General features: G+C 60.2%; 162 protein-coding genes, 4 tRNA genes and 2 pseudogenes (1 of these 168 only partly in view). 86 read left to right on the forward strand and 82 right to left on the reverse strand.

The genetic code is table 11. The features are described 5' to 3' along the window. The 7 genes from proS to recO all read left to right on the forward strand — a co-directional run. Positions 1–369 carry the 3' end of a proline--tRNA ligase gene (proS, locus tag KP701_RS02320; RefSeq protein ID WP_215745548.1) on the forward strand. Its footprint begins 948 nt before the window's first position, so only the last 369 of its 1,317 coding nucleotides appear in the window; its start codon lies off the left edge, out of view; it ends in the stop codon at positions 367–369. After that, the gene (locus KP701_RS02325) at positions 369–1,619 is read left to right on the forward strand and encodes a lipoprotein-releasing ABC transporter permease subunit (protein ID WP_215745549.1); all 1,251 of its coding nucleotides are present in this window, start codon (positions 369–371) and stop codon (positions 1,617–1,619) included. The genes proS and KP701_RS02325 overlap by 1 nt, the downstream gene beginning before the upstream one ends. Continuing rightward, entirely contained in the window at positions 1,612–2,307 is a 696-nt protein-coding gene (locus KP701_RS02330) for an ABC transporter ATP-binding protein (RefSeq protein WP_215745550.1), read from the forward strand. Before KP701_RS02325 ends, KP701_RS02330 begins: the two co-directional genes overlap by 8 nt. A gap of 68 nt (positions 2,308–2,375) precedes the next feature. Then, complete coding sequence (dnaE, locus tag KP701_RS02335) at positions 2,376–5,798, forward strand: DNA polymerase III subunit alpha (RefSeq protein ID WP_215745551.1); 3,423 nt, start codon at positions 2,376–2,378, stop codon at positions 5,796–5,798. A 192-nt stretch (positions 5,799–5,990) separates the two neighbouring features. Further along, complete coding sequence (gene rpsB / locus KP701_RS02340; RefSeq protein WP_011251676.1) at positions 5,991–6,788, forward strand: 30S ribosomal protein S2; 798 nt, start codon at positions 5,991–5,993, stop codon at positions 6,786–6,788. Positions 6,789–6,889: 101 nt separating this feature from the next. Next, entirely contained in the window at positions 6,890–7,798 is a 909-nt protein-coding gene (tsf, locus tag KP701_RS02345; protein ID WP_011251675.1) for a translation elongation factor Ts, read from the forward strand. Positions 7,799–7,930: 132 nt separating this feature from the next. Beyond that, entirely contained in the window at positions 7,931–8,695 is a 765-nt protein-coding gene (recO, locus tag KP701_RS02350; RefSeq protein WP_215745552.1) for a DNA repair protein RecO, read from the forward strand. On the opposite strand, the gene KP701_RS02355 is transcribed toward recO, so the two are convergent. Further along, positions 8,689–9,165 (reverse strand): hypothetical protein, encoded by a 477-nt coding sequence (locus KP701_RS02355; protein WP_215745553.1) that lies wholly within the window; start codon positions 9,163–9,165, stop codon positions 8,689–8,691. The genes recO and KP701_RS02355 overlap by 7 nt on opposite strands. On the opposite strand from KP701_RS02355, the gene parC reads away from it, so the two are divergent. Further along, complete coding sequence (parC, locus tag KP701_RS02360; protein ID WP_215745554.1) at positions 9,142–11,349, forward strand: DNA topoisomerase IV subunit A; 2,208 nt, start codon at positions 9,142–9,144, stop codon at positions 11,347–11,349. The genes KP701_RS02355 and parC overlap by 24 nt on opposite strands. 18 nt (positions 11,350–11,367) lie before the next feature. On the opposite strand, the gene KP701_RS02365 is transcribed toward parC, so the two are convergent. Continuing rightward, on the reverse strand, positions 11,368–12,090 hold the full coding sequence (locus KP701_RS02365) for an arginyltransferase (RefSeq protein WP_215745555.1): 723 nt from the start codon (positions 12,088–12,090) through the stop codon (positions 11,368–11,370). 154 nt (positions 12,091–12,244) lie between these two features. Here KP701_RS02365 and cls point away from each other — a divergent pair, with 154 nt between their 5' ends. Continuing rightward, positions 12,245–13,657, forward strand: coding sequence for a cardiolipin synthase (gene cls, locus KP701_RS02370; protein WP_215745556.1), 1,413 nt, complete (start codon positions 12,245–12,247; stop codon positions 13,655–13,657). Between the two features lie 5 nt (positions 13,658–13,662). On the opposite strand, the gene KP701_RS02375 is transcribed toward cls, so the two are convergent. Both KP701_RS02375 and KP701_RS02380 read right to left on the reverse strand, forming a co-directional pair. Then, positions 13,663–14,289 carry an endonuclease/exonuclease/phosphatase family protein gene (locus KP701_RS02375; protein WP_215745557.1) on the reverse strand — a complete coding sequence of 209 codons (627 nt, stop codon included), beginning with the start codon at positions 14,287–14,289 and terminating at the stop codon, positions 13,663–13,665. After that, the gene (locus tag KP701_RS02380; RefSeq protein ID WP_215745558.1) at positions 14,286–15,365 is read right to left on the reverse strand and encodes an AI-2E family transporter; all 1,080 of its coding nucleotides are present in this window, start codon (positions 15,363–15,365) and stop codon (positions 14,286–14,288) included. Before KP701_RS02380 ends, KP701_RS02375 begins: the two co-directional genes overlap by 4 nt. A 129-nt stretch (positions 15,366–15,494) precedes the next feature. Here KP701_RS02380 and KP701_RS02385 point away from each other — a divergent pair, with 129 nt between their 5' ends. Together KP701_RS02385 and metC are read left to right on the forward strand one after the other, a co-directional pair. Next, the gene (locus KP701_RS02385) at positions 15,495–16,337 is read left to right on the forward strand and encodes a sulfurtransferase (protein ID WP_215745559.1); all 843 of its coding nucleotides are present in this window, start codon (positions 15,495–15,497) and stop codon (positions 16,335–16,337) included. Further along, positions 16,334–17,545: a cystathionine beta-lyase gene (gene metC, locus KP701_RS02390; RefSeq protein WP_215745560.1), complete on the forward strand. Its 1,212-nt coding sequence runs from the start codon at positions 16,334–16,336 to the stop codon at positions 17,543–17,545. The genes KP701_RS02385 and metC overlap by 4 nt, the downstream gene beginning before the upstream one ends. 3 nt (positions 17,546–17,548) lie before the next feature. Here the strand turns inward: metC and KP701_RS02395 are convergent, their stop codons facing one another. The 3 genes from KP701_RS02395 to KP701_RS02405 form a co-directional block, all read right to left on the reverse strand. Further along, the gene (locus tag KP701_RS02395) at positions 17,549–19,051 is read right to left on the reverse strand and encodes a YifB family Mg chelatase-like AAA ATPase (protein WP_215745561.1); all 1,503 of its coding nucleotides are present in this window, start codon (positions 19,049–19,051) and stop codon (positions 17,549–17,551) included. A 50-nt stretch (positions 19,052–19,101) separates the two neighbouring features. After that, positions 19,102–20,352 carry a phosphoglycerate dehydrogenase gene (gene serA, locus KP701_RS02400; RefSeq protein WP_215745562.1) on the reverse strand — a complete coding sequence of 417 codons (1,251 nt, stop codon included), beginning with the start codon at positions 20,350–20,352 and terminating at the stop codon, positions 19,102–19,104. A gap of 140 nt (positions 20,353–20,492) precedes the next feature. After that, positions 20,493–21,281 carry an inositol monophosphatase family protein gene (locus KP701_RS02405; protein WP_215745563.1) on the reverse strand — a complete coding sequence of 263 codons (789 nt, stop codon included), beginning with the start codon at positions 21,279–21,281 and terminating at the stop codon, positions 20,493–20,495. 75 nt (positions 21,282–21,356) lie between these two features. On the opposite strand from KP701_RS02405, the gene KP701_RS02410 reads away from it, so the two are divergent. Genes KP701_RS02410 through smpB form a run of 4 tightly spaced genes read left to right on the forward strand, consistent with a single transcriptional unit; the run spans position 21,357 to position 24,350 of the window. Beyond that, the gene (locus KP701_RS02410) at positions 21,357–22,082 is read left to right on the forward strand and encodes a 3-deoxy-manno-octulosonate cytidylyltransferase (protein WP_215745672.1); all 726 of its coding nucleotides are present in this window, start codon (positions 21,357–21,359) and stop codon (positions 22,080–22,082) included. Next, on the forward strand, positions 22,082–22,915 hold the full coding sequence (locus tag KP701_RS02415; protein WP_215745564.1) for a prephenate dehydratase: 834 nt from the start codon (positions 22,082–22,084) through the stop codon (positions 22,913–22,915). The genes KP701_RS02410 and KP701_RS02415 overlap by 1 nt, the downstream gene beginning before the upstream one ends. 38 nt (positions 22,916–22,953) lie before the next feature. Further along, a complete protein-coding gene (gene dapA, locus KP701_RS02420) occupies positions 22,954–23,847 on the forward strand; it encodes a 4-hydroxy-tetrahydrodipicolinate synthase (protein ID WP_215745565.1) in 894 nt (297 codons plus the stop codon). A gap of 8 nt (positions 23,848–23,855) precedes the next feature. Further along, positions 23,856–24,350 (forward strand): SsrA-binding protein SmpB, encoded by a 495-nt coding sequence (gene smpB, locus KP701_RS02425; RefSeq protein WP_011251661.1) that lies wholly within the window; start codon positions 23,856–23,858, stop codon positions 24,348–24,350. 145 nt (positions 24,351–24,495) lie between these two features. Here the strand turns inward: smpB and KP701_RS16525 are convergent, their stop codons facing one another. Beyond that, positions 24,496–25,182 (reverse strand): cold-shock protein, encoded by a 687-nt coding sequence (locus KP701_RS16525; RefSeq protein WP_011251660.1) that lies wholly within the window; start codon positions 25,180–25,182, stop codon positions 24,496–24,498. A 277-nt stretch (positions 25,183–25,459) separates the two neighbouring features. On the opposite strand from KP701_RS16525, the gene KP701_RS02435 reads away from it, so the two are divergent. Next, a complete protein-coding gene (locus KP701_RS02435; protein ID WP_024717299.1) occupies positions 25,460–26,461 on the forward strand; it encodes a lipid A deacylase LpxR family protein in 1,002 nt (333 codons plus the stop codon). A 55-nt stretch (positions 26,462–26,516) separates the two neighbouring features. Here the strand turns inward: KP701_RS02435 and KP701_RS02440 are convergent, their stop codons facing one another. After that, complete coding sequence (locus KP701_RS02440) at positions 26,517–28,217, reverse strand: bifunctional diguanylate cyclase/phosphodiesterase (protein ID WP_215745566.1); 1,701 nt, start codon at positions 28,215–28,217, stop codon at positions 26,517–26,519. Positions 28,218–28,295: 78 nt separating this feature from the next. Continuing rightward, positions 28,296–30,446, reverse strand: coding sequence for an ATP-dependent DNA helicase RecG (gene recG, locus KP701_RS02445; protein ID WP_215745567.1), 2,151 nt, complete (start codon positions 30,444–30,446; stop codon positions 28,296–28,298). Between the two features lie 72 nt (positions 30,447–30,518). On the opposite strand from recG, the gene mfd reads away from it, so the two are divergent. Further along, on the forward strand, positions 30,519–34,040 hold the full coding sequence (gene mfd / locus KP701_RS02450) for a transcription-repair coupling factor (protein ID WP_215745568.1): 3,522 nt from the start codon (positions 30,519–30,521) through the stop codon (positions 34,038–34,040). Here mfd and KP701_RS02455 read toward each other — a convergent pair. Beyond that, positions 34,029–34,892 (reverse strand): DUF2125 domain-containing protein, encoded by an 864-nt coding sequence (locus KP701_RS02455; RefSeq protein ID WP_215745569.1) that lies wholly within the window; start codon positions 34,890–34,892, stop codon positions 34,029–34,031. The two genes, mfd and KP701_RS02455, sit on opposite strands and share 12 nt — an antisense overlap. 101 nt (positions 34,893–34,993) lie before the next feature. On the opposite strand from KP701_RS02455, the gene KP701_RS02460 reads away from it, so the two are divergent. After that, positions 34,994–35,815 (forward strand): DUF1217 domain-containing protein, encoded by an 822-nt coding sequence (locus tag KP701_RS02460; RefSeq protein WP_215745570.1) that lies wholly within the window; start codon positions 34,994–34,996, stop codon positions 35,813–35,815. A 77-nt stretch (positions 35,816–35,892) separates the two neighbouring features. After that, the gene (locus tag KP701_RS02465) at positions 35,893–37,320 is read left to right on the forward strand and encodes a pyridoxal-dependent decarboxylase (RefSeq protein WP_215745571.1); all 1,428 of its coding nucleotides are present in this window, start codon (positions 35,893–35,895) and stop codon (positions 37,318–37,320) included. Here KP701_RS02465 and KP701_RS02470 read toward each other — a convergent pair. The 3 genes from KP701_RS02470 to KP701_RS02480 form a co-directional block, all read right to left on the reverse strand. Beyond that, the gene (locus KP701_RS02470; RefSeq protein ID WP_215745572.1) at positions 37,274–39,148 is read right to left on the reverse strand and encodes a cobaltochelatase CobT-related protein; all 1,875 of its coding nucleotides are present in this window, start codon (positions 39,146–39,148) and stop codon (positions 37,274–37,276) included. The genes KP701_RS02465 and KP701_RS02470 overlap by 47 nt on opposite strands. Before the next feature lie 4 nt (positions 39,149–39,152). Then, the gene (cobS, locus tag KP701_RS02475; protein WP_215745573.1) at positions 39,153–40,169 is read right to left on the reverse strand and encodes a cobaltochelatase subunit CobS; all 1,017 of its coding nucleotides are present in this window, start codon (positions 40,167–40,169) and stop codon (positions 39,153–39,155) included. 87 nt (positions 40,170–40,256) lie between these two features. After that, positions 40,257–40,877 carry a DnaJ domain-containing protein gene (locus tag KP701_RS02480; RefSeq protein ID WP_215745574.1) on the reverse strand — a complete coding sequence of 207 codons (621 nt, stop codon included), beginning with the start codon at positions 40,875–40,877 and terminating at the stop codon, positions 40,257–40,259. A gap of 69 nt (positions 40,878–40,946) precedes the next feature. Here KP701_RS02480 and KP701_RS02485 point away from each other — a divergent pair, with 69 nt between their 5' ends. Then, the gene (locus tag KP701_RS02485) at positions 40,947–41,261 is read left to right on the forward strand and encodes a BolA family transcriptional regulator (RefSeq protein ID WP_215745575.1); all 315 of its coding nucleotides are present in this window, start codon (positions 40,947–40,949) and stop codon (positions 41,259–41,261) included. Then, positions 41,258–41,851, forward strand: coding sequence for an outer membrane lipoprotein carrier protein LolA (locus KP701_RS02490; protein WP_215745576.1), 594 nt, complete (start codon positions 41,258–41,260; stop codon positions 41,849–41,851). Before KP701_RS02485 ends, KP701_RS02490 begins: the two co-directional genes overlap by 4 nt. Here KP701_RS02490 and lipB read toward each other — a convergent pair. After that, positions 41,832–42,515, reverse strand: coding sequence for a lipoyl(octanoyl) transferase LipB (gene lipB / locus KP701_RS02495; RefSeq protein WP_252345346.1), 684 nt, complete (start codon positions 42,513–42,515; stop codon positions 41,832–41,834). The genes KP701_RS02490 and lipB overlap by 20 nt on opposite strands. A 77-nt stretch (positions 42,516–42,592) precedes the next feature. Between lipB and KP701_RS02500 the strand changes: the two genes are divergently transcribed. The 8 genes from KP701_RS02500 (at position 42,593) to KP701_RS02535 (ending at position 48,292) form a co-directional block, all read left to right on the forward strand. Continuing rightward, positions 42,593–42,678, forward strand: a tRNA-Leu gene (locus KP701_RS02500). 210 nt (positions 42,679–42,888) lie between these two features. Next, complete coding sequence (gene galU, locus KP701_RS02505; protein WP_215745578.1) at positions 42,889–43,773, forward strand: UTP--glucose-1-phosphate uridylyltransferase GalU; 885 nt, start codon at positions 42,889–42,891, stop codon at positions 43,771–43,773. Beyond that, complete coding sequence (pgmG, locus tag KP701_RS02510) at positions 43,773–45,179, forward strand: phosphoglucomutase/phosphomannomutase PgmG (RefSeq protein ID WP_215745579.1); 1,407 nt, start codon at positions 43,773–43,775, stop codon at positions 45,177–45,179. Before galU ends, pgmG begins: the two co-directional genes overlap by 1 nt. Positions 45,180–45,209: 30 nt before the next feature. Further along, positions 45,210–45,404, forward strand: a complete 195-nt coding sequence (locus KP701_RS02515) for a DUF3553 domain-containing protein (protein WP_062457079.1) — start codon at positions 45,210–45,212, stop codon at positions 45,402–45,404. Continuing rightward, positions 45,401–46,171, forward strand: a complete 771-nt coding sequence (locus tag KP701_RS02520) for a double zinc ribbon domain-containing protein (protein WP_371818871.1) — start codon at positions 45,401–45,403, stop codon at positions 46,169–46,171. Before KP701_RS02515 ends, KP701_RS02520 begins: the two co-directional genes overlap by 4 nt. 7 nt (positions 46,172–46,178) lie before the next feature. Then, on the forward strand, positions 46,179–46,436 hold the full coding sequence (gene grxC, locus KP701_RS02525; protein WP_215745580.1) for a glutaredoxin 3: 258 nt from the start codon (positions 46,179–46,181) through the stop codon (positions 46,434–46,436). Next, a complete protein-coding gene (locus tag KP701_RS02530; RefSeq protein ID WP_215745581.1) occupies positions 46,437–46,925 on the forward strand; it encodes a DUF2147 domain-containing protein in 489 nt (162 codons plus the stop codon). It abuts the gene before it with no gap. Positions 46,926–47,020: 95 nt separating this feature from the next. Beyond that, positions 47,021–48,292: a lactonase family protein gene (locus KP701_RS02535; RefSeq protein ID WP_215745582.1), complete on the forward strand. Its 1,272-nt coding sequence runs from the start codon at positions 47,021–47,023 to the stop codon at positions 48,290–48,292. A gap of 63 nt (positions 48,293–48,355) precedes the next feature. Here KP701_RS02535 and ubiG read toward each other — a convergent pair whose 3' ends face one another. Continuing rightward, positions 48,356–49,111 carry a bifunctional 2-polyprenyl-6-hydroxyphenol methylase/3-demethylubiquinol 3-O-methyltransferase UbiG gene (gene ubiG, locus KP701_RS02540; protein ID WP_215745583.1) on the reverse strand — a complete coding sequence of 252 codons (756 nt, stop codon included), beginning with the start codon at positions 49,109–49,111 and terminating at the stop codon, positions 48,356–48,358. A gap of 174 nt (positions 49,112–49,285) precedes the next feature. Between ubiG and KP701_RS02545 the strand changes: the two genes are divergently transcribed. The 6 genes from KP701_RS02545 to prfA all read left to right on the forward strand — a co-directional run bounded on the left by KP701_RS02545 (position 49,286) and on the right by prfA (position 56,485). Continuing rightward, entirely contained in the window at positions 49,286–50,611 is a 1,326-nt protein-coding gene (locus KP701_RS02545) for an aspartate kinase (protein ID WP_215745584.1), read from the forward strand. Further along, positions 50,608–51,651 (forward strand): nitronate monooxygenase, encoded by a 1,044-nt coding sequence (locus KP701_RS02550; protein WP_215745585.1) that lies wholly within the window; start codon positions 50,608–50,610, stop codon positions 51,649–51,651. Before KP701_RS02545 ends, KP701_RS02550 begins: the two co-directional genes overlap by 4 nt. Before the next feature lie 14 nt (positions 51,652–51,665). Continuing rightward, a complete protein-coding gene (locus tag KP701_RS02555) occupies positions 51,666–52,949 on the forward strand; it encodes a RodZ domain-containing protein (RefSeq protein WP_215745586.1) in 1,284 nt (427 codons plus the stop codon). Positions 52,950–53,026: 77 nt separating this feature from the next. Further along, complete coding sequence (ispG, locus tag KP701_RS02560) at positions 53,027–54,172, forward strand: flavodoxin-dependent (E)-4-hydroxy-3-methylbut-2-enyl-diphosphate synthase (RefSeq protein ID WP_215745587.1); 1,146 nt, start codon at positions 53,027–53,029, stop codon at positions 54,170–54,172. Continuing rightward, complete coding sequence (gene hisS, locus KP701_RS02565) at positions 54,172–55,419, forward strand: histidine--tRNA ligase (RefSeq protein WP_215745588.1); 1,248 nt, start codon at positions 54,172–54,174, stop codon at positions 55,417–55,419. Before ispG ends, hisS begins: the two co-directional genes overlap by 1 nt. 4 nt (positions 55,420–55,423) lie before the next feature. Then, positions 55,424–56,485 carry a peptide chain release factor 1 gene (gene prfA, locus KP701_RS02570; RefSeq protein ID WP_215745589.1) on the forward strand — a complete coding sequence of 354 codons (1,062 nt, stop codon included), beginning with the start codon at positions 55,424–55,426 and terminating at the stop codon, positions 56,483–56,485. A 17-nt stretch (positions 56,486–56,502) separates the two neighbouring features. Here the strand turns inward: prfA and KP701_RS02575 are convergent, their stop codons facing one another. Then, entirely contained in the window at positions 56,503–56,973 is a 471-nt protein-coding gene (locus tag KP701_RS02575) for a hypothetical protein (protein WP_011251633.1), read from the reverse strand. Positions 56,974–57,003: 30 nt separating this feature from the next. Between KP701_RS02575 and prmC the strand changes: the two genes are divergently transcribed. Further along, on the forward strand, positions 57,004–57,849 hold the full coding sequence (gene prmC / locus KP701_RS02580; RefSeq protein ID WP_215745674.1) for a peptide chain release factor N(5)-glutamine methyltransferase: 846 nt from the start codon (positions 57,004–57,006) through the stop codon (positions 57,847–57,849). A 263-nt stretch (positions 57,850–58,112) separates the two neighbouring features. Further along, the gene (locus KP701_RS02585; protein ID WP_225198089.1) at positions 58,113–58,571 is read left to right on the forward strand and encodes a DUF4167 domain-containing protein; all 459 of its coding nucleotides are present in this window, start codon (positions 58,113–58,115) and stop codon (positions 58,569–58,571) included. Between the two features lie 60 nt (positions 58,572–58,631). On the opposite strand, the gene KP701_RS02590 is transcribed toward KP701_RS02585, so the two are convergent. Beyond that, a complete protein-coding gene (locus KP701_RS02590; protein ID WP_215745591.1) occupies positions 58,632–59,501 on the reverse strand; it encodes a glycosyltransferase family 2 protein in 870 nt (289 codons plus the stop codon). A 76-nt stretch (positions 59,502–59,577) separates the two neighbouring features. Beyond that, positions 59,578–59,652, reverse strand: a tRNA-Met gene (locus KP701_RS02595). Positions 59,653–59,855: 203 nt separating this feature from the next. On the opposite strand from KP701_RS02595, the gene KP701_RS02600 reads away from it, so the two are divergent. Next, entirely contained in the window at positions 59,856–61,061 is a 1,206-nt protein-coding gene (locus KP701_RS02600; RefSeq protein ID WP_041110415.1) for a mechanosensitive ion channel family protein, read from the forward strand. Between the two features lie 6 nt (positions 61,062–61,067). Here KP701_RS02600 and KP701_RS02605 read toward each other — a convergent pair whose 3' ends face one another. Both KP701_RS02605 and KP701_RS02610 read right to left on the reverse strand, forming a co-directional pair. Further along, positions 61,068–62,609, reverse strand: coding sequence for an amino acid permease (locus KP701_RS02605; protein WP_215745592.1), 1,542 nt, complete (start codon positions 62,607–62,609; stop codon positions 61,068–61,070). 38 nt (positions 62,610–62,647) lie between these two features. Further along, positions 62,648–63,490, reverse strand: a complete 843-nt coding sequence (locus KP701_RS02610) for an undecaprenyl-diphosphate phosphatase (protein WP_215745593.1) — start codon at positions 63,488–63,490, stop codon at positions 62,648–62,650. Positions 63,491–63,673: 183 nt separating this feature from the next. Between KP701_RS02610 and KP701_RS02615 the strand changes: the two genes are divergently transcribed. Then, positions 63,674–64,138 (forward strand): MlaD family protein, encoded by a 465-nt coding sequence (locus tag KP701_RS02615; protein WP_215745594.1) that lies wholly within the window; start codon positions 63,674–63,676, stop codon positions 64,136–64,138. Between the two features lie 21 nt (positions 64,139–64,159). On the opposite strand, the gene KP701_RS02620 is transcribed toward KP701_RS02615, so the two are convergent. Both KP701_RS02620 and KP701_RS02625 read right to left on the reverse strand, forming a co-directional pair. Continuing rightward, positions 64,160–65,224: a D-alanine--D-alanine ligase gene (locus KP701_RS02620; RefSeq protein WP_215745595.1), complete on the reverse strand. Its 1,065-nt coding sequence runs from the start codon at positions 65,222–65,224 to the stop codon at positions 64,160–64,162. 5 nt (positions 65,225–65,229) lie between these two features. Continuing rightward, the gene (locus tag KP701_RS02625) at positions 65,230–65,796 is read right to left on the reverse strand and encodes a DedA family protein (RefSeq protein WP_041110405.1); all 567 of its coding nucleotides are present in this window, start codon (positions 65,794–65,796) and stop codon (positions 65,230–65,232) included. Positions 65,797–65,978: 182 nt separating this feature from the next. Here KP701_RS02625 and KP701_RS02630 point away from each other — a divergent pair, with 182 nt between their 5' ends. The 8 genes from KP701_RS02630 to KP701_RS02665 are packed head-to-tail and all read left to right on the forward strand — an operon-like array spanning position 65,979 to position 73,791. After that, positions 65,979–66,974, forward strand: coding sequence for a lytic murein transglycosylase (locus KP701_RS02630; RefSeq protein WP_215745596.1), 996 nt, complete (start codon positions 65,979–65,981; stop codon positions 66,972–66,974). Beyond that, positions 66,961–67,809, forward strand: a complete 849-nt coding sequence (locus tag KP701_RS02635) for an RlpA-like double-psi beta-barrel domain-containing protein (protein ID WP_252345347.1) — start codon at positions 66,961–66,963, stop codon at positions 67,807–67,809. Before KP701_RS02630 ends, KP701_RS02635 begins: the two co-directional genes overlap by 14 nt. Next, positions 67,806–69,080 (forward strand): D-alanyl-D-alanine carboxypeptidase family protein, encoded by a 1,275-nt coding sequence (locus tag KP701_RS02640; protein ID WP_215745598.1) that lies wholly within the window; start codon positions 67,806–67,808, stop codon positions 69,078–69,080. Before KP701_RS02635 ends, KP701_RS02640 begins: the two co-directional genes overlap by 4 nt. 4 nt (positions 69,081–69,084) lie before the next feature. Continuing rightward, positions 69,085–69,729 (forward strand): dTMP kinase, encoded by a 645-nt coding sequence (gene tmk, locus KP701_RS02645; protein WP_215745675.1) that lies wholly within the window; start codon positions 69,085–69,087, stop codon positions 69,727–69,729. Next, positions 69,726–70,649: a DNA polymerase III subunit delta' gene (locus tag KP701_RS02650; protein WP_215745599.1), complete on the forward strand. Its 924-nt coding sequence runs from the start codon at positions 69,726–69,728 to the stop codon at positions 70,647–70,649. The genes tmk and KP701_RS02650 overlap by 4 nt, the downstream gene beginning before the upstream one ends. 30 nt (positions 70,650–70,679) lie before the next feature. Beyond that, positions 70,680–72,215 (forward strand): methionine--tRNA ligase, encoded by a 1,536-nt coding sequence (gene metG / locus KP701_RS02655; protein ID WP_215745600.1) that lies wholly within the window; start codon positions 70,680–70,682, stop codon positions 72,213–72,215. Continuing rightward, complete coding sequence (locus tag KP701_RS02660; protein ID WP_215745601.1) at positions 72,212–72,997, forward strand: TatD family hydrolase; 786 nt, start codon at positions 72,212–72,214, stop codon at positions 72,995–72,997. Before metG ends, KP701_RS02660 begins: the two co-directional genes overlap by 4 nt. Next, positions 72,994–73,791, forward strand: a complete 798-nt coding sequence (locus KP701_RS02665; RefSeq protein WP_215745602.1) for an MBL fold metallo-hydrolase — start codon at positions 72,994–72,996, stop codon at positions 73,789–73,791. The genes KP701_RS02660 and KP701_RS02665 overlap by 4 nt, the downstream gene beginning before the upstream one ends. 119 nt (positions 73,792–73,910) lie before the next feature. Here the strand turns inward: KP701_RS02665 and KP701_RS02670 are convergent, their stop codons facing one another. Continuing rightward, positions 73,911–75,536, reverse strand: coding sequence for a porin (locus KP701_RS02670; RefSeq protein ID WP_215745676.1), 1,626 nt, complete (start codon positions 75,534–75,536; stop codon positions 73,911–73,913). Between the two features lie 575 nt (positions 75,537–76,111). Between KP701_RS02670 and KP701_RS02675 the strand changes: the two genes are divergently transcribed. Then, positions 76,112–77,554: a peptide MFS transporter gene (locus KP701_RS02675; RefSeq protein ID WP_215745603.1), complete on the forward strand. Its 1,443-nt coding sequence runs from the start codon at positions 76,112–76,114 to the stop codon at positions 77,552–77,554. Here the strand turns inward: KP701_RS02675 and KP701_RS02680 are convergent. From KP701_RS02680 to mutM, 12 genes are all read right to left on the reverse strand, one after another. Then, positions 77,551–80,127 carry a cation:proton antiporter gene (locus tag KP701_RS02680; RefSeq protein ID WP_215745604.1) on the reverse strand — a complete coding sequence of 859 codons (2,577 nt, stop codon included), beginning with the start codon at positions 80,125–80,127 and terminating at the stop codon, positions 77,551–77,553. The genes KP701_RS02675 and KP701_RS02680 overlap by 4 nt on opposite strands. 49 nt (positions 80,128–80,176) lie before the next feature. After that, complete coding sequence (locus tag KP701_RS02685; RefSeq protein ID WP_215745677.1) at positions 80,177–80,797, reverse strand: thiamine phosphate synthase; 621 nt, start codon at positions 80,795–80,797, stop codon at positions 80,177–80,179. Positions 80,798–80,913: 116 nt separating this feature from the next. Then, entirely contained in the window at positions 80,914–83,880 is a 2,967-nt protein-coding gene (locus tag KP701_RS02690; protein ID WP_215745605.1) for an FAD-binding and (Fe-S)-binding domain-containing protein, read from the reverse strand. A gap of 77 nt (positions 83,881–83,957) precedes the next feature. After that, the gene (gene glmS, locus KP701_RS02695) at positions 83,958–85,784 is read right to left on the reverse strand and encodes a glutamine--fructose-6-phosphate transaminase (isomerizing) (RefSeq protein WP_215745606.1); all 1,827 of its coding nucleotides are present in this window, start codon (positions 85,782–85,784) and stop codon (positions 83,958–83,960) included. After that, positions 85,784–87,118, reverse strand: coding sequence for a bifunctional UDP-N-acetylglucosamine diphosphorylase/glucosamine-1-phosphate N-acetyltransferase GlmU (gene glmU / locus KP701_RS02700; protein ID WP_215745607.1), 1,335 nt, complete (start codon positions 87,116–87,118; stop codon positions 85,784–85,786). The genes glmS and glmU overlap by 1 nt, the downstream gene beginning before the upstream one ends. 104 nt (positions 87,119–87,222) lie before the next feature. Further along, positions 87,223–88,014, reverse strand: a complete 792-nt coding sequence (locus KP701_RS02705; RefSeq protein ID WP_215745608.1) for a DUF3108 domain-containing protein — start codon at positions 88,012–88,014, stop codon at positions 87,223–87,225. Next, positions 88,004–90,448 (reverse strand): DNA topoisomerase (ATP-hydrolyzing) subunit B, encoded by a 2,445-nt coding sequence (gene gyrB / locus KP701_RS02710; protein ID WP_215745609.1) that lies wholly within the window; start codon positions 90,446–90,448, stop codon positions 88,004–88,006. Before gyrB ends, KP701_RS02705 begins: the two co-directional genes overlap by 11 nt. Positions 90,449–90,533: 85 nt before the next feature. After that, a complete protein-coding gene (recF, locus tag KP701_RS02715) occupies positions 90,534–91,637 on the reverse strand; it encodes a DNA replication/repair protein RecF (RefSeq protein WP_215745610.1) in 1,104 nt (367 codons plus the stop codon). Between the two features lie 27 nt (positions 91,638–91,664). Further along, on the reverse strand, positions 91,665–92,789 hold the full coding sequence (gene dnaN / locus KP701_RS02720) for a DNA polymerase III subunit beta (RefSeq protein ID WP_215745611.1): 1,125 nt from the start codon (positions 92,787–92,789) through the stop codon (positions 91,665–91,667). Positions 92,790–92,879: 90 nt separating this feature from the next. Further along, complete coding sequence (gene dnaA / locus KP701_RS02725) at positions 92,880–94,319, reverse strand: chromosomal replication initiator protein DnaA (RefSeq protein ID WP_252345349.1); 1,440 nt, start codon at positions 94,317–94,319, stop codon at positions 92,880–92,882. Positions 94,320–94,643: 324 nt separating this feature from the next. Continuing rightward, entirely contained in the window at positions 94,644–94,913 is a 270-nt protein-coding gene (rpsT, locus tag KP701_RS02730) for a 30S ribosomal protein S20 (protein WP_011253998.1), read from the reverse strand. 138 nt (positions 94,914–95,051) lie between these two features. After that, positions 95,052–95,885, reverse strand: a complete 834-nt coding sequence (gene mutM, locus KP701_RS02735) for a bifunctional DNA-formamidopyrimidine glycosylase/DNA-(apurinic or apyrimidinic site) lyase (RefSeq protein ID WP_215745612.1) — start codon at positions 95,883–95,885, stop codon at positions 95,052–95,054. A 30-nt stretch (positions 95,886–95,915) separates the two neighbouring features. Between mutM and KP701_RS02740 the strand changes: the two genes are divergently transcribed. From KP701_RS02740 to KP701_RS02760, 5 genes are all read left to right on the forward strand, one after another. Beyond that, positions 95,916–96,704 (forward strand): class I SAM-dependent methyltransferase, encoded by a 789-nt coding sequence (locus tag KP701_RS02740; protein WP_153429170.1) that lies wholly within the window; start codon positions 95,916–95,918, stop codon positions 96,702–96,704. 4 nt (positions 96,705–96,708) lie between these two features. Beyond that, positions 96,709–97,899 (forward strand): bifunctional phosphopantothenoylcysteine decarboxylase/phosphopantothenate--cysteine ligase CoaBC, encoded by a 1,191-nt coding sequence (coaBC, locus tag KP701_RS02745; protein WP_215745679.1) that lies wholly within the window; start codon positions 96,709–96,711, stop codon positions 97,897–97,899. Positions 97,900–97,928: 29 nt separating this feature from the next. Next, a complete protein-coding gene (gene dut / locus KP701_RS02750; RefSeq protein WP_215745613.1) occupies positions 97,929–98,384 on the forward strand; it encodes a dUTP diphosphatase in 456 nt (151 codons plus the stop codon). Positions 98,385–98,474: 90 nt separating this feature from the next. Beyond that, on the forward strand, positions 98,475–100,118 hold the full coding sequence (locus KP701_RS02755) for an ABC transporter permease subunit (protein WP_215745614.1): 1,644 nt from the start codon (positions 98,475–98,477) through the stop codon (positions 100,116–100,118). 25 nt (positions 100,119–100,143) lie between these two features. Next, entirely contained in the window at positions 100,144–101,457 is a 1,314-nt protein-coding gene (locus KP701_RS02760) for an AAA-associated domain-containing protein (RefSeq protein ID WP_215745615.1), read from the forward strand. Between the two features lie 10 nt (positions 101,458–101,467). Here the strand turns inward: KP701_RS02760 and KP701_RS02765 are convergent, their stop codons facing one another. The 3 genes from KP701_RS02765 to KP701_RS02775 all read right to left on the reverse strand — a co-directional run bounded on the left by KP701_RS02765 (position 101,468) and on the right by KP701_RS02775 (position 105,481). Continuing rightward, positions 101,468–102,850, reverse strand: coding sequence for a DUF2252 domain-containing protein (locus KP701_RS02765; protein WP_215745616.1), 1,383 nt, complete (start codon positions 102,848–102,850; stop codon positions 101,468–101,470). A gap of 53 nt (positions 102,851–102,903) precedes the next feature. After that, the gene (msrA, locus tag KP701_RS02770; RefSeq protein WP_215745617.1) at positions 102,904–103,449 is read right to left on the reverse strand and encodes a peptide-methionine (S)-S-oxide reductase MsrA; all 546 of its coding nucleotides are present in this window, start codon (positions 103,447–103,449) and stop codon (positions 102,904–102,906) included. 85 nt (positions 103,450–103,534) lie between these two features. Then, on the reverse strand, positions 103,535–105,481 hold the full coding sequence (locus KP701_RS02775) for a CocE/NonD family hydrolase (RefSeq protein WP_215745618.1): 1,947 nt from the start codon (positions 105,479–105,481) through the stop codon (positions 103,535–103,537). Between the two features lie 152 nt (positions 105,482–105,633). Here KP701_RS02775 and ilvD point away from each other — a divergent pair, with 152 nt between their 5' ends. Beyond that, positions 105,634–107,490: a dihydroxy-acid dehydratase gene (gene ilvD, locus KP701_RS02780; RefSeq protein WP_215745680.1), complete on the forward strand. Its 1,857-nt coding sequence runs from the start codon at positions 105,634–105,636 to the stop codon at positions 107,488–107,490. Here ilvD and KP701_RS02785 read toward each other — a convergent pair. From KP701_RS02785 to KP701_RS02800, 4 genes are read right to left on the reverse strand one after another with little or no spacing between them, the layout of a single operon-like run. Then, positions 107,468–108,346 (reverse strand): hypothetical protein, encoded by an 879-nt coding sequence (locus KP701_RS02785; RefSeq protein ID WP_215745619.1) that lies wholly within the window; start codon positions 108,344–108,346, stop codon positions 107,468–107,470. The genes ilvD and KP701_RS02785 overlap by 23 nt on opposite strands. Next, a complete protein-coding gene (locus tag KP701_RS02790; protein ID WP_215745620.1) occupies positions 108,339–111,005 on the reverse strand; it encodes a valine--tRNA ligase in 2,667 nt (888 codons plus the stop codon). Before KP701_RS02790 ends, KP701_RS02785 begins: the two co-directional genes overlap by 8 nt. A gap of 55 nt (positions 111,006–111,060) precedes the next feature. Next, entirely contained in the window at positions 111,061–111,582 is a 522-nt protein-coding gene (locus KP701_RS02795) for a DUF2497 domain-containing protein (RefSeq protein WP_215745621.1), read from the reverse strand. 32 nt (positions 111,583–111,614) lie between these two features. Further along, complete coding sequence (locus tag KP701_RS02800) at positions 111,615–113,048, reverse strand: TolC family outer membrane protein (RefSeq protein WP_215745622.1); 1,434 nt, start codon at positions 113,046–113,048, stop codon at positions 111,615–111,617. 180 nt (positions 113,049–113,228) lie between these two features. Between KP701_RS02800 and KP701_RS02805 the strand changes: the two genes are divergently transcribed. Next, positions 113,229–113,302, forward strand: a tRNA-Cys gene (locus KP701_RS02805). Positions 113,303–113,340: 38 nt separating this feature from the next. On the opposite strand, the gene glk is transcribed toward KP701_RS02805, so the two are convergent. Next, positions 113,341–114,309 carry a glucokinase gene (gene glk / locus KP701_RS02810; protein WP_011253919.1) on the reverse strand — a complete coding sequence of 323 codons (969 nt, stop codon included), beginning with the start codon at positions 114,307–114,309 and terminating at the stop codon, positions 113,341–113,343. A gap of 112 nt (positions 114,310–114,421) precedes the next feature. Continuing rightward, complete coding sequence (locus tag KP701_RS02815; RefSeq protein ID WP_215745623.1) at positions 114,422–115,225, reverse strand: SDR family oxidoreductase; 804 nt, start codon at positions 115,223–115,225, stop codon at positions 114,422–114,424. Positions 115,226–115,364: 139 nt separating this feature from the next. Here KP701_RS02815 and KP701_RS02820 point away from each other — a divergent pair, with 139 nt between their 5' ends. Continuing rightward, positions 115,365–116,558, forward strand: a complete 1,194-nt coding sequence (locus KP701_RS02820) for a hypothetical protein (RefSeq protein WP_215745624.1) — start codon at positions 115,365–115,367, stop codon at positions 116,556–116,558. A gap of 24 nt (positions 116,559–116,582) precedes the next feature. Here the strand turns inward: KP701_RS02820 and thiL are convergent, their stop codons facing one another. The 3 genes from thiL to nrdR are packed head-to-tail and all read right to left on the reverse strand — an operon-like array spanning position 116,583 to position 118,543. After that, positions 116,583–117,560 carry a thiamine-phosphate kinase gene (gene thiL, locus KP701_RS02825; RefSeq protein WP_215745625.1) on the reverse strand — a complete coding sequence of 326 codons (978 nt, stop codon included), beginning with the start codon at positions 117,558–117,560 and terminating at the stop codon, positions 116,583–116,585. Between the two features lie 3 nt (positions 117,561–117,563). Next, complete coding sequence (gene nusB / locus KP701_RS02830) at positions 117,564–118,046, reverse strand: transcription antitermination factor NusB (protein WP_041112503.1); 483 nt, start codon at positions 118,044–118,046, stop codon at positions 117,564–117,566. Continuing rightward, complete coding sequence (gene nrdR / locus KP701_RS02835) at positions 118,043–118,543, reverse strand: transcriptional regulator NrdR (RefSeq protein ID WP_215745626.1); 501 nt, start codon at positions 118,541–118,543, stop codon at positions 118,043–118,045. Before nrdR ends, nusB begins: the two co-directional genes overlap by 4 nt. 129 nt (positions 118,544–118,672) lie before the next feature. Between nrdR and KP701_RS02840 the strand changes: the two genes are divergently transcribed. After that, positions 118,673–119,164: a copper chaperone PCu(A)C gene (locus KP701_RS02840; RefSeq protein ID WP_225197986.1), complete on the forward strand. Its 492-nt coding sequence runs from the start codon at positions 118,673–118,675 to the stop codon at positions 119,162–119,164. Between the two features lie 6 nt (positions 119,165–119,170). On the opposite strand, the gene recQ is transcribed toward KP701_RS02840, so the two are convergent. The 8 genes from recQ to KP701_RS02880 all read right to left on the reverse strand — a co-directional run bounded on the left by recQ (position 119,171) and on the right by KP701_RS02880 (position 128,453). Then, on the reverse strand, positions 119,171–121,039 hold the full coding sequence (recQ, locus tag KP701_RS02845; protein WP_215745627.1) for a DNA helicase RecQ: 1,869 nt from the start codon (positions 121,037–121,039) through the stop codon (positions 119,171–119,173). 13 nt (positions 121,040–121,052) lie between these two features. After that, positions 121,053–121,460, reverse strand: coding sequence for an OmpA family protein (locus KP701_RS02850; RefSeq protein WP_011253911.1), 408 nt, complete (start codon positions 121,458–121,460; stop codon positions 121,053–121,055). Positions 121,461–121,514: 54 nt separating this feature from the next. Next, positions 121,515–123,197, reverse strand: a complete 1,683-nt coding sequence (cydC, locus tag KP701_RS02855) for a thiol reductant ABC exporter subunit CydC (RefSeq protein WP_215745628.1) — start codon at positions 123,195–123,197, stop codon at positions 121,515–121,517. Then, a complete protein-coding gene (cydD, locus tag KP701_RS02860) occupies positions 123,194–124,879 on the reverse strand; it encodes a thiol reductant ABC exporter subunit CydD (RefSeq protein WP_215745629.1) in 1,686 nt (561 codons plus the stop codon). Before cydD ends, cydC begins: the two co-directional genes overlap by 4 nt. Positions 124,880–124,991: 112 nt before the next feature. Beyond that, on the reverse strand, positions 124,992–126,866 hold the full coding sequence (locus tag KP701_RS02865; protein ID WP_371818873.1) for a sensor histidine kinase: 1,875 nt from the start codon (positions 126,864–126,866) through the stop codon (positions 124,992–124,994). Then, positions 126,863–127,036, reverse strand: a complete 174-nt coding sequence (locus tag KP701_RS02870) for a NepR family anti-sigma factor (protein WP_215745630.1) — start codon at positions 127,034–127,036, stop codon at positions 126,863–126,865. The genes KP701_RS02865 and KP701_RS02870 overlap by 4 nt, the downstream gene beginning before the upstream one ends. Before the next feature lie 201 nt (positions 127,037–127,237). Next, a complete protein-coding gene (locus KP701_RS02875; protein ID WP_011253907.1) occupies positions 127,238–127,813 on the reverse strand; it encodes a sigma-70 family RNA polymerase sigma factor in 576 nt (191 codons plus the stop codon). A gap of 121 nt (positions 127,814–127,934) precedes the next feature. Further along, positions 127,935–128,453 carry a sigma-70 family RNA polymerase sigma factor gene (locus KP701_RS02880; RefSeq protein WP_252345363.1) on the reverse strand — a complete coding sequence of 173 codons (519 nt, stop codon included), beginning with the start codon at positions 128,451–128,453 and terminating at the stop codon, positions 127,935–127,937. Positions 128,454–128,675: 222 nt separating this feature from the next. Here KP701_RS02880 and KP701_RS02885 point away from each other — a divergent pair, with 222 nt between their 5' ends. Next, positions 128,676–129,416: a response regulator gene (locus KP701_RS02885; protein ID WP_215745632.1), complete on the forward strand. Its 741-nt coding sequence runs from the start codon at positions 128,676–128,678 to the stop codon at positions 129,414–129,416. A 61-nt stretch (positions 129,417–129,477) separates the two neighbouring features. Beyond that, positions 129,478–131,286: an ABC-F family ATP-binding cassette domain-containing protein gene (locus KP701_RS02890; RefSeq protein WP_215745633.1), complete on the forward strand. Its 1,809-nt coding sequence runs from the start codon at positions 129,478–129,480 to the stop codon at positions 131,284–131,286. A 15-nt stretch (positions 131,287–131,301) separates the two neighbouring features. On the opposite strand, the gene KP701_RS02895 is transcribed toward KP701_RS02890, so the two are convergent. Beyond that, positions 131,302–132,297, reverse strand: coding sequence for a Gfo/Idh/MocA family protein (locus KP701_RS02895; RefSeq protein ID WP_215745634.1), 996 nt, complete (start codon positions 132,295–132,297; stop codon positions 131,302–131,304). 159 nt (positions 132,298–132,456) lie between these two features. On the opposite strand from KP701_RS02895, the gene secD reads away from it, so the two are divergent. Both secD and secF read left to right on the forward strand, forming a co-directional pair. Next, positions 132,457–133,998: a protein translocase subunit SecD gene (secD, locus tag KP701_RS02900; RefSeq protein WP_215745683.1), complete on the forward strand. Its 1,542-nt coding sequence runs from the start codon at positions 132,457–132,459 to the stop codon at positions 133,996–133,998. 5 nt (positions 133,999–134,003) lie between these two features. After that, entirely contained in the window at positions 134,004–134,942 is a 939-nt protein-coding gene (gene secF, locus KP701_RS02905; RefSeq protein ID WP_215745635.1) for a protein translocase subunit SecF, read from the forward strand. A 36-nt stretch (positions 134,943–134,978) separates the two neighbouring features. On the opposite strand, the gene KP701_RS02910 is transcribed toward secF, so the two are convergent. Both KP701_RS02910 and mscL read right to left on the reverse strand, forming a co-directional pair. Continuing rightward, positions 134,979–135,371, reverse strand: coding sequence for a hypothetical protein (locus KP701_RS02910; protein ID WP_215745636.1), 393 nt, complete (start codon positions 135,369–135,371; stop codon positions 134,979–134,981). Continuing rightward, the gene (gene mscL / locus KP701_RS02915; RefSeq protein WP_215745637.1) at positions 135,371–135,829 is read right to left on the reverse strand and encodes a large-conductance mechanosensitive channel protein MscL; all 459 of its coding nucleotides are present in this window, start codon (positions 135,827–135,829) and stop codon (positions 135,371–135,373) included. The genes KP701_RS02910 and mscL overlap by 1 nt, the downstream gene beginning before the upstream one ends. 189 nt (positions 135,830–136,018) lie before the next feature. On the opposite strand from mscL, the gene rpmE reads away from it, so the two are divergent. From rpmE to KP701_RS02945, 6 genes are all read left to right on the forward strand, one after another. Further along, the gene (gene rpmE, locus KP701_RS02920; RefSeq protein ID WP_062028708.1) at positions 136,019–136,246 is read left to right on the forward strand and encodes a 50S ribosomal protein L31; all 228 of its coding nucleotides are present in this window, start codon (positions 136,019–136,021) and stop codon (positions 136,244–136,246) included. A 157-nt stretch (positions 136,247–136,403) separates the two neighbouring features. Beyond that, entirely contained in the window at positions 136,404–136,862 is a 459-nt protein-coding gene (locus KP701_RS02925) for an Hsp20 family protein (RefSeq protein WP_371818875.1), read from the forward strand. A 212-nt stretch (positions 136,863–137,074) separates the two neighbouring features. After that, a complete protein-coding gene (locus tag KP701_RS02930) occupies positions 137,075–137,659 on the forward strand; it encodes a DUF1013 domain-containing protein (RefSeq protein WP_011253896.1) in 585 nt (194 codons plus the stop codon). A gap of 151 nt (positions 137,660–137,810) precedes the next feature. After that, positions 137,811–138,011 carry a YdcH family protein gene (locus KP701_RS02935; RefSeq protein ID WP_011253895.1) on the forward strand — a complete coding sequence of 67 codons (201 nt, stop codon included), beginning with the start codon at positions 137,811–137,813 and terminating at the stop codon, positions 138,009–138,011. Next, positions 138,012–138,536, forward strand: coding sequence for a 5-(carboxyamino)imidazole ribonucleotide mutase (gene purE / locus KP701_RS02940; protein ID WP_215745638.1), 525 nt, complete (start codon positions 138,012–138,014; stop codon positions 138,534–138,536). Then, entirely contained in the window at positions 138,533–139,708 is a 1,176-nt protein-coding gene (locus tag KP701_RS02945; RefSeq protein WP_215745639.1) for a 5-(carboxyamino)imidazole ribonucleotide synthase, read from the forward strand. Before purE ends, KP701_RS02945 begins: the two co-directional genes overlap by 4 nt. Here KP701_RS02945 and radC read toward each other — a convergent pair. Further along, a complete protein-coding gene (radC, locus tag KP701_RS02950) occupies positions 139,659–140,414 on the reverse strand; it encodes a RadC family protein (protein WP_252345350.1) in 756 nt (251 codons plus the stop codon). The two genes, KP701_RS02945 and radC, sit on opposite strands and share 50 nt — an antisense overlap. A gap of 1 nt (position 140,415) precedes the next feature. Beyond that, positions 140,416–141,105 (reverse strand): RadC family protein, encoded by a 690-nt coding sequence (locus tag KP701_RS02955; protein WP_215745640.1) that lies wholly within the window; start codon positions 141,103–141,105, stop codon positions 140,416–140,418. A gap of 27 nt (positions 141,106–141,132) precedes the next feature. Here KP701_RS02955 and KP701_RS02960 point away from each other — a divergent pair, with 27 nt between their 5' ends. From KP701_RS02960 to KP701_RS02980, 5 genes are read left to right on the forward strand one after another with little or no spacing between them, the layout of a single operon-like run. Beyond that, positions 141,133–143,355, forward strand: a complete 2,223-nt coding sequence (locus KP701_RS02960; protein WP_215745641.1) for a UvrD-helicase domain-containing protein — start codon at positions 141,133–141,135, stop codon at positions 143,353–143,355. Beyond that, a complete protein-coding gene (locus KP701_RS02965; protein WP_194260602.1) occupies positions 143,355–144,260 on the forward strand; it encodes a 50S ribosomal protein L11 methyltransferase in 906 nt (301 codons plus the stop codon). Before KP701_RS02960 ends, KP701_RS02965 begins: the two co-directional genes overlap by 1 nt. After that, positions 144,260–144,805 (forward strand): GNAT family N-acetyltransferase, encoded by a 546-nt coding sequence (locus tag KP701_RS02970; protein WP_215745686.1) that lies wholly within the window; start codon positions 144,260–144,262, stop codon positions 144,803–144,805. Before KP701_RS02965 ends, KP701_RS02970 begins: the two co-directional genes overlap by 1 nt. Further along, positions 144,802–146,583 (forward strand): aminopeptidase P family protein, encoded by a 1,782-nt coding sequence (locus tag KP701_RS02975; RefSeq protein WP_215745642.1) that lies wholly within the window; start codon positions 144,802–144,804, stop codon positions 146,581–146,583. Before KP701_RS02970 ends, KP701_RS02975 begins: the two co-directional genes overlap by 4 nt. Positions 146,584–146,632: 49 nt before the next feature. Further along, positions 146,633–147,469 (forward strand): transglycosylase SLT domain-containing protein, encoded by an 837-nt coding sequence (locus tag KP701_RS02980; RefSeq protein WP_215745643.1) that lies wholly within the window; start codon positions 146,633–146,635, stop codon positions 147,467–147,469. Positions 147,470–147,835: 366 nt separating this feature from the next. On the opposite strand, the gene ruvX is transcribed toward KP701_RS02980, so the two are convergent. Beyond that, positions 147,836–148,318: a Holliday junction resolvase RuvX gene (gene ruvX, locus KP701_RS02985; protein WP_215745644.1), complete on the reverse strand. Its 483-nt coding sequence runs from the start codon at positions 148,316–148,318 to the stop codon at positions 147,836–147,838. Positions 148,319–148,387: 69 nt separating this feature from the next. Between ruvX and gatC the strand changes: the two genes are divergently transcribed. The 4 genes from gatC to KP701_RS03005 all read left to right on the forward strand — a co-directional run bounded on the left by gatC (position 148,388) and on the right by KP701_RS03005 (position 151,800). Then, positions 148,388–148,675 carry an Asp-tRNA(Asn)/Glu-tRNA(Gln) amidotransferase subunit GatC gene (gene gatC, locus KP701_RS02990; RefSeq protein ID WP_041112482.1) on the forward strand — a complete coding sequence of 96 codons (288 nt, stop codon included), beginning with the start codon at positions 148,388–148,390 and terminating at the stop codon, positions 148,673–148,675. Further along, the gene (gene gatA, locus KP701_RS02995; RefSeq protein ID WP_215745645.1) at positions 148,675–150,162 is read left to right on the forward strand and encodes an Asp-tRNA(Asn)/Glu-tRNA(Gln) amidotransferase subunit GatA; all 1,488 of its coding nucleotides are present in this window, start codon (positions 148,675–148,677) and stop codon (positions 150,160–150,162) included. The genes gatC and gatA overlap by 1 nt, the downstream gene beginning before the upstream one ends. Next, on the forward strand, positions 150,159–151,616 hold the full coding sequence (gene gatB, locus KP701_RS03000; protein ID WP_215745646.1) for an Asp-tRNA(Asn)/Glu-tRNA(Gln) amidotransferase subunit GatB: 1,458 nt from the start codon (positions 150,159–150,161) through the stop codon (positions 151,614–151,616). Before gatA ends, gatB begins: the two co-directional genes overlap by 4 nt. 91 nt (positions 151,617–151,707) lie before the next feature. Continuing rightward, a tRNA-Ser gene (locus tag KP701_RS03005) sits at positions 151,708–151,800 on the forward strand. Between the two features lie 440 nt (positions 151,801–152,240). Here KP701_RS03005 and KP701_RS03010 read toward each other — a convergent pair. The 5 genes from KP701_RS03010 to KP701_RS03030 all read right to left on the reverse strand — a co-directional run bounded on the left by KP701_RS03010 (position 152,241) and on the right by KP701_RS03030 (position 156,893). Continuing rightward, on the reverse strand, positions 152,241–154,562 hold the full coding sequence (locus KP701_RS03010; RefSeq protein ID WP_215745647.1) for a DUF927 domain-containing protein: 2,322 nt from the start codon (positions 154,560–154,562) through the stop codon (positions 152,241–152,243). Between the two features lie 56 nt (positions 154,563–154,618). Beyond that, the gene (locus KP701_RS03015) at positions 154,619–154,906 is read right to left on the reverse strand and encodes a hypothetical protein (protein WP_062501800.1); all 288 of its coding nucleotides are present in this window, start codon (positions 154,904–154,906) and stop codon (positions 154,619–154,621) included. Positions 154,907–155,414: 508 nt separating this feature from the next. Beyond that, positions 155,415–155,693 carry a hypothetical protein gene (locus KP701_RS03020; protein WP_062501801.1) on the reverse strand — a complete coding sequence of 93 codons (279 nt, stop codon included), beginning with the start codon at positions 155,691–155,693 and terminating at the stop codon, positions 155,415–155,417. Continuing rightward, positions 155,693–155,884, reverse strand: a complete 192-nt coding sequence (locus KP701_RS03025; RefSeq protein WP_062501802.1) for an AlpA family transcriptional regulator — start codon at positions 155,882–155,884, stop codon at positions 155,693–155,695. Before KP701_RS03025 ends, KP701_RS03020 begins: the two co-directional genes overlap by 1 nt. Positions 155,885–156,590: 706 nt before the next feature. Next, complete coding sequence (locus KP701_RS03030) at positions 156,591–156,893, reverse strand: hypothetical protein (RefSeq protein WP_062501803.1); 303 nt, start codon at positions 156,891–156,893, stop codon at positions 156,591–156,593. Between the two features lie 415 nt (positions 156,894–157,308). Here KP701_RS03030 and KP701_RS03035 point away from each other — a divergent pair, with 415 nt between their 5' ends. Further along, positions 157,309–158,085: an HNH endonuclease gene (locus KP701_RS03035; RefSeq protein ID WP_062501805.1), complete on the forward strand. Its 777-nt coding sequence runs from the start codon at positions 157,309–157,311 to the stop codon at positions 158,083–158,085. Positions 158,086–158,324: 239 nt separating this feature from the next. On the opposite strand, the gene KP701_RS03040 is transcribed toward KP701_RS03035, so the two are convergent. Continuing rightward, on the reverse strand, positions 158,325–159,530 hold the full coding sequence (locus tag KP701_RS03040; protein WP_062501806.1) for a phage integrase central domain-containing protein: 1,206 nt from the start codon (positions 159,528–159,530) through the stop codon (positions 158,325–158,327). 281 nt (positions 159,531–159,811) lie between these two features. On the opposite strand from KP701_RS03040, the gene KP701_RS03045 reads away from it, so the two are divergent. Then, positions 159,812–160,417 carry a nucleoside 2-deoxyribosyltransferase gene (locus KP701_RS03045; protein WP_215745648.1) on the forward strand — a complete coding sequence of 202 codons (606 nt, stop codon included), beginning with the start codon at positions 159,812–159,814 and terminating at the stop codon, positions 160,415–160,417. Between the two features lie 8 nt (positions 160,418–160,425). On the opposite strand, the gene KP701_RS03050 is transcribed toward KP701_RS03045, so the two are convergent. From KP701_RS03050 to KP701_RS03060, 3 genes are all read right to left on the reverse strand, one after another. Next, positions 160,426–160,701 (reverse strand): hypothetical protein, encoded by a 276-nt coding sequence (locus KP701_RS03050; RefSeq protein ID WP_225198013.1) that lies wholly within the window; start codon positions 160,699–160,701, stop codon positions 160,426–160,428. Between the two features lie 263 nt (positions 160,702–160,964). Beyond that, positions 160,965–161,789: an SDR family NAD(P)-dependent oxidoreductase gene (locus KP701_RS03055; protein WP_371818876.1), complete on the reverse strand. Its 825-nt coding sequence runs from the start codon at positions 161,787–161,789 to the stop codon at positions 160,965–160,967. A 244-nt stretch (positions 161,790–162,033) separates the two neighbouring features. Beyond that, positions 162,034–162,639, reverse strand: coding sequence for a TetR/AcrR family transcriptional regulator (locus KP701_RS03060; protein WP_215745650.1), 606 nt, complete (start codon positions 162,637–162,639; stop codon positions 162,034–162,036). Between the two features lie 100 nt (positions 162,640–162,739). Between KP701_RS03060 and KP701_RS03065 the strand changes: the two genes are divergently transcribed. Both KP701_RS03065 and KP701_RS03070 read left to right on the forward strand, forming a co-directional pair. Further along, entirely contained in the window at positions 162,740–164,149 is a 1,410-nt protein-coding gene (locus tag KP701_RS03065; protein WP_371818877.1) for a coniferyl aldehyde dehydrogenase, read from the forward strand. Between the two features lie 95 nt (positions 164,150–164,244). Further along, on the forward strand, positions 164,245–164,643 hold the full coding sequence (locus tag KP701_RS03070; RefSeq protein ID WP_215745652.1) for a VOC family protein: 399 nt from the start codon (positions 164,245–164,247) through the stop codon (positions 164,641–164,643). A gap of 44 nt (positions 164,644–164,687) precedes the next feature. Here KP701_RS03070 and KP701_RS03075 read toward each other — a convergent pair whose 3' ends face one another. The 4 genes and pseudogenes from KP701_RS03075 to KP701_RS16235 all read right to left on the reverse strand — a co-directional run. After that, positions 164,688–165,053, reverse strand: a complete 366-nt coding sequence (locus tag KP701_RS03075; RefSeq protein WP_215745653.1) for an energy transducer TonB — start codon at positions 165,051–165,053, stop codon at positions 164,688–164,690. Between the two features lie 498 nt (positions 165,054–165,551). Further along, the gene (locus KP701_RS03080; RefSeq protein WP_215745687.1) at positions 165,552–165,818 is read right to left on the reverse strand and encodes a hypothetical protein; all 267 of its coding nucleotides are present in this window, start codon (positions 165,816–165,818) and stop codon (positions 165,552–165,554) included. 87 nt (positions 165,819–165,905) lie between these two features. Further along, positions 165,906–166,688, reverse strand: a complete 783-nt coding sequence (locus KP701_RS03085) for an aromatic ring-hydroxylating dioxygenase subunit alpha (RefSeq protein WP_252345367.1) — start codon at positions 166,686–166,688, stop codon at positions 165,906–165,908. 18 nt (positions 166,689–166,706) lie between these two features. Next, positions 166,707–166,997 (reverse strand): annotated as a pseudogene (locus KP701_RS16235) (Rieske 2Fe-2S domain-containing protein); the annotation flags it as partial. 291 nt (positions 166,998–167,288) lie between these two features. Between KP701_RS16235 and KP701_RS03090 the strand changes: the two are divergent. Continuing rightward, positions 167,289–167,477: a hypothetical protein gene (locus tag KP701_RS03090; RefSeq protein WP_215745655.1), complete on the forward strand. Its 189-nt coding sequence runs from the start codon at positions 167,289–167,291 to the stop codon at positions 167,475–167,477. Between the two features lie 61 nt (positions 167,478–167,538). On the opposite strand, the gene KP701_RS03095 is transcribed toward KP701_RS03090, so the two are convergent. Next, positions 167,539–168,450 (reverse strand): LysR family transcriptional regulator, encoded by a 912-nt coding sequence (locus KP701_RS03095; RefSeq protein WP_215745656.1) that lies wholly within the window; start codon positions 168,448–168,450, stop codon positions 167,539–167,541. Between the two features lie 98 nt (positions 168,451–168,548). Between KP701_RS03095 and KP701_RS03100 the strand changes: the two genes are divergently transcribed. Then, on the forward strand, positions 168,549–169,415 hold the full coding sequence (locus KP701_RS03100) for an aldo/keto reductase family oxidoreductase (protein ID WP_215745657.1): 867 nt from the start codon (positions 168,549–168,551) through the stop codon (positions 169,413–169,415). Here KP701_RS03100 and nhaA read toward each other — a convergent pair. Next, a complete protein-coding gene (gene nhaA / locus KP701_RS03105; RefSeq protein WP_215745658.1) occupies positions 169,412–170,623 on the reverse strand; it encodes a Na+/H+ antiporter NhaA in 1,212 nt (403 codons plus the stop codon). The genes KP701_RS03100 and nhaA overlap by 4 nt on opposite strands. A gap of 527 nt (positions 170,624–171,150) precedes the next feature. On the opposite strand from nhaA, the gene KP701_RS03110 reads away from it, so the two are divergent. Beyond that, the gene (locus KP701_RS03110; protein WP_215745659.1) at positions 171,151–171,531 is read left to right on the forward strand and encodes a LexA family transcriptional regulator; all 381 of its coding nucleotides are present in this window, start codon (positions 171,151–171,153) and stop codon (positions 171,529–171,531) included. Then, the gene (locus KP701_RS03115; RefSeq protein ID WP_215745660.1) at positions 171,531–172,790 is read left to right on the forward strand and encodes a Y-family DNA polymerase; all 1,260 of its coding nucleotides are present in this window, start codon (positions 171,531–171,533) and stop codon (positions 172,788–172,790) included. Before KP701_RS03110 ends, KP701_RS03115 begins: the two co-directional genes overlap by 1 nt. Before the next feature lie 79 nt (positions 172,791–172,869). Here the strand turns inward: KP701_RS03115 and KP701_RS03120 are convergent, their stop codons facing one another. Beyond that, entirely contained in the window at positions 172,870–174,852 is a 1,983-nt protein-coding gene (locus tag KP701_RS03120; protein WP_215745661.1) for an ATP-binding protein, read from the reverse strand. Positions 174,853–175,133: 281 nt separating this feature from the next. Here KP701_RS03120 and KP701_RS03125 point away from each other — a divergent pair, with 281 nt between their 5' ends. Beyond that, positions 175,134–175,292: a hypothetical protein gene (locus KP701_RS03125; RefSeq protein ID WP_215745662.1), complete on the forward strand. Its 159-nt coding sequence runs from the start codon at positions 175,134–175,136 to the stop codon at positions 175,290–175,292. On the opposite strand, the gene KP701_RS03130 is transcribed toward KP701_RS03125, so the two are convergent. The 4 genes from KP701_RS03130 to KP701_RS03145 form a co-directional block, all read right to left on the reverse strand. Further along, positions 175,273–175,716 carry a hypothetical protein gene (locus tag KP701_RS03130; protein ID WP_215745663.1) on the reverse strand — a complete coding sequence of 148 codons (444 nt, stop codon included), beginning with the start codon at positions 175,714–175,716 and terminating at the stop codon, positions 175,273–175,275. The two genes, KP701_RS03125 and KP701_RS03130, sit on opposite strands and share 20 nt — an antisense overlap. Positions 175,717–175,978: 262 nt before the next feature. Next, complete coding sequence (locus KP701_RS03135; protein WP_215745664.1) at positions 175,979–176,320, reverse strand: hypothetical protein; 342 nt, start codon at positions 176,318–176,320, stop codon at positions 175,979–175,981. A gap of 48 nt (positions 176,321–176,368) precedes the next feature. After that, on the reverse strand, positions 176,369–176,872 hold the full coding sequence (locus tag KP701_RS03140; RefSeq protein ID WP_215745665.1) for a lysozyme: 504 nt from the start codon (positions 176,870–176,872) through the stop codon (positions 176,369–176,371). A gap of 84 nt (positions 176,873–176,956) precedes the next feature. Continuing rightward, a complete protein-coding gene (locus tag KP701_RS03145; protein ID WP_215745666.1) occupies positions 176,957–177,931 on the reverse strand; it encodes a lipopolysaccharide assembly protein LapB in 975 nt (324 codons plus the stop codon). A 137-nt stretch (positions 177,932–178,068) separates the two neighbouring features. Here KP701_RS03145 and KP701_RS03150 point away from each other — a divergent pair. Continuing rightward, positions 178,069–178,236, forward strand: a pseudogene (locus KP701_RS03150) (IS5/IS1182 family transposase); the annotation flags it as partial.

The following is a 178,236-nucleotide window of genomic DNA, read 5'->3' on the forward strand; positions in this document are numbered from 1 at the left end:
TATGGTGTGGGCGTGTCGCGTCTGGTCGGTGCGATCATCGAAGCGTCGCATGACGATGCGGGCATCATCTGGCCAGCTTCCGTGGCGCCTTATCGCGCTGCGATCCTGAACCTGCGTCAGGGTGATGAGGCATGCGATGCGATCTGTGACCGCATCTACGGCACCGATCCCGAGAACCTGCTGTATGACGACCGCTCCGAGCGGGCCGGCGTGAAGTTCAACGACGCGGATCTGATGGGCCATCCCTGGCAGATCATCGTCGGACCGCGCGGCGCCAAGGAAGGCAAGGTCGAGCTCAAGCAGCGCGCCACGGGCGAGCGGTTCGAGCTGTCGGTCGAGGACGCTCTGGCGAAAATCGGAGCAGCCTGATGTTCGGCCGCTTTGAGCGCATGGTGGCGGGGCGGTATCTCCGCGCCCGCCGTGGCGAACGTTTCGCCTCGATCATTGCGATCTTTTCCCTGATCGGGATTGCGCTTGGAGTGGCGACGCTCATCATCGTCATGTCGGTGATGAACGGGTTCAAGGCCGATCTGATGGGACGGATCCTGGGGCTGCACGGCGATCTGACCGTGTATGGCTACGGGCGTCCCATCGAGGCTTACGAAAACGATGTTGCGGCAATCCGGCAGGTTCCGGGTGTAAAATCCGTCATCCCCATGGCGCAGGGCACTGTGCTTGTAGAGGCAGGACGCTTCTCTTCGGGGGCGGAAATGCAGGGCGTGTCCCAGCAGTCGCTGCGGGATTGGACAGCGCTGAGCAGCGGGATCGTCGCGGGAAGTCTGAATGACTTTACCGGCGATAATGCCGTTGCGATCGGCACGACGATGGCAGACCGGGCCGGCCTGACGATCGGCTCTCCGATCACGCTTCTCTCTCCGGACGGGCAGGCGACGCCGTTCGGGACGATGCCGCGGGTCAAGACTTATCATGTTGCGGTCATTTTCGACGCCAACTGGAACGACTACAATTCCAGTATTGTCCTGATGCCGCTGCCTGCGGCGCAGAAGTTCCTGATGCTGGGTCCGTCTGCTGTTTCACTCATTCAGGTTTCGACAGCTGATCCGTCAAATGTGCAGCCGACGCGTAAGGCGATTGCGGCACGTCTGGAAGATCCGCGCCTGCGCGTGCTGGACTGGACTCAGAGCGCGAACGGTTTTCTGGATGCGGTGACGGTCGAGCAGAACGTGATGTTCCTGATCCTGACGCTGATCATTCTTGTGGCGGCGTTCAACGTCATTTCGTCGCTCATCATGATGGTCAAGGACAAGACGCGCGACATCGCCGTGCTGCGAACGCTTGGTGCGAGCCGCGGCGCAATCATGCGGATTTTCCTCATGTGCGGCGCGTCTGTCGGGATTGTCGGAACGGTGGCGGGTTCAGCGCTGGGGATCGCCTTTGCGCTGAATATCGAACGGATCCGGCAGTGGCTCCAGTCGCTCACGGGAACGAACCTCTTCAATCCGGAAGTCTATTTTCTGGAGCGCCTGCCAGCGAAGCTCGTGTGGTCGCAGGTGTGGGAAGTGATCGGGATGTCACTGGTCCTGTCGCTGCTGGCGACGCTGTATCCGTCCTGGCGGGCGGCGAGAACCGATCCGATCGAGGCGCTGCGTCATGAATGAAGTTTCAACGGGCGCGAGCGCCCTGCGTCTTGAAGGTCTGACACGCCGTTTCCGGTCGGGTGAAGAAACGCTTGAAATCCTGAGCGGTGCGGAATTTGAGCTCCGGTCCGGAGAGATCGTTGCGCTGGTGGCGCCGAGTGGAACCGGGAAGTCCACGCTTCTGCATCTGGCGGGTCTACTGGAAGCGCCATCGGCAGGTACGGTCTTCGTGGCGGACCGTCCGGCCAGTGGACTGAGTGATACGGTCCGAACAGCGATCCGGCGCGATCAGATCGGCTTCGTGTACCAGTTCCATCATCTGCTCGGTGAATTCACGGCCTGCGAGAACGTCATGCTGCCCCAGCTGATCGCAGGTATGGCGCCGCGCAGGGCGCGGGAGCGTGCACGGGATCTGCTGGGCCGCTTCGGGCTGTCACACCGTCTTGATTCGTTGCCGGGGCGGCTGTCGGGTGGCGAGCAGCAGCGGACAGCGATTGCACGTGCGCTGGCCAATCAGCCAAAGCTGCTTCTGGCGGATGAGCCAACAGGTAATCTGGATATCGGCACGGCTGATCACGTGTTTGGTGAGCTTTTGCGTGTGGTGCGGGAAGAGGGCGCGGCGGCCCTGATTGCCACGCATAATGACGAACTGGCTTCCCGTATGGACCGGACCGTGACGCTGCGGGATGGAAGGCTCGTGCCGTTCTGAAGCATGATGTGGAGCAGGGGATATCAAAATCTCCTGTATCCGCTGCCTGTCCCTGATAGAATGACGGCATGTCTCATGCCGATTTTGTTCATCTCAGAAATCATTCCGCGTACTCCCTGAGCCAGGGCGCTATCCGGATTCCAGAGCTTATGAGTCTGGCGGCCAAGAATGGCATGCCGGCCGTCGCTCTGACGGATAGCGGCAATCTGTTCGGTGCGCTTGAGTTCTCGCTGTACTGTCGCAGCAATGGTGTCCAGCCGATTGTCGGTTGCCAGATTTCACTTCCCCCCCGCAGCACAAAACCCGGAGCGATGTCCGAGCCGCTGGTAGTTCTGGCACGGAATGAGGAAGGGCTGGCAAATCTCCAGATCCTGTCATCTGAAGGCTTTCTGAATGGAGATCCAGCCGATCCTTCGGTTGCGATCGACTTTCTGTGTCAGCATGCGGCAGGGCTGTTTCTGCTGACAGGTGGTAATCGCGGGCCGATCAACAAGCTGATCCTTGAAGAACAGAAATCTGAGGCGCAGGCGCTTCTGAGCCGTCTGGAAGAGGCTTTTCGGGGGAATATCGCAGTCGAGCTGAACCGGCTTGGAGAGGCGGGTGAGCAGGAAGTCGAAAGTGTCCTGATCCCGATGGCGGACCAGATGGACATTCCGCTGGTGGCAACCAATGAATGCTTCTTTCCGAAGCCGGAAATGCATGAAGCCCATGATGCGCTGCTGTGCATTGCGCAGGGTCGAACCATTGCGGAAGAAGATCGGTGGCATGTGTCTTCGCAGGCCTGGTTCAAGACGCCTGCGGAGATGCGGGCTGTCTTTCATGATCTTCCGGAAGCCTGTGACAATACGCTGATCATTGCCCAGAAATGTGCGGTGGCGGCCTGCACGCGCAAGCCGCTTCTACCGATCTGCCCCAAGGTTCGCGAAGGCTCGACGGAAGAGGAAACGCTGCGGGCAATGGCTTGGGAAGGGCTGGAAAAGCGCCTTGAAGCGATTAATGCGGATGAGGAGAAGCGCAAGCTTTACTCCGAACGCCTTCAGGTTGAGCTCGATATCATCGCGCGGATGGGCTTCCCGGGCTACTTCCTGATCGTTGCCGACTTTATTCAGTGGGCCAAGGCGCATGATATCCCGGTCGGGCCCGGTCGTGGGTCGGGCGCAGGGTCGCTGGTGGCGTATGCGCTGACGATTACGGATATCGATCCCATTCCATTCGGACTGCTGTTCGAACGCTTTCTAAATCCCGAGCGTGTCTCCATGCCGGATTTCGATATCGATTTCTGTCAGGACCGCCGCGATGAGGTCATCCGATATGTGCGCGAGGAATATGGCGGCAGCCGTGTGGCGCAGATCATCACCTTCGGAAAGCTTCAGGCCAAGGCGGCCGTGCGGGACGTCGGCCGTGTTCTGGGGCTGCCTTATGGCATGGTCAATCGCGTTGCGGAGCTAATCCCGAACAATCCCGCCAAGCCCGTTTCACTGTCGGATGCGATTGAGGGCGAGCCCCGACTTCAGGAAATGCGTGACAGCGATGAGTCTCTCAAGAGGCTCATGGAAATCGCGTTACAGCTTGAAGGGCTGTATCGCCATGCCTCCACCCACGCTGCGGGTGTGGTGATTGGTGATCGCGAACTGGTGGAGTTGGTGCCGCTTTATCGCGATCCGAAGAGCGACATGCTCGTGACGCAGTACAATATGAAATATGTCGAGCAGGCCGGTCTGGTGAAGTTCGACTTCCTTGGCCTGACAACGCTCACCATTCTCAAGCGCGGTCTGGATTTCCTTAAAGAACAGGGAATTACGGTCGATCTCTCACGTATTCCTCTGGATGACGCGAAGACGTTTGAAATGCTGGCCAGGGGCGATACGGCTGGTGTGTTCCAGTTCGAAGGCGCAGGCATGCGGGACATGCTCAAGCAGATGGCGGCCAGTCGGCTGGAGGATCTGATTGCGGGCGTGTCGCTGTATCGTCCGGGGCCGATGGCAAACATCCCGGATTACTGCCGACGCAAGCATGGCGAACCGTGGGAGCCGCCGCACGAGGAAATCCGCGATATTCTTGAAGAGACCTATGGGATCATGGTCTATCAGGAGCAGGTCATGCAGATCGCCCAGAAGATGGCGGGCTACAGTCTGGGTGGCGCGGATCTGCTGCGGCGTGCGATGGGCAAGAAGATCGCCGCGGAAATGGAGAAGCAGCGTGCGATCTTCACCGAGGGTGCGACGGCGCGTGGCATTCCTCAGGAAAAAGCGGTTGAAGTCTTTGATCTTATGGCCCGTTTTGCGGATTACGGCTTTAACAAGTCGCATGCCGCAGCCTATGCACTGGTGTCCTATCAGACGGCCTGGATGAAGGCGAACCATCCGGTTGCGTTCCTTGCCGGTTGTATGTCTCTGGCACGGGAAAAGACGGACAAGCTGGCAGCTTTGTGTCAGGAAGCACGCCGCATGAAAATTCCTGTATTACCCGTTGATATTAATAAATCTTTTGCAGATTTTTCCATTGAAATTCTGGAAGACGGGCGTCAGGGGATCCGTTACGCGCTGTCGGCCATCAAGCGTGTGGGAGCAGCCGCGATGCAGAGTGTCGTAGCGTCCCGTGGCGACAGGCCGTTTCAGGACCTCACGGATTTTGCGGAGCGCTGCGATCCAAAGAGCCTGAACAAAATCCAGCTGGAAAGTCTTGCAAAAGCAGGGGCTTTCGACAGTCTTCTCAAAGATCGGCATATCGTTTTTTCGAATGCCGATATCCTGTTGCGTCGGGCTCAGGCGCGGGCGCAGGAGCAGCAGATGGGTCAGGCCGGACTTTTCGGGGGCGTGGGTCAGGAACGTGAGATCCTGCGCCTGAACGAAGGTCGGCCCTGGCCCGACTTTGAACGTCTCTCTCTGGAAGCTTCGGCTATCGGGTTTCACATGAGCGCCCATCCTCTGGATGCGTATCGCAGTGTCCTGAGACGGTTGGGTGTAACGCCATCCAATGCTCTGGAAAATGCTGCAAAAACAGGAACAACGCGCGTCAAGATCGCAGGCTGTGTCGTGGATCGCAAGGAGCGGCCGACACGCACCGGTAAGAAAATGGCCTGGGTCAATCTGTCGGATAGCGGTGGCGGGTGTGAGGTCACGCTGTTTTCCGAGACGCTGACGTCCTGCCGGGATCTGCTGGTGGCGGGACAGGCCATTCTGGTGACGGCGGAGCTCAAGGTGGATGGCGATGCGCTGCGGATTACGGCGCAGAATGTCATGGATCTGGAGGTCGCCGCTGCTGCCGAACGTTCGGAAATCCGCGTCTGGCTGAAGGAGGATGCGTCCCTGCCGGATCTGGCCTCTCTGCTGGAAGAGGTTCAGGGGGGCTTCGGGCGTGTGAAACTGCTGCCTTCTGTCGAGGAGACGCAGGATGTCGAAATCTCCATTCCGGGACATTACCGGGTGACGCCACGTCTTGCGGAGCGGCTGCGGACATTGCGGGGGGTTGAGAAGGCCTTACAGGTCTGATCGGGGCAGTATTGTGTGAAACTCTGCTGACAGGTCTTGCGTCAGCGGGGATTTTCCGCCATATCGCGACCGTTCTTCTTCGGGGATTTCCCCGGATGAGAACAATCCGCACGCATGGCTCTAGGGTTTTCTGGTGTCCCTTCCGGGACGTTGCCATGCGGAGGTTCAACCAGACGCAAGGAATTCTGAATCATGGCAATGCCTGATTTCACCATGCGCCAGCTCCTTGAAGCCGGCGTTCATTTCGGTCACCACACCCGTCGCTGGAACCCGGCCATGGCGCCGTACCTGTTCGGTGTGCGTAACCAGGTTCACATAATCGACCTGCAGCAGACGGTTCCGATGCTGGACCGCGCCCTGAAGGTTGTCCGTGACACGGTTGCCAATGGTGGCCGCGTTCTGTTCGTCGGCACCAAGCGCGCCGCGGCTGACCACGTTGCTGAAGCTGCCCAGCGTTGCGGCCAGTACTACGTCAACCACCGCTGGCTCGGCGGCATGCTGACCAACTGGAAGACCATCACGGGTTCCATCAAGCGTCTGCGCCAGATCGACGAGATGCTGTCCGGTGACACGGCCGGTCTGACGAAGAAGGAAGTTCTCGACATCACGCGTGATCGCGAGAAGCTCGAGCGTTCCCTCGGCGGCATCAAGGAAATGGGTGGCCTGCCCGACCTGCTGTTCGTGATCGACACGAACAAGGAAAAGCTGGCGATCGAAGAAGCCACGAAGCTTGGCATTCCGGTCATCGGCGTCCTCGACAGCAACTCCAACCCTGCTGGCGTGACCTATCCGATCCCGGGCAACGATGATGCCATCCGCGCCATCACCCTGTATTGCGATCTGGTTTCCGGTGCAGTGCTTGACGGCATTTCCGCCGAGCTGGCTGCTTCGGGCCAGGACATTGGTGCGGCTGAAGAACTGCCGGCTGAGACGGCTGTTCTGGAAGCTGCCGCTGCTGAAGGCGCAGAAGCTCCCGCTTCCGCCGGCTGAACAGACTGCCGGGGTCCGGTCATGGAAAACGGCAACTGAAACATGGCATGCGGCCGGGCGAGTTCGTCCGGCCGCATGATCTTTTTTGAGGGATGAGATAAATGGCAGAAATCACAGCAGCCCTGGTCCGCGAACTGCGCGAAGCCACTGGCGCCGGCATGATGGATTGCAAGAAGGCCCTGACGGAAGCTGCCGGCGACATGGAAGCCGCCATCGACTGGCTGCGTACGAAGGGTCTGTCCCAGGCTGCGAAGAAGTCCGGCCGTACGACGGCTGAAGGTCTGGTCGGTGTTGCGTCCGCCAAGAACCGCGCTGCGATGGTCGAAGTGAACGCCGAGACGGACTTCGTGGGCCGTAACGAGGCATTCCAGGCGTTCGTCGAGCAGGTCGCTCACGTGGCTCTGGAAGTCGGCGACGATCTGGACGCCATCAAGGCTGGCAAGGTTCCGTCGGGCCGTACGGTCGCTGACGAACTGACGCATCTGATCGCCACGATCGGCGAGAACATGGCCATTCGTCGCGCCAAGGTCCTGTCGGTCGAGTCCGGCGTTGTCGCTAGCTATGTTCACAGCGCACTGCGTCCGGGCATTGGCAAGATTGGCGTTCTGGCCGCTCTGGAAGCTCCGTCCGAGTCCGACGCCCTGCTGACGCTGGGTCGTCAGATTGGCATGCATGTTGCGGCAACCCGTCCGGCTGCCCTGGATGTTGCCAGCGTTGATCCGGAAGCTCTGGAGCGCGAGCGCGCCGTTCTGATCGAGCAGGCCCGTGAGTCCGGCAAGCCGGAAGCCATCATCGAGAAGATGGTCGAAGGCCGTATCCGCAAGTTCTACGAAGAAGTCGTTCTTCTGGAGCAGGTCTGGGTTCTGGATGGCGAAAGCCGCGTGGCCAAGGTTGTCGAGAAGGCTGGCGCGAAGCTGGTCGGTTTCGAGCGCTTCCAGCTCGGTGAAGGCATCGAGAAGGAAGAGAGCGACTTCGCTGCTGAAGTCGCTGCTGCTGCCGGCACCAAGTAAGGTTTTCCGTTCCTGTCCTGATCCGGGTCTCCCCGGTTCAGGTCGGGCTCGAAAGTCTGTAGAAAGGCCCCTGTGTGCTCCGGCGCGCGGGGGCTTTTTGCGTTTTGGCGTACGGATCGGGGAGGATGGACAATGGAATGGGAAGCGGCGGCGCTGGTTCTGTCAGTCCGGCCTTACGGTGAAGGAAGTGCGCTTGTCCATCTGTTCAGCGAGGAGCACGGGGTCTCGCATGGCATGGCGCGCGGGGGCGCTTCCCGGCGTCAGGCCTCCCTGTGGCAAACCGGTAATCTGGTCATGGCGCGCTGGCGGGCACGGCTGGCGGATCAGCTCGGGACTTTGACGGCCGAGCCGGTTCAGTGTGTGGCGGGGCGCATTCTGGATGCGCCGTTGCAGCTTGAGATGGTGAGCAGTGCCTGCGCGCTGGTCGATGGGGCGCTCCCACAGGGCGAGCCGCATCCAGAGCTTTTCATGCGGCTGGTCCGTCTTCTGACGCTGATCAGCGTGGCGCCCGAGCCTGCGCCGATGGGGGCCTATCTGCGCTGGGAAGCCCAGCTTCTGGCTGGGCTCGGTTATGGGCTGGATCTGTCGGAATGTGCGGTGACGGGCGCGCGGGAAGATCTGATCTACGTGTCGCCGCGGTCGGGACGGGCGGTAAGCCGGGAAGGGGCTGGTGAATGGCGGGACAGGCTCCTTCCGCTCGCCGCCCTGATGAGAGACGAGACACAGGATGGAACGCCTGAAGACTGGAGGGATGGTCTGGCGCTGACGGGACATTTCCTGTCGCGCTGGGTCTTTGGCGTGCGGCACCAGCCGCTGCCGGCGGCGCGGGAACGGCTGGTGGAGTATGTGCAGCGGCTTCAGCCCGCACCGGACGTTGCGGTGGAGCCCGATCAGTAAAAAACGTGGCTGGGACCGGGGCGCAGGCCGTTGACGACGTCCACATCGGCCGTGCTTTCCCACACGGACCAGTCCCAGCCGGGATGCTGGTTGATCTCGGCCGTCATGCGCTGTTCCTGTGAGGCATTGACGGAATGGTTGGCCCTGTAGGCAGCATAGGCCGTCTTGTCCCCCATATAGACGCAGCCGCAGGCAATGGGGTCGGCATAGAGCAGGACCGGCTGCCCGTTCTGCATGCGGTAGGTCAGGGTGTTGGGGGGCAGGAGGTTCATCATTGCCCAGCGTGCGGTCGTATCGGCAGGATGTGCCCTGAAGCCAGCCAGTGCGAAGGACACTTCCGCCTTCTGGACAGGGCGATAGGGTGAGCAGGCGGTCGCGCCGATGAGGAGAGCGCTGGACAGAAAGGTACGCCAGTGTCTAAGTCCTGCACGAAAGAGGGGAGATGCATGGGAACGGATCTGGCTGGTCATATCGAGGATACCAAGCTCGCTGAGGCTCTGAGCGAGCGATATATTGCGTATGCGATGTCGACAATCATGTCGCGGTCCCTTCCGGACGTGCGTGATGGCCTGAAGCCGGTACACCGCCGCCTCCTTTATGCGATGCAGCAGCTTCGCCTTGATCCCACATCAGGGTTTAAAAAGTGTGCACGTGTCGTCGGTGATGTGATCGGTAAGTTCCATCCGCATGGCGATGCCTCCGTGTACGAGGCGCTGGTACGTCTGGCGCAGGATTTTGCCGTCCGTTATCCGCTGGTCGAGGGGCAGGGCAATTTCGGCTCCATCGACGGTGATGGCGCGGCCGCCATGCGGTATACCGAAAGCCGCCTGACGGAAGTGGCGCAGGCGCTGCTGGACGGAATTCAGGACGACGCCGTCGATTTCCGCGCGACCTACGACAATGAAGATCACGAGCCCATCGTGCTGCCCGGCACGTTCCCGAATCTGCTGGCGAACGGCGCGGCAGGTATTGCCGTGGGCATGGCGACGAGCATCCCGCCGCATAATGCTGCTGAAATCTGCCGGGCCGCGAAGCTTCTGATCGAAAAGCCGGATGTGACGATCGCCGAACTGGTGGATCTGATGCCCGGGCCGGATTTCCCGACGGGCGGCATTCTGGTGGAAGAGCGCGACTCCATCATCCGCTCCTACGAAACCGGCCGTGGCAGTTTCCGGACGAGGGCGCGTTGGGAAGTCGAGCAGGGGCGGTTTGGGACCTGGGTAATCATCGTCACCGAGATCCCGTATCAGGTGCAGAAGTCACGTCTGATCGAGCAGATTGCGGACCTGATGGAACAGCGCAAGCTGCCGCTTCTGGGCGATGTGCGCGACGAGAGTACGACCGATATCCGCCTTGTGCTGGAGCCCAAGACCAAGGGCGTCGAGCCCGAAGTCCTGATGGAGACACTGTTCCGCAATACGGCGCTTGAGAACCGTTTCAGCCTGAACATGAATGTTCTGGGCGGAGACCGCGTTCCGGGTGTGCTGTCGCTGAAGCAGGTTCTGCGGGCCTGGCTGGATCACGTGCATGAAGTGCTGGTGCGGCGCTCAAACCACCGTCTTGCAGCGGTCCTGCGGCGGCTTGAGATCCTTGAAGGCTTCCTTGCGGTCTATCTGAACCTCGATGAAGTAATCCGGATCATCCGTGAGGAAGACGAGCCCAAGGTCAGCCTGATGGCAACGTTCAGCCTGACGGATGTTCAGGCCGAAGCCGTGCTGAACATGCGGCTGCGCTCGCTGCGGCGGCTTGAGGAAATGGAAATCCGGCGTGAGCGGGACAAGCTTGCGGATGAGCAGAAAGCCCTTGAGACGCTGCTCGGTTCGGAGCGGCGCCGCTGGACCCGGATTGGCAAGGATCTGGATGGCACGATCAAGAAATTCGGTTCAGGTCCGCTGGGAGACCGACGCACGCTGATCGCTGCCGCGCCTGAGCCCGTCGATATTTCTGCGGCGCTGGAAATCGATCGGGAGCCGCTGACGGTACTGCTGTCCCGCGAAGGATGGATCCGGGCCATGAAAGGTCATGGGCTCGATCCGCAGGGACATCGCTTCAAGGAAGGCGACGAGGGCTGGCTTTCCGTGGAGTGTCAGAGCACGGACCGTCTGTGCCTGATTTCCAGCAGCGGCAAGGCTTATACGATCAAGGCGGCTGATCTGCCGCGTGGACGTGGGTTTGGTCAGCCGTTCCGGACTGTGGTGGATGTGCCCCAGGAAGACCGTGTGGTGACGCTGTTCCCGGTTTCGGATGAGGGGCGGCGCCTGATCGCTTCGGCAGCCGGGCGTGGCATGATCGTGTCGGAAGCAGGGCTTGTGGCCGAGAAGCGGACGGGAAAGCAGGTCTTCAACGTCAAGGACGGTGACGAGGTCTTTGCCTGCATTCCTGTTGGGGGCACCCATGTTCTGACGCTGGGGCAGAACAAGCGGGCGCTGATCTTCCCGCTGGAGCAGGTGCCGGAAATGACGCGTGGCGGCGGTGTGGCGTTCCAGAAGCTGGGTGACAGTACGCTGCGGGATATCCGCACGCTCACCCTGTCCGAAGGGCTGTTGTGGCAGGAAGGACAGCGTGTCCGCGCGACGGCGGATCTGGTCCCGCTTGAGGGGCGCCGCGGTGCCGTGGGGCGTGCGGCGCCGCAGTGGATGCTTCGCAAGAACTGAAGCGGCATTATCCCCCATTCAGGCGGGGGATAATGCCGCCAGCAGGCTCCAGTGGCCGTCGCGGAAGACTTCGGCGGGACCGAAGGCGGCCTTGTAGGCCATCTTCGGGCTGCCCGGGACGTAATAGCCCAGATAGAGATGTTCCAGTCCCATCCGGGCGGTCTCTTCAATCAGCCACAGGATCGAGAACGTCCCCCATGAGGCCGTCAGGTCGTTGACGTCATAGAACGTGTAGACGGCCGACAGGCCATCCGACAGGCGGTCGATCAGGCTGACGCATACGAGCGTGCCATCGGGGTGGCGGAATTCGGCCAGAAAGGTCTCGACCGGCGTGTTGGCGATCAGCTCCGCGTAATCGCGCCAGCACATGTGGGCCATGTCGCCATCGGGATGGCGGACGGCCTGATACATCTCGAACAGGCGGAACTGCTCGTCGGTGGGGATCGGCGGTACGATGTTCACCACGAGGTCGGCGTGGCGGCTGCGGATTTTCTTCTGGGTGCGGGTGGGGGCGAAGGTCGCGGCCGGAATGCGCATGGGTGTGCAGGCGCGGCAGCCGACGCAGACGGGGGCGTAGGCAATCGCATGGCTGCGACGGAAGCCCGCCTGGGACAGGCGGTTGTGCAGGGCTACGGCATCAGGGCCCGCGAGTTCGGTCAGGACCTTGCGTTCGGTCCGGTCGGGCAGGTAGGGGCACGGGGCCGGAGCCGTTGTGTAGAAGAGCTGTGGGCGATGCTGCATGGAACGCTCTCCTTTTTCGAAAGACGGGCCGGAAGATGATCCTATCGCAAGGACGGGGGCTGGCGCATCCTTCATCTTTGCGAAAGGATGACGGAAGAAGATCCGGGGGCTGATGTGCTGTTTGCAGCACAGGATGTCCGCCGCAGGGAGATTTATGACGCACTGGACCGTTTTCCACATTCTCATGCAGATCCTGCGGTGGACGCTGCCCCTGCTCGTCACGGTCCATGCGCTGGTGCACAAGCGCGATACGGCGTCCTGCACGGGCTGGATCGGCATCTGCTGGATTGCGCCCGTTCTGGGGACGGTGCTGTATCTGATGTTCGGGATCAACCGTGTCCGGCGCCGGGCGCAGAAAATGGTCAACCGGCATCTGTGGGAAGGGCGCGACCCATTGGCGCAGTACCGCCAGACCGTGGATGGCAATCTGGCGCCGCTTTCAAGGATGCTGGGGCGTCTGACGGAACGGCCCCTGATGCGGGGCAATTCGATCACCTGCCTGCATGACGGGGACAATGCCTATCCGGTGATGCTGGAGGCAATCGGGCAGGCCAAAAAATCGCTCATCCTGTGTTCCTACATTTTCCGCGATGATGAGGTCGGGCAGCGTTTTGCCGAGGCACTGGTGGAGGCGAAGCGGCGCGGGGTCGAGGTCCGGGTTCTGGTGGACGGGATTGGGAGCGGATATTTCCGCTGTGGGATCGAGCGTCGGCTCCGGCGTGAGGGGGTGCCCTGCGCGAGGTTCATGCATTCGGTCTGGCCCTGGCGCATGCCATTCATCAATCTGCGCAATCACCGCAAGATCCTCGTGGTGGACGGGACCATCGGTTTCATGGGCGGCCTGAACATCGGCGAGGAGAACATGCTCCGGCTTCGGACGAAGCTGCCTGTGGCGGATACGCATTTCCGCCTTCAGGGGCCGATCGTGCATCAGCTTGCCGTGGCGTTTGCCTGGGACTGGTCGTTCACGACGGGTGAGGAACTCGAAGGCGAGCGTTACCTGCCCGAGCCGTCCCCGGTGGGTGATGTGCCGATGCGCATCGTGACGTCAGGGCCGGATACGGATCTGGAAAAGATCGAATACGGGATGTTGCAGGCCTTCGCGCTGGCCCGGCGCCATATCTGGGTCATGACGCCATATTTCCTGCCGGATGACCGCTTCTCGACAGAGCTTATTCTTGCGGCCCTGCGCGGTGTGGTGATTGATATCGTCGTGCCTAAAAGCAGCAATCATGCCCTGATCGACCATGCGCGGGATGCCAATCTTCGGCCGTTTCTGGATGCGGGCTGCCGGGTGTGGATGGCCGATCCTCCGTTCAATCATTCCAAGCTGATGGTCGTGGATGACGAATGGAGCTTCGTGGGAAGTGCGAATATCGACATGCGCTCCCTACGGCTGAACTTCGAAATCAATCTGGAAATCTATGACCGGGGTGTGGCCAAAGACCTGTCCACGTTCATGGAGACGCATCGGCGCAACCGGCTGACGCACCATGATCTGGACAGCATGCCGTTCCCGATCCGGATGAGGAATTCCGCCATCAGGCTCCTGCTGCCGTATCTGTAAGGCTGTTACGCACCCAGTCTGAGGGTGACGCAGATAGGGCGGTGATCGGAGCCGAAGCGTGGCAGAGCGCGGGCTTCGAGACGGGACAGGCCCCGTACGAGGCAGCGGTCAAGCCTCAGCGGAACATGGTTCAGCATCCGGTGGGTCTTCTCTTTGGGGCCAACATCCAGAAAGCCCGGGAGCAGGACGGGACCGACAAGGTTGAAATCGCCCATGATGACGGCGCGGTGGCGCATGTTGGTGCTGATGCTGCGAAGCTGGCGCCGGTTGAGGATCTGGCCATGCGACAGATGCACGTTGGCGAGCGAGAAGCTGCCGAAATCGATAAGCTGGGCCGTGCGCTTGACCAGAAGACCACGTGGCAGGCGGCAGAATGAGGGAGGGCGCGTAAACGGCAGGCGACTCCAGCAGGCTGTTCCATGTGGTCTGCCGGGAAGCGGGATGCGGTCGTAATAGCCGCCGAGGATTTCAGGAAGTTCGTCTACCGCTGTCTGCGCTTCCTGCATGACGACGATATCGGGATCTTCCGCACGGATGACTGTCAGAACGTCTTCGAGTGAGGCGCCTTCCCACCGGTAGAGGTTCCAGCTCAGGATCTTGAAAGAGGCTCCGGACAGAAGGGATGTCGTCATTTCGGAGGCTCCGGCAGATAGAGGGGGTTGCGTTCGCGATGATGGGGGCCGGCGGCGAACTCGCTGGTCAGGGTATAGCCGACAGCCAGCAGGACGGGGCCGAGGAAGATGCCCACGCCGCCAAAGGTCACGATGCCGCCGAGAACGCCCAGGACGGTCAGCAGATAGGGCAACTGGGCACCGCGGGCGATGAAGGCCGGGCGGATGACATGATCGGCACCCGAGATGATGAGAATGCCGTAGATGGCCAGGAACAGCCCGTGTCCGAAATGGTGCGTCATGCCGAGCCAGATGGCGGCCGGGACCCAGACAAGCGGTGCGCCGATGGGAAAGACGGCGACGAAGGCGGTAATACCAGCCAGCAGGACGGGAGAGGGAACGCCAGCGAGCATGAGGCCGATCCCCGTAAGGACGCCCTGGATCAGGGCGGTGCCAAGGATGCCGTAAACCGTGCCACGGACCGTGCGGCCAATAATGTTGATGAGGCGCGGCGTGGTGTGGGGGCCGGCGATGCGGTCGATCAGGGCCGTGATGGTATTCCCCAGTGTGTCGCCGTTGAGCCACAGGAAGAAGGCCACGAACAGCGCCATGACCAGCTCGGCGAGGCCGCCGGCGAGGCGGAGCAGAACTGTCAGCGTAAGATGGGCGATCTGACCGGCATAGGGACGCAGCACCTCGGTCGCGAAGGCGCCGACGTCATGGCTGAAATGATGCCACGCACTCACAAGATGGGGACCGGCCATCGGAATACGGTTCAGCCAGGCGGGTGGTGGGTTCGCGCTGGTGACATGCAGGATCAGGGCGTCGATTTCTGAAATCGTGCCGGGAATGTCACTTATTCCCGCGCTCGTCAGCACGGCCAGCGGAACAACGATGAAGAGCGCGCTCAATGCCATCATGGCGAGAGCGGCCAGCGCAGGGCGGACATGTCGGCGCATGCGGCGATAGATCGGCCAGGTCGTGAAGGCGAGGATCGCGGCCCACAGGATGGCCGAGAGGAAAGGCCACAGGATGATGCCGCATCCATAGGCAATACCGGCCAGGATGAGGCCAAGGAGAATCCGCTCGGTCGTCATGCGGTGCCATTCTCCTGACTGGAGCCGGACGGGCGCCCGGACCGGCATGACTCTGTGGGCTGCGTGTTCATGGAGTGATACATTGGCACGCTCTGGCGTCGGACGCATCCCTCGACCTATGGTGTGGGTATGACGATCTCGCCACTTGTTGATGCCGCGACCCTGATCTCCGAGGTTGGCCGGTTCATTCCCCTTGATGCCAGCGTGCTTTTGCCGGGGCAGAAAGGCGACCTCGACGCCGCGTTCGCCCAGCGCCATCTGCCCGGCGCCCAGCGATTCGATATTGATGTCTTTGCGGACCCGGACAGCCCGCTTCCGCATACGGTGCCGGGGGCCGCGCGCTTCGCCCGGCTGATGGGTGCGCTCGGAGTGAGCGAAGATGTGCCGGTCGTGTTTTATGATGGTCGCGGAAGTGTCGGTGCCTGCCGGGGCTGGTGGCTTGCACGGCTGTTCGGGCACCGCAATGCGCGGATACTGGATGGTGGGCTGGAAGCCTGGCTGAAGGCAGGCGGCCCGGTGGAAGAGGGCGCAGCGCCCGCAAAGGAGCCAGTCCTTTTCCGTCCCTGTCCCCGCTACGGGCTTCTGGCGGGTTCGGGGGATGTTCGGCTTGCGCTGGAGCGGGAGGGCAGTCTCGTTCTCGATGCCCGGAGCGCAGGGCGGTTTGCTGCGACAGTTCCGGAGTCACGTCCCGGTGTACGGAGCGGCCACATGCCGGGGGCGAGGAGTATGGACTGGACTCGTCTTGTGGATGAAAGCGGCTGTTTTCTGCCTGCACCAGAATTGAAGCAGATTCTCGCCGCTGCGCAAGGGCAATCGGTGATCGCGACCTGCGGCTCCGGGCTGACAGCCGCGACAATCGTAGCGGCTTTGGCGATCGCGGGATATGGCGATGCGACTTTATATGATGGATCCTGGGCGGAATGGGGCAGCGACCCTGACGCCCCGGTTGTGACGGGAGAAGCGGAAGCATGAGCGATCTGGACAAGCAGGTCAGTGCGGGATGGAGCCGGATGGCCTCCATGCTGGTGCGTGAGGGACGTTCGCATGATCTGCCGGAGACGGGAGTGTTCGTGAACCCGCCGGTCACTCGTGGCTCGACGGTTCTGTTTCCAACGCTGGAAGCCATGAACCGGACGGATGGGCGCAGTCACGCGCACAAGATGGTTTATGGAGCGATGGGATCGCCGATCCAGCACCAGCTTGAGGAAATGCTCAGCCTGATCGAAGGCGGCACGCATACGCAGGTCGTCAATTCAGGTCTTGCGGCCTGCACGATGCCGCTTCTGGCGTTTCTGGGATGTGGGGATCATCTGCTGCTGCCCGACTCGGTTTACGGACCCACACGGCGGTTTGCGGGTACAATGCTGCAACGGCTGGGCGTGGCGACAACCTATTATCCGCCCATGGCGTCACGTGCCGAGATCACGGCCCTTGTGCGGCCGGAGACAAAGGTCCTGTTCGCCGAAAGTCCGGGCAGTCATACGTTTGAAGTTCAGGATGTGCCGATGCTGGCTGAGGTGGCGCACGAGGCTGGTGCGCTGCTGATGCTCGATAATACCTGGGGGATCGGGGTGTTCCAGCCCTTCGTGCATGGGGTGGATGTGTCGATCCAGGCGCTGACGAAATATCCCGCCGGGCATTCGGACGTCATCATGGGATCCATCACGGTCAATGACGAAACGCACTGGAAAACGCTGCGCGATGCGGCGATCCAGCTCGGGCAATGCGCCGGGCCAGATGACTGCTGGCTGACATTGCGCGGACTGCGGACGATGGGTGTGCGGCTGGCGCATCAGTCGCGCTCGGCACTGGAAATCGCGCAGTGGCTGAAAACACGGCCTGAGGTGGCGCGGGTTCTGCATCCTGCACTGGAAGATTGCCCCGGGCACGAGTTCTGGAAACGCGACTTTACGGGAGCGTGTGGGCTTTTCGGAGTGGAGCTTCAGCCGGAAATTTCCGTTGAGGCCGCTGAACGCATGATCGACGGACTGAGTCTGTTCGGGATCGGCGCCTCCTGGGGCGGCTACGAAAGTCTGGTCCTGCCGACCACAGGGCATATCCGGCGCGTGACGGGTGAGTGTGGCCCGACATCTGCGACATTCCGTCTGCATATCGGGCTGGAAGATGTGGAGGACCTGAAGACCGATCTGGCCCGCGGGCTGGACAGCCTTCAGTTCTGAACCTTAACGGCGACGGAAGGTGAGGGCTTCGGCGACGTGATGGCGCTGGATGCTCTGGGTGCCTTCCAGATCGGCGATGGTGCGGGAGACCCGGATCAGACGTGTGATACCCCGATTGGACAGGCGCAATTTTTCGGCGGCCTGTTCGGCAAGGGAACGGGCGTCATCATCCATATCGAGCTGGTCGGGAGAAACCTGCGAATTGGGGACGCCCTGACGGTCGATCTGTCTCTGGCGCGCCAGTTCGACACGCGCCCGAACCGTGGCGCTGCTCTCGCCCTTCGGCGCACGGCTGATTTCGATGGGAGATAAAGGCTCGATCTGCACGCACAGATCCATGCGATCGAGCATCGGGCCGGAAATCTTGGCCGTGTAATCCTCGCCGCAACGGGGAGCCTTGCGACAGCTCCGCTCAGGGTCACCCAGATAGCCACAGCGGCAGGGATTCATGGCGGCAATGAACTGGAAACGTGCCGGATAGGTCGTGTGATGCGCCGCGCGGGCGATGGAAATGCTGCCGGTCTCGATCGGCTGACGCAGGGATTCCAGACAGGATCGTGAAAATTCGGGCACTTCGTCAAGGAACAGCACGCCATTATTGGCAAGGCTGACCTCGCCGGGCCGGGCTTTTGCTCCGCCACCCACAATGGCAGGAAGGCTCGCACTGTGATGTGGCGCGCGATAGGGCGGTCGGACAACCAGCCTTCCATTCTGCAGAATGCCTGAAACGCTATGAATCCGGCTTGTTTCCAAGGCTTCTTCCCGTGTCAGGTTGGGCAAAATGCCGGGCAGACGGCTGGCGAGCATGGATTTTCCCGCACCCGGTGGTCCGCTCATGAGCATCGAATGAGCGCCTGCGGCAGCAATTTCCAGAGCGCGCCGCCCGATTGCCATCCCTTTGACGTCCGCAAGATCGGGCCCGTACTCCATGACATGTTCGGTCGGGAGCGGGGCCGGGGACAGGATCTGCTGTCCCTGAAAATGGGAGACGAGGGCCGCAAGTGTAGGCGCCCCGAGAACGTCCGTGCTGCCATTGCCCCAGCGTGCTTCAATGGCCTGTGCGGCCGGACAGATCAGTCCGAGCTTATCCTCGACGGCGCCGATGGCAGCGGACAGAACGCCTGCGACGGGATTGATGCGTCCGTCCAGTGACAGTTCGCCGACAGCCGCATAGGCCGAGACGGCCTCAAAGGAGAGGATACCCATCGCACACAGCAGTCCGAGTGCGATGGGCAGATCGAAATGCGCGCCTTCCTTGAGAAGATCGGCCGGGACGAGATTGACCAGAATGCGTTTCGGGGGAAGCGCCAGCCCCATGGCTGTCAGGGCAGCACGGACACGTTCGCGAGCTTCGCCGACGGATTTGTCCGCCAGCCCCACGACGAGAAACGCCGGTAGGCCGCTGGAAACCTGGACCTCGACCGTGACTGGAACGGCTTCGATACCCGAGAAGGCGAAGCTCTGGATGCGGGCGAGGGCAGGTGTATGCGGGCTGGGACTCGTCATGAGACAAATCCTAGCCCGAAATTATTTACCGTTGGTTAACGACAAGGGTGTCAGGCGCGCTGGTACAGCAGACGGGCACGCAGTGTGCCATCGAGGGCCTTGAGACCGTCCAGCAGCTTCGTGTCCATGTCAGGGCCTTCCGACTCGGCTTCGACAACGACGTACCCGACTTCACCGTCCGTCTGGAGGTACTGGGCCGTTACGTTGCAGTTCTGCGAGGCGAACAGATCATTGATCTGGCGCATGATGCCGGGACGGTTGGCATGGACATGCATGAAGCGCGTGCCACGGGGGCGTTCGGGAAGCTGGACGCTGGGGAAGTTGACGGATCCGATCGTGGAGCCGACGTCGGAATAATCGACCAGCTTGCGGGCGACTTCGACGCCGATGCGCTCCTGAGCTTCCATCGTGGAGCCGCCGATATGCGGCGTGAGGATGACGTTCTCGAGGCCCTGAAGCGGTGTTTTGAACTCTTCGCCGGCTTTCTTGGGTTCGACCGGGAACACGTCCACGCCCGCGCCCATCAGGTGTCCGTTCTTCAGCGCAGCCGCGAGGGCCTCAAGGTCCACGACGTTACCGCGCGCGTTGTTGAGCAGGATGGAATTGGGCTTCATGGCCCGGATTTCCGTCTCTCCGATCAGCAGATCGGTCTCCGGCGTCTGCGGAACATGGAGGCTGACGATGTCGGACTGTGCGAGCAGGTCATGCAGGGTGGACACGGCGATGGCGTTGCCATGCGGCAGGCGCGGCATCACGTCGAAATACAGAACGCGCATGCCAAACGCTTCGGCCAGAACCGAAAGCTGCGAGCCGATGGAGCCGTAACCGACGATGCCGAGCGTCTTGCCACGGACTTCCCACGCATTGGTGGCGGATTTGTCCCAGCCGCCCCTGTGGCAGGCTTCCGAGCGCGACGGGATGCGGCGCAGCAGCATGACAACTTCACCCATGACCAGCTCGGCCACGGACCGGGTGTTGCTGAACGGCGCGTTGAAGACGGGAATGCCGAGCATACGGGCTGCGTTCAGATCGACCTGGTTCGTGCCGATGCAGAAGCAGCCAATGGCCATGAGGCGGTCTGCGCCTTCCAGGACTTCGCGTGTCAACTGCGTCCGGCTGCGGATGCCGACCATGTGCACACCCTGAAGGGCTTCCTTCAGCGCGTCGCCTTCGAGTGCACCCTTGACGCGCGTCACTTCGGTGTAGCCTTCGGCTGCGAAATGGGCTGCGGCGCTTTCGTGAATGCCTTCCAGAAGAAGAATGCGGATCTTGTTCTTGGGGAGAGAGAACTGCGTTTCCATAAATCCGTCCCGGTCATGAACCGGAAGGCTCCGGTTTCAATTCAAACTGCTTCCATCAGGTCTGGCCGTGACCAGACCGGTCCCGGCTCATGTCTGCCGCCACGTTCGCCGGGGTCCTCTCCCTAGCCGATTGGCGGGATTCAGGAAAGGTGGCGGACGAGTTCGGGAAGCAGGGTTGCGTCTCCGCAGGCCAGAACGGTGCCGTCGCTTTCGAGTGTGAGGGGATTCCCCTGCCAGTCCGTGATGCGGCCGCCCGCGCCTTCCACCACGGGAACAAGCGCCCCCCAGTCCCAGGGTTTCATGGTGCACTCGGCAATGACATCGATCTGGCCCAGGGCAAGGAGGCCGTATGCATAGCAGTCTCCGCCCCATGACGTGCGGCGGGTATGTTTTTGCAGGTTGGCAAAGCGGGGAGCATGCGCGTCAGTCATGATTTCGGGTGCCGTGCAGGACAGTTCTGCTGCCGCCGCTTCCGGGCAGGGGCGCGTACCGATGGTGCCGGGCAGGCGGTCGGACAGGAAGGTGGTCGACCGCCCCGTAATTCCGAGCCAGCGCTCGCCTGTAACGGGTTGGTCGATCAGCCCGAGGACAGGGCGGCCTTTGTGAAAGAGCGCAATGAGGGTGCCGAAAGTGGGGCGGCCGGTCAGGAAAGCACGGGTGCCATCAATAGGATCGAGAACCCAGAGCCAGTCGCTGCTGGCGCCACTGATGCCGTTTTCCTCGCCAAGGATGGCGTGCTCTGGAAGGCGTTCCTCAAGAATGCTGCGCATGGCCTGTTCGGCCTGACGGTCCGCGATGGTGACGGGGCTGTCGTCAGATTTGGTGTCGGGGCGAAGGGACGTCCGGAAATGGGGCAGGACGGTCCTGCGGGCGATGTCCGCGCAGGCTGTCGCAGCGTCGATGGCAGTCTGCAGAACCGTTTCACTCATGATTTTCGTCTATTCCCGTCCCAGGAGCGTGGCGTGAGATTGACGCCCGTTCTGGGGGGCGGCATCAGAGGGGCCATGCATCCGATCATCGTTATCCCCTCCAGACTTGCTTCGACCCGCCTGCCGCGCAAGCCCCTCGCTGATATTGGCGGCGTGCCGATGATCGTCCGGGTGGTCCGGCGTGCGCTGGCCGCGAAGGCCGGACCGGTTGTTGTTGCGGCGGGAGATCCTGAAATCCTTGATGTCATCAGGGATATTCCCGATGTACAGGGGGTGCTCACCGACTCGGGACTGGCGAGCGGGTCCGACCGTGTGCAGGCCGCACTTGCCGAGGTGGACCCTGAGGGCAGGCACGATGTGGTGATCAACCTTCAGGGTGATCTGCCCCTGATCGAACCGTCCAGCCTGACTGCTGTTCTGAAGCCACTGGAAGATCCCACGTTCGATATCGGAACACTGGCGGCTCCCGTGACCAGCGATGCCGAGCGCGATGCCTCGCAGGTCGTGAAGATTGCCTGCGCGTTTGGCGAGGGCGACGTGGCGCGCGCGCTGTATTTCTCCCGCCTGCCCATTCCATGGGGCGAGGGGACACACTGGCATCACGTCGGGATCTATGCCTGGCGTCGTGCGGCGCTGGAGCGTTTCGTGACGCTTCCGCCCTCCGCGCTGGAGCGTCGGGAAAGTCTGGAACAGCTGCGGGCCCTGGAAGCCGGCATGACGATCGGCTGTGCGAGGATTGACCACGCGCCTCAGGGCGTGGATACGCCTGCTGATCTTGAGCATGTGAGAGGATTGGTCTGATGCCGGTCATTGCATTTCAGGGCCGCCCCGGCGCCTATTCTGATCTGGCCTGCCGTCAGGCGCGTCCGGGCTGGACAACGCTGCCCTGTCCGACATTTGCCGATGCGATCGACGCCGTGCATGACGGCCGGGCGGACGAAGCGCTTCTGGCGTGTGAGAATACACTGGCCGGGCGTGTGCCGGACATTCATTCACTTCTGCCGGACGCCGGGCTTCACATCGTTGGGGAATATTTCCAGCGCGTCGAACACTGCCTGCTGGGCGTACCGGGTGCGAAGATCGAAGATGTCCGCCGGATTCACACACATCCCGTTGCTTTGGGACAGGTTCGCAGACTGATCAGCGAACTGGGTGTGGAGCCGGTGGCGCAGTTCGATACGGCGGGTGCGGCCGAGATGGTGGCACAGTGGGGACGTAAGGAAGATGCTGCGATTGCGTCTTCTCTGGCGGCCGAGCTGAACGGTCTGACGGTGCTTCGGAGCAATGTCGAGGACGCTTCGCACAACACGACGCGCTTTTATCGCGTGGCCCGCATGCCTTGTATTCCCTCGCCCGAGCGCACAGATGTGCTGACGACGCTGCTGATGCGGGTCGGGAACTGTCCGGGTGCGCTCTATGCGGCATTGGGTGGATTTTCCCGGCATGGTATCAACATGACGCGGATCGAAAGCTACATGCTGGACGGCTCGTTTGCGGCGACGCAGTTCCTGATGGATGTCGAGGGACATCCGGAACAGGCCTCTCTGGCGGCGGCGCTCGCGGAACTGGAGCAGGTCAGCGACGATCTGAGAATTCTGGGTGTTTACCCAAGCAGTCTCTCACGCCGGGCGTGAGGGCAGGACAGGCAGAGCCCATGACAGAAGGCGGAACAATGGCTGACACGAGCATGTATCAGGGGTCGCTGACGGCTCTGGTCACTCCGATGCATACGGACGGACGGATTGATTTCGACGTTTCGACAAAGCTGATCGAGCGTCAGATCGAAGCCGGGACCACGGCACTGATCCCGGCCGGCACGACGGGCGAAAGCCCGACACTGTCGCATGAGGAGCATGGTCGCGTCGTGGCGCATTGCGTTGAGACCGCGAATGGTCGTGTCCGCGTCATGGCGGGTGCGGGTTCCAACAGCACGTCTGAAGCCGTTCTTATGGCAAAGCATGCCCATTCCGTCGGAGCGGACAGTCTGCTGGTGGTTGTGCCGTATTACAACAAGCCGTCACAGGAAGGGCTGTACCGCCATTTCATGACGATTGCCGATGCGACGCCTCTGCCGATGTTCCTGTACTGCATCCCTGGCCGCTCGGTTGTGGACATCTCGGTGACGACCATGGCGCGTCTGGGCGAACATCCCAATATCGTCGGTACCAAGGACGCGACCGCCAATATGGCCCGGCCCATCGCGGTTCGTCGTGCCGTGGACAAGCCGTTCAACCAGCTTTCCGGCGACGATAACAGTGTCCTGTCATTCCTTGCCGCAGGTGGCGACGGATGTATCGGCGTGACGTCCAATGTTGTGCCGCATCTATGCGCGGACATGCATCTGGCTTGGCAGGAAGGGCGGATCGAGGATGCAATCGCCATTCAGGATCATCTGACACCGCTGCATGATGCCATGTTCATGGAAAGTAATCCCGGTCCGGTGAAATATGCGCTGTCCAGACTCGGACTGTGCAATCCGACTCTGCGCCTGCCCCTCGTAGAGCCGCAGGAAGAGACGCGTCGGGCCATCGATGCGGCCCTGCGCTCGCTTGAGCTTCTGGACTGATCACAGGTATGGCCGGAAAGAAAACCAAGAGCGGCATGATTTCCCATGGCATGGCCGCACAGAACCGCAAGGGGCGGTTTGACTATACGATTCTGGAAACGACTGAAGCTGGAATCGTTCTGAAGGGGCCGGAGGTGAAAAGCCTGCGTCTTGGCCGGGCGACGATTACGGAAGCCTATGCTGCCGAGCGGGACGGCGAGATCTGGCTCTTCAACTCCTATATTCCGGAATATCAGGGCGGCGTTCTCTCCCGGTTTGAGCCGCGTGCTCCGCGCAAGCTGCTGATGCACCGCAAGCAAATTGCGCATTTCCTGGGCGCTGTCAGCCGCGCGGGCGCCAGTCTGGTGCCGCTTGATATTCATTTCAATGCCCGTGGTATGGCTAAAGTGACGCTGGGCCTCGGTCAGGGACGCCGCAAGGAAGACAAGCGGCATGCCATTGCCGAGCGTGACTGGAAGCGGGACAAGGCGCGACTGGTCCGGAGCAGTGGCAAGGACTACTGAGCCGGTTTGCTCTGGCAATGAGGATTGGAAAAGGTCGGATTCTTCCGGCCTTTTTTATTGTCTGGCGGGAAATGCCGGCATGAAAAAAACCGCTGCAGCAGAAGCTGGCAGCGGCTTTTTCTACTCAGACCGAAGTCCGGGTCGTTCAGTCAGCGCTGATTTCAGCAGCTTCCGGACCCTTCTGGCCCTGAACAACCTTGACGTTGATCGTCTGGCCTTCGTCAAGCGTCGGCAGGCCCGAACGCTCGAGAGCGGAGGCGTGGACGAAGATGTCCTTGCCGCCGGATTCCGGCGTGATGAAGCCGAAGCCCTTCGTGGCGTTGTACCACTTGACCGTGCCACGCATGTCTTCAGCGCGGGACAGGTCCGGAGCCGGACGGCCCGGGCGTGCACCACCGAAGCGGGGCTGATCACCGAAAGCGGCGCGGGGACGCGGTGCTTCTGCCGTGCTCTCGTCAACGGAGAGGACTTCAGCGACCTGACGGCCCTTCGGACCCTGGCCGATGCGGACCACAACGGTCGCGCCCGGGTTCACGTTGCTGACACCAGCATTGGTGAGGGCGTTGGCGTGCAGGAAGATGTCGCCCGAGCCATCGGACAGTTCAACGAAACCGAAACCCTTCTCGGTGTTGAACCACTTCACGCGGGAGCTGATTTCCGGGCCTGAAGCTGCGACGAAGCTGTTACGACGGGGCGCGCCGTAGCCGCCACCACCATTTCCACCACCAAAGCCTCCACGATCGCCATAGGACGGCTGGGACGAGTATGTGTCGTCAAACCCGCCGCGGCGAGGTGAGTTGAAGCTGCTGCGGTCGGTTCTGTTGTTTCTCAACGGTCTAATCCCGAGACTGGGGTGTCATGATAGGGCGGACCCTGCCGTGACGTAATTTCAAAAATTTGGAAAAAAACGACGCTGTTTCTCTCCTGCAGCAATTCCTAGCACGCTTTTTTCCTTCTCTGCCACAGGGAATATGGGGCTGAAACATAACTCGCGCTAATTTTAAGATTGGGATGAGACCCGTCGACACTTTGATTCCGGTCGTGAAAATGACATACACACGTTTCCCAGTACTTGGTGGTTCCCGATCCCGCGCGTAACAGAGGTGCCCATGCGAAGCCGACTGACTTTTTCCATTGGAGCCACTGCCGTGCTGGCGCTGTCTTCCACCGCCATGGCCACGCCGTTGCAGGATCCGTACGGAACCTGGACCGTCCAGGGTGAGAATGACGCGATTTCCACGCTGAAAGGGACGTCGGATCAGTATTATACGTCCGGTCTGCGCATCAACTGGACATCAGGAACGGACAATCTTCCGCGGCCTATCGCAAAGCTGAACCATATCCTGATGGGCGATGGCGTACAGCGTATCAGCATTGGTCTGCAGCAGATTATCGACACGCCGCGCGACACCCAGGCGGACAATCCGCCGCAGGGTGACCGCCCTTATGCCGGCCTGCTGCTGGGAACCGTGAACCTCATCAACGATACGGATCTTTCCCGGACCGTAATGGGAATCCAGTTCGGCATGCTTGGTCCGTCGGGACTCGGGCGTCAGGTTCAGAACGGCTTTCACAAGGCCATCAGCGATACGCCGAGCACGGGCTGGTCGCACCAGCTCGCGAATCAGCCGATCTTTCAGGTTCAGGCCGGCCGGATCTGGCGCGTGCCTGTCCTGAATGTCTATGGCATTCATGCTGACGTGCTGCCGGCGATTTCGGGTGCGGCGGGTGATTACCGGACCTATGCGGATGTGGCGACGACGTTCCGCATCGGGCAGGGTCTGGACAGTGACTTCGGCAATGCGACGATCGGACCGGGACTCGACGGCACGGATGCGTTCCGTGCGACCCGTCCTTTTGCCTGGTATTTCTACGGCGGTGTTGAAGGCCAGGCCGTGGGTTATGACGTGACGCTTCAGGGCAGCACGGTCCGCCCCAATGCGCCTCACGTCGAGAAGGTCTGGGATGTGGGTGAAATCCATGCCGGTGTGGCCGTGATGTGGCACGGCGTGCGTCTGTCCTACAGCCAGAACTGGCAGACGGCACAGTTCGAGACGCAGAAGGCGGGTCTGTTCAACTACGGATCGCTCAAGCTTTCGGTCAAGTTCTGACGTTTCCGGACCGGGGACTGAAAAGGCCGCTTCCCGTAAGGAAAGCGGCCTTTTTTCATGCCTGGGCGAGATGCGGGACGTGGCTGTCCCGGACTGGAGCTCCCAGCAGGTAACCCTGGACTTCCTCGCAGCCATTGGCGTCGAGCAGCGCCATCTGGTGTTCCGTTTCAACACCCTTCGCGCAGCAGGTGATGTTCAGGGAGCGGGCAAGGGAGAGAATGGCGTACATGATCTCGTCGGCGCGCATGTCCTCCCCCAGATACTGGACGAAGGCGCGGTCGAGCTTGATCTGGTCCAGCGGGTAGATCCGCAGCCTCTCCAGTGAGGAATAGCCGGCCCCGAAATCGTCAATGGCAAGGCGCACACCCAGCGCGCGGACGCGGGAGAGTTCGCGAAAGGCGATGTCGGAGGGACCGAAGGGGCGGCATTCGGACAGTTCGACCTGCAGTCGTCCGGGCGGAAGGCCTGTTTCGGTCAGGACGGTATCGACGAGCGGGGCAAGTCGTTCGTTGACCAGCCAGACCGGCGAGACATTCACACAGACCCGCAGCGGAGTCGGCCAGCGGAGGGCAGCCAGACAGGCATTGCGCAGGCTCCAGCTGTCGAGTGCCTCGATCATGCCGACTTCCTCGGCATAGCGGATGAAGAGATTGGGGGCGACTTCGCCATGACCCGGCCGGGTCCAGCGCAGAAGCGCCTCATGCCCGACGATCTTCTGGGAGGCCGTATCGACGATGGGCATCCATTTCAGGAAGAGGGCATCGTCTTCGACCGCCTTGAGCAGATCCTTCTCAAGGTTCGACGTGATGGCATAGGTGTTCGTGAGTTCTGCATTGGCGCGACGCTCATGGCCCCCACCCGTGCGATTGGCTTCGGTCAGGGCTGCGCGGGCAGCGAGGATCAACTGGTTTGCGTCTCCTGCGTCCTGTGGATAAACGCTCCATCCTGCTGAGATCGAGAAAGGAATGGCGCCCATATCCAGCGACACGGGTGTGCTCGAGATCTGCAGGATCGCATTGACCAGGGAACGGGTTGTGACGGCCGTAGTGCCTGGCGGTGTCAGAACCATGAAATGGCCGCCGCCGATCGAACTCAGGAAACAGCCTTCCGGCAGAACCGCTCTGAGACGGCGGATCATTTCCGCGAGGATCAGATCAGCCGTGTCCCATCCATAGCGGTCGTTGATCAGCGAGAGATGATCCAGGTTGAGATGGATCAGGCTGAACACGGCACGGCGTGAAAGCTTGCCTGTCCGTTCAATGAACTGATGAAGGATGCGGAGGCTTTCCTCGCGGTCCGGCAGCGAGGATTTCCCCGGATGTTCCGCAGTCTCGTTGGCAAGCTCGCCTGCGACGTCCTGCAGGGCGCGGCCAGCCGTGGCCGAGAAACTTCCGTCCGGCGGAGAGAGGGCAACCAGAAACAGTCCGGACTGGCCGTCACCCGAACTGGTGGAGACGGGGTATCCTATAAGAGAAAAGTCATCGGGCAACGGGCAGGAAAACGGGGTGTCGCCATCCCGATTCTGTTCCGATGAAAGAATAATCTTCCGTGTGGCTGCTTTCTGCAGTCCGGGCGGAAGGGGGCCGATGGCATGAAGAATATCCGGGGTGCTGCTTGCGGAGAGGTCCAGCAACGCGACTGCTGACCCGCCGGTCGCGGGCAGAAGCAGACGAAAGAGCAGGGATCGGCGATCCGAAGAGGTGCCAGAGTATTGGTGTGAAGTCTCTTTCTGAGCGTCTCTGGCAGGACTGCTCATCACTCGTGTACTCCATGAAATTCAGTTGAATGCATTACTGATCAAGTAGCAGCATTATATCCGCGTGAATTTTTCTGTCTAACCGGAAATCAGAAGTCTGTCCGGATCATTTCGGTCAAATATTTCCAGAAGAAGTCTGAGTGCGTGACCGCGGGGACCTTCCAGATGTGGATTGCGGGCGATTTCACGCTCGCTGTCCTGCTGCATGGTGGTCAGGAGCAGGCTGAGGCGCGCGCCCTGCGCCAGCCGGAAGCCGGGAAGTCCGGACTGCCTGTCCCCCGCGATGTCGCCACCGCCCCGGATCCTGTAATCTTCGTCGGCGATCAGGAAGCCGTCATTCGTGTCGCGCAGCAGGCTGAGCCGCCGGACGGCGGTGGGTGTGGCGGCCCTGTCGTGGAGCAGCAGGCAGAAGGACTGTTTCGAGCCACGCCCGACGCGCCCGCGAAGCTGGTGAAGCTGGGCCAGACCGAAGCGTTCGGCCTGTTCGATGACCATGACCGAAGCCGCCGGGATGTCCACGCCCACTTCAATGACGGTGGTGGCGACGAGAAGGCGCGTTTTGCCCAGACGGAACGTATCCAGCGCGTCCTGACGGACGGTAATGTCCTGCTTGCCGTGGGCGAGGCCGACCAGCCCTTCAAAACGCTGCTCCAGCGAGGCCCAGCGTTCTTCTGCCGCCGCTGCGGCCTGTGTCTCGCTGTTTTCGATGAGCGGGCAGACCCAGAAGACCTGCACACCATCGCCCAGGGCGCGGCTGATGCCGGCAAGCACGCTGTCGAGCGAGTCCATGCTGTGCAGGGTCGTGCGGATTGGCTGGCGGCCCGGCGGCTTTGAGTCCAGACGGCTGACGCTCATTTCGCCCCATTCCATGAGCTGGAGCGTGCGGGGGATGGGCGTTGCGGTCATGACGAGGATATCGGTCGCTTCCCCCTTGGCGCTCAGATTCATGCGCTGGCGAACGCCGAATCGATGCTGCTCGTCGATGACGGCGAGGCCGAGATCATGGAAGATCACGCCGTCCTGAAACAGGGCATGGGTGCCGACGACAATCTTTGCAGTCCCATCCGCGATGGCAGTGAGGGTCTTGCGCCGGGCTGCGCCCTTGATGGTGCCGCTCAGATAAACGCATTCGGTCGGACAGAGACGGGAAAGCGTTTCGAAATGCTGGCGTGCAAGGATTTCTGTGGGCGCCATCAGAGCGGCCTGCGCACCAGACTCGACGGTCTGGAGCATGGCGTTCATGGCGACGAAGGTCTTGCCTGCACCGACATCACCCTGAAGCAGACGCATCATGGGCGTTGAGGCCGAAAGATCGGCAGCGATTTCGGCAATGGCGATGGTCTGCGCGTGGGTCGGTTTGTGGCCGAAGCGTCGCAGCATTTCGGCCTGAAGTTCGCCGGTGCCAGGGAAACTGCGTCCGTGCCGCGCGCGGGCCTTGAGGCGGGCGAGACCGAAACAGAGCTGATCGGCCAGCAGTTCGTCGGCGGCGAGGCGGGACAGGGCGCGGTTGCGGACAGGCTCCCAGGCGATTTCCGGCGGAATGATCTCGGGGGACTGCATCAGGCGCAGGGCGTGTGTGAAGGACGGCCATTTGCGCTGAGTGACGAGGGCCGGGTCCAGCCATTCCGGTAAGTCGGGCAGCAGGGCCAGAGCGGCACGCATGGCTTTGCGGACCGTATAGGGAAACAGGCCCGCGGTCAGGGGCCAGACGGGTTCGAGCGAGGGGAAGCTGTCACGCTTGGCCCAGCTTACGACATGGTCGGGCTGGGGCATCGTCAGTTCGCCCTGAAACGTACCGGTCTTGCCGGAGACGAGGAGTTCGGTGCCCACGGTCGGGCTGGGCATGTTGCGCGTCTGGAAGAAAACCAGATCGAGCTTTCCGGTGTCGTCCTCAGTGCGGATGATGGAGGGCTGTCCGGGACGGCCGGCCTTGCGTAGGGCAAGGACGCGGACATGGGCTGTCAGGATTTCGCCGGGGGCGAGATTGTGTCCGTCTGCGACTGTGCGCAGAATGCGCCGGTCAACAACCCGTTCTGGCAGGGTGAACAGCAGATCCAGCACGCGTCGGCCGCCTGCGATTTTCTCCAGCAGGGTAGCGTGCCGGGGGCCGATGCCGGGCAGGCTCGTCAGCGGTGCGAAGAGAGGAGCGAGACGGTCGTCCCAGGCTTCGTTGCGCTGTTCTTTGTCGGAATGGGATGGAAGAGACTGCGGGAACTGTTCGGACGGCATCGTGACAACGGGCGCTTCCCGTGCTCCTCGGGCTGACAGGCGATGGAACGGCAGGTATAGGGCATTAGCAGGATGGAACAAAACGAAACCATGACCCGTGAAATGTCCACAGCGTCCTTCGGCAGGTCTTTCGGGCCGACCGTCTGGGGCGTGCCGGATGGCAGTGTGGCCTTTCTTCTCCGCCAGCGCCTTGCCGAGCATGACGGGCCTCTGCTCCACGTTGCGCGCGATGATGCCGCCGTGGCCGCGCTGGCCGACATGCTGGTCTGGCTCATGCCGGAAGTGGAAGTCCTGCGTCTGCCGGCCTGGGACTGTCTGCCTTATGACCGCGTCTCGCCCAATCCGGTTCTGATTGCCGAACGGGCCGGGACGCTGTGCCGTCTGCTGGAACCCACGAAGGCGCGGCGGATCGTTCTGACGACCGTGCACAGTCTGATCCAGCGCGTGCCCCCGCGCTCGGCGTTCCGCGGGCAGTCCATCAGCGTGAAGACCGGTGAGAGCCTCGATCAGGCGATGCTGATCGAACTGCTGATCGCCAACGGTTACACCCGGACTGATACGGTCATGGAAGCGGGCGAGTTCGCCACACGGGGCGGCATTTTCGATCTTTTCCCGGCGGGCGAGAGCGATCCGATCCGTCTGGACCTGTTCGGGGACGAAGTGGAGAACATCCGCGCCTTCGATGTTGGCACGCAACGTTCCACCGAGACCCTGAAGCGTTTCGAACTGCGTCCGGTCTCCGAGTTCTCGCTGGGCCCGGACAGCATCAGCCGGTTCCGGACAGGCTGGCGCGACTCGTTCGGTCCCGCTGCCACATCCGACACGATTTACGAAAATGTCTCCGACGGGCGACGTTATCCGGGACTGGAGCACTACCTGCCGCTTTTCCATGACGGTGACGGGCACCAGATGGAGACGCTGCTGGATTATCTGCCGGGCGGGGCGGTCAGCTTCGATCATCATGCGCCGGAAATCCTCAAGGCGCGGCTGGACATGATCGCCGATCATTATCAGGCCCGCCGTGTGCCGACCCGCGAGGGCGAAATCCCGTACCGTCCGCTGCCGCCGCACAGACTGTATCTGGATGCTCACGGCTGGGAATCGATGCTGGCGGATGTCCCGTCCGTTATTCTCAACGCGTTTGCCATGCCGGATACGGCGCAGGGCGTCGATGCAGGCTATCGCCCCGGACCGCTGTTTGCCAGAGCCAAGGACGGAAGCCGGGCAGGGATGTTCGAAGCCTTCGGACAGCAGGTGAAGACTTGGGCCGAGGCAGGACGGCGCACCTATGTCACGGCCTGGAGCCGTGGCTCACGAGAGCGGATTTCGCACCTTCTGGCCGAGCATGGTGTCACGGCGACGTCCTATGAGGACTGGCCGGATGCAGCAGGAATGCCGAAGGGCACGACCGGCCTGCTGACGCTGGGGCTGGAACGCGGGTTTGTTTCGGACCGCCTGTGTTTCGTCTCCGAGCAGGATCTGCTGGGCGAGCGGATTTCCCGACCGCCGCGTCGCCGCAAGCGTGGGGAGCAGTTCATCTCGCAGGTGGGCGAGATCGCGGAAGGGGATCTGGTCGTTCATTCTGATTATGGGATCGGGCGCTATGTCGGGCTTGAGACGGTTATCGAAGGCCGCGTTGCGCATGACTACCTGTCGATCCTCTATGACGGGGAACAACGGCTGCTTCTGCCGGTCGAGAATATCGAGCTTCTGAGCCGCTTTGGCTCCGAACAGGCAGGCGTTCAGCTTGACAAGCTGGGCGGGACCGCCTGGCAGGCGCGCAAGGCTAAGATGAAGTCCCGCATCCGCGTGATGGCGGGTGAACTGATCAAGACGGCAGCCGCCCGTGCGCTGAAGGATGCGCCGATGCTCGCACCGGCTGAAGGGCTGTGGGACGAGTTCTGCGCCCGCTTCCCGTTCGTGGAGACCGAAGACCAGTCCCGCGCGATTGCGGATGTGCTGGAAGACATGAGCGCCGGGCGGCCGATGGATCGGCTGGTCTGTGGCGATGTGGGTTTCGGCAAGACGGAAGTGGCGCTGCGGGCGGCGTTCGTGGCGGCACTTTCGGGGATGCAGGTCGCGGTCGTGGTGCCGACAACGCTGCTGGCCCGTCAGCATTTCCGCAGCTTCTCGACGCGCTTTGAGGGCTTTCCGGTCAACGTGGCGCAGCTTTCACGCCTTATCACGCCGAAAGAAGCCACGAAGGTCCGCGAGGGCATGGCGGATGGCACGGTGGATATCGTGGTCGGCACCCATGCGCTGCTGGCTAAAACCGTGTCCTTCGAGCGCCTGGGGCTGCTGATCATCGACGAGGAGCAGCATTTCGGTGTGGCGCACAAGGAGCGTCTGAAGGCGCTGCGTGAGGACGTGCATGTCCTGACCCTGTCCGCCACGCCGCTACCCAGAACGCTTCAGCTTTCGCTGTCCGGCGTGCGGGAAATGAGCCTGATCGCAACGCCGCCGACGGACCGTCTGGCGGTGCGCACGTTCATCACGCCGTTCGACAGCGTCATGATCCGTGAAGCCATCCAGCGTGAACGCTTCCGCGGTGGCCAGATCTTCTGCGTCGTGCCGCGTCTGGCAGACATGGACCGCATGGCCGAGCGCCTGACGGAAATCGTCCCGGATGCCAAGACCGTGCAGGCCCATGGACGTTTGACGCCCACGGAGCTCGAACGTGTCATGACGGAGTTCGCGGACGGAAAATACGATATCCTGCTCTCTACAAATATCGTGGAAAGCGGGCTGGACATGCCCAGCGTGAACACGATCATCATCCACCGCGCGGACATGTTCGGTCTGGGGCAGCTCTATCAGCTTCGCGGCCGTGTCGGCCGTGGCAAGCAGCGTGGTTACGCCTATCTGACCTGGCCGCAGACGCGTCCGCTGTCTCCGTCATCGGAAAAGCGGCTTGAGGTCATGCAGACGCTGGATTCGCTTGGTGCGGGCTTCACGCTGGCCTCCCATGATCTGGACCTGCGTGGTGCTGGCAATCTGCTGGGGGACGAGCAGTCCGGGCATATCAAGGAAGTCGGTATCGAGCTGTATCAGCAGATGCTCGAAGACGCCGTGATCGACATGCGTCGTGAGCGCGGCAAGCGTCAGGACGACGAGGATAGCTGGACCCCGACGATCATTCTCGGCCTGCCTGTGCTGATCCCCGAGGCCTATGTGCCGGATCTGCCGGTGCGTCTGGGGCTGTACCGACGCATTGCGTCGCTGACGAACGAGGCCGAGGTCGAGGCCATGCGCGCCGAACTCGTGGACCGGTTCGGTTCACTGCCGCCGGAAGTGGGCAATCTGCTCGATGTGGTTCTGATCAAGCGTCTGTGCCGTGAGGCTGGCGTGGAACGTCTGGAGACGGGACCGAAGGGCATGGTGATCCAGTTCCGCCGCAACCGTTTCGCAAATCCGGCCGCGCTGATCGACTGGGTGGCACGCAAGAAGGAATCGGGCGTGAAGATCCGCCCCGATCACAAGCTTGCGGTCATCCGCGAAATGACGAATGCGACCCGCATTGGCTATGCCAAGAAGGTCACGACTGTTCTGTGCAAGATGATCCGCAAACTTGAGGCGGCGAAATCAGGGGACTGAGAACGGCAGCGGGATGCGGTTGACGGTTACGACGCCGCCGCTCAGCCCGATGTCCCACAATGTCGCATCCCCGCTCTGACGGCCCATCAGCCGGGCGATCGTCAGGGCGGCTACCACCTTCTTCGGGGCGGTGTCGCGGATCTGGCCGATCAGGGTGTCAACATTCGTGACGCTGACATGCAGGTCTGCGGCCGAGGTGGATGCTGTTGCGCCGGGTTCGATGCTGCCCTTGCCGTCGATGGCGCTGCTGCCGGAGACGGCATGCAGGGCGTTGATCGTGATCTGCTGGCGTGCGGTATCAAGGCCCTGGACCGTCAGATCTGCCGAAAGCTGCGTGGGCATGAGCGGCTGCTTGGTGTCGTGGATGCCCGTTCCCTCGACCTTCAGTCGCAGGTCCGGCGTGGTCTGGACAGCCTGGATCGACGCTTTGCGGATCGTCATGTCGTGACCGGGGCGTGCGAGGGTCACATTCGTCCATGTAGCCTGCGGAGTGCCGCTGCGGATGTCACTGCTGTTGATCGTCCGGCTCTGGTCTTTGCAGGCGGGACTGATGCCGCCGCGAAAGGCGCTGAGTGCGGCATAGGCGGCGACGGCGTTGAAACGCTCCAGGGTGGCGCTTTCAACGTGACCGGACGGATCGGACAGGTTCACGCCGCGGATGTCGAGCGTGATGTCGGTTCCAGTCAGGGTCGCATGCAGTGTTTTGGCCGTCAGGCCATGCGCGGCGGTCTTCGTGCCGGCAAGTTCGTATGTGAAGCAGGATTCCGGCAGACCGGACAGGGTGGAGGCGCTGGCCATAACCGGCATCAGAAGCGCGGCAGTGGCGGCGAGCAGGGACAGGCGAATGGACATGAGTGGGTTCCGGACTGTGGAGAAGGACAAGAGACGTTAAGACTGTATTAGGGAATGGGGAGATAGAGTGACGGACCTACTCCTTTTTCGGAGAAACGCGCGTGTCTTCCTCCATTTCCGCCATGCCCGCCATTCCGCAGTATGTCTCCATCATCAAGGATGAAGACTCTTCGGCGAACAAGTGGGAAAAAACAAGCGTCTCCACCCAGCAGGCCGTTGCGGCTTTCAAGCAGGATGCGGCTTCGATCAAGACACCGGAGCAGCTTCTGAAAAACTACAAGGCGCTCAAGGTTGTGCTTGGGGCATATGGTATGTCCTCGGTCATTGGTCAGACGGCGGTCATCAAGGATCTCATGACGCAGGATCCGACCTCGTCCAAATCCCTTGCCCAGACCAGCGGGAATTCGGCGTGGAAGGCTTTTGCAAATGCCTTTTCCGACTGGTCGACCTCGCCCTTGGCGTCTTCCGACACCGTGCAGAGCATCACGCAAAGTTACCTGACCAACAGTTACGAAGACAGTCTGCAGACAGAGACGCCGGGCCTGGGGGATGCGTTGTATTTTACCCGTACGGCGACAACGGACATGACTCTTGCCAATGTGATGGCAGACCCGAAGCTCCTGAAAGTGGCTGAGGTTGTTTCCGGTTTTGACACGACGCAGTTCGGCGCGCTGGATTATGATCAGCAGGTCCGTCTGCTTGGATCGAAGCTGGATATGTCCAAACTCAGTACGAAGCAGGGAATCCAGCAGTTCGCGCAGCAATATCTTGCCCTGCTGCAGATCCACCCCGTTACGAGCACGACCCCAGCAAGCATGCTGACCCTCTATGGCGGGAGCGGCTCCAGCACGGGCATTCTTTCCCTCTTTACCGGAAATTCGAGCAGCGACAGCAGTTCGTCCCTGTATTCTGCCCTGTTCTGAGCGCCTTTCCTGACGTGACATCGACCGGGCGGGCCTGTATCGCAGACACCTGACGGATTTCAGGTGAAGGGATAATCATGGCCGGACTGGACCCCGCCGACTGGCGTGGCATTCGTGACATCGGGCACCGGATGCTGGACGAGGTCTTTGACCGCATGGAGCATGTGGGAGAGGGACCCGTCTGGAGACCCATGCCATCTTCTGCCCGACAGGCCCTGAAGGAAGGACTCCCGGAGAAGGGACATTCCCTCGACGATCTGTACGGGCGTTATCTTGATCTGGTTGTGCCTTATGGTGTGGGGAATACCCATCCCGGTTTTATGGGATGGGTGCATGGTGCGGGAACGCCGGTCGGGATGCTGGCGGAAATGCTGGCTGGTGGCCTGAATGCGAATTGTGGTGGACGCGATCACGCACCGATCGAGGTCGAGCGCGAGGTCATTCGCTGGGCCCTGCAGATGGTCGGCATGCCACAGGATGGCTCAGGCTGTCTGGTAACGGGCTCGTCCATGGCCAACTTCATCAGTGTGATTACGGCGAGCCGTGCGCAGGACCTGTCCATCCGGAAGGAAGGAATCGGCGCACGCAGGCTTGTGGGCTATGCTGCGACGACGGCTCATGGATGTCTGCCGCGGGCTTTTGATCTGGCGGGGCTGGGAAGTGAGGCGCTCAGGCGTGTTCCTGTTCTGGCGGATCATCGCATGGATGTCAGCGTCTTGCGGGATATGATCGCCGAGGACCGGAAGGCGGGTTTCGTGCCGTTCATGGTTGCGGGCACGGCCGGAACCGTTGACTGCGGGGCGATTGACGATCTGGTGGCGATCGAGGCGGTCGCCCGTGAGGCCGGGCTCTGGTTCCATGTCGATGCGGCATTCGGGGCGCTGGCCTGTCTTTCACCGCGCTTTCAGCCGCAGCTTGCCGGGATCGGGAAAGCAGACAGTCTGGCTTTCGATTTCCATAAATGGGCGCAGGTTCCCTATGACGCGGGCTGCGTGCTGGTGCGCGACAGTCGCAAGCATGCGGCAGCTTTTGCGCAGTCCCTGGATTACCTTGTGCGCGAAGAGCGCGGGCTGGCTGCCGGAGCGCCGTGGTTCTGTGACTTCGGGCCGGATCTGTCACGCGGGTTCCGGGCGCTCAAGGTCTGGATGACGCTGGGCCACTACGGAGCCGGGCGCATGGGAGAAATGGTCGAGACATGCTGTGACGTGGCCGGAGATCTGGCGCGGCGCGTGGAGCGGACGGACGGGCTGGTTCTGCTGGCGCCGGTGACGCTCAATATCGTCTGCTTCGGGATCGAGGGTCTTGAAGATGCCGAAGTCTCGGAACTGGTGCAGGATCTGCATGAAAGCGGGATCGCCGCGCCGTCCACGACCAGGATCAATGGTCGGCTGGCGGTGCGGGCGGCGATCGTCAATCACCGGACCACGACCGTCCATACCGACCGGATGCTGGATGCTGTTATTGCGCTGCGCGACGGGCGCCTGAAGGTGCGAACAGGGCGCTGAGCTGGGCCATCATGGTTCCGCCGAGGTCTTCGGCGGAACTGATGGTGACGCTGTTGCGATAATAGCGCGTGACGTCATGGCCAATGCCGATGGCAAGCAGTTCCGTCCCGCGATCCGCCTCGATCCGGGCGATCACCTTGCGCAGATGGTCTTCCAGGTAGTTATGCGGATTGGCGGAGAACGTGCTGTCATCCACCGGCGCGCCATCGGAAATCACCATCAGGATATGGCGGTGTTCCGGGCGGCGGCGCAGCCGTTTCCAGGCCCAGAGCAGGGCTTCGCCATCGATGTTTTCCTTGAGCAGCCCATCGCGCAGCATCAGGCCCAGATTGCGCCGGGCGCGCCGCAGGGGCGTGTCCGCATCCTTGTAGATGATGTGGCGCAGATCATTCAGGCGTCCTGGCTGGGGCGTGCGCCCGTTTCTGAGCCAGCGTTCACGGCTCTGGCCACCTTTCCACTGACGGGTCGTGAAGCCCAGAACCTCGACCTTCACGCCGCAGCGTTCGAGCGTGCGGGCGAGAATGTCGCCGCAAATGGCCGCCGTGCCGATCGGGCGGCCACGCATGGAGCCTGAGTTGTCGATCAGAAGGGTGACGACCGTGTCGCGGAACTCCGTCTCGCATTCATGCTTGCATGACAGCGGAAGGGTCGGATTGGTTACGACGCGAGACAGGCGCCCGGCGTCGAGAATGCCTTCTTCCTGTTCGAACTCCCAGCGGCGCTGCTGCTGCGCCATGAGGCGGCGTTGCAGCCGGTGCGCAAGGCGTGAGACCAGGCCATGGAGCTGGGACATCTGTTGGTCGAGTTTCTGGCGCAGACGGTCCAGTTCGTCGGCGTCACACAGATCGGAGGCGTTCACTTCCTCGTCGAAATCGGTGGTGTACGCTTTGTAGGTATTGGGGGCTTCGGAAGGTCCGGTGTCGGCCTGCTGGTCAGAAGGTCCGGCAGCTTCTTCGGTGCCGTCTTCCGACATCTCGGCGGCTTCCGTGGCTTCGCTTTCGCCGGAAAGGCCGGTCTCTCCGCTCTCGGGCTGGTAGCCGTCTTCTTCCTCTTCGGTGGCGGCAGGGGCCTGCTGGTCCTGACCTTCTGCCTCAGGCGCGTCGCTGTCCGTGGTTTCCTCTTCGTCCGACGGCAGATCAGACGGGGCCATCTGCTCTTCGTCCTCATCGGGGACGGTTGTGAGCTTGCAGGCTCCGAGGAAACGGGTCGTGGCACGGGCGAAGGCCGTCTGATCGCTCTGGGTGCGGGCCATGTCGGCAAGTGCGGCTTTTGCTGCGGGCGTCAGGGACGCCCGCCATTCGTCCAGAGCCGCTCCGGCCTGAACAGGCATGGGGTGGCCGCTCATGGCCTCCCGGGCAAGGAGATCCAGCGCGACGGGAGCCGGCATGTCCTCGCGTGTTTTCATCCGGTTGCAGCCCAGTTCGGCGCAATGCTGGGCCACACGCTGTTCCAGATTGGCCCGCACGCCTGCCATGTGGCGTGAGCCGTAGACCTCGCAACGCGCCTGTTCCAGCGCATCAAAGGCCTGGCGGGCTACAGGTTCAGCTGGTGCGCCTGAGTCTTTCTGGGCATGGTACCGCATCCGCAGGGCAGCGGAATCCGCGGCCCCCCGGATCTTGCGGATTTCCCAGTCGTGCATGTGGCGCGACAGATAGGGCAGTTCCACATTGCCGGCAGCGACGGCGTTCTGACGGCTTCCGTTGACGGCACCCTGAAAATCCACGCCCTGCTCCGGCGCTCCACCCATGGCGCGCAGGGTGGCGATGGTGGCCTGACGGAAGCGTTCCTGCCGTTCTTCGTCGGTGAGGGAAGTCTTGGGAGCAGACAAGGGATCAGGCCAGCGGTGAGGCGTTGAAGCAGCGCTGGTAGTATTCCGCCACGATTCCGCGCTCGGCCTCATCGCATTTGTTGAGGAAGGTCAGGCGGAAGGAGAACGCCACGTCGTTGAAGATGCGGTTGTTCTCGGCCCAGGCGATGACGGCGCGCGGGGACATGACCGTGGAGATGTCTCCGGCCATGAAACCGGACCGCGTGAGGTTCGCCAGGGCGACCATGCGCTCGACCAGCGTTGTGGCGTCCTTGTCTTTTGCGGGGATCTTCAGCTTGGAGGTGACGATGCCGACTTCCTGCTCCAGCGGCAGGTAGTTCAGGGTCGCGACGATATTCCAGCGGTCCATCTGGCCCTGATTGATCTGCTGGGTGCCGTGATACAGGCCGGTCGTATCACCCAGACCCACCGTGTTGGCCGTGGCAAAAAGACGGAAAGCCGGATTGGGACGGATAACGCGGTTCTGGTCCAGAAGCGTCAGATGCCCTTCGGCTTCCAGCACGCGCTGGATAACGAACATCACGTCCGGGCGACCGGCGTCGTATTCGTCGAAGATCAGGGCGCAGGGATGCTGGAGGCACCAGGGCAGCAGGCCTTCGCGGAATTCCGTGATCTGCTTGCCGTCCTTGAGCACGATCGCGTCCTTGCCGATCAGGTCGATCCGCGAGACATGGCTGTCGAGATTGATCCGGACGCAGGGCCAGTTCAGGCGCGCGGCGATCTGCTCGATATGGGACGACTTGCCGGTGCCGTGGAAGCCCTGGACCATGACGCGCCGGTTGAAGGCAAATCCCGCGAGAATGGCGCGGGTGGTGTCCTCGTCGAACTTGTAGGACGGGTCGATGTCGGGAACATGTTCCGTGCGTATGGAATAGGCCGGAACCTGCATGTCCGTGCGGATGCCGAAGACTTCCGCCGAGGACACCATGAGATCGGGGGCGCCGAGAACGCTGGTCGGGACCGCAGCATTTTCAGCGGTGGTCACGGCTTCCGGGGTGTCAATCGTCGCGAAATCACTCATGGGTCTCTGGGGCTTTCGTTGGATCTTTGGATACAGGACGTTCTGGAGAAGATGGAGCCTCGGCGTCCTCTGTTCCAGTCTAAAAATTCAGGAAACGAAATCGTCCTGACGCGTGAAATGGACTTTGAGCGCGGCATAGGCCGAACCGATGGCTTTGAACCGCTCTTCGGATTTCTCATCGCCGATATTGGCGTCGGGATGATGCTGGCGGGCGAGGGCACGGTAGCGGGTTTTCACGTCATCGAAAGAGACCGGCCATGTCAGATCCAGGGTCGCAAGGGGCTGGCGCAGGGGCTCGGGGATTCCGGCGGCCTGGGCGGACGCGCGCTGGCGGGCCGCGTCTTTTGCACGCTCTGCGCGGCTGTGACGGGTCGCGCCGAGAATGTCGAGCGGGTCGAGGATGTCGTCCTCGTTGAACTCCGCCTTGTTCGCTGTTCCGGTCCCGAGCTTCCAGGACGGGCGCTGCCATGAGACGTCGGCCCGCAGATGTGCCTCGATCTGGCCCGGCGTCATGCCGCGATAGAAATCCCAGCGGGAATTGTATTCACGGACATGCTCCAGGCAGAACCAGAAATACGAGCGCAGGGCATCACGCCCGCGCGGCGCACGGTAGCCCGCAGGTTCGCTGCAGCCCGGATGGTCGCAGACCTGTTCCGGCGCGTCAGGATCGGGATCGAAGGCCCGGTGTCTGGTGGATTTGCGCTGCATGGTGTCTGATATGGGCAATCACAGCCGCACGATGCAAGCGGCCATTCCTCCAGCTGGACGATTTTCATCATGTCTGAAACAGCTTCACGCTCTTCCACGCCGCACTCCACCCGACGGGAGCGGATCGAGGCGATCCTTCGAAGCGAACTGTCGCCCACGACGCTCGAGATCCAGGATGACAGCGCCCGTCATGCCCATCATGCCGGGGCGAAGGCTCTTGGGAGTGATGGGGAGACGCATTTCAATGTCGCCATCACAAGTGCGCAGTTTGACGGACTGAACCGGGTGGCGCGCCATCGGCTGGTCAATGGTCTGCTGGCCGAGGAGTTCAGCTCCGGGCTGCATGCGCTGTCCCTGGTCCTGCATGGAGAGAAAACCCCATGAAACGTGCTCTGCTGGCCCTCCTTCTGCTTTCAGGCTGTGCGACAGGTGGCTATGGCCACCTGCCTGCGGTCGAGCAGAACGACGTGCATCGTATCGAGGCCTATCTGAATGGTCTTCAGGGATTGCAGGCCGCCTTTCTGCAACAGGGGCCGGATGCCGGGGAGAGCGCGGGGCGTTTTTCCTACATTCCGGGGCATCTGAGGCTGGATTATGTAGCGCCGCATCCGATGGAGCTCGTTGCGGGTGACGGGCACCTCGTGCTCGACGATCGGGCGACGGGCGCCGTCACGCATCTGTCGCTGCGACACAATCCGCTCGGTCTGTTGCTGAAATATCCGATCCGGTTCGACGGCGACGTGCAGGTTACGGATGTGCGGCATGGGGACGGATCGCTGCAGATTTCGGTCGCGCAGGCGGATAATCCCTCCCAGGGGCTGCTGACGATCCAGTTTTCAGATGTGAAGGGTCAGCTCGGTTTGATCGGGTTGCAGGGCGTGGATGCCCGACAGCATCATTTTGGCGTGGAGCTATCCGCTGTGCAGCAGGGCGTGGCAATCACCCCGTCCGTTTTCACGCCGCCCGCGGGATAGAACCGAACCGTCCTGGCCATGCGGCAGCGAGAGCGTCATCGAGATCCGCCATCGTCAGGCTGCTGTCGAATCGCCGGAGACTGGTGACGCCGAACTCGCGGATGCCGCAGGGCACGATTCCATCGAAATCGGTCAGATCGGGACTGACATTGATCGAAACGCCATGCCAACTGACCCAGCGGCTGACGCGGATGCCCAGCGCCCCGATCTTGGCTTCCAGGCCCGTGAGGGGATCGATCGTCCAGACGCCGATCCGGCCCTCGCGGGTAAAGGCCGTGACGCCGAGCCGGGCGAGGGCGTCGGTCATCCAGCCTTCCAGTCCCGCGACAAAGGCGCGCAGGTCGCGGGGCGGAACGGTGCCGTTCGGCTTCGTCAGATCCATCATGACATAACCAAGCCTCTGTCCCGGTCCATGATAGGTCCACTGGCCGCCGCGTCCGGCGGAATAGGTCGGATAACCGTGAGGATTATAGAGGTCCGTGTCTCTGGCAGAGGTGCCCGCCGTAAAGACGGGAGGGTGCTCGACAAGCCAGACCAGCGGTTCTGCTGTCCCCCGATGAATGGCTCGCGCACGCTCCTCCATGAAGGTCAGGGCTTCGGGGTAGGCGGTCAGTCCCGGAGAGGATTTCCACAAAATTTCTTCATAAATCTCATTTCGGGTCATTGCCCTCGTTTTCGGCATCAGCTATAGCCCCTTCCACACCGGACGGTCATGCACGAAGCAGGGTCGTTTGTCACGGGGCGGCCGTGGCGGAATGGTAGACGCGCAAGCTTGAGGTGCTTGTGGGGGCAACCCCGTGGAAGTTCGAGTCTTCTCGGCCGCACCACTGACATTCAGATGTCGGTGTATCCCAGTAAAAATCAGACATCACGAAAATAAACCCCGCAGGGGAGCGAAGCGTTTCCTTGCCGTTCTCTGGTCTGTGCCATTTTGTTGCCAGACTGCTGAGACAGGTTTATTCCTTGTTGCGTCCTTGAGAGCGTCTGGACCTGTGGTTCGGCGGTCGGGCGTTATTTCGGCTGATGTGTGAGGTTTCGTGATCAAGCCACTGAAAAAAGCTGTCCTTCCTGTTGCCGGTCTTGGAACGCGGTTCCTGCCTGCGACCAAGGCCATGCCGAAGGAAATGCTTCCTGTCGTCGATAAGCCGCTGATCCAGTACGCGATCGATGAAGCCCGCGAAGCCGGGATTGAAGAATTCTGTCTGGTGACCGGTCGTGGCAAAGACAGCCTGATCGATTATTTCGATATTGCCTATGAACTTGAAGCAACGCTCAAGGAACGCGGCAAGAAGAGCGCGCTTGAAGCGCTTGCACCCAGCAGCGTGCAGGCGGGCTCCCTCGTGGCCGTGCGTCAGCAGGAGCCGCTGGGCCTGGGCCATGCCATCTGGTGTGCACGTTCGTTTATTGGTGACGATCCGTTCGCCATCCTGCTGCCGGACGATATCGTCAAGGGACGCAGCTGCATTGGTCAGCTGGTCGAGGCCTACAACCAGACCGGCGGCAATGTCGTGGCAGTTACGGAAGTTCCGCCTGAGCATACGAACCGCTACGGCATTCTTGATGTTGGCAGCGACGACGGCAAGCTGGTCGAGGTCAAAGGGCTGGTCGAAAAGCCGGCTCCAGAAGATGCTCCTTCGAACCTGTCCATCATCGGTCGCTACGTGTTGACGCCGGACGTCATGAAGTATCTGGCGAAGCTGGAGCGTGGCGCGGGCAATGAAGTCCAGTTGACGGATGCGATGGCCAAGACGATCGGTGAAGTGCCGTTCCATGGTCTGCGTTACGAAGGGACGCGCTATGACTGCGGTGACAAAGCCGGATTCCTCGAAGCGCAGATCGCCTTCTCGATTGACCGTGAGGATCTTGGTGCGTCCGTGAAGGCGTTCCTCAAGAAGTACAAGCAGTATGTGGACGCGCCCTGATGCCATTCCGGCATGATTTTGATCCGACGAGCCTGCGGGAATACGATATCCGCGGGATCGTCGGAAAGACGCTGCATCCGGCCGATGCCTTCGCCATTGGTCGTACATTTGCGAGTATGGTGATCCGCGCCGGTGGGAAGCGGATTGTGGTTGGATATGATGGCCGTCTGTCTTCGCCAGCGCTGGAAGAGGCGCTGGTTCGGGGAGCCGTCGAATCCGGAGCTGAGGTGACACGGATCGGATGTGGTCCGACGCCCATGCTCTATTTCGCCTCCGTGGCGGATGGCGCTGATGGTGCCGTCATGGTCACGGGAAGCCATAATCCGCCCGATTATAACGGCTTCAAGATGATGATGGGCGGCAAGCCGTTTTACGGTGACCAGATCCGCGAACTGGGCCGTCTGTCCGCATCCGGCGACGTTCTTCCCGCGACGAACGGGACTGCGGTCAGGATTGATATTTCCGGCCGTTATATTGACCGGCTTGTACAGGATTACGATGGGATCCGGCCACTGCGGGTCGTTTGGGACAATGGCAACTCTGCAGCCGGTGCCGTGCTCAGCCGTCTGGTCGAGCGCCTTCCGGGTGAACATACGGTTTTGTTCGGAGAGATAGACGGGCATTTCCCGAACCATCATCCCGATCCGACGGTCGAGAAAAACCTTCAGGACCTGATCCGGGTCGTTGATGAAAAGCAGGTAGATCTGGGGATTGCCTTTGATGGTGATGCGGACCGGATCGGTATTGTCGACAATCGCGGACAGATCTTCTGGGGCGACCAGATGCTGGTTCTGCTGGCGCAGGACGTTCTGAGCCGTCACCCGGGTGCCACGATCATCGCGGATGTGAAAGCCAGCCAGATCCTCTTCGATGAGATCGCAAAAGCCGGTGGGCAGCCGCTGATGTGGAAGACAGGCCATTCGCTCATCAAGACCAAGATGGCCGAAACCGCCTCTCCGCTGGCGGGCGAGATGTCCGGGCATATCTTTTTTGCCGACAAATGGTACGGTTTTGATGATGCGCTTTATGCCGCCGTGCGGGTTCTGGGAATTGTGTCGCGTCTGCCAGGGCCGCTTTCGGATTTCCGCGACAGCCTGCCGGTGACGGTTACGACGCCGGAACTGCGCTTCAACTGCGATGACAAACGCAAGTTCGAGGTCATCACGGAAGTGGCCGAACGTCTGCGGAAAGAGGGGGCGGACGTGTCCGAAATTGACGGTGTCCGCGTCAATACGCCGGATGGCTGGTGGCTGCTTCGGGCTTCCAACACCCAGGCCGTTCTGGTGGCCCGGGCGGAGGCGCGTGACGAAGCTGGGCTGGACCGTCTGAAGGCGGCGTTGGCCGCACAGCTTGAGGCCTCGGGTCTCGATGCGCCTGATTTTTCCGGCGAGAATGCAGGGCACTGACATGGAACGGCTTCCGGTCTTCTGGCAGGTCTGTCAGTGACCGGGCCCTTTCAGTCCTTTCTTGAGCCTGGACAGATTGTCCAGCATCCCGATCACCCCGAATGGGGCTGGGGCCAGGTCCAGTCGGCTGTGGGAGAGCGGGTGACCGTCAATTTCCAGCATCAGGGCAAGGTCCTGATCGATGCCTCCCGAATCACGCTTAAACTGGTACCGCGCACAGGGTGAAACGGCTTCTGACCCGCAGCGCGCGCGTTGTTCTGGATACGCTTCTGCCTCCGACCTGTGCGGCCTGCGGGACGGAAGTCATGACAGAAGGCGCGTTCTGCGGCACGTGTTTCCAGGCCGCTCACCGGATTGTTTCTCCCAGCTGTGACCGATGCGGTGTTCCACTGGAAAATGAGGGCTTGGGCGGTCCTCAGAACTGCTGTGCAGCCTGTCAGGCCCATCCGCCGGTCTGGCGTTCGGCGCGGGCGGCTTTCGTTTACGACACATGGTCGCGGCGCCTGATCCTCCCGTTGAAATATTCCGATCATACTGAAAATGCAGCTGTTCTGGCCCGCCAGATGACATCGGCCGCTGAGGACGTGCTGCAGAACGTCACGCTCGTCGTGCCCGTTCCGCTGTATCGCACCCGTCTGTGGAAACGGCGTTACAATCAGGCTGCGCTGATGGCGCAGGGCGTTTCACGGCTTGCGGGTCTGCCCTGTGTGGTGGATGCTCTTCAGCGTGTCCGCTCCACGCGCTCGCTGGCCCGACTGTCTGCCGGGGAGCGCGAGCGTGAGATGGAACATGCGGTTCGGGTGAGGAAAGGACGTGGAGCGCGGATAGAGGGACAGGCCGTCCTGCTTGTGGATGACGTGCTGACGACAGGGTCTACGGCATCGGCCTGCACGACGTCTCTGATGAAGGCCGGTGCGGTAAGCGTGGATATTTTGGTTGCAGCGCGGACCGGGAGAGTGGATGAACAGAACCCGCGCTTTGTCCAGGAATGAGGATCCTATGTCGAAAATCGAGATTTATACCCAGCCTGGATGTCCTTACTGCGTGCATGCCGTCAGCCTGCTGCGCTCCAAGGGAATAGAGTTTCAGGAAATCAACGCGCCTCGCGGATCGACCGAGCGCGAGGAGTCCATCCGTCGATCCGGCAGCCGGACCGTGCCGCAGACATTTGTGGACGGTAAGGGGCTGGGGGGCTGTGATGACCTGATGGCGCTTGATCGTGCGGGGCGTCTCGATGCCCTGCTGGGCAAGGTCTGAATGCGGGGAGCAGGCTTTTTCGCGGCTGTCCTGCTGGCTGTGTCATCACTTTCCTGTGCCCCGGCACAGGCCCAGACATCTGCTCCAGCAGGTGCGGCTCCTTCGGATATTCCCGAAGAGGGGCTGTGGTTGTCCGAGGAGCATGACGGGCTGTTTTCCATTGAACCCTGCGGTCACATGCTCTGTGGGCAGCTGATTGGCATGGCTTATGACGGGGCTGTTCCCAAGGATGTCTGGGGGCGGTCGCAGTGTGGAATCCGTATGCTGACAGACTTTGTTCCAATTGAGGACCGCAAGTGGCAGGGGCATATTCTTGATCCGCGGACCGGACGGGTCTATCAGGCGCGGATATGGGTGTCTGAGCCCAATGTCCTGAAACTGCGCGGATTCGTTCTGGGAATGCCCCTTCTGGGGGAGACCCAGACCTGGACCCGCTATGCCGGTCCACCTGTAGGGCCGCAATGTAAACTGCCAAAGGACGCCCACTGAACTGGTGGCCGGGAAACTGGTGTCGGGGTCGGGAATGCGTCTTTTCCTGGTAACGGGCGTTATCTCTACCATATCGAAAGGAATGCAGATCCATCATGTCCCACCCTGTTTCCCGCCGTGATTTTGCGGTCGGACTGGTTGCCGGTGTCGCTGCGGCCGGCACCGGTGTCGCCGGGGCCGCTGACCCTGAAAAGGCAGTTCCGACACCTCCGCCACCGCCGAAGCCGGTTGCAAAAACGATCTGTTTCGTCGGCGGATATACGAAACATGGGCCGCCGGGAGGTGGTACCGGGAACGGACAGGGGATCTCCGTTTTCGATATGGATCGCGATACGGGCGTTCTGACGCCGATCACGACCTTCACGGATATCGCCAGCCCGTCTTTCCTTGCGATTTCGAAGGATCAGCGCTTTCTGTACGCGCTGAGCGAGATTGACGATTTCAACAAGGATGGAGACGGTTCCGTCACGGCATTTGCGATCGATCCCAAGACCGGTTCGCTGCGCAAGCTGAATGTTGTCAGCTCGAAAGGTGCCGTTCCGGCCCATCTGAGCATCCACCATTCAGGTCGCTACGTGTTGGTCGCCAACTATGTCGGTGGCTGCGTTGCCGTTCTGCCGATCCGCTCGGACGGATCGCTGGGTGAGGCATCGGATGTTGTCCACAACACGGGGCCGCGTCAGCCGGAACGGGCTTCGGACAATCCGCAGGGCAATTTCGCCGTGTCCGACCATTCGGGGTCGCACCCGCACATGATCCATTCAGACCCGAGTGGCAAGTTCGTGCTGGCGGATGATGCGGGTCTGGACCGGGTCTATGTCTGGACGCTGAACATCGACACCGGAAAGCTGATCCCGGCCAAGACACCCTATTACGATATGGAACCGGGCTCGGCGCCGCGCCATTTCCAGTTCAATCATTCCGGCCGCATCCTGTACAATCTGTGTGAGCAGGATTCGAAGGTCGTCGTTTCCAATTTTGACCCGGCAACGGGCGCGATCAATGACATCCAGACAGTCAGCACCGTGACATCGCATTTCCGCGGCTCGACGTTGGCTGCGGAAATCCTGATCTCGGCCAGTGGCAAGTTCGTCTACGTCTCCAACCGTCTGGGTGATTCGCTGGCCGTCTTCGCCATCGGGGCGGACGGAACGCTGACGCTGCAGGATGAAGTCTGGATGCATGCGGATTACGGTCGCGCGCTGATGTTCGATCCGTCCGGAGCGTTCCTGTTCTGCGCCAACCAGCGTTCGGATGCGGTCACGTCCTTCAAGGTGGACAAGAAGACGGGCGAGATTGCGTTTACGAACAATTTCACGCCCGTTGGCAGTCCGACGACCTTTGCGTTCATGAATACACAGGTCTGATCGAGCGCTGATCCGAAAAGGGCGGTTGCAGCAGAATAATGAACTGCAACCGCCTTTTTTTGCTCAGTCCTTGCGGAAGATCGCGATGTAATTGATGCCGGTATCGCGGCTTTCGCGCCACTGGAACGGGACGTAGCTCATCCCGGCGATGTCCAGCATGCGCAGGCCTGCGCGGCGGCCCATGGCGGCGAGTTCGTCGGGCTTGATGAACTTTTTCCAGTCATGCGTGCCCACGGGCAGCATTCGCAGCAGATATTCCGCGCCGAGCTTGGCGACGGCAAAGGAACGCGGTGTCCGGTTCAGGGTGGACACCGCGACCATTCCGCCCGGCTTCGTCAGCGTGGCCAGCATGATCAGGAAGTCCTGCGGATCGTTGACGTGTTCGATGACCTCAAGGGCGTTGACGACATCAAAGCGCGCGCCTTCCTCAACGAGATCTTCCGCGCTGCCGTTGCGATAGGACAGGGACGCTCCCTCTGGTGGCAGGGGATGGGCGGCCAGATGCGCCTGTGCCGCGCGGATACCGGCGGCACTCGCGTCGATTCCAACTGTCTCAAAACCGAGTTTGGCGTAAGCCTCGCTGGCCAGACCCGCGCCGCAGCCAATATCGAGCAGGCTCAGAGGGCCGGAAGATTCCCTGCGCAGGGGCGCAACATGGCGGCTGACCCATTCGGTGCGGAGCGGGTTCATGGCGTGCAGCGGGGCCATGGGGCCACGGGGATTCCACCAGTCTTCGGCCAGAGCGCTGAAATGGGCGATCTCGGATTCCGATACGGATGCGCGTCTGGAATCCTGTCCCGGGGATGTTTCTGTGGGCATCAGAATTCTCCTTCTGTGTGCCTGTCTGCCGCACGTCATCTGGACGTGGCGGAGCGAGACGAGTATGTGGACCGGCAGAGTCTGTCCAGGTGCCGGGTGGTTTGCATGTCTTTGCCGTACCCGATGCCAGACCCGAGCGCGCAACGCCAGACACGTACTGGAGCCTTATCCGCGATGTCCATGCCCGATACTCCCGTCCACGACCAGGTTTCCGGTCGTGCCGATCCCCATGCCGCCATCAAGGGCGAAAGCGGGAAACGGAAGACGGTTGTCATGAAATTCGGCGGCACGTCCGTCGGGAATATCGAGCGCATCCGGAACGTTGCCAAACGCGTGAAAGCTGAACATGACCGCGGCCGCCGTGTTGCCGTCGTGGTCTCCGCCATGGCTGGTGTCACGAACCGGATGGTCGGCTACTGCGCCGAGCTGGACCCGCTGGCAGACCCGAAGGAATACGATGCCGTTGTTGCCGCCGGTGAGCAGGTGACGAGCGGGCTCGTGTCCATCGCGCTGCAGGCGCTTGGTGTGAAGGCGCGGTCCTTTCAGGGCTGGCAGATCCCGCTCGTAACGGACGATGCGCATGGTAAGGCCGCCATCGAGAGTGTGGACGGTACGGCGCTGCTGGCCTGTCTGGATGATGATGTGGTGCCCGTTGTGGCCGGCTTCCAGGGCGTCGGCCCCGATGGCCGCATCGCGACGCTGGGACGCGGCGGATCGGATACGTCCGCCGTGGCCGTCGCTGCTGCCATCAATGCCGACCAGTGTGATATTTATACCGATGTGGACGGGATCTACACGACCGATCCGCGCATCGTGAAACGCGCCAAGAAGCTGGATCGCATCACCTATGAAGAGATGCTTGAACTGGCTTCGGTAGGCGCCAAGGTACTTCAGACCCGCAGCGTCGCTCTCGCCATGCGCGAGGGTGTCCGGGTGCGGGTGCTGTCATCGTTCGCCGAGACGGATGATGACAGCGGTTCGATTGTGGTTGATGAGGACGAGATCATGGAGAAGGAACTGGTTGCGGGGATTGCCAACTCGCATGACGAAGCGAAAATCTCCGTGCGGAACGTTCCGGACCGTCCGGGCATCGCCGCTGCGATTTTCGACCCGCTGGCAGCCGCGAACATCAATGTTGACATGATCGTCCAGAGCGTCGGCGTGGACAACATGACGAACATGACCTTCACGGTCAGCAAGTCCGACGAGGCCGCTGCCCGCGCCGTGCTGGAGAAGGCCCGCGAATACGTCCAGTATGGCGAACTGATCACGTCCCATAACGTGGTGAAGATTAGCGTCGTGGGTATCGGCATGCGCTCGAATGCCGGTCTGGCCGCGCGGATGTTCCGCACGCTGGCCGATCGCGGCATCAACGTGCAGGTCATCTCCACGAGCGAGATTAAGATCTCCGTCCTGATCGATTCCGAATATACCGAACTGGCCATGCGTGCGCTGCACACGGCTTATGGCCTTGATGCCAAAGAGGGAGCCGAGGCGTGAGCGAAACCCTGAATGCCCGCGCGACGCTGGACCGGCTGTGGAAGCCGGGCTGTGACTTCCTCGGGAGCGAAGTCGCCATCCTTGGTGGCGCCATGTCCTGGGTCAGCGAGCGGCATCTGGTTTCCGCGATTTCCAATGCGGGCGGATTCGGCGTTATTGCCTGTGGTGCAATGTCGCCCGAGCGTCTGGAAGAGGAAATCGTCGCCACGCAGGCGATGACGAAGCGCCCGTTCGGCGTGAACCTCATCACCATGCATCCCGAACTCGACCGGCTCGTGGATGTGTGTCTGGCGCATAATGTCTCGCATATCGTGCTCGCGGGCGGCGTGCCGAACAGCACCACGATCCGCAAGGTGCGTGATGGCGGGGCGCGGGCGATCGGCTTTGCCCCGGCGCTGGCTCTGGGCAAGCGTCTGGTACGCATGGGCATTGAAGCTCTTGTGATCGAAGGCTCGGAAGCCGGCGGCCATGTCGGTCCGGTGTCGCTGACCGTTCTGGCGCAGGAAATCCTGCCGCATATCCGTGATGTGCCTGTCTTTGTTGCCGGTGGTCTGGGCCGTGGTGACGCGATCCTGTCCTATCTGGAGCAAGGGGCGTCTGGTGCGCAGCTTGGAACGCTGTTTGCAGCGTCCGAAGAGAGCATCGCGCATGAAAACTTCAAGAAGGCCTTCCTGCGCGCCAATGCCCGCGATGCGGTGACGACCGTGCAGCTCGACGAGCTGTTCCCGGTCATCCCGGTGCGGGGGCTTTCGAACGAAGGTGGCCGGAATTTCGCACGTCTTCAGGGCGAAGCGCTCCGGAAGTTCCAGAGCGGCGAGCTGACCAAGGAAGAAGCCCAGCTCTCGATCGAGCATTACTGGGCGGGTGCCCTGCGCCGCGCCGTCATCGAGGGCGATGTAGAGACGGGTTCGGTCATGGCTGGTCAGTCTGTCGGCATGGTCAAGGAAGTCCGTTCGGTGGCTGAAATTATCGCGACGCTGGTTGAGCAGGCCGTGGATGCCATCAAGCAGCGCGAAACCCGCATCCACGCGCCAAGCTAACGGATTGTCCGGTCATGTCCCCACCGTCCTCGAACCGCCCGTTTTCGCAACCTTCCGACCAGCCAAGTGTCGGAACGGTGCTGCGTGCGCGTCGCGAGGAACTCGGCTGGCGGCTTGAAGATGTGGCGGAATGGTTGAGAATCCGCCCGAAACTGCTGGCAGCGCTCGAGGCAGACGATCTGTCAAAGCTGCCTGGGGTCGCGTATGCTGTGGGATTTCTCCGCACCTATGCCCATGCCATGCAACTGGATGCGGATGCGCTGGTCGAGCGGTTCCGCCGTGACACGCGCGGCGCCGTAACCCGCAAGCCAGAGCTGGTTTTTCCGCAGCCTGAGGGTGATCGCGGGTTGCCGGTCGGTGTACTCGTCGGGGCAGGGCTTGTGGTTGTGGTCGCGGCCTATGTGGGCTGGTATCGCTTTACAGAACATGACAATCCGGCCCAGAGGCAGGTCCCGGCCGTGGCGGAACTGATGCCAGGGGCTGCAACGCCGGCCATGACCTCTCCGCAGGTCGCCTCAGTGATGCCCGGACGCGCTCCGACGCCGGAGCCTCATGCTCCCGTGACACCGTCCTCTGTTCCTGCGACGTCTGCACCCGTTCTGACGCAGAATGCTCCGGCTCCGGAGGTTCCTGCAGCCCCTGCGGGTGCACAATCCACGCCCCCGAGTGCCGCGCCTTCTGTGGCTCCGCCGGCTTCGGATGACGATTCAGAGACGACGCCCCCGGCAGGCGAGGCAGCGCCTACACAGCAGACTGATACACAGCAGACGGGGGCGATCGGCCGGCCCGCCACGGATCTGCCGCCGGCTGTACCTGAGGGAGCCGTTGTGCTCCGGGCGCTGGCTCCCGTCTGGACACAGGTCAGGGACCGGGACGGACATGTTCTCATGTCGCGTGTGATGCAGCCGGGTGAAAGCTGGCAGGGTGATCCGGCGGGGGCTCCGTTCCGGATGTCATTCGGCAATGCTGGCGGTATTGTCCTGACCACGGCCGGGGCAACCAGTGCGCCGCTGGGGAAAGAAGGGCAGGTCCGCCGGAATGTCGAGGTGACGGCCGATGCCATCCGTTCCGGAGCATTCGGATCGGGGATCGCGCTGCCGGTGCAGCCCAATGCGCCGCTTCCCGTACCAGGAGCAGCCTCTGCGCCGCTGGCTGTTGCGCCTGCGCCCGTGCCACCCAGAGCACCGCCTGTTTCCGTTCCCCGGAAGGCACCGACAGCACCTGAAGTCTCGGCCGACGACCTCAATGCCCGACAGCTTGAACATCAGCCGCTGGAACAATCGTCGCCACCGCATTAAACCCATAGATCCATCAGGGGGGCTCAATGCCCCTGAGACAGAGCTCCCGGTCCTTTCCGGGCACGAAGAGGTAAATCATGAGCAGCTACCGTCCCTATCAGCACATCGAGCGTCGCAAGTCGCGCCAGATCCATGTCGGCAAGGTTGCGGTCGGTGGTGATGCCCCGATCTCCGTGCAGACCATGACCAACACCCTGACATCCGATGCGCAGGCCACGATCGACCAGATCCGCCTGGCCGAGCTGGCAGGTGTGGACATCGTGCGCGTGTCCTGTCCGGATGAGGCCAGCACGGCCGCCCTGGCGGAGATCGTGCATGAAGTGAACGTCCCCATCGTTGCGGACATCCACTTTCACTACAAGCGCGCCATCGAAGCCGCCAAGGCCGGTGCGGCCTGCCTGCGAATCAATCCGGGCAATATCGGCAGCGCCGAGCGCGTGCGTGAAGTCGTCAACGCCGCCAAGGATTATGGTTGCTCCATCCGCATCGGCGTGAACGCCGGTTCGCTCGAAAAGCACCTGCTTGAGAAATACGGTGAGCCCAACCCCGAAGCTCTGGTCGAGAGCGCTCTGGAACACGCGAAGATCCTCGAGGATCACGACTTCCACGAGTTTAAGATCAGCGTGAAAGCCTCGGACGTGTTCATGGCGGTCGCGGCCTATCAGCAGCTTGCGGATTGCTGTGACCACCCGCTGCATATCGGCATCACCGAAGCCGGCTCCAAGCGTGCTGGCACTGTGAAATCCTCCATCGGTCTGGGCAATCTGCTCTGGGCCGGCGTGGGTGACACGATGCGCGTGTCGCTTTCCGCTGCTCCGGAAGAAGAAGTACTGGTCGGCTGGGATATCCTGAAGTCCCTCGGCCTGCGTCATCGCGGCGTGAAGATCATTTCCTGCCCGTCCTGCGCGCGTCAGGGCTTCAACGTCGTCGAGACGGTGCAGACGCTGGAAGACCGCCTGCAGCACATCAAGACGCCGCTGACGCTGTCCATCATCGGCTGCGTGGTGAATGGCCCGGGTGAGGCTCTGATGACCGATATCGGCGTGACCGGTGGTGGCAATGGCCGTCACATGGTCTATGCCGCAGGACGTCAGGACCACACGATGCCGGCTGGCGACATGATCGAGCATATCGTTGAACTGGTGGAAAAGAAGGTTTCGGACATCGAGGCCGGCAAGGTCGAGGCGTCCACGGCCAAGCAGATGGACCCGGCAGCCAGCTGATGTCAGGACTTCAGCCCCCACGCGGCACCCATGACCTCATCGGCGAGACCATGCGCCGTCACCACCATGTCGTGGAGACGGCCCGCAGGGTGCTGCGGACCTATGGTTTCGAGGAATGGAGCACACCCATTTTCGAAGACACGCGCGTTTTTTCGCGCACGCTCGGCGAGACATCCGATGTCGTGTCCAAGGAGATGTACACGTTCGAGGATCGTGGCGGTGAGAGCATCACCCTGCGTCCCGAAGGCACGGCGGCGATCTGCCGGGCACTGGTCACGAACGGTCTGACGCAGTCCCTGCCGCAGAAGGTGTTCTATCACGGGCCGATGTTCCGTTATGAGCGTCCCCAGAAGGGGCGTTACCGTCAGTTCCACCAGATCGGTGCGGAACTGATCGGGGCGGAAAGCCCGCTTCGGGATGCCGAGACGATTGCCATGGCGCAGGACATCCTGCGCGAACTCGGTCTGGGTGATCACGTCACGCTGGAGCTCAACACGCTTGGTGATCTGGCCAGCCGTCAGGCCTGGCGGGAGGCGCTGGTGGCATATTTCCGCGATCATGCAGATGCGCTGTCGGAAGAAAGCCGCGTCCGTCTTGAAGCCAATCCGCTGCGAATTCTGGACAGCAAGTCCGAACAGGACCGCAAACTGCTCGACGATGCTCCGGCATTTGCGGACTATCTGAACGATGAATCCCGGCAGTTCTGGGACGGATTGTGCTCCAGCCTTCAGGCCTTTGGCGTCGATTTCGTTGAAAATCCGCGCATCGTCCGGGGCCTCGATTATTACAGTCACACGGCATTCGAGTTCGTGACTTCCAAGCTTGGCGCCCAAGGTACGGTGCTCGCCGGTGGGCGGTATGAAGGGCTTGTGGAGCAGATGGGCGGCCCGGCCATTCCGGCGATCGGCTGGGCTGGTGGGATCGAGCGTCTGGCGATGCTGCTGGACTCTGTCCCTGAGCTTCCGGCCGGTATTGCGCTGGTACCGATGGGAGACGAGGCTGTTCTGCGGGCGGCATCCATCGCGCGCAGTCTCCGTTCTGCGGGTCTTCGGGCCGAGATTGAGACCCGTGGCAACATGAAGAAGCGGATGGAGCGTGTGGTGAAGTCCGGCGCGTCCCATGCGATTGTTCTGGGCGATGAGGAAATCGCCCGCAATGTCGTGCAGCTTCGCGATCTGTCCAGCCGCGAGCAGCAGGAAGTGCCTGTGGCGGATGTTGCACGGGTCCTGAGCGCAGGACGCGCCTGAACAGATGGCATTTGACGACAGGCTTGAGCGGATTGTCGCGCGTTCGGAGGAAGTTCAGGCCCTGATGTCTTCCGGCGAACTGACGGGTGAGGACTTCACCCGTCTGTCGCAGGAATATGCCGAACTGGAGCCGGTGGTGGCCTCCATTCAGGCCTGGAAAAGTGCCGAGGAACAGAAAGCCGGGGCGCAGGCCCTGCTTGATGATCCGGAAATGCGTGAGCTGGCCCAGATGGAGCTTGTGGAGATCGAGGCGACGTTACCCGATCTTCAGCATGCCCTGCGTCTGGCGCTTCTGCCGAAAGATGCGGCGGATGAACGCAGTGCCATCCTTGAAATCCGTCCCGCAGCGGGCGGTGATGAGGCGGGACTGTTCGCCGCGGAACTGTTTGATGCCTACCGTCGCTTTTCCGAACAGAATGGCTGGCGTTTCGAAGTCATGGAATATGCCGAGAACGAGGTGGCGGGCCTCAAGGAAGGCATGGCGACCATTTCAGGCCGTTCGGTTTTCGCACGGCTGAAATATGAATCCGGCGTGCACCGGGTCCAGCGTGTTCCGGCCACGGAAAGTCAGGGACGGATCCATACGTCGACAGTGACTGTCGCCGTACTGCCTGAAGCCGAAGAAGTCGACGTCACGATCAATGACGACGACCTGCGAATCGACGTTTATCGGGCTTCGGGGGCAGGTGGCCAGCACGTCAACAAGACCGAGAGTGCGGTTCGCATCACGCATATGCCCAGCGGTATCGTGGTGGCGATGCAGGAAGAGAAAAGCCAGCACAAGAACAAGGCCAAGGCCATGAAAATCCTGCGCGCCCGGCTCTATGAGCGGGAACGCGCGCAGCTTCATGCCACTCGTGCCGCGGACCGGAAGTCACAGGTCGGAACGGGCGATCGTTCCGAGCGCATCCGGACCTATAATTTCCCGCAGGGGCGCGTGACGGACCACCGGATCAATCTGACGCTCTACAAAATTGACCGGATCATGGGCGGTGAGTTCGATGAGATCATCGACGCACTCACCCGTGAAGAGCAGACGGAACTGCTCGCCGCCGAAGGGTTCTGAGTTTCAGGTATTGGGCCTCAGGTATTCGGTGTCGCGCAGACGGCAGCGCGACCGTGCCGATGGGTTGCGACAGCGGCATCGTCGTAGTCGACCAGAAAGAAATCGGTGAAGTTGTTGGTCCCCACAGCGTCGAGCGAATGGCCTTCGGGGTGGTGGAGCTGGCCTTCGCTGCTGACCTGATGGGTTTCCTGATGGCCGTTATGGACGATGGTGATTTCGCCACACAGCGCATAATCGACATCGAAGCGGCCAACCGGAAGCGGGATCGTCTGCGTCTCATGGGCCTTGGACAGTCCCAGTCTGAAGGTCGCAACCAGATTGCCGTCCAGATACAGGCGCGAGACTTCCGAAATTTCTTCGGGCGCGCGCTCGTCCGTCACGGTAAAGGACGGGGGCAGTTCCGTGGACAGTTCCGACTGGGCGTGAACGGGATTGAGCGTGCAGCCAAGCAGCAGGGCGGAATAGAGGAAGGCGCGTTTGGACTTCATGACACCAACTATAACAGGTTCGCTTCGATGATGATGGCCAAAGATGATCTTTTGCGCGAGGCCTCGCAGGCGCTGGAGCAGGCCGGGATCGAGGATGCGCGCCGTGAAGCCCGGCTCCTGCTGTGCTGGGCGACAGGGCGGGATCTGGGGGGGCTGCTCTCTCTGGATGGTGTGGAGCCTGCGCAGAAATCGCGATTCGCAGAGGCCTTGAAGCGGCGTCTGAACCGGGAACCTCTTGCGTTCATTACCGGCGAAACAGGATTCTGGACGCTGGATCTGGAGACGGGGCGTGACACGCTGATCCCCCGGGCCGACAGTGAAGCCCTGATCGAAGCCCTGCTGGATGTCTGTCCGGATCGCAACGCGCCGCTCTCAATTCTGGATCTTGGAACCGGAACAGGCTGCCTGCTGCTGGCGGCCCTGTCCGAATATCCGCAGGCCACGGGTGTGGGCGTGGATCTGTCTCTTCAGGCTGCGGCCTTGGCACGGCGGAATTCCGTTCGTACCGGACTGGAAAAGCGCACTGCCTTCTTGGCCGGAAGCTGGGCGGATGCACTGAACGCCCGCTTTGACGTGGTTCTGTCCAATCCGCCTTACATCGAGACCGGGGATCTGGCGGGGCTGATGCCCGAAGTCCTGCAGTATGAGCCAGCGCGGGCTCTGGATGGCGGGACAGATGGGCTGGACGCCTATCGCATCCTGTGCGCTGCGTTGCCTGCGCTTCTGGTGCCGGGGGGATACGCGATCCTGGAGATGGGGATCGGGCAGATCGATGCGGTCTCCGCGCTGGGAGTGGCGAGCGGACTGCGGGACGTGGCGCATAAGGCTGATCTGGGCGGCATCGAAAGAGCTCTCGTCCTGCAATCAGACGGGTGAGGGCGGATCGTGACGAAAAACCGTTGGCTTGACTGACGGAACTTGGTATTGCTAATGCCAATGCATGCGAATTGAGGGTGTTTTGCCAGCACTGTCAGGCGCATCTTTGCCCATCGTTCATGTCATCATGCACTGACGATGGAAGACTGGCTGAGCTGGGTTCAGCCATAGCGGAACAGACAGACGTCTTTTTCGACAGCGGCGGTCGGACTTTCTGCAGTTGCAGAACGGTCCACGTCATCATGAAAGTGCATCACGGGTCGATGAATATGAAGCGCATAAGAGGCCGGCATCATCGTGCGGGTAGTGGGCCATCACGCAGCAGCAATGCCCAGACACCTCTGAACCGCAACCATGTGTTTGACAGTAACGGACCTGATCTCCGGGTCCGTGGTACGGCGCAGCAGCTGTTCGAGAAGTATCTCCAGCTGGGCCGCGACGCGACCGGAACTGGCGACCGCATTCTTGCAGAAGCCTATTTCCAGCACGCGGAGCATTATTTCCGTATTCTCAACGCCATGAATCAGGCTGCCGAGAAGAGCCAGCAGGAGCGCACCGAGCGTCAGCAGCAGCGCCAGCGCGCTTATGAAGACCGCCGGGAGCCGCGTGGCGAGCGTTCTGAAGAGGAGCAGTCCTCGCAGGAACAGGATGCCGAACACAACGCCGAGCGTCCCTCGGAAGATGATCAGTATCATCGCACGGCTGAGGTCGAGGCAGACTGAAGCCTTGGCTCAGACACAAAAAAAAGCCGGTCCCGCAAAGGGCCGGCTTTTTTTTGTGTCTCAGACCCGCCCTATGAATCTCTCGGGAACGCGCCACAGTTCCGTACCGCTCAGATGGAGATCAAGGCGGTAGCGGTCGTGCAGACGTGTCTGCGTGCTGTCTTCGACCTGCTGGCGCCATTCGCTCAGACGCCCGTCACGATTATCGAGAGTGCTGTCAGTTCGTGGCAGCCCTGCCATGCTGCGCAGCATGTTTTCCCAGTCCGTGTTTTCCAGACGCTGGTGACGCCCGACGTCCTCGGAAATCCAGGGCTGTCTGCGGGTGCGTTCCAGCCGCTCCAGTCCCGATGCCAGATCCGCGTAGCGCAGATGGAACAGGAAAAGTGGCGCTGCAAGACTGGGGACGGTCTCCTCGCAGCAGTGAAAGCCGGGGGCCCACGTAATGGGGATACGGGTCAGGACCGGTTTGCACATCGCGCTGGAGAAGCGGAGATGGCGACGCTGCAGGGAGAAGGGGCGGCTGTAGTCGAACGGCGCTTCCTCGTCCGGGATATGAATGACGTCAAACCCCGTGGCGGTGACGACAGGGCTTCGGTTCAGGAGCGCGAATTCCGTCAGGGAAGGGACGAAAGCCGGGTCCGCGAGCAGGATTTCGTCCACGTCCGTATAAATGATGCTGTCATACCATTCGAGCAGACTGTCGCAGAATTTTCCGATGGATCGGGTGCGGCGTTCATCGTCCTGCGGGGAGCGGGGGATCCGGACGACGTTGACCTGCCCCAGATGGGCGGTCGAGCCATCGTCCGATCCGTGATCGATCACGTAGCAGGCGGATTCTCCAACCTGGGTAGCATAATGACGCCGCCAGATCTGAAGATGTTCCGGCTCGTTATAGACCATCGTCACGACGGCGAGGGGTTTCTTGATCATGCCGGGCAGAATACAGGAAACCGCCCCGCACAGCAGGGCATCGCCGGAATGAATTTTCTGTTTTCGGGAAAAGGGATGGTAGCGGTGGACGGATTTGAACCGCCGACCAAGGGATTATGATTCCCCTGCTCTACCACTGAGCTACACCGCCATCCGGCCGGGGTTAACCGGCGTTGTCGCGGGGTTTTAAGGGGGATCTTTCAGGGTGTCAACACGTTAGTCCCGGGAAAATAAGATGTTTTTACGGGTCGCATTGTCCGGGGTGCCCGTGGCATTTGAGGTATCACGGTTTTCCAATCCATTCGGCCTTTTCCAGGCCCGCAATTCCTTTTGATGCAAGGAGTCCTTCATCTGGTGACGCAACATTTCGTCAGCACCCTGTTTGCCATACGGTCCTATTTCACCTGGCTCCCTGCTTCCGTCGTTTCGGTGCTGATGCTGGTGGTGGTGGGGGTGCTGGCGTTCTATTGCGGCAATCTGGTCACGACACAGCTCCTGCGGATCCCGGGATCGCGCAAGGCCGCGCTGATCCGGCGGATCGTCTCGTCCCTGCGCAGGCCCACGCGGCTGATGGTGGCGCTCCTGGCCATGCTGTCCGCGCTGCCGGCAGCAACGGGATTTACGGCGGCGCAGGAAGACGATCTTCAGCTCTTTTTCCTGTTCCTGCTGATCCTGACCTTCGGTTTCTCGGCGATCATGGTCTTCCGGATCATGACGGAGGTTTATCTCAACCGTCTGGCGGCGCGTGAGGAGACGGACGATATCATGATCCGCTCGCACCAGACGCAGATCCGCGTCCTGCGGCGGCTGACGGAAATTCTGGTGGGGATCGTGACGGTGGCCTCGGCGCTCATGCTGTTTCCGTCGGTCAAGCAGTACGGTCTGTCGCTGTTCGCATCTGCGGGAGCAGCATCGCTGATCGTCGGTCTGTCGGCGCGAGGGCTGCTGACGAACCTGATCGCGGGCGTCCAGATCGCGCTGACCCAGCCGATCCGGATGGAAGACCTGATCATCATCAATGGTGACTGGTGCTGGGTGGAGGAAATCAACGCGACCTATGTGGTGCTGCGGGTCTGGGACTGGCGGCGACATATTGTGCCGATCTCGTATTTCCTGGAGAACCAGTTCGAGAACTGGACGCATAATTCCGCGGCCATCATCGGTGTCGTGTTTCTCTGGGTCGATTATCAGGCGCCGATGGACAAGATCCGCGAGATGCTGAACGAGATCGTGCGCGGCTGTCCGCTGTGGGACGGGCGCGTGTTCGACGTGCAGGTGGCGGATTGCGATGCGCACGTCATGTCCATCCGCATCATCGCCAGCGCGCGCACCGCGCTTCAGAGCTGGGATCTGCGGTGCGATATCCGCGAGAAGATTATCGCCCGGATCCGCGATGAATGTCCCGAAGCACTGCCTCGTTCGCGTTTCTCCATGATGCCTCCCGCAGCCGGGGCTCAGGAGCCCTGGGAGCGGATGGCGCCCCCGATCAGCCGGCCGCCGCCGGGAAGCTATATGGGCCCGGGCATGGGGCCTGGCAGCTCGTCGATGTCGTCAGACTGAGGAATGCTAGGCTGAGGGGTGCTCCGGGCGCATTTTTGAATGACGCCGTCCGTAGAAGGCGTAAGTCGCAATGCCCAGTGCCAGATAGGTTACCAGAAGGATCAGCGGGACCGGGTTGCCGCTGGTAACGGCGTGAACCATGTCCGAGACCAGCGGAATGGTCATGACGAGGCAGAACACGATGCCGAGCGCGGGTGTTGTGCCGATCCAGATCCCGCGGATGCGGATACCGCCCAGCGGGACGCTGAAGGGACGCACGATGTCAGGCCGCGTGTTGCGCTGCCAGATGACCGTAAAGCAGACAATCCCGAACGCTGCGGCCGTCCCGATGGAAACGAGATCGCTGATGATGTCGATCGGCAGGGTTGCCGTGATGAGGGCGACCACGAGGCCCAGAACGATGGTCCCGATCCACGGCGTACGGAATTTCGGATGGATGACGCTGAAGATCTGCGGGATCAGCCCGTCGCGGCTGATGGTCAGCAGGACGCGGGACTGCGCGTACATCAGGCCCATCAGGACCGAGCACAGGCCGATTGTCGCCCCGATATTGACCAGCAGGGACAGCCAGGGCGTGTGCATGATCTTCACGGCAATGGCGAGCGGATCGGGCACATCCAGCTCACGATAAGGCACGATGCCGAGCAGGACGGTCGCGACGATCATGTAGACGATAGTGCAGATCAGCAGGCTGCCGATGATGCCAATCGGCACGTCGCGGGTGGGGTTGCGGGCCTCGGCCGAGGCGGTGGAAACGGCCTCGAACCCGACATAGGCAAAGAAAATCACCGATGCAGCGCGGAAAATGCCACGGACCCCATAATGGAATCCGCCTTCGCTGGGGGGAATGAACGGGTGCCAGTTCGCCGGATTGACGGCCCCGATGCCCAACGCCACGAATACGAACAGTACCCCGACTTTAAGCGCCACGATCATGGTGTTGATGCGGGCGGATTCCTCGACGCCCCGGACCAGCAGGGCCGTTACCAGCAGCGTCGCGGTAAAGCCGATGAGATCGAACCGCCAGTCGGCGCTGATCTGTGCTCCGGCCGTGCCGGGCACCGGCTGGAGCGTTGCGTGGATCAGTGCGGATGGCAGGTGAAAGCCTGTGACGCCCAGCAGGGAGCTTGCATAGCCCGACAGGCCCGCCGCGACGGCGGAGCATGAAATTCCGTACTCCAGAAGCAGGAGCCAGCCGACCATCCAGGCTGCTTTCTCGCCCATCGAGATATAGGCGTAGGAATAGGCCGAGCCCGATACGGGAAGGGTCGAGGACAGTTCGCCGTACGAAAAGGCTGTGAACAGGCAGGCGAGGGCAGCGATGACGAAGGAAATCAGGACCGAGGGGCCGGCATATTCGGCAGCGGCCGTACCCGTCATGACATAGATGCCAGCGCCGATCGTGGACCCGACCCCGAGGATGATCAGCTGTGTCGCCGTCAGGCTGCGCTTGAGGCCGTTCGTGTCGTTCTCGAAAAGGACCTGTTCAAGGGTCTTTCGGCGGCCTGGTCCGGGGAGATCGGGAGGAGATTGTATCGAAGCTGGCATGATCCGCAATGTGCCGCGAAAAACGGCGGCTGGAAAGGTCAGAGAAGAATGACGGCACCGGCGAAAAGGCCAGCCAGAACGCAGTAGACACCAAATGGTGTCAGGGCCCAACCATCATGGTTGCGAAAGAAGCGCAGCATCACGAGCGAGCAGATCAGCGCGGTCAGCCCGGCAACGACGGCACCGGCGACGCACTGCACCATGATGTCGTGTGAGATTGTCATGTGACGCATCTGCCAGGCTTCACGGACCGTGGCCGCAAGCACGATGGGCTGGGCCATCAGGAGCGAAAACCGCGCGGCCGTTTCGTGATCCAGCCCGCGCAGAAGGCCACCATTCATGGTTGCACCCGACCGTGACAGACCCGGCAGAAGAGCCAGGCACTGCCAGATGCCGATGATCACGGCATCCTTTGGAGCAAGTGTGGCGATGGGCTTGTGGTCGCGGTGGCCCTTCTGGCGCCGGAGCCATTCCGTCGCCATGAGCAGGAAACCGTTGAGGATCAGGAACCCCGCAACGGCGAGGGGCGTGCCGAATACGGCGCGCAGGCGGTGCTCCAGAAGCCATCCGACGAGAACGGCGGGAATGGTGGCAATGACCAGAAGCCCGAAGATCCGAATCGCTTCCATCTGCCGGTAACTGCCGTAGCGGCCGAACATACCGCCCAGAATGGCCATCCAGTCCCGCCAGAACACACCGGCCAGCGCGACCAGCGTGCCGACATGCAGCATGGTCAGGAACGGCAGAAACATCGGGGCGTGTTCGTCCAGGTCCCAGTGCAGGAGAGCGGGCAGGAGCACGGCATGACCGAGGCTGCTGACCGGGAAGGGTTCGGTAATTCCCTGAACGATGGCGAGGATGAGGGCCTGAAGAAGCGTCATGGAGCCTGTTTCGGGTGGAAGCCTTCTTCACAAAGGCAGGAAAGCAGATCACTTGCCTGATGGTGGCAGGGGACGCAACCTTGGAGGTAACGTTGCTGGCAACGTTGGTCTTCACCTTGACCGGGCGGTCAAGGGAGGACTAACTCCCGTTCTGTTCAAGATTTTCCGGAAGGCGAGGCTGGCATGCAGTCAACATTGAGCGGCCGTGGGGGCGCCATCCTGGCCAGCGGTCTCGTTCTGGCGATTGCCGGAACATTCCTCGTCTACGGCAATGCCCTGCGCAAGGGACCTGATTTTCAGGGCGAGATCCTGCACGCGGCCTTTAATTCCGCGAATGGCCTTCACACGGGGGCGAATGTCGATCTTGCAGGCGTGCCTGTCGGGCGTGTCGTCTCCATCACGCTCGATCCCCGGACGCAGATGGCCGACGTGGCCTTTACGGTGGACCAGCGCCTGCACCTTCCCGTGGATACGGCCGTAGGCATCGGTGCGCCGACCATGACGGCGGACAATGCGTTGCAGATCCAGCCCGGCCATTCCCGCACGACACTGTCCGGCGAAGGCAAGATCACCGATACGCGGGATCAGCTTTCGCTGGAACAGCAGGTCAGCAATTACATCTTTGGTGGTGGCAAGCTGGATCAGTAAGGTCCGGCCGCCACGCCGGGTTCAGTCGTTCAGCGGATAGGACGCCAGCAGCCGGCGCTGCTTGCGCCAGGAGTGGAGCATCGAGAACGCCCCCGATGTCTTCCATCCGCGCGCCCTGTTGGCGGCACCGATCAGGAACGTCTGACGGTAATGTGAGAACTGGGCGCGATAGGCTTCCCACAGCGTCGTGCGGCGGTCCCAGATATGGGTCGCTTCGGAGCCGACACCATTGATCTCGATGATCCGGAAGTTCTCGCCCCGGCGCAGATCCTCAATGGAAGCGGCTTTCACGTCCACCCGACCGAAATGGAAATCCGGGATGTCCTTCATGATGGCGTCGAGGCGTGCGGTCAGCGCGTCCGTGGTGTCGGCGCGGCCGTCCCGGAAAACGGAACCCTTGCAGTGGTTGCCCGCGAAGACCAGCGGCATTTCCTCACCTTTGGCGAGGACGTTCTTTTCCTTGCCTGCCAGACGCGGCAGATAGATCTGCGGGACAAGACCCATGCGCGGATCACGCAGGATCAATTCCTCGACCGTGGAGACACCATCACCCGTCAGGACCGGCGCTTCCTTGTAGGTAATCGAGGTGATGCGACCCCGGGGCTCATCGGGATGGCGGATATAAAACAGGCCGGCCTCGACGGGATAGGTGATGAGTTCCTGCGCCAGCATGTCCACGTCATCAGGGAACTGCGGCAGGACGGCTTCGAGCTGTTCGCGGTTATGGACGAGCTTCACACCCGTGCCATTGCAGCCGATATCGGGCTTGATGACGACGGGGAAAGACAGGCCCTTGCGCTCCATGGCGTCCAGTGCCCGGCGGTCCGAGCCCTTACCACTGCGGAAGACGACGTAAGGGGCAATATAGGACTGTGCCGTGGAGCCCCCCATGTCGAGGATGGAGGACTTGCTCTCGCCGCACAGGCCGCCGGTTTCGATACGCGGGTTGGCGGCGGTCGAGATGCTGAGGTCGCGGTATTTGATCCCCATGGCGATCCAGTACAGGACGATGGGGGTGTAGAAGATGGATCCGGGCCAGAATTCGAAAAGGGAGAGTGGGTTCTGGTCGGCTTCTGACTTGGACATTGCTGTTACTGGCTCACGGTCTGGAGACGGGCGATCAGGCGCCCGACGACAACGATACACAGGACAAACCCCGCCAGCCCGGCCCAGCGCCAGCCGCCCTGATGGGCGAGCAGCCAGCCCCCGACTCTCATGGCGAGCAGGAAAAGACATGTCGTCCAGACCAGCGTAGCCAGAACTGCGGTCATGGCAAAGGGAAGGAACGGCGCGCGGAAGAAACCGCAGGCCGTATAGAGCGGCAGCCTGGCGCCGGGCACGAAACGGGAGATGGCCACGACGCGGATGACGTTCGTGCTGAACCAGTCCTGTGTGCGTTCGCGTTTGGGAAGGGTCAGGAACCGCTTGAGATAGGGCCAGCGGGCACCGGCGGCGCCAAGCCCGTACAGGCCCATGTCCCCGACCGCCACTCCGAAATAGAGTGCCCCGAGCGCCAGCGGAATGCTGACTTCTCCAGCGCGGGCGGCAATGGCGGAAAGCACGGTTGCCACGTCTTCGAGAATGAAGGTGCCGACAATGATGGTGGCTGCCTTCAGCCAGGCTGGCTGCGAGGCCATGGCGGGGCCGATGGCGATCACGAGTGGGGAGGTTCCATGAACATTGAGGCGCCGGTTTCGCACGCCAGCGCGCCAACGACAATCTTGCCCTGCCATATTTCGGTGAGAATGACCTGCCACACTCCTGCGGAGGCTGGTGATCCGTGCTGCGGATTGCTAGCGTATGTCCTATCATTTCTACCCGTAAGGGACTGGTCCTGACCGTGCTTCAAAGACGCCATCTGCTTGCCGCCCTGACTTCCGTTGCCGGTTCGGCGGTAGCCGGGATTTCATCCGCCAATGCGCAGGGCCGCGTGCAGAGTTATGGCGCTTTTCTCGAGAGTGTCCGGGCACAGGCACTGGCGCAGGGCCTTTCGCCTTCGATCGTCTCGCAAGCCCTCAGCCTGACGACGCAGCCTAACGCCTCCGTGCTCAAGCTGGACCGTCACCAGCCGGAGTTCACCCTGACCTGGGCGCAGTATCGTGATCGCGTTCTGCCGGAGTCGCGGTTTGCGAAAGGGCGGACCGTTTACGCCGCTCAGCAGTCTGTGATGTCTCCCGTCAGCGCGCGCTTCGGATGCGATGACCGCGCCGTCATGGGGATCTGGGGCCTCGAGTCGGGGTTTGGCGCGCATGACGGGACGTATTCCGTCATCGATGCGCTGGCGACGCTGGCCTTTGACGGACGCCGTTCTGCCTTCTTTCGCAACGAGCTCATGAAGGCGCTTCAGATCCTCAATGACGGCGATATCGCTCCGGCGGCCATGATCGGCAGCTATGCGGGCGCCATGGGGCAGGCGCAGTTCATGCCCAGCGCCTATCTGCGCTACGCAGCGGACGGAGACGGAGACGGCAAGCGCAATATCTGGACGTCGGAGGCGGATGTATTTGCCTCCATCGCCAATTATCTCGGCAAATGCGGCTGGCAGGTCAACGAGCCTTGGGGGCAGGAAGTCACCCTGACCAGGGTACTCGACAAGGCGGAAATCGGCCGGACCCGGCAGCGGACGCTGGGCGAGTGGATGGCGCTGGGCGTGCGTCGCGTGGATGGGACGGCATTCTCGCAGTCAAACGTTCAGGGCGCCGTCGTGCAGCCTGACGGTCCCAACACGCAGGCTTTCATGGTCTATCACAACTTCAACGTGATCCGCCGCTATAACCCCTCGGATTATTATGCTCTCGGCGTCGGGCTTCTGGGGACGGGCATTGTCTCTGCGTAAATACGGGGCCGCTCTGGCCCTTCTGCCGCTTCTTGCGGCCTGTCACCGTGAAGAACCGACGCCTGCCGCGCACCCGCATTACGAACTGGGACGTGCCTGGCGCGGAACGCACGGATGGTTCTATCCCAATGAGCAGTTCGACTATCACGTGACAGGTCTGGCAACGCGGCAGCACGCACCGGCTGGCGGACTGATGGCGGATGGTGAGGCCTGGTCCGCGAACGGCATGACGGGCGCGCATCAGACGCTTCAGCTTCCGGCGATCGTCAGTGTCCGCAATCTGCTGAACGGGCGGATCGTCCGCATCCGGCTGACCGATCGTGGCCCGGCGGATCCGGGGCGCATCATTGCGCTTTCTCCGAAGGCTGCGGATCTGCTGGGCATGACCGCGGATACGCCCGTTGAGGTCACGGAAGACGAAGCCGCCAGCCGCTCCCTGGCGGAAGGGCTGGGCAAGGCGCCTGCCCAGAACATTTCCGCGGCTCCTGTCGGGGAAGTCCGCGAGACATCCCTGAGTGACGGGTCTTCGCGGGTCTATGGGAACGACTCGTCCGCGGCGGCGTCCTCCGTTGCCGTGGGGCCGCTGCCCGCAACCTGGATGCAGGGCAGTCCGGGGCCATCGGAGTTGTATGTTCTGATGGGAATATTTTCCGGCCATGCGACGGCGGCGAGTGTTGCCATGCGGTGTGGCGGTACGGTTCTGCACGCCTCTGAAGGCGCAGGACTGGAATGGCGTGTTCTTGGCGGGCCCTATGCCGATATCGCACAGGCGGATGCGGCACTGGACCGCACCCGCCTGTGCGGGGTAGAGGGCGCGCGGATCATTGTGGAATGACGGCCGGTTGTGTGAAGGCCGTGGAACTGGGGACGAACGTGCGGACTAGACGCTCTCTTTTCGGTGGGGTGGCAGGCATTGCGGCCTGTGCTTCTTTTGCGGGACCCCTGAAGGCGTTTGCCCGCCCGCACCACCATGCGGCCCACGCCGCGAAAGCCGCGGCCGCCGCTGCGGCAGACGCTCCGGTCGGAACCCCTGCGAACACGCCCATCGGTCCGTTCGATACCGTGGCACGCTGGGCCTATGTCGTGGATTATGACACCGGCGCGGTCCTGCTCGACAAGGCGTCCGACGAGCGCATGGCGCCATCTTCGCTGACGAAGATGATGACGGCCTATATCGTGTTCGGCATGCTTGCGACGGGGCGCATCCGTCTGGAACAGAGCCTGCCGGTCAGCGAAAAGGCCTGGCGCACGCAGGGCTCCAAGATGTTCGTGCCGCTGGGCCAGAGCGTTCTGGTGTCCGACCTGATCCAGGGCATGCTGATCCAGTCCGGCAATGATGCCTGCATCGTTCTGGCTGAAGGTATTGCAGGTTCGGAAGAGCGCTTCGTTGCGATGATGAACGAGGAAGCGCCGAAGCTCGGCATGATGAACTCGCATTTCGTCAATGTGACGGGTCTGCCGGCAGACGGGCACTACATGACGGCGCGCGATGTCGCGACGATCGCTTCGCATCTGATTCGCGATTTCCCGCAGTATTACCATTATTTCGGTGAGCTTGAGTTCACCTACAACCACATCCGTCAGGGTAACCGGAACGTGCTGGTCGACAAGGGCCTCGCTGATGGCCTGAAGACCGGCCATACCGATGCGGGCGGTTTCGGCCTCTGCGCCAGTTCCAAGCGCAACGGCAACCGCGTCATCGTCGTGATCAATGGCACGTCGTCGAGCAATGAGCGCGCCCATGAGGGCGAGCGTCTGATGTCCTGGGCATTCGCCAATTTCGAGAACGCCACCCTGTTCCGTCGTGGGCAGGTCGTGGACTCCGCGCCGGTCTGGATGGGTGAACACCGTCAGGTCTCGCTGGTCGCAGGGGCCGATATCGTCATGACGCTCCCGGTGGGCTGGCAGCAGCGCTCCCATATCGGGGTGGATTATGCCTCTCCGGTGATTGCGCCGGTGACGAAGGGTCAGGTCTGCGGGGCGCTGGTGATTTCCGCGCCCAACATGGCCGATATCCGCGTGCCGCTGGAAGCTGGCGAATCGGTTGCGAAGCTTGGACTGGTCGCCCGCGCCATGACGCGTCTGGGCCATGGTCCCGCGCAGTAAGGGCATGGCTGGAAAAGGACTGTTCATTACGCTTGAAGGCGGCGAGGGTGCCGGGAAATCCACCCAGGCCCGCCTTCTGGCCGAGGCCCTGCGCGCGGAAAGGCATAAGGTTCTGCTGACGCGGGAGCCCGGTGGCACGCCGGGCGCGGAGGAAATCCGCAACCTGCTGCTGTTCGGGAAGGTTGATCTGTCCTGGCGGGCGGAAATCCTGATGCATATGGCCGCCCGGTCGGACCATCTCGACAACGCCATTCTGCCGGCGCTGGAGCGGGGCGAGATCGTGGTGTGTGACCGCTTCCATGATTCGACGCTGGCCTATCAGGGCTATGGCATCGGGCAGGGTGCGCCGGAGGTTCTGGCGTTCCTGAACGGTGCACGCAAACTCGTGGACTTCGAGCCGGATCTGACGCTGATGCTGGAGCTTCCCCGAACGCAGGCGCTCGCGCGTCTGAAAGCCCGGGGCGGCCAGACGGACCGTTACGAGGCTCAGGCGGAAGCGTTTCACGAACGCGTTCTGGCCGGGTTCGATGCGATTGCGTCCGCTGATCCGGCGCGTGTGAAACGTGTCGATGCAGGCCAGACGCCAGAGACCGTCAGCGCCGCGCTCCTGCAGGCCGTGCATGATATCCTGACGGTTCAGGGCGTGTGAGCGATCCGCGGCATACTCTGCATCTGTATGGCCATGCCGAGGCGGAAGCGACGTTCCGGCAGGCGCTGGCCGGTGGCAAGCTGCATCATGCCTGGCTGATCTGCGGTCCGGCAGGGATCGGCAAGGCAACGCTGGCCTTCCGTCTGGCGCGACTGCTTCTGAACGCGGAAAATCCGGACTCGTCGCAGGCACGGCGCATTGCAGCCGGAACACACGGCGATCTGCTGGAAATCTCGCGGGCCGTGGACGAGAAAAAAGGCCGTCTGCGCGGTGAAATTACCGCCGCGGATGTGCGCCCGGTCCAGACGTTCCTGCACCATACGGCGACCGAAGGTGGCTGGCGCGTGGTGATCGTGGACGGGGCGGAATATCTGAACCGGTTCGCGGCCAACGCGCTGCTCAAGATCCTCGAAGAGCCACCTCCGCGCTGTGTCCTGCTGCTGACCACGTCCTCTCCGGGCGCACTCCTGCCCACGATCCGCAGCCGCTGCCGGATGCTCACACTGTCCGCGCTTTCGGACGCGGATATGCGCGCCGCACTCCCCGGCATTTCTGCGGATGTGTTGGCACGGGCGCATGGATCGCCAGGTCGGGCACTCTTTCTGTCGCACGACCGGGACGGGGCGATTGCGTCATTTGTGGCGGAAATCCTCGGCGGACAGGTGCGTGCTTCGGAAACCATGGCCCTGAGTGAACGTATTGCAAGAGAGGCTGAAGGTTTCGCATTGCTCTGCGATTTGCTAGGCGAAGGACTGGCAGACCGTGCGCGCTCGGCAGCGCGGCGCGGGGATCTTGCAAAGGCCGATCTGGCGGCGCGGCAGTGTTCCGAACTGGACACGCTAAGGCGTCAGACCGAAGGCTTCAATCTGGACAAGGCCCAGGCCATCCGTCAGGCAGCGGAACTCGCTTCCGGCAGCTGAGATGGTCCGGGCGTTATGAAACGAGTGGACATGACGCGGCGCTTCACCATCACGACCCCGATCTTCTATGTGAACGGCGCTCCGCATATCGGGCATGCCTATACCTCCATCGCGGCCGACGTTCTGGCCCGCTTCCATCGCCTGAATGGCGAAGATGTGCTGTTCGTCAGCGGCACCGACGAGCATGGCCAGAAGGTCGAGCAGACGGCCGTGGCCAAAGGCATGGACCCGCAGGCCTATGCCGATGAGGTTTCGGCTTCCTTCCGCCAGATGCAGAAGGACATGGCGATCTCGACCGACGAATTCATCCGCACGACCGAAGAGCGCCACAAGGGCGCGGCCAAGGCGCTGTGGGAGAAGGTTGCGGCGAACGGTCATATCTATCTGGGCGCCTATGAAGGCTGGTACTCCACGCGCGATGAAGCTTTCATCGGCGAGGACGAACTGGTCAAGAAGCCTGACGGGACGTTCGTGGCGCCCTCCGGTGCACCGGTCGAGCGCGTCAAGGAGCCGTCCTATTTCTTCCGTCTGTCCGATTTTCAGGACCGGCTTCTGAAACTGTACGAAGACAACCCCGACTTCATCGGCCCTGTTGGTCCGCGTCGTGAAATCGAGAGCTTCGTCCGTCAGGGTCTGCGCGACCTGTCCGTCAGCCGCACGAGCTTCAGATGGGGCGTTCCGGTTCCCAACGATCCGGACCATGTCATGTATGTCTGGTTCGACGCGCTGGCGAACTATCTGACGGCCGTGGGCTATCCCGACCTCGATGATCCGCGGGCGAAATTCTGGCCGGCGGATGTGCATGTGGTCGGCAAGGAAATCGCGCGTTTCCACTGCGTGTACTGGCCGGCCTTCCTGATGGCAGCGGGTATTGATCTACCGAAGAGCGTCTTCGCCCATGGCTGGTGGACGGTCGAGGGCGAGAAGATGAGCAAGTCTCTCGGCAATGTCCTCGACCCGAAAGCGCTCGCTGACGAGTTCGGACTGGATGCGCTGCGCTTCTTCCTGATGCGCGAAGTACCGTTCGGCGGTGATTCCAACTTCAGCCGCCGCTCCATGATCACGCGCACGAATGTCGAACTGGCGAACGATCTCGGCAATCTGTGCCAGCGTACGCTGAGCCAGGTGGCTCGGAATCTGAATGGCGTTCTGCCCGAACGCGGCACGCTGACCGAAGACGATCAGGCCATGCTGGCGATGGTGACGCTTCTACCCACGATCATGTCCGAACAGATCGAGCGCAAGGCGATTACGGATGCGCTGGAGGAAGTCTGGAAAGTCATCCGCGCCGCCAACTCCTATATCGACCGTCAGGCGCCTTGGGCTCTGAAAAAGACCGATCCGGAGCGTATGGCGGATGTGCTGCGGGTTCTCGTGGACATGATCCGCGGAATCGCAACCATGCTTCAGCCTTTCATGCCGGACACGATGGCTAAGATGCTGACACAGCTCGGCGTGCAGGACGACGAACGGACATTCGCGGCTCTCGAAACGCCGCTGCCGGCGGGTCGCACGCTTCCCAAGCCGGAAGGTCTGTTCCCGCGCTTCGTCGAGGAAGAGGCATGACGGGACTGATCGACACCCATTGTCATCTGGACAAGCTCGACGATCTCGCGCCCGCTTTCGAGCTGGCGCGGGAGTCCGGCCTGTCCGGCATGATCACAATCGGCACGCGCTTTTCACAGGCTGATACACAGATTGCGCTGACGCAGCATGGCACACCGGATCTGCGGATCTGGTGCGCGATCGGCATTCATCCGGATTATGCGGGCGAGGAGCGTCTGCCGTCCGTCGAGGAGCTTGTTGCCAAGACTGAAGCTCCCTGTGTCGTGGCGATCGGAGAAACGGGGCTGGATTATTTCCATAGCGGAGATGAAGCCAGGCCAGCCCAGCACGCTGCCTTCCGCACCCATATCGCGGCCGCGCGTCAGACGGGACTGCCGGTCGTCATCCACACCCGCAATGCCGATGACGACATGATCGCCATCCTGCGTGACGAACACGCCAAGGGCGCATTTCCGTTCCTGATCCACTGCTTTGCGTCGGGCCCGAAACTGGCGGAAGCGGCGCTGGAACTCGGCGGCTATATCAGCTTCTCCGGCCTGCTGACGTTCCCGAAATGCGAGGAAATCCGCGAAGTGGCGCGCATGGTTCCGGAAGACCGCATTCTGGTCGAAACGGACAGTCCATTCCTCGCTCCCGTCCCGAAACGGGGAAAGCCGAATACCCCGGGTTACGTCGCCCATACGGCTGCCCGGCTGGCCGAAGAGCGGGGTGTGTCGCTGGATGAGATCGCCCGGATCACGACTGAAAACTCCCGTCGTCTGTTCACGAGGATCGCTGCGTGAAAGTGACAATCCTTGGATGTGGCGGCTCTGCCGGCGTTCCCATGATCGGGGGCGAGGAGGGACCACGGACGGGGATCTGGGGGGCGTGCGATCCAGCGGAGCCGCGTAACCGGCGCACACGCTCTTCAGTCGTGATCGAAGGCGAGGGCGGTTTCCGGCTTCTGGTGGATTCCGGGCCGGATTTTCGCAATCAGATGCTGAGCTGTGGCCTGAGCCACGTGCATGCGGTTCTCTACACGCATCCCCATAGTGACCATATCGGTGGTCTCGACGAATTGCGGGCCATCAACCGCGTGATCGAAACGCCTCTGCCGCTGCTGGCCACACCGGATGTTCTGGAAGAACTGCGCCTGCGTTACGCCTATGCGTTCGCGCCCTGGAAAGGCCCAGAATTCTACCGGCCGGTTTTTGACGAGCATGTCGTGCAGCCCGGAGAAACAGTTACGTTCCCCGGACTGACCGCTCGGATTTTCGAGCAGCGACACGGTCGGATCATGTCTCTTGGCGTACGCTGCGGAAACTTTGCCTACAGCACGGATGTCGAGACGCTTTCGGATGAGGCCCTGTCTCAGCTCGAAGGCGTGCAGACCTGGATCGTGGACTGCTTCCAGTACGAGCCGCATCCGGCTCATGCCTGGCTCGAACGCGTGCTGGAGTGGCGTGAGCGCCTTGGCGTAGGGCACGTCATCCTGACCCATATGGGGCCAGAGATGGATTACCAGACGCTGCGCCAGACACTGCCTGCTGGCGTCGAGCCTGCCTATGACGGAATGGTGCTAGACCTTCAGGATTAATATAGGATTCTGGTCTGCATCAGCCTGTCGATGAAGCGCGAACAGGCCGTACAGGCAGGAGCAAGAGGCGTTCTCATGAACTGAAAGACCGGGCAGGGAGGGGCCCGGTCCTTACAGGATCAGAAGGTCATCATGGCACCTGCGGACATCGTGTGGTCGCTCTCATGCGCGAAGCTGTGGGCGTCCGATTCCGTATGGGCATATTCGCCGACGATCGTGAACCAGTCCGTCAGTTTGTAATAGATCGCTCCGACTTCCGACTGGTTTCGGCGGACCAGCGAGGGATTGTCCTCACCAGGCGCCTGATAAAGGTTGCTGACGCCGTAGCTCCCAACAAGCTTGAGCTTGGGCAGGATCTTGTAGGCTGCCTGGACGTAGTAGCCTTCGGAATCACGCTTGCGCCCATCCGCCGATACGCCATCGAAGAAGATGCCGGTCGTTCCAAGACCACTGCCATAGTAGTAATAGGCCACACCTTCAAACGGTCCGCGCGTGACCTTCACACCAACGTCGCCGGCCTCGACCGTCGTGCCTTTCCGGCTGCTGCTGCCCAGTGTTGAACTGGTCAGGTTCTGCTGATGCTGAACGAGGAAGCTGCTCCAGAAGCGGGTCGTGAAGCCGAAGATGTTGCCGTCATAGGTGACTTTACCCTGAAGCATGGGCGAACTGTGCTGGGTCGTGGTCGCAGACAGGCCACCACCGGCGTAGTTGTATTCATCCAGTGGTGTCATGACGCCGACGGAAGCCTGAAAACCCTTCCATTTCGGCGAGATATAGGTGATCTGCGGCAACCAGTCCGTATAGACATAACCCACGCCGATACGGCCGAGTGACGTGTTGGCAGGATTGGCGTTGCTGCCGGTACTGCCGACGCTGAGGAGTGTGGCATCGTTCAGGATGGCGTCAGACGCAAAGAGTGCGATATCGCGACCCAGCTTGACCGTACCGAACTTGTCTGTGCCGGCGGTCATATAAACCTGACGGAAATCGAGGCCTGCCGTTCCGAGGCCCACCGGACTGCCACCCGAGTTGGCGTTGAAGGTGCTGGGATTGTTGTTGTTGATGCCGGGATACATGCCGAAGACGGCGCCGAGCTTGATCCCGTCCTGAACCGTGTTCAGCTTGAGGATCAGGCCGCCCGGCAGCAGGCCGTTACGAACGGACGAGGAATCAAAGCCGCTACTGCCGGTCGAGACGCCACCAGCAACAGCGCGACCACCGGCAGGGCTGTTATAGGTGTAGTAAGCGTTGACGAAGCCCGAGATGTTGATGTCGATCTGGCCGGCCTGGATCGTAACGCCTTTGCCCGCGACATAGGGCTTCACGCGCACGATGCTGTCCGGATTGTAGGTGCGGCGCGCTTCCAGAAGCGAATTGCGGGCATCCTGCGCACTGGCAGACGCTTCCATGGCGGCACGGCGCGCTGCGGAAACGGCCGCGATGGTCGTCACATCCGGCGGAGCGTCCAGGCTGCTGCCTTCATTCTGGGGGCCATAGCGCATGTAGCGGTTGCGATGACGCGACGGAGCGGCAGGGGGGCTGTCATCGTCGCGCTGTAGGGAAGGATGCGAGTGATGCTGGTGATGGGCCAGCAGAACATTGTATTCCGAGCGGGTCAGGCTGCCCTTGGCCCGGAGAATGTCGAGCAGCTCCGTATAATCATCTGCCCGTGCGACATTCGGAAGGACGGAGAGTGCAGCAATGCAGAATGTGCTTCCCAGGAGACTCAGGCGGCACAGTGACATAGATGGCATATAACAGCCGCTCCCGCGGATACACCGGTACTCGCAATGCGGGCGTGCACCGGTAGAATGGACTACAATGCTTTTCCTAGCGCGAATGAAGACATTCTTCGCAACAATAGGACGTGTTCTCACAAAAACGTCAGCAGATCAGGATTTTTGGACACAATAGTTGGCATAATATATCTTATACGACATTCGTGTATGTACGATCCCGGCCCTAGCATACGTCCGGATTTTTCTCCGTCAGATTGATCTGTAAGCAATAACATCAGCAGTTTTCAGCCGTTTTCCATGTATGGCAAAATGCCATTTCTGGTTTTCCGGCTTCCAGCGGCTGCTTTCGGATGGATGCAAGGCTTTCCCGTAACGGCAAACATGACACCTATGGCAAAATGCCAATTTTAGGAATTAGGCCATTTTGCCATAGGCTGGATGCTGGCTTGTCGAGTTATGGTTCTATGGCAAAAAGCCACAAATATAATCTATGGCATTTCGCCATTGCCCTCTCTCCCCCTTTACCTCAGCGGCTTTCTCCCTTTACGCAGGTTATCCCGCCCCTGTGCGAATGAGGCCGCATGACCGAGATCCTTCCTGCTTCCCCTGTTGTCGAACAGTCTTCCGCCGGAAAACAGCGGGAACCAGAACAGCGGGAACTCTGGGGGCATCCCATCGGATTGTGGGTGCTGACGCTGACCGAAGGCTGGGTCGGGTTCTCGCTCTACGGGATGCAGGCCATTCTGGCCCTGTATTTGACGGACCATCTGCTGCAGCCGGCTCATTCAGGAGCCGTTGTGGGTCTCGGGCCGCTTGAGGCGTTTGTTTCGGCCCTTTATGCGCCTGTCGGACCGCGCGCCATGAGCGCAGCCATTACAGGCCTGTTCCTGGCGCTGGTTTATGCCACCCCTCTCCTGGGCGGTTTTCTGGCGGACCGCGTCCTCGGCCAGACACGGACCATCCTGCTGGGCGCTATCCTGATGACAGCGGGCCATTTCCTGATGTCATTTGACTGGAGCTTTGTGTTGGCTCTCGGTTTTCTGCTGGCCGGGCTTGGCATGGCAGGTGGTCTGCGGGCACAGGTCGGCGCGCTGTATGAACTGGGTGACCGGCGGCGTTCAGATGCCTATCAGATATACATGATGGGGCTTCAGATCGCGGTCATCGTGTCCCCGGTCCTGTGTGCGAGCCTTGCACAGATTGAATGGCACTGGGGCTTTCTGGCAGCGGGCCTGGGCATGCTGATCGGGCTGGTGGTCTATCTCGTGGGGCGGCGCTGGCTCCCCGCTCCTGCTGTTGCGGTGCTTCGGTCTGAGGCTCCGGCTCCGGACATAAAGCACGCACGCCTTGCCCTGACGTCGCAGGAAAAAAAGACGACCTGGCTGCTTCTGGCGCTTGTTCCTGTTCTGGCCGTGGGGGCCGTTCCGAACTCGGAAATCTTCGACGGCTACCTGCTCTGGGGGCGCGAGCATTTCCAGCTTCACCTTCTGGGATACGAGATGCCGGTGAGTGATCTCATTTCCTTGGACGGATTTATCAGCACCCTGTGCGCCGTACTGGTCCTCTGGTTCTGGAAGGCCTATGCACGTCGCAGGCCTGATCTGTCAGAGATCTCCAAGGTCACGCTTGGGACGTTCATTGGGGCTTTCGGGCCGCTGATGCTGGCTTTGGGATCATGGATCAGTCCGGGTCCCCATGAGGTCAGCCTGCTCTGGGGACTGGCCTTTCACATCATCAACGACATCGGGTTTTCGATGAGTTATGCGATCGGAATGGCGCTTTTCTCACGCGCTGCCCCGGTGAGCCTCAACACTATTCTCGTCGCCTGCTTCTCGCTTCATCTGTTCCTGTCCAATCTGCTGATCGGAAAGCTGGCGACGCTGCTGGGACGGATTTCCGATGTTTCGTTCTGGCTGCTGCATTCAGGAGCCGCCTTTGTGGCAGCGGCAATCCTTGGCTTCTGTGCCGTGCGCTTCCGTGCCCTTCTGGCCCCCGGCAAAGAGACCGCGCCACCCGTCCCTTAAGACGGCGGCGCAACCAGTCGGCGCATTTCCGGGGCCGATGCCGTTGAGACAGCATCGCCATCCAGCGTACGGACCGTGACGGGCGTCAGTAGCCCATCCGCCCTTTTCTTGCTGCGCTGGATAATGAGGCGCTGAACGATGGGATATTCCTTCAGCAGCTTCTCGAACACCGGACGCGGAATGGCAAGCAGATGGCTGAACTGCAGGGAGCGGACGGTCCCGGGCATGGTCTCATTGCGGATGACGGAGGCCGCACCGATCAGGTCTCCGCTTCCGAACAGCAGGTCCCGTTCCGCCAGATTGACTTCCGCCAGTCCTGCCACCTGCGCATAGACGACGCGCACGCGCTGTCCGCGTTTGAACAGGATTTCTCCAGGCGAGACAAAATGCATGGAGACCTTGCCCGAAAGTTTCTGAAGCACACTGTCGGGAACGCCGTTGAAGGCCGGGAAGGCCCTGAGACGCTGCTCGATGCCGCTCTTGAGATTGAAGCGCAGCGGCGCATCCAACCGGGCGCGCTGGCGCTCGATCTCACGGTGTAGTTCGCGGTGCAGCTCCTCGGAAATCAGATTGTCCGCTTCGAGCGCGTCATATTCCTCATCCTCCAGACGCAGGGCAATCTGGCGCAGGATGCGGCTTTCCAGCGCTTCGGAATAACCGGAATAATGCAGACGCAGCGTCTCCAGAGCATCGTCCAGCAGCTTGCGCTGGCGGCCGAGGACTTCAGACACGATTTCCGTGATACGCGGGCCAAGTGTCGGCTCCATGCGCTGGCGGATGAAGCGCTGGAGCGAAAGCGAGACGAGATGCGCGATGATGAGCATCTCGAAACGCTCCATCATGCAGTTCGTCAGCGGCTCGTCGATATGCAGGCGGCTGTGGAGTTCCTGCGCGATCCGGAAGCGCCACGAGGGCTGAAGACGGCGCTTGAGCGCACGGACATAGCCATACCGTCCTTCGAGACGTGCGCCATCGGCCATGGATTCAGCCGTGCGCAGCAATGTCTCCATCACGCGCCGGGATAGTCCCTGAATGCGGAACAGGTCCAGCAGCAGGGAGCGCTCCTGGTTGGCGATGGTAATCAGGGCGATATTGACGCGATTGCGGTCGCTCAGGGCAGATTCAAAATTGTTGGCCGCCCTCTCCTTTTCCGCACGCCGTTCAAGACGACTGATGACGCCGGCGCGGGTCTGCTCGCTGAAACCGAGCTCTTCGGAAAGCTCCCGTGTCCGTTCCGCAACCTCACCAAGGCCGATGCCGACGATCTGCTGGCGGATGGCCTGATCGATGGGCGACAGCTGATCCAGCTTGAAGAACAGGACGAGCGCCCGCAGCGTGGTCCCGTTGACCAGAAGCGTGATGAGAACGAAGCCGGTGGCGATGATGCCGACGAAATGGGCAACGGGGCTCGAGACGCTCTGGTTCTCGGTCACGGCCAGCGCCAGCGCCAGCGTAATGGCGCCACGGATGCCCCCCCAGGCCATCGTGGCCTTGAAGGGATTGGGAACGGGCGGCGAGAGCTTCGTGATGGCCAGAAGCGGCAGCATTCCGAAAATCACGGCCGAACGTGCGATCAGACCAGCGACGCTGGCGATCAGGATCAGCACGAAATCCCATTTCGTCATGCCGATCAGCAGTCGCGGCACCAGCATGGCGGCCAGAAGGAACACGAGAGAGCCGGCCCAGAAAACGAGCTGCTCCCACATCTCGTTCAGGAAACGCCAGACCTGTGGCCGGAAGGTCGACGGCCCATAAGCGGAGACCGTCAGCCCCGCGGCTGCCGTTGCGACCACTCCGGAAAAACCGAGCATCTCATCGCACAGGATGTAAACGGCATAAGGCAGCGCCAGCGTCAGCGTGACTTCCGAAGCTGACGATCCTCCCAGTCCCGCAATCAGCAGCAATGTGAGACGCGCCAGGCAGACGCCAACCACGATCGCCCCGATGAAGGCGGTCAGGAAGTCCATCAGCGCGTCGGCCAGATGGATCTGATGATGTGACGTGACGGCCGCCAGAAGGATCGAGAAGATCGAAATGGCCGCGGCGTCGTTCAGGAGCGCCTCACCTTCGACAAGGCGCGTCAGACGCGAGGCCGCCCCGATTTCACGGAAGATCCCGGCCACGGCAGACGGATCGGTCGTCGCGACGATCGATCCCAGAAGCAGGCAGACGACGAGGCTCTGTTTGGCAAACGGATAGAGCGCAAATCCAATGGTGGCTGTCGAGACAATAACGGCCACGACGGCCAGCAGAAGCACCGTTGCCGTTTCATGGGCCAGACGCCGTACGTCGATGGCCATGGCCCCCTGGAACACCAGAACGGGCAGAAAGATCAGCAGGAAGGCTTCGCTGTTGACCGGGAAATAGATCAGCGCCTCGGCCGCCCCGTCCAGCAGATCCGTGGCCGAGGAACGCACGATCAGGGACGCGACAAGACCCAGCCCGATCCCGGTCAGGGCCAACAGGACAGCTTCGGAAATCTCGAGACGTTTCGCGAGAGGCTGGATGATGCTGACAAGCGTGAGCAGGAACGCAAGCGCTAGGAGTACGGCTGCCAGTCCTGTCACCATCATCGTTGTCTCGGCTCCTTCATGTGGTCGTTCTCAGACGACTTGACGTGTTTCAAGTTGGTGCTGTCTCCCGGGAGACAGCGTCGAGCCAGCGTCGGACCTGCCCTTCCGGGTCCTGATGGCCGATGAAGTCGCTCATGACGGCAACCGTATCGGCGCCTGCCTCAAGGCATTCCGCCAGCCGGGGCACGGTAATGCCGCCAATGGCAACCAGCGGAACATTGCCGCACAGCCCGCGCCATTCTGCCAGTTTCTCCAGGCCCCGGCCCGTCAGAGGAACGCCCCGGAGCTGCGTGGACCAGACCGGGCCGAAGGACACATAATCCGGCTTGCAGGCGAGCGCTGTCTGCAGCTCTTCATGCGTATGGGTCGAGATGCCAAATTTGATGCCAGCGGTCCGGATCGCGTCGAGATCCGCCGTCTCCAGATCTTCCGGGCCAAGATGCAGCCATTCATAGCCCAGTTCGATGGCCGTCTGCCAGTAGCGGTTCAGCGCCAGAGAAACATTGAAACGTGCGGCCAGTTCCTGTGCCAGCAGGGCCTGCGCCCTGATCTCTTCTTCCGGCAGATCACGCAGATAGAGTTCGATGAAACGCAGACCCGCTCCACCAAGCCGTTCCACCCAGCGCGGATGGTCGACGACAGCGTAAATCCTTGATGGAAGGGAAGACATCACATTCGTACTCCACAGGGCCTGCACGAAAAGCCGCGCATCATCGGACAGGTAACAGTGTTACAGCTTGGACGGGGTGCGTCCAGAGGCGCTTCATCGTTATGAACGTCCTGTTTTCAGGACCGTTCCTGCAACGCGGAGATCAATGCTTCCGCCGGATGGGACGGACGATAACCGGCCATGCGCTCGGTCTGGCAGCGGCAGGAAAATCCGGTCGTCAGGACCGGCTGCTTCACTTTTCCTGCCCAGTTCTGATCAAAGATCTGGCGGGAGAGGCTCGCCTGTTCTTTCTGGTGCCCGAACAGCCCGGCCATGCCACAGCATCCGGCCTTTCCTGCCTGAACAGACACGCCGAAATGTCGAAGGATGAAGGCCCAGTCTCCCGCGCTTTCCGGACGGGCAGCCTGTTCCGTGCAGTGCGAGATGACCGTCAGGGATTTGGCGTTGCTTCCGCTCGGCACCTGCGCGAACGCCCCCTGCTCTATTTGCTCGCGCAGATAGGTTTCCAGCGGAAGAACGGCCGGGATGGGGGTGTTCCCTGAGACTTCCCTGTATTCCTGCGTGAACATGAGCCCGGTAGCGGCATCCAGAGAAACGACCGGAATATCAAAAGCCGCCAGGCCTCGCAGCTTCCGCAATGTCTGACGGGCCGTAACGCCAAAGCCCCTGCGGAATCCCAGAACGTGGCGGGCCTTGCCGTTGTCCCAGACGGGCGTGACTTTCACGTCCAGCCCAAGAGATGTCAGGAGCGCATGAACTTTCTCGATGAGGCCACCGTCAAAGCTGCCGGTAAAGGAATCCTGGATCAGGATTACCGCCCGCGGGTTATGACGGTTACGACGCAGCCAGGAGCGGCAGACCCGACTGTCGGCTCCCAGTCGGGCAGGCTTCAGATGCGGAAGATCCACCAGCCCGATCCGCGACAGAACAGCCTGCGAGACCGGATTGTGCATCAGGAGATTGGCCAGCGCCGGAGCTTCTCTTCCGACCGCCAGCAGGGGCTCCAGCCAATAGACAAGATAGTCGCGAACCGGCCTGCGGTTGTCGCGGAAGTAGGTTGCAAGGAACTTCGAGCGCATGGACGGAATATCCACGCGGATCGGACACTGCGTCGCGCAGGCCTTGCACGACAGGCAGGTGTCCAGTGACGCCTTGAGTTCTTCCGTCAGAACCGGGAGCATCTCCCGGTCGGGCGCGTTGTCCGGCAGGGAGCGCATCCTGGCCCAGCTTCTGAGCAGAAGGGCACGCCCTTTCGGGGATTGTGACCGGTCTTTCGTGGCCTTGTAGGATGGACACATGGCCATGTCCGGCTCACGGTTGAAACAGGCACCATTACCGTTGCAACTGACGGACAGGGCGTAAGGCTCGCGGAGTGCGGGAGCAATATCTTCGTCGAAGCTGCCCTTGAACGGGATGCCGTCAATGCGGTCCACGGGATAGCCTGCCCCACCTGGCGCCAGCTTGCCACGGTTGAAAATATCTTTGGGATCAAAGATATCCTTGATCCGGCAGAGTTCCGCGAACAGCGTTTCTCCAAAAAACAGGGGCGAGAACTCGCCGCGAAAGCCCCGCCCATGCTCGCCCCAGAGCAGACCACCATGTCGTTTCGTCAGAGCAGCCACCGCGTCTGAAATCGGCCGGATCAGAGCCCGGTCCTGCGGCGTGAGCATGTCCAGAAATGGGCGGACATGCAGGCAGCCGACATCGGCATGTCCAAACATGCCATAGGACAGTCCGTACCCGTCCAGAATGTCGCGGAATTCGCTGACATATTCAGGCAGGACTACCGGGGGAACGGCAGTATCTTCGACGAACGGAACGCCCTGTTTGTGACCGTCCGGACGCCCGAGAAGACCAACGGATTTTTCTCGTAGCGTCCAGAGGTTCGCGATAATGTCAGGGTCAGAAACTGCTTTATGATCAATGGGTTTGTGGGGAGAGTTCTCAAGCAGGGTGACGGCATGGGCCATCTGTTCCTGCAGGAGGTCCAGATCGTCCCCGACGAACTCGACGAAGCTCATACCCTTGACCGGGAGCGCAGACCTGGTGCCAAGGACGCGTTCCAGCGCGTGCCATGTCACGTCCTGCTGGGCCTTGGCAAGAACGCGGTCATCCAGCACTTCTACCGCAGACGGGTTGGCGGGCAGAAGCGTCTGAACATCGCGCAGGGTATCGTTGAAGCTGGCATAGCGAACGACGATGAGTTGCCGGTATTTTGGCAGACGTCTGACCCGCAGGACGACCTTCTTGGTCAGGGCAAGCGTGCCTTCCGACCCGGCCAGGAGGCGTGCGATATGGAAGCTTCCGTCCTCAAGGAGGACGTTCTGAAGGTTGTATCCCGTCAGACCACGGTTCATGTCAGGGAAGACGCGTCGGATCTCGTCTGCCTGTTCCGTAACGACCCGATGGACTTCGCGATAAGCGCGGGCGGCAAGCCCTTTCCTGCTCATCGCATCTTTCAACTGTGGGGCTGTCAGTCGGCCGACCTGCAGATCGGTTCCGTCCGAGAGCACGACGTCCATCGTTTCTATGTAGTCGGAAGTCCGACCGTAAATGCGCGATCCCTTGCCTGACGCATCGGTCGCAATCATGCCACCGATCGTGGCTCGGGTGGCGGTCGAGACCGTAGGGGGGAAGAAAAATCCGTGAGGTTTAAGGAACGCATTGAGGCGCGCGAGAATGACGCCCGGTTCCACCGTGACCGTCCCTGCCTCGGCATCGAAATCCAGGATCCGGTCCAGATGGCGGGAGACATCAAGGACGATACCATCTGTCAGCGACTGTCCGTTGGTGCCTGTCCCGCCGCCACGGATCGCAAGGGTCAGGTCTCCATCTGCTGCAGCGCGGACGGCCCGGTTGAGATCTTCCTGCGTGCGTGGATGAATAACGGCGGCCGGAAGGCGCTGATAGATGCTGTTATCGGTGGAAGAAACCAGCCGAGACGAGACCTGCAGGTTGATATCGCCTTCAAATCCCTGCTCATCCAGCCGCCTGACAAAGGCTTCGCGCAGGGTGATTTCGGAGGCGCTGGGAGAGAGCCCTGAATTCCCGGTTGGTCTTCCGGATACTACGTCTCCGCCCATTTCTGCCTCTCCTTCAGCCTGCCATGCGTAATGTCATGATAATGTTTGCAAAAAATCCCCTCCGAAAGGGAAATTTTTCATTCTACCGTAACGGATTTGGCGAGATTACGCGGTTGGTCCACATCCGTCCCTTTGAGAAGGGCCACTTCATAAGCCAGCATCTGAACGGGAATGGCATACAGGATCGGGGCCACGAAAGCGTCCACATCCGGCATGATGACAACCTGTTCCGCCACGCCCTCAAGACGTTTCGCACCTTCTGCATCGGTGAAGGCGAGAATGCGTCCGCCACGCGCCTTCGCTTCCTGCAGATTGGACAGCGTCTTGTCGAACAGGATCGTGGACGGTGCTATGGCGACGACCGGGACGGTCTGGTCGATCAGGCTGATGGGGCCATGCTTCAGTTCACCCGCCGCATAAGCTTCGGCGTGGATGTAACTGATTTCCTTTAATTTTAATGCACCTTCAAAGGCGATCGGCGTGCAGATGCCGCGCCCCAGATAAAGGACGTCCCGGGCCTGTGCGACAACAGCCGCCATCGCCTGGATATCCCTGGTGCGGGTAAAGACTTCCGCAGCGCGGGACGGTAGATCCAGCAGGCTGGCCGTCAGACGTTCTTCACGGGCCTGATCCATGGTGCCGCGGGCCCGCGCGAAGTCAATCGCCAAAGCAGCCAGAACGGAAAGCTGGGCCGTGAAAGCCTTGGTAGAGGCTACGGAGATTTCTGGCCCAGCATCCATACCCAGCACGAGATCGCTTTCACGTCCCATGGTCGAATGCTCAACATTGAGCACGGAAACAATGCTCTGCCCGGCTTTTTTGAGGCTCCGCAGAACTCCCAATGTGTCGGCCGTCTCGCCAGACTGGGAAATCAGCAGCGCCACGCCCTTGTCTGGCTGCGGCGGCTCGCGATAGCGCATTTCGGATGCGACATCGATTTCCACCGGGATACGCGCAAGGGATTCCAGCCAGTACCGCCCCACCATGCCGGCATAATAGGCGGACCCGCAGGCTGTGATGGTGATGCGGGGAACCTGCGCCGGATCAAACGGCATTTTCGGAAGGGCGATGCGCTTTGAAGCCGGGTCGGTAATGCGCTTCAGCGTCTGTCCGATGGCGACGGGGTGTTCATGGAGTTCCTTCTCCATGTAATGCCGGTAGCCGTCCTTGCCGACCTGTCCCGCCATGAAGGCCAGGTCCTGAACCGGACGGCTGACTTCCGATCCGGTCATATCAAAAATCGCGACATGACCGGGGGTCAGCTCACACCAGTCCCCATCTTCCAGATAGGTCATTTTCCGGGCCATCGGAGCCAGCGCAATGCTGTCGGACCCCAGGAACATCTCGCCGTTGCCGTAACCTACGGCCAGGGGAGCGCCATGGCGGGCCCCGATCAGCAGGCCCTCATGATCCTTGAAGATCATGGCAATGGCATAGGCACCTTCCAGCCGCTTGATTGCGGCAAAAGCTGCTTCCCGAGGTTCCAGCCCCTGCCCTAGATAGTCATCGACCAGATGGGCGACCGTCTCTGAATCCGTTTCCGTCCGGAACACGCGTCCTTTCGCCTCAAGCTCTTTCTTGAGCTCGGCGAAGTTCTCGATGATGCCGTTATGGACGATGGCCACACGACCGGCTTCATGCGGGTGAGCGTTGTTTTCCGTGGGCGCGCCATGTGTGGCCCAACGCGTATGCCCAATGCCAGTCGTGCCAGGCAGCGGGTGTTCTTTCAGGACATGCTCGAGATTGTCGAGCTTGCCAGCCGCACGACGGCGCTCGATGTTTCCCGATGCCGTCAGTGTGGCGATGCCGGCGGAATCATATCCGCGATATTCAAGACGGCGGAGCGCTTCGAACGCGATCGGACTGGCAGGCTGGTGTCCAACAATACCGCAGATACCGCACATCAGCCCTGTTCCTTCCGAGCTTTGAGAGACTGTTTGATCTGAAGGCCCTGCCCGCTTTTCAGCGTCTGCCGTGCCCGGCCCAGAGCCAGATCGCCGGGCGGGACATCACTGGTGATGACGCTGCCGGCCGCAATAAGGGCATCGTCGCCGACGGTTACGGGAGCCACGAGGATGGAATCCGAGCCGACGAACACGCGCTCGCCAATTGTGGTCCGGTGTTTGAACACGCCATCGTAGTTGCAGGTGATGGTCCCTGCTCCAACATTCGTGCCCCTCCCGATCGAGGCATCGCCAAGATAGGTCAGGTGATTGGCCTTCACACCCTCACCCAGCTCTACATTCTTGAGTTCGACGAAATTTCCGACATGCGTCTCCGCGGCACAGAGCGTGCCGGGACGCAGCCGGGCATAGGGACCGATCATCGCATTTTCCCCGACCTCACAGCCTTCCAGATGGGAAAAGGCACGAATGAGGGCACCGGTACGGACCCTGACGCCGGGGCCAAAGAAAACGTTTGGCTCGACCGTCACATCCGCCTCAATGACGGTGTCGGTGCTGAAGAAAACGGTTTCAGGAGCAACAAGCGTAACACCAGCATCCATAGCCGCATTTCGCAGGCGGGTCTGGAGCGTCGCCTCGGCGCGAGCCAGTTCCGAGCGGGAATTAACGCCCGCCAGTTCGGCTTCCGGTGCTTCCACGCAAACGACCGGTCCGGCTTTGGCAGCCATTTCAACCACGTCTGTCAGGTAATACTCGCCCTGGGCGTTGTCGTTGCCGACATTCGCAAGCCAGGTCCGGAAGTCGTCAGCTCTGGCACACATGACGCCCGCATTGCACAGCGTGATACGGCGTTCATCTTCCGTGGCATCCTTGAATTCGACGATCTTCACGACCCTGCCGTGGTCTTCGACAATCCGGCCATAACGCCCCGGTTTGGCTGGCCGCATTCCAAGAAGTGCCAGACTGGCGCCTTCCCTGCGTGCGGCCAGCAGGTGTTGCATCGTCTCTGCCGTAATCAGCGGATTATCGGCATAGAGAACGGCCACGTCGCCAGTGCCGAACAGGTCCCGCGCCGTGTTGGCGGCATGTGCTGTGCCAAGCCTCTCGATCTGTGTGACGGTTTTGAAAGGTCGGACGGCCTTTTCAAGGTCCGGCATGTCCGGTCCCGTGACGACAACCACATCATCGAAGACCTGTCGGGCAGTTGTGATGAGATGGTTAATCATCGGCTGGTTGCCCAGACGATGCAGCGCCTTAGGCAGATGGGATTTCATGCGCGTGCCGAGGCCCGCGGCAAGGATGATGGCAGTGGTGCAATGGGTGCTGTCGGTCATATCCCGCCCGGGGTATCCAAACCACGGGTCCGCGTCAAACGGAGCCCGCAGACTGTGTCATCACTTCGAATTGCCGATTATTGCAAGACGTTCGAGTGCTCTGTTCAGGGAGCTACGGCGTGTTGCATGACAACCATGACACGCCCGAGTTTGGGGTGGTTGAACTCGATCCGGATCGGGACCAGTCCCAGACCGTCGATCTTTTTGAACCAGACGGATCCCGGCTGGGGAGAGGCCAGCTTTGCCCTGTTCGGAGAGTCCTTCACAAAGCCGGCAAGCTGGCGCCCTATGAAGTCACAGCGCAGGGCCTGTCCGGAATAGGCCTCGTCCTGTCCCTGCGGGATGTCTGCCGCAGTCGGACCATGGACCACCATTTCACTCAGCCGAATTCCATCGAAGATGATCTGGGTTCCGTCGCATTTCCCGGTCGTGGCAAGAGCATGCAGCAGATGCGCCATACCGCTCAGAGTATCGACCGTATGCGGCAGGGAGCTGTCGGGGATCGGTTCGCGGTCGGTTTCCGCGGGCTGGAGATCCGTCACTTTTGGAGTGTCGTTCGAGAACTCCAGCCGGACATGGCGGTGCTTGCCGCGGGAAATGCCACCACTGTCAAACAGCACCGGCTGCACGTTGCCATCGGGCGTAAACTTCCCCTCAACGCGGGATGTCACGTCCATGGTCACGAACCAGCTGATCAGACCCGCAGGTTTGATCTGCGTACTGCCACCATAGCCCCAGGGCTGGAGCTGATAGGAGGCCTGCGCATTCAGGACGTGAAAGCCCTTGAGATAAACGGCATAGGCGGCATTGACCTGCCCCTCGGCCCGGGCCGGGCTACAGCCCAGCCCGGCCATCAGGGCAAGTGCGGTCCCTGCGACAAGAGCCTTAAACGTCAAGATTGGCCACTTTCAGGGCATTGCCGACAATGAAGTCCCTGCGGGGCTCCACGACGTCACCCATCAGCGTCGAGAACACCTGTCCGGCATCTTCCACGTCCCCGACCCGGACCTGCAGCAGAGTGCGGGTCGAAGGATCGAGTGTGGTGTGCCACAGCTGCTCGTCGTTCATTTCGCCCAGACCCTTGAACCGGTTGATGGTCAGGCCGCGACGGCCCTGAAGCAGGATGCGCTCCATGACGGCTGCGGGGCCAAACAGTTCGTAAGCCGTGGGGTCGAGCGTGAGCGTGACGGGTTTTGCGAAATCGCGGGCCAGACGTTCCCATTCCGACACCAGCCAGCGGGCTTCCGCAGAGCGCAGGAGCGAAGGCTCGATCCGGTAAACCTCGCCTACGCCACGGACGGAACGTGCGCATTCCAGACCGGTTTCCGAAATGGAGACTTTCCAGCCGCGCTCGTTGGGCAGCGAAGCCCCATCCAGACGCTGCTGGAACTCGGACATCCGTGAGGTTGCGACAGCAATATCGCTGTCGAGCACACCCGAGATGGCGGCCTGCTCCATGACCCAGACGGGAACCTTGGACGCAATGCTCTGAAGGCGACGGGCGGCAGCCGAAAGGAAGGCGATTTCCTCGGCCAGAGGCTCTCCCGTCAGTTCACGACCATCCGCAAAGCGCAGGGAGGCATTCGCCAGCGCCTTATCCAGCAGATACTGTTCAAGAGCGGCATCATCCTTGAGATAACGCTCTTCCTGACCGCGCTTGGCGCGATAAAGCGGCGGCTGGGCGATATAGAGATAGCCCTGCTCGATCAGTTCCGGCATCTGACGGAAGAAGAAGGTCAGCAGCAGCGTGCGAATATGCGAACCGTCGACGTCAGCATCGGTCATGATGACGATTTTGTGGTAGCGCAGCTTTTCGGCCGAGAAACCGCCCTGATCGACTTCACCCCGACCGATGCCGGTGCCAAGCGCCGTAATCAGCGTTCCGATTTCTGCTGATCCCAGCATCCGGTCGAACCGGGCGCGCTCGACGTTCAGGATCTTGCCACGCAGCGGCAGGATGGCCTGAAAACGACGGTCCCGTCCCTGCTTGGCCGTGCCACCTGCGGAGTCACCCTCGACAATAAAAATTTCAGCTTTGGACGCATCGCGTTCCTGACAGTCCGCGAGCTTGCCTGGAAGCGAGGACACATCCAGCACCCCCTTGCGGCGCGTCAGTTCACGCGCGCGACGCGCAGCTTCACGTGCGCTGGCGGCGTCGATGATCTTGGCGACGATGGCCTTCGCTTCCTTGGGATGCGTCTCGAACCAGTGGGAGATCGCATCGGACGCAGCAGCATGGACGACCGGCTGGACTTCGGACGAGACGAGCTTGTCCTTTGTCTGCGAGGAGAACTTGGGATCAGGGACCTTCACGGACAGGACGGCGGTCATGCCTTCGCGCATGTCCTCGCCCGTCAGTGATCCTGCCTCACGCTTAGCCACACCTTCGGCATACTTGCCCACGACGCGCGTCAGGGCCTGACGGAAACCGGCCAGATGCGTGCCGCCATCGCGCTGCGGGATGTTGTTGGTGAAGCACAGCATCGTCTCGTGATAGCTGTCGTTCCAGGTCAGCGCGAACTCGACGCGGATGCCGCTTTCAGGATTGTCGATCTCGCCCGTAATGGGGGGTGTGACGATGGAAGTTTTTGAAGAATCAAGCCATTCCGCGAACGCGCTCAGACCACCATCATAGTGGAAGCGCAGTTCCTTCGGTTCGGCATGACGCTCGTCGCGCAGGATGATCAGCATGCCCGAATTCAGGAATGCGAGCTCGCGGACACGGCGTTCAAGAATGGAAATATCGAAATCGACCTTCGTGAAGGTCTGCTTGCTGGGCTTGAACGTGACCAGTGTGCCCCGGTCTTCGGAGGACGGCCCGATGATATGCAGGGCCTCGTCGCGCTCGCCATGCTGGAAGCGGATCTTGTGCTCCAGCCCGTTGCGCCAGATCCGCACTTCCATCCATTCGGACAGGGCGTTCACCACGGCCGCACCCACGCCGTGCAGACCACCGGAAACCTTATAGGAATTCTGGTTGAACTTGCCGCCGGCATGAAGCTTGGTCAGCACGACTTCGGCGGCGCTGATACCTTCTTCGGGGTGCAGATCGGTTGGAATGCCACGGCCGTCGTCGCGCACCGAAACGGAACCATCCCCGTTCAGAGTCAGGATACAGTAGGTTGCATGGCCGGCCTGAGCTTCGTCCACCGCATTGTCGATGATTTCGAAGACCATGTGATGCAGGCCCGAGCCGTCATCGGTATCGCCGATATACATGCCCGGACGCTTGCGGACGGCGTCCAGCCCCTTCAGGACCGAGATGGAGGAAGCGCCGTAATCTTCACCGTCTGCGCCAGGAATCTCGGGCTGGTTCTGGGTCTCTGACATGCGCGTGACGGTCTCCGTGGTACTCTGAATAACTGATGGATCAGTATAGCCCCTGCCGTTCATTTAGGCCAGCGGCGGCGGGGTGTCAGGAAGGGGATATGGTGCCGTTCCTGACGGAAAAAAACTGGGCGCGGCCTGCGATCGGCGTGAATGCCTCGGCATCCGTGCCGGTAATCAGGACAGGCGCCCGCAGTTCCTCAAGGCTGTCGAGAAGCGCGTGCCGGCGCATCTCATCCAGATGAAGAAGGGGTTCATCAAGCAGGATGGCCGGAGCTTGCCCGCGTTCCTGTGTCATCAGCCGCGCATGGGACAGGATCGTGCCGGTCAGCATGACCTTCTGCTGACCGCTGCTCGAAAGCTCGGCCGGACGTCCCGTGGCGGTGTCCGAAAGCGTGAAATCGGCCCGATGGGCGCCAACGGATGTCGTGGAGCGCTGCTGGTCTTCTGTGCGGGCCAATCGCAGGCTGTTCCTGATCCAGTCTTCGACTTCGAGGGCCGGCTGGGTTGTCAGGCGGCTTGAGATGGCACAGTCCAGATGCAGCGTACTGGAAGAAAATCCATCATTTTCAAAAGGATGGGCGTTCATGCTCTCGATGAGTGCCAGCCGAGCGGCAGACGCTGCGACGGCATGACGAGCGATGGAGTCTTCTATGGAAGTAAGCCATTCCGCCTCGTTCGGACGTTCAGACAGAACCCGGTTCCGGCTGACAACTGAGCGGTCATGCGCTGCGATCTGGCGGCCATGATCGGGAGACAGCGCCATCACCAGCCTGTCCAGAAACCGCCGCCGACCACTTGATCCTTCCTGAAAAAGCCGGTCCATCTGAGGCGTCAGCCAGACACAGGAAAACCTCTGGCCGATCAGAGCCTGGGAGCGGATGTTTTCCCCATCGAGCCGGAATGTCCGGCGCTGTTTTTCGCTCAGATCGCTTCCCGTTCCAATCTGAAATTCGTCCAGTCCCGACTGGAGCGTGGCCGCGACCCCCCATCGTTTTGCGCCTTGACGGCACAAAGCGGGAAGTGCGGCTCCCCGCAGGCCGCGACCGGGTGCCAGCAGGGAAACGGCTTCGAGCAGGTTGGTTTTCCCGGAACCGTTCTCTCCTGTCAGAACCAGGATGGAAGCATCCGGGGTCCAGACGGTATGGGTGTAATTCCGGAAATCCGTCAGCGCGAGCCGGGTCAGTTTCACCGGGTCAGTTTCAAACGCGGTTCGTGCTCAGACCCGCATGGGCATCAGGACATACAGCGCCGAAGGCGATGCCGTGTCACGGACGATGGTGGGAGCAGAGCTGTCGGAAAATGCGAATTCCACTTCCACGTCGATCTGATCGGTGATGTCCGTCAGATAACGGGCCTGAAAACCGATTTCGATCGGCGTAGCGTCGTAGGAAACGGCGTTTTCGTCCAGTTCCTCATGTGCCACGCCCTGATCAGGGCTGGTGGCCGACAGGTTCAGCATGTTCTGCGTGACGGACAGCTTGACCGGACGCGAACGCTCCTGGCTGATGGCTGCGACGCGACCAACGGCTGCTGCAAAGTCGCGCTTTCCAACGCGCAGGATGCGGTCATTACCCTTGGGAATGACACGCTCATATTCCGGAAAGGTACCGTCGATCAGCTTGGAGGTCAGCAGGACCGGACCAGCCTGGAACTGGATGCGGGTGTCGGACAGCGATACTTCCAGATCGGCAGCGCCTTCGTCGAGCAGCTTGCGCAGTTCGTTGATGGTCTTGCGCGGGATGATGACCCCCGGCATGCCGCGTGCGCCCTCCGGAAGATCCGTCTCGACGCGGGCAAGACGGTGGCCGTCCGTAGCCACTGCACGCAGCATCGGAACCGTGCCATTTTCTGCCACGTGCAAATAGATGCCGTTCAGATAATAACGGGTTTCTTCGTTGGAAATGGCGAATTTAGTACGATCGATCAGGCCGCGCAGTGTTGCTGCCGGGATCGTGAAACGATGCGGCAGATCGCCTGCAACCATCGCCGGGAAATCATCGACCGGAAGCACGTTCAGGCTGGTGGCATAACGGCCGGCCCGCAAGGCGAGCGGTGCCTCACTGTCCTGATGATCGAACTCCAGAGCAACGCCATCAGGCAGCTTGCGGACGATCTCAAAGAGCACCGCCGCCGGAACGGTCGTGGAGCCGGAGCGCTCGCCGCTCGCCGGAACGTCTTCCACGACGGCGATTTCCATGTCCGTTGCCGTCAGGCGCAGAACATCATCCTGATAGCTCATCAGAACGTTGGCCAGGATGGGAATGGTATTCCGCTTTTCCGCAACGCCGTGAATATGCGCCAGAGCCCGTTGCAGCAGGGTACGGTCAACCTTGAATTTCATTCCGAGCCTCGGCGAAGATCTTGAATTAATTGAGAGAACCTAGCAGACCCCCGCCCCTCGGGAAAGAGAGGGATCGGAGGTCCGGACAGGTCAGCCTTCCAGCATCCGGCGCAGCAGTTCCACGTCCTCGGCGAAGGATGTGTCCTGATCCATCAGCTCGGTGACGCGGTTGACGGCGTGCATGACGGTCGTGTGGTCGCGGTTGCCAAATTTGCGTCCGATTTCCGGAAGAGACCGGCTTGTCAGTTGCTTGGCCAGATACATGGCCACCTGACGCGGACGTGCTACGGCACGGGCACGGCGTGCCGAGGACATGTCCGTGAGGCGGATGTTCCAGTGCTCGGAGACCTTGCGCTGGATTTCCTCGATCGTGACGCGACGGTCATGAGCCTTCAGCATGTCTTTAAGAACATCCTGCGTCGTATCGAGCGTCACAGGACGTCCGACCAGATCAGCATGGGCGATCAGGCGGTTGAGCGCGCCTTCCAGCTCGCGGACATTGGTCGTAATCTTGTGGGCAAGATATTCCAGAACCTTGGACGGAACATGCGTGCCCGAGGCCTTGGCCTTGGCTTCCAGAATGGAAATGCGCAGCTCGAAGGTCGTGGCATGGATGTCTGCGACCATGCCACAGCCCAGACGGGTCCGCAGGCGGTCTTCAAGACCTGACAGATCGGACGGGCTCTTGTCGGCACTGACGATGATCTGGCGACCAGCATCGACGAGGGCATTGAACGTATGGAAGAACTCTTCCTGCGTGTTGTCCTTGCCGATCAGGAACTGGAGATCATCGATCATCAGCACGTCAACGGAACGGAGCTGTTCCTTGAACTCCATCGTGGACTGCGAACGGATCGCCGCGATGAAGCGGTACATGAACTTTTCCGCGGACATGTAAGCCACGGAGACCTTGCCGGTCCGGGTCAGCTCCGTTCCGATGGCGTGCATCAGATGGGTCTTGCCGAGGCCGACTCCGCCATACAGGAACAGTGGATTGAAGCCCGGGCTCGACGGTTTTTCCGCCACACGGCGGGCGCAGGCATAGGCAAACTCGTTGGGCTTGCCGACGATGAAGGTATCGAACGTGAAACGCGGATCGAGCGGAACGGCCAGATCGCTGCGATTTTCGGGGGCAGCAGCCTGCGGAGCGAGTTCATGCCCCTCGACCGGGCCGTCTTCCCCGTCCTCTGTGTCACTCATGGAGACTTCAGGCAGCCCACGCTTGACCTGAAGCTCAACCCCTTTGATATCCTCGCGCTCGGTACGCCAGAGCGTCTGAAGGCGCTCCTCATACTGGCTACGGACCCAGTCACGCAGGAAACGCGTGGGCAGGTAGAGGGTCAGTTCATCTTCTTCGAGTGGTCCCAGAACGATCTGCCGGAGCCATGTCCGGTATTCGACCTCGCCAACCTCACTCTTCAGTTTCTCACGAACGCGGATCCAGGCGGTTTCCAGCGGTGTCGTCGAACCGGGGGCGGAGGCGCTGGCGTCCAGATACTGAGCGTTTTCCACCATTGTACCCCCTTTCATATCCATTCCCGCACGGGGCGGGTATCAGTTGTGGTTCCCTGCGCGCAGGGCGATTGTGCTCTCGACAGAAACCTGCAGCAGAAAAGCTGGCGAATTTCCGGAGAAGCCAGAGCATCCGATACTTTTTTGTCGAACCCCCAGAATAGGCGTCCGTTCAGCCCGAAGCAAGCTGGAACACGAAGGGTTCAGCGGGATGTCATGAGGGTGTTCCCCATCGGCAACCCGGGGTCAGATGCTTGGGAAAAAGATGTCAGGAGCTGCAGTCAAAAAAGAACGCGCTCCTGGTGGGGAGCGCGTTCTTCAGTTCCGACCCGAAGGTGAAGCTCAGGCGGTTGCCAGAGCCTTCACGCGGGCGGACAGACGGGACAGCTTGCGGCTGATCGTGTTCTTGGCAATCACGCCCTTGCCTGCTGCGCGCTGCATTTCCGGCTGTGCAACCTTGAAGGCCTCGGCAGCAGCGGACTTGTCACCGGCCTGGATGGCGAGTTCAACCTTCTTGATGAACGTACGCATGCGGGACATGCGGGCAACGTTGCGCTCACGGCGACGTTCGTTCTGACGGATACGCTTGCGGGCAGAAGCTGTGTTTGCCATGGATCTTTCGGTTCAGTTTGCGTTTTGGTCGCGTAAATGGTTGGCGCCGTCTACTCTGTCCGGACGGGTCCCGTCAAGCGTTTTGCACATTTTACACAGGATGGGGGCATCTTCCTGTCACGCCGCCTGTCTCTGGGTCTATTTCTGGCAGGTCGGACAGAAGAACGTCGAACGGCCTGACTGCGTCATGCGCAGGATCGGGCTCCCCGCGCCGCAGTTGGGGCATGGAGCGCCTTCACGTCCATAGACGAGGTGCAGGTCCTGAAACCCGCCTTTCGTGCCGTCAGCCTGCACATAGTCGCGCAGGGACGATCCTCCGGACGCGATGGCCTGCTCCAGGATCTGCGGAATGGCCTCTGCAAGGGCGGCATTCTCCTCTTTCGTCAGGGTACAGGCCTGCCGCTCGGGGTGAATGCCGCAGCGGAACAGCGCCTCACATACATAGATATTGCCAAGACCTGCGATCAGCTTCTGGTCCAGCAGCGCAGACTTGATCGGCGAGCGCCTGCCCCGGAACAGGTCCGCCAGTGCCGGACCGGTCATGGCGTCCGAGAGAGGCTCCATCCCCAGATGGGCCAAGAGGCGGTGCCTGTCCTCTTCAGATGTCCGAACCAGATCGACCATGCCAAAGCGCCGGGGATCGACCAGCCCTGCCCTCGCGCCGCTGTCCGTTTCAAGGACCAGATGCTCGTGTGCTGGCGGAGTCGCGTTTGTCCCTGCCCGGCCAATCGTGAGTCGGCCCGACATGCCCAGATGCAGCAGCATGCTCCACCCGCCTTCAAGACGCATGAGAATATACTTCGCGCGCCTGTGGAATGAGAAAACGTGACGGCCTTCCAGCTTTTCCCGCAGATCAGCGGGAAACGGCCAACGAAGGTCTGGACGATTGACGGAAACATGGCTGATTCGGTGCCCTTCAAAGGCATCACGAAATCCGCGCATGACGGTTTCGACTTCTGGAAGCTCTGGCATGGCTGGCCTCAACGATATATCGATTGCCCCATGACCGATAGCGCAGAACACAACGCCTCGCCCTTCCAGTCCTCCGCACACGCCGAGGACACCACCGATTTCGGCTACCGGAGTGTTCCGCGCGGCCAGAAAAAGACGATGGTCCGGGAGGTGTTCGAGAGCGTCGCCGGGAAATACGACATTATGAATGACGTGATGTCGCTGGGGATTCACCGCGTCTGGAAGCGCATTTTCGTAGGCATGCTCAATCCGCGCCCGAACATGAAGCTGCTGGATCTGGCTGGTGGTACGGGGGACATCACCTTTGGCTGGCTCCGTGCCGGCGGTGGCCCGGCCATCCTGTCCGACATCAATGCCGCCATGCTTTCCGTGGGGCGTGACCGCGCCATCAAGGCCGGGCTGATCGGCAAGATCGAGGTCTGCGTGGTGGATGCGGAAGCCATTCCCCTGCCCGACTGCTCCGTCGATCGCGTAACCATCGCCTTTGGCCTGCGCAACTGCACGGACAAGTCGGCCGTGCTGCGTGAGGCGCGTCGTGTGCTCAAGCCGGGCGGCCGCTTCTTCTGCCTGGAGTTCTCGCAGGTCGAGATTGCAGCCCTCGCCCCGATCTATGACATGTGGTCCTTCCAGGTTCTTCCCAAGATGGGTCAGATCATCGCCAAGGATTCCGAGAGCTACCAGTATCTCGCCGAAAGCATCCGCATGTTCCCCGATCAGGAAACGCTGGCGCAGATGATGCGCGACGCCGGACTGGAGCAGGTCCAGTATCGCAATCTCTCGGGTGGCATCGCTGCCATCCATTCCGGCTGGCGTCTGTAAGACCATGCGCCGCGTCCTGCTGATCGTCTCGGGCGGCATCGCGGCGTTCCGGGCGCTTGAACTGGTGCGCCTGCTGCGGGCTGAGGGCATTGCCGGCACGCCCGTCATGACCGAGGCCGCCAAAGCCTTCGTCACCCCGCTCAGCCTTGAGACGCTGGCAGGAGAGCGCGTGCATGACGCTCTGTTCGAGCCGACGCAGGAAAGCGAGATCGGCCATATCGCCTTGGCCCGAAGCGCGGATCTCGTGGTCGTCTGCCCCGCCTCGGCCAATATCATGGCGCGCATGGCCCATGGCCTCGCGGACGATCTGGCGACCACACTTCTGCTCGCGGCCACATCCCCCATCCTGCTGGCCCCCGCCATGAATGTGCGGATGTGGGAACATCCTGCGACCCAGGCCAACCTGAAAATCCTCAAAGCGCGGGGCGTTTCCATCGTCGGGCCGGACGTGGGAAGCATGGCCTGCGGAGAAGTCGGCGCGGGCCGCCTCAGCGAGCCCTCCGTTATCCGCGACGCCATTCTGAAGATCCTGACGCCGGATTGCTCGCTGGCCGGACGCCGTATTCTCGTGACGGCTGGCCCGACTGTCGAACCGCTCGATCCCGTACGGTTTCTGTCCAATCATTCTTCCGGTCGACAGGGCTATGCCATCGCGGCGGCTCTGGCAGCACGGGGGGCGGAGGTCACGCTGGTCAGCGGACCGGTCTCGATCCCCGCGCCAAAAGGCGTCCACCGTATTTCCGTTCAGACCGCCCGCGAGATGCTGGCAGCCTGTGAAGCGGCGTTGCCGGTCGATGCTGCGGTCTGTACCGCCGCTGTCAGTGACTGGCGTGCAAAGGAACTGGCGCCGGGCAAGATCAAGAAGACCGGTGACGGGCCGCCCAGCCTCGAACTGGTGGAAAACCCGGACATTCTGGCGACGCTCTGCCATGCGCCACAACGCCCGCGCCTCGTCGTGGGATTTGCGGCCGAAACGGATGATGTTCTGGAAAATGCCCAGACTAAACGTTTGCGCAAGGGATGCGACTGGCTGGTGGCCAATGATGTGCGTCAGGGCGTGTTCGGTGCCATGCGCAATACCGTCAGCCTGATCGACGACAACGGCGTTCAGAGCTGGCCGGAAATGGACAAGACGGACGTTGCGGAGCAGCTCGTCCAGCGGATCGCAGCCTTCTTTGCCGATCCGTCTTCATAGGGATCACAATCCGCGATAAGACAGGGGCCATGACGACAGACCTGATTGATGTGCGCATCACGCGCCTGCCTCATTCCGAAGGCCTTCCCCTTCCCGCCTATGCCACTGCCGGTGCTGCAGGATTTGATTTCCTGGCCGCTGTGGACGCCCCCATGACGATCGCTCCGGGTGAGCGCGTTCTGGTGCCGACCGGGCTGTGCATTGCCCTGCCACCTGCTTACGAGCTTCAGGTGCGCCCCCGCTCGGGTCTGGCCCTCAAGCATGGCATCACGCTGCCCAACTCTCCCGGCACCATCGACGAGGACTATCGCGGCGAGCTTCGCATCATCGTCATGAATGCAGGCACCGAGCCTTTCACCGTCGAGCGTGGCACCCGGATCGCGCAGGGCGTACTGGCCCCGGTCTCCCGCCTGCGCTGGACGGAAGTCGAGACGCTGGACGAGACGGTGCGTGGTGAGGGCGGCTTTGGCAGCACCGGCCACTGATCCGGCCGGTGACATGCAGAAAACACTTGAGCCTTCCAGACGTCTCTTTCTAACCTCTGGTTTCCATCAAGAGGAAGGATCGCGCGCATCATGACGGGCAGCCCAATGGCCATGCCCATGCGGATCATGCATCGCTGGCGCCAGCGCATGAGCGGCGTCGAGCTTTCGATCCTGTTCTGTGCGACCGCTTTTGCGCTCCTGATGCTGCCCCGCGCTTCTGTAGCGCCTGTCCTGTCTGCCATGCCACCCGGTGCTCCCCTGCCGTTGTGGGACATGGCGGGGCTGACCTTCCTGCATGTGATCCTGTCCTTGCTGATTGTCGTGGCGGCATCGCTGCTTCTCTCTGGGGCGGCGTGTCAGTGGCCCCGTTTCAGGGCATTTCTCATCCCCGCCCTCTCTGTCGCCCGTGCCGTTCCGGGTCTTGGGCTGATCGGGATCCTGGCGGCGCTCTTCCCCCCGGCCCTGACCATCATGCTGGTTGCCGCGTCTAGCATGATCTGGCGGATCGTGACGGCTGTGCTCGATGCGGAAGACACGCTTCCCCCCGCGCTTGATGAAGTTGCGATCGGCCTCCGCATGACGGGCTGGCAGCGTTTCTGGCGCCTTCAGATGCCAATCGCTGTACCGCTGACGACCTTCAGGGCCATGCAGGCCATGCCGGCTTTCTGGGTTCGGCTGCTGTCCGCCGAAGGTTTGATGATGCTGATGAGCCATCAGGCGACGGGCGGATGCGGTGCGGCTGCCCTGCAGGCCATGCTGGACCATCATCCGCTCCGGATCGTCGAAGTTTCCGGGATCATTCTTCTGCTGATCCTTGTGATCGATCAGGCTCTCATGCGCCCCATGGTGGGCTGGGCGCAGCGTTACCGGCCTGAAGGCCCGTTCGAGGAACGCTCGCGTCCGCAATCCTGGCTGCTGACGATCTGGAGGCGCACAAAGCTCATGCTCTGGCTCAGTGGGGGCGTGAGTGATGCCCTCGTCTGGATCGGGAACTGGCGGCTGGGCCGACCGCGCAGCATCCTCCCCGAGCGCGACAGGACAATCCGGGAGCTTCCAGAAGCACTCCTGCCTGTCGTCTCTCTGTTTCTTCTGGTTTATGCGGTCTATCACGTTGGCCTTCTGCGGCAGGTTCCCGCGGATCTGGCCGAGAGCATGCTCACGCTTTCGCATGTGTGTGGGACGCTGCTTCTGTGTATGCTGGTCTGGGTTCCGCTGGGCCTTGTGATCAGCGAGCACGGATCTTCCCTGCGCAATGTCTGCCGGATGGCCGTGATGGCCTGCGGTCTTTTCCCGGCCGTGCTCCTCTATCCGCTCTGCCGGGAACTGGGGCTCGATTCCCCGGTCATTCTGCTCTTTCTGGGCGCGCACTGGCTGGTCGGGGTCGTTGTGCTCGACGCGGCGAAAGCCATTCCCTCAGGCCTCAGACAGGTTGCGGCGGGCCTGCGTCTGCGGGGTGTCCTGCTGTGGCGGCGCCTTCTGCTGCCGGCCATCGCGCCGGAACTGTGCGGCGGCCTGCTGACGGCGGTGGTGCCGGTCTGGAATGCGGTGATGGTGGCGGAGGCTTTCGTGCCGTCCGATAGCGGTCTTGGGGCCGCCCTGCTCTCAGAGGCCCTGAGCGGGGCCGTGGCAGCGCAGACGTTCGCGCTGATGCTGCTGACGCTTCTTTCCATGCTGCTGGATCGACTGGTCCTGCAACCTCTCGCCGTGAATGCGGCACAAAAATATACGATCTGAACCTCAGGCTGAAATCCACAGACCCATGAAATCTCTCCTGTCCCTTCGCGAATGTCGCCAGACCTATCTCAAGGAGAGCAGCACGGATCTGGTCGTGCTCGATCATGTCAGCTTCGATGTGCGGACGGGTGAAATCCTGGGGCTTCTCGGGCGATCCGGCTCCGGAAAATCCTCCCTGCTGCGGATCATGGCCGGACTGACGCCCCCGATGTCAGGACAGGTGTTCTGGCAGGGAGAGCCCGTGACGGGGCCTTTGGATGGTGTGGCGACGGTCTTTCAGTCCGGCGCGCTCTTTCCCTGGCTGACCCTGCGGCAGAATGTGGCGCTGGGTCTGGAAATGCGCCGTCTGCCCCGTGCCGAGCGCGAAGCCATGACCGATGCCGCCATCGGGGTCATGGGGCTTGAAGGCTACGAGAACGCCTATCCGAAAGAGCTTTCCGACGCCCTCAGTCAACGCGTTTCCTTTGCCCGCGCGCTTGCGCTTCAGCCGTCCCTGCTTCTGCTGGATGAACCGTTCTCGGCGCTGGATGTCCTGAGTGCCGAGAACCTGCGGACCGATCTGATCGAATTGTGGGACGAGAAACGTCTGCCGCTCAAAGCCATGCTTCTTGCGACGCACGGGATCGAGGAAGCGGTCCTGATGTGTGATCGCATCCTTATTTTCTCTTCCAGTCCCGGCCGCGTAACGCATGAGATTGCGGTCCCCTTCTCCCATCCGCGCAACCGCGATGACGAGGATTTCCGGCGCTTCGTGGACCAGATCTACGCGCTCATGACCCGTCGCGCCCCCATCGTCTCCGAGGCAGACCCTGTCCAGCCACCTGTCGCCTCGGCCACCGCCCTTCCGCCCTTCTCCATTGTGCTGCCGGATCTGGCGGTGGAGGTTCTGGTCGGACTGATGGAAGTGCTTGAAAGTGAACCGCTCTCAGGACGGGCCGATCTGCCGGAACTGGCGCAGCGTCTCCAGATGACGCTGGATGACCTTCTGCCGCTGGGTGAGTCGCTTCAGCTTCTGGATCTGGCGGAGCTGGAGGATGGCGACATTCTGCTGACACCCGATGGTCAGGCTTTTGTCGAAGGAGATTCAGACACCCGCAAGGACCTGATGCGCAAAGCGCTTCTGCATCACCTGCCTCTGCTTCGCTCCATCCGCAGCACACTGGACGAGCGTTCGAGCCACACTGTGGATGCGGCCCGGTTCCGCAAGGCCATGGAAGAGAGCATGTCACCCGATTATGCGCGGCAGACCCTCACCACGGCCATCGGCTGGGCCCGTTATGCCGAGCTGTTCGACTATGATGAGGAATCCGACCGCTTCCATCTGGAGAACGAGGAATAAGCCTCGCGCCTCAGGCGCAGCAGACGCGCTTGTCCGCGATGGCCTGGGTGAAGGCTTTCCAGTCCTTCTCGCTCTGATTGGCATAGAGCACTGCAAAATCGGCAATGGCGCGGGCAAAGGAATGTCCCTTCCCCAGATAGCCGGCCAGCAGGGGCAGATCGGCGGAACGACCATGTGAACGGCCCAGAGTGCGCCCACAGAGTGCGGCATATTCCGGCAGAAGCGCGTCCTCGATCTTCTCGCCGATCATGGCCAGACGGACATCCTTGGTCTGACGCACATAGAAATCCCGGCCCCCACCGGCCTTGCGTCCGGTCTGGTCGGTCGTGCGTTTGCCGGTGGTGTGCGTCCAGCCCAGGAATGTATCCGAACTGGCCTGCATGATGCGCTGCCCGGTGACAACCCGCTCCCCATGGTTGGGCAGGTCCACAGCGCCCTGGAAAGGTTCGAGAACGGAGGTCTGGGCTTCCTTGATCTGGAGGATCAGAGGCTCGTTATCGGCGGTCGTGAACAGTCCGAGCGCACAGAACGTCCCGACACTGCCAATGCCGACGACCTTGAACAGCACGTCCTGTAGGGCGTAGCGCTCCAGAACGATCCTGCGTTCCGGCGGCAGGTCGCTGACATAGCGTGCGAAGGCGCCGCGAACGATGTCGTTGTGCTGAGGCAGGCGCGTGACAAAAGGCGGATGTTCCTTCAGACGTCCCGAAGATTTCGGATCGATCATGCCGAAATGCCCGGAAATGGCCCCCAGCTCGGACTGGATCTTCTCCATCATGCCTGTGCGGATCCTGTCGTCCACGATCCCGTCGATGACCGCCCGCAGATCGATCCGCTCGTTCCAGGCCTGAAGCGGCGGAAGCTTTGACAGACGGATAATTTCATCGACGTAATGCTGAACGGCCGAGACAGCCAGATGACGGCAGTGCTTCCCGGACAGTGAAGCCTCGCGTCCCGCCAGCACAAGGCTGGTCGCCAGACGCTTGAGGTCCCACTCGAACGTCGCGGGAGCGGTTTCATCGAAATCGTTGATATCGAAGACCGGAAGCCCTTCCGGAGACGGATAGCATCCGAAATTGTCCAGATGACAGTCTCCGCAGGACTGCACCCGCAGTCCGGTTTTCGGCGTGAAGGACAGGTCAGACGCCATGACTGCCGCTGCTCCGCGCAGGAAAGCGAAGGGCGAGGCCTTCATGCGCTGATGGCGGATCGGCAGCAGGTCCGCGATCCGGCTCTTCCCCTGCTCTAGCAGAATCCCGATCGGATCAGGGCGCTTTGCGGGCGGAACCCACAGGGCGTGGCTGCTGCGCTTGACGGTCTTGCGCAGGACCACGCCGGCTTCATAGCGGGCCTGGCGGGTACGGAGCGGCGGGAAAGAAGGTGTCTTTGTCATGGTTTGTCACGGTATCCGAAAAACGCTCCACGACAAAGCACCCATCCTCCGCTTCAGTCAGGCTGCTTGAGGCGATCGCGGTAAAGCTTGCGGGCCTTGGCGACCTTGGGAGCCACCACGGCTGCACAATACGCCGTCTGTGGGTTGCGGGCGAAATAATCGTGATGTTTCTCCTCGGCCGGCCAGAAACGGGCGGCCCCTTCGATGGAGGTCACGATCGGGTCAGGCCAGATGCCTTCGGACGCAATTTCATCCCGCACCCTGCGAGCTGTTTCCTGCTGGGCGGCATCCCCGAAAATAACGGAGCGGTACTGCGTGCCGACATCGTTGCCCTGACGGTTGAGCTGTGTGGGATCATGCGTCGTGAAAAACACGCGCAGGACGTCTTCCAGGCCGATTTCGGCCGGATCAAACACGACCTTCACGACTTCTGCATGGCCCGTCCGTCCGGTACAGACGTCTTCATAGCTTGGATTGTCGACGGAGCCGCCGGCATAGCCCGGTTCGGCCGAAATGATGCCGCGCAGACCGGTAAAGACGGCCTCGACGCACCAGAAGCAGCCTGCGCCAAGAAGGATGGAAGACTGTTGGGTCGTCATGATGATGCTCCGCTAAAAGGATCAGCCCCCTATATGGGAAGGCTGATCCTGTCTGACGAGTTACCGGATGGCGTGATGCGCGGGATTACTGTGCGGGTGCGACGGTCGGGAGCCAGACGGCGCTGGCATGATCGCCACCGCGATGGATGGTCTGGGTCGCGACGTGATAATCCGAAGCCTTGGCGTCGAAAATGTTCGGCACGAAGGTCTGCGGGTTGCGGTCATAGAGCGGGAACCAGCTCGACTGGATCTGGATCATGATCCGGTGCCCCTTCTGGAACACATGGTTCATGGCCGGAAGCGTAAAGCGGTATTCCTGCACCTGTCCCGCCGGAATCGCGGAGGGATGCGTGAAGCTCTGCCGGTAACGTCCACGGAAAATATCCATCGACATCGGCAGTTCATAGCCACCCATCTGCGGATTATCCGGCGTCAGGCCAGGCTGGACATCGATGATCTTCACCACAAAATCCGCATCCGTCCCGGTGGTGCTGGCGAAAATATCGGCTGTCGGCACACCCGATACCGTGACCGGAGCATCAAGTACGGGCGTTTCGTAGGTCAGGACGTCCGGGCGGCTTTCGGCGAACCGCTGGTCGGTCACGAGCCAAGCCTTCCAGCGTGGATCCTCGCCCATCATGTACGGACGCTGAACGAAAGGCACCGGATGGGCCGGGTCGGAGACATAACTGTCCGTGCCGGGCAGCGTGCGTTTGAAGGCCAGTCCATGATCCGGCTGCAGATACAGGCGTTCGCCCTTCTGCATGCAGGTCGCGGTGCAGTCACTCAGCCAGTTGCGGAAGTGATCCCAGTGGTTCTCGCCCGTATTGTAGATGATGGCTTCGTCCAGATGCGGATCGGGCGCGTTCTTCAGATAGTGATCGAAGAAGGGACGCATGACATTGGCACGATACCATAATGCGGTGTCGCCGTTGAAATGCAGCGGGCCAAGCGTGGAGCCATCATAGTTCACGCCGCTATGACGCCATGGCCCCATGACGAGGATATTCGGAACCTGCGTGTGATGTGCCTTCAGATTTATCCACGAATGGATCGCACCCCACATGTCCTCCTGGTCCCACAGACCCTGTTCCCAGATCGTCGGAACCTTGAGCGGCTTCTTCACGATCAGCTGGTCCAGCGCCTGATCCTGCCAGAAGGCATCATAGGCCGGATGGGCCTTCATGCGGCGCCACCAGGGGAACTGGTCCAGCCCCGCCTTTGTCGCGAAATTGCCGGTGGAGACATCGGCAAGGAAGGTCGTGTAGTCGTCCGCATCCGGGCGGGGAATGGACGGACCGGATCCGGCTTCCGTCATCTGGGCCGTGAAATAGTCCAGTCCCGGCTGGCGGAACGCACCGTAATGGAACCAGTCGTCGCCCATCCAGCCATCGACCATCGGACTTTCCGGAGCCGCAACCTTCAGGGCCGGATGCGGATCGAGCAGCGCCATGACCACGGTCCAGCCCTCATAGGACGATCCCGTCATGCCCACGCGGCCGTTGCTCTCGGTCAGGTTCTTCACCAGCCAGTCGATCGTGTCCCAGGCGTCGGTCGTATCGTCCGTCTTGGTCGGGTTCAGCGGGCCGATCGGCGGCCGCGTCATGACATAGTCGCCCTGTGAGCCATACTTGCCGCGGACGTCCTGAAAGACGCGGATATAGCCTTCATCCACGAAGACGCCATCACCCTGCGGCAGGATGGCACGCATGGTTGATGCGTCCGGAACACGGTTTGCGCGTTCGCTGGCATGATAGGGCGTGCGGGTCAGCAGGATCGGGGCGTTCTTCGCACCTTTGGGGATCACGATGACCGTATGCAGCTTGATGCCATCGCGCATGGGGATCATCACGTCGCGCTTGATGTAATCGCGCTGGTCGATCGGCATGCTGACATGGGCGGGAATGTCACTGCCCGTCTGGATCATGTCAGGCGTGACCGCAGGGGTGGATGTGGCAGGTTCGGCGGCCTGTGCCGCACACAGGAATGTCGCGGCCAGAGCGGTGCCGAGGCTCAGAAAATGACGTCTCACGAAAGGCTCCTGATCTTTGTTGCGAGTTTGGACCGGACAGAGTCTTTCAAGCAAGGGGAGGCGGCCTGGCTTTTCATATCTTTCCTGCACTGGCTTCCGTGCGCCTGATTCGCTATGGATCAGGGCCTTCTCCTGTCATGAAAGTATCTTCCATGCCCGCCTATCGCTCCCGCACCACCACACATGGCCGCAACATGGCTGGCGCACGTGCGCTCTGGCGGGCGACGGGCATGAAGGATGGCGATTTCGGCAAGCCCATTATCGCCATTGCCAATTCCTTCACGCAGTTTGTTCCGGGCCATGTCCATCTGAAGGACATGGGCAGTCTGGTGGCCTCCGCGATCGAGGAAGTCGGCGGAATTGCCAAGGAATTCAATACGATCGCAGTGGATGACGGCATTGCGATGGGCCATGGCGGAATGCTGTATTCCCTGCCCTCGCGCGAGCTGATCGCGGATTCCGTGGAATACATGGTCAACGCGCACTGTGCGGATGCGATCGTCTGCATCAGCAACTGCGACAAGATCACGCCGGGCATGCTGATGGCGTCCATGCGCCTGAACATCCCCGTCGTGTTCGTCTCCGGTGGCCCGATGGAAGCCGGCAAGATCAACGGCCCGGGTGTGACGCGTAAGCTGGACCTGATTGATTCCATGGTCGCCGCCGCCAACCCGGACGTGTCCGACAGCGAGTCCGAACAGATCGAACGCTCCGCCTGCCCGACCTGCGGCTCCTGCTCGGGCATGTTCACGGCCAATTCCATGAACTGCCTGACCGAGGCGCTGGGCCTGTCCCTGCCCGGTAATGGCTCCCTGCTCGCCACCCACAGCGACCGTCGCGAACTCTTCCTGAGTGCAGGCCGTCGGATCGTGGAACTGGCCCGACGCTGGTACGAACAGGACGATGCTTCAGTCCTGCCTCGCAGCATTGCCACGCGCGCGGCTTTCGAGAACGCCATGACGCTTGATATCGCCATGGGCGGCTCCACCAACACGGTCCTGCATCTTCTGGCGGCAGCCCGCGAAGGTGAAGTCGATTTCCACATGCACGACATCGACCGCCTGTCGCGCCGTGTGCCAAATCTGTGCAAGGTCGCGCCCGCCAAGAACGACGTGCACATGGAAGACGTCCATCGTGCCGGCGGCATCCCGGCCATTCTGGGAGAACTGGACCGCGCGGGCCTGATCCACAAGGATGTTCCGACCGTCCACGCTCCGACGCTTGGGGACGCACTGAAGAAATGGGACATCCTGAACGGAGATGAGGAAGCCGCCCATCTGTTCAAGGCCGCACCCGGCAATGTCCGGACCGTTCATGCCTTCTCGCAGTCCAGTCGCTACCACGAACTGGATCAGGACCGTGAAGGCGGCGTTCTGCGTGACAAGGTGCATGCCTTTTCGCAGGATGGCGGTCTGGCCGTGCTGTACGGCAACCTCGCCGAAGACGGCGCCATCGTCAAAACAGCCGGTGTCGAAGCCAGCATCCTGACCTTCACGGGAACAGCGCGGGTTTTCGAGAGTCAGGATGATGCCGTTGCCGCCATCCTGGGCAATCGCGTCGTGGCCGGTGACGTCGTGGTCATCCGCTACGAAGGCCCCAAGGGCGGACCTGGCATGCAGGAAATGCTGTACCCGACGAGCTATCTGAAGTCGAAAGGTCTGGGCAAGGTCTGCGCCCTGATCACGGATGGTCGCTTCTCAGGCGGAAGCTCGGGCCTGTCCATCGGCCACATGTCCCCTGAAGCCGCCGAAGGTGGCCTGATCGGTCTGGTCGAGGACGGCGATCGTATCGAGATCGACATTCCGAACCGCACCCTGCACCTCGCCGTTTCGGACTCTGACATTGCCGACCGCCGCGAGCGTATGAATGCACGCGGGACAAATGCCTGGAAGCCCAACCGTGAGCGTGTGGTCTCGAAAGCCCTTCAGGCCTACGCTGCGATGACCACGAGTGCGGCCCATGGCGCGGTTCGCGATCTGTCGCAGATCATCGTGAAGACGCGGATCTGATCGCGCTTTCCACGGCGTCCTGCAATTCGGCGGACGCCAGCATTTTTGAGGCTTCATGGCCGGTCGCCGGGACGAGCGTAATCGTCCAGCCAAAGGGAACATTGAGCTTTTCAGCCTGTTCCCGCCCTTGGGCATAGGCCCACTGCCCGCGTTCAAGGCGGTTGCGGCCCTGTTCCGTCGCTGCGGGAATATGTTCTGTGGCTGAGGACGTTTCGGTATCCTCAGCACCCAGAATGACTGCGATATTTCGTGAAAGATAGCGCTTGAGGTCCGGAAGACTGCCGGATTCCGGCCAGTTACGGAACCCGTAGGGGACCGCTGTCTCCGTTTCAGGCTCCACATAGGTCGCGGGGTTCATGATGACCGTCATGACCTCTTCGCCCGGAGCATAGGCTTCGACCCGTTCCAGATACTGCGCTCCGGCGGAGTGCCCCATCAGAATGATCGGCACGCGCGGCTCGCCGGAAACCGCCCGGGCCCACTGTTCCAGCAGCTTCATGTAGGTCGCCGCAGGGGGCGTCTGCTGTAACGCCGGAAAACCACCGCGCTGATACTGCCGAACGGAGAACCGTGCCACGGGAAAGTCGGGCGCGAACACAAGACTGCATTCATGTCTGGCGAGTGGGATCGTGTCGTCGCGATATGTGGCGCTGTTCCGGTTCTTTCCGGCGAGCACGAACAGGATGGCCCGGATCTGACACGACGCCGGGCGGAAGACCGAAACCTCGAAATGCTCACCCGCGAGGGTCGCAGTCTCAAGGCTTCGCCCCTCCGGTAAAGCCTGGGCCTCGGCCACGCCTGCCATGACGGCAAGAATGGCTCCTCCAAGGCAGGCGGCCGTTTTCAACTCAGGCAAGACGCCCCAGAGCCGCCTTCAGACGCTCCAGATCGCTCTGGAAAGTCGCCAGACGTTCGCGGTTTTCTTCCACGACTTCCGGCTTGGCGCGGGCCACGAAGTCCGCGTTGTCCAGCTTGCGCGTCACCTTGAGGATCTCGCCTTCAATCCGGGTTATTTCCTTGGCAAGCCGCGCCCGTTCCGCATCAAGGTCGATCAGACCTTCCAGCGGAATGAAAACGGTCGCCTCATCCAGAACGATCTGAGCCGCATTGCGCGGCGCATCCTCACCGACGACACCAACTTCGGAAACACGGGCCATACGGCCAATGGCCTCAGCCCAGGTCTTGGCGCGTTCCAGATTTTCCGGCGCGCCATCGCGCAGCAGCAGCGGTGCCTTCTGCGACGGCGGGATGTTCATTTCCGAACGCACCGTCCGGACATCCCCGATCAGCCGGATAACCCAGTCCAGCTCGGCGCGGGCGTCGTTGGCCCGGGTCACGGTCATGATCTCCGGCCAGCGGATCTCTTCGAATTTGCCCGGATAGCCAAGCTCCTGCCACAGCGTCGCCGTCACGAACGGAATAACCGGCTGCATCAGACGCAGGATCAGCCCCAGAACATGCGCGCTGACAGCCCGCAACTCCGCAGTTTCCTCATTTTCCGCCGCAAAGACGGGCTTCGAGAACTCCACGAACCAGTCACAGAAACGGCTCCACACGAAGCGATAGCAGCAGTTTGCATATTCATCGAAGCGATAGACCGAGAGGGCCCGCCCTGCTTCGGTGATGGCATCGTTCGCTTCCGTCAGGATCCATCGCCCAAGTGCGCTTTTGACGCTCGCCGGATCGAAGTCTTCCGTCGGCTTGGCACCGTTCATTTCCAGGAAACGCGCGGCATTCCACAGCTTCGTGACAAAGGCCCGGTGTTCTTCAACACGCTTGCGCCCGAGCTTGATATCCCGCCCCGGACCCGTCCCCGCACAGATTGCCAGACGCGTCGCATCCGCTCCGAACTCGGCCACAAGATCCAGCGGGTCGAGACCGTTGCCCTTGGACTTGGACATCTTCTGGCCCTTCTCGTCCCGGACCAGCCCATGGATCAGGACCGTCCGGAACGGAACATCATCCATGAAATGCAGCCCCATCATCATCATCCGGGCCACCCAGAAGAAAATGATGTCAAAGCCCGTAACCAGCACGCTGGTCGGATAGTAACGGGCCAGCTCTTCCGTTTTGTCAGGCCAGCCAAGCGTCGTGAAGGGCCACAGGGCGGAGCTGAACCATGTGTCCAGAACGTCCTCATCCTGCGTAAGGCTTACGCCCTCGCCTGCCTGGGCCTGGGCATCCTGTTCATTTTCAGCGACATAGACCTTGCCGTCCGCCCCATACCAGGCGGGGATCCGGTGTCCCCACCAGAGCTGCCGGCTGATGCACCAGGGCTGGATATCGCGCATCCAGGCGTGGAACGTGTTTTCCCACTGCCGCGGCTCAAAAGCGATCTTTCCGCTTTCGACCGCTTCCACCGCGGGGCCGGACAGGGTCTTGGCATCGCAGTACCACTGAAGCGTTAGGCGCGGCTCAACGATTGCACCGCCACGCTCCGCATGCGGCACCTGAAGCTTGTGCGGCTCGATCTTCTCCAGCCATTCCAGACGCTCAAGTTCGGCAACAACCTGCTTGCGGCCTTCTTCGCGGCTCAGGCCGTTCAGGGTTTCGACGAATGCAACCGAAGCCAGTCCTTCGACGTCGCGCAGTTCAGGGCGGATTTCCTCGATCCACAGACAGGCTGTTTCATCAAGAACAGTCGGAGCCGGCAGATTGTGACGCTTGCCAACTTCAAAGTCATTGAAGTCATGTGCCGGCGTGATCTTGACTGCGCCTGTGCCCTTTTCTGGATCGGAATGCAGATCGGCGACAACGGGAATGCGACGCCCCGTAAGCGGCAGGATCACGGTCTTGCCGATCATGTCGGCGTATCGCTCATCCTCCGGATGAACGGCCACTGCAACATCGCCCAGCATGGTTTCCGGACGTGTTGTGGCTACCGTGATGGTCCGGCCGTCTTCCAGCGGATAGCGGATGTACCACATGGACCCCTTGGTCTCGTGGTTTTCCACTTCCAGGTCCGAAATGGCCGAACGGAACTTCGGATCCCAGTTCACCAGACGCCGGTCGCGATAAATCAGGCCTTCATTATAAAGGGTAACGAAAACCTTTCGGACAGCACGAGACAATCCGTCGTCCATCGTAAAGCGCTCACGCTCCCAGTCCGCCGAGGCACCGAGCTTGCGGAGCTGCTTGACGATCGTGCCGCCGTATTCCTGCTTCCAGTCCCAGACGCGTTCGAGAAAACCTTCGCGTCCCAGAGCGGTTCTGCTGGTGCCTTCCTTGTCGAGAGCACGCTCGACGACCATCTGCGTGGCAATGCCCGCGTGGTCCGTCCCTGGCTGCCAGAGGACATTGAATCCTTCCTGACGTTTCCAGCGAATCAGCATGTCCTGAAGGACAAAATTCAGAGAGTGGCCGAGATGCAGCGTGCCCGTGACATTCGGCGGTGGGAACATGATCGAAAAAGGCTCACCCGGCTGGTCGGGGTGAGCCCGGAAAGCGCCGCTTTTCTCCCACGCGTCGTAGAGGGCATTTTCATGATCGGCGGGGACGAAGCTTTTTTCGAGCATGGTTATCCAGGACAGTCAGTACAGCAGGTGGAAGAACGTGCTTCCGCCGCCCTTCTTACTCTCGTGGACGCAGACGGGCAATTTCCGCACGGACAAGAATTTCAACCAGCGACGGAAGATGGGCATCCAGCCATGTGCGTACCATGCTCCGGACTTCGCCTCGCACCATGTCTTCGATCGTCAGGCCGCTGCTCCGGCTGATGACAGTGTCGGATGCAAGGGGGGTGGCTCCGCTGAATGCGGCGTGCAGCTCATCCAGAGAACGCTCCGCTGCGGCGACTGTCTGGGCGTTCATGAGGTCATCCTTGGCCGGTTCGCTCTGGGCAGGCTGAGCTGCCGGGGGGGCTTCAGAGGCGGAAGTCGCGGTGGTATCGGCCGGAGCCGTTGCGACGGGCGGTGCGACCATCATGGAGTTATCGAGGGTCAGTTCTTCTTCCTGGGACGGCATGCTGGGCTTCTCATCGGTCGATTCAGGCGATTTGGGATCCTCATGAAGGGCACGCCTGATCGAACTCAGGACGTCTGTCATTGCGTTGTCGGCATGCTGGTCTTGCTGGATCGAGTCAGAAGAAGTCATGGATTGTTAATATTCCGTTTTATTGAAAAATTTTATCGACCGGGCTGGTTGATCGCATAGTCGCTCAGACCCCACAGCCTGTTCTTGACCGCGTTGTAATAGGCTTTTTCGTCATAAAGCGGGACGCCCAGTTTGAGATCGACGGCTGTAAGCCGTCCGATCGCGGCCGCGACGGCGTAAGAAGAGGTCACGAGGTTTGAAAGATGCTGCACCAGAGTTCGCTGGGACTGCAGCAGGGTCTGCTGCTGCTGAAGGACCGCGAGCGTCGTGCTCGTGCCAACGAGAGCCTGCCGTTCGACGCCGTCCAGAGCGATCACATTCGCCGAAATGGCCATGCGGTCGCTGGAAATCGACTGCTTGAAGGAAACCATCTGCTGCCAGCTTGAAGCGGCCTTCTGAAGGACCGTCCTGCGCTGGACATCGACTTCACGGTGGGCCGCCTGTGCGTCCTGACGGGCGCCCCGGATCGAGGCATATTCTGAACCACCCTGATAAAGGGGAACACTGAATTCGATCTCGCCGAATTTGTTGTCCTGTAGGGAGTCCCCATAAGCCTGATTGACCTGATGCTGATAATTCAGGCTGGCAGAAACCTTGGGCATGATCTGGGAAATCTGGACGGAAATATTATCTTTGCGCTGGGCCTCGGTGAAAAGCGCGTTGACGACCTGAGGATTGTTCTGAACAGCAGTGGCCACCGCTTCCTGTTCACTGTGAACGGGAAGGTTGAGCGGTTGCGGGGGCACCAGATTGGGGGCCGCGGCAATGCCGACTATCTGGAGATAGGTTGCCTGAGCACTCTGAAGCGTGCCTTCAGCCTGCTGCCGCTCAGCGGTTGCGCTGGCAAGGGCTGCCTGTGCCTGTGCAACGTCGGTCCGGGTAATTTCACCAACATGGAAGCGTTCCTGGGTCGCCTCGACCTGCTGCTGCAGGACGTGTTCGTTATTGATGGCGATCTGGAGGAGCTGCTCGTCTTCGATGATGCCCACATAGGCACTGACGACATTGGTGAAGACGTCCTGTTCCGTCTGGATCAGATGGGCGCGTTCAGCCATGATCTGGTTCGTGGCAGCATGAACGCTGGCGACCGTTTTGCCACCCTGATAGAGCGGCTGGGTGATGCCGATGGTGCCCGAGTAGCCGGGTGTCTGATAACGGCGTGAACTGCCAAGATAGCCGCCTTTCGAGGCGTAGTTGGTGCTGCCATCATAATAGGTGAGGTTCAGGCTGGTCTGGACCGTGGGGCGCCAGCCTGCGAGAGCCGTGGGGAGCTGTTCATCCGTGGCGCGCAGGTGAGCGCGTTCTTCTCGCAGTGTAGGATTGGTCAGGTACGCTGTCGAAAGCGCTTCCTGAAGGGTGTGCGGGATAAAATTGGGTGAACTGCTACCGTCATATTTCTGGGCAAGAGCAGTTCCGCTCAGGAGAAGCGACAGAAGACCAAGCCCGAGGGGGGCTTTCAGTTTCATCGCGCCGTTGCATCCTGAAGTCATGAGATTTCCCGCTCTTTAAGTATGCATGATATCACAGCATTATGTGAATCAGTCCTTAATAGCCTGTTGGAAGGCAGAAGAAAAATCCTTCCGAAGATCAATTATCGGTCTTGACCCTTCGGGCACTAAGAGAGATATAGCGCCTGTCTCCGCCGAGGTCCGGTGGCAGAATGGTGATGTAGCGGACTGCAAATCCGCGTATGTGGGTTCGATTCCCGCCCGGACCTCCAGAGATTTCTCCCCGGAAATCCAGTCTTGTTTTTCGTTTTTACGGATGCGCTTCCGCGTATGCTGCTGCAGCGCCGAACAGGCCGGGCTGTGGATGTGTGATGATTTTGACCGGCATTTCGGTCATCATCGCTTCGAAACGGCCCTTTGCGACAAAGCGTTCGGCGAATCCGGAATGGCCGAGGCTGTCGGCGAGACGCAGTCCCAGACCACCACCAATGACGACGCCGCGTGCGCCATGTGCCAGCGCCAGATCGCCGGAAATGGCGCCCAGGCTGAGGCAGAAGCGTTCCAAGGCGGCCACGGCCACCGTGTCGGAGCCATCGAGGGCGTTTTTCCACAAGGTGCGGTTATCACGCAGGGTGATGGGCCAGCCCTGCATCTCGGCGATGACTTCGTACAGATTGGTCAGGCCGGGGCCGGAGACGATCCGCTCTGCCGAGACACGGCGGAACCGCAGACGCAGGGCGCTGAGGATCTTGTCTTCGAGCTCGTCGAGCGGCGGATAGTCCAGATGGCCGCCTTCGGTTTCCATAACAAAATAGCGGTCGCTGCGGCGAAGCAGGCAGGCTGCGCCCAGCCCCGTGCCCGGGCCTACGATCGTGATGGCGCCTTCTGTCGGAAGGTCGATGTCCGGTCCGCAGAGATGCTTCATGTGCGAGGAGTCGACCTGCGCCACGGCGTGAGCCACGGCTCCGAAATCGTTGACGAGCACGAAATTGTCGAGATGCAGGCGCGCGCCGAGCTGGCTCGGCTGGATGATCCAGGGGTTGTTGGTCAGCTTAAGGATCTCGCCGCTCACCGGGCAGGCCACGGCAATGCCGGCTTCGCGCGGGAGCGTCCGGTTCAGGGAGCGTCCGAATGTTTCCCAAGCCAGGGCCAGACTGCCATGTTCCGCGCATTTCAGTGTCGTGGCCTCACCCAGTGAGACGACCTTGCCATCTTCGATGGTCGCGATTGCAAACCGTGCGTGCGTTCCACCGATATCGACGGCTACGATTTCCCTCATGGCACCTCAAATCCTCTGGCGATGCTGGCCGGTGGCCTGCGCTTTTTCCAATGCGCAGCAGTTGCCTACCGGTTCCGCCACGTCAAGTTCCGGATCGTCCTGACAGCGTGCATCAGCTGACCGGACGCTGCTTCACTTCTGCTGTTCTCAGCAGCCGGTGAACGATGGCGCGCGGCACGATCATTTCAAGGAAGCGGGCGACAGCGAAAGGCCATGGAAAGAGAAGATGTGCCCTGCCCTGCCCGATCGCGCGTGCGATCATGCGCGCGGCGCGGCGCGTCGAGACGAGGAACGGCCGGGCTCCTTCGAGGCGCTGACTCATGGGTGTGTCGACATAACCCGGAGAAATGAGGGTTACAGAGACATGATGTGGCGTCATGGCAGCATGAAGTGCCGTGCTGAAGCGGGCCAGGCCGGCTTTTGAGCCGCTATAGGCCGTGGCGACCGGAAGGTCGTGAAAGGCCGCTACCGAGCCTATGAGCGCAATACGGCCTGCTTTGCGGGCTGCCATGCGCGAGGCCATTTCGGTTGCGAGGGTCGCCGGGGTCGTGAAATTGACGAGGGAAATATCGCGGACCTGTTCGGCCGTTTCGGTCAACGCTCCTTCCGGGCGGATGTCTCCCAGCCCAGCTCCCAGGATCAGGATGTCGATCCGGCGTGCATCATCCGCCTTGCGCAGTGTCGCCAGGGCGTCATCGGTCCGGCACAGATCGAGCGACAGGATCTCGGCCGAAGCGCCTCTGCGGATGACCTGCGCGGCAATATCCTCGAGGCGTGCGGCGTTGCGTCCCCAGAGCGTCAGATGCGTTCCAGGGCGCGCATATTCAAGGGCCAGCGCGGCGCCAATGCCGCTTGATCCTCCGGTAATAAGGACGTGAAATGGGGTGTTCGAAGGGGAAACAGAAGCATCTGGCATGGAAAACCGCTTTATTCGTGGTCGGATCGGGGCTGGAAGGGTATAGCCCTCCCATGCAACAAGATGCGACCCCGTGCCGTACTGGCACATCACCCCGTCGGACGGGATGTTTTTTTCGATCAGAGGTACACCTGCCATTATGACACTGCCCGACAGGACTGACATCCCTGCGCCGCATGATGATCTTGTGGTTCGGCCAGTGACGACGCGGGCTGACCTCAAACTGTTCATGACGCTCCCGCGTCGCATCTATGCCGGAATGGCGGGTTTCGTCCCGGCTTTCGACATGGAACAGGATGATCTGCTCAATCCGAAGAAAGCACCGATTTTCCGCCATGCGAGTATCCGGTACTTTCTGGCCTGGCGCGGCAACACGGCCGTAGGGCGCATTGCCGCGATCGTGGATCATCGTGCCATCGAGCACTGGGGCATGAAGATCGGCTGTTTCGGTGCGTTGGATGCCGTTCCGGAAGGGAGCGTTGTCAGCGCTCTTCTGGAAATGGCACGGAACTGGCTGCGTCTGCAGGGAATGCAGACGATGCGCGGGCCGGTCACGCTGAGTGGCAATGGCGAATCCGGTCTGATGGTCGAAGGACAGGACCAGCCCCTGATGGTTGCGATGCCCTGGCATCCACGTCTGCTTGGCAAGCTGGTCGAGGACGCGGGTTACAAACCGGTCGAGGATCTTCTCAGCTACAAGCTCGATCTGGACGACCAGACGGAGTCGCGTTTCAAGGTTCCGGGTGATCTGAAGATCGGCGAAGGGCGTCTTGGGGCCATCGCCATCCGGCGCCTGTCGAAGAAGCAGATTGCCCAGCAGGGCGAGATCCTGCGTCAGCTTTACAATGATGCCTGGAGCGACAAGTTCAACTTCGTGCCGCTGCAGGACTACGAAATGAAGGCCATGATCAAGCAGCTTGGTCCGGTCCTTCGTCCTGAACACTATGTCCAGATCGATCAGAATGGCGAGCCTGTCGCCATGGCGCTGGTTGTGCCCAATATTTACGATATTGCCGGTGATCTCGGCGGGGCGCCCTCGCCTCTGGGCTGGGTGAAGCTGGTTGCACGCCTGACGACGCATCGCTTCCATTCGGCCCGTGTCATCCTTCTGGGCGTAACACAGCGCCTGCGCGGAACGGTTCTGGGAGCTCTGCTGCCTTCGCTGGCGATTGCCGAGCTGATGCGTCGGCGGAAATCCCTGCCCTACTCCTGGGTGGAGCTGGGCTGGATCCAGGCGTCCGATTCCAACATGCGCAATCTGGCCGAGAGCATCGTGCCCGAACCGTACAAACGGTATCGGCTTTACGAACGCCCGATCGACGATCCGGCCTGAAGCCGCGCCTTCACAGGGCGTCTGTCAGAAATGCTGCCAGCCGCCCTGTTCCGGGACAATTTCATGTCCCTTTCCATCCAGAAGCCGGACTCCCGAACCGGTGTGTACCGTTCCGATGCGGTGGACCGGGACTTCGGCAGCCTGACAGGCGGCCTGAAGCGCTTCTGAGCGTTCGGGCGCGCAGGTGAGAAGCAGTTCGTAATCGTCGCCGCCGCACAGGCGTTGCATGAGCCACTCATGCCCCAGTGAGGCCGCCGCAGACGAGACGGGTACGGCCTCTGCGTTCACGACAAGCTGGACCCCGGATTCCTCGGAAATATGGCCGCAGTCCTGAATCAGTCCATCTGAAATATCCATCGCAGCACTGACGATGCCGTGCAGATGAAGCCCTGTCCGAGGACATGGCAGATGATATCGTTCTGCCAGAAATCCCGACGGATCGTGCAATTTTTCCTGCAGAACAAGCAGTCCCAGAGCAGCGTCGCCGATTGTGCCAGTGACCCAGATATCATCGCCGGGTCTGGCTGTACTGCGGCGGAGCGCCGTATTGTGATGGAGTAGTCCGAATACGGTAGCGGAGAGGACCAGAGGACCCGAAATGGACGTGGTATCGCCGCCGATCAGATGCACGCCATAGCGTTTCTGATCTTCCGCCAGTCCGCGCGAGAATGCGACAAACCAGTTTTCGTCATGCCGGCCGCCGCGCGGAACGGTCACGTTCAGCGTATAGGCGTAGGGCTTTGCACCCATGGCTGCCAGATCGGACAGGTTGCAGCGCAGCAGTTTGCGGCCGAGGGTCTCCGGCGGATCATTCGGAAGGAAATGGACGTTCTCGACCATCGTATCGGTCGAAATGGCGAATTCCTCGCCTTCGGGGCAGCGCATGAGGGCGCAGTCATCCCGAAGATCGAGGCTTTCCGCTCCGGCGAGAGGCCGGAAGTGACGGGCGATGAAGCCGAACTCGCCTGCCCCCGCTGCTTCGGCCCCTGACGCGCCCGGCATGAATCAGACGTTGCCGTCGTTGGCGCGACGGCTGAGGGTATCGAGGATCCCGTTGACCATCTTGGGCTCGTCACCCGAGAAGAAGCCGTGGGCGACATCCAGATACTCGTTGATGATGATGCGGTCGGGTGTGTCGGTCCCGATTTCGAACACGGCGGCGCGCAGCAGGGCACGCAGGACCGGGTCCAGACGCGGTAGCGGCCACTGTTCCGGCAGGACATCGCTCAGCTTCGCATCGATATCGTCCTGGCGCCGCGTGACCCCAAGGACGATTTCCTGAAACAGCTTCAGGTCGGCATCGGGGATGTGGCCATCGTCGAAGGAGGCCGTAGAACTGATCCGGCGGTGACGGATGAACTGGCTGATGACGGTTTCCGCCGTGTCGCCGGACTGTTCGCACTGGAACAGCGCCTGAACGGCTGCAACGCGGGCAATGGTCCGGCTGCGGCGCGTTGGATTTGCGGCGGGGGCGTCTGTGACGGTCATGGTGTCTCCTGGGAGTCGTCGGGGGACGGTATGTCCGTTTCCCCGGGAATGGGTTTCATGTCGGCGAGGATTTTCGAGAACGCCTCGACCTCGCGGAAGTCGCGGTAGACGCTGGTGAAGCGGACATAGGCCACACCGTCCACTTCACGCAATGCGTCCATCGCAAGCTGGCCGATGCGATGTGAAGAAATCTCGTGTTCCCCGGAAGCCTCAAGCTGTCGGACCAGCCCGTTGACCAGACGTTCCTGACGTTCCTCGGGAACCGGGCGCTTGCGCAGGGCGACGCGGATGGAACGTGCGAGCTTGTCCCGGTCAAAAGGCACGCGACGCCCGTCTGCCTTGGTCACGGACAGTTCGCGCAACTGGACCCGCTCAACGGTCGTGAAACGCTGGGTACAGGCTGAGCACACACGCCGACGACGGATCGCAACGCCGTCTTCCGTGGAGCGGCTGTCCTTGACCTGGGTGTCGTCATGTCCGCAAAAAGGGCAACGCATTCGCGATCCTGAGTGTTCGGGCCTTGTCGTGGCCGGGGAAATGGGAGCACTTTACCGGATGATGCGTTCCGGCCCAAACGGGCTTCCCCATGGCTTTGGGAAATCGCGCACAACACCGGGAGACTGTCGTTGAAACGGGTATCTGTCCTGACCGCCCTCTTTGCTCTTTCCACTGCCCAGGCCATGGCCCAGCAGACTCTTCCGGGAACAGCGGTGGCGCCGGATGCCGATCATGATGCGCAGCGGGTCGTGGTCATGGACGGGACATTCCGCCCGTCAGCCTATTTTCCCAACCGTGGGGCCGGTTATTTCACGATTCGCAATGACGACAGCGTTGATCACCTGCTGAAGGGGATTTCATCCCCGCTGTGTCAGAATGTCGTTGCGCATCATACGAACCAGCAGCAGACGGATGGGGCAAACGATCTCTTCACGCATCTGGCGCTACCCCACGACTCCACGATGATTTTCCCGCGTTCAGGTTACCACATGATGTGCATGGGAATCCGTGAGATGCCTGCCGCTGGCAGCAAGGTGCCGTTTACGTTCGAGATTCTCAATGGCGGCAGCATTACCGTCAGCTTCACGGTCACGGCGCCTGACGAACTGACGCACGACTGACGTTCTTTACTGGGCTGAGGCGGGTTCGCTGATTTCGCGCAGGACAGTCAGAACCGCAGTTCCGTAGCGGTCCAGTTTTGAGGCGCCGACGCCCTTGATGCCTCCCAGTTCAGCGCGGCTGGCAGGCTGTTCGCGGGCGATGTCCCGCAGCACCGAATCGTGGAAAATGACGTAGGGTGGGATTTCCTGTTCCCGCGCTTCGGACAGGCGCCACTGGCGCAGGGCCTCGAAATACGGTTTCTCATCCGCCGACAGACGATCGTTTTCCGTATGGCCGTCCGAGCCCGCGCTGGCGGTCAGGGCGGCCCTGGCTTCGAGCCTGAGTGCCACGCGCTCCTCGCCACGCAGGATCGGGCGCGCGATTTCACTCTGAAGCGCGAGACTTCCATATTCGCCATGCATCCGGATGGCTCCGCGCGCGATCAGCTGACGGATGACGGCGCGCCACCACTGCTCGCTGTGTTCCTTGCCGATTCCGAAAACTGAAAGATGCTGATAGGCATTGCGTTCGATGGTTTCGTTGAGCTTTCCACGCAGCACATTGGAAAGCTGGACTGCTCCGAGACGCTGGCCGGTGCGATAAATGGCCGAGAGGACTTTCTGGGCGGCCTGGGTGCCATCGAATGTCGAAACCGGGCTGATGCAGTTGTCGCAGTGACCGCAGGGCTGGGCGAGGTTTTCTCCGAAACACGCAAGCAGCGCCTGTGTGCGGCAGCCTGTGGTTTCCGTGAGCGCGATCATGCTTTCCAGACGGGCCTGCATGACGCGCTTTTCGTGGTCGGGCGCGCTGGACTGTTCCAGCCAGTACCGCGCCCGGGCCATGTCCTCGCCGCCATAGAGCAGCAGCGTGTCTGAGGGCTCGCCATCGCGTCCTGCCCGTCCGATCTGCTGGTAATAGGCTTCCGGCGATGAGGGCATGTCCAGATGGACGACGCAGCGCACATCCGGCCGGTCAATTCCCATGCCGAATGCAATCGTTGCGACGATCACCATTTCCTCCCCCGAGCGGAAACGCATCAGCGTGGCCCGCTTCTCGACCGAAGAGAGACCGGCATGGAACGGCAGGGCGGTCAGGCCCTTGTCCCGCAGCATGGTAGCGACGCGTTCCGTCTTGTTGCGACTGCCGCAATAAACGATGGAGGCCCCTTCGCGATGGTTCTGAAGCGTTTCGAGGAGCTGTCGGCTCTCGCTGGCCTTGGCGCGGGCTTCCACGACAAGGTTGGGGCGATGGAAGCTCGCCATCAGGACCCGCGCATCGGGCATACCGAGCGCGTTGAGGATATCATCCCGTGTCCGGGGATCGGCCGTAGCAGTCAGGGCAATGCGCGGGACGCCCGGGAACATTTCTGGCAGGCTGGCCAGTGCCCGGTATTCGGGACGAAATTCATGCCCCCAGGCTGAAATGCAGTGTGCTTCATCAATCGCGATCAGCGAAATCTGGCGTTTTGACAGAAAATTCGCTGTTGCCGGCTGAAGCAGGCGCTCTGGTGAAATATAGAGAATATCGATCCGGCCATTGCGCAGATCGCTCTGAAGTTCGTCGCGCTCGTCCGGCTCAAGTCCGGAATGTAGGGCAGCGGCGTGGACGCCGAGCTGTCTCAGGCCCGCAACCTGATCGTCCATCAGGGCGATCAGGGGGGAGATAACCAGACCCATGCCATCCCGGCAGAGTGCGGGCACCTGATAGCACAGGCTCTTGCCGCCACCCGTCGGCATAAGGACGAGCACGTCCTCGCCCCGCATGACCGTTTCGACGGCCTCCTGCTGAAGACCACGGAAGCCGGAAAACCCGAAAACTTCCGCCAGGACGCCTTCAGGAGTTAGCGGCTGCGTGGATCCCGGAGCGACGGGAGGGCTGTTCTGCGCCTGCGTCATCCCGGGCGCCGGATCAGTGACCCGGAACGATGGTGATGGAAACGCGACGCAGCGCCACGTGGGAGTCTTCAAGCTCGCTCGGAACATACGGCGTCATTTCGATCCGTGCACCGTTGAGTCCATCATTGCTGAGCTGCGTCGCTACGGTCTGGGCCCGGCTTGTCGCCAGTTCCTTCAGAACTGCGGCATCACCGTTCGTGCCTGCGGAGCCAGAAACGCGAACGACGGAAGCGTGTTCAGCGCGGGCGGCTGTGGCAGCCTTGGTCACGACAGCCTGGGCGACGGGGCTGAGTGTTACGGATTCACGGTCGAAGAAAACGACGTAGCTGTCACGCGACGGCTGTTCGGCGCAGCCTGCCAGCGCAGCCGACAGAACGAAAACCGGGGCCGCGATGCGGACGAAGGAAAGGAAACGTGCCATGGCGTAGCGTCCTGTCAGGATAAAGAAGTGTGAAGCTGGATCGGCGCAGGCCGGTCAGCACGCACTGGAAATAACCTGTCCGTCCTCAAGGCGCCAGATGCGGTCAAGTTTTTCCACACCGGTCAGTCGATGGGCGATCAGCAGAACGCTCCGTCCCTCGGTCGCATTATTGAGTGTTTCAAGAAAAGCGCGCTCGGTCTCCGCGTCCAGTCCGGTTGCCGGTTCGTCCAGAACGAGGATGGGAGCATCGGACAGCAGAACACGCGCCAGAGCGATGCGGCGCCCCTGCCCGCCCGAAAGTTTCGAGCCACCTTCTCCGATCCAGGTGTCCAGCCCGTCTGGCAGGTTGCGCACGACGTCTGCAACCTTGGCCTGGTCGAGCGCAGCCCACAGGGCCGTATCCGGAATGTCCGTCCGGCCCAGAAGCAGGTTTCCACGCACGGTGTCATCAAACAGATGGCTGGCCTGCGACAGCCAGGCGATCTGTGAACGCAGGTCACTGTCGCGCAGGGTGGTGATGTCTGTGCCACCCAGCAGGATCCGGCCCTGTTCGGGAGATGCGGCCTTGAGGATCAGGGCGGCCAGGCTGGATTTGCCAGCACCGGACGGTCCGATCAGGGCTGCGCGCTCCCCCTGCCGGAGGGTCAAGTTCAGATCATGGAAAATGGGAGCCCGGTCTGGGGTCCAGCGGAACGTCACGTTCTCAAGACGCAGATCGCGACCTGCCGGGAGAGGTGCGTTGCCTTCGGGGGCCGGGGGAGCCCGATCGGCAATTTCAACAATTCGCTGCGCCGCGTGGCTGACCTGCCCGCTCAGCAGGCCCGCACGCGCCAGACCCGTCACACCTTCAAGCGCTGTGATTGCGACGAACAGTGCCGTAATGCCAGCAATGGCCGGAGCCTGCGGGAAGAGGAGACCCGCAACGGCGCACAGAATAATGACAATTCCGGCCTTGGCGATCAGGCCTGCAAAGCCCTGCATGAGCGCCATGCGCGTCTGCTGACGGCGCTGGGCCTTGAAAAGGGTTTCCTGACGGTCCGTGACGGCTGCGGCAAGGACGTCTTCAGCGCCAAAGGCCCGGGCCTCGCGCAGACCGGATGTGAGATCGAGTGCGGCGATCCGCAGTTCCGATTCCGCACGCAGGATGTCCGGACCAAAGCGACGGGACAGGCGTGCGCCCATCAGTGGCAGAATGAACGCAAGGACGGCAAACAGGGCGCCGGTCAGCAGGCCTGCTTCCGTTCCCGCCCGCATCCAGACAAGCGTTGCGATCGGGAGTGTCAGGAGAGCGGATACCAGCGGGACAAGGATCCGCAGATACAGGTTGTCCAGTGTCTGGACGTCTGAAACCAGACGGGTCAGCAGGTCTCCCGAACGCTGGAAACCCAGACCGGCCGCAGCACCGCCAGCGAGCCTGCGATAGAACCAGACCCGCAGATCGGCCAGCGCGCGGAACATGGCGTCATGTGTATAAAGACGTTCGAAATAACGCAGGACGATTTGCGCTACGCCCGACAGTCGCAGGAGGAGATAGGCGGCTCCTGCTCCGACGGCAGCGCCTGCAATCCGTCCACCGGCTTGCCCCATCAGGGCCAGCCCCGCACAGACGGCCAGCTCGGCGATGACCATACCGGTGATCAGGCGCGTATATTGCGGACGCCAGACCTGAAGAATGCGGGACAGCGCTGTTTCGCTTCCCGTCTCTGCAACCGGATTTGTAGGCAGCGGGGCGCTCATGCGGCTTCTCCCGTAAAGGCAATGGCACGACCGGCATCAAGCACGAGGTGCCGTCCCTGAAACTGGCGGGCCTGCGCGGAATGGCTGCACAGGATGACGGTCCGGCCTTTGGCGAGGTCTTTCAGGCTGACAAGGATTTCAGCTTCGGTCTTCGGATCGAGATGGGATGTCGGCTCGTCCAGCAGCAGAAGTGGCGCGTTCTTGAGGTAGGCGCGCGCAATGGCGATACGCTGCGCCTGACCGCCGGAAAGGCCAAACCCGCCCTCGCCGATCCGCGTTTCCAGACCGTCTGGGAGCGACGCCAGATACTGATCGACGGCTGCCGCTGAAACGGCACGGTTCAGATCTTCAGCCGAAGCATCGGGCCGCGCGAAAAGAATGTTCTCACGGATGGTTCCGGCAAACAGGACGGGCTTTTGCCCGATCCAGCTGATCCGCGAGGAAATCTGGCGGGGCGAAAGGCTCTGCATGTCCTGTCCGTCGAACAGGATGCGTCCCTGCGAGGGAGAAACAAATCCGAGCAGCAGTTCAAGAAGCGTGGATTTGCCGGCCCCCGATGCACCTTCGAGGATCAGTGTCGCACCAGCAGGAAGAACGAAGCTCACGTCATGAATGACCGTGCCGCGCTGCTCATCCCATGCAAACGAGACGTGTTCTGCCGTGACCGAAATGCCGCCTTTGGTCGGGACAAGATCAGGACCTGTCGCCGTCCGGTCGGTCAGCGGTGCTAGTTCATGCATGGCTTCTGCCGCTGCAGTGGCATGGGCGCGGTCCTGATAGGCTGCCGAGAGGGCGCGGAAGGACGCAAACGCCTCGGGCACCAGCAGGACAGCATACAGCGCGCGTGTCAGGACAGCGTCAGAGGGATGCCCCATCAGGGTGTGGGCCTGTGTCACGACGATCAGCACAAGGGCTGCGACCATGGCGACATCCGTGGTTGCTGAAGCCAGAAAGGCGATCCGCAGGACTTTCATGGTACGCTGACGCAGGTCATCGGCGCTTTTTGCCAGAGCCTGGGTTTCTCGTTCGGTTCCACCTGAAAGGACGATGGTCGCAATGCCCTTCACACGGTCCAGAAAGCGCGTCTGAAGGCGGCTCATGGCCAGGAACTGCTTGCGGGATGCGACGGCCGTGGCAATGCCGAAGACAGCCTGAAAGATGGGAAGCATGGCACAGCAGGCCGCAAGGATCAGACCTGCCGGATGGTTTTCCACATACAGTGCGATCACGACCAGCCACTGTGATACCAGCCAGAGTGATGCCGCGGGCAGCCAGCGAGCGAAGTAACCATCAAGCGCTTCGATACGGTCAACCAGTGTGGCTGCAATGGCTGCGCTGTGATGGCGACGCAGGAGTGCTGGCCCCTCGCCGATGATCCGGTCCAGCACCTCGCGGCGCAGGCGGCGACGGGCGTGGATCCCGGCTGAAGCGGCAGTCATGTCCTGTACGGTGGACAGGATAACCCTGAGGACGCAGGCCAGAAGAAAGACGCCGATGGCTGGGCCGGTGCTGTCCGTGTCGCGGGTCAGGACGGAAGCAAGCGTTCGAGCCAGCGCCCAGGCCTGCAGGAGTCCCAGCAGGGTCGAGAGCAACCCTAAAAATACTACGACAGAGGTTCGGGAGCGGCTTGCGCGTCCCTGTGCCTTCACCCACGCTTTTGCGATTGTCTTGTCGGCCTTCATGACCCCTGCATATAGGTCGCAAAAGCCTGACAAGACAGTGCTTCAGGCAATTCTTGCCGCTTATTTAGGTTTTTTTGTGGATTTGCGGGCGGAACCTGACGTCGCTTTGCGGTTACAGGCCCGAGTCTTCTCCGTAACTGATGGCCTTGCGCGCCATCGCCAATGCCGTCAGGGAGGGACGTTCAGGAATGAAACGCAGGGTATACCAGGTTCCGTTTTCATTGCTGACCGTCATATCGGCATTGATCTGACGCGCGAACCCGCGGATGAGCTGCATCCCGATTCCTTCCCTGCGTGTGCGGGACTCGGTGGCCTGACCGGCATTGATTCCGATTCCATCGTCACCCAGCTTCAGTTCCACCAGCCCTTCCTTTTCCGGATCTATTGGAACAACCTTGTGCAGGTTGATCACGATATGACCCGCCCTGTTCTCCGGGAACGCATATCGCAGGGCATTGCTGACGACTTCGGTCACGATCAGCGCGATCGGGACGGCCTGATCGGGAGAGATCAGGACATGCTCGATATCGAGTTGCAGCCGGATGCGGGTCTGGGCGTTCATGCCGTTCGCGGACAGCAGGATGCTGCAAAGCTCCTCCAGGAAACTCTGGACATCCAACGCCGAGAGACCGCTTTCGGAATACAGGTAGCGGTGCAGGGTCGCGAGTGCCCTCACCCGGTCCCGCACGAGACGGAATTCCTCACGCGCCTCATGGGAGCGGATGCGGCTTGCCTGCAGGTTGAGCAGTGAGGCCACGACCTGCAGGTTGTTCTTTACGCGGTGGTGAATTTCCCGGATCAGCATGTCCTGATTGCGGGCCGACTGTTCCAGGTCCTGTTCATGCTTGCTGAGACGGCGTGTTGCGCGAAGAAATGCTCGTTCCAGATGCCTGATTTCAAGCGGGATCGAATGACTGATCCTGGGTGCGAAGGCAGCCCCCTTGCGCCAGTCTGCGACCGCCAGGGCCAGTTTCTCCAGCGGATCGACCAGGAACAGACGCGCGCCCAGTGCGACGGCCATCAGTTCAAGTACCAGCAGACCGACAATCAGGCTGACCCGGATCAGGAAAATATTGAGAGCGTGGCTTTCTTCGGCCGTACGCTCCGTTGCGACAATCAGACTGACTGGCCCATAGGCATTCTGAAAAGCGTAGGTAATGCCCTGGCTCGTAAAGACGTCATGCAGGCTGAGGGAAGAGATGTCCCTCTTCAGACGCGCAAACGCCCTTGCAGGTAATTCCGCGGTTACAGGGCGATCCGGAAAAAGCGAATAGAGGGTTCCATCCGGCATCGCCAGAAAATGCCGTGAATTGTTATCCGTACCGAGAAGAAGGCGGCTGTCTCCTTTTGGAAGGTGACTGCGCTGCCAGCCAAGGGTCCGGACGGCAATGATATAGCCGGAAACGGAGTTGTTGCTGAGAATGGGGACAACGAACTTCAGGAGCGGGCCACGGTCGCCCTTCAGTACATCGACGCCGACAACCGGCGTTCTGGCCGTCGGAGAGTTCATCGCAGGCGCGGTGAGTTCGGGGGACGAGCAGATTGCCGCATCCTGCGTTGAAGGAGGCGGCAGAACGACTGATGGCCGGCCAGACACGTCCGTCAGCATCAGCATGCAGTAGTGATGCTGCGAGACGGTCTGGACCAGCGCAAATTCCCTCAGGGCATTTCCTGAAGAAATGTCTCCATCGGCAAGCATGTCCAGTAGCGTGTGGGTCTGGTCGAGATCCGTCGTGATTTCCGAAATGGCGAGCTGCGTGTCGCGTTCGGTACGCATGGCGCTGTTACCGACATTCTGCTGGTAGCTATGCCACGCTAGCAGAGAGGCGATGATCGCAAGAGGCAGCGTCGTCGCGACAATCAGGGTCATCACCCGCGCGCCGACGGTGTCAAACATCCGGATGCTGCGCAGGGCGTCGCGCCTGTACCACAGACGACGCCAGCGCCGCGGATTCAGGTCTGGAGAACCAGACCGGGTAACAGTCACTTGTTTCGGTCTTCCTCGATCAATCGGAGAAGCTCATCGGGGATCGGCTCGTTTGCAACATCATCAAAAAGCTGATGCAGGCCCCGGCTCAGCCAGATTCCGAAAGGCGAATCCTGATCCTCGCCCCTGGGCTCCGTGGCTGAGGACTTCCGCTTGTCTCCTGCGGTCATTGGCTGGTCCTGAACCTTCCTGTGACGTCAGAAGATGCAGATCCTGCACCCCTGAATACTGACTGTGGCGCGAACTCCGGGTCTCTCCTGAGAAGCCGCTGCGGGATAAACTGCCGACCCAGTCTTACGAAAACAACACGTTTTCTGCAATCGCTGCCGATCCGCAATGGATACAAATTCTTTCCATTGCGGATCCTGAGATCATGAAAGCATGAGATCGTCAGAGGACTGACCGGCACGGCGACGGGCATCCATGGCATCGCGCAGGGCCTTGACCTTGATGCGCAGCTTGTCGTTCGCCGGCAGGTCTCCGCTCATCCAGGCTTCGAGCTGACGACGGGCGCGGAAGACGCGACTCTTGGCCGTTCCGACGGCGCAATCCGTGGCTTCTGCCAGGGCTTCGTAGCTCATGCCCTGGATCACGACCATGACAAGAGCTTCGCGCTGATCGGCCGGAAGGCGGGACAGTGCCATCGACAGATCCTTGAGAGCCAGGTTGTCCTCATGGGTTGCCGGGCTGGCGAAGGACGATGCGGGTACATCATCGATATCGGTGGTCTCACGACGCTTGCGAAGGTCGGAAATGAAGCGGTTGCGGAGGATACGATGCATCCAGGCCGAGAAATTCGTGCCCGGGATGAAGCTGTTCTGGGCTGCCAGAGCGTTGCACACGGCGTCCTGTACGAGGTCTTCGGCGGCGGCGCGGTTGCGGGTCAGCGAAAGAGCCTGAACGCGCAGCTTCGGAAGAATGGCAATGACCTGATCGTGGAACGTCATGGAACTGACTCCTGATTTCGTTCTGTTTTCATGGGATCAATGAACGGTCAGGCGAAAATGTTGCATCGGGGTGCAGGAAATTTCCCGAAAAAAGGAAAAGACAGGCTGGAGCCCGCGGAAATCAGGAAAAAATCAGGTGATATTTTTTTTCGGATTCCGTTTCCGGAGGTTCGGTATTTTTTGTCGCAAGCTCGGCGAGCTGGGCTCGGGCACGGGAAACACGGGCCCTCATCGTTCCGGCGGGCACATCGCAGACGCGGGCGGCATCTTCATAGGACAGTTCCTGTGCTCCCACGAGAATCAGGGCCTCCCGCAACAGATCGGGCAGCTTCCACAGCAGTTCTCCCAGGTCCTGAACGGCATCGCGGGCATTCTGGCGTGACGGTGCAGCCGTGGAAGGCTGCATGTCCTGCTCGATGTCGAGCATGATTTCCTGCTCGCGGCTGCGACGGCGCGTCTGCTCGTAGAAGGCATTTCTCTGTATTGTGAACAGCCAGGCTTTGAGGACCGTTCCCTGCTGGAACTGCTCCTGGGAGGCCAGTGCGCGGACAATCGTGTCCTGCACCAGATCATCCGCCGCCGCAGGATCGCGAGTCAGAAAACGCGCGAAACCCCGTAGATCCGGAAGGGTCTGGAGCAGGCCGCGGTGAAAGCTGCCTTTCTGGGGAGACGGGTCGCGCTGCTGGCCCGCGGGCAAGGGTGTGCTCAGAAGAAGATCCTTCACGCGACATCGCATGCGACCGGGGCGGCCACGAAGACTATACGGAGATTGGGCATCGTGTCATGACTATTCAACCTTCATAACGAGATGCATTCCATTCGGGATGCGTCGGCAGATATCTTTTCAGGAGGCCATGGACACATGACTGATCTGACACGTCAGGAACTCGTCAAGGCGCTTCCCTATGCCCGCCGCTTTGCCCGTGCTCTGGTCGGTGACCAGAAAGCGGGCGATCAGCTTGTGGCCGTGGCCCTGAAGGAGCTGGTGGAAAGTCCCTCCGGGAGCGATCTGTCCGCACGGCAGGCTTTGTATGGTCTGCTTGTGAACGCTTTCATGCAGCGCCACGGCAAGGATGCCACTGTGGGCATGCCGCTGCGGCAGCGCGCGCTTCTGTTGCTGACTTCTCTTGAGGAGCAGTCCCTTTCGTCCAGTGCGCAGGCCCTGAGCATTACTGACGAAGAGGCCGCGGCCGAACTGAACAAGGCGCGCGAAGGCCTTCAGGGCATTGCGCAGACAAGTGTGCTGATCATCGAAGATGAGCCCATCATCGCCATGGACATTCAGGATCTGGTTGAGCGCTGTGGGCACAGGATCGCCGGGGTTGCCCATACGGAGGCTGATGCGGTTGCCCTGGCTGCGAAAACCAAGCCCGGACTCATTCTTGCGGACATCAATCTCGGCGGCGGCGGTGACGGCATGCAGGCCGTCGGGCGCATTCTGCGGACCCATGAAGCGCCGGTTATTTTTGTAACTGCCTATCCGGAGCGTCTGCTGACGGGTGAGACGCAGGAACCGTCCTTCGTCATCACGAAGCCCTTCGAGCCGATGACGCTGGCTGTGGCTACCTATCAGGCTGTTACAGGTGGTGTCACGCCTGTCTGAGAGTATGATTCGGTGCGGAGGTGGCTTGCGGCGGGCGTCCTGCTGCGACACATAGGGAACCATGTCGGCACCCATTCTCTCCCTGCAGAACATTACCTATACTCTCGGCGGACGTCCCCTGTTGGATGGCGCGGAACTGGGCGTTTTGCCTGGTGAGCGGATCTGTCTGGTCGGACGTAACGGTTCCGGAAAATCCACGCTGCTGAAGATCGCCTCGGGCGATATCGTGGCGGATTCCGGAACGCGTTTCGTTCAGCCGGGAATCAAGGTTCATTATCTGGCTCAGGAGCCGGATCTTTCCCGTTACGCCACCACCTTCGATTATGCGTCCGAAGGGCTTGATGAGACCGAGACCTACCGGGCGCGCTCCATGCTGGCCGAACTCGGGATGACGGGTGAGGAAAGCTGCCAGAACCTTTCAGGTGGTGAAGTGCGCCGCTGCGCCCTCGCCCGAGCGCTTGCGGCGGAGCCCGATCTTCTGCTTCTGGATGAACCGACCAACCATCTGGATCTGCCCTCCATCACGTGGCTTGAGAAAGAGCTCTCTGCCTGTCGCTGTGCGATGATCGTCATCAGCCATGACCGACGCCTGCTTGAGACCCTGTCCCGGAGCGTTGTCTGGCTGGAAAATGGCGTGACGCGTCGGCTGGATCAGGGATTTGCACGCTATGAGGCCTGGCGTGACGAGGTGCTGGAACAGCAGGAGCGTGATGCACACAAGCTGGATCGCCAGATTGCGCGCGAAGAAGACTGGATGATTTACGGCGTCACGGCGCGGCGTAAGCGCAATGTGCGGCGTGTGGGGGAACTGGCGGCACTGCGGGCGCAGCGCAAGGAACTTGCGTCACGGGGCAAGGGTACGCTCCGCATGGCAGCCACAGACGCCGAAAGTGCGGGCAAGATTACGATCGCAGCGGAAGGTGTGAACTGGGCCTATGACGATCGGGCCATCGTCCGGGATCTCGATCTGCGGATCCTGCGCGGTGACCGGCTCGGTCTGGTGGGCGCTAACGGCGCGGGTAAGACCACGCTTCTGCGCCTGCTGACCGGTAAAATGGAGCCGCAGTCCGGTACCGTGAAAATGGGGCCATCCGTGGCCATGGTCACATTGGACCAGCAGCGGGAAAGTCTCGATCCGGCCAAGACCCTTGCCGAAACCCTTGCCGGTGGTAGTGGGGATATGGTGCAGGTCGGCGACGAGAAGCGTCACGTGATCGGCTATATGAAAGACTTCCTGTTCCGCCCGGAACAGGCCCGTACGCCTGTGGGGAAGCTGTCCGGCGGGGAACGGGGCCGCCTGGCGCTGGCCTGTGCTTTGGCCAAGCCATCCAGCCTCATGGTGCTGGACGAACCGACCAACGATCTCGACCTCGAGACGCTGGATCTCCTTCAGGACATGCTGGCCGATTATGCGGGCACGGTTCTGCTGGTCAGCCATGACCGTGATTTCCTTGACCGGGTCGCAAGTTCGGTTCTGGTATCGGACGGCGGCGGAGACTGGATCGAATATGCCGGGGGGTACTCGGATATGCTGATCCAGCGCGGGGATGTGCCGGCAGGGCGGGAGGCATCTTCCCCGGAAACGGAAGACATCGCCCCAAAATCTGCTTTAAAAACAGATAAGAAGCCGAAAAAACTTAGCTATAATGACAAGCGGGCGCTGGATCTTCTTCCGCAGAAGATGGCTGATCTGGAAAAGAAGATACAGAGCTATCGGGATGTTCTGGCGGATCCGGGTCTGTATGGCCGGGATCCTGCCAGATTCGAGAAGACGACCCAGCTTCTGGAAGCCGCCGAGCGGGATCTGACCCAGTCGGAAGAGCAATGGCTTGAACTGGAAATGAAGAAAGAACTTCTTGAAAATCAGTAAGTTGAAGGAATTCTCTTAGTTCTTATCTGAGGCGGGGATCAGGCCAGAAAGTTCCATGATCTGTCGTGATTTCCGGATGCTGTCCGTCACCCGGATGGCGGCATCGAGCGCTCTGATCCCGGCCTGCGCATCGACCAGTACCGGTGCGCCGTGAAGGCAGGAAGCGGCAAAGGCTTCATGTTCCACGGCCAGATTGTCGTGGTCTTTCCAGCTTATGGCTTCCCGCCTGAAACCGCCTGTGCCCGGAAGAGGCATACCACGCTCACGCCCAATGAAGCTCAGCTTGCGCTCCATGAAATCGGCGGAAAGATATCCATCCTGTGAGAAAAGACGCATACGCCGTTCAGTTTTCAGGGAAATCCGACTGGCTGTAATGGTGGCTACGCAACCGTTTTCGAACCGTACCCGGGCGTTGGCGATATCTTCATGCGCGCTTGAAACGGCAGCCCCCAAGGCATCGATTTCCGCAATCGGGCTGTCCACGATTGCCAGAACGAGATCGAGATCATGGATCATGAGATCCAGAATGACTGATACGTCCGTTCCTCGCGGCTTGTAGGGCGCAATACGGGTGGCTTCGATATAAAGAGGCGCCTTGATCCGTTCTGTAATGGCCTGATGTTCCGCCGAGTAGCGCAGCAGATGGCCGACCTGAAGGACCTTCCCAGTCTCTCTGGCAAGGTCGGCAAGGGCGTGGGCTTCGTCCAGCGTGGCTGCGATGGGCTTCTCGACCAGGGCATGTCGCCCCGCTCTAAGGGCCTGGCTTGTCAGGCGAAAGTGATACTCCGCTGGTGCGGCGATGATGACGGCATCCACCTGCTCCAGAAGATTTTCATAACTTGTGGCAATTCCGCAACGAGCTTCACGCGCCACGATCGCCGCACGGGCCGGATCAGGGTCATAAAGCGCCACAAGCTGTTCGGCCGGGTTTGCGGCGGACTTGAGGGCATGAAACCGTCCGAAATGGCCGGCCCCGACGATGCCGACCCGAAGCTGTTGCGCTGTATTCATGCTGACAGGCTTATCAGGCGCGGTGTTTCCCGGAAAGGCAGTGGGGCGTCAAACAGGCAAAAGGTTGCATCGGCATGGCGGAAACGGCATGGTCCCGGCCTGAAAATGATCTGAAAAACGATCTGTCCAAATCCGCCGAGGACGTCTCGACCTGATATGATGTATTACAGCCGGCTCAGACTGCTGGGCGTCGCAGGCATCTGCCTGATTGGCGTGCTCCTGTGTCTGCCCAATTTTCTGCGTTCTCCCGCACCCTCCCTGCCCTGGCGGCAGATTCATCTGGGGCTCGATCTGCGGGGTGGGTCCTACCTTCTCCTTCAGCTCGATCTGAAATCCCTTGAGCATGACCGCCTGCAGTCCCTCCAGGATCAGGCACGCCAGACGCTTCTGGACCGGTCTCTGGGATATCGCGATTTTGTCCGCGACGATGCAACGGCCAGCCTGAGCTTCATGCCCCGTTCGGACGCCGAACGTGATGCCGCGCTCAAGGCCATGCAGTCCCTGCCGCCGGTGGTGCCGAACGAGTTCACGACGTCTGAAAAGGACGGACGCATCGTCCTGACGCTTCAACATGAGGCGATGCTGGCCCGTGCGCGCGAAGCCGTGGCACAGTCGATCGAAATCGTCCGTCGCCGTATCGACGCAACGGGTGCGATTGATCCGAGCATTGCGCGTGAAGGTGACGACCGGATTGTCGTGGAGCTTCCGGGCGTCAGCGATCCGGAGCGGATCAAGAGCCTTCTCGGCACGACAGCCCGTCTGACCTTCCGTCTGCTGGCGCCAAACCCGAGCGTTGCAAGTCCCGGCTCGACAATGCTGGAGGACGAGAGCGTTCACACGCAGGTCGCGGTGCAGGATCATGTCGATGTTGATGGCACGGACCTGACCAATGCGGGTGCCGTGATCGATCAGCAGAGCGGTGGCTGGGCCGTGACGTTCCAGCTCAACAGTGCTGGTGCAACGGCTTTTGCGAACGTCACGCGGGCTAATGTCGGCAAGCGCTTTGCGATCGTGCTGGACAACAAGGTCATTGAGGCGCCGAACATCATTAACCCGATCACGGCTGGAAACGGCCAGATCACGGGTGGTTTTGATGCCCGCAGTGCGTCTGATCTTGCGCTTCTTCTACGCGCTGGTGCCCTCCCTGCTCCGCTTTCGGTCGTAGAGCAGCGGACGATTGGTCCGAGCCTTGGTGCGGCGTCCATCCATGCGGGTGTCATCAGTCTGCTGACCGGTCTTCTTCTGGTCATTGTATTCATGGTCCTGTTCTACGGGCGTTTCGGCCTGTATGCGGATATCGCCCTGTTTGCGAACCTGATCCTGATGGTGGCGATCCTCTCGCTGTTCCAGGCAACACTCACCCTGCCTGGCATGGCGGGTATGCTGCTGACCCTGGGCATGGCTGTGGATGCCAACATCCTGATCAATGAACGCATCCGTGAAGAAGTGAAGCGGGGTCGTGGTCCGCTTCAGGCCCTGCAGGCCGGTTTTGACCGTGCAACCGGCACCATCATCGACAGTAACGCCACGGCGTTCCTGGCGCATGTCATGCTGTTCGTGTTCGGAACGGGTCCTGTCCGCAACTTCGCCCTGACGATCACCATCGGTATCGTTACGACCCTCTTCACGACACTCCTGCTGTCACGCCTTCTGGTCGTGCGGTGGTACGCCCTCGCCCGTCCCAAAGAACTTCCGGTCTGATCGTCATGCTGTCACGTCCCCTTTTCCGTTTTGTCCGTGACGATCGGCGCATCAACTTCATGCGCGGCCGTCATATGGGGCTGATCGTTTCGGCGGTCCTCTCCATTGCTTCCGTCATCCTGTTCTTCCAGCCCGGCCTGAAGCTCGGGCTGGATTTCCGCGGTGGCATCATCGTCGAAGCCCAGACCCCGGGCCCTGCCGATTTTGGCAAGCTGCGCGCAGCACTTGATCATGCCGGCATTCATCCCGATGCCGTGCAGGCGTTCGGATCGCCGCGTGATGTCCGTATCTCGATCAATGCTCCGGAAGGTGCGGATCGTGAAGTGCAGACCCAGAAGCTGGTTGATGGCGTCAAGAGCGCGATTTCGGCCGCCGAGCCCGGGACACAGGTTCTTCGTGCCGATGCCGTCGGTGCGTCGGTCTCGTCCGAGCTGTTCCGCGATGGCCTGCTGGCACTTGGCTTCAGTCTTGCGATGATCCTGATCTATATCTGGGTTCGTTTCGAACGCGAGTTCGCCATCAGTGCGGTGGTGACGCTCATTCTCGATCTGACAAAGACGGTCGGTTTTCTGGCCATTACACGCTTCGAATTCGATCTTGTGATGGTTGCCGCCCTTCTCACGATCCTGGGCTATTCCACGAACGACAAGGTGGTGGTTTATGACCGAATCCGCGAGAATCTGCGCAAGTATCGCACGATGCCGTTGCGGGAGCTTCTGGATCTGTCCATTAACGAGACCCTGAACCGCACGCTGGGCACATCCATGACAGTCTTCCTCGCTGCTCTGCCGCTCGCCCTGTTCGGTGGCAGCACGCTGACCGGATTTGCGACGGTCATGCTGTTCGGTATTGTGGTGGGAACGTCCTCGTCCATCTTCATCGCGGCGCCCCTTCTGCTCCTGATGGGTGAGAAGCGGCTGCGCAAAGAGGTTGTAGCAGACTGATCGGGTCTGTCTCGGACACAAAAAAACCGGCGTCCCTCATGGGAGCCGGTTTTTTTGTGTCTGCTCTGATGGATTGGCGGGTATGGGCGGTATTTTCTGAGGAAGGTCTGCCAGAAGGCTGGAAAGTGCCTGATCAGCCTGTCGATTGGCTGAAGAGCTTTGCAGCTTCAGGGCATTGACCGTTGCCTGCTGGGCCGCCCTGTCCAGAGCCACCAGTTGTGACAGTCCTTCAGGGCCGATCTGTCCTGTCATGACCGCGCCCCGGGCCATACCATGGGCGATCAGATAGGCATAAAGCCGCGAATTGGGAGATGGCGGCAGTCCTGTCATTGCAGGGCGTGCCGCGCATCCGGCCAGAAAGCTTCCCATCACAAACAGTGTGACGGCAGGGCGCCAGACTGCGCGACGGGAGGCTTTCGTTTCTGTCATCAGGAGTTTTTCTGTGCCAGAAGGTCGCGGATTTCCGTGAGAAGAACCTCTTCTTTCGTCGGAGCCGGCGGGGCGGCAGGAGCGGCTTCCTGCTTGCGGCTCAGTTTGCTGAGGATACGCGTCAGCCAGAAGATGAAAAATGCAACGATCAGGAACTGGATCACGGCATTGAGGAATACACCGATATTCACGGTGACGGCGCCGGCCTTCTGGGCTTCGGCGAGCGTATCCTTGACGGGGCCCTTAAGCGTGATGAACAGGTTCGAGAAGTCGACGCCACCCGTGAGCAGACCGATGAACGGCGTCAGGATGTCCTTGACCGCACTGCCGACGATCGCGCTGAATGCAGCACCGATCACGACACCGACGGCGAGGTCGAGCACGTTGCCACGCATGATGAACTTCTGGAAATCGCTGACCCAGCCCGGGGTGTGCAGCTTGTGTTTGGTTTCGCTCATATCAAACCTTTCTCGGTAGCCGTGCAGGCACGGTCGCAGGCCTGACAGTCGAGCCCGCATTCATTGCAAGGGATAAACGGACTCATACGATCCAGTAAAGGCCACTTTCATCCGGAAGCGCTTTCCGTTATATGCGCCTGATGATTCGCCCCGGTCGGCATCGGGGCTTTCTTTATGGAGTAGAAATTCATGAAATCCGGCATCCATCCCGACTACCACGAGATCACCGTCATCATGACCGACGGAACCGAATACAAGACCCATTCGTGCTATGGCGAACCGGGCGCGACGCTGCGTCTTGACGTTGATCCGAAGTCCCATCCGGCCTGGACGGGCGTCCAGCGCATGATGGATACCGGAGGCCAGGTCGCAAAGTTCAACAAGCGCTTTGCTGGCATCGGTACGCGCACGAAGTAATTCGGCGCACCTCCCTGCCGTCTCCTCTTGAAGACGGTCGGGTCGGAACCTATCTGGAAAACCAGCCGTGATGCCGTTCGGGTCGCGGTTGGTTTGACCATAGCATTTTGCCATATCGGGAAATGCGCCAGATGATTCCTGCCTGAAGGAGGTTTCAGTGACCTACGATTTTACACCGCTGTTCCGCAGCGCGATCGGTTTTGACCGACTGGCCACCATGGCTGGCAATGTTGCCAACGCCCAGGCCCTTCCAAGCTATCCGCCCTACAATATCGAAAAAACCGGCGAGACGAACTATGTCCTGACGATGGCCCTTGCGGGTTTTCGGCCTGAAGACGTGGACGTTGTCCAGGAAGACAATACGCTTGTCGTGCGCGGTAGTGTTCCCGAAAACAGCCGTGACCGGGAGTGGCTGCATCGCGGCATTGCTACGCGTGCGTTCGAACGCCGCTTCGTTCTGGCCGATCATACGGAAATCGACCGTGCGGATCTGGTGAACGGCCTGCTGTCCATTGCTGTCCGCCAGCTCGTCCCGGAAGCTGCAAGACCGCGCCGTATTCCGGTGCGGACTGAAGCCGTGCACGCAGCCCCGGCTGAAACCGTTCAGGCGGCCTGAGCATTTGGAGCGGGAGTGCTGTAAAAGCACCCCCGCTCCGTTTTGGTGCTTGACCGCCGCGGCTTCGGTGCCGCATACCCGTTTCCATTATCGCAGAGCATCCAGCAGGTGCCGCGATCATATCCCGGGCGGGATTGGTTCCTCGCCGGATACGCCCGATCGGTGCCTGCGGAAGCTGGCTCCATCCGTGTCCCAGCAAGGAACGCACCGACATGACCCTGCCTTTGATGCCCAAGGCCACGGCCGTCTGGCTGATCGAGAAAACCGGTCTTACCTTCACCCAGATCGCAGAATTCTGTGGCATGCACCCGCTTGAGGTCCAGGCGATTGCGGATGGTGAAGTCGCCGCCGGGATCAACGGCTATGACCCGATCAAGAATCATCAGCTCGCCGAAGCGGAAATCAAGCGCTGCGAAGCGGACACGAATGCCCGCCTGAAAATCATGCCGACGTCCAGCCCGGTGAAGCGTCGCGCCAAGGGCGCCCGCTATACTCCGGTGGCCAAGCGCAATGACCGTCCGGATGCCATCGCATTCGTCCTGCGCCAGTTCCCCCAGCTTTCCGAAGCGCAGATCGTCAAGCTGCTTGGTACGACCAAGGACACCATCACCAAGGTCCGTGACCGCCAGCACTGGAACAGCGCTAACATCAAGCCGCGTGATCCCGTGATTCTCGGCCTGTGCACCCAGACCGATCTGAACGCGGCCGTTACGGCTGCCAATGACCGTCTGGCCCGCGAAGGCCATGCGCTTCCCGTTGTGGAAGCCTATGTTCCTGACAGCGACAGTCATGCCTGATTGCGGTGTCCGGACCGGCCTGTAAGGGGCTGGTTCGGATGAATGCCTGACGGGCACTGGCCCGGTACCCGTCAGGCATGATACTGCAATGAAAAGAGTGGAAAGAATCAGTCTCTCCACGACGCCTGAACGTTCTCCGGGACCGGATGCCATGATGACTGACGACAATGCCATGCTGAAACGTCTGCACGAACTGCGCAGCGAGCATCGCGACCTTGATACCGTCATCGAGCGTCTCGTCCATCATCCCCTCAACCAGCTCCAGCTTCAGCGCCTCAAGAAGCGCAAGCTCCAGCTCAAAGATGAGATTTCGTGGATCGAGACTCGTCTGATCCCGGATAATATTGCCTGAATGAGCCAGATCCTCTCCGCCGACGAAACCCTTCAGGACGACATGCCGATCCGTGTCGGTGTGATCATGGGAAGCCAGTCCGACTGGGACACCATGCGCTATGCCTGCGAGATCCTTGACGATCTTGGAATTGCCCACGAAAAGCGGATCGTCTCGGCTCACCGCACGCCTGACCGTCTTGTGGATTATGCCAAAACAGCCCGTCAGCGTGGCCTTCATGTGATTATCGCCGGTGCGGGTGGTGCGGCGCATCTTCCGGGTATGTGTTCCGCCTGGACAAGCATTCCTGTCCTCGGCGTTCCTGTGCAGAGCCGTGCCCTGAACGGGCAGGACAGCCTGCTCTCTATCGTGCAGATGCCGGGTGGGGTTCCTGTCGGGACCCTGGCGATCGGCAAGGCCGGCGCAATCAATGCCGGCCTGCTCGCCGCGTCGATCCTGTCGGTTACCGACAAACAGGTCATGGCGCGTCTGGATGCCTGGCGTGCGACGCAGACGGCGGCTGTTGCGGATGTTCCGGTCGAATGAAGGCGCAGGTTTTTGCTCCCGGCAGTACGATCGGGATTATCGGTGGCGGGCAGCTTGGTCGCATGTCAGCCGTGGCGGCCTCGAAGCTTGGCTTTCATGTGCATGTTCTGAGCACTGAGGCACAAAGTCCGGCTACGGAAGTCGTGGCGTCGGTGACGGTCGGAGCCTATGACGATCCGGCGGCGCTTGAGGATTTTGCCTCGCGCTGTGATGTCGTGACCTTCGAGTTCGAGAATATCAGTGCCGAAGGACTGGCCCTGCTTGAGAAGCACCGGCCGGTGCGACCAGCGGGCGAGATCCTGCGGATCAGTCAGGACCGGATTGCGGAAAAGACGCGCCTGTCCGAAATCGGCGTCAGTCTGGCCCCCTGGCGGGCCGTTAATGGCCCCGAGGATCTGGCAGGGCTTGAGACGCTCGGTTTTCCGCTTATTCTCAAGACGACCCGCTTTGGTTACGACGGCAAGGGTCAATTCCGGGTGGCTGATGCCGAGGCCCTCGCAACTCTACAGGATCTGCCCTACCCGCTCGTTGCGGAGAAGATGATCGATTTCGAGCGTGAGCTCAGCGTGATGGTAGTCCGTGGTCTGGACGGGACCGTGCGGTGTTTCGATACGGTCGAGAACCGGCACCGCAATGGCATTCTGGACGTAACGCTGGCCCCTGCCCGCGTCATGCCGGATCTGGCTCTTCAGGCTCAGGACATGGCAGCCTGCATTGCCGAGGCGCTGGGTCTGATCGGGATCATGGGCGTGGAGATGTTCCACGCTGCCGATGGCAGCCTCATGGTGAACGAGATTGCTCCTCGTCCGCATAACTCCGGGCACTGGACCATGGATGCGTGTCTGGTGGACCAGTTCGAAATGCATGTGCGTGCCGTCGCGGGACTGCCACTTCCGCCGGCGCGTCGCCATTCCGATGCGGTCATGCACAATCTGATCGGGCCGGAGGACATGACGCGTGTCCCGGCCATTCTCGCGACGGATGGGGCATCGCTTCACCTTTACGGCAAGGCGGAGGCGCGTCCGGGCCGGAAGATGGGGCATGTGAACACTATTTTCCCGCGAGGGGCCCTGCCGGGCGAGCTGGCGCTTGAAGGGCTTCTGCCGCCTCGTATCCGAGGCCTCAGAGCAGATTGCTGCGGCGAAAGCTCGTGTGGCGGCCATTGCCGATGATGAAATGGTCTGCGATCGTGACACCGACCACTTCGAGCGCCGCCTGAACCTGCATGGTCATCTGAAGATCGGCTTCTGAGGGCGTGGGGTCGCCGCTGGGATGGTTATGGACCAGAACGAGCGCGGTCGCGCCGATTTCCACGGCGCGTCTTGCGACTTCCCGCGGATAGACGGGTGTGTGATTGACTGTGCCTCTGGCCTGCGCCTCATCGGCGATCAGGCTGTTTTTTTCGTTGAGAAACAGGATGCGGAACTGCTCGATGTTCTCCCGCGCCAGACGGGCCGTGAGATAGTCGAGAAGTTTCTGTTCGTTGTCGAGCACATCCTCAGGCGGCAGGCGCGCATGATTGTAGCGTAACGCCGCTTCCTGAAGTACGCGGATCATGGGCAGCATATGCGTGCCCATATCCGTGATGCTTTCGAGTTCCCTGTTCGTAGCGGACAGGACGGTGGCCAGAGAGCCGAAACGCGCGAAGAGATTGCGCGACAGTTCAGCACTGCCCGTTTCACGTCCGGTGAACAGAACGGTTAAAAGATGCAGCAGAGTTGCATCGTCGAGATGCCGCCCCCGCCCCGTTAGCAGGGCAAGCGGCGGCTCTATTTCTGGAAGAGTATCCGTCAGTGCCGTGATCTGTCGCAGGTCGGCCGACGACAGGCCTGTCATGCTGTCAGAAAATCCGGTTGTTTCGGCATTCCCGTCGTCCATCTTACAGCAGCCCTTCCTGACGCAGGCTGGACGGGCGCCCGTCCCCTGCAATGAGTACATCATGAAGCATGATGGACAGGGGGCGCATCGCGAAATCGAGCTGCCGTGCCGATTGTGACAGATCGGCCGGACGCTCCGTGGGGCTGATATGGAAACCGATCAGGGCCGTTGCGTGCAGTGCGAGGGCCCGGATGGCGATGGCGCGGTTGCGTTCGGCAAGACTGTCAGCCTCGGCCGCGGTTTCATCCGCGAGAAGACGGTTGCGGTTGTCGAGATAGAGCAGCCGGAACTGTCCTGGAACACCACCCTCCAGCGCCTGTTCGAGATAGGCTGTGAGCTGTTCCCAGTTGCTCAGTGTCGGACGTTCACGCTGTTCAGAAGACGCCAGACGTTCGGCTGCCACACCGGGGAGACGCAGGACCCGGATGGCATCATCTTTCAGACCCGCGGTGCGCAGGGCCTGCGTGGGTGCGCGGAAAACGTTCACTAGGCTGCCGAAATGGGAGATCAGTCCTTTGGCAAGCGGTTTCGTGTCCTTGCGCGGAACACCTGCGAAGAGCAGCATTTCAAGGATCTCGTAATCGGCGAGCGTGTGGGCACCATTGGCCAGCACGCGGGCGCGCATTCTGGCGCGGTGCCCCTGAGGTCCTGTGCCGCGTGTCAGATCGATCCGGGGATAGGTGTTGGCCATGACGGTATCTCACTCTATATCGGGAGGGTGCCGCAAGACCTACCTTCCCCTACCCCCGAGTATCTCTCCCGCCTCAATCCGGAGCAGAGACGCGCCATTGAGACAACCGAAGGCCCGCTCCTCATTCTGGCAGGTGCGGGAACGGGCAAGACGCGCGTCCTGACGACGCGGTTTGCGCATATCCTTCTGACGGGTCGGGCCTATCCGAGCCAGATTCTGGCTGTGACATTCACGAACAAAGCCGCGCGCGAAATGCGCGAGCGTGTCAGCGCGATTCTGGGGGAACCTGCGGAAGGTCTGTGGCTCGGGACGTTTCACGCGATCTGCGCACGGATGCTGCGGCGTCACGCGGAATATGTCGGGCTGACGAGCAGCTTCAACATCCTTGATACGGATGACCAGATCCGGCTGCTCAAGCAGGTCATGGAGCCTTGGAAAATCGACACCAAGCGCTGGCCGCCCAACCAGCTTATGGGGATCATCCAGCGCTGGAAAGATCGCGGGCTGACGCCTGACCGGGTGACCCCGGCTGAGGACTCCGATTTTGCGAATGGTCATGCGCTGGCAATTTACCGGGCGTATCAGGAGCGGCTGATTGCGCTTAATACATGTGATTTCGGCGATCTGATGCTGCACATGACCGAAATCCTGCGCAACCAGCCCAATGTGCTGGCGCAGTATCACCGGATTTTCCGCTATATTCTCGTGGACGAGTATCAGGATACGAATACGGTCCAGTATCTGTGGCTGCGTCTGCTGGCCAAGCGTGAGCATGGGCCATCCAACATTGCCTGTGTGGGTGATGATGATCAGTCCATCTATTCCTGGCGCGGGGCGGAAGTTGAGAACATCCTGCGCTTCGAGAAGGATTTTCCGGGGGCGGAAGTCGTGCGTCTGGAGCGGAATTACCGCTCGACAGCACAGATCCTTGCGGCTGCGGCGGGTCTGATCGCTCATAATGAAGGACGGCTTGGCAAGACGCTGCGGCCCGGGCGGGACGATGCTGACGGCGAGAAAGTCCAGATCATCGGGGTACGCGATTCGGATGAGGAAGCGCGGATCGTGGGGGGCGCGATCGAGCGTCTGCGCGGTGACGGGCATCCGCTGTCGGAAATCGCCATCCTCATGCGTGCGGGCTTTCAGACGCGGCCGTTCGAAGAGCGGCTGATGATGATTGGCATCCCGTATCGGGTTGTTGGTGGGCTGCGGTTCTACGAGCGCTCCGAAATCCGGGACTGTTTGGCGTATCTGCGAGTACTGTCGCAGCCTGCGGATGATCTGGCGTTTGAGCGGATCATCAATGTTCCCAAACGTGGCGTTGGTGCCGTTGCGGTGCAGAAGCTGCATGCTCAGGCACGCGCCCTGCCGGGTCCGCTGACAGCCGCGGTAATCTGGCAGCTTCAGGCAGGGCTGCTCAAGGGCAAGTCGAAGGATGCGCTGGATGGGCTGATGGCGGCGTTCCAGCGGGCCAAGGCGACGCTTGAGACCGAAGGCCATGTTGTTGCGGCCGAGCAGCTTCTTGAGGACAGTGGCTATCTTCAGATGTGGCGGGATGACCGCTCCGTCGAGGCGCCGGGGCGTCTGGACAATATCCGCGAGCTTCTGCGGGCTCTTGGAGAATTCGGGACGCTGCAGGGCTTTCTGGAGCATGTTGCGCTCGTCATGGATACCGAGAGCGAGGCGTCGGATGACAAGGTCAGTCTGATGACGCTGCATGGCGCCAAAGGGCTGGAGTTCGACACCGTCTTCCTGCCGGGCTGGGAAGAAGGCGTGTTTCCGTCCCAGCGGTCGCTTGACGAAGGCGGGAACCGGGCACTCGAGGAAGAGCGGCGGCTGGCCTATGTGGGGCTGACCCGTGCGCGGCGTCGGGCCATCGTGCTGCACGCGGCGAGCCGGCGGATCTATGCGAACTGGCAGTCCTCGATGCCAAGCCGCTTTATCGAGGAAATACCGTCCGAATATGTGCAATTGACGGGACAGGCATTCGAGACGCGCCGGCAGGCTGCGGCGGCCCCGTCCATGTTCGCATCCGGCCCGCTGAGCAGCACGCGCCCATCAGGTTTCCGCGCTCCGCGCCCGAAAATCCATGATGTTAAGCCGGAGCCGACTGTCGCGATCGGGGCGACGGTCTTTCATCACAGGTTCGGCGAAGGCACCGTCATCGGCGCTGACGGGCCGCAGTTGCATATCAATTTTGAAAATGGTGGCGTTAAACGCGTCATGGCAAATTTCGTGGAGATCAGATCGTGATGGCACCCCGCAGCATTGGCCGTCGCCATGCCAGTGCGCTCGAAACCCTGTCCATCACGGTGGAAGAGCCTTTTGTTCCCCTGTTCGAGCAGGCCCTGATGTGTGCCTGCGAGACGGTCGGCATTTTCGAGGCGGATGACGCGCAGAAATACTGGCGCGTTGAAGGCGTGAAAGACACGGGCTTCAAGGAAGACGAGCTCGAAAATGCTCTGGCGGTCGCGCGGATGCTTACCGGTTGTGAGGCGGAGCTTGAACGCATCCCGACGGAATCCGAGGGCTGGCTGGCCCGGACCTATGAATCCTTCCCGCAGCAGAATGTGGGCAAGCGCTTTGCCATTCGCGGCACCCATCTGCATGGCGCCCCGGACCAGTCCCGTCTGACGATCACATTGGACGCCGGGATTGCCTTCGGCTCTGGCGAGCATGGCTCGACCCGCGGTTGTCTTCGGGCATTGGAAATGGTCGCATATCGCAAACCGCAGCGTATTCTCGATATGGGTTGCGGGTCCGGTATTCTGGCGATGGCGGCGGCGAAGCTGCTGCACCGCCCGGTTCTTGCGGTCGATATTGAACCCTGGTCCGTGCGGACGGCCAAGCTCAATGCGCGGCTGAACGGTCAGGGCAATCTGCTGGACTGCCGCTTCGGCAATGGCTGGCAGACCGAGGCCGTACGCGCCAAGGCGCCGTATGATCTGGTCTTCGCCAACATTCTTGCCCGTCCGCTGTGCCGGATGGCGCAGTCTCTGGCGCTGAACCTTGCGCCGAACGGGACAGCCATTCTCGCTGGCCTGCTTTACAGTCAGGCGCGGATGGTGCTGGCAGCGCATCAGCGTCAGGGTCTCGTGCTGGAACGTATCCTGCGTGAAGGCGACTGGGCCACGCTGATTCTGCGCCGTCGCGGTTGATGGGCGCGACGGGATCATTGCCGTTGATTCGGGACGCCGGACCCGACGACCTGCCGGCTATCCTGCGGATCACCAATGATGCCATCGAAAACACCGATGCGCTCTGGATTACGACGCCTTTTACGCTTGAGCAGCGGCGCCAGTGGTTCGAGGACAGGCTGGCGCAGGGCTACCCCGTGCTTGTTGCCGTCGATCCGGCTGGGGCAGTTGCCGGATATGGCGCTTACGGGGCTTTCCGTTCCTTTGAAGGCTATGCCCGCACAGTCGAGCATTCGGTGTATGTTTCGCCCGATCATCAGCGCCGGGGCATTGGCCGCAGCCTTCTGCGAGCCCTGATCGACCACGCAAAGAGCGCGGGTTTTCACGTTATGGTGGCCGGGATTACGGCGGATAACGCTGCCTCCGTTGCGATGCACCATGGGTTTGGTTTCCGGAACTGTGGCACGCTTCCGCAGGTCGGTCGCAAACGTGGCCGCTGGCTCGATCTGCTGTTCATGACACTCTGTCTCGACGATCTTCCAACTGTGGAAAAGGACTTTTCATGACTCTGTCCTCCATCCCGCTCACGGAGCGCCCTGCCCTCGTCCGCGAAGCCTGCAAGGCGCTGGGCGTTGACGGTTTCATCATCCCGCGCGGTGATGAATATCTCGGCGAATATGTCGCTCCCTGTGCCGAGCGTCTGGCCTGGCTGACGGGCTTTACGGGAAGTGCGGGACTGGCGGCGATCCTGCCGGAAACAGCCGCCGTATTCTCCGACGGGCGTTATACGGTGCAGATGGAAGAGCAGGTTCCCCATGACCTGTGGGAGCGTCGTCATGTCGCGCTGGAACCGCTTTCCGACTGGCTGGGGGAACATGCGAAGGGGCTGAAAGTCGGTTATGATCCGCGTCTGGTCAGCCGCTCCATGCTGGCCTCATGGCAGACGCCGGGTGTCGAACTTGTTCCACTTCCGCGCAATCCCATCAATCTGGCCTGGACAGACCGTCCGGCTGCACCGGCTGGTCCGGTTCTGCCGCAGCCGCTGGAATTTTCGGGAGAAAGCAGTGCGGACAAGCGCAGGCGGCTTGGCAATGCTCTGCGCAAGGCGGGACAGGATGCGGCTGTCATCGCGGACTGCACTTCCCTGGCCTGGCTGCTGAACATCCGTGGCAGCGACGTCCCCCTCACCCCCGTCGCGCATGGCTATGCGATCCTGCACGCGGACGGGACGGCAGAGTGGTTCGTCTCATCCGGTCGTCTGTCGGAGGGCGTGCTGGAGGTCTGCGGTCCTGGCGTGACGGTTTGTTCGCCTGCGGATCTGGCGAAGCGGCTTGAGGTTCTCAAGAGCAGGACCGTGCGGGTGGATCCTGTTACGACGGCCGTATGGTTCGACACCACGCTTGCCGCTGCCGGTGCGACAGTTGTGGATGAAACCGATCCCTGCACGCTGCCCAAAGCCATCAAGAACAGCACGGAACAGGATGGTGCGCGGAAAGCTCATGTCCTTGATGGCGTGGCGATGGCCCGTTTCCTGCATTCCCTGACGGTGTCGGGGATCGGCCAGCACGAGACGGATCTCGTCACCCGGCTGGATGGTCTGCGTGCCCGCTCCGGCGATTACCGGGAACAGAGCTTCGACGCCATTTCCGCCGTCGGTCCGAATGGTGCCTTTCCCCATTACCGGGCACAGGTTGGTCACGATCGGGTTCTTGAAACCGGAAATGTGTATCTGATCGACAGCGGTGGGCAGTATCCGTTCGGTACGACCGACATTACCCGCACGCTTTGGGTGGGCGATCAGGAACCGCCTGCGAATATCCGTGAAGCATTCACGCGTGTTCTGAAGGGCAATATCGCCCTCTCCCGTATCCGTTTTCCGTCCGGCACGACCGGTCACCGGCTGGACGTGCTGGCGCGTGCAGCCCTTTGGCAGGTCGGGATGGATTATGATCATGGTACCGGACATGGCATCGGAAGCTATCTGTCGGTCCATGAAGGCCCGCAGAATATTTCTCCTGCTCCCCGTCCGGTTGCACTTGAAGCTGGCATGATCGTGTCCAACGAGCCCGGCTATTATGAACCGGGACAGTACGGTATCCGGATCGAGAACCTGATGCTGGTGCGGCCCTCTTCTTTCAAGGGGAGTAAGGGCCCGTTCCTCGAGTTCGAGATCCTGAGCTATACGCCTATTGATTACAGACTGATCGATGTCGCCCTTCTCAACGATGCGGAGTTGAACTGGTTGAACGCCTATCATGCCGAGGTTCAGGCGCGGGTCTCACCGCATGTCGAGCGGGATGTAGCCGCGTGGCTGGCTGAGGTCTGCAAACCGCTCGTTCGGTAAAGTTACGGGCATAACCTAATTTTTACCTTTCCCGATCATATACAGGACGATGATCGGGAAAGTTCTCCTCTCTGCTGCTGTCACGACGCTTTCGGGCATGCCCACTGCGTTCGCCTATGACGCATCTTCCGTCTGTCGTGTAGCGGCGCAGGCTGCGGAGCAGCAGACCGGGATTCCGGCGCGGCTGCTCGATGCCATCAGTCGCGTCGAGAGTGGTCGCCGTGATCCCAATGGATCGGCGACTGTTGCCTGGCCCTGGACCGTCAATGCGGCCGGGAAAGGCTATTTTTACGAAAGCAAGGACGAGGCTATTGCGGCCGTGCTGGATTTTCAGGCGCGCGGGATCGTCTCGATTGATGTGGGTTGCATGCAGATCAACCTGCATCATCACCCGGATGCTTTCTTCTCGCTCGACGATGCCTTTGATCCGTTCAGCAATGCCCGTTATGGCGCCCGTTTCCTGTCCGGACTGCACAGCCAGCTTCAGGGCTGGCCTGCTGCGACGGCGGCCTATCATTCCCTGACGCCAGCGTTGGGGGAAGAATATGCCAAGCATGTCATGGCGATCTGGAATGGTCAGGCGGACAATTACAGACCCCCTGATTTTCTGCCACAGATTATCATGACGTCTTCTGGTCTGAAGGCCATGTTTCCTGTAGCCCGTGCGCCTCATTATTTCGCATCTGGCAGGCAGAGTGGATATCCTGCTCCATCTGGGCTTCCCACACAGGGCGCAGCTTCCGTGCATATGGTGTCTTATGCGCCACCACCACGCATTATCCATCATGCATTCGGTGCGCCGGCTGGTGGTGTCCCGCCGCAGATGGGCCGTAGTCTGGCATCCTATCGGGCTATGCCGGTCCGGCTGGCCTGGCGTCAGCGTTGATCAGTATCCGGACCAGCCGCTTCCCGCTCCGGCATACGCGCCATGTGGCGAGGTGTGGTGTCGTGGAATCGGTGTGCTGCCATCAGCGGGCATTCGGGTGCAGGCGGATATTCCAAGCAACAAGGCCAGAACCAGTATACGAAACGTCATATCAAACATGCTTTTACACTTTGAAACCGGCGTTTGCAGAAACCCGGACCACTCTGGTTCGTTTTCGAGCTTCATGACCGGAGAAATATCATGAAGTTCCTGTTCTGCCTGGTTTTGGGCGCAATGACCGCCCGCGTGTGGTTCCGCGTTCTGGCCAACACCTACTCACGCCCTTCGCTTATTGGAAGCCGGGGTGTCTGAACGGATGCTCCAAATTCAGAACAGGTGTGACCTATCGGGGCTGGATGCATCGAGCCAGCCCTGGAGCATATAAGCTGCGGCCATCTTGTCCACGACCTCTGCACGACGACCGCGCGTCATGTCGGCATCCTTGATCAGAAAACGGTTGACGGCGCTTGAGGACAGGCGTTCGTCCCACAGGCCCGCGGGAATCCCGAGTTTTTCCGACAGGGCCTGCGTCCAGTCCGATGCGGCGCGTGCCGCCGGGCCAAAAGATCCATCCAGCGACAGTGGCAATCCGACGACCAGGGCTCCTACGCCCTGTGCGCGGACGATTTTGGCCAGTTCCTGCGCATTCTCGCCCAGTTTCCGGCGCTTGAGGCCGATCAGGGGAGATGCCAGCATGAGTGAGACATCTGTCAGGGCGACGCCGATAGTCTTCGATCCGGGGTCGAGACCGAGGACGCGCTGACCGGACTGAAGAAGATTACGGAGATCATGTGGATTGAACAGGGGCATAGCACGGCGTTATGATCCCCCTGACGGCTGAAAAGCCACCATAAAATTTCCTCTTGTTCAGGAATATTCATGTCGCTCGACGCGAAAACGGTTACGCGCATCGCCAGACTGGCGAGGATTGGTCTCCAGCCCGAAGAGGTTGAAACCCTCGGGAAGGACATGGGCTCCATTATCGACTGGGTGGAGCAGCTCAAGGAAGTTGACGTCACGGGCGTCGACCCCATGATTGGCACGGGTCTCGCAAAGCCCCGCCTGCGCGAAGACCGCGTTACGGATGGCAACTGCCGTGACAAGGTTCTTTCCAACGCTCCCGAGCGGGAAGGCCCGTTCTATACGGTTCCGAAGGTGGTCGAATAATGTCCGGCATTCACGATTTTACGTTGGCTTCGGCCCGGGACGCGCTCAAGGCCCGCAAGATTTCCGCAGTCGAACTGACGGACGCCCATATTGACGCGATCGAGCGTCTGGATGGCCAGCTTAACAGTTTCATTACCCGCACCCCCGATCAGGCCCGCGAGGCTGCCAGGGCTTCCGACGAGGCTCTGTCCAAGGGTGAAGGCGGCAGTCTGTGCGGTATTCCGCTGGGCATTAAAGATCTGTTCTGCACGAATGGTGTCCGCACCACGGCTGCCAGCAAGATCCTTGGCAATTTCGTACCGCCTTACGAGAGCACGGTCACGGCCAATCTGCTCAAGGATGGCGCTGTTTTCCTTGGTAAACTGAACCTTGACGAATTTGCCATGGGGTCGGCGAACCTGACCTCCGCGTTCGGGCCGGTCGAGAGCCCCTGGAAGCGCAGGGATTCTGACGCGAAACTGGTTCCAGGCGGGTCTTCGGGCGGTTCCGCGGCGGCCGTGGCGGCCGGGCTTGTTCTGGGTGCGACGGGTACGGATACAGGTGGCTCCATCCGTCAGCCGGCAGCGTTCACGGGTATTGCCGGGATCAAGCCGACTTATGGTCGCTGCTCGCGTTTTGGAACGATCGCCTTCGCAAGCTCGCTCGATCAGGCCGGTCCAATGGCGCGCAATCTTCAGGACTGCGCCATTCTGCTTGAATCGATGGCCGGGTTCGATCCGCGCGATTCAACGAGCGTTGATACCCCCGTCCCGCATTACGAAGCGGCGCTCAAGCGTGGAGTGAAGGGCCTGCGCGTTGGTATTCCCAAGGAATATCACGTCGAAGGCATGTCTGCGGAAATCGAGGCACTGTGGCAGCAGGGCATGACCTGGCTGCGGGATGCCGGGGCAGAAATCGTCGAGGTTTCCCTGCCGCATACGAAGTACGGTCTGCCGACCTACTACATTGCTGCTCTGGCCGAGGCTTCTTCCAATCTGGCCCGTTATGATGGTGTCCGGTTCGGTGAGCGCGTCAGTGCCCCGACGCTCGATGGTCTGTATGAGGCCAGCCGTGCCGCCGGCTTCGGTGATGAGGTCAAGCGCCGCATCCTGATCGGAACGCATGTGCTGTCGTCGGGTTATTATGACGCCTATTACCTCCGTGCGCAGAAGGTCCGCACGTTGATCCAGCAGGACTTCCTCAAGGCTTTCGAGAATGTCGACGTGCTTCTGACGCCGACCGCTCCGTCGGGTGCTTTTGCGCAGGACGAAAAGCCGAGCGATCCGGTGCAGATGTATCTCAATGACGTCTTCACGGTTCCGGCCAGCATGGCGGGTGTCCCTGCCCTGTCCGTCCCGGCTGGCTTGGACGCACGTGGCGTGCCGCTTGGATTGCAGCTTATCGGCAGGTTCTTCGATGAAGAGACGCTGATTGCGGCCGGTCATGCCATCGAGCAGGCTGCGGCTTTCCACCACAGACCCACCATTCATGCAGGAGTGTCGGCATGAGCTATCGTATCACCGGCAGCACCGGCGAATGGGAAATCGTTGTCGGTCTTGAAGTTCATGCCCAGGTCGTCAGCGAGGCCAAGCTCTTTTCTGGCGCTTCGGCGGAATATGGCGGCGAGCCGAACACGCATGTCAGCCTCGTGGATGCCGGTTTCCCGGGCATGCTTCCGGTCCTGAATCGGGAATGCGTTGCGCAGGCCGTCCGGACGGGTTTGGGGCTTGAAGCTGAGATCAACCTGTTCAGCCGGTTTGACCGCAAGAACTACTTCTATGCCGATCTGCCCACCGGGTATCAGATCAGCCAGTTCGCCCATCCGATCATCGGCAAGGGCAAGGTCCTGGTTGATCTGGCCGATGGCAGCACGCGCGAAATTGGTGTGACCCGTCTGCATCTGGAGCAGGATGCGGGCAAGTCGATCCATGATCAGGATCCGACGCGCTCTTTCATTGATCTGAACCGTGCCGGCGTCGCGCTGATGGAAATCGTCAGCGAGCCGGATATCCGTTCGCCCGAGGAAGCCGGTGCCTATCTACGTAAGCTGCGCCAGATCCTGCGCTATATCGGCACCTGTGACGGCAACATGGAAGAAGGTTCCATGCGTGCCGATGTGAACGTGTCGGTCCGCAAGCCCGGTGAGACAGAATATCGCACGCGTTGCGAGATCAAGAACGTCAACTCGATCCGTTTCGTGATGATGGCGATCGAAGTCGAGGCGCAGCGTCAGATCGAGGTCTGGGAAGCTGGCGGGACCGTCGATCAGGAAACGCGTCTGTTCGACCATGTGCGTGGCGAAACCCGCTCCCTGCGGAGCAAGGAAGATGCGCATGACTATCGCTACTTCCCTGATCCGGACCTGTTGCCGCTGGTGATCGAGCAGGCCTGGGTTGATGAACTCAAGGCGGCTCTGCCGGAGCTTCCGGAAGCCAAGCGTGTCCGCCTTGAGCAGGAATACGGTGTCAGCCGTTATGAGTCGTCAGTGCTTTGCGTGGAGCAGGCGATCGCGGATTTCTACGAGACCGTGGCGCGTGGTGCAGATGCCCGTCTGGCAGCCAACTGGATGCTGGGCGACTTCTTCGCAGCATTGAACCGCACGGGGCGTTCGATCGAAGACAGCCCGGTCAGTGCGGAAGGTCTGCGGGAACTGCTGGGTCTGATTTCCGACTCAACGATCAATGGCAAGATCGCCAAGGAAGTTCTCGAAGACATGGTCGAGACGGGTGACTCCGCTTCTGCCATCGTTGAACGCAAGGGCCTGCGTCAGGTGACTGACACAGGAGCAATCGAGAGCGCCATTCGCGAAATCCTCGCAGCAAACAGTGACAAGGTCGAGGAATACAAGGGCGGCAAGGACAAGCTTTTCGGCTTCTTTGTCGGTCAGACGATGAAGGCCATGAAGGGCAAGGGCAACCCTGCCCTCGTCAACGAAACCCTGAAGAAACTTCTTTCAGAGTAAGGCGAAAAAAATGTTCTCGGGGGGTTTGACCACGACGCGGTTACCCCCTAAGAACACTCCTGCATACGCCGTGCGAACCGCGTAAAAGAGCGGAGGGGTGGCCGAGAGGCTGAAGGCGGCGGATTGCTAATCCGTTATACGATTTCAAGTCGTATCGTGGGTTCGAATCCCATCCCCTCCGCCAGCGCGCTCTAAAAAACTCAATAAAATCAAATAGTTAGTCATTGCTGGTCTAGTCGTACCCCTCTTAAAATCCCCCTTAAAACATGCGCTTGCCTGATACGTTATGTGACGGTGTGACGCCTATCTGGCGAATGGCCCCTGGGAAGATGGCTTTGTCTACTGGCCTATCGTCGGATGCGGGACGCCCTTGGCTACCTCATGTGCTTGCCGGATGCTTTGGGTCCTTCCTAGACCTTTTCTTTTGCGGCTGCCCCGACACCCCGGCTTGCGCGTTATGCGTGCCTAAAATTTGGGCACTTTTTGTTTTCTTCGCGGTGCTTTTCGGAAAGTGCCCAAAAGTACCGACAGGACTGACAGAGTGACAGAACCGCAGTTTTCTGAGGATTATTTCTTCATCCGATCGGCAGGGCTGCTGACAGGACTGCCAGCAGAAGAAAAAAATTAGGCTAAAATAGTCGCATCGATATCGTACAAGCGAACAGGCCCGCGTCGATCAGGAACAGTATGCGCGTTTGAACTGTCGGTGCCTTTGGCAATCAAAAGCCCTGCCTTTCTAAGTGCTTTGATCGCGCCTTTCACGTTCAATCCCTTACAGACCTCTTTGCGGAATACCTCGCGGGCAATACCAAAGAAGTCTGTCTTTCCATTTCTAAGGAAGCGGTATCCGGCAAGATTATCGATAGCCAAGCGGCTGTCCGCATTTGTTCCGCCTCCTGCTAGGTCCAAGGCCTTAAAACGGCTTTCACCGCGCGTTTGTAAGAACATGCGGACCTGTTCGATTGCGGCCTGTTCCTCGAACGCCTCACCGCTGCCATTCTCGGCAAGCCATGCCCTGAAGCATACCATCGCTGCTTCCATCGCTTCACCTTCGGGCCAAGGCAGCACACCAAAGCGTGTGGCGAGTTCTCCGGCACAGGCCACGAGTGCGAACCGGCCCGCGACACTCTGCGCCTGACTTCCGGCATCCTTGGCGTGCTCTGCTACAAACGCCTTGCGCCGGGCGTCGACCCATTGCCGTAACCCGGCCTCATCGCTCGCCCGTTCGCTGGTCAGTCTCGCAAGGAATGCACGCGATGCCGTGCCGTGCTGCCGATGGACCGCCCGGCGGAGGTGGTTTGAGAGGGCCGCGCCATCGGAGAAGTCGTGCAGCGTGTCGAACAGCCCGTGCCCGCCTTCCGGCGCTGCAGGAATGTTTGCAAGCCGCGTCTTTTGCCCGGCCATCGTTTTCTTGCCCGCCTCATTCTGTTTGTCTTCAAGCGTGCACTCGCCTGTGGAAAGGAACAGGGTTCGCCATGTGAACGCGCTTCGTGCTCCGCCCCGTTGGTTGGCCCGCTGCTTCCCGGCTTCATTGCTAAGAGAATAGACGATGTTGCCAACTTCATAGTCGGCGGCCTGTCCGATCTCGTCGAGGATCAGCACGGTATCGGAGATTTCCGCCGCGATGCCCTCAAGCCCGTTCGCTGTCGCACGCCACGCACGAACCTGACCTGTCGGCCCCCACACGCTTCCCGCCGCATAAGCCGCAGTGCTTTTGCCGGAGCGCGCCCCGCCTACCAGATGAAAGCCGCCGCTCTGTTCTGTGGCTATGTCCAGCAATGGGCCAGCCAAGGCTGCGGAGATATAGAACGCAAGACGGCTGTTTCCGATAGCGTAGCGCGCCACTTCATCCCGCCAGCCTTCCAGAGTGCCGGACACTGCAAACTTGTCGCCTGATGATGCCCGGCCCGCTTGGAGTGTCACTGATCCGGCGCCGGGGCCGATCTTGGCGCCATTGGCAAGGACGAACACGAGACCGCGCTCTGTCGTATGCCACCCCGGCTGACGCACGCACGCAAGCCTTGCGTCCGTCTCGACCGTCGCAAGGAAGGTTTGCAGCAAGCGGGCGGCGTTCGGGAGGCAACGCAATCCCTGTTCAGCCAAAGCGCCGCTAATCTCGCGGGCATCTCCGTGCATCTTGCTATAAGGGATCGACCATTCATGCGGCTTGCCGTCATGGTCCTTCCATCGCAGGAGAAGCCCCCAGTTATTGCTTTCGGGGTCGCGGGTCTGGGCCACAATCTCGAATGGTGCCGAAACGCGCACGGGCGGCTTGTCGCTGTCGCCGGGTGGCTCGTAAAACAGACCGTCCGGCTTCATGGCGAAACCGCCGGGCATCTGCACGCAGGCAACGGTCGGCGTCGCATCCAGTAACGCCCGAAGATCGGTTCCGGCGGGCGCATCATCGGCAAGGTCCCATGCTTTCGGAAATGTCCCAGATACGCTGACGACACGCAGGGACGAGATACCCGCTTCGTGGAGTCGCTTCGTCGCTTGCTGTGCGGCTTTCTGTCCCGGTTCGTCATGGTCGGGCCAGATCACCACGTCTCGACCAGCCAGCGGCGCATAGTCCGCTTTTCCCATGCTGACCGCGCTTCCTGCGGTGGTGGCGACGTGATCGGGAAACAGGAGCGTTGCGGCGTCTGCGACCTTCTCGCCTTCGACCAACAGAACAGGCGCATCAGGTGAGATAGCTAGCCTGTCGAGATTATAGAGCGGAGGTAGCCCGGCGGGGGACTTGGAGTGCCACCGCTCTACCCCGTCAAGCGTGCCGTAAGTCTTCTGCGAGTATGTCTTGCCGCCGCCGGGCTTCTCGCTGCGGTATTTGGCGTGAAAGGGCTGGCCTGTCGCCGTGCGGTAAACCCACATGGCGGTGGCATGTGCAGGACGCGCCGGTTCCGTAGGAGCGGGAAGGATTTCCACACCCTCCGTTGGTTCGGAAGGCATGGGAGCAAGCGTTATCTCTTTCCCTAATGGGGCAAATGCTTTATTAAGTTCGTTCATTAGATATCGGAAATTCCGAGCATGACGGCCATCTGTCGGGCCGCCTCATGCTGTTTGAGATTGAAGAGATACGCCGCCAGCGATACGGGGTCGCCGCCCCGGTCGCCGGTTGCGAAATCAGACCAGCGGCCTGTTCTTAAATTCACTTTGAATGACCCGCGCTTGCTGTCGGCTCGCGTCGGGTTCAGTGCCACCCACTCACTGCCTTCCCTGACACCATCAGGGAGCCAGCGGGAGAGGATCGACGGCAATGCGGCGCGTGCGGTGTCGTTTATGCGGGGAAACACGGCATCCCTCTAGACGCTAGGAGAAAGCCGCGCTGTGTCAGGTGATAACGCCCGTTCTCTGGGTCGTGCTCACAAAGTTCAGGGTGAAGGCCACTAAACTCCGCACAGCGGCGGCGCCAGAGTTTGCTAGAAGGCCAATGCGACCACATGGATTTGGACAGTTTGCGAAGAGTCCTGGTGCTTTCATCCCCTAGTGACGACACAGTCTCGGACGTGACGGCGAAGCGTCCGCAGTATTTTCCGTCAGGGCAGTATACCAATCGGCGTCCATTAACTTCTGTGCCGACTATCTTCATGAGAAGCGCCCGGCAGATATGGACCGATGGCACCCCAAGTTTTGTCCACCAGACCCGACGCGCAAGGCGGGCGAGTGGGCGTTCGTCGTCGCGGTGGTTCGTCCATGCTATCTCTACCGGAGTAAGGAGCACCCCTTCGCCGTGGGCCTCGGCAATCCCTGAAAAAAGAATGTCAATATCCCGGTCATCAAGTGGATTTCTAGCCCGCGCCATCACACAATCTCCTGTGCGTTCAGATATTCGCTTGTGAGCTGCGGCATGAGGGTGGCCAGCCTGTCGGCTGTTTCCCGGCCGAAGATCGCGGCAATGTTGTGGAAGGCGTCCAATGCGATGGACAGTTCCGGGAACAGGTGCCGTTCCTGTCGGTGGTTCCAGTCCGTGGCGTGCTCGATAAACGACAGGTCTGCGGCGTGCTGGTCGAGCGTCGTTCCACTTGTGCGTTGCCGGGCATATCGGCGCATGGCCGTGTGGTCGCGTTGAGACAGCAGCATCAGGCCGCACCCACCGCAGGAAGGCTGGCAAAATACTGTTCCACGCTTGCCACGCAGATGCGGGTCAGTTTGCCGCACTTGACGGCTTTGAAACGCCCGGCGTGAAGGGCGCGATAGATCGTGCTTCGGCTCATGCCAAAGTCTTCTCCGATCTTCTTGATGGAGGCGTAGCGGCTATGGTTGGTGGTCAAGTTATATTATCCCTGTGACTTAATTGACGCCGCTTTGATGCGTCCCCTATTTGGTTGCATGGAGTTTTCGTTCGTTCCACTGGATTTCGGGAAGGTTTCATAATTGCCTGTACAGGTTCAGGCCGTTTCATACCCGATACGGGGCAGCCTAAGATTGGCTCGATCTCGGTTCCACTGCATCCGTGGAATAATTTGTCTTTCCCGCGTATTTTTATATTTTCGAATGGTTTTCATTATTGCCCCGTAGTGGTGCGGACAGGAACAGTCCTGTCTATTACGGGCCAACCAGATATAGAGGGATTTCTTCCGGCTCTACTGTAAGATGAGAATAATTTCGGTATTGCTCCGTTTCTTTGCGGGTCAGGACTGCCCTGACTGCTACGGGCTAACCAAATAGAGCCGGTTTTCTGCTGAAACTACGTCATACGTGGAATAATTCATGGGCCCTGCGTTTTTTTTTGACGCGGGTTCTCGCCGGGCGGAAAATTTCATGCTGGCTCCATGTTGGCCCGTTAAAGCGCGCTTTCTGGCGTGCTGTTTTGTCTTGCTCGGCTTTGCTGGTTGCCGGTAAAGGCTGTGCCTGTCAGCAGCCTGCCGCTACGGCTGCCGATTAGCATATAGAAAGAACCGCAGTTTTCTGCGGTTCTGTCACTCTGTCAGTCCTGTCGGCAAAAAACGCCAATTCCGAAAACGGCCGCTGCTGTGCTTAAAAGCCGCCTAGCCATCCTACGTCTACGTCAGTGTCCATGCCGCATCGCCCGCGCTCGTCACGCCAAGCACGCTTTAAGACGATGGCTAGGTCTTCTATACAGTATGAGGCATAGGCCGCGATTTCTCGGCGGTCTTCTGGGGTTTCCGCTTTACGTTCAAGCGCAAATGAGATCGCGCCAAGATCAATTAGCGTTCGTTCAATCACCGCATCAAAACATTCATCAAGAACCGGCACCTCAACCACACGGACAGGTAGCAGCCGATGAAGTGCTTTTGTGATAAAGTCGAACATAGCCATTGCCGAAATCCCTTTTCGGTTTGTGGTTAGGCCGGGTGCGGAGGTCCTACGCTCCGTATCCGGCCACTTCATTCCTTGCGGAATGTCTCTCTGAATGCCACTATGTTTTAATGTATGCAACAAGGAAGTGGCGCTGTGGATGACATTTTGGCCGCACAAGTAAGGGCCGCTCGCGGCTTGCTAGGCTGGAACAGGGACAGGCTAGTAGAGGCCAGCAATGTCCCCAAACGCACGATAGTCAGATTTGAAGACGAGGTTACGTCACCACGCACCGCCACTCTCAAAGCAATCCGCACCGCCCTAGAAGCCGCTGGCGTTGAGTTTGTGCCGGAGAATGGCGGCGGTGCTGGTGTTAGGTTGAAGAAAGAGTAAATGTCGTATCAGATGCTCCTGTCACTTAGGCAGGAAATCATTGATGCTGACGAAAGAAGATATCACGAGACGGTTGACAGAGCGGGGTTATAACCGCGCACCCACCTCGTGGGAATATGCTGACGAATATGATCTGGGTTCCTGTTACTTCTATATCCTCACAATCAAGAGGACACATACGGTCGTAGTAGTGGACCGTCCTACTTACGAATTTTTAGCGACCTTAAAATTATCGGGCGTTATTCTCGGAAAGGACCGCAAAAGCGCCGATTTTCGAAAATTCAAAGAAAAGAACGCTTCAGGTAGCTATATAGGCTTTTTCGTCAATTTCGAGACACTGTCTGCTTTCGATAGCTTTATAGCTGCCTTGACGGGCGAAGAAGACACCCTAAGCAGCGACATTGAGGCCATTACCAACTCGTCGTCGCTTACCGCCACCCAAAAGCAGACCCTCGTATATGCTCGTGTGGGGCAAGGTGCGTTTCGTGCTGGCCTTGTTGACGTATGGGATGGGAAATGCGCAGTCACCGGCGTCTCGGTGCGGGAACTGTTACGGGCGTCGCATGTAAAGCCTTGGGCTAGTTCCACAGATGAGGAACGCCTAGACATCCACAACGGCTTGCTATTGGTTGCCAATCTGGATGCGGCTTTTGACAAGCATCTCATTTCCTTCACCGATAGCGGGGAAATGCTTCTCTCCGATGCTCTTGGGGCGGATGGGCACGCCGTACTCGGCGTTTCTTCCGATGCACGGTTACGAAAGCCTCTGACACTACAGCAAAAAGCATATCTGACAGAGCATAGAAGCCGACTAAGGTAGTCGCATGAACCGCAGCGATTTCAGAATTGGCGCATCGTTGTGGCCATCTTCCAAGGAATAGCGTTTTACTGACATAGGCCTGCGAACCGTGGTTGCTATCCAGATTGAGCCAGGCCGTGATCCATCTTGGTATGATGGACCACCCTACACCGTATTAGAGGGCGTGTTCGATGAGTACATTTAGAGGGGTGTTGCGCTACCGAACCTGACATGGCGTAGGATACGGCTGATTAACTGCCTCACATGCCACAGTAACCCGCCCATTCTTCCATCATTTTCCGCCGCTTCTCGAATAGATCACCGCGTCGATAAGCGGCCTCTACCTTGTCCCCAATGGCGTGGGCTAAAGCCATTTCGGCAACCTCACGCGGGTAGTGTGTTTCCTCTGCGGCCCAATCCCTGAATGTCGAGCGTAAGCCGTGGACCGTTACGCCTTTTGTTCCTGCCGCCTGATGCAAGGCTTTGGATAGCGCCACGTCCGAGAGTGGCTTGCCCGCCTTCTGACCGGGGAACACCAGATCACCATTTTCCGGGTCGCGTAGGGTTGTGACGGCTTCCAAGATCGCCATTGAGCTATCGGTAAGGGGGACGCGGTGTTCCCTTCCCGCCTTCATACGCCCGGCGGGAATGGTCCAGACCTTCGATGATAGGTCGATTTCATTCCATGTTGCGGCCCTCACCTCACCGGAACGTGCCGCCGTGAGACAGACAAAACGGACGGCCTTGGCAGCGAGTCCATCGGATGCCGCAAGAGAAGCCATTACCTTGCCGATATCCTTGCGCTCAACGGCTGCATGATGCTCGACCTTTGTCACTTTGCTCGGTGGTGGGAGAATAGCATCCAGATGCCCACGCCATCGGGCGGCGTTCTCGCCCTCGCACCAGCCATGAGCCTTGGCATACCCTAAGATACGTTCAACGCGGGATCGAAGCCGTGAGGCTGTTTCTGTCTTGCTATCCCATATTGGACGTAGGGCATTCAGCACGTCGTCTGTGGATACCCTGCTCACGGGTCTGTCACCGAACACCGGGAACACATGCTGCTCGAGAGAACGCCGCCATATCGGTTCGGCCTTCTTGTCTTTCCAACCTGATGCCTGTTCCGTGATGAAGCGCCGGGCGACCTGTTCGAACGTCAGGGTTAACGCCTGTTCCAGCTTGCGGGCTTTGTCGATCTCCTGCTTGCGGTCGAGTGGGTCTATCTTCTCTGCAAGCAGCAAGCGGGCCTCACTGGCGCGTTGCCTCGCTGTCGCAAGAGGCACATCGTAGGCAGAGCCTAAGCCCATCTCTCGACGCTTGCCGGTCACAGGGCTGGTGAAGCGAAATATCCAGCCGCGTGAGGTAGGCGTTGCAATCAGCCATAGGCCGCCACCGTCGCAGAGGTTGCCAGACTTCCATGTCTCGACCTTGCGGGCCGTCAATTGATTAGGGGCCAGTCTGCTCATAGTGTCCTCTTACCCGCCTTAAAACCCCTCTTAAAACATGGGTTCAAGCGGGTCAATCTGACACATTGAGGGATCGACCTTATAATAATACCATATTATACAATGACTTACTGGTTTTCAGGATACAGTCTGAACCTATGGTTAGGCGGACATCCCCTCCGCCAGCGCGATCCCAGGAAATATGGAATTCCGGCTCCCGAGCAGTTGTCCGCTGACCCATTGAATGGGTCAGCCTTATCAGGCTTTCTTCCTGGTCGGAGACCGTGTAGAGGCTTGGATCTATGTCAGAAAATCTTATTCCAGTTTATCTGGCGGGCGATCTGGTGTTCCGTCCGGAAGCCCTCGCTCTTTTCGCAAAACTGAAGTCGATCTGTGCAGAGTATGGCCTGGATGGCGTTGCACCTTTTGACGGTCAGGCCGAGGCGCGTCTCCTGCCGCCTGGTCGCGAAACCATTCTTGCGTTTGTCCGTGCAGATCGTGATCTGATGGACCGGTGTGCTGCGGGTCTGTTCTGTATCGATCCGTTCCGCCGTTCCCCGGAGATGGATCCGGGAACGGCTGTGGAAATCGGCTATATGATGGGCCTGGGCAAACCGATGGAAGCCTACACGGTGGACGGCCGTCTTTATTCCGAAAAGGTCGAGGCCTACTGGCGCGATGTCCTGAAACAGGAGCTACGCCAGCGGGAGGAAAGTGATGCGCCTTCCTCAGGCAGTATGGAAGATCCTGACGGCATGCTGGTCCATTCCGAAGGTCTGCTTCAGAATGGAATGGTGGAAGGCTTTATTGGCATGGCCGGTGGGCAGGTTTCCATCCAACGGGATTTCTTTCAGGCCTTCCGGAAGGCGGCTGAGCGCCTTTCCTTGCGGTTGCACGCAAGAGTTTAGACGACTTATCAGTTTTTCGCGTAGATGCCCTGACGGCAGCGTGGCGCCAGACCACAGACATTGCAGACGACGGTCATGGAAGGGTCGTCGTTGAAGGAACAGCTTGACGGACGTTCCAGAGCATACCCCAGCGCCGGAGGTTTTGTCTGGAATGCGGTTACGACCCGCGTCATCCAGTTCTGAAGCTGCTGCGGCAGTTCCTCGTGATGATGAGTCCACCACAGGATGTCATCGGTTGTACGCCCAATCTGCTGTGCAAGCTGGTCGGGAGACCATTGGGTCACTTGCAGAAAATCAGTCAACGTCACACTAGGCACGTTACAGCCTTCCGAAAGTGTAAAACAGAAATGGATGTGTAAAAGACTTCTGTTTTTACGTCAATAAATCATAAAACTCTTTTTGTTTGATAAAGATTATAGTGTTTTTTATTGGTTAACAGCTCCATCATTTTGGTTTCGGTATTTATCTAAGGGTAACATTTATCCCAAAATGATGATGGCGACTGAGCGAAGTCTACACTTTCGCTCCTGACCGAAGCAGTGACGGTTTATTCTTTGTGCGCGACAACAGAAGCGGCTGCTTTGCGTTTCAGGAAGCGCCGCAGTCCGATCTGTCCGACTTTTTCGAGAAGTGGCGTCGTGATGTGCAGCAGCCACGGCATCACCAGACAGGCATGGGCAAAAATGCCGTCTATCCTGGGCAGGAAGATTTCACGCCCCACCCCTTCACTGGTCCGGATAATCATTCTGGCTACATATCGGGCCGACAGGGGCTGATTGACGAAATTCAGGACAGACCCACCGTCCCGCGTTTCCTGCTCGAGCATCCGGGTATCAACAGCGGCAAGAAATATGGATGAAACTCTCAGTGTCCCTGGGCTGAATTCAAGGGCGAGTGAACGCGCAAAGCCTCTGAGGCCGAATTTCGTTGCGCTATATACAGAACTTCCCTGCAAGGGCATCACACCGGCAATGGAATTGACGAACATGACATGCCCATTGGGAGACAATGCGGGGAGCAGTTGACTGGTCATGAGGATGGGCGATGTCAGATTGATTGCCATCTGTTCTTCAAGGCTATGTTGCGTGATATCCTTGGTTGGTTCAGGCTGTATTTTCCCCGCGCAATGAATCAGAAGCCCGATGGGCCGATTCCTGTCCCGGATCGCAGTACTGACAGCCTGAAGATCCGATGGCACTGTCAGATCACAGAAAACAGCTTCAAATCGCCCTTTGCTGCTTGAGATCTGTTCTTCCGCCTTGCGGGGTTGGCGTGTCAGCAAAAGGACATCCCATCCCTGCTCCAGCAGGAGCCCCGCGATTTCACACCCAATTCCACCCGTTCCGCCAGTCATGACGGCAAATGACGGCACCGTTATCCTTTTTCTGAAGGAAAAGGGATTCATGTAATGTGCGAGCAGGTCAGAGTTGGGGGCGTCAGGAAATGCATGATCAACTTTCTGAAAAAGACGGTTGCATCTTCATAACGCGATAACACTTTGCATCCTATGGTTTTCTGGCGCCCTGATCTGGGGAGGGCCGCACCTGTACAGGTGCCGCAATTACAGCGCCGGGCGGGGGCGCACAGAAAGATGTGAGCCTATGATCTTCAGCCAGTCACTGCCGGCACAGACCGTCCAGCAATACGTCCAACGCGGCTCGTACCGGTTCGGGCCCCACCTTATCCTCAAGAAGCTGTCCACTGATCGCCAGCATGGCCAGACCATGTACCTGTGCCCAGCTTGCAGCCACCTGCGCCCTAATGCCGACCTTCCGGAAACTGCCGTCCTCCTGCCCGTCTTCCAGAAGGCGTAGAGGAATTGCGAATGTGTTCATGGCGGCATCATGCAACTGCGGATCTATCGTCTTGTCTGCATCGGAACTGAACATCAGCCGGTAAAGGCCAGGATTGCCGAGTGCAAAATCAATACAGGCCTGGGCTGTTGTGACGAATTGCGCGCGCGTGGAAGGGAAATCCTGGGACATGGCCTCTGCCATACACTCCCCCAGCCTGACGAAACCGATCCGGGCGAGTTCCCGCAGTAGCATCTCGCGATCCTGGAAATGCTTGTAAGGGGCTGCGTGACTGACCCCTGTGCGACGCGCCACTTCCCGGAGCGTGAACGTCCAGTTTTGGTTTGTAGCCAGCATGGCAAGCGCCGTATCGATCAGGGCGCGGCGCAGGTCTCCGTGATGATAGGGGCGATCCTTGGTTTCACTCATTCGTGAGGCTCATGTTTACAGAAGAAACTTTAATTGACGCTGAAGCATTGTGCTCCATATCCTGCCTGTTAAAGTTTCTTCTGTAAACATGGAGGACATCATGTCCGATACTGTTTCCCCGGCCGATCTGTCTCGTTTTCTTGACCGCCAGCGCGCTGCGTTTCTGCGGGATGGGCCCCCTGCCCCGAAACAGCGTCGGGCCGATCTGCGTCGCCTGAAAGCTGAAATTCTCAAACGGCGGACTGATATCGTACGGGCCCTGAAAGCGGATTTCGGCCAGCGGTCAGAGCGGGAAAGTGCCATTGTTGAACTGATTCCGCTGATCCAGTCGATCAATTACATGATCCGACATCTCGGATGCTGGATGAGACCGGAGCGTCGGCACGTTTCCGCCTACTTTCAGTTTGGCCACGCCTGGATAATCCGCCAGCCCGTTGGTGTCGTAGGCATTATAGCACCCTGGAATTATCCGGTTTCCCTTGCTCTCGTGCCGCTGGCAACGGCAATTGCAGCTGGAAACCGGGCCATGCTCAAACCATCGGAATTTACACCGGTGACATCGGCCGTGATCGGCGAAATCGTACGGGCCGTTTTTTCGTCGGAGCGCGTTTCGGTCGTCACGGGAGACGGCGAAGTGGGCGCGGCATTCTCTGCGTTGCCTTTCGACCATCTCTTCTTCACCGGTAGCACTGCGGTTGGAAGGAAGGTTGCTGAGGCAGCGGCTCGCAATCTGACACCCGTTACTCTTGAACTGGGCGGTAAATCGCCCGTGGTGATCGAGCCCGGCTTTTCCAGGAAATGGGTGGCGGATCGCGTGGTATTCGGTAAGCTGACCAATGGTGGGCAGACCTGCATTGCGCCGGATTATGTGCTGGTTCACGAAAACGACCGGGACGCCTTTGCGGCGGCCTATCAGGCAGGCGTGAAAAAGCAGCACCCCCGTGATTACGCCGGCTCCTCCGACTACACTGCCATTCTCAACCAGCATCATTATGAACGGCTGCAGGGCCTGATCGACAATGCTGCGGCACAGGGCGCGCAGGTGATCCGTCTAGGCAGCAATTCAGACGAAGGCCATGTTCTGGCTCCCGTCCTGCTGCTAGATGTGACACCGCAGATGAGCGTCATGCAGGAGGAAATTTTCGGGCCCATCCTGCCAGTCCTCACCTATCGCACACTGGATGAAGCGATTGCTTTCATCAATGAGCGCCCGCGTCCACTGGCTCTGTATTATTTCGGTGATAACCGCGCTGAACGTGACAGGGTTCTCAGGCGTACGGTTTCCGGAAATGTCACCATCAATGGTGTCCTGCTGCATATCGCGCAGGACGATCTGCCCTTCGGAGGCGTGGGAGACAGTGGTATCGGGGCGTATCACGGGAAGGAAGGCTTTATCGCGCTGACTCATCCCCGGGGCATTTACCGGCAAGGGCGCTTCAGTGCCGCGACGTTGCTCAAGCCACCTTTCGACAAACTCACCGATGTCATTACAAATCTGATTTTGCGATAAAAAATGCGAATTCCTCCCTGCACTATCCGCATGGTGGATCTCGGTCGGTGCTGACGCTATCGTCGCTGGAACTGATGTTAAGGGGCGCAGATAAGATGAAGCAGGATGCTGGCGATATTACCGGGTTGCATCACGTCGCCATAATCGCATCTGATTATCAGCGCTCCCGGGCATTTTATGTTGATGTGCTGGGCTTTAAGGTCATCGCTGAAAATTTTCGCGCTGAGCGTAATTCATGGAAGTGCGATCTTCAGGTCGGTGACGCCCAGATTGAGCTCTTTTCTTTTCCGCAGGCTCCACCTCGGGTTTCGCGACCAGAAGCCTGCGGACTGCGCCATCTCGCATTCCGTGTTCAGGATATTGCCCAGGTCGTGCAACGTTTGGATGGGCACGGAATTGTTTCGGAGCCAATTCGCACAGACCCCTATACGGGGCGCCTGTTCACGTTTTTCGCTGATCCGGATGATCTTCCGCTCGAACTCTATGAAATATGAGCGGTCCCTGATTGCGGCCGCCATGGTAAGGCGGCTCTTGGGTGTTAATTATCCAGAGTGAAATTTGCCGTTGTCTTATGATGATGCTCAACCACGGGAACGCCTTTTACGGTCGCGGGGGCATATCGCTGTTGCCGACAGTGATCGAGTGCGCTTGCGTTGAATTCAGGGTTTGTACTGGAAACCACCTGACAGTTCACCGTATGCCCGGTTTTATCAATATCAAACATCATTTTGACCTGGCCCGTGGCATTTTCCCTAACCAGTTTTTCCGGATACACAGGTCCGTTTTTCATAACCTGCGGGGAATTGGATTTCGTTTCCTGGGCGCAGGCTACGCCTGGCGCTGCCAATACAGCTATCAACAATAGAAAATGCTTCAAATTCGCCTCCTGTTCATCGCTCTTCATTCAGGATGATACATTTCCAGCGCTTGTGATAGCCATGGTTACAATTTCCTGACTTGAGTAAACCTCACCCCGTTTCAATGGTGTGTCCATGGCGGAAGAAACCTGCCCAGTGGCCGAATGCGATACTGGTGGGGCTTTGATCGCCGAGGAGGCGGATTCAGTGGCCGGTTTCCGTCATTCTTGGGATCATTCCTGCCGTATGGTTCTGGATCGCGACGCTCTGAAGGCGGAATGGGCTTAATGCTGCGCTCATCAACTGGAATGGACATGATCTGCCCTCCTGCAAAACGATTCAAGCGCTCTGCGAACCCGGGGTTCATCTGAGACAAAAAGAAACCCGGCTTTCACCGGGCTTCTTTCAGTTTATCCGATTGGGAGGTTCCTGCATGGGGGGAGGATCTGTACCCGGTGGCGGATATGGATTGGGTTTTGGCGGTTCGGGTGGCATTGGCGGCGGGGGATTGGGCAACTCACTGGCACTTTGAGGGAAGAGCATCATCATCTCCATTGCCGGGTTGACAATGCCTCAAAGCTGTTTTGGAACGGCGGTTCGGTCGCAGCAAAAAGAAAGCCGGCCGACTGCCCGGTTTGGGACGATGAAGTCCCTTTCGTGGGATCATAGTCCTTTTCAACCTCTTCCTCTTCTTCCGGGGGCTCGTCTATGATCGGGCTCTTGTCGGGATAGGGATCGAAAGGCTCTCTCTCACCTGGAGAACCGGGAGCTTTTGTCGGATTGATGGGTGTGTTGCCGGATTGAGCGAACATGGTCGCCTCCTGTTGTCCGACGACTCAAATCCGCAGTCCGTAACTGGTTCGATATACACAAAAAGAAACCCAATCAGAGTCGGACTGTCAGCCAGTCCGTCTGGCATGAAGATGCTCCTCTTCAAGGATCAGTTTTTCGATCCTTCTGCGCACATGAATGGCTTCTGCATCCGTCACGAAGTTGGGCTCACCGCAGACTCGTGCCTGATCGAGGCAGGGTTCAATGGCATTGAGAACACGCACGTCCTCGGCAATCACCTCCCTGTTCCGGCTGGCATACTGTTCCGAAATATCATCAGAATCCGTGGCAAAATCACGCAGGATGGCGAAATGATAATGCGTGGTCGTATCCGTTTCCGGGGTAATTCCATGAAGGAACTCCAAGTGACCCATACTCTCCTGCGCATGCCCGTCTTCGTCACAGGAAACGATTTCAGACCCGGCTGCCACAACCAGTGAAACTCCAAACAGTTCGGCCCGACTCCTGATCCCCATGGTACGTCCAATCCCGGGAAAGAAAGCAGTCATGGCATCTGCAGTGGGAAAAGCTTTCAGGGGGTGGTGAAAACAGAGACGCGTTGGCTCTTCGAGCATCGCACAGGCCTTTGCCGGACCATCCTCACAGCTCCGACTGCCCAGGCTGGCAGGGTGGGTGAAGCTGATATGTGACTGGTCGAACAGGTTCTCCAGCACGATCTGGGACCGTGCCTCAACATGGCAGGTGCCTGTTCCGAAAAGGAGTTTTTCTGTGTCATGCGAAAAAAGGGAAGCCGTGTCTGGCAGACGGCTCATGTCTGCGGGTGTTTCCAGATCCGCCCAGATCCAGACGAACGGTTTCTGTTCGACGAAAGGGAAAGACTTCAGATCCATGGCTTTGGGAATATGCTTCTGAAAGGGGAGACTGACGCACTGGCCTGATGTCTCAAAAACTGCCCCGTGATAGGGACAGATCAGGCGCTCTCCGTCCTGATGATCTGAGCATAGCGGCATTTGACGGTGTGGGCACAGGGCTTTCAATGCTCGTACGTCCCCGCCTGAAGTCCGCAGCAACAGAATATCCTGCCCAAGCAACCGTCGTCTCAGAGGGGTACTGGTGATCTCCGAACTCCAGCCGGCAATGTACCACTGCTGGCGCGGATAGGGACGTGTAGCGGCGGAAAATGGATAGACCGGCATCATGAGTGGAAACGTCTCCCGAGAATTCTTCCCGGATATCGGAGCGAGATGAACAGAGAGTAAAATCGAGACGTTTTTCCGATGCTGATTCAAAATTTCAGTGAAAATATTATGCTGACTGAACCCTGTTCAGGTCATGGTACAAAAAATCTATGTGTTTGTTCTGTTTCAAATAAAGGATTCACCACGATCATTCGGTGCTTCCTGAGAGCTTGAGCACCAGTAAAGTGCCACAACAAAGCTGGACATCCTGTTTTCCAGGCTTCACTCTTTTCACACAAAGGAGAGCACAGCATGCGACACGATCATGACGATGATGAAAATGGCATCGACGCGGAAATTCAGGAACTGATGTCCGAGCTGCAGAATGATGCAGAACGTCTGAGCACTGCGACCGAAAAATCAGGTGCACCGGATGAGATCAAGCACATGGTTGCGGCGCTGGCCGATAAGATTGATGGGCTGGCTTCGCTGGTTCGGTAAGGAATGGTGGTTTCCTTCGCGACACTTCGATTGCTTTCCCCTCTCGGCATCGTGTCGGTATTTATTGTGCCAACGACCGATGCGAACGAATGAAATCCACGAACGCGCGCAGCGGCGGTGGCAGTTGGCGGCGGCCGGAATAATAAAGCATGGGCCCCGAAAAAGGCGGCGCCCAGTCTTCAAGCACCACTTCCAGCGCACCGCTGCGGATGTGAGGAGCCAGCCAGTCTTCAAACAGACAGACGATACCCAGACCTGACAGAGCAGTTTCAACCAGCAGATCGCAGGCAGATCCAGGTTGGACCAGTAAGGGCCCTGGAGGATCGAGGCGAATAACCTCACCGTTCTTTTCGAACTCCCACATGGCTGGCGCTCCACCGGCGAAACGAAGACGCAGACAGGCGTGTTTTAGTAATTCGCTCGGGTGTTGAGGTCGTCCCTTCGCAGACAGATAGGATGGTGCGGCCGCAGTAAGAACGCGCTGAGTAACTGGCCCGACGGGGACAGCGATCATGTCCTGTTCCAGACGCTCTTCATAACGGATGCCTGCGTCCGCACCAGAAGCAAGAATATCGACAAAACTGTCCTCTACCGTCACGTCCACGCGGATTTGTGGATGAGCGCTCAGGAAAGGTGACAGAATACCCGGCAGCACAGTTCGGGCGACATTGGCCGGCACGTTGAGGCGGATTGTACCCGCAGGCAGGTCGGTTTGTGCATGGACCGTATCGAGTGCGGCGCTGATCTCGGCCAGAGCTGGCGAAAGCCGCTCGAACAGTCGGGCGCCTGTTTCAGTAAGCGAAATGCTGCGTGTGCTGCGGTGAAGCAGGCGTGCGCCAAGGCGGGTTTCCAGCCGGCGCAGAGCTTCGCTCAGGCCGGATGCTGAAAGACCTGAAACACGCGCCGCCTCTCGAAAACCGCCTGCCCGCGCAACCGCAACGAACACTGAAAGATCATCAAGTTCGAAAGACATTGTGCGATTTTCCGTACGGGTCGTTCAGGATTGAACAGCTTATCGATCATTCGAGCGCCGTCCATGTTTGGTGTGCACCCCTTATCAAGGAGATACCAATGAGCAGTCAGGCCAATGCCGGAACCTTTATACTCGGCGACCGCGTTGTGAACCGTATGGGGTACGGGGCGATGCAGCTTGCCGGCCCGGGTGTCTTCGGGCCGCCACGCGATCGCGAAGCCGCTATTGCTGTGTTGCGAGCTGCTGTTGAAGCCGGCGTCAATCATATCGATACCAGCGACTTTTATGGCCCGCATGTCACGAACCAGATTATCCGGGAAGCCCTGCATCCTTATGGCGATGACCTCGTGATCGTGACCAAAGTCGGCGCAGTGCGCGGTGAGGATGCATCATGGCAGCCAGCCCAGAGCGCGGAAGACCTGACCAGAGCCGTGCATGAGAATTTGCGCAATCTGGGGCTGGATCGGCTTGAGGTGGTCAATCTGCGACTGATGGGTGACATCTTCGCGCCCAAAGAAGGCTCGCTGGCAGAACCGTTTTCTGCACTGGCGGCTCTGCGTGAGAAAGGTCTTATCCGTCATCTCGGCCTCAGCAATGCAACGGCCGCCCAGGTGGCTGAAGCGCAGACGATCGCGCCAGTCGTCTGCGTGCAGAATCATTACAATCTCGTCCACAGAAAGGATGATGCGCTGATCGAGGCGCTGGCTTTACAGAGCGTGGCCTATGTGCCGTTCTTTCCCCTGGGTGGGTTCAGCCCCATCCAGTCCGATGCCCTGTCCCGAGCTGCAGCAGATATCGGAGGTACACCGTTACAGGTCGCTTTGGCCTGGCTGTTGGCCCGTTCCCCCAATCTGCTCCTCATCCCGGGAACTTCGAGTCTTCTTCACCTGTCGGAAAACCTGGCAGCAGGAGGGCTGGAACTGCCGGACGATGTTTGCGCGCGCCTTGACGCCATTGCTGCTTAACGGGGGAAATCGGTTTCTTTTGAAGGCCAGTTTGCGTTCTGAGGCATGAAGCGCAACCAGAGCCACCCGATCAGAGCCGACAGGACTGAGCCGGCGAAGATTCCCATCTTCGCCGGGGCCATAAGATCTGACCCGGAAAATGCCAGATTTGCTACAAACAGGCTGATCGTGAAGCCAATGCCGCACAGCAGCGAAAGGCCGAACAGCATTCCGGTTGAGGTGCCGGCTGGAAGCGTGGCGGCCTTCAGGCGGATCGAGAGCACCGTCGCGCCAAAGACCCCGACAGGCTTGCCAACCATCAGTCCCAGCATGATCCCGAGTGGAACAGCTTTCAGCATCATGTCCGATTTCATACCGGCCACTGAAATGCCCACGTTCATGAAGCCAAAAAGTGGGAGGACGATCCAGGTGACGAAGGGCGTGACTGCAGATGAGACCCGATCGAGAGGCGCGGCCCCTCTTGCGTCCCTTGCGGGTAGACACAGGCCGGTGATGACCCCCGCAAGTGTCGGGTGTAGCCCGGAATACGGAAGCGCAGTCCAGAGCAGAACGCCGCCAGCGCCATAAGCCCAGAGTGTTCTGACCCCTGCCCTGTTCGCTCCAATCAATGCGGCCGTAACAAGTATGGCTGCGAGCAGTGCAGGCCAGTACAGAGCGCTGCCATAAAACAGGGCGATCACCACAATCCCCAGTACGTCATCGAATATGGCAAGTGCCATCAGCCAGGCTCGTGCTCCGGGCGAGACACGCCATCCAAGGGCAAGGATGATCGGCAGAGTGAAGGCCGCATCCGTTGCAACTGGAATGGCCCAGCCAGACGTTGCCTCGGGGTGTCCCCATGTCACCAGCAGATACGTCAGTGCTGGCACTACCATCCCGCCCAATGCTCCAATCAGTGGCAGAGCGACGCGACGGAGCGACGAGAGATGTCCGGAGACGATTTCCTTTTTGATTTCGAGAATGACCATCAGAAAGAACAGGGTCATCAGCCCGTCAGAAACCCATGCGTCGACGGTGTCGGGGCCCGGCTTTCCAAGAAAGGGAAATTTCAGCGGGAGTGTCGTCAGGGTTCTATAACCCGCCGCCCAAGGCGAATTGGCCAGAACAAACCCTGCAAGAGACGCGAGCAGGAGAAAGGATGCTCCACCGGCGGAAGATTTCAGGAAACGTCTGACATGGGCAGTGGCCGGAATAAAAGGTGCGGTCATTCTCTGTTGTTGAACGGGATAGCCTTCAACACAAGCTTTCCAAAGAATGAAGTGTAGCAGCTAAAATCGCAGCACATCCCTACCCGCCAGCATCGGCTCGATACGATTAACCCAAATCAGGAGACGGCATGACTCTGTCACAGGTGGGAATATTACGACCTGAGTATGAATAGTGTAGGCTATACCCGGGAAAACGGGCTAAGAGGTTGTTTATATGGGGGAAAATGGCCAAAAACAGCCGGTCAGGATGGTGGGCGCGACAGGGATTGAACCTGTGACCCCTGCCGTGTGAAGGCAGATTAAATCCAGACTTAAATAACTGGAAAATAATCATTTTCTCGGAGCGTTTCGGGTGAGATTGCCTGTTTTTTGCATATAGACTTCACCTTAAGGTTTCCTTCAAGGGTACAGCATTCATCGCTGCACTAGCGTTCCCTGCCCTCCCCTACGTTTAACCCGTGTCATCAGAGAATCATTGACGCGCTCTCTTTTGTTCTCTTTCTGTTCTCGGTATGGAGGCCAGAAACATGAACTACCAAGGCGAGCGCACGACCGGCTTCGCATCCCCCGCAAGCGACAATATCGAAGGCACGATCGACCTGATGTCGGCGGCCCTTGATCTGCGACAGCCCAGCCGGTACCCGGTTCGCGTGGAAGGCGATGCCCTTCTTGGACGCTCCATTCGGCATGGCGACATCCTGGTCGTGGATTCGGCCGTGGCGCCCCGGGCTGGGGTCGTGGTGGTGGCCAGCGTTGGCGACGAGCTCCGGGTCTGTGAGCTGACCCAGCGGGCTGGAGAATGGTGGCTGCGGTCGTCTTCTCCTCAGGCTTCCCCAGTTCAGGTCGATGATGACACGGATGTTGCCATCTGGGCCGTGGCCACCGGCCTAGTCCGAACGGACGTGTGATGCGTGTCTACGGCCTGATCGACGGCAATTCGTTTTACTGCTCCTGCCAGCGCGCGTTTGAGCCTCGTCTGAAGCACAAACCCGTGGTGGTACTCAGCAACAATGACGGATGCGCCATTGCACGGACTCGGGAGGCCAAGGCGCTTGGCGTCAAAATGGGAGATGCCTGGCACATCGCTCGCAAGCGTCCAGAGAGCCAGCCGGTCGTCTGGTACTCCTCGAACTATGCATTGTATGCCGACATGTCGCGGCGAATGTATCAGGTCCTGGCAGAGCGTTTGCCGGCCGTAGAGCCATATTCGATCGACGAGATGTTTCTCGATCTGAGTGACCTTCCCGGAGATCTGCATGAGCGCTGCCGACAGATCCGCCAGGACGTGGCCGAGCACGCGAAGATTCCCACCTGCATCGGATGGGGGCCGACCAAAACGATCGCCAAGGTGGCCAATGGTGTTGCCAAGGATCATGCGGAATTGGACGGTCTATGCGACCTGACCGATCCGGCCGTGCGTCAGGACTGGTATTGCCGCACAAGCATTGATGAAGTCTGGGGTATCGGCCGGCAGACGAAGCAGAAGCTGCTGGGAGCAGGCATCGAGACAATCGCCGAGTTCGTGGCCCTCGATGCAAAAACCGTGCGCCAGATGCTGACAGTCGTGGGCGGCAGGGTTCAGGCGGAACTGCGCGGCCAGTCGTGCCTGCCCCTGTCAGATATCGCGGCCACCCGCAAAAGTATCGCCTCGACCCGGACGTTCGGACGCCTGTTGCTGAAATGGGAGGAGATCCGCGAGGCGATCGCACATTATGCGAACCGAGCTGCGGAGAAACTCCGGAAGGACGAGCTTGAAGCCGCGCACCTCTCCGTGCTGATGCAGACGAATCCGCACAATGGCGATCCCTGGTATGCCAAGCATGCAGCCATCACCATCGAGCCGACGTCAGACGCGCGGGATCTGATCCGGCACGCTACAGCGCTTGGACGTGCCATCTGGCTTCCCGGCTATCGGTATTTCAAGGCTGGCGTGATTCTGTCGGACCTGCGCCCTGCTGGCAGTCAGGGCCTGATGTTCACCTTCAGGGATCCGGCGCAGTCCGCCACGGTCATGGCGGCGCTGGACGCGGTGAATGCGCGCTTTGGAAGCGGCACGCTCCTGCCGGGATCAACGGGACTGAAGAGAACATGGTCGCCGCGACAGTCCCTGTTATCAGGGCGTTATACGACGCGGCTGGAGGAGATTGTGAAAGCAAGGAGTTGGTAAAGGCTGCTGTCACCCTCATTTAGGACGTTTGATTGAGTTTTACCTTTCGAAAAGCAGACGTAGTTTGTAGAAAGGTGACTTAGATTTGGGCGAGCTTGTCTTCAAACCATCCAACTGCTCTACGATGAAGTGCGGTATCAAATACATCAATATTTTTCGCATGAGCATCTGGACGCTCGTTGATTATAGAGGAGTACTTGTCCAGATCGCTCTTGTCACCAAATATACGATCGAACAGAGCCCACTCTTTCTTAATGACCGAAATAAGCTCCAACCAAAACAACTTGGACATTAGATTGTCTAGATCGTAGTTCTGAAGAGCTTTTCGGCGCTTAGCATCAACGCATTTGAGAACTCGGTCTTTCGAATTACCCTTGGATGCGTCGCTCATAGACGAAAAACGAATGAAATTGCCAACAACTCCGCGCAATTTTATCTCAAGAAGGTTTCGGCGTCTTGAAATTATTGCAAGTTCGTCAGCCCACTCCCCATATTCCGTCTGTTTCTCGGCACGTTGGATCGGAACTAGCTGCGTGTCAGCGAGGCCTAGATCGCCTTGTGCCAAGTGCCTTAAGCCGGTAGCCATTATCTCTCCAGTAACACCCGGAGTGTGTCCAGTCGAAACTATGCCGTACTTTTGAAGCACTCTTAGCATTCGTGGCTGAACGCTTGACATTTTTCCTTCTGAACAAGCAATCGCCGGCTCGGTCACTTCTGGAAATACACGGAAAAGATGAGAAAGAGCGACCTCAGACATTGCTGTACCGTCAGTGACAACGAATTCCTTGAGAAAATCACGCACCAGTGTCAGCTGAGGTTCAAATGGTCGAAGACCGATTTCGACTTTTGAGTGAATAAAACTACATGCCTTGCGGATCCAAAACGGCATATCAGCACAAATTTTTGCAATTTCGTCTGCAACTGGGTCAGTGAATATCAAACCAGCGCTTCTACCGAGACGGCGAATCATCGCAGATGCCGCACCCCGAGGAAGAGGACTAAGATATTCCTCTGGGACAAAGGACAAGGCAGCATTTTCGATACCATCTATTGATTCTGCAGAGAACCATTTACTCGAAACACCCGACACGAGAAGCGAGAGGTTTTTTTTATCCATTGCGGACGTTTGATATACTGCTCTGAGGTTTCGCCAAAAAGAATTAAAATCCTTTCGCCAGTGAGAGGCTGTTGGACTAGTCGGCGTCAGGTAGTCAATCTCATCGAAAACGAAAAGAATCTGGCGTGGATGCTGTGTAACAGCATCTCGAAGCCGCTCAGATGCAATCGCTATATCCACGTTATCAGTTATAATGACGAATTTATAATCTAAAACCGTTTCTGCCCGTTCTAAAGACTGGGCAAGAGAGTTGAGAAGCTGTCCGGCAGTTAGTTTAAAGACTGCATCACTTTCTGCGTCAATAAGAAATGTTGAGCATTCGTAATGCTCTCGAACTTCTTGTACTACCCGGTGTAGAATAGAAGTTTTACCAATTTTGCGAATTCCGAAGCAGGACCGTATCTGCCCTGCTTGAAGCTTTTTTGCCAGCTCCTTGGCCTCTTCGCGACGACCGTAGAACTGGAGATCATCTGCGACAGGCCCTGTGACATCGAAAATATCGAATGAGTACAACTCATGTGCAAGCGCTTGAAGAAGAGCATCACCTTCAGGGACAGAGCCATTATAGAAGATGGGCAGTACCGTTAGACCTTGTTCACGTCCCCACTTCTTAAGCTTATTATTCCCACGTCTGTCACAATGAATGATAACAAACATTGAAGAGTCTAGGCGGCCGTTTGATTCCTCAATCAATTCACGGGCTGTCTGAATAGTTCTAGTCTGTTGATCCTCGAACGTAGAGATAAGAATAAGGAGTTCCCGATCGACCGAAAGCGCGGCTTTGACCTTTGCCGATGGCATTGAATAGCAAATGCCGTAGTAACCTTTTTCACGAGTGACTGCAGAGGCTAAGTTAATCTTAAAAATACCCTCGAACATTCTATTCAAGTTGGTACGGATGAAATCGGTCAGTTCCACTGGATTCTCTAACGGTTTCGATTTCATTTTTAAACTCCTGCCACTAGACGTTCATTCTCACATAAATTTCCATCTATATAGCTGAACGTGAAATACGTCGAGTAGCGTCGACGGTAGTTTGGTTTGTTCACTGCGCTTTACATAGGCGAGAAGCGTCTTTTTGATAAGATATCCATCAGACTTGAGACTCAAACGAAAGCTGACCTTCCGCTCCCCTCAATGCCGACATTACTGTCCCTTTTTTAACCCTACAAACGGTCTGATTTTCTTTGCACAACAGGATCGGGCTACTGCGATCAACAATTCACATGCGCGCCCCACGCCGCCTGTTCTGCCTCAATCCGCGTCGCTACCTTCTGCCGCACAACGCCGTTCTGACCAAGCACGGCCTCCGCATAACCGGCCTGTCATCTGGCAGCCATCAGCCTGCAAACTGCAAACCGCCGCTCAAGGCGACGGCTTACTAACCCGCTTATAGGCATGGACCAGTTGCTCCAGGACAAGCGCGCATTGCGCTGAAACCTTCATCCGGGCCCGACCTTCTGAGACACCCGGATAGATCATGCGAGCGATCGCCGAAAAGGACATCTCGCGTGCCAGCATCATTTCCAGACGGAGATGGGCACAAAGGCCGAGCTGATCCTTGATCTGCGATATTCTGGCGGAACAGCGCCCCCGGCCGAGCATCCAGGTATGGACGTCGCCCTTCTCTCTTTCACGGCTGTCGCTTCGTTTCTCAACGACACCAGTCGTGGCGAAAACGTATTCCCGATACCATCGGTTCGCAGCTTCGATCTCTTCATCGCCGATATCCTGCGCATCATACAGCGACTGAACCGTATGGAGTTGGACCGCGATCGAGGGATGGCGCACCTTCGCAGCATCAGACATCGGACAATCCCTCCATGGGATACGGCGGGGCCTCGGCGGACCAGATAGCGCGCCAGCTGATAGGATGTCCGCGACGCAGTGCCTCTTCCCCGGACTCGACGCGAACAGCAGAAATTTCCGGGATATCGCGCCGCATGATAGCCGCCCGCTCTTTCCTCGGTCGCCCAGAACGCCGTCCTGAATGACGGCTTACCGGAGCCGCCGCTAACTGCGCCGCCAGATCCAGCGCTGATACTCTTGCCATTGATTCAGCCTCTTATCCTCAGTTCAGACTGGCAGCCCGAGGGGGTTCTCCAGCCTTCGGGTGCGAAGATGTCGGATCAAGCCCCAGCGTTGCGGCCGCCACCGCTCGATCAGCCCCGGCCGGGATCATCAGGGCCTTGGCGTCGGGCTGGTAAGCGTTTGTGTTCCAGCCCCTGGACTGCGCTAGGGCGGAGACGAACCTATAGAGCAGCGCCACTTTGCTGCCGGCCGCAGGCGGTTTCCAGAACCGTAAGGCCAGAGCGGCCGACGCGATCAGAAAGCTCAGGATCGAGACGAGATCGCCCGCATACTTGGCTGGCAGATACGGCAGGATCGTCTGGAACAGGGAGGTCCAGTCCATTTCAGGTCTCCAGAGATGAAAAAACCGCCTCACAGGCGGCATAAGGGGTCAAACAGACAGAGGATCGGCCTTGAGCACCGATTGCCTGCCCAGGAACACGTCCCGCTCACAGGCGCGGCGTCTGGCGAGCCCCACCAGCTCGACCAGATGGCCGTTGACGGTCGCCTTGTCCCACCGAAGCAGCTCATCGGCCGCGCCGGCATAGTCGCTGGCGTTCAGCTTCCGCAGCAGCGTGGAGCTTTCCACGGCTGGCCCGCCGACATTGTACTGCCAGGACAGCAGGGCAGCCCGCTGGACATCCGAAAGCGGAACCTTGACCAGGCGCGACAGGACCGCGTCACAGACCATGACGGACTGGAGCAGCAGGCTGGCAGCATCGGCCTCGCTGATGGCAGCTGTATGAGCTGTGACAGGCCAGCCGTCCTTCAGCCAGCGGCTGCCATATCCGATCGTCCAGCATCCGGCCGGACAGACATAGGGCTTCGACCTGAAGCCCTCGAAGCCAGGACGCTTCAGGAGGGTCATGGCCAGCACGACAGCAGTTTCATGCATGGTTTTTCCATAAAAAAAGTCGCCCGAAAGCGACTTGCATAAATAAAGTATTGATTTGATGTTATCTGTAATGGATTTTGGTTTTTATGTTTTATTGAAAGCATTCATCAATATTTTTATAAAAAAATTAGCATGTTTGAAATTATTGTTTTCTGGTTTGGATGATTTTTTAATAAATTCTGAACCGTCTCTATGGTTTTTTATTTTATTGTTTAATTCTTTCCGTAGAGAAGCAAGGTCTTTTTGATAAAGGCTTCGGGTTGGGTTTCGAGCGACAGCTTCTTCTTCCAGAGGAAGAGCTTCGGAAAGTCGTCCCTCTGCTCTAAAGGAGAGAGCCATGAGATGGAAATAATCGGCTTCTTCCGGAACGGCCTGCATTAGGTTTTCGAGGATTGTGCGACATTTGATGGTTTCTTTTTTTTCAAGAAGAATGATCGCAAGGCATTTCTGATAAAGAAGATTAGAAGGATCGAGTTCTGTCGCTTTCTGCTCCCAAAATTCTGCCTCTGCGTATTCGCTTCGTTCTTTATGATATTGTGCAAGGTTATGGGCCGGTCCAGCATCTGAGGGACATATCTCAGCCGCTTTCCGGGCGAGAGAAAGTGCCCACTCGGGATGTCTGCAGCGTGCTAAAGCGGAAAGAACTTCATAGTATTTGGCTGATTCCCGGCGGCGCTTTCTTGCGTGATGGCTAAAGGATAATGCATCAAAATTACCATTGATAATTTCTAGAATACCTTTTCCCAGCATGCCGACTTCTGCCAGGTAAACTCCTGCCATGTGACCTGCATAAGGAATGGCAGCTTCAGTAACGGAAGTATCCTGAGAAATTCGCTTTACATGTCTTCGGTCCATGGCATCAAACGGATCGTAAAAAATTATAGTGCATTTGAGAGGCTCAATTGGTCTACGGCGTTCCTGAGAATATGTGAGGTTGACGGTTTCAAGCCATCTACGCTCCTCTGGCATAATCTTAGGATCTACCGAATATTGCGGGGCTATGGCGATAGCCGTGGCATCCAATTTGCCTCCAAACCGGATGGCTGCGTAGCCACCCATACTTGCGCCATAAGTGAAAATTCGATCGTAATTTTGAGAAATTTTGCGGATTTCATCTGGAGGGTTCGAAAAACCTTCTGGATTTGAGGGTTCCTCTGTGATTCCATCTCTCCTGCGTTGATTGGGGATGATGGCAGATGAAGCAGCCGAGTTTCTTTGATGTTGAAGAGCGGCTGGCCCGGTTAAGCGGGCTTGGCGATCAGCTTGAGGCATTTTCCCGGACTGTGGATTTTGAGGTGTTCCGCCCCGATCTGGAGAAGGCTCTGGCCTATTCAGATGGGAGCAAAGGTGGACGACCGCCGTTT

Origin of the sequence: Gluconobacter sp. P1C6_b (assembly GCF_018811945.1) — a bacterium.
Taxonomy (GTDB): domain Bacteria; phylum Pseudomonadota; class Alphaproteobacteria; order Acetobacterales; family Acetobacteraceae; genus Gluconobacter.

Bases quoted from the DNA above. Each gene is read 5' to 3' on its own strand.
- KP701_RS02325 (WP_215745549.1), top strand. From the start codon at position 369: ATGTTCGGCCGCTTTGAGCGCATGGTGGCGGGGCGGTATCTCCGCGCC.
- KP701_RS02330 (WP_215745550.1), top strand. From the start codon at position 1,612: ATGAATGAAGTTTCAACGGGCGCGAGCGCCCTGCGTCTTGAAGGTCTG.
- dnaE (WP_215745551.1), top strand. From the start codon at position 2,376: ATGTCTCATGCCGATTTTGTTCATCTCAGAAATCATTCCGCGTACTCC.
- rpsB (WP_011251676.1), top strand. From the start codon at position 5,991: ATGGCAATGCCTGATTTCACCATGCGCCAGCTCCTTGAAGCCGGCGTT.
- tsf (WP_011251675.1), top strand. From the start codon at position 6,890: ATGGCAGAAATCACAGCAGCCCTGGTCCGCGAACTGCGCGAAGCCACT.
- recO (WP_215745552.1), top strand. From the start codon at position 7,931: ATGGAATGGGAAGCGGCGGCGCTGGTTCTGTCAGTCCGGCCTTACGGT.
- parC (WP_215745554.1), top strand. From the start codon at position 9,142: ATGGGAACGGATCTGGCTGGTCATATCGAGGATACCAAGCTCGCTGAG.
- KP701_RS02355 (WP_215745553.1), bottom strand. From the start codon at position 9,165: ATGACCAGCCAGATCCGTTCCCATGCATCTCCCCTCTTTCGTGCAGGA.
- KP701_RS02365 (WP_215745555.1), bottom strand. From the start codon at position 12,090: ATGCAGCATCGCCCACAGCTCTTCTACACAACGGCTCCGGCCCCGTGC.
- cls (WP_215745556.1), top strand. From the start codon at position 12,245: ATGACGCACTGGACCGTTTTCCACATTCTCATGCAGATCCTGCGGTGG.
- KP701_RS02375 (WP_215745557.1), bottom strand. From the start codon at position 14,289: ATGACGACATCCCTTCTGTCCGGAGCCTCTTTCAAGATCCTGAGCTGG.
- KP701_RS02380 (WP_215745558.1), bottom strand. From the start codon at position 15,365: ATGACGACCGAGCGGATTCTCCTTGGCCTCATCCTGGCCGGTATTGCC.
- KP701_RS02385 (WP_215745559.1), top strand. From the start codon at position 15,495: ATGACGATCTCGCCACTTGTTGATGCCGCGACCCTGATCTCCGAGGTT.
- metC (WP_215745560.1), top strand. From the start codon at position 16,334: ATGAGCGATCTGGACAAGCAGGTCAGTGCGGGATGGAGCCGGATGGCC.
- KP701_RS02395 (WP_215745561.1), bottom strand. From the start codon at position 19,051: ATGACGAGTCCCAGCCCGCATACACCTGCCCTCGCCCGCATCCAGAGC.
- serA (WP_215745562.1), bottom strand. From the start codon at position 20,352: ATGGAAACGCAGTTCTCTCTCCCCAAGAACAAGATCCGCATTCTTCTT.
- KP701_RS02405 (WP_215745563.1), bottom strand. From the start codon at position 21,281: ATGAGTGAAACGGTTCTGCAGACTGCCATCGACGCTGCGACAGCCTGC.
- KP701_RS02410 (WP_215745672.1), top strand. From the start codon at position 21,357: ATGCATCCGATCATCGTTATCCCCTCCAGACTTGCTTCGACCCGCCTG.
- KP701_RS02415 (WP_215745564.1), top strand. From the start codon at position 22,082: ATGCCGGTCATTGCATTTCAGGGCCGCCCCGGCGCCTATTCTGATCTG.
- dapA (WP_215745565.1), top strand. From the start codon at position 22,954: ATGGCTGACACGAGCATGTATCAGGGGTCGCTGACGGCTCTGGTCACT.
- smpB (WP_011251661.1), top strand. From the start codon at position 23,856: ATGGCCGGAAAGAAAACCAAGAGCGGCATGATTTCCCATGGCATGGCC.
- KP701_RS02435 (WP_024717299.1), top strand. From the start codon at position 25,460: ATGCGAAGCCGACTGACTTTTTCCATTGGAGCCACTGCCGTGCTGGCG.
- KP701_RS02440 (WP_215745566.1), bottom strand. From the start codon at position 28,217: ATGAGCAGTCCTGCCAGAGACGCTCAGAAAGAGACTTCACACCAATAC.
- recG (WP_215745567.1), bottom strand. From the start codon at position 30,446: ATGCCGTCCGAACAGTTCCCGCAGTCTCTTCCATCCCATTCCGACAAA.
- mfd (WP_215745568.1), top strand. From the start codon at position 30,519: ATGGAACAAAACGAAACCATGACCCGTGAAATGTCCACAGCGTCCTTC.
- KP701_RS02455 (WP_215745569.1), bottom strand. From the start codon at position 34,892: ATGTCCATTCGCCTGTCCCTGCTCGCCGCCACTGCCGCGCTTCTGATG.
- KP701_RS02465 (WP_215745571.1), top strand. From the start codon at position 35,893: ATGGCCGGACTGGACCCCGCCGACTGGCGTGGCATTCGTGACATCGGG.
- cobS (WP_215745573.1), bottom strand. From the start codon at position 40,169: ATGAGTGATTTCGCGACGATTGACACCCCGGAAGCCGTGACCACCGCT.
- KP701_RS02480 (WP_215745574.1), bottom strand. From the start codon at position 40,877: ATGCAGCGCAAATCCACCAGACACCGGGCCTTCGATCCCGATCCTGAC.
- KP701_RS02485 (WP_215745575.1), top strand. From the start codon at position 40,947: ATGTCTGAAACAGCTTCACGCTCTTCCACGCCGCACTCCACCCGACGG.
- KP701_RS02490 (WP_215745576.1), top strand. From the start codon at position 41,258: ATGAAACGTGCTCTGCTGGCCCTCCTTCTGCTTTCAGGCTGTGCGACA.
- lipB (WP_252345346.1), bottom strand. From the start codon at position 42,515: ATGACCCGAAATGAGATTTATGAAGAAATTTTGTGGAAATCCTCTCCG.
- pgmG (WP_215745579.1), top strand. From the start codon at position 43,773: ATGCCATTCCGGCATGATTTTGATCCGACGAGCCTGCGGGAATACGAT.
- grxC (WP_215745580.1), top strand. From the start codon at position 46,179: ATGTCGAAAATCGAGATTTATACCCAGCCTGGATGTCCTTACTGCGTG.
- KP701_RS02530 (WP_215745581.1), top strand. From the start codon at position 46,437: ATGCGGGGAGCAGGCTTTTTCGCGGCTGTCCTGCTGGCTGTGTCATCA.
- KP701_RS02535 (WP_215745582.1), top strand. From the start codon at position 47,021: ATGTCCCACCCTGTTTCCCGCCGTGATTTTGCGGTCGGACTGGTTGCC.
- ubiG (WP_215745583.1), bottom strand. From the start codon at position 49,111: ATGCCCACAGAAACATCCCCGGGACAGGATTCCAGACGCGCATCCGTA.
- KP701_RS02545 (WP_215745584.1), top strand. From the start codon at position 49,286: ATGTCCATGCCCGATACTCCCGTCCACGACCAGGTTTCCGGTCGTGCC.
- KP701_RS02555 (WP_215745586.1), top strand. From the start codon at position 51,666: ATGTCCCCACCGTCCTCGAACCGCCCGTTTTCGCAACCTTCCGACCAG.
- ispG (WP_215745587.1), top strand. From the start codon at position 53,027: ATGAGCAGCTACCGTCCCTATCAGCACATCGAGCGTCGCAAGTCGCGC.
- hisS (WP_215745588.1), top strand. From the start codon at position 54,172: ATGTCAGGACTTCAGCCCCCACGCGGCACCCATGACCTCATCGGCGAG.
- prfA (WP_215745589.1), top strand. From the start codon at position 55,424: ATGGCATTTGACGACAGGCTTGAGCGGATTGTCGCGCGTTCGGAGGAA.
- KP701_RS02575 (WP_011251633.1), bottom strand. From the start codon at position 56,973: ATGAAGTCCAAACGCGCCTTCCTCTATTCCGCCCTGCTGCTTGGCTGC.
- prmC (WP_215745674.1), top strand. From the start codon at position 57,004: ATGATGGCCAAAGATGATCTTTTGCGCGAGGCCTCGCAGGCGCTGGAG.
- KP701_RS02585 (WP_225198089.1), top strand. From the start codon at position 58,113: ATGAATATGAAGCGCATAAGAGGCCGGCATCATCGTGCGGGTAGTGGG.
- KP701_RS02590 (WP_215745591.1), bottom strand. From the start codon at position 59,501: ATGATCAAGAAACCCCTCGCCGTCGTGACGATGGTCTATAACGAGCCG.
- KP701_RS02605 (WP_215745592.1), bottom strand. From the start codon at position 62,609: ATGCCAGCTTCGATACAATCTCCTCCCGATCTCCCCGGACCAGGCCGC.
- KP701_RS02610 (WP_215745593.1), bottom strand. From the start codon at position 63,490: ATGACGCTTCTTCAGGCCCTCATCCTCGCCATCGTTCAGGGAATTACC.
- KP701_RS02615 (WP_215745594.1), top strand. From the start codon at position 63,674: ATGCAGTCAACATTGAGCGGCCGTGGGGGCGCCATCCTGGCCAGCGGT.
- KP701_RS02620 (WP_215745595.1), bottom strand. From the start codon at position 65,224: ATGTCCAAGTCAGAAGCCGACCAGAACCCACTCTCCCTTTTCGAATTC.
- KP701_RS02640 (WP_215745598.1), top strand. From the start codon at position 67,806: ATGACGGCCGGTTGTGTGAAGGCCGTGGAACTGGGGACGAACGTGCGG.
- tmk (WP_215745675.1), top strand. From the start codon at position 69,085: ATGGCTGGAAAAGGACTGTTCATTACGCTTGAAGGCGGCGAGGGTGCC.
- metG (WP_215745600.1), top strand. From the start codon at position 70,680: ATGACGCGGCGCTTCACCATCACGACCCCGATCTTCTATGTGAACGGC.
- KP701_RS02660 (WP_215745601.1), top strand. From the start codon at position 72,212: ATGACGGGACTGATCGACACCCATTGTCATCTGGACAAGCTCGACGAT.
- KP701_RS02670 (WP_215745676.1), bottom strand. From the start codon at position 75,536: ATGTCACTGTGCCGCCTGAGTCTCCTGGGAAGCACATTCTGCATTGCT.
- KP701_RS02675 (WP_215745603.1), top strand. From the start codon at position 76,112: ATGACCGAGATCCTTCCTGCTTCCCCTGTTGTCGAACAGTCTTCCGCC.
- KP701_RS02680 (WP_215745604.1), bottom strand. From the start codon at position 80,127: ATGATGGTGACAGGACTGGCAGCCGTACTCCTAGCGCTTGCGTTCCTG.
- KP701_RS02685 (WP_215745677.1), bottom strand. From the start codon at position 80,797: ATGTCTTCCCTTCCATCAAGGATTTACGCTGTCGTCGACCATCCGCGC.
- KP701_RS02690 (WP_215745605.1), bottom strand. From the start codon at position 83,880: ATGGGCGGAGACGTAGTATCCGGAAGACCAACCGGGAATTCAGGGCTC.
- glmS (WP_215745606.1), bottom strand. From the start codon at position 85,784: ATGTGCGGTATCTGCGGTATTGTTGGACACCAGCCTGCCAGTCCGATC.
- glmU (WP_215745607.1), bottom strand. From the start codon at position 87,118: ATGACCGACAGCACCCATTGCACCACTGCCATCATCCTTGCCGCGGGC.
- gyrB (WP_215745609.1), bottom strand. From the start codon at position 90,448: ATGTCAGAGACCCAGAACCAGCCCGAGATTCCTGGCGCAGACGGTGAA.
- dnaN (WP_215745611.1), bottom strand. From the start codon at position 92,789: ATGAAATTCAAGGTTGACCGTACCCTGCTGCAACGGGCTCTGGCGCAT.
- dnaA (WP_252345349.1), bottom strand. From the start codon at position 94,319: ATGAAAGGGGGTACAATGGTGGAAAACGCTCAGTATCTGGACGCCAGC.
- rpsT (WP_011253998.1), bottom strand. From the start codon at position 94,913: ATGGCAAACACAGCTTCTGCCCGCAAGCGTATCCGTCAGAACGAACGT.
- mutM (WP_215745612.1), bottom strand. From the start codon at position 95,885: ATGCCAGAGCTTCCAGAAGTCGAAACCGTCATGCGCGGATTTCGTGAT.
- KP701_RS02740 (WP_153429170.1), top strand. From the start codon at position 95,916: ATGACCGATAGCGCAGAACACAACGCCTCGCCCTTCCAGTCCTCCGCA.
- coaBC (WP_215745679.1), top strand. From the start codon at position 96,709: ATGCGCCGCGTCCTGCTGATCGTCTCGGGCGGCATCGCGGCGTTCCGG.
- dut (WP_215745613.1), top strand. From the start codon at position 97,929: ATGACGACAGACCTGATTGATGTGCGCATCACGCGCCTGCCTCATTCC.
- KP701_RS02755 (WP_215745614.1), top strand. From the start codon at position 98,475: ATGACGGGCAGCCCAATGGCCATGCCCATGCGGATCATGCATCGCTGG.
- KP701_RS02760 (WP_215745615.1), top strand. From the start codon at position 100,144: ATGAAATCTCTCCTGTCCCTTCGCGAATGTCGCCAGACCTATCTCAAG.
- KP701_RS02765 (WP_215745616.1), bottom strand. From the start codon at position 102,850: ATGACAAAGACACCTTCTTTCCCGCCGCTCCGTACCCGCCAGGCCCGC.
- msrA (WP_215745617.1), bottom strand. From the start codon at position 103,449: ATGACGACCCAACAGTCTTCCATCCTTCTTGGCGCAGGCTGCTTCTGG.
- ilvD (WP_215745680.1), top strand. From the start codon at position 105,634: ATGCCCGCCTATCGCTCCCGCACCACCACACATGGCCGCAACATGGCT.
- KP701_RS02790 (WP_215745620.1), bottom strand. From the start codon at position 111,005: ATGCTCGAAAAAAGCTTCGTCCCCGCCGATCATGAAAATGCCCTCTAC.
- KP701_RS02795 (WP_215745621.1), bottom strand. From the start codon at position 111,582: ATGACTTCTTCTGACTCGATCCAGCAAGACCAGCATGCCGACAACGCA.
- KP701_RS02800 (WP_215745622.1), bottom strand. From the start codon at position 113,048: ATGAAACTGAAAGCCCCCCTCGGGCTTGGTCTTCTGTCGCTTCTCCTG.
- glk (WP_011253919.1), bottom strand. From the start codon at position 114,309: ATGAGGGAAATCGTAGCCGTCGATATCGGTGGAACGCACGCACGGTTT.
- KP701_RS02815 (WP_215745623.1), bottom strand. From the start codon at position 115,225: ATGCCAGATGCTTCTGTTTCCCCTTCGAACACCCCATTTCACGTCCTT.
- KP701_RS02820 (WP_215745624.1), top strand. From the start codon at position 115,365: ATGACACTGCCCGACAGGACTGACATCCCTGCGCCGCATGATGATCTT.
- thiL (WP_215745625.1), bottom strand. From the start codon at position 117,560: ATGCCGGGCGCGTCAGGGGCCGAAGCAGCGGGGGCAGGCGAGTTCGGC.
- nusB (WP_041112503.1), bottom strand. From the start codon at position 118,046: ATGACCGTCACAGACGCCCCCGCCGCAAATCCAACGCGCCGCAGCCGG.
- nrdR (WP_215745626.1), bottom strand. From the start codon at position 118,543: ATGCGTTGCCCTTTTTGCGGACATGACGACACCCAGGTCAAGGACAGC.
- recQ (WP_215745627.1), bottom strand. From the start codon at position 121,039: ATGACGCAGGCGCAGAACAGCCCTCCCGTCGCTCCGGGATCCACGCAG.
- KP701_RS02850 (WP_011253911.1), bottom strand. From the start codon at position 121,460: ATGGCACGTTTCCTTTCCTTCGTCCGCATCGCGGCCCCGGTTTTCGTT.
- cydC (WP_215745628.1), bottom strand. From the start codon at position 123,197: ATGAGCGCCCCGCTGCCTACAAATCCGGTTGCAGAGACGGGAAGCGAA.
- cydD (WP_215745629.1), bottom strand. From the start codon at position 124,879: ATGAAGGCCGACAAGACAATCGCAAAAGCGTGGGTGAAGGCACAGGGA.
- KP701_RS02870 (WP_215745630.1), bottom strand. From the start codon at position 127,036: ATGACCGCAGGAGACAAGCGGAAGTCCTCAGCCACGGAGCCCAGGGGC.
- KP701_RS02875 (WP_011253907.1), bottom strand. From the start codon at position 127,813: ATGACGTTCCACGATCAGGTCATTGCCATTCTTCCGAAGCTGCGCGTT.
- KP701_RS02885 (WP_215745632.1), top strand. From the start codon at position 128,676: ATGACTGATCTGACACGTCAGGAACTCGTCAAGGCGCTTCCCTATGCC.
- KP701_RS02890 (WP_215745633.1), top strand. From the start codon at position 129,478: ATGTCGGCACCCATTCTCTCCCTGCAGAACATTACCTATACTCTCGGC.
- KP701_RS02895 (WP_215745634.1), bottom strand. From the start codon at position 132,297: ATGAATACAGCGCAACAGCTTCGGGTCGGCATCGTCGGGGCCGGCCAT.
- secD (WP_215745683.1), top strand. From the start codon at position 132,457: ATGTATTACAGCCGGCTCAGACTGCTGGGCGTCGCAGGCATCTGCCTG.
- secF (WP_215745635.1), top strand. From the start codon at position 134,004: ATGCTGTCACGTCCCCTTTTCCGTTTTGTCCGTGACGATCGGCGCATC.
- KP701_RS02910 (WP_215745636.1), bottom strand. From the start codon at position 135,371: ATGACAGAAACGAAAGCCTCCCGTCGCGCAGTCTGGCGCCCTGCCGTC.
- mscL (WP_215745637.1), bottom strand. From the start codon at position 135,829: ATGAGCGAAACCAAACACAAGCTGCACACCCCGGGCTGGGTCAGCGAT.
- rpmE (WP_062028708.1), top strand. From the start codon at position 136,019: ATGAAATCCGGCATCCATCCCGACTACCACGAGATCACCGTCATCATG.
- KP701_RS02930 (WP_011253896.1), top strand. From the start codon at position 137,075: ATGACCCTGCCTTTGATGCCCAAGGCCACGGCCGTCTGGCTGATCGAG.
- KP701_RS02935 (WP_011253895.1), top strand. From the start codon at position 137,811: ATGATGACTGACGACAATGCCATGCTGAAACGTCTGCACGAACTGCGC.
- purE (WP_215745638.1), top strand. From the start codon at position 138,012: ATGAGCCAGATCCTCTCCGCCGACGAAACCCTTCAGGACGACATGCCG.
- KP701_RS02945 (WP_215745639.1), top strand. From the start codon at position 138,533: ATGAAGGCGCAGGTTTTTGCTCCCGGCAGTACGATCGGGATTATCGGT.
- radC (WP_252345350.1), bottom strand. From the start codon at position 140,414: ATGGACGACGGGAATGCCGAAACAACCGGATTTTCTGACAGCATGACA.
- KP701_RS02955 (WP_215745640.1), bottom strand. From the start codon at position 141,105: ATGGCCAACACCTATCCCCGGATCGATCTGACACGCGGCACAGGACCT.
- KP701_RS02965 (WP_194260602.1), top strand. From the start codon at position 143,355: ATGGCACCCCGCAGCATTGGCCGTCGCCATGCCAGTGCGCTCGAAACC.
- KP701_RS02970 (WP_215745686.1), top strand. From the start codon at position 144,260: ATGGGCGCGACGGGATCATTGCCGTTGATTCGGGACGCCGGACCCGAC.
- KP701_RS02975 (WP_215745642.1), top strand. From the start codon at position 144,802: ATGACTCTGTCCTCCATCCCGCTCACGGAGCGCCCTGCCCTCGTCCGC.
- KP701_RS02980 (WP_215745643.1), top strand. From the start codon at position 146,633: ATGATCGGGAAAGTTCTCCTCTCTGCTGCTGTCACGACGCTTTCGGGC.
- ruvX (WP_215745644.1), bottom strand. From the start codon at position 148,318: ATGCCCCTGTTCAATCCACATGATCTCCGTAATCTTCTTCAGTCCGGT.
- gatC (WP_041112482.1), top strand. From the start codon at position 148,388: ATGTCGCTCGACGCGAAAACGGTTACGCGCATCGCCAGACTGGCGAGG.
- gatA (WP_215745645.1), top strand. From the start codon at position 148,675: ATGTCCGGCATTCACGATTTTACGTTGGCTTCGGCCCGGGACGCGCTC.
- gatB (WP_215745646.1), top strand. From the start codon at position 150,159: ATGAGCTATCGTATCACCGGCAGCACCGGCGAATGGGAAATCGTTGTC.
- KP701_RS03010 (WP_215745647.1), bottom strand. From the start codon at position 154,562: ATGCCTTCCGAACCAACGGAGGGTGTGGAAATCCTTCCCGCTCCTACG.
- KP701_RS03020 (WP_062501801.1), bottom strand. From the start codon at position 155,693: ATGCTGCTGTCTCAACGCGACCACACGGCCATGCGCCGATATGCCCGG.
- KP701_RS03030 (WP_062501803.1), bottom strand. From the start codon at position 156,893: ATGGCTATGTTCGACTTTATCACAAAAGCACTTCATCGGCTGCTACCT.
- KP701_RS03035 (WP_062501805.1), top strand. From the start codon at position 157,309: ATGCTGACGAAAGAAGATATCACGAGACGGTTGACAGAGCGGGGTTAT.
- KP701_RS03040 (WP_062501806.1), bottom strand. From the start codon at position 159,530: ATGAGCAGACTGGCCCCTAATCAATTGACGGCCCGCAAGGTCGAGACA.
- KP701_RS03045 (WP_215745648.1), top strand. From the start codon at position 159,812: ATGTCAGAAAATCTTATTCCAGTTTATCTGGCGGGCGATCTGGTGTTC.
- KP701_RS03060 (WP_215745650.1), bottom strand. From the start codon at position 162,639: ATGAGTGAAACCAAGGATCGCCCCTATCATCACGGAGACCTGCGCCGC.
- KP701_RS03065 (WP_371818877.1), top strand. From the start codon at position 162,740: ATGTCCGATACTGTTTCCCCGGCCGATCTGTCTCGTTTTCTTGACCGC.
- KP701_RS03070 (WP_215745652.1), top strand. From the start codon at position 164,245: ATGAAGCAGGATGCTGGCGATATTACCGGGTTGCATCACGTCGCCATA.
- KP701_RS03075 (WP_215745653.1), bottom strand. From the start codon at position 165,053: ATGAAGAGCGATGAACAGGAGGCGAATTTGAAGCATTTTCTATTGTTG.
- KP701_RS03080 (WP_215745687.1), bottom strand. From the start codon at position 165,818: ATGTTCGCTCAATCCGGCAACACACCCATCAATCCGACAAAAGCTCCC.
- KP701_RS03085 (WP_252345367.1), bottom strand. From the start codon at position 166,688: ATGGATCTGAAGTCTTTCCCTTTCGTCGAACAGAAACCGTTCGTCTGG.
- KP701_RS03090 (WP_215745655.1), top strand. From the start codon at position 167,289: ATGCGACACGATCATGACGATGATGAAAATGGCATCGACGCGGAAATT.
- KP701_RS03095 (WP_215745656.1), bottom strand. From the start codon at position 168,450: ATGTCTTTCGAACTTGATGATCTTTCAGTGTTCGTTGCGGTTGCGCGG.
- KP701_RS03100 (WP_215745657.1), top strand. From the start codon at position 168,549: ATGAGCAGTCAGGCCAATGCCGGAACCTTTATACTCGGCGACCGCGTT.
- nhaA (WP_215745658.1), bottom strand. From the start codon at position 170,623: ATGACCGCACCTTTTATTCCGGCCACTGCCCATGTCAGACGTTTCCTG.
- KP701_RS03110 (WP_215745659.1), top strand. From the start codon at position 171,151: ATGAACTACCAAGGCGAGCGCACGACCGGCTTCGCATCCCCCGCAAGC.
- KP701_RS03115 (WP_215745660.1), top strand. From the start codon at position 171,531: ATGCGTGTCTACGGCCTGATCGACGGCAATTCGTTTTACTGCTCCTGC.
- KP701_RS03120 (WP_215745661.1), bottom strand. From the start codon at position 174,852: ATGAAATCGAAACCGTTAGAGAATCCAGTGGAACTGACCGATTTCATC.
- KP701_RS03125 (WP_215745662.1), top strand. From the start codon at position 175,134: ATGCGCGCCCCACGCCGCCTGTTCTGCCTCAATCCGCGTCGCTACCTT.
- KP701_RS03130 (WP_215745663.1), bottom strand. From the start codon at position 175,716: ATGTCTGATGCTGCGAAGGTGCGCCATCCCTCGATCGCGGTCCAACTC.
- KP701_RS03135 (WP_215745664.1), bottom strand. From the start codon at position 176,320: ATGGACTGGACCTCCCTGTTCCAGACGATCCTGCCGTATCTGCCAGCC.
- KP701_RS03140 (WP_215745665.1), bottom strand. From the start codon at position 176,872: ATGCATGAAACTGCTGTCGTGCTGGCCATGACCCTCCTGAAGCGTCCT.
- KP701_RS03145 (WP_215745666.1), bottom strand. From the start codon at position 177,931: ATGGGTGGCTACGCAGCCATCCGGTTTGGAGGCAAATTGGATGCCACG.